This is a genomic window from Martelella sp. K41-7, assembly GCF_055808365.1.
The window spans coordinates 348,234-578,919 of sequence record NZ_CM147867.1 but is presented as its reverse complement, the minus strand read 5'-3'; the positions used below and the strand labels follow the sequence as shown (position 1 = coordinate 578,919).

At 58.4% G+C, this 230,686-nt stretch carries 194 protein-coding genes, 3 tRNA genes and 12 pseudogenes (2 of these 209 only partly in view); 84 read left to right on the top strand and 125 right to left on the bottom strand.

The genetic code is table 11. From position 1 onward, the window contains the following. From rpoB to AC0L7L_RS02680, 11 genes are all read right to left on the bottom strand, one after another. Window positions 1–2,055, bottom strand: the start of a protein-coding gene (rpoB, locus tag AC0L7L_RS02730; RefSeq protein ID WP_473511775.1) for a DNA-directed RNA polymerase subunit beta. Its footprint begins 2,088 nt before the window's first position; the window shows 2,055 of its 4,143 coding nt (coding positions 1–2,055); its start codon is at window positions 2,053–2,055; its stop codon lies beyond the left edge, outside the window. Window positions 2,056–2,249: 194 nt separating this feature from the next. Beyond that, window positions 2,250–2,624, bottom strand: coding sequence for a 50S ribosomal protein L7/L12 (rplL, locus tag AC0L7L_RS02725; RefSeq protein ID WP_272210159.1), 375 nt, complete (start codon window positions 2,622–2,624; stop codon window positions 2,250–2,252). 64 nt (window positions 2,625–2,688) lie between these two features. Next, window positions 2,689–3,207 carry a 50S ribosomal protein L10 gene (gene rplJ, locus AC0L7L_RS02720; RefSeq protein ID WP_272210157.1) on the bottom strand — a complete coding sequence of 173 codons (519 nt, stop codon included), beginning with the start codon at window positions 3,205–3,207 and terminating at the stop codon, window positions 2,689–2,691. A gap of 345 nt (window positions 3,208–3,552) precedes the next feature. Then, window positions 3,553–4,248 (bottom strand): 50S ribosomal protein L1, encoded by a 696-nt coding sequence (rplA, locus tag AC0L7L_RS02715; RefSeq protein WP_272210156.1) that lies wholly within the window; start codon window positions 4,246–4,248, stop codon window positions 3,553–3,555. A 5-nt stretch (window positions 4,249–4,253) separates the two neighbouring features. Further along, window positions 4,254–4,682, bottom strand: a complete 429-nt coding sequence (gene rplK, locus AC0L7L_RS02710; RefSeq protein WP_272210155.1) for a 50S ribosomal protein L11 — start codon at window positions 4,680–4,682, stop codon at window positions 4,254–4,256. A 96-nt stretch (window positions 4,683–4,778) separates the two neighbouring features. Further along, entirely contained in the window at window positions 4,779–5,354 is a 576-nt protein-coding gene (gene nusG / locus AC0L7L_RS02705) for a transcription termination/antitermination protein NusG (RefSeq protein WP_473511771.1), read from the bottom strand. Between the two features lie 23 nt (window positions 5,355–5,377). Next, on the bottom strand, window positions 5,378–5,578 hold the full coding sequence (gene secE / locus AC0L7L_RS02700; RefSeq protein ID WP_473511769.1) for a preprotein translocase subunit SecE: 201 nt from the start codon (window positions 5,576–5,578) through the stop codon (window positions 5,378–5,380). 170 nt (window positions 5,579–5,748) lie between these two features. Next, window positions 5,749–5,824 (bottom strand) — tRNA-Trp (locus AC0L7L_RS02695). 213 nt (window positions 5,825–6,037) lie between these two features. Beyond that, complete coding sequence (locus AC0L7L_RS02690) at window positions 6,038–8,551, bottom strand: GcvT family protein (RefSeq protein ID WP_473511767.1); 2,514 nt, start codon at window positions 8,549–8,551, stop codon at window positions 6,038–6,040. 136 nt (window positions 8,552–8,687) lie between these two features. Beyond that, on the bottom strand, window positions 8,688–11,276 hold the full coding sequence (locus AC0L7L_RS02685; protein ID WP_473511764.1) for a mechanosensitive ion channel domain-containing protein: 2,589 nt from the start codon (window positions 11,274–11,276) through the stop codon (window positions 8,688–8,690). A 56-nt stretch (window positions 11,277–11,332) separates the two neighbouring features. Beyond that, the gene (locus tag AC0L7L_RS02680; protein ID WP_473511762.1) at window positions 11,333–11,914 is read right to left on the bottom strand and encodes a DUF924 family protein; all 582 of its coding nucleotides are present in this window, start codon (window positions 11,912–11,914) and stop codon (window positions 11,333–11,335) included. 120 nt (window positions 11,915–12,034) lie between these two features. On the opposite strand from AC0L7L_RS02680, the gene AC0L7L_RS02675 reads away from it, so the two are divergent. Then, window positions 12,035–13,108, top strand: a complete 1,074-nt coding sequence (locus AC0L7L_RS02675) for an AI-2E family transporter (RefSeq protein WP_272210145.1) — start codon at window positions 12,035–12,037, stop codon at window positions 13,106–13,108. A 24-nt stretch (window positions 13,109–13,132) separates the two neighbouring features. On the opposite strand, the gene AC0L7L_RS02670 is transcribed toward AC0L7L_RS02675, so the two are convergent. Together AC0L7L_RS02670 and AC0L7L_RS02665 are read right to left on the bottom strand one after the other, a co-directional pair. Further along, window positions 13,133–13,744 carry a pyridoxamine 5'-phosphate oxidase family protein gene (locus AC0L7L_RS02670; RefSeq protein ID WP_473511759.1) on the bottom strand — a complete coding sequence of 204 codons (612 nt, stop codon included), beginning with the start codon at window positions 13,742–13,744 and terminating at the stop codon, window positions 13,133–13,135. 17 nt (window positions 13,745–13,761) lie between these two features. Beyond that, window positions 13,762–14,133: a gamma-butyrobetaine hydroxylase family protein gene (locus tag AC0L7L_RS02665; protein WP_473511757.1), complete on the bottom strand. Its 372-nt coding sequence runs from the start codon at window positions 14,131–14,133 to the stop codon at window positions 13,762–13,764. 151 nt (window positions 14,134–14,284) lie between these two features. On the opposite strand from AC0L7L_RS02665, the gene moaA reads away from it, so the two are divergent. The 4 genes from moaA to AC0L7L_RS02645 all read left to right on the top strand — a co-directional run bounded on the left by moaA (window position 14,285) and on the right by AC0L7L_RS02645 (window position 17,831). After that, window positions 14,285–15,277 (top strand): GTP 3',8-cyclase MoaA, encoded by a 993-nt coding sequence (gene moaA / locus AC0L7L_RS02660; protein WP_473513745.1) that lies wholly within the window; start codon window positions 14,285–14,287, stop codon window positions 15,275–15,277. An 80-nt stretch (window positions 15,278–15,357) separates the two neighbouring features. Then, complete coding sequence (locus AC0L7L_RS02655; protein ID WP_473511755.1) at window positions 15,358–16,317, top strand: DMT family transporter; 960 nt, start codon at window positions 15,358–15,360, stop codon at window positions 16,315–16,317. Then, window positions 16,314–16,949 carry a molybdenum cofactor guanylyltransferase MobA gene (gene mobA / locus AC0L7L_RS02650; protein ID WP_473511753.1) on the top strand — a complete coding sequence of 212 codons (636 nt, stop codon included), beginning with the start codon at window positions 16,314–16,316 and terminating at the stop codon, window positions 16,947–16,949. Before AC0L7L_RS02655 ends, mobA begins: the two co-directional genes overlap by 4 nt. 60 nt (window positions 16,950–17,009) lie before the next feature. Continuing rightward, complete coding sequence (locus AC0L7L_RS02645; RefSeq protein ID WP_272210136.1) at window positions 17,010–17,831, top strand: methyltransferase; 822 nt, start codon at window positions 17,010–17,012, stop codon at window positions 17,829–17,831. Here AC0L7L_RS02645 and yidD read toward each other — a convergent pair. Next, a complete protein-coding gene (gene yidD / locus AC0L7L_RS02640; RefSeq protein ID WP_272210135.1) occupies window positions 17,816–18,172 on the bottom strand; it encodes a membrane protein insertion efficiency factor YidD in 357 nt (118 codons plus the stop codon). The two genes, AC0L7L_RS02645 and yidD, sit on opposite strands and share 16 nt — an antisense overlap. Further along, window positions 18,165–18,626: an iron-sulfur cluster assembly scaffold protein gene (locus tag AC0L7L_RS02635; RefSeq protein WP_272210134.1), complete on the bottom strand. Its 462-nt coding sequence runs from the start codon at window positions 18,624–18,626 to the stop codon at window positions 18,165–18,167. Before AC0L7L_RS02635 ends, yidD begins: the two co-directional genes overlap by 8 nt. 152 nt (window positions 18,627–18,778) lie before the next feature. Between AC0L7L_RS02635 and hisI the strand changes: the two genes are divergently transcribed. Continuing rightward, on the top strand, window positions 18,779–19,225 hold the full coding sequence (gene hisI / locus AC0L7L_RS02630; RefSeq protein ID WP_473511749.1) for a phosphoribosyl-AMP cyclohydrolase: 447 nt from the start codon (window positions 18,779–18,781) through the stop codon (window positions 19,223–19,225). An 11-nt stretch (window positions 19,226–19,236) separates the two neighbouring features. Here hisI and AC0L7L_RS02625 read toward each other — a convergent pair whose 3' ends face one another. Further along, window positions 19,237–19,671 carry a CBS domain-containing protein gene (locus AC0L7L_RS02625; RefSeq protein ID WP_473511747.1) on the bottom strand — a complete coding sequence of 145 codons (435 nt, stop codon included), beginning with the start codon at window positions 19,669–19,671 and terminating at the stop codon, window positions 19,237–19,239. 127 nt (window positions 19,672–19,798) lie between these two features. Beyond that, window positions 19,799–20,530, bottom strand: a complete 732-nt coding sequence (locus tag AC0L7L_RS02620) for a rhomboid family intramembrane serine protease (RefSeq protein WP_473511745.1) — start codon at window positions 20,528–20,530, stop codon at window positions 19,799–19,801. Window positions 20,531–20,795: 265 nt separating this feature from the next. Here AC0L7L_RS02620 and AC0L7L_RS02615 point away from each other — a divergent pair, with 265 nt between their 5' ends. Next, window positions 20,796–22,247: a D-alanyl-D-alanine carboxypeptidase gene (locus AC0L7L_RS02615; protein WP_272210129.1), complete on the top strand. Its 1,452-nt coding sequence runs from the start codon at window positions 20,796–20,798 to the stop codon at window positions 22,245–22,247. 208 nt (window positions 22,248–22,455) lie between these two features. Beyond that, a complete protein-coding gene (locus AC0L7L_RS02610; RefSeq protein ID WP_272210128.1) occupies window positions 22,456–22,725 on the top strand; it encodes a hypothetical protein in 270 nt (89 codons plus the stop codon). 77 nt (window positions 22,726–22,802) lie between these two features. On the opposite strand, the gene AC0L7L_RS02605 is transcribed toward AC0L7L_RS02610, so the two are convergent. The 4 genes and pseudogenes from AC0L7L_RS02605 to AC0L7L_RS02590 form a co-directional block, all read right to left on the bottom strand. Further along, the gene (locus AC0L7L_RS02605; protein ID WP_473511742.1) at window positions 22,803–23,453 is read right to left on the bottom strand and encodes a YiaD family glycine zipper/OmpA-like lipoprotein; all 651 of its coding nucleotides are present in this window, start codon (window positions 23,451–23,453) and stop codon (window positions 22,803–22,805) included. 138 nt (window positions 23,454–23,591) lie between these two features. Further along, window positions 23,592–24,182 carry a YiaD family glycine zipper/OmpA-like lipoprotein gene (locus AC0L7L_RS02600; protein WP_272210127.1) on the bottom strand — a complete coding sequence of 197 codons (591 nt, stop codon included), beginning with the start codon at window positions 24,180–24,182 and terminating at the stop codon, window positions 23,592–23,594. Between the two features lie 137 nt (window positions 24,183–24,319). Continuing rightward, a pseudogene (locus tag AC0L7L_RS02595) lies at window positions 24,320–27,432 on the bottom strand (efflux RND transporter permease subunit). 89 nt (window positions 27,433–27,521) lie between these two features. Continuing rightward, entirely contained in the window at window positions 27,522–28,667 is a 1,146-nt protein-coding gene (locus AC0L7L_RS02590) for an efflux RND transporter periplasmic adaptor subunit (RefSeq protein WP_473511738.1), read from the bottom strand. Between the two features lie 252 nt (window positions 28,668–28,919). Here AC0L7L_RS02590 and AC0L7L_RS02585 point away from each other — a divergent pair, with 252 nt between their 5' ends. The 3 genes from AC0L7L_RS02585 (at window position 28,920) to pncA (ending at window position 34,542) form a co-directional block, all read left to right on the top strand. Beyond that, window positions 28,920–31,367, top strand: a complete 2,448-nt coding sequence (locus AC0L7L_RS02585; RefSeq protein ID WP_473511736.1) for an ATP-dependent helicase — start codon at window positions 28,920–28,922, stop codon at window positions 31,365–31,367. A gap of 202 nt (window positions 31,368–31,569) precedes the next feature. Further along, window positions 31,570–33,867 (top strand): sensor domain-containing protein, encoded by a 2,298-nt coding sequence (locus AC0L7L_RS02580; RefSeq protein ID WP_473511733.1) that lies wholly within the window; start codon window positions 31,570–31,572, stop codon window positions 33,865–33,867. Between the two features lie 42 nt (window positions 33,868–33,909). Further along, window positions 33,910–34,542 carry a bifunctional nicotinamidase/pyrazinamidase gene (pncA, locus tag AC0L7L_RS02575; protein WP_473511731.1) on the top strand — a complete coding sequence of 211 codons (633 nt, stop codon included), beginning with the start codon at window positions 33,910–33,912 and terminating at the stop codon, window positions 34,540–34,542. On the opposite strand, the gene AC0L7L_RS02570 is transcribed toward pncA, so the two are convergent. After that, window positions 34,539–34,775: a DUF2164 domain-containing protein gene (locus AC0L7L_RS02570; RefSeq protein ID WP_272210115.1), complete on the bottom strand. Its 237-nt coding sequence runs from the start codon at window positions 34,773–34,775 to the stop codon at window positions 34,539–34,541. The genes pncA and AC0L7L_RS02570 overlap by 4 nt on opposite strands. A 146-nt stretch (window positions 34,776–34,921) precedes the next feature. On the opposite strand from AC0L7L_RS02570, the gene AC0L7L_RS02565 reads away from it, so the two are divergent. Both AC0L7L_RS02565 and AC0L7L_RS02560 read left to right on the top strand, forming a co-directional pair. Then, entirely contained in the window at window positions 34,922–35,644 is a 723-nt protein-coding gene (locus tag AC0L7L_RS02565) for an AzlC family ABC transporter permease (protein WP_473511729.1), read from the top strand. Continuing rightward, entirely contained in the window at window positions 35,641–35,958 is a 318-nt protein-coding gene (locus tag AC0L7L_RS02560; protein WP_272210113.1) for an AzlD family protein, read from the top strand. Before AC0L7L_RS02565 ends, AC0L7L_RS02560 begins: the two co-directional genes overlap by 4 nt. Here the strand turns inward: AC0L7L_RS02560 and AC0L7L_RS02555 are convergent. Continuing rightward, entirely contained in the window at window positions 35,948–37,783 is a 1,836-nt protein-coding gene (locus AC0L7L_RS02555; RefSeq protein WP_473511727.1) for an aminopeptidase P family protein, read from the bottom strand. The two genes, AC0L7L_RS02560 and AC0L7L_RS02555, sit on opposite strands and share 11 nt — an antisense overlap. Here AC0L7L_RS02555 and AC0L7L_RS02550 point away from each other — a divergent pair. Both AC0L7L_RS02550 and AC0L7L_RS02545 read left to right on the top strand, forming a co-directional pair. Then, window positions 37,782–38,006, top strand: coding sequence for a hypothetical protein (locus tag AC0L7L_RS02550; protein ID WP_272210111.1), 225 nt, complete (start codon window positions 37,782–37,784; stop codon window positions 38,004–38,006). The genes AC0L7L_RS02555 and AC0L7L_RS02550 overlap by 2 nt on opposite strands. Before the next feature lie 145 nt (window positions 38,007–38,151). After that, window positions 38,152–38,319, top strand: coding sequence for a hypothetical protein (locus tag AC0L7L_RS02545; RefSeq protein WP_272210110.1), 168 nt, complete (start codon window positions 38,152–38,154; stop codon window positions 38,317–38,319). Window positions 38,320–38,463: 144 nt separating this feature from the next. Here AC0L7L_RS02545 and AC0L7L_RS02540 read toward each other — a convergent pair. After that, window positions 38,464–40,111, bottom strand: a pseudogene (locus AC0L7L_RS02540) (acyl-CoA dehydrogenase family protein). Between the two features lie 149 nt (window positions 40,112–40,260). Between AC0L7L_RS02540 and AC0L7L_RS02535 the strand changes: the two are divergent. From AC0L7L_RS02535 to dprA, 4 genes and pseudogenes are all read left to right on the top strand, one after another. Continuing rightward, on the top strand, window positions 40,261–41,202 hold the full coding sequence (locus tag AC0L7L_RS02535; protein ID WP_473511724.1) for an aspartate carbamoyltransferase catalytic subunit: 942 nt from the start codon (window positions 40,261–40,263) through the stop codon (window positions 41,200–41,202). Then, window positions 41,199–42,488 carry a dihydroorotase gene (locus AC0L7L_RS02530; RefSeq protein ID WP_272210108.1) on the top strand — a complete coding sequence of 430 codons (1,290 nt, stop codon included), beginning with the start codon at window positions 41,199–41,201 and terminating at the stop codon, window positions 42,486–42,488. The genes AC0L7L_RS02535 and AC0L7L_RS02530 overlap by 4 nt, the downstream gene beginning before the upstream one ends. A 12-nt stretch (window positions 42,489–42,500) precedes the next feature. Next, window positions 42,501–43,121, top strand: coding sequence for a glycerol-3-phosphate 1-O-acyltransferase PlsY (gene plsY, locus AC0L7L_RS02525; protein ID WP_473513743.1), 621 nt, complete (start codon window positions 42,501–42,503; stop codon window positions 43,119–43,121). A 67-nt stretch (window positions 43,122–43,188) separates the two neighbouring features. Beyond that, window positions 43,189–44,312, top strand: a pseudogene (dprA, locus tag AC0L7L_RS02520) (DNA-processing protein DprA). 328 nt (window positions 44,313–44,640) lie between these two features. Here the strand turns inward: dprA and AC0L7L_RS02515 are convergent. Together AC0L7L_RS02515 and AC0L7L_RS02510 are read right to left on the bottom strand one after the other, a co-directional pair. Next, window positions 44,641–45,727, bottom strand: a protein-coding gene (locus tag AC0L7L_RS02515; RefSeq protein WP_272209663.1) for an IS3 family transposase whose coding sequence is annotated in 2 segments (ribosomal slippage) — window positions 44,641–45,472 and window positions 45,471–45,727 — 1,089 coding nt in all. Because the reading frame shifts where the segments join, the coding sequence is not laid out codon by codon here. Window positions 45,728–45,757: 30 nt separating this feature from the next. Next, complete coding sequence (locus AC0L7L_RS02510; RefSeq protein WP_272210103.1) at window positions 45,758–46,594, bottom strand: IS5 family transposase; 837 nt, start codon at window positions 46,592–46,594, stop codon at window positions 45,758–45,760. An 813-nt stretch (window positions 46,595–47,407) separates the two neighbouring features. On the opposite strand from AC0L7L_RS02510, the gene AC0L7L_RS02505 reads away from it, so the two are divergent. Beyond that, window positions 47,408–48,481 carry a hypothetical protein gene (locus AC0L7L_RS02505; protein ID WP_473511721.1) on the top strand — a complete coding sequence of 358 codons (1,074 nt, stop codon included), beginning with the start codon at window positions 47,408–47,410 and terminating at the stop codon, window positions 48,479–48,481. Window positions 48,482–48,589: 108 nt separating this feature from the next. Here AC0L7L_RS02505 and AC0L7L_RS02500 read toward each other — a convergent pair whose 3' ends face one another. Continuing rightward, window positions 48,590–49,525 carry a glycosyltransferase family protein gene (locus AC0L7L_RS02500; RefSeq protein WP_272210101.1) on the bottom strand — a complete coding sequence of 312 codons (936 nt, stop codon included), beginning with the start codon at window positions 49,523–49,525 and terminating at the stop codon, window positions 48,590–48,592. A gap of 177 nt (window positions 49,526–49,702) precedes the next feature. After that, window positions 49,703–51,841: a GumC family protein gene (locus AC0L7L_RS02495; protein WP_473511718.1), complete on the bottom strand. Its 2,139-nt coding sequence runs from the start codon at window positions 51,839–51,841 to the stop codon at window positions 49,703–49,705. Window positions 51,842–52,467: 626 nt separating this feature from the next. Here AC0L7L_RS02495 and AC0L7L_RS02490 point away from each other — a divergent pair. Continuing rightward, window positions 52,468–53,304, top strand: a complete 837-nt coding sequence (locus tag AC0L7L_RS02490; protein ID WP_272210312.1) for an IS5 family transposase — start codon at window positions 52,468–52,470, stop codon at window positions 53,302–53,304. 51 nt (window positions 53,305–53,355) lie between these two features. On the opposite strand, the gene AC0L7L_RS02485 is transcribed toward AC0L7L_RS02490, so the two are convergent. Next, window positions 53,356–54,522 (bottom strand): nucleotide sugar dehydrogenase, encoded by a 1,167-nt coding sequence (locus AC0L7L_RS02485; protein ID WP_272210098.1) that lies wholly within the window; start codon window positions 54,520–54,522, stop codon window positions 53,356–53,358. An 814-nt stretch (window positions 54,523–55,336) separates the two neighbouring features. Here AC0L7L_RS02485 and AC0L7L_RS02480 point away from each other — a divergent pair. Further along, window positions 55,337–56,410, top strand: a complete 1,074-nt coding sequence (locus AC0L7L_RS02480) for a glycosyltransferase (protein WP_473511715.1) — start codon at window positions 55,337–55,339, stop codon at window positions 56,408–56,410. A 429-nt stretch (window positions 56,411–56,839) separates the two neighbouring features. On the opposite strand, the gene AC0L7L_RS02475 is transcribed toward AC0L7L_RS02480, so the two are convergent. The 5 genes from AC0L7L_RS02475 to AC0L7L_RS02455 form a co-directional block, all read right to left on the bottom strand. Continuing rightward, window positions 56,840–58,006, bottom strand: a complete 1,167-nt coding sequence (locus AC0L7L_RS02475) for a polysaccharide pyruvyl transferase family protein (RefSeq protein WP_473511713.1) — start codon at window positions 58,004–58,006, stop codon at window positions 56,840–56,842. 67 nt (window positions 58,007–58,073) lie between these two features. Beyond that, a complete protein-coding gene (locus tag AC0L7L_RS02470; RefSeq protein WP_473511711.1) occupies window positions 58,074–59,042 on the bottom strand; it encodes a glycosyltransferase family 2 protein in 969 nt (322 codons plus the stop codon). Window positions 59,043–59,154: 112 nt separating this feature from the next. Then, the gene (locus tag AC0L7L_RS02465) at window positions 59,155–60,888 is read right to left on the bottom strand and encodes a thiamine pyrophosphate-binding protein (RefSeq protein ID WP_272210095.1); all 1,734 of its coding nucleotides are present in this window, start codon (window positions 60,886–60,888) and stop codon (window positions 59,155–59,157) included. Next, window positions 60,885–61,976, bottom strand: coding sequence for an NAD-dependent epimerase/dehydratase family protein (locus tag AC0L7L_RS02460; protein ID WP_473511708.1), 1,092 nt, complete (start codon window positions 61,974–61,976; stop codon window positions 60,885–60,887). The genes AC0L7L_RS02465 and AC0L7L_RS02460 overlap by 4 nt, the downstream gene beginning before the upstream one ends. Continuing rightward, window positions 61,973–63,460 carry an MATE family efflux transporter gene (locus AC0L7L_RS02455; RefSeq protein ID WP_473511706.1) on the bottom strand — a complete coding sequence of 496 codons (1,488 nt, stop codon included), beginning with the start codon at window positions 63,458–63,460 and terminating at the stop codon, window positions 61,973–61,975. Before AC0L7L_RS02455 ends, AC0L7L_RS02460 begins: the two co-directional genes overlap by 4 nt. 1,066 nt (window positions 63,461–64,526) lie before the next feature. On the opposite strand from AC0L7L_RS02455, the gene AC0L7L_RS02450 reads away from it, so the two are divergent. Continuing rightward, on the top strand, window positions 64,527–65,573 hold the full coding sequence (locus tag AC0L7L_RS02450) for a glycosyltransferase (protein WP_473511704.1): 1,047 nt from the start codon (window positions 64,527–64,529) through the stop codon (window positions 65,571–65,573). Between the two features lie 220 nt (window positions 65,574–65,793). Here AC0L7L_RS02450 and cysQ read toward each other — a convergent pair whose 3' ends face one another. From cysQ to AC0L7L_RS02425, 5 genes are all read right to left on the bottom strand, one after another. Beyond that, window positions 65,794–66,570: a 3'(2'),5'-bisphosphate nucleotidase CysQ gene (gene cysQ, locus AC0L7L_RS02445; protein ID WP_473513741.1), complete on the bottom strand. Its 777-nt coding sequence runs from the start codon at window positions 66,568–66,570 to the stop codon at window positions 65,794–65,796. Between the two features lies 1 nt (window position 66,571). After that, entirely contained in the window at window positions 66,572–68,491 is a 1,920-nt protein-coding gene (gene nodQ, locus AC0L7L_RS02440) for a bifunctional sulfate adenylyltransferase/adenylyl-sulfate kinase NodQ (protein ID WP_473511702.1), read from the bottom strand. Next, complete coding sequence (cysD, locus tag AC0L7L_RS02435; RefSeq protein ID WP_272210086.1) at window positions 68,491–69,390, bottom strand: sulfate adenylyltransferase subunit CysD; 900 nt, start codon at window positions 69,388–69,390, stop codon at window positions 68,491–68,493. The genes nodQ and cysD overlap by 1 nt, the downstream gene beginning before the upstream one ends. 156 nt (window positions 69,391–69,546) lie before the next feature. Then, window positions 69,547–70,491 (bottom strand): endonuclease/exonuclease/phosphatase family protein, encoded by a 945-nt coding sequence (locus AC0L7L_RS02430; protein ID WP_473511699.1) that lies wholly within the window; start codon window positions 70,489–70,491, stop codon window positions 69,547–69,549. Between the two features lie 278 nt (window positions 70,492–70,769). Next, window positions 70,770–71,606 carry an IS5 family transposase gene (locus AC0L7L_RS02425; protein ID WP_272210312.1) on the bottom strand — a complete coding sequence of 279 codons (837 nt, stop codon included), beginning with the start codon at window positions 71,604–71,606 and terminating at the stop codon, window positions 70,770–70,772. A 349-nt stretch (window positions 71,607–71,955) separates the two neighbouring features. On the opposite strand from AC0L7L_RS02425, the gene AC0L7L_RS02420 reads away from it, so the two are divergent. Further along, entirely contained in the window at window positions 71,956–73,002 is a 1,047-nt protein-coding gene (locus AC0L7L_RS02420; protein ID WP_473511697.1) for an acyltransferase family protein, read from the top strand. A 788-nt stretch (window positions 73,003–73,790) separates the two neighbouring features. On the opposite strand, the gene AC0L7L_RS02415 is transcribed toward AC0L7L_RS02420, so the two are convergent. The 5 genes from AC0L7L_RS02415 to tssM form a co-directional block, all read right to left on the bottom strand. Further along, window positions 73,791–74,240, bottom strand: coding sequence for a hypothetical protein (locus tag AC0L7L_RS02415; RefSeq protein ID WP_272210081.1), 450 nt, complete (start codon window positions 74,238–74,240; stop codon window positions 73,791–73,793). A 128-nt stretch (window positions 74,241–74,368) separates the two neighbouring features. Then, window positions 74,369–74,884, bottom strand: coding sequence for an Hcp family type VI secretion system effector (locus AC0L7L_RS02410; RefSeq protein ID WP_272210080.1), 516 nt, complete (start codon window positions 74,882–74,884; stop codon window positions 74,369–74,371). 3 nt (window positions 74,885–74,887) lie between these two features. Further along, window positions 74,888–75,406: a hypothetical protein gene (locus tag AC0L7L_RS02405; protein WP_272210079.1), complete on the bottom strand. Its 519-nt coding sequence runs from the start codon at window positions 75,404–75,406 to the stop codon at window positions 74,888–74,890. Next, window positions 75,403–76,800: a type VI secretion system domain-containing protein gene (locus AC0L7L_RS02400; RefSeq protein WP_473511693.1), complete on the bottom strand. Its 1,398-nt coding sequence runs from the start codon at window positions 76,798–76,800 to the stop codon at window positions 75,403–75,405. The genes AC0L7L_RS02405 and AC0L7L_RS02400 overlap by 4 nt, the downstream gene beginning before the upstream one ends. A gap of 19 nt (window positions 76,801–76,819) precedes the next feature. Next, window positions 76,820–80,380, bottom strand: a complete 3,561-nt coding sequence (tssM, locus tag AC0L7L_RS02395) for a type VI secretion system membrane subunit TssM (protein ID WP_473511690.1) — start codon at window positions 80,378–80,380, stop codon at window positions 76,820–76,822. A gap of 305 nt (window positions 80,381–80,685) precedes the next feature. Between tssM and tssB the strand changes: the two genes are divergently transcribed. From tssB to AC0L7L_RS02325, 14 genes and pseudogenes are all read left to right on the top strand, one after another. Beyond that, the gene (tssB, locus tag AC0L7L_RS02390) at window positions 80,686–81,279 is read left to right on the top strand and encodes a type VI secretion system contractile sheath small subunit (RefSeq protein WP_334312867.1); all 594 of its coding nucleotides are present in this window, start codon (window positions 80,686–80,688) and stop codon (window positions 81,277–81,279) included. A 32-nt stretch (window positions 81,280–81,311) separates the two neighbouring features. Beyond that, a complete protein-coding gene (gene tssC / locus AC0L7L_RS02385; protein WP_473511684.1) occupies window positions 81,312–83,021 on the top strand; it encodes a type VI secretion system contractile sheath large subunit in 1,710 nt (569 codons plus the stop codon). Next, the gene (tssE, locus tag AC0L7L_RS02380) at window positions 82,958–83,323 is read left to right on the top strand and encodes a type VI secretion system baseplate subunit TssE (protein WP_473511680.1); all 366 of its coding nucleotides are present in this window, start codon (window positions 82,958–82,960) and stop codon (window positions 83,321–83,323) included. Before tssC ends, tssE begins: the two co-directional genes overlap by 64 nt. Before the next feature lie 145 nt (window positions 83,324–83,468). Then, window positions 83,469–85,259 carry a type VI secretion system baseplate subunit TssF gene (gene tssF / locus AC0L7L_RS02375; RefSeq protein WP_473511678.1) on the top strand — a complete coding sequence of 597 codons (1,791 nt, stop codon included), beginning with the start codon at window positions 83,469–83,471 and terminating at the stop codon, window positions 85,257–85,259. Then, window positions 85,223–86,325, top strand: a pseudogene (tssG, locus tag AC0L7L_RS02370) (type VI secretion system baseplate subunit TssG). The gene tssF and the pseudogene tssG overlap by 37 nt, the downstream one beginning before the upstream one ends. Window positions 86,326–86,327: 2 nt before the next feature. After that, entirely contained in the window at window positions 86,328–87,812 is a 1,485-nt protein-coding gene (gene tagH, locus AC0L7L_RS02365) for a type VI secretion system-associated FHA domain protein TagH (RefSeq protein WP_473511675.1), read from the top strand. Between the two features lie 4 nt (window positions 87,813–87,816). Continuing rightward, window positions 87,817–88,353, top strand: a complete 537-nt coding sequence (gene tssJ / locus AC0L7L_RS02360) for a type VI secretion system lipoprotein TssJ (RefSeq protein ID WP_473511673.1) — start codon at window positions 87,817–87,819, stop codon at window positions 88,351–88,353. Window positions 88,354–88,383: 30 nt separating this feature from the next. Continuing rightward, the gene (gene tssK / locus AC0L7L_RS02355; protein WP_272210065.1) at window positions 88,384–89,736 is read left to right on the top strand and encodes a type VI secretion system baseplate subunit TssK; all 1,353 of its coding nucleotides are present in this window, start codon (window positions 88,384–88,386) and stop codon (window positions 89,734–89,736) included. Then, window positions 89,733–90,560 carry a type IVB secretion system protein IcmH/DotU gene (icmH, locus tag AC0L7L_RS02350; RefSeq protein ID WP_473511667.1) on the top strand — a complete coding sequence of 276 codons (828 nt, stop codon included), beginning with the start codon at window positions 89,733–89,735 and terminating at the stop codon, window positions 90,558–90,560. The genes tssK and icmH overlap by 4 nt, the downstream gene beginning before the upstream one ends. Before the next feature lie 15 nt (window positions 90,561–90,575). Beyond that, window positions 90,576–93,272, top strand: a complete 2,697-nt coding sequence (tssH, locus tag AC0L7L_RS02345; RefSeq protein WP_473511665.1) for a type VI secretion system ATPase TssH — start codon at window positions 90,576–90,578, stop codon at window positions 93,270–93,272. An 11-nt stretch (window positions 93,273–93,283) separates the two neighbouring features. After that, entirely contained in the window at window positions 93,284–94,879 is a 1,596-nt protein-coding gene (locus tag AC0L7L_RS02340; protein ID WP_473511661.1) for a sigma-54 interaction domain-containing protein, read from the top strand. Between the two features lie 3 nt (window positions 94,880–94,882). Then, on the top strand, window positions 94,883–95,764 hold the full coding sequence (locus tag AC0L7L_RS02335; RefSeq protein WP_473511657.1) for a type VI secretion system-associated protein TagO: 882 nt from the start codon (window positions 94,883–94,885) through the stop codon (window positions 95,762–95,764). Between the two features lie 108 nt (window positions 95,765–95,872). Beyond that, a complete protein-coding gene (locus tag AC0L7L_RS02330) occupies window positions 95,873–96,187 on the top strand; it encodes a PAAR domain-containing protein (RefSeq protein ID WP_272210059.1) in 315 nt (104 codons plus the stop codon). A 5-nt stretch (window positions 96,188–96,192) separates the two neighbouring features. Next, entirely contained in the window at window positions 96,193–96,567 is a 375-nt protein-coding gene (locus AC0L7L_RS02325) for a hypothetical protein (RefSeq protein WP_473511653.1), read from the top strand. Between the two features lie 127 nt (window positions 96,568–96,694). On the opposite strand, the gene AC0L7L_RS02320 is transcribed toward AC0L7L_RS02325, so the two are convergent. Both AC0L7L_RS02320 and AC0L7L_RS02315 read right to left on the bottom strand, forming a co-directional pair. Continuing rightward, a tRNA-Gln gene (locus AC0L7L_RS02320) sits at window positions 96,695–96,768 on the bottom strand. A 47-nt stretch (window positions 96,769–96,815) separates the two neighbouring features. Continuing rightward, entirely contained in the window at window positions 96,816–97,052 is a 237-nt protein-coding gene (locus tag AC0L7L_RS02315) for a hypothetical protein (RefSeq protein WP_473511650.1), read from the bottom strand. Window positions 97,053–97,155: 103 nt separating this feature from the next. On the opposite strand from AC0L7L_RS02315, the gene AC0L7L_RS02310 reads away from it, so the two are divergent. From AC0L7L_RS02310 to AC0L7L_RS02300, 3 genes and pseudogenes are all read left to right on the top strand, one after another. Then, a complete protein-coding gene (locus AC0L7L_RS02310) occupies window positions 97,156–98,733 on the top strand; it encodes a Ppx/GppA phosphatase family protein (protein ID WP_473513739.1) in 1,578 nt (525 codons plus the stop codon). Between the two features lie 9 nt (window positions 98,734–98,742). Next, window positions 98,743–99,448: pseudogene (locus tag AC0L7L_RS02305) on the top strand (RlmE family RNA methyltransferase). Between the two features lie 138 nt (window positions 99,449–99,586). Then, window positions 99,587–100,621 carry a Gfo/Idh/MocA family protein gene (locus AC0L7L_RS02300; RefSeq protein WP_473511646.1) on the top strand — a complete coding sequence of 345 codons (1,035 nt, stop codon included), beginning with the start codon at window positions 99,587–99,589 and terminating at the stop codon, window positions 100,619–100,621. A gap of 56 nt (window positions 100,622–100,677) precedes the next feature. Here AC0L7L_RS02300 and AC0L7L_RS02295 read toward each other — a convergent pair whose 3' ends face one another. The 6 genes from AC0L7L_RS02295 to AC0L7L_RS02270 all read right to left on the bottom strand — a co-directional run bounded on the left by AC0L7L_RS02295 (window position 100,678) and on the right by AC0L7L_RS02270 (window position 104,877). Next, on the bottom strand, window positions 100,678–102,378 hold the full coding sequence (locus AC0L7L_RS02295) for a putative bifunctional diguanylate cyclase/phosphodiesterase (protein WP_473511643.1): 1,701 nt from the start codon (window positions 102,376–102,378) through the stop codon (window positions 100,678–100,680). Next, on the bottom strand, window positions 102,344–102,604 hold the full coding sequence (locus AC0L7L_RS02290) for a hypothetical protein (RefSeq protein ID WP_272210050.1): 261 nt from the start codon (window positions 102,602–102,604) through the stop codon (window positions 102,344–102,346). Before AC0L7L_RS02290 ends, AC0L7L_RS02295 begins: the two co-directional genes overlap by 35 nt. An 83-nt stretch (window positions 102,605–102,687) precedes the next feature. Further along, window positions 102,688–103,197: a lysozyme inhibitor LprI family protein gene (locus tag AC0L7L_RS02285; protein WP_272210049.1), complete on the bottom strand. Its 510-nt coding sequence runs from the start codon at window positions 103,195–103,197 to the stop codon at window positions 102,688–102,690. A gap of 80 nt (window positions 103,198–103,277) precedes the next feature. Continuing rightward, on the bottom strand, window positions 103,278–103,943 hold the full coding sequence (trhA, locus tag AC0L7L_RS02280; protein ID WP_473511636.1) for a PAQR family membrane homeostasis protein TrhA: 666 nt from the start codon (window positions 103,941–103,943) through the stop codon (window positions 103,278–103,280). Between the two features lie 163 nt (window positions 103,944–104,106). After that, complete coding sequence (locus tag AC0L7L_RS02275; protein ID WP_272210047.1) at window positions 104,107–104,430, bottom strand: TraR/DksA family transcriptional regulator; 324 nt, start codon at window positions 104,428–104,430, stop codon at window positions 104,107–104,109. Window positions 104,431–104,466: 36 nt separating this feature from the next. Next, window positions 104,467–104,877, bottom strand: a complete 411-nt coding sequence (locus tag AC0L7L_RS02270) for a universal stress protein (protein ID WP_272210046.1) — start codon at window positions 104,875–104,877, stop codon at window positions 104,467–104,469. 326 nt (window positions 104,878–105,203) lie between these two features. On the opposite strand from AC0L7L_RS02270, the gene AC0L7L_RS02265 reads away from it, so the two are divergent. Next, window positions 105,204–106,490 (top strand): NAD(P)/FAD-dependent oxidoreductase, encoded by a 1,287-nt coding sequence (locus tag AC0L7L_RS02265; protein WP_473511631.1) that lies wholly within the window; start codon window positions 105,204–105,206, stop codon window positions 106,488–106,490. Between the two features lie 47 nt (window positions 106,491–106,537). On the opposite strand, the gene AC0L7L_RS02260 is transcribed toward AC0L7L_RS02265, so the two are convergent. Continuing rightward, on the bottom strand, window positions 106,538–106,927 hold the full coding sequence (locus AC0L7L_RS02260) for a DUF930 domain-containing protein (RefSeq protein WP_272210043.1): 390 nt from the start codon (window positions 106,925–106,927) through the stop codon (window positions 106,538–106,540). Between the two features lie 143 nt (window positions 106,928–107,070). On the opposite strand from AC0L7L_RS02260, the gene AC0L7L_RS02255 reads away from it, so the two are divergent. The 6 genes and pseudogenes from AC0L7L_RS02255 (at window position 107,071) to AC0L7L_RS02230 (ending at window position 115,817) form a co-directional block, all read left to right on the top strand. Further along, on the top strand, window positions 107,071–109,185 hold the full coding sequence (locus AC0L7L_RS02255) for a S9 family peptidase (protein WP_473511627.1): 2,115 nt from the start codon (window positions 107,071–107,073) through the stop codon (window positions 109,183–109,185). 15 nt (window positions 109,186–109,200) lie between these two features. Beyond that, complete coding sequence (locus AC0L7L_RS02250; protein ID WP_272210042.1) at window positions 109,201–109,722, top strand: DUF1697 domain-containing protein; 522 nt, start codon at window positions 109,201–109,203, stop codon at window positions 109,720–109,722. Window positions 109,723–109,832: 110 nt separating this feature from the next. Further along, window positions 109,833–111,140: a DUF2254 domain-containing protein gene (locus AC0L7L_RS02245; protein ID WP_473511622.1), complete on the top strand. Its 1,308-nt coding sequence runs from the start codon at window positions 109,833–109,835 to the stop codon at window positions 111,138–111,140. Between the two features lie 152 nt (window positions 111,141–111,292). Continuing rightward, window positions 111,293–113,626 carry a glucose/quinate/shikimate family membrane-bound PQQ-dependent dehydrogenase gene (locus AC0L7L_RS02240; RefSeq protein ID WP_473513737.1) on the top strand — a complete coding sequence of 778 codons (2,334 nt, stop codon included), beginning with the start codon at window positions 111,293–111,295 and terminating at the stop codon, window positions 113,624–113,626. Window positions 113,627–113,854: 228 nt separating this feature from the next. Next, window positions 113,855–115,069 (top strand): multidrug effflux MFS transporter, encoded by a 1,215-nt coding sequence (locus AC0L7L_RS02235; protein ID WP_473511620.1) that lies wholly within the window; start codon window positions 113,855–113,857, stop codon window positions 115,067–115,069. Window positions 115,070–115,213: 144 nt separating this feature from the next. Then, window positions 115,214–115,817, top strand: a pseudogene (locus AC0L7L_RS02230) (superoxide dismutase). Window positions 115,818–115,916: 99 nt separating this feature from the next. Here AC0L7L_RS02230 and AC0L7L_RS02225 read toward each other — a convergent pair. The 4 genes from AC0L7L_RS02225 to AC0L7L_RS02210 all read right to left on the bottom strand — a co-directional run bounded on the left by AC0L7L_RS02225 (window position 115,917) and on the right by AC0L7L_RS02210 (window position 118,153). Next, a complete protein-coding gene (locus AC0L7L_RS02225; RefSeq protein ID WP_272210036.1) occupies window positions 115,917–116,135 on the bottom strand; it encodes a DUF6500 family protein in 219 nt (72 codons plus the stop codon). 73 nt (window positions 116,136–116,208) lie between these two features. Continuing rightward, the gene (locus AC0L7L_RS02220) at window positions 116,209–116,841 is read right to left on the bottom strand and encodes a riboflavin synthase subunit alpha (RefSeq protein ID WP_272210035.1); all 633 of its coding nucleotides are present in this window, start codon (window positions 116,839–116,841) and stop codon (window positions 116,209–116,211) included. Window positions 116,842–116,940: 99 nt separating this feature from the next. Then, window positions 116,941–117,285, bottom strand: a complete 345-nt coding sequence (locus AC0L7L_RS02215; protein WP_272210034.1) for a TfoX/Sxy family protein — start codon at window positions 117,283–117,285, stop codon at window positions 116,941–116,943. Between the two features lies 1 nt (window position 117,286). Continuing rightward, on the bottom strand, window positions 117,287–118,153 hold the full coding sequence (locus AC0L7L_RS02210; protein WP_272210033.1) for an SDR family NAD(P)-dependent oxidoreductase: 867 nt from the start codon (window positions 118,151–118,153) through the stop codon (window positions 117,287–117,289). A gap of 280 nt (window positions 118,154–118,433) precedes the next feature. On the opposite strand from AC0L7L_RS02210, the gene AC0L7L_RS02205 reads away from it, so the two are divergent. Continuing rightward, complete coding sequence (locus AC0L7L_RS02205) at window positions 118,434–119,654, top strand: argininosuccinate synthase (protein ID WP_272210032.1); 1,221 nt, start codon at window positions 118,434–118,436, stop codon at window positions 119,652–119,654. Window positions 119,655–119,725: 71 nt separating this feature from the next. Here AC0L7L_RS02205 and AC0L7L_RS02200 read toward each other — a convergent pair whose 3' ends face one another. Further along, window positions 119,726–121,006 carry a multidrug effflux MFS transporter gene (locus AC0L7L_RS02200; protein ID WP_272210031.1) on the bottom strand — a complete coding sequence of 427 codons (1,281 nt, stop codon included), beginning with the start codon at window positions 121,004–121,006 and terminating at the stop codon, window positions 119,726–119,728. 2 nt (window positions 121,007–121,008) lie between these two features. Further along, window positions 121,009–121,458, bottom strand: a complete 450-nt coding sequence (locus AC0L7L_RS02195; protein WP_473511610.1) for a MarR family winged helix-turn-helix transcriptional regulator — start codon at window positions 121,456–121,458, stop codon at window positions 121,009–121,011. Between the two features lie 149 nt (window positions 121,459–121,607). Here AC0L7L_RS02195 and AC0L7L_RS02190 point away from each other — a divergent pair, with 149 nt between their 5' ends. From AC0L7L_RS02190 to AC0L7L_RS02165, 6 genes are all read left to right on the top strand, one after another. Continuing rightward, window positions 121,608–123,674, top strand: a complete 2,067-nt coding sequence (locus AC0L7L_RS02190; RefSeq protein WP_272210029.1) for a M3 family metallopeptidase — start codon at window positions 121,608–121,610, stop codon at window positions 123,672–123,674. 729 nt (window positions 123,675–124,403) lie between these two features. After that, window positions 124,404–125,158, top strand: a protein-coding gene (locus AC0L7L_RS02185) for an IS5 family transposase (RefSeq protein WP_473511182.1) whose coding sequence is annotated in 2 segments (ribosomal slippage) — window positions 124,404–124,737 and window positions 124,737–125,158 — 756 coding nt in all. Because the reading frame shifts where the segments join, the coding sequence is not laid out codon by codon here. Between the two features lie 293 nt (window positions 125,159–125,451). Next, a complete protein-coding gene (locus AC0L7L_RS02180) occupies window positions 125,452–126,030 on the top strand; it encodes a UbiX family flavin prenyltransferase (protein ID WP_473511607.1) in 579 nt (192 codons plus the stop codon). A 148-nt stretch (window positions 126,031–126,178) separates the two neighbouring features. Then, window positions 126,179–127,018 carry a GNAT family N-acetyltransferase gene (locus tag AC0L7L_RS02175; protein ID WP_473511605.1) on the top strand — a complete coding sequence of 280 codons (840 nt, stop codon included), beginning with the start codon at window positions 126,179–126,181 and terminating at the stop codon, window positions 127,016–127,018. A gap of 93 nt (window positions 127,019–127,111) precedes the next feature. Then, entirely contained in the window at window positions 127,112–128,092 is a 981-nt protein-coding gene (locus AC0L7L_RS02170) for a helix-turn-helix domain-containing protein (protein ID WP_272210025.1), read from the top strand. Window positions 128,093–128,242: 150 nt separating this feature from the next. Next, entirely contained in the window at window positions 128,243–128,950 is a 708-nt protein-coding gene (locus AC0L7L_RS02165) for a carbonic anhydrase (RefSeq protein ID WP_473511602.1), read from the top strand. An 89-nt stretch (window positions 128,951–129,039) separates the two neighbouring features. Here AC0L7L_RS02165 and AC0L7L_RS02160 read toward each other — a convergent pair whose 3' ends face one another. From AC0L7L_RS02160 to AC0L7L_RS02145, 4 genes are all read right to left on the bottom strand, one after another. Continuing rightward, entirely contained in the window at window positions 129,040–129,858 is an 819-nt protein-coding gene (locus AC0L7L_RS02160; RefSeq protein ID WP_473511599.1) for an SDR family oxidoreductase, read from the bottom strand. 62 nt (window positions 129,859–129,920) lie between these two features. Then, window positions 129,921–131,450, bottom strand: coding sequence for a tripartite tricarboxylate transporter permease (locus tag AC0L7L_RS02155; protein ID WP_272210023.1), 1,530 nt, complete (start codon window positions 131,448–131,450; stop codon window positions 129,921–129,923). After that, window positions 131,450–131,920 carry a tripartite tricarboxylate transporter TctB family protein gene (locus AC0L7L_RS02150; RefSeq protein ID WP_272210022.1) on the bottom strand — a complete coding sequence of 157 codons (471 nt, stop codon included), beginning with the start codon at window positions 131,918–131,920 and terminating at the stop codon, window positions 131,450–131,452. The genes AC0L7L_RS02155 and AC0L7L_RS02150 overlap by 1 nt, the downstream gene beginning before the upstream one ends. A gap of 20 nt (window positions 131,921–131,940) precedes the next feature. Further along, complete coding sequence (locus AC0L7L_RS02145) at window positions 131,941–132,918, bottom strand: tripartite tricarboxylate transporter substrate binding protein (RefSeq protein ID WP_272210021.1); 978 nt, start codon at window positions 132,916–132,918, stop codon at window positions 131,941–131,943. 123 nt (window positions 132,919–133,041) lie between these two features. Between AC0L7L_RS02145 and AC0L7L_RS02140 the strand changes: the two genes are divergently transcribed. Together AC0L7L_RS02140 and AC0L7L_RS02135 are read left to right on the top strand one after the other, a co-directional pair. Then, window positions 133,042–133,821: a FadR/GntR family transcriptional regulator gene (locus AC0L7L_RS02140; protein WP_473511591.1), complete on the top strand. Its 780-nt coding sequence runs from the start codon at window positions 133,042–133,044 to the stop codon at window positions 133,819–133,821. Window position 133,822: 1 nt separating this feature from the next. Then, window positions 133,823–134,485 carry an RraA family protein gene (locus AC0L7L_RS02135; RefSeq protein ID WP_473511587.1) on the top strand — a complete coding sequence of 221 codons (663 nt, stop codon included), beginning with the start codon at window positions 133,823–133,825 and terminating at the stop codon, window positions 134,483–134,485. A gap of 102 nt (window positions 134,486–134,587) precedes the next feature. Here AC0L7L_RS02135 and AC0L7L_RS02130 read toward each other — a convergent pair whose 3' ends face one another. From AC0L7L_RS02130 to AC0L7L_RS02110, 5 genes and pseudogenes are all read right to left on the bottom strand, one after another. Continuing rightward, complete coding sequence (locus tag AC0L7L_RS02130) at window positions 134,588–136,117, bottom strand: PAS domain S-box protein (protein WP_473511584.1); 1,530 nt, start codon at window positions 136,115–136,117, stop codon at window positions 134,588–134,590. Between the two features lie 172 nt (window positions 136,118–136,289). After that, window positions 136,290–137,060, bottom strand: a complete 771-nt coding sequence (locus tag AC0L7L_RS02125; RefSeq protein WP_473511579.1) for a phosphatase PAP2 family protein — start codon at window positions 137,058–137,060, stop codon at window positions 136,290–136,292. Window positions 137,061–137,115: 55 nt separating this feature from the next. Next, window positions 137,116–138,231: a 3-isopropylmalate dehydrogenase gene (gene leuB, locus AC0L7L_RS02120; protein ID WP_272210016.1), complete on the bottom strand. Its 1,116-nt coding sequence runs from the start codon at window positions 138,229–138,231 to the stop codon at window positions 137,116–137,118. Window positions 138,232–138,408: 177 nt separating this feature from the next. Next, a complete protein-coding gene (locus tag AC0L7L_RS02115; protein ID WP_272210015.1) occupies window positions 138,409–139,392 on the bottom strand; it encodes a polysaccharide deacetylase family protein in 984 nt (327 codons plus the stop codon). A gap of 165 nt (window positions 139,393–139,557) precedes the next feature. Next, window positions 139,558–140,825: pseudogene (locus tag AC0L7L_RS02110) on the bottom strand (glycerate kinase type-2 family protein). A 223-nt stretch (window positions 140,826–141,048) separates the two neighbouring features. On the opposite strand from AC0L7L_RS02110, the gene AC0L7L_RS02105 reads away from it, so the two are divergent. Both AC0L7L_RS02105 and AC0L7L_RS02100 read left to right on the top strand, forming a co-directional pair. Further along, window positions 141,049–142,386 carry a glycosyltransferase gene (locus tag AC0L7L_RS02105; protein WP_272210014.1) on the top strand — a complete coding sequence of 446 codons (1,338 nt, stop codon included), beginning with the start codon at window positions 141,049–141,051 and terminating at the stop codon, window positions 142,384–142,386. Between the two features lie 3 nt (window positions 142,387–142,389). Next, window positions 142,390–143,130 (top strand): HAD-IIB family hydrolase, encoded by a 741-nt coding sequence (locus AC0L7L_RS02100; protein WP_272210013.1) that lies wholly within the window; start codon window positions 142,390–142,392, stop codon window positions 143,128–143,130. Window positions 143,131–143,225: 95 nt separating this feature from the next. On the opposite strand, the gene AC0L7L_RS02095 is transcribed toward AC0L7L_RS02100, so the two are convergent. From AC0L7L_RS02095 to AC0L7L_RS02085, 3 genes are all read right to left on the bottom strand, one after another. Further along, window positions 143,226–143,480 carry a hypothetical protein gene (locus AC0L7L_RS02095; protein ID WP_272210012.1) on the bottom strand — a complete coding sequence of 85 codons (255 nt, stop codon included), beginning with the start codon at window positions 143,478–143,480 and terminating at the stop codon, window positions 143,226–143,228. A 208-nt stretch (window positions 143,481–143,688) separates the two neighbouring features. Then, a complete protein-coding gene (gene leuD, locus AC0L7L_RS02090; protein WP_272210011.1) occupies window positions 143,689–144,294 on the bottom strand; it encodes a 3-isopropylmalate dehydratase small subunit in 606 nt (201 codons plus the stop codon). A gap of 150 nt (window positions 144,295–144,444) precedes the next feature. Further along, window positions 144,445–144,684, bottom strand: coding sequence for a hypothetical protein (locus tag AC0L7L_RS02085; RefSeq protein ID WP_272210010.1), 240 nt, complete (start codon window positions 144,682–144,684; stop codon window positions 144,445–144,447). Window positions 144,685–144,826: 142 nt separating this feature from the next. On the opposite strand from AC0L7L_RS02085, the gene AC0L7L_RS02080 reads away from it, so the two are divergent. Both AC0L7L_RS02080 and AC0L7L_RS02075 read left to right on the top strand, forming a co-directional pair. Next, on the top strand, window positions 144,827–145,723 hold the full coding sequence (locus AC0L7L_RS02080; protein WP_473513735.1) for an HpcH/HpaI aldolase/citrate lyase family protein: 897 nt from the start codon (window positions 144,827–144,829) through the stop codon (window positions 145,721–145,723). Window positions 145,724–145,731: 8 nt separating this feature from the next. After that, a complete protein-coding gene (locus AC0L7L_RS02075; protein ID WP_473511564.1) occupies window positions 145,732–145,938 on the top strand; it encodes a DUF1737 domain-containing protein in 207 nt (68 codons plus the stop codon). Between the two features lie 11 nt (window positions 145,939–145,949). Here the strand turns inward: AC0L7L_RS02075 and AC0L7L_RS02070 are convergent, their stop codons facing one another. The 5 genes and pseudogenes from AC0L7L_RS02070 to AC0L7L_RS02050 all read right to left on the bottom strand — a co-directional run bounded on the left by AC0L7L_RS02070 (window position 145,950) and on the right by AC0L7L_RS02050 (window position 151,493). Further along, complete coding sequence (locus AC0L7L_RS02070) at window positions 145,950–146,357, bottom strand: bleomycin resistance protein (protein WP_272210005.1); 408 nt, start codon at window positions 146,355–146,357, stop codon at window positions 145,950–145,952. After that, window positions 146,354–147,359, bottom strand: a pseudogene (locus tag AC0L7L_RS02065) (class I SAM-dependent methyltransferase). The gene AC0L7L_RS02070 and the pseudogene AC0L7L_RS02065 overlap by 4 nt, the downstream one beginning before the upstream one ends. Window positions 147,360–147,517: 158 nt before the next feature. Continuing rightward, complete coding sequence (gene pnp, locus AC0L7L_RS02060; protein ID WP_473511559.1) at window positions 147,518–149,629, bottom strand: polyribonucleotide nucleotidyltransferase; 2,112 nt, start codon at window positions 149,627–149,629, stop codon at window positions 147,518–147,520. A 283-nt stretch (window positions 149,630–149,912) separates the two neighbouring features. Further along, on the bottom strand, window positions 149,913–150,182 hold the full coding sequence (gene rpsO / locus AC0L7L_RS02055) for a 30S ribosomal protein S15 (protein ID WP_272210002.1): 270 nt from the start codon (window positions 150,180–150,182) through the stop codon (window positions 149,913–149,915). 198 nt (window positions 150,183–150,380) lie between these two features. Beyond that, on the bottom strand, window positions 150,381–151,493 hold the full coding sequence (locus tag AC0L7L_RS02050) for a diguanylate cyclase (RefSeq protein ID WP_473513733.1): 1,113 nt from the start codon (window positions 151,491–151,493) through the stop codon (window positions 150,381–150,383). 305 nt (window positions 151,494–151,798) lie between these two features. On the opposite strand from AC0L7L_RS02050, the gene AC0L7L_RS02045 reads away from it, so the two are divergent. Next, the gene (locus tag AC0L7L_RS02045; RefSeq protein WP_272210001.1) at window positions 151,799–152,779 is read left to right on the top strand and encodes a zinc-binding dehydrogenase; all 981 of its coding nucleotides are present in this window, start codon (window positions 151,799–151,801) and stop codon (window positions 152,777–152,779) included. Window positions 152,780–153,216: 437 nt separating this feature from the next. Here AC0L7L_RS02045 and truB read toward each other — a convergent pair whose 3' ends face one another. The 6 genes from truB to rimP form a co-directional block, all read right to left on the bottom strand. Next, window positions 153,217–154,149 (bottom strand): tRNA pseudouridine(55) synthase TruB, encoded by a 933-nt coding sequence (truB, locus tag AC0L7L_RS02040; protein ID WP_272210000.1) that lies wholly within the window; start codon window positions 154,147–154,149, stop codon window positions 153,217–153,219. An 8-nt stretch (window positions 154,150–154,157) separates the two neighbouring features. Then, a complete protein-coding gene (gene rbfA / locus AC0L7L_RS02035; RefSeq protein ID WP_473513731.1) occupies window positions 154,158–154,571 on the bottom strand; it encodes a 30S ribosome-binding factor RbfA in 414 nt (137 codons plus the stop codon). Between the two features lie 586 nt (window positions 154,572–155,157). Continuing rightward, window positions 155,158–157,902, bottom strand: a complete 2,745-nt coding sequence (infB, locus tag AC0L7L_RS02030; protein ID WP_473511553.1) for a translation initiation factor IF-2 — start codon at window positions 157,900–157,902, stop codon at window positions 155,158–155,160. 102 nt (window positions 157,903–158,004) lie between these two features. After that, window positions 158,005–158,631, bottom strand: a complete 627-nt coding sequence (locus AC0L7L_RS02025; protein ID WP_473511551.1) for an RNA-binding protein — start codon at window positions 158,629–158,631, stop codon at window positions 158,005–158,007. Window positions 158,632–158,675: 44 nt separating this feature from the next. Then, window positions 158,676–160,349 (bottom strand): transcription termination factor NusA, encoded by a 1,674-nt coding sequence (gene nusA, locus AC0L7L_RS02020; RefSeq protein WP_473511549.1) that lies wholly within the window; start codon window positions 160,347–160,349, stop codon window positions 158,676–158,678. 92 nt (window positions 160,350–160,441) lie between these two features. Beyond that, on the bottom strand, window positions 160,442–161,059 hold the full coding sequence (gene rimP / locus AC0L7L_RS02015) for a ribosome maturation factor RimP (protein WP_473511547.1): 618 nt from the start codon (window positions 161,057–161,059) through the stop codon (window positions 160,442–160,444). Window positions 161,060–161,331: 272 nt separating this feature from the next. Here rimP and AC0L7L_RS02010 point away from each other — a divergent pair, with 272 nt between their 5' ends. Together AC0L7L_RS02010 and AC0L7L_RS02005 are read left to right on the top strand one after the other, a co-directional pair. Then, complete coding sequence (locus AC0L7L_RS02010; protein ID WP_272209992.1) at window positions 161,332–162,978, top strand: MFS transporter; 1,647 nt, start codon at window positions 161,332–161,334, stop codon at window positions 162,976–162,978. A gap of 177 nt (window positions 162,979–163,155) precedes the next feature. Next, complete coding sequence (locus tag AC0L7L_RS02005) at window positions 163,156–163,656, top strand: ClbS/DfsB family four-helix bundle protein (RefSeq protein ID WP_272209991.1); 501 nt, start codon at window positions 163,156–163,158, stop codon at window positions 163,654–163,656. A gap of 31 nt (window positions 163,657–163,687) precedes the next feature. Here AC0L7L_RS02005 and AC0L7L_RS02000 read toward each other — a convergent pair whose 3' ends face one another. Further along, window positions 163,688–164,974 (bottom strand): lytic murein transglycosylase, encoded by a 1,287-nt coding sequence (locus AC0L7L_RS02000; protein WP_473511543.1) that lies wholly within the window; start codon window positions 164,972–164,974, stop codon window positions 163,688–163,690. A gap of 152 nt (window positions 164,975–165,126) precedes the next feature. Then, window positions 165,127–165,534 (bottom strand): DUF805 domain-containing protein, encoded by a 408-nt coding sequence (locus AC0L7L_RS01995; protein ID WP_272209989.1) that lies wholly within the window; start codon window positions 165,532–165,534, stop codon window positions 165,127–165,129. 269 nt (window positions 165,535–165,803) lie between these two features. Here AC0L7L_RS01995 and AC0L7L_RS01990 point away from each other — a divergent pair, with 269 nt between their 5' ends. The 5 genes and pseudogenes from AC0L7L_RS01990 (at window position 165,804) to AC0L7L_RS01970 (ending at window position 170,231) form a co-directional block, all read left to right on the top strand. Continuing rightward, window positions 165,804–166,661 carry an undecaprenyl-diphosphate phosphatase gene (locus AC0L7L_RS01990; RefSeq protein ID WP_272209988.1) on the top strand — a complete coding sequence of 286 codons (858 nt, stop codon included), beginning with the start codon at window positions 165,804–165,806 and terminating at the stop codon, window positions 166,659–166,661. 141 nt (window positions 166,662–166,802) lie between these two features. After that, window positions 166,803–167,492, top strand: a pseudogene (locus AC0L7L_RS01985) (glutathione S-transferase family protein); the annotation flags it as partial. A 32-nt stretch (window positions 167,493–167,524) separates the two neighbouring features. Continuing rightward, window positions 167,525–168,684, top strand: a pseudogene (gene queG / locus AC0L7L_RS01980) (tRNA epoxyqueuosine(34) reductase QueG). Beyond that, complete coding sequence (locus AC0L7L_RS01975; RefSeq protein ID WP_473511539.1) at window positions 168,675–169,541, top strand: SDR family oxidoreductase; 867 nt, start codon at window positions 168,675–168,677, stop codon at window positions 169,539–169,541. Before queG ends, AC0L7L_RS01975 begins: the two are co-directional and overlap by 10 nt. Window positions 169,542–169,544: 3 nt before the next feature. After that, window positions 169,545–170,231, top strand: a complete 687-nt coding sequence (locus AC0L7L_RS01970; protein ID WP_473511537.1) for a ceramidase domain-containing protein — start codon at window positions 169,545–169,547, stop codon at window positions 170,229–170,231. Here the strand turns inward: AC0L7L_RS01970 and xth are convergent. From xth to tesB, 6 genes are all read right to left on the bottom strand, one after another. Continuing rightward, the gene (gene xth / locus AC0L7L_RS01965; RefSeq protein ID WP_272209982.1) at window positions 170,216–171,019 is read right to left on the bottom strand and encodes an exodeoxyribonuclease III; all 804 of its coding nucleotides are present in this window, start codon (window positions 171,017–171,019) and stop codon (window positions 170,216–170,218) included. The genes AC0L7L_RS01970 and xth overlap by 16 nt on opposite strands. A 78-nt stretch (window positions 171,020–171,097) precedes the next feature. Next, complete coding sequence (locus tag AC0L7L_RS01960) at window positions 171,098–171,781, bottom strand: outer-membrane lipoprotein carrier protein LolA (protein WP_473511533.1); 684 nt, start codon at window positions 171,779–171,781, stop codon at window positions 171,098–171,100. Between the two features lie 149 nt (window positions 171,782–171,930). Next, window positions 171,931–174,672: an FtsK/SpoIIIE family DNA translocase gene (locus AC0L7L_RS01955; protein ID WP_473511531.1), complete on the bottom strand. Its 2,742-nt coding sequence runs from the start codon at window positions 174,670–174,672 to the stop codon at window positions 171,931–171,933. A gap of 220 nt (window positions 174,673–174,892) precedes the next feature. Next, the gene (locus AC0L7L_RS01950; protein WP_473511529.1) at window positions 174,893–176,221 is read right to left on the bottom strand and encodes an ammonium transporter family protein; all 1,329 of its coding nucleotides are present in this window, start codon (window positions 176,219–176,221) and stop codon (window positions 174,893–174,895) included. A 22-nt stretch (window positions 176,222–176,243) separates the two neighbouring features. Next, window positions 176,244–176,594, bottom strand: a complete 351-nt coding sequence (locus AC0L7L_RS01945; protein WP_018064835.1) for a P-II family nitrogen regulator — start codon at window positions 176,592–176,594, stop codon at window positions 176,244–176,246. A 349-nt stretch (window positions 176,595–176,943) separates the two neighbouring features. Continuing rightward, window positions 176,944–177,834 carry an acyl-CoA thioesterase II gene (gene tesB / locus AC0L7L_RS01940; protein WP_272209977.1) on the bottom strand — a complete coding sequence of 297 codons (891 nt, stop codon included), beginning with the start codon at window positions 177,832–177,834 and terminating at the stop codon, window positions 176,944–176,946. 122 nt (window positions 177,835–177,956) lie between these two features. On the opposite strand from tesB, the gene AC0L7L_RS01935 reads away from it, so the two are divergent. Then, complete coding sequence (locus AC0L7L_RS01935; RefSeq protein ID WP_473511527.1) at window positions 177,957–179,171, top strand: ubiquinone biosynthesis hydroxylase; 1,215 nt, start codon at window positions 177,957–177,959, stop codon at window positions 179,169–179,171. Between the two features lie 76 nt (window positions 179,172–179,247). Further along, entirely contained in the window at window positions 179,248–180,675 is a 1,428-nt protein-coding gene (locus AC0L7L_RS01930; protein WP_473511526.1) for an aldehyde dehydrogenase family protein, read from the top strand. A 32-nt stretch (window positions 180,676–180,707) separates the two neighbouring features. Here AC0L7L_RS01930 and AC0L7L_RS01925 read toward each other — a convergent pair whose 3' ends face one another. The 9 genes from AC0L7L_RS01925 to AC0L7L_RS01885 all read right to left on the bottom strand — a co-directional run bounded on the left by AC0L7L_RS01925 (window position 180,708) and on the right by AC0L7L_RS01885 (window position 190,295). Next, a complete protein-coding gene (locus tag AC0L7L_RS01925) occupies window positions 180,708–181,589 on the bottom strand; it encodes an alpha/beta hydrolase (protein ID WP_473511525.1) in 882 nt (293 codons plus the stop codon). A 22-nt stretch (window positions 181,590–181,611) separates the two neighbouring features. Then, the gene (locus tag AC0L7L_RS01920; protein WP_272209975.1) at window positions 181,612–182,670 is read right to left on the bottom strand and encodes an aldo/keto reductase; all 1,059 of its coding nucleotides are present in this window, start codon (window positions 182,668–182,670) and stop codon (window positions 181,612–181,614) included. A gap of 108 nt (window positions 182,671–182,778) precedes the next feature. Further along, on the bottom strand, window positions 182,779–184,074 hold the full coding sequence (locus tag AC0L7L_RS01915; RefSeq protein WP_272209974.1) for an amidohydrolase family protein: 1,296 nt from the start codon (window positions 184,072–184,074) through the stop codon (window positions 182,779–182,781). An 18-nt stretch (window positions 184,075–184,092) separates the two neighbouring features. After that, window positions 184,093–185,037 carry an ABC transporter permease gene (locus AC0L7L_RS01910; RefSeq protein ID WP_473511524.1) on the bottom strand — a complete coding sequence of 315 codons (945 nt, stop codon included), beginning with the start codon at window positions 185,035–185,037 and terminating at the stop codon, window positions 184,093–184,095. Next, complete coding sequence (locus AC0L7L_RS01905) at window positions 185,034–186,083, bottom strand: ABC transporter permease (RefSeq protein WP_272209971.1); 1,050 nt, start codon at window positions 186,081–186,083, stop codon at window positions 185,034–185,036. Before AC0L7L_RS01905 ends, AC0L7L_RS01910 begins: the two co-directional genes overlap by 4 nt. Further along, window positions 186,073–187,590: an ABC transporter ATP-binding protein gene (locus tag AC0L7L_RS01900; protein WP_473511520.1), complete on the bottom strand. Its 1,518-nt coding sequence runs from the start codon at window positions 187,588–187,590 to the stop codon at window positions 186,073–186,075. Before AC0L7L_RS01900 ends, AC0L7L_RS01905 begins: the two co-directional genes overlap by 11 nt. Further along, window positions 187,587–188,990: an amidase gene (locus AC0L7L_RS01895; protein WP_272209968.1), complete on the bottom strand. Its 1,404-nt coding sequence runs from the start codon at window positions 188,988–188,990 to the stop codon at window positions 187,587–187,589. The genes AC0L7L_RS01900 and AC0L7L_RS01895 overlap by 4 nt, the downstream gene beginning before the upstream one ends. A 9-nt stretch (window positions 188,991–188,999) precedes the next feature. Continuing rightward, window positions 189,000–189,986, bottom strand: coding sequence for a BMP family protein (locus AC0L7L_RS01890; protein ID WP_272209967.1), 987 nt, complete (start codon window positions 189,984–189,986; stop codon window positions 189,000–189,002). Window positions 189,987–190,079: 93 nt separating this feature from the next. Beyond that, complete coding sequence (locus tag AC0L7L_RS01885) at window positions 190,080–190,295, bottom strand: hypothetical protein (protein WP_473511517.1); 216 nt, start codon at window positions 190,293–190,295, stop codon at window positions 190,080–190,082. Between the two features lie 233 nt (window positions 190,296–190,528). On the opposite strand from AC0L7L_RS01885, the gene AC0L7L_RS01880 reads away from it, so the two are divergent. Next, window positions 190,529–191,974, top strand: a complete 1,446-nt coding sequence (locus AC0L7L_RS01880) for a homospermidine synthase (protein ID WP_473511515.1) — start codon at window positions 190,529–190,531, stop codon at window positions 191,972–191,974. Window positions 191,975–192,088: 114 nt separating this feature from the next. On the opposite strand, the gene AC0L7L_RS01875 is transcribed toward AC0L7L_RS01880, so the two are convergent. The 4 genes from AC0L7L_RS01875 to AC0L7L_RS01860 all read right to left on the bottom strand — a co-directional run bounded on the left by AC0L7L_RS01875 (window position 192,089) and on the right by AC0L7L_RS01860 (window position 196,253). Further along, window positions 192,089–192,259 (bottom strand): hypothetical protein, encoded by a 171-nt coding sequence (locus AC0L7L_RS01875; RefSeq protein ID WP_473514038.1) that lies wholly within the window; start codon window positions 192,257–192,259, stop codon window positions 192,089–192,091. Between the two features lie 281 nt (window positions 192,260–192,540). Continuing rightward, window positions 192,541–193,704, bottom strand: coding sequence for a polysaccharide biosynthesis/export family protein (locus AC0L7L_RS01870; RefSeq protein ID WP_473511513.1), 1,164 nt, complete (start codon window positions 193,702–193,704; stop codon window positions 192,541–192,543). Between the two features lie 376 nt (window positions 193,705–194,080). Further along, the gene (locus tag AC0L7L_RS01865) at window positions 194,081–195,706 is read right to left on the bottom strand and encodes a hypothetical protein (protein WP_473511511.1); all 1,626 of its coding nucleotides are present in this window, start codon (window positions 195,704–195,706) and stop codon (window positions 194,081–194,083) included. A 470-nt stretch (window positions 195,707–196,176) separates the two neighbouring features. Next, window positions 196,177–196,253 (bottom strand) — tRNA-His (locus AC0L7L_RS01860). 196 nt (window positions 196,254–196,449) lie between these two features. Between AC0L7L_RS01860 and AC0L7L_RS01855 the strand changes: the two genes are divergently transcribed. After that, a complete protein-coding gene (locus tag AC0L7L_RS01855) occupies window positions 196,450–199,500 on the top strand; it encodes a PAS domain S-box protein (RefSeq protein WP_473511508.1) in 3,051 nt (1,016 codons plus the stop codon). A 233-nt stretch (window positions 199,501–199,733) separates the two neighbouring features. Next, a complete protein-coding gene (locus tag AC0L7L_RS01850) occupies window positions 199,734–201,308 on the top strand; it encodes an ABC transporter permease (RefSeq protein WP_473513729.1) in 1,575 nt (524 codons plus the stop codon). Window positions 201,309–201,356: 48 nt separating this feature from the next. Here the strand turns inward: AC0L7L_RS01850 and fba are convergent. After that, window positions 201,357–202,422, bottom strand: a pseudogene (fba, locus tag AC0L7L_RS01845) (class II fructose-bisphosphate aldolase). Window positions 202,423–202,700: 278 nt separating this feature from the next. Between fba and AC0L7L_RS01840 the strand changes: the two are divergent. The 3 genes from AC0L7L_RS01840 to AC0L7L_RS01830 are packed head-to-tail and all read left to right on the top strand — an operon-like array spanning window position 202,701 to window position 204,243. Beyond that, window positions 202,701–203,435, top strand: a complete 735-nt coding sequence (locus AC0L7L_RS01840) for a DeoR/GlpR family DNA-binding transcription regulator (RefSeq protein WP_473511504.1) — start codon at window positions 202,701–202,703, stop codon at window positions 203,433–203,435. Between the two features lie 44 nt (window positions 203,436–203,479). Continuing rightward, window positions 203,480–203,872, top strand: coding sequence for a group II truncated hemoglobin (locus tag AC0L7L_RS01835; RefSeq protein WP_272209954.1), 393 nt, complete (start codon window positions 203,480–203,482; stop codon window positions 203,870–203,872). Window positions 203,873–203,874: 2 nt separating this feature from the next. Continuing rightward, on the top strand, window positions 203,875–204,243 hold the full coding sequence (locus AC0L7L_RS01830) for a DUF423 domain-containing protein (RefSeq protein ID WP_473511500.1): 369 nt from the start codon (window positions 203,875–203,877) through the stop codon (window positions 204,241–204,243). 12 nt (window positions 204,244–204,255) lie between these two features. Here AC0L7L_RS01830 and AC0L7L_RS01825 read toward each other — a convergent pair whose 3' ends face one another. The 3 genes from AC0L7L_RS01825 to AC0L7L_RS01815 form a co-directional block, all read right to left on the bottom strand. Next, window positions 204,256–204,624: a bleomycin resistance protein gene (locus tag AC0L7L_RS01825; RefSeq protein WP_272209952.1), complete on the bottom strand. Its 369-nt coding sequence runs from the start codon at window positions 204,622–204,624 to the stop codon at window positions 204,256–204,258. Continuing rightward, the gene (gene hmuQ, locus AC0L7L_RS01820) at window positions 204,625–204,939 is read right to left on the bottom strand and encodes a heme-degrading protein HmuQ (protein WP_272209951.1); all 315 of its coding nucleotides are present in this window, start codon (window positions 204,937–204,939) and stop codon (window positions 204,625–204,627) included. It lies immediately after the preceding gene. Window positions 204,940–205,186: 247 nt separating this feature from the next. Continuing rightward, window positions 205,187–205,588, bottom strand: coding sequence for a DUF2325 domain-containing protein (locus AC0L7L_RS01815; protein ID WP_473511495.1), 402 nt, complete (start codon window positions 205,586–205,588; stop codon window positions 205,187–205,189). Window positions 205,589–205,798: 210 nt separating this feature from the next. Here AC0L7L_RS01815 and AC0L7L_RS01810 point away from each other — a divergent pair, with 210 nt between their 5' ends. After that, window positions 205,799–206,161, top strand: coding sequence for a SpoIIAA family protein (locus tag AC0L7L_RS01810; protein WP_272209949.1), 363 nt, complete (start codon window positions 205,799–205,801; stop codon window positions 206,159–206,161). A gap of 1 nt (window position 206,162) precedes the next feature. On the opposite strand, the gene AC0L7L_RS01805 is transcribed toward AC0L7L_RS01810, so the two are convergent. From AC0L7L_RS01805 to AC0L7L_RS01785, 5 genes are all read right to left on the bottom strand, one after another. Beyond that, a complete protein-coding gene (locus AC0L7L_RS01805; RefSeq protein ID WP_473511491.1) occupies window positions 206,163–206,864 on the bottom strand; it encodes an extensin-like domain-containing protein in 702 nt (233 codons plus the stop codon). Window positions 206,865–207,078: 214 nt separating this feature from the next. Beyond that, window positions 207,079–208,476, bottom strand: a complete 1,398-nt coding sequence (locus AC0L7L_RS01800) for an NAD(P)(+) transhydrogenase (Re/Si-specific) subunit beta (RefSeq protein ID WP_272209947.1) — start codon at window positions 208,474–208,476, stop codon at window positions 207,079–207,081. A gap of 12 nt (window positions 208,477–208,488) precedes the next feature. After that, the gene (locus tag AC0L7L_RS01795) at window positions 208,489–208,902 is read right to left on the bottom strand and encodes a proton-translocating transhydrogenase family protein (RefSeq protein ID WP_272209946.1); all 414 of its coding nucleotides are present in this window, start codon (window positions 208,900–208,902) and stop codon (window positions 208,489–208,491) included. After that, window positions 208,892–210,052, bottom strand: a complete 1,161-nt coding sequence (locus AC0L7L_RS01790) for a Re/Si-specific NAD(P)(+) transhydrogenase subunit alpha (RefSeq protein WP_473511485.1) — start codon at window positions 210,050–210,052, stop codon at window positions 208,892–208,894. The genes AC0L7L_RS01795 and AC0L7L_RS01790 overlap by 11 nt, the downstream gene beginning before the upstream one ends. Window positions 210,053–210,151: 99 nt before the next feature. Continuing rightward, window positions 210,152–210,376 carry an aa3-type cytochrome c oxidase subunit IV gene (locus AC0L7L_RS01785; RefSeq protein WP_272209943.1) on the bottom strand — a complete coding sequence of 75 codons (225 nt, stop codon included), beginning with the start codon at window positions 210,374–210,376 and terminating at the stop codon, window positions 210,152–210,154. A gap of 282 nt (window positions 210,377–210,658) precedes the next feature. On the opposite strand from AC0L7L_RS01785, the gene AC0L7L_RS01780 reads away from it, so the two are divergent. Continuing rightward, window positions 210,659–211,237, top strand: coding sequence for a TRAP transporter small permease subunit (locus AC0L7L_RS01780; protein WP_272209942.1), 579 nt, complete (start codon window positions 210,659–210,661; stop codon window positions 211,235–211,237). After that, window positions 211,230–213,008, top strand: a complete 1,779-nt coding sequence (locus AC0L7L_RS01775) for a TRAP transporter large permease (protein ID WP_473511479.1) — start codon at window positions 211,230–211,232, stop codon at window positions 213,006–213,008. Before AC0L7L_RS01780 ends, AC0L7L_RS01775 begins: the two co-directional genes overlap by 8 nt. Window positions 213,009–213,093: 85 nt before the next feature. On the opposite strand, the gene AC0L7L_RS01770 is transcribed toward AC0L7L_RS01775, so the two are convergent. Next, window positions 213,094–214,212, bottom strand: coding sequence for a TRAP transporter substrate-binding protein (locus AC0L7L_RS01770; protein ID WP_272209938.1), 1,119 nt, complete (start codon window positions 214,210–214,212; stop codon window positions 213,094–213,096). A 272-nt stretch (window positions 214,213–214,484) separates the two neighbouring features. Between AC0L7L_RS01770 and AC0L7L_RS01765 the strand changes: the two genes are divergently transcribed. Continuing rightward, entirely contained in the window at window positions 214,485–215,243 is a 759-nt protein-coding gene (locus tag AC0L7L_RS01765) for a gamma-glutamyl-gamma-aminobutyrate hydrolase family protein (protein ID WP_473511475.1), read from the top strand. A gap of 29 nt (window positions 215,244–215,272) precedes the next feature. On the opposite strand, the gene AC0L7L_RS01760 is transcribed toward AC0L7L_RS01765, so the two are convergent. Next, entirely contained in the window at window positions 215,273–215,707 is a 435-nt protein-coding gene (locus tag AC0L7L_RS01760; protein ID WP_473511473.1) for a hypothetical protein, read from the bottom strand. Window positions 215,708–215,780: 73 nt separating this feature from the next. Between AC0L7L_RS01760 and AC0L7L_RS01755 the strand changes: the two genes are divergently transcribed. Further along, the gene (locus AC0L7L_RS01755) at window positions 215,781–216,215 is read left to right on the top strand and encodes a MarR family winged helix-turn-helix transcriptional regulator (protein ID WP_272209934.1); all 435 of its coding nucleotides are present in this window, start codon (window positions 215,781–215,783) and stop codon (window positions 216,213–216,215) included. 9 nt (window positions 216,216–216,224) lie between these two features. On the opposite strand, the gene AC0L7L_RS01750 is transcribed toward AC0L7L_RS01755, so the two are convergent. Both AC0L7L_RS01750 and AC0L7L_RS01745 read right to left on the bottom strand, forming a co-directional pair. Beyond that, entirely contained in the window at window positions 216,225–217,184 is a 960-nt protein-coding gene (locus AC0L7L_RS01750; protein WP_473511470.1) for a 2-hydroxyacid dehydrogenase, read from the bottom strand. A gap of 52 nt (window positions 217,185–217,236) precedes the next feature. Next, window positions 217,237–218,277: a LacI family DNA-binding transcriptional regulator gene (locus AC0L7L_RS01745; protein WP_272209933.1), complete on the bottom strand. Its 1,041-nt coding sequence runs from the start codon at window positions 218,275–218,277 to the stop codon at window positions 217,237–217,239. Window positions 218,278–218,509: 232 nt separating this feature from the next. Between AC0L7L_RS01745 and AC0L7L_RS01740 the strand changes: the two genes are divergently transcribed. Both AC0L7L_RS01740 and AC0L7L_RS01735 read left to right on the top strand, forming a co-directional pair. Further along, entirely contained in the window at window positions 218,510–219,577 is a 1,068-nt protein-coding gene (locus AC0L7L_RS01740; RefSeq protein ID WP_272209932.1) for a CobW family GTP-binding protein, read from the top strand. Then, the gene (locus tag AC0L7L_RS01735; RefSeq protein WP_473511464.1) at window positions 219,577–220,563 is read left to right on the top strand and encodes a WD40 repeat domain-containing protein; all 987 of its coding nucleotides are present in this window, start codon (window positions 219,577–219,579) and stop codon (window positions 220,561–220,563) included. Before AC0L7L_RS01740 ends, AC0L7L_RS01735 begins: the two co-directional genes overlap by 1 nt. Here the strand turns inward: AC0L7L_RS01735 and AC0L7L_RS01730 are convergent. The 9 genes and pseudogenes from AC0L7L_RS01730 to AC0L7L_RS01690 all read right to left on the bottom strand — a co-directional run. Next, window positions 220,560–222,122, bottom strand: coding sequence for a putative bifunctional diguanylate cyclase/phosphodiesterase (locus AC0L7L_RS01730; protein WP_473511462.1), 1,563 nt, complete (start codon window positions 222,120–222,122; stop codon window positions 220,560–220,562). The genes AC0L7L_RS01735 and AC0L7L_RS01730 overlap by 4 nt on opposite strands. A 182-nt stretch (window positions 222,123–222,304) precedes the next feature. Continuing rightward, window positions 222,305–222,709 carry a F0F1 ATP synthase subunit epsilon gene (locus AC0L7L_RS01725; protein WP_473511459.1) on the bottom strand — a complete coding sequence of 135 codons (405 nt, stop codon included), beginning with the start codon at window positions 222,707–222,709 and terminating at the stop codon, window positions 222,305–222,307. A gap of 72 nt (window positions 222,710–222,781) precedes the next feature. Next, window positions 222,782–224,218: a F0F1 ATP synthase subunit beta gene (atpD, locus tag AC0L7L_RS01720; RefSeq protein ID WP_473511456.1), complete on the bottom strand. Its 1,437-nt coding sequence runs from the start codon at window positions 224,216–224,218 to the stop codon at window positions 222,782–222,784. Between the two features lie 23 nt (window positions 224,219–224,241). Further along, window positions 224,242–225,120: a F0F1 ATP synthase subunit gamma gene (locus AC0L7L_RS01715; protein WP_272209929.1), complete on the bottom strand. Its 879-nt coding sequence runs from the start codon at window positions 225,118–225,120 to the stop codon at window positions 224,242–224,244. A 30-nt stretch (window positions 225,121–225,150) separates the two neighbouring features. Then, complete coding sequence (atpA, locus tag AC0L7L_RS01710) at window positions 225,151–226,683, bottom strand: F0F1 ATP synthase subunit alpha (protein WP_473511454.1); 1,533 nt, start codon at window positions 226,681–226,683, stop codon at window positions 225,151–225,153. Then, window positions 226,683–227,249 carry a F0F1 ATP synthase subunit delta gene (locus AC0L7L_RS01705; protein ID WP_473511452.1) on the bottom strand — a complete coding sequence of 189 codons (567 nt, stop codon included), beginning with the start codon at window positions 227,247–227,249 and terminating at the stop codon, window positions 226,683–226,685. The genes atpA and AC0L7L_RS01705 overlap by 1 nt, the downstream gene beginning before the upstream one ends. 242 nt (window positions 227,250–227,491) lie before the next feature. Further along, on the bottom strand, window positions 227,492–227,878 hold the full coding sequence (locus AC0L7L_RS01700; protein WP_272209927.1) for a hypothetical protein: 387 nt from the start codon (window positions 227,876–227,878) through the stop codon (window positions 227,492–227,494). Between the two features lie 56 nt (window positions 227,879–227,934). Continuing rightward, a pseudogene (locus tag AC0L7L_RS01695) lies at window positions 227,935–230,078 on the bottom strand (primosomal protein N'). 116 nt (window positions 230,079–230,194) lie between these two features. Further along, a protein-coding gene (locus AC0L7L_RS01690; protein ID WP_272209924.1) for a GNAT family N-acetyltransferase crosses the window boundary here: on the bottom strand, window positions 230,195–230,686 show its 3' portion. The gene runs 447 nt beyond the window's last position; only the last 492 of its 939 coding nucleotides appear in the window; its start codon lies off the right edge, out of view; the stop codon is at window positions 230,195–230,197.

Sequence of the window (230,686 nt, the reverse complement as noted above, 5' to 3'; positions counted from 1 at the left end):
ATCGTTTTCCAGGAACGGAATGAGGGCGGCAGCGACCGAAACCAGCTGCTTCGGCGAAACGTCCATCAGGTTGATGTTTTCACGCGGTGCCAGCATCACTTCACCGGCATGACGGCAGACGACGAACTCGTCCTCGAACTTGCCTTCATCGGTCATCACCGAGTTGGCCTGCGCGATGTAGTACTTCGCCTCTTCCATAGCCGACAGATAGATCACTTCAGAGGTCAATGTGCCGTCTTCAGCGATCTTGCGATACGGGCTCTCGATAAAACCGTACTTATTGACGCGTGCAAACGTTGCCAGCGAATTGATCAGACCGATATTCGGGCCTTCCGGCGTTTCGATCGGGCAGATACGACCGTAATGGGTCGGATGCACGTCGCGGACTTCAAAGCCCGCACGTTCGCGCGTCAGACCACCCGGTCCAAGAGCCGAAAGACGACGCTTGTGGGTGATTTCCGAAAGCGGGTTGATCTGGTCCATAAACTGCGACAGCTGCGAAGAACCGAAGAACTCGCGCACGGCGGCAGCAGCCGGCTTGGCGTTGATCAGATCCTGCGGCATCACGGTGTCGATTTCGATCGAGGACATGCGTTCCTTGATCGCACGCTCCATGCGCAGCAGGCCCAGACGGTACTGGTTTTCCATCAGCTCACCGACCGAACGGACACGGCGGTTGCCAAGATTATCAATATCGTCGATCTCGCCCTTGCCATCACGAAGATCAACCAGCGTCTTTACGACAGCCAGAATATCTTCCTTGCGCAGCACACGCATCGTGTCCGGCGCATCGAGCTCGAGACGCATATTCATCTTAACGCGACCAACGGCGGAAAGGTCGTAGCGTTCGGAATCGAAGAACAGCGAATTGAACATGGCCTCGGCCGAATCCATGGTCGGCGGCTCACCCGGGCGCATCACACGATAGATATCGAACAGCGCATCCTGGCGATTTTCGTTCTTGTCAGCAACCAGCGTATTGCGGATATAGGCGCCGACATTGACGTGGTCGATGTTGAGGATCGAAAGCTCGTCCAGGCCCTGCTCGATCACGCTGGCGATGTTCTTCTCGTCAAGTTCTTCGCCGGCTTCGAGAAAGATCTCGCCGGTCTCCATGTTGACGATATCCTCAGCAAGGAAGGTGCCGTAAAGCTCCTCATCGGTGACCTTCAGCGCCTTGAGGCCAGCCTCAGCAAGCTTCTTGAGCATGCGCGGGGTCAGCTTCTTGCCAGCCTGGATCACGACTTCGCCGGTATCGGCATCGATCAGATCCGTGATGACCTTCTGGCCACGCAGCCGCTCCGGCGAGAACGGCACTTTCCAGCCGTCGCCGTCACGCTCATAAACCGCCTTCTCGTAAAACGTCTCGAGGATCTCTTCGGTATCCATACCGAGCGCCATCAGAAGCGACGTGGCCGGTATCTTGCGGCGACGGTCGATACGCGCATGCACGATGTCCTTGGCATCGAACTCGATGTCGAGCCAGGAACCGCGATACGGGATCACGCGAGCGGCAAACAAAAGCTTGCCCGAGGAATGACTCTTGCCCTTGTCATGGTCAAAGAACACGCCCGGCGAACGGTGCATCTGCGAAACGATAACACGCTCGGTACCGTTGACGATGAAGGTCGCATTGTTGGTCATGAGCGGCATATCGCCCATGTAGACCGACTGCTCCTTGATGTCCTTGATCGACTTGGCGCCGGTATCTTCGTCGATATCGAACACGATCAGGCGCAGCTTGACCTTCAAAGGCGCTGCATAAGTCAGGTCGCGCTGACGGCACTCCTCGACGTCAAACTTCGGCTGTTCGAACTCGTAGGAAACGAATTCGAGCATCGAAGCGCCCGAGAAATCGGTCATCGGGAAGACGGACTTGAAGACCGCCTGCAGCCCATCATCGGGACGACCACCCTTGGGTTCATCCACCATCAGGAACTGGTCGTAAGACGCCTTCTGAACCTCGATGAGGTTCGGCATCTCCGCCACTTCCGGAATTTTTCCGAAGAACTTGCGTACGCGCCTGCGACCATTAAAGGAAAGGGTCTGAGCCATCGTCGCTCCTTGTCAATCTGCATCCGGGCCTGCAACAGACGGGTACCGATGGCCAGTCGGTTCCGTCGTTATTCGAGAGGTCTTCTTGAGAACCCATTACCCAAAGGCCCGAAACGGGACTTTGGGTAATGGCTTCACATCAGTTTTCGTCCTGCGGGCAGGCAATCGCCCGCCCGCAGAACAGATATAAAAGCTTACTTGAGCTCAACCTTGGCGCCGGCTGCTTCCAGCTTGGCCTTGAGTTCTTCAGCTTCGCCCTTGGAAACGGCTTCCTTGACAGCCTTAGGAGCGCTCTCAACGAGTTCCTTGGCTTCCTTGAGACCGAGACCGGTGATGGCACGGACTTCCTTGATGACACCGATCTTGTTGCCACCGGCTTCAGCCAGAACAACATCGAATTCGGTCTGCTCTTCAGCAGCTTCGGCAGCAACAGCACCGCCAGCAGCAGCAACAGCGACCGGAGCAGCGGCGGAAACGCCCCACTTCTCTTCGAGCATCTTGGACAATTCAGCGGCTTCAAGAACTGTCAGTTCAGAAAGTTCGTCTACGATTTTGGCGAGATCAGCCATGTCAGTCTTCCTTAGGTGTTTGGTTCGAACTGGGTCGAAATTTCATAAACAGCGAAAAACCGCCTCAAGCGGCTTCGTCCTTCGTGGCGTAGGCATTGAGCACACGCGCAAGCTGGCTTGCGGGTGCAGAAGCAATCGTCGCGATACGGGTTGCCGGGGTCTGGATCATACCAACCAGCTTCGCACGCAGCTCGTCCAGCGAAGGCATCGTCGCAAGCGACTTGACACCATCAGCATCGAGCACGGTTGCCCCCATGGCACCACCGAGAACAACGAGCTTGTCGTTGGTCTTGGCGAAATCCATGCAGACCTTCGGAGCCGTCACCGGGTCATCGCAAAATGCGATGAGCGTCTGACCTGTAAACAGATCGGACATTCCCTCGGACTCCGTACCCTGAAGGGCAATCTTGGCCAGGCGGTTCTTCGCGACTCTGACAGTGCCTCCCGCTTCACGCATCTTCGAACGGAATACGTTCATCTGCGCAACGGTGACACCGGCATAGTGGGCCACGACAACCGAGCCCGAAGCCTTAAAGACTTCGTTCAGTTCCGTGACGAATTCGCGTTTTTCCGCTCTTTCCACTGCCTATCTCCAGTTGACAGGTCCAAAACCGGACCTGTCGGTTGCCTTTGCCGCAAGGGACTTGTTCTATCCAAGATCCCAAGCGACGCTCGAGGATCCTGCCCCCCTTCAGCGCGCGATTTCTCAAGCGCCAAGGCACACCAGGTTCGAACCGAACTAAACCGCGGGAGGATCTTCATCGTCCATCGCGGAAAAATTGGGTCTCACCCGTCTCATGCAGGCAATGAATTAAGGTTGCCCACCTGCAATCTCGGACAGGAAACCGGGATTTTCATCCCGGGTTTTTCCGGGCCCTGGAGCCCGGAAACTTGTCACCGAAAGTCTACCTTCCGGAAATTCGCAAAATCAGGCATTGACCGACGAGAAGTCGATCTTGACGCCAGGCCCCATCGTCGACGACAGAGCCACGCGCTTGACGTAATTGCCCTTGGCGCCAGCCGGCTTTGCCTTGACGACGGCATCAGCAAAGGCGCGGATATTTTCTTCCAGCGCGCTTTCGGCAAACGAAGCTTTGCCGACGCCAGCATGGACGATACCGGCCTTCTCGACACGGAACTCAACAGCGCCGCCCTTGGAGGCATCGATCGCCGCCTTGACGTCCATGGTAACCGTACCAACCTTCGGGTTCGGCATCATGCCGCGCGGGCCGAGAACCTTACCGAGACGACCGACGAGCGGCATCATGTCCGGGGTGGCGATGCAACGGTCGAAATCGATGTTGCCGGCCTGAACCTGCTCAACAAGATCTTCCGCACCAACGACGTCAGCACCGGCTTCCTTGGCTTCATCAGCCTTGGCGCCACGGGCAAAAACGGCAACGCGAACGCTGCGACCTGTGCCGTTCGGCAGGTTGACAACACCGCGAACCATCTGGTCCGCATGGCGAGGATCAACACCGAGATTCATAGCAACTTCAATGGTCTCGTCGAACTTGGCGGTGGCCCGCTCCTTGACCAACTTAACCGCCTCAGCAAGCGGATAGAACTTGTCGGCGTCGATGCCCTCACGGGTCTTCTGAATACGCTTTGCAATCTTGGTCATGGCTATCAACCCGTCACTTCCAGGCCCATGGCGCGGGCGGAACCCTCAACCATGCGCATTGCGCCTTCGATATCGGCGGCGTTGAGGTCGCTCATCTTCGCTTCCGCAATCTTGCGGACCTGCTCTGAAGAGATCGAACCGGCGCTCGACTTGCCCGGCGTCTGCGAACCCTTCTTCAGCTTCGCTTCCCGCTTCAGGAAGTAGGAGACCGGGGGCTGCTTCATGACGAAGGTAAAGGACTTGTCCTGGTAATAGGTAATGATTACCGGGATCGGCATGCCCTTTTCCATTTCCTGCGAGGCGGCATTGAACGCCTTGCAGAATTCCATGATATTAATGCCGCGCTGACCAAGTGCGGGACCGATCGGCGGCGACGGATTTGCCGAACCTGCCGGGACCTGCAACTTGAGCTGGCCTGCAACTTTCTTAGCCATTACTCTGCCTTTCTCATCTCGGACCGGATACCCGGCCCTTCATGCCGGCATCTGCCGGCGGCTGCGGTTGCGTGGTACGAGCTTCCGGGACACCGGCTAAGCGCCCTGCTCTTCCACGCGAAATGCCCCGAAGGGCAAAAACTCAAACTTTTCGACCTGGCTGTATTCCAGCTCGACCGGGGTTGCGCGACCAAAGATCGAAACTTCGACCTTCAGGCGGGCACGCTCCTCATCGACATCCTGAACGACACCATTAAAGGAGGCGAACGGACCATCGGAGACACGGACATTCTCGCCGATTTCGAAAGACACGGTCGCCTTCGGGCGCTCGACACCTTCCTGAACCTGACCGAGAATATGATCAGCCTCTGAATCCGGGATCGGAACAGGCCTCTGATCACTCCCCAGAAAACCGGTAACCCGCGGCGTGTTCTTGATCAGATGGAAGACCTCGTCATTGAGATCAGCCCGCACCAGAACATACCCGGGGAAGAACTTGCGCTCCGAATCGACCTTGCGGCCACGACGGACTTCCACGACCTTTTCGGTCGGAACAAGGATACGATCAAAGAAATGATCGAGGCCCTTCTGCTTGGCCTTCTCCTCGATTGCTTCCGCCACCTTCTTTTCGAAGTTGGAATAAGCATGAACAATATACCAGCGCATAGCCATTTTATTTCTCCCCTTTTTCCCGATCAGGCGCCGAGGTTGAGGATGAAATTCATCGCCAAACTCATCAGCTGGTCAGCAGCGAAGAAAAAGAGCGCCGCCACAACCACCATAACCATGACCATAAGGGTCGAGATCACAGTTTCGCGCCGGGAAGGCCAAACGACTTTAGTCGTCTCAGCACGCACTTGCTGCAGAAACGTGAATGGATTGGTTTTCGATGCCATAAACTGCCCACACCTTTACGGCACGTAAAGCGGAAGTAACCAGCTCCACGCACCGCGAGTCTGTTTTGCATTACATATCATCGTTTTTCGCTCAGACAAGAGAAAAACGAAAATTTCTTCGATAGCGTCAACGCGCCCTGCCATGCCAGGCATTTGCAGAACCGCTAAACTGGCAGGGGCAGTAGGGCTCGAACCTACGACCTGCGGTTTTGGAGACCGCCGCTCTACCAACTGAGCTATACCCCTTCATCACATCCGGCTGCTTGCGTCACCGCGCCGCCTGATCCGATCTGGCGCCCCATTTACGGGGATGACGCCGTCTTGGCAAGAGTGTTTTTCAAGGAAACTCCACAGAAGGCCATGAAATACATGACTTTCGCCTGCTCACCGGACGACAGGCATTTTTAGCTGGGTTCAGGCGTAACAAAAAAAGGCATGTGACACTCCTTCCAGGCCGACTCAGGCCCTCAGCGCCTCATTGTCCGGATCGAACGGGCTTTCCTCAACGACGGTCGCATCAAAGAGTTCACCGAGAATGCGGATTTTGAGCTTTGTCCCCGGCGTCGCATAGGCGGGGCTCAGCATTGCCAGCGCAATCGACTTGCCGATGCGCCAGCCGAAGCCGCCCTGGGTCGCGCGACCAGCCAGCTTGCCGTCAGCATCATAGATCGCTTCGGAGCCGCGCGCATCGCAATCGGTCACCCCGTCAACGACGAGCGTCGAGAATACGGCGGAAAGTCCCGCCTCCTTCTTCGACAGCAGCGCCTCCTTGCCGATAAAATCCTTCTTCGGCTTGACGAAGCGGTCGAGGCCCGATTCGTAGGCGGTGTATTCGATCGACATTTCTCGCTGCATGGCGCGATAGGATTTCTCCAATGCCATGGCACCCATGGCGCGAATACCGAAGGGCTTGATGTCGAACTCGGCTCCGGCCTCCATCAATTGGTCGAATATATAAGGCTGCATCGCGATCGGATGATGCAGTTCCCAACCAAGTTCGCCGACGAAATTGACCCGAAGCGCGTGGGCGCTTGCGGAACCGATCGAAATCGGTCGGCCCGTGAGCCAGCCGAAGTCGGCATTTTCCAGCGGCGTTCGCGTCAGCTTTTTCAAAAGATCACGGGATTTCGGTCCGGCAATGACAAGAACGCCCATCTCCATGGTCAACGGCTTCAGCGTGACGGAACCGTCAGTCGGCGCGAGTCTTGCCAGAAGGTCGTGATCATGGGCTTCCAGCCCCGCGCCGGAGACCAGATAGAAGCGGCCGGGCGCCCATTCATAGAGCGTGAATTCCGCGCGTACACCGCCCTGACCGCCCAAAAGATGGCACAGCGCGATACGGCCGCGCTTTTTCGGCACGGCATTGGCGAAGATAGAATCGAGAAATTCACGCGCGCCGGGGCCTGAAACCTCCATCTTTGCAAACGGTGTCATGTCGAGAATGCCCACTTTCTCGTGGACGTGCTTCACCTCGTTGCCGACATGCTCGAAATAGTTCGACCGCCGGAACGACCATTTTTCGACAATGCGGCCATCATCAAGCGGCGGCGCGTGATTGTGCGCGGTGATAACATCGGCACCAACGCCAAGTTCACTCTCATCGAGAGCATAGCCTTCCGGCGTATACCAGTTGGCGCGCTCCCAGCCGTAAACGGAGCCGAACACCCCGCCAAGCGCCTTCAGCCGCTCATAGACCGGCGCGGTCTTCAGCGGGCGCGCGGCCGAACGCTCCTCATCCGGGTAGTGCATGGTGAAGACATTGGCATAGGCCTCCTCATTCTTGGCAATGAGATAGCCCTCGGTGGCGTAAGGCCCGAAGCGGCGCGGATCGACACCGGCAAGGTCCACCGTCGGCTCGCCGTCGACGATCCATTCGGCCAACTGCCAGCCAGCGCCGCCGGCGGCTGTGATGCCGAAGGAATGACCCTCGTTGAGCCAGAAATTCTTCAGGCCCGGCGCAGGCCCGACAATCGGGTTGCCGTCCGGTGTATAGGCAATCGCGCCGTTATAGACCTTCTTGATGCCAACCTCGGCAAAGGCAGGAACCCGCGCCATCGCCGTTTCGATATGCGGCATCAGCCGGTCAAGTTCTTCCTGGAACAGCTCGTACTCGCTGTCGTCGGATGGCCCGTCGACATAACAGACCGGCGCACCGACTTCATAAGGCCCGAGGATCAGGCCGCCAGCTTCCTCACGCATGTACCAGGCGCTGTCGGATTCACGCAAAACCCCCATTTCCGGAAGGCCCTGTTTCTTCCGCTCCAGAATGTCGGGGTGAGGCTCGGTGACGACATACTGGTGCTCCACCGGGATGACCGGAATATCAAGGCCGACCATGGCGCCGGTACGGCGGGCAAAATTGCCGGTGCAGGAAATCACATGATCAGCCGTGAAAGCTTCCTTGTCCGTTTCCACATGCCACGTGCCATCGGCGTTCTGACGGATTTCGGTGACGGTGGTGTTACGCAGGATACGCCCGCCATTGTCGCGCGCGCCCTTGGCAAAGGCCTGAGTCAGATCGGCGGGCTGGATATAGCCGTCATCGGGATGCTGGATAGCGCCGAGGATGCCATCGGTCTCGCACAGCGGCCAGACCTCCTTGACCTCCTCAGGTGTGAGGAATTTGAAATCGACGCCGATGGTTTCAGCAATGCCCGAATAGTAAAGATATTCGTCCATCCGGTCTTTGGTCATCGCAAGGCGGATATTGGACACCTTCGAGAAGCCGACGTTCAGACCAGTCTCTTCCTCCAGCGCCGAATAGAGATCCACCGAATATTTGTGAAGCTGGCCGACGGAATAGCTCATGTTGAAAAGCGGCAGCAGGCCGGCGGCATGCCAGGTCGAGCCGGAGGTCAACTCCTTGCGCTCGATCAGAACGGCATCGTCCCAGCCCTTCTTCGCCAGATGATAAAGCGTTGATACGCCGACAACACCGCCACCGATCACCAGAGCCCTAGTCTTCGTTGTCATCCGTTCCGCCTCTCAAGCTTGTCTTGACCGCCCGTCTGTCGGGCGTTGTTCCTGAAGACTATGCAACGGGTGGGAGAGCGGAAACAGCCCGTTTGCGACATGCAGTCTTGCGGGCGCGACGCGGCTGATTTTAGGCTCAGCGCTCGCCACCGTCATCATTTCCGGCATCTGGATGGTCGAACATTGGTTTGGAGACCACCTCCGGCTCGGAGTGCTCTTCGGGAGCATCGCGTTTCCTGTGCTTGCGGATCGAATCCGCCAGCTCATCACGACGCTCCTTTTGCGGAATGATATGCAGGTCACGCTGCGGATAGGGAATGGTAATCCCCTCATCCTTGAAGCGCTCGAAGATCGCCACGCGGATATCGTTGCGCACGGCAATGCCGTTGAAAACGTCGGCCAGATAGACACGCACCTCGAAGTCGAGCGTCGATTCGCCGAACCCCATGAAGATCACGAACGGTTCCGGGTTTTGCAACACCAGCGGGTGACTGGTGCCGATATCCATCAGAATGTCCATCACCTTGCGCGGATCGCTGTCATAGGAAACCCCGATGGCCACTTCCGAGCGCCCCATCTGGTTGTGGTGCATCCAGTTTCCGAGGGAAGCGTTGATGAGTTCGGAATTCGGCACAATAATCGACTGGCGCTGGAAGGTTTCGATTTCGGTTGCGCGCACCGAGATGCGCTTCACGAAGCCCTCCGTTGAACCGGACACGATCCAATCGCCGACCTTGAAGGGGCGCTCCACGAGCAGGATCAGGCCGGAAACAAAGTTGGACACGATCGTCTGAAGGCCGAAGCCGATACCGATCGAAAGAGCGGACGCCACCAGCGCAAGACTCGACAAATTGACACCGGCGGCCGAAATCGCCAGAAGCCCGGCCACAACGATTCCGAGATAGCTGATGCCGGTTTTGACCGAGTTCCGGACGCCGGCATCCGCGCGCGAGCGCAACAGCACATTATTGTCGAACCAGCCCTGGAACCAGCGGGTTGCGAGAAACCCGCCGATGAACAGCAATATCCCGATCAGAATGCCGCCGAGCGAAATCGTGATGGAGCCGACCGTGACCGAGGTCAGGTTGCTGGCTGCCCACAAACGCATTTCCTCATAGCGCACCCCCCATGACAGAAGGATGAGCGGAATACCGATCAGGAGTGTCAGCGCATAGATCAACAATCCGCCCAGAAGCGACAACTGATCGGCACGCACAGCGGAAAGCTGGAATCGCTCAACCAGGTTTTTCCCGAAGCTGGTGCGAGCGATGCTGCCTGCTTGAGAGACGGCCTGCCCTACCAATATGCCGATATACATGGTGATCAGCACGGCGCCCGTGAGCACCACCTGTTGAGAGGCAAAGCGTGCAAGCGCAATATACCCGACAAGTGCGCAAAGGACGACGAACAGGCCGACGAGACGGGCTGAAAATGCAATTACGGAGGGGAACAGAATATCAATCGCCCGCGTGTGCTTTATCTCCGCATGGACCGGTGTACGTGGACGGATGAAGGAAATAGCCACCAGGATGCCGCCGATCAGCACCGAGGATATCAGGCTGCGCAGGACATCCAGCTGGACGCCCACGTCGAGCGTATCATTCAACACGCCAATCAGAATATCGCCCCAGTTGATGAAGGCCATCGCAGCAAAGGCGATCATCAGATTACGCGAGGCTGCATTGCCGATCGGCATCAGTCGCCATTGCGGCCGGCCAGGCGTCAGCACATTGCGAGACAGCAAGAAGACGAAAAAAATGATCGCACCGGAAATATAGGTCTGCAGCACAAAGCGCTGCACGTCCGGCAGGAAAATCCCCATACCGACAAAGAGAACATAGGAGACAGCAAGAAACGCAAACAGCGCGAGACAAGGAATGACGGTCGTCCAGAAGGCCGCAAGCAGCCGGATCACATAATCGGGTTCCTCCATCTGGAGATCGAGTTTCGTGCGTTCCACAAAGTTTGTGGAAACCCGGTAGGCAAAAAATGCAGCCAGAATCGAGAGCAGATTGGCCCCGATGAACTGAATACGTTTCGACTGCCAGATAAAACGCAGCCAGCCGCCGTAAGATGATTTGGAGGCCGCAAGCTGCCCCTGCCAGAGCATCGTGAAATCGGTCGAAAACAACGCCGCCAGATCGGTATGTTTGAAAAGCGCACGCGCAAACTGCTCGCGTCTGATCCGGGAAACAGTATCGGAGATTTCCTCGGCGGAGGTCGCAAGCTTGCCTACACGCTCAGCGAGCGTATTGATTTCGGAGCGCTGCGCCAGAAGCGCGTTGCGCTCCCGCGTTGTCACTTCCGGCTCCGGGCTCTCTCCAGGTCCTGGCGCGCTCCCAAGCTCTGTCAACTGGGCACGGACCTCGCCAAGCCTGGCCTGAATGGCGGTCTCGACCTTGGAGAGCTCACCCTGAAGCTGATCGACCTGCAGCTGAAGTTTTGCGAGTGAATCATCGCTATTGCTGACGCCGGAAACCTGTTCCGATATGGCTGAAAGCGTACTGGCATAGCCGTCAAGTGTGTTTACAGTATCGGCGACGAAAGGAGTGCTCGGCTGGCTGACAGCGTCATTCGGTTTTTGTCCGGTGCCCTTGGACGCCGCCACCGCTTGTGGCGACGTCGCCGTCTGCTGAGCGAAAGCGGGCGAAACGGCAAACGTATAAAACAACGCCGCAATCAACAAGGCGAGCCTGAAAGGTTCCCTTATCGCCGTAAGCTGCATCAAATCACGTCCCTCGATTAAGCGGTTTCCAGCCCGTCCATGACCGTCAAGCGCGTCTATTTCTGTCCCCAGCCAGTATTCTCATCATCTGAAAGGTAGGCCAGTTCCGCGCGCGTCGAACGCCTCTTCAGGATCGGATTACGATGCGGGAAGCGACCGAAGCGGGCAATCACCTCGCGGTGACTTTCAGCATAGTTCGAGAATTCCTCATTCCCCAATGTCGCAAACAACGCCACGGAGCGGTCCTGGTCGGCAAGGACTTCCGAATGTTCGAAGGGCATGAAGAAGAACGCCCGGCGTTCGGCCGGAACTTTCTCGTGCGCGCCGCTGGCAATCGCAAGCTTCGCTTCCCTCAGCGCCAACATATCGGTGGCAAACGCCATCGGTGTTGCACGGTAGATGTTGCGGGGAAACTGGTCGAGCACGATCACGGCGGCGAGTTGAGCCTCAGGGCTTGCCCGCCAGACCGCACCGACATCACGCGCCAGCGCCCGGTGGGTCGAGAAAAAGCGGTAGAGGATGGTGTTGTCGAGCGCCGCGACATCGTCCGGATTGAACCAGTCCTTCGGCGTCAGTTCGTCAAACCAGAAAGAAAGCACCTGTTCAGGGCTGGTGACAGTTTCGATGAATTCACTCATTGCTTTCCTTCCGGCGCACAACAATTGCGTGTCGCAGCGTGTACGACGCTTGCGCATGACAGGCGCGAACGATACATTTTCATACACATCCGCTCAAGCAAGACATTTGAAGAGGCATGAATGCCTGAAATTGGGCCAACGGGCTCGCGGCGCGGTGTTACCGTCGTCACATCCCTGATTTTTGTCATTCTGCTTTTGATCGCGATCCGCGCGGCGGGCGGCTTCCTGAAACCCGTGGCGCTTGCCCTCTTCATCATCGCAATCACCTGGCCGATCAAGAACGCGCTTCAACGCTTCATGCCGCCGCTCGTGGCGCTTGCGATCACCGTCATCAGCACCATCGTGGTCTTCGTCATCTTCGCGACCCTGATCATCTGGGGCTTCAGCCGGATGGCCACCTCGTTCATCGACGCGGCATGGCAGCTTCAGGCCGCCTATCAGGATGCCGTCGCATGGCTCGGAGAACAGGGGTTCTCGGTTGCAAGCTCGCTCAACGATGTTTTCAATGTCGGCCTGATCGCCCGCACCGTGCGCCAGGTGACCGGACAGGCAAGCACGACGCTCAGCTTCTGGCTCGTGGTTCTCGCCTATGTCGTTTTAGGCTTGACTGAAGTGGACAAGCTCCGCCACAAGCTCAGCGCCCTGAGCAAGCCCGACTTTGCCTTCGCCGCCATCCGCATTGCCGACGCAACGGCCAAGAAATTCGGCCGCTATATGCTGGTCCGCACGCAGATGAGTGCGATAACGGGCGTATTGTTCTGGAGTTCTGCAACGCTGACCGGGCTCGATTTCCCGGTGGAGTGGGGCGTGATCGCCTTTGCGCTGAACTATATCCCGTTCATCGGATCGGTGATCGCTACCGTGTTTCCTTCGCTCTACGGCGTTATCCAGTTCGAGCACTGGGAGACGGCGCTGGCGCTGTTCGTCTGCCTCAACCTGATCCAGTTCGTCATCGGCAATTACGTCGAGCCGATGGTTTCCGGCTCGACGCTGTCGATCTCGCCCTTCGTGGTGGTGTTCTCGATCTTCTTCTGGACCTTCATGTGGGGCCTGTTCGGCACGTTTCTCGGCGTCCCGATCACGATTGCACTCTTGACCGCGTGCGAGAACGTGCCTTCGCTCAACTGGGTAACGGAAATCCTCGGCGGAAAGCGAAAACAGGTGCAGGCACAGACAACGGCGCGCGAAGACTGAGCCGCCTCCCCCTGCGCCGCCATCTCACCACATCGACTTTGTCGCCCGCTCCGGCCATTCGCGATCATAGGTTTCCGCATCGAAGTCCGCAGCGCCTGCCACCTTCGTCATTTCACCCGGTGTTGGCAGTGTCTGTGGGTCGACATGACGCTCCGGGTTCCAAAGATCGGAGCGCATCAGTGCGCGAGCGCACTGGAAGTAGATTTCGTCGATCGTCACCACAATAACGCTTCGGGGATGCTTGCCGTTCATTGCGAAGCTTTCGAGCAGGGACGGCTCGACGGCGACAACCGCCCGGCCGTTGATCCGCAGGGCATTGTTCGAACCGGGTATGAGAAACATCAGTGCGACGCGCGGATCTCGGACGATATTGATCAGCGAATCGACCCGGTTGTTGCCACGCCAATCCGGAAGTAGAACCGTTTTCTGGTCGGCGATGCGCACAACGGCCTGGGCATCGCCGCGCGGTGAACAATCGAGCCCTTCCGGACCAACGGTCGCCAATGCCAGAAACGGCGAAATCTCAATCATTCGCCGATATGCCGGAGTGAGATGCGCCGTCACCTTCTCAAGCGCTGTCTGCCCCGGTTCGCCATATACGGCCTTGAGGTCTTCAACGTTTGTAATGACTTTCATGCTTTTCCTTTTCCGCTTCAGCGCGGCCGCTCCGCCCTATCGCGGGTCATTCCCTTTTCGGCAAGCTCTCGCTCATATTCGGCAAACATCGATGCGCCGTCCTCGCCGAGTTCTCTCAGATAGGTCCAGGTATAGATGCCGCTGTCGTGCATATCGTCAAAGCCGATGCGAATCGCATAATTGCCGGCGGGCTCAAGCGTCATGATCCCGACATTGCGCTTGCCCGGCACTGTCACCGCCTGGCCCGGTCCGTGTCCCTTCACCTCGGCAGACGGTGAGAGCACGCGCAGCATTTCGGCGGGAAGCGCATAGCGCTTGTCGTCCTCGAAAGACACTGTAAGGGTTCTTCGATCACGCGAAACCCTGATTTCTGTCGGTGCTGAGACCATTGTCATGTCCTGAGAATGCCCGATTTCACATGACCGTGTTTGGCACTTCACTTGACGCTTGCCAACCCCCGCGCCATCTTCGGCTGAAGGAGAATCCGCCGTGGATCAGCATATTCTGGAAAAAGAGCCTGTTACCGGCCAACCGGCGCCGATGATCGACCCATTTGGTCGGTCAATCACCTATCTGCGCGTTTCGGTGACGGACCGCTGCGACTTCCGCTGCACCTATTGCATGGCGGAAAACATGACCTTTCTGCCCAAGCGCGACCTTCTCACACTGGAAGAGCTGGAGCGCCTGTGCAACGCCTTCATCGACAAGGGTGTGCGGAAACTGCGATTGACCGGCGGCGAGCCCCTGATGCGCAAGAACGTCATGCAGCTGATCGAAAATCTCGGACGACGCATCCCCGAGGGCAGGCTTGATGAACTGACATTGACGACCAACGGCTCGCAGCTCTCCCGGTTTGCCGAGGGGCTTTATGCCGCTGGCGTGCGGCGTATCAATGTTTCGCTGGACACGCTTGATCCGCAGAAATTCCGGGAGATCACCCGATGGGGTGATTTCGACAAGGTGATGGCAGGCCTTGAGGCCGCCCGCAAGGCGGGTCTCAGGGTGAAGCTGAATGCCGTGGCACTTGCCGGTTTCAACGAGCACGAAATCCCCGAACTGCTGCGCTTTGCCCATGGCGAGGGCATGGACCTCACGCTTATCGAGGCGATGCCGCTGGGTGAGGTCGACACCGACCGTTCCGCCCAATATCTGCCGCTTTCAAAAGTCCGCCGCGACCTTGAAGGTCAGTTTACCCTGAGCGACGTCCCGATGACGACGGGCGGACCGGCGCGGTTTGTGCAGGTCGCGGAAACAGGCGGCAAGCTAGGCTTCATCACACCGCTTTCGCATAATTTCTGCGCGGCCTGCAATCGCGTGCGCCTGACCTGCACCGGCATGCTGTATCTCTGTCTCGGCCATGACGACAATGCCGATTTCCGCAAAGTACTGCGCGACCATCCGGATGATGATTCCGTGCTGCACCGCGCCATCGACCGGGCCATTGCTAAAAAGCCGGAAGCGCACAATTTCGAGCTCGACGAGACCCGCTCGCGGGTCGCCGTTGCCCGCCACATGAGCATGACCGGCGGCTAAGGCGTCGACGGCTGACACAGATCACTTTCCTGTCTCGTCATTCCTCTATAAGAACGAAAAACACAATAACGAGACGAATAATGCGCACCTCTTCCAATGTTACCGGCGCCGCCTTCATGATCGCGGCGATGGCCGGCTTTGCGTTGAACGATGCCACGGTCAAACTGCTGACCGAGGAAATCGGGCTCGGCCAGATCATGTTTTTCAGGGGGCTTATCCTCACCTGCTTTGCCCTGCTGATCGCATGGAGGAGCCGCGTATTTTCAAGCTTGGGCGGTGTCTTCGATCTGCGCGTGCTGGCCCGCAGCGTTTGTGAGTTGGTTGCCGCCATTGCCTTTTTGCAGGCGTTGAAGGCGATGCCGCTTGCCAATGCCGCCGCCATCATCCAGTGCCTGCCACTCGCCGTCACGCTGGGTGCGGCACTTTTCATGAAGGAGCCGGTCGGCTGGCGGCGCTGGAGCGCAATCACCGTCGGCTTTATCGGCGTGCTGATCATCATCCGCCCCGGTCCCGATGGATTTGAGCAGGGGGCGGGCTTTGCCGTGATCGCCATGCTCGCCGCGTCCGGGCGCGACCTTCTGACCAAGACGATCCGTAACGACATCCCGGCCATCATCATCACGCTGGCAACAGCCGGACTGCTGACGATCGGCGGCGCGGTTCTCGGTACAGTCGAGCAGGACTGGAGCATGATGACATGGCCGATCATGTTCAAGCTGGTGCTGGCAGCCGTCTTTCTGCTTTCCGGCTATCAATTCGTCGTCTTTGCCGTGCGTCTTGCCGATATCTCCTATATCGCGCCGTTCCGCTATGTCGGCCTGCTATGGGCCACGCTGCTCGGCATGGTCATCTTCGCCGCCTACCCCGGTATCAACGTGCTGGTCGGCGGCCTGATCATCGTTGCAGCCGGTCTTTACTCCTTCCACCGCGAACGCAAGAAGGGGCTGGCACCGCTGGCCGAGACCGGCCAGCCGGTCGCGTCTGAAGGCGGCGGCCCGATCGTCAAGGCGGAAGTGCAAATGCTGAAGGATAAAAAATGACCACCCCCGCCCTGCCCGCCGTGATCCTGGCCGGGGGCGCGTCACGGCGCATAGGCGTGGACAAGGCGGAGCTGGTGCTTGATGGTGAAACCCTGATAGCGCGCGTTCATCGCCGGATCGCGCAACAGGCTTCTCCGGTGATGGTCAGCCGACATGGCCACGGTACGACCGATCCCTCCGGAACGATCCCTGTCACCGATGCCTCAACCGGCCATCAAGGCCCGCTTGCCGGCATTCTTGCCGCACTCGATCATTTGCAACAGACCGGCTCGCAAGCAACCCACATGATTTCGGTTGCGGTTGATACGCCATTTTTCCCGAATAGCCTGGTGGAGCGGCTTTCAGAGCCTCAACCCGCCAGGGACGAAATTGTCCTTGCGGGCTCGAAAGGCCGGGCGCATCCCGTCTTCGCGCTCTGGCCGGTTGTCCTTCGCGGTGATCTCGAATGCTGGTTTTCTGACCGATCAAACCGCCGGCTGATGGACTTCATCGGACGGCACACCAGTCAGGTTGTCGATTTTGCCGCTGTCACAACGCCGCAAGGCCCGGTGGACCCGTTTTTCAACATCAATACTCCCCAGGATCTCGATACCGCACGGCTGATCGCAAAGATGATGACGGACAGCCGGTAGCGGTTGCGCTTTGAACGATCACGGCATAGAGCGTGACCGACACGGAAAAGGGCGACCGCAATGACAAAGAAGATCGATGAGGAAAAACTGGCGGAGGCCTATAACAGGGCCCTGACGCTTGAAAAGGCAGGCAAGCTTGCCGAAGCAGCCGAAGCCTATCGCGAAGTCCTTGCAATCGACCCCGACGATCACGGCGGCGCGGCTGTCCGTCTTGCGGCGATCGGCTTTGGCGAAGTGCCGAAAAAGGCACCCGATGCCTATGTCGAGACGCTGTTCGACCAGCATGCCGAGGATTTCGAGGATATTCTCGTTGACCAGCTTGGCTATTGTGTGCCGATGATCATCCGCCAGCGGTTTCAGGCGCTCAGCATCGGTCCGTTCGAACGCATGCTCGATCTTGGCTGCGGCACGGGTCTTGGCGCCAGTGCGCTGCGCGACATGACAGGCGAGATCACCGGGCTCGATATCTCCGAGAACATGGTCGAAATCGCCTATGAGAAAGAGCTCTACGACACGCTGTTCGTCGCCGAGGTCGAGGAATTTCTACATGACGATGGCGAAGAGGCGTTCGACCTGATCGTCGCCGCAGATGTGCTGCCCTATCTGGGAACGCTCGACGCCTTTTTCTCCGGGGCTGCCAAGAGCATCGCCGGTGGCGGCGTTCTGGCGTTTTCGGCAGAAACCCTGCCGGATGAAACGCTGAAGGGACGCGATTACATGGTCGCCCCGCATCACCGTTTCGGTCACAGCCTTGCCTACCTTTCCGCAAGTCTCGAAAAGGCAGGGTTCTCTACGGTCGAAGTCACCGATATCAATGTGCGCTTTGAAAATGGCCAGCCAACACCCGGCTACCTCGTGATCGCCCGCTACTCCGACGCGTGAGAGCGTCGGCCGGCCAGAAAATAACGCCATGGCATATACCAGTGCCAATCGTCATCCAGCGTTTCGGGAACCGGATCGAAACCGTGTGTGCCACCCGGTCCGCAGCGCCCGACGCGAAACAGCGTGAGAAAGCCGCCGGCCCAGAGCCCGTGGCGGGCAATCGCCTCATAGCCATATTCCGAGCAAGTCGGCAAATGGCGGCAGGACTGACCGATCAGGCTTGAGAATGTCAGTTGGTAGAAACGGATGATGCCGAGCCCGAACAGGCGTCCCGGCGTCTTGCTAAACGGTCCCTGCCAATTGCGCGACGTCGTTTTCGCGTCGCCATGGGTCTCACACATCGTGCCCGGCGGCCTCTTTCTGGTTCGGGGTGCTTGCGTCGAGCGTGTCGAGCGCTTTGACAACAGCCTCAAAGGTCAGCATCACAGAGCCATGACGCGCCGGATAGTCCCTGACCGGCAACAGGCAGCGCATTTCCGCAAATCGGCCTTCCGGCCCCTCGCCACCCTCTTTCAGCATCGCACGCATCTCGATGCGCGCACGTCTGATCTCGTCCGGCGTGGCGCCGATCACACAAGCAGCCATGATTGCCGATGACGCCTGCCCCAGAGCGCAGGCCTTCACCTCATGGGAATAGTCGCTGACCTTGCCATCGGACATGTCGAGATAAACCGTCAGCCGTGATCCGCACAGCCTGGAATGGGCGGAAGCGCTCGCATCGGCACCTTCAAGCACGCCCAGCCGGGTGACATTGCCGGCATGGCTCAAGATCCGGGCGGAATAGATATCGTCCATTTTCGCTTTCCGTGACGCCTTGCCCGTAAGCGGGCCTGTGCAGATTGATTACAGGAAAACATGGGATTTCGGCAAGAGCGCGGCAAGACCCAGAGGGAATTGCCAAGCGTGGCCACCCGGTCTATCACCTCCGGGCAACGACAGGAAAAAGCATGATGAATTTCGCAAAGCCGCCGAGAGACAAGGCCCTTCTTGACGAGGCCACCGCCTTCACCCCCCGTTTCGACGACAAGGGGCTCGTCACCGCCGTGGTCACTGATGCCCGCGACAATGCGGTGCTGATGCTTGCCCATATGAACGACGAAGCGCTGTCGCTGACGCTCGAAACCGGCTTTGCCCACTATTACAGCCGGTCACGCGACACGATCTGGAAGAAGGGCGAGACCTCGGGCAATCTGCAAAAGGTGGAACAGATACTCACCGATTGCGATCAGGACGCTATCCTGCTGAAGGTCTCGGTTGCCGGCCATGACGCGGCCTGCCACACCGGCCGTCGTTCCTGCTTCTATCGCGAAGTGACAGCCAAGGATGATGCGGCCGCGCTGAAAAGCATCGACGACCACAAGGCCTTCGATCCCAAAACTGTCTACGGCAAATAAGCCTCTCGCACTCAGCCGGCGATATAAGACTTGATATGCTCGGCCTCTTGCTCGACCTCGCGGATGCGTGACTTGACCACGTCGCCGATCGAGATGATCCCGATAAGCCGACCATCGACCTCCACCGGCACATGGCGGAAATGCCTTGTTGTCATCACCTCCATCAACTCGTTGACGCTGGTGCCCTCGTCACAGCGATAGACGGTGTCGGTCATCTCTTCAGACACCGGTGCGGCCAGACAGCGCGCACCATGCTTGCCGATGGCGGCGGCAAGGTCACGTTCCGTAAAAATGCCCGCAATCTTGTTGTCATCATTCACGATCACAACAGCGCCGATGCGGTTTTGATGCAGGATGACAGCCATTTCCGAGATCGGCGTCTGAGCCGGCGCCGTCACAACCGACCTGCCCTTTTCGTCCAGTATCATTCTGACAGTGATCGCCATAAAAACCTCCTCGTTTTCAGCTCCCAAGCGCATTTCCGCCTGTCAGGAAATGTGCACGAAAAGATGGTGCATGAGGTTTTTGACGATTGCAAGCAAACGCTGGGCGGAGGAAAATCGGGCTGTCCCCTCAAAACACCAGGGTGCGCGGGGTCCTGACATCAAAAAGCGGGAAGGCGAGAAACCCGAACAGGAAGCCGCCCACATGCGCCTGCCAGGCAATATCGGCAGCGCTTATCCCGACAAAGCTGACGCCTGCGGCAACGAGCAGATTGCCGACAAGCCAGACCAGGACGAAGGCGCGGGCCGTCGGATCGGCGAACACTTCGCCGATGGTCAGGCGTGGCGCCAAATGCGCCTGCGGCAGGAACCGGCCGCCGCTGAAGACGAAACGGCAGGAAGCCCCCATATAGGCGGAAACCACGCCGGACGCTCCGATCAGAACGCTGACCGCGCCCCAATCCGTGGCGGCGAAGAAAAAGGCCGAAGCCGCCGAACTTGTCACCCATAGCAACAGGAAGCGCAGCGCGCCAATGCGCTTTGCAACCGGCGCACCGAAAATCGACAGCCAGATGGCGTTGAAGATGATATGCGTCCAGCCACCATGCAGAAACGAATAGGTCAATGGCGACCAAAGCCATGCGAAGCCCTGATCCGAGAGCGGGTGTGCATAACGCACCGGCAGAAAACCGAAATCCTGCCAGATCATCATGTTGGTGCGATAGTCGAAAACAAACTGTTGAAGCAGGAAGATCGCAAACAGCAGGCCGAGCGCCACCAGCACCGCCGGAGGCAGATTGATCGGCGGCTCGCGACGTTTCCGCGGCCTGAAGGGATCGCCGCCGGTCCGCGGTGTCTGCATGGTCTTGCTCCTGTTCGCGCATTGAATATCTGATGGAAAGGCGTTTGAAAAGCGGCGACGGGCATGACAGAACGGTAAACTGGCGCTTGGGTTCAGGTGGAGGCAGGTTCACAAAAATCGCCAGCCCGGCAAAAACTTAAACGAATATTAACTGCAAATTGATCACAGTGCTGGCAAGCCTAGCAAAGGGCGAAGGCGGCCGGTATCATGCCGCCACGGCTTCGCCAGGAAACAACAACCGCCAGATTTCGCAAGAGTTTTTCGAATGCAGAGACAGGCCACCCGCCGCTTCCGTATGAGCCGGTTTTCGAACGTCGCGATGCTTTTCGCGGCATTGATGATTCTTATCACCGGCCTCCCCGTGCACAACGCCCGCGCTGATTCCAATGACGCCGCGATCGTGATCGACGCCCACACCGGTAAAGTTCTTTACAGCGAGGCGCCCGATGCGCCGCGCTATCCGGCATCGCTGACCAAGATGATGACCCTCTACATGGTGTTTGAGGCGCTCGATGAAGGGCGCATCACGCTGAATTCTAAGATCCCGTTTTCCAAGAATGCCGCTTCCGAGCCGCCGACAAAGCTCGGCATTCCCGCCGGCGGCAGTGTCACGGTGGAAACCGCGATCTACTCTCTGGTCACCCGTTCGGCCAATGACGTCTCGACCGCGCTTGCCGAGTATCTCGGCGGGTCGGAATCCAATTTCGCCAGGATGATGACCAACAAGGCGCATTCGCTTGGCATGACGCGCACGACCTACCGCAATGCACACGGCCTGCCGAACAGCGCGCAGAAAACCACGGCCCGCGACCAGGCCCGCCTCGGCATTGCGCTGCGCCAGCATTTTCCGGAATATTATCACTATTTCGGTACGCGTAATTTCAAATACGGCAAATACAATATCGGCAATCACAACCGCTTGCTTGGCCAGGTCAAGGGCGTCGACGGTATCAAGACCGGCTACACCAACGCTTCGGGATACAATCTGGCCACCTCTGCCGTTTCCGGCAATCGCTCGATTGTCGCCGTTGTCATGGGTGGTGCAACTTCGGCCAGCCGGAATAAATGGGCAACGCGACTGGTCACGACCTATCTGCCGAAGGCTTCCAATGGCCGCGGCGGCAATTTTGTGATTGCCCGCGCCGGCAGCATGGTGTTCCCGGAAAAAGGACCGATCCCCTACCCGCGTCCAGCGGCAGAGGGTGGCGTCGCGCTTGCCTATGCAGCAAACGACAATGCCAAACCGGCAGCAGCGGCGGGTCTCACCGGCGTTCAGGCCGAGCTCGTATCCAACGTGCCGCTGCCGAGCGCCCGCCGTCCGGCCGACAATGACGATGGTCTGAGCGTTGAGGACGTTCTGCAGACAGCCGACAACGCTGTCGATGCCGTGGGCGATGCAATCATACCTTCAGCCCAGGCTTCCGAAAGCGTACCGGACACATCTATCAAGACCAGTTCGATCAGTCAGCCGCGTGGCTGGGTCGTGCAGGTTGGAACCGCAGCGACTGCGGAAGATGCACGCGCGATCCTCATCCGTACCCAGGGAAAGGCCGGTGGCGCACTTGAAGAATCCGAACCCTTCGCGCTCGCCTACAACAACGGCGGCCAGGAGATATACCGGGCCCGCTTCGGTGGCTTCCCCGACCAGGAAGAGGCGGTCAGAGCCTGCCGTGCGCTGAAGCGGAATGGCGTCAGTTGCTGGGCCAGTCTGCAGTAGCGCGCAAGAACAGTCCGGTACTGTCAGACACTGGAGCAAAAATAGTGAATAAAACGCCGGTCCACATCGCGGGCCGGCGTTTTCCGTAAAGGGTTTCGAAAGATTTAGCCGGTAGCTTGTTGGTAAGGTTTCGGAAAGCACAAACCAAAAATGCTTCCGATGCCACACAATAGCCCTCTATCTGTCCTGCGTAGCTATGGGGATTGACGTGAACAGGAAACAGCGTTCCGGCATGATGTCAGGCAATACCGAACCCTCAACCGCGCGTCGAAGCGGTTTCAACCCTCTCCATGAAGCAGCCCAGAAGTTGGCGGAATATGCCCGGTTTCAGGGGCGCTACAAGGCGCGAGAGCTTGTCGGCCTGCTGACGAGCCAGGGAGAGCGTGCAGCGCGCGCCGTACAGCCAGCCGCCCGTATTCATCTCTTTATTCAGAGCGAAAAACGTGGCCGGGCACCGGTCAGTCTCAGGCTCCGGTAACCGTATCTAAAAGCAAGAACCGGATACAAGAAAGGCGCCTTCCGGCGCCTTTTGTTGTTATCCAGCGCCTGAAAACACTACATCTTGACGGCCGAAATCTGGATTTCGACGCGACGGTTCTGAGCGCGGCCGTCCGGTGTCGCGTTCGAGGCGATCGGATTTGACGGGCCGAAACCAACAGCGGAGATCCGGTTACCGCTTACGCCGCTCTGGATGAGGTAGTTGCCAACGCTGTTGGCGCGCTCCTGCGACAGCCGTTGGTTATATTCCGCAGAACCGGTTGAATCCGTGTAACCATTGACGTTGACGGCCGTGCGGTCATATTTACGCAGCACGGTCGAAACAGCGTTCAGCGTCGAGTAGAAGTTTGGCAGGATCGTGTACTGGTCCGTTGGGAAGGTGACGTTGCCGGGCATAATCAGCGTCAGCATGTCGCCATTGCGAACCACGGAAATGCCGGTACCCGCGAGCGAGCGGCGGAACTCAGCTTCCTGATTGTCCATGTAGACGCCGATGCCGCCACCAGCGAGCGCGCCAATGGCGCCGCCGATGGCAGCGCCTTTCGCATCGCCGCCGACAGCCAGGCCTGCAAGTGCGCCAAGCGCGCCGCCTGCAAGCGCACCGGTACCGGTGTTGTTGTTGACGGTCTGGCCCGAATAGGGATCCGTGGTGGTGCAACCGGCAAGAAACGCAAAGCCTGCTGCAGCAATGGTCATTTTTTTCAGCATGATGTCCCTCAGATGTGAATCTCGCTCAATCTCAAGCCGCGCTATTGCGGCAATCATATGGCGAAAGTGCCTGCCAAATATGGTTGTGGCCCGATAACACGAACCGGGCCACAGTATTCAAGGAAATCAGAAGCGCGATCAGTTGACCGCAGTGGTGGCCGAGCCGGCAACTGCCGGCGGTGCAATCCTGATTTCAACACGACGGTTCTGTGCACGCCCGTCGGCTGTGTCATTCGAAGCGACAGGATTGGCCTTGCCGTAACCAACCGGCATGATGCGCTGCGGACTGACACCGCGCTGGATCAACGCACCAGCAACGGCGTTGGCGCGCTGCTGCGAGAGCTTGAGATTGTAAGCGTCCGAACCGGTCGAATCGGTATAGCCATTCACGTCAAGATCGGTGGCATTGTATTTCTTCAGCAAGCCGGCGACCACGGTGAGAGACGGGTTGAATTCGGGCACAATGTCCGAGCTATCCGTTGCAAAGGTAATGCTCGAGTCGAAGACCAGCGCGATATATTTCGGCGTGCGTATAATGGTCACACCCGTGCCTTCAAGCTGCTGACGCATCTCCGCTTCCTGCGTATCCATGTAGGTAGCCGGATCACTGACGGAAATGTTGGTGACCGATACTTCATTGGAAGCCGGGTTCACGCTGTTCTGCGTGTTGGCCGCGCAGCTTGCGAGCAGCGCGGTTGCACAAACGGCCAGAATTGTTTTTGGTGACATGTTTCCCCCTTCAGGAATTTCAGAATCGGCTGTGCCGATCACTACATATGATTGCCTATATCAACAGTATGGACACGGTTTAGCAAGTTTTTCCATGCTGAGTGAATGCAAGCCGGTACTTGCTGCCGCCTTCCCCGTCAGTGCTCTATCGCGGCAGCGTCGTGCATTTCCGCGTTCAACAACCTTTCTTCGTCAGCTTTCGGCTTGGATAGTCGAGCGAGAATGAAATAGGCCACCGGCGTCACATACAACGTCACCAGCGTGGCAAACCCCAGCCCGCCGACAATCACCCACCCAAGTGCGATGCGCGCTTCTGCGCCTGCACCTGATGCCAGCACCAGCGGAATGCCGCCGAGGACGGTAGAGATCATTGTCATCATCACCGGCCTTAGGCGCAACATGGTTGCATGCTCGATCGCATCGCGTACGCTCTCGCCTCGGTCCCGCAATTGGTTGGCAAACTCGACGATCAGAATACCGTTTTTCGCCATCACGCCGATCAGAAGCACAAGGCCGATCTGCGAATAGATGTTGAGACTGGTTCCGGTCAAAAGCATGGCGATCACGGCACAGCCAATTCCGAAGGGCACCGTCGAAAGGATGATGAGTGCGCTCCACATGCTTTCAAACTGGGCTGCCAGCACGAGAAAGACGATAATAATCGCAAATCCGAAGACCATAGTCATGCCCGACGCATTTTCATCGAGAGCGGCGGCCTCGGCCTGCGCCTCCACATGGGCACCGGCAGGCAATAGCGGCTCGGCCAGTTCAAGCAGGCGCTGATAGGCATCGCCTAGCGCCACATCGGGGCCGAGGCTTGAAGACAGCGAAACCGCGGCCTGCTGCTGTTCGCGCTCGAGCGTCGGCGCAATCGACTTTTCTTCCAGATCGGCAATGGTCGACAATGGCACGATGCGACCATCGCCTGTCCGCAGGAATACATTTCTCAGGTCGGTGGGATCATCGAGTTTGCGCGTATCGGCACGCAACTGAACATCATAGGAATCGCCCTCGATGAACACCTCACCGACCGACCGACCATCGAGCAAGGCGATCAGCGCCTGGGACAGTCCGGCGATATCGATCCCTAGATCGGCGGCCCGGCGGCGGTCGAGCGTCAGGGCGAGCTGTGCCTGCGAAGCCTCGTTGGAAAGCCGTGGCGCAGAGAACATCGGATCTTCTTCCATGGCTGCGACGAGCGCACTCGCGGCTTGCGAAAGCCTTTCATGGCTTGAGCCCACAAGCGCCACGCTCAGTCCGTTTCCGGCGCCGCGAATATTCAGCGAATTGGGCTGGAAGGCGAAGGCGCGCACAGCGGGGATCCCCCGGCGGCCGCGTTCACATCGCGCGAGATCTCGTCCTGTGTGCGGGTGCGTTCACTCCACGGCGCAAGCGTCATCACCACGAAACCACTGTTGGTATTGTTGCCGAAGCCGGAGATCGAAAACACGCTTTCAACCTCACCGCTGTCGATCAGCGGCTGCAGCCGTTCTTCCACCTGCTGAATGCGGTCGCGGGTGTAATCCAGGCTGACGCCCTGCGGCGCAGAAACGCGCATCAACAGCAGTGAACGGTCCTCGCGCGGCAGAAGCTCTGTCGTGAGGTTGGCGTAGGCGAGATAGGCACCGAACATCAGCAATCCGGCAAGCGACAGAAGAACCAGCGGAGCGGCCAGCGCCCATCTCAGCGTCACGGCGTAAAACCGCGCCAAGAACTCCCCCATCCGCGCCACAGGACCGGGCGTCGCATCCTCGTGGTGAACCAGAATGCGGGAAGCGAGCATCGGGCACAGCGTCAGAGCCACGAATGAGGACAGCATCACCGAAAAGGCGAGTACAAAGCCGAACTCGCGGAACAGACCACCCGCCTGCCCCGGCAGGAAGGAAAGCGGCACGAACACGGCGGCAAGGGTCGCCGTGGTGGTAATGACCGCGAAGAACACCTGCCGTGTGCCCAGAACCGCAGCGGCTCGCGGCCCCATGCCCTGCGCGCGCAGCCGCACAATGTTTTCGAGCACGACAATCGCATCATCGACGACCATGCCGGTTGCCAGCACGATTGCCAGCAAAGTCAGGATATTGACTGAAAAGCCCGCGAGATAGATCGCGGCAAGGGTCCCGACAAGCGCGACAGGAAGGGTGATTGCGGGAATGATGGTCGCGCGCCAGTCGCGCAGGAACAGATAGATGATGGCCACCACAATGAGCGCGGCCAGCAACAACGAACGCACCACCTCCTCGATAGAGCCGGAGATAAACACCGCATCATCGCTCGACACCTTGATCGTGGTGCCCTCTGGCAGGTTCGGCGCGATTTCGGCGACCACACGGCGCACACCCTCGGAAATCTGCAGCGTATTGGATTTTGCCTGCCGGACAATCCCCAGTCCGATCCCCGGCTGGCCGTTATAACGCAGCGCCGTCGCTGCCGTATCCGGACCAAAGACGACGGTGGCAACATCGCCCAGGCGAACATTTTCAGCAATGCGGAGACCGGCAAATTCTTCCGGCGTGGTGATGTCGGCCGTCGCCCGAACACCGAGCGCCTGGGTCGTGCTGGTCAGCGACCCAGCCGGAACATCCCAGGAAATATCGGAGAGCGCGGCAGCCAGATCGGCCACAGAAAGACCGCGACTGGCAAGCGCTGCCGGGTTGATATCGATACGGAATATCTTGTCGCGTTCGCCATAGACCTCGACATCGGCAACACCCGGAACGGAGGCAAACCGATCCTCGATTTCGTCGGAAACAAGCTCCGTCAGGTCGTCAATACTCAGAATCGACGAGGTGATGGCCAGTCGCATCACGGGCTGGGAGTCTGAATCCGCCTTGACGATGCGTGGCTCATCCGCATCATCCGGCAATTGCCCCTGAACCTGACCGACGGCATCACGCACATCCATCGATGCGACATTGATGTCTGTGTCGGTGCTGAATTCCAGCGTCACACGGCTCGATCCGGTTGATGAGCGTGAGGACATTGCCTGCAATCCGGGCACGCGGGCAACCGCGCCCTCGATCACATTTGTGACCTCGCGGTCGATGGTCTCAGGGGCTGCGCCGGAATAACTCGTGCGCACGGTAATCACAGGCTGGTCCACGTCGGGGAGTTCGCGCACCTCGACGCCGAAAAAGGCAGCCAGCCCCGCAACGACGATCAGCGCGTTAAACACCAAGGCAAGTATCGGACGGCGCACGAAAAGCGCGGTAAACCCGTGCTCGCTTTCGTGCTCCGCAATCACCTTTTGCACTTCGTCACGCGCATCGCTAGAAGCAGCTTCGGTGGCATTGTCGGCATTTTCGTCATGGGGCGTCGTCTGGTCTTTCTGATCATCCTCGCTCATGACGCACTCTCCGCCTTGGTCCGGCTGCGCCCGTCGGTTTGGCTTCCAGTGGTGATATCGGTGACTGACGCGCCTTCCCGCAGTCGCTGGATGCCTTCGGTGATCACACTGTCGCCTTCACCGAGATCGGCATCGACCAGCACCGCATCGGGGTCGCGCTGAATGATGCGGACGCGGACTTTTGTGGACTGGCCTTCAGCAAGCTGCCAGACATAGGCGCCCTCGGAATCCCACTGTATCGCGAGCGGGTCGACCGCCGGATAGACATCGCCGGGGAAGCGCATGGAGACATCAAAGGACATCCCGGCGCGCAGTGCATCGCCTTTATTGTCAATGCGCGCACGGACCTTGAAGGTCCGGCTCGCCGCATCGATACGGTTGTCGACAGCTTCAACCTCACCGTCAAACATCTGCCCCGGCGCCGCCACCAGACTTGCCTTCACAGGCGCACCCGGCCGGATTGCGGTTGCGAAACGCTCCGGGACCGAGAAATCGACAAGAATCGTCGTCCGGTCATCAATGGTGACAATCTCGGATGAGGTCGTGATGTAGTCTCCGACATTCACCCCGACAATGCCGGCAGAGCCGTCGATCGGGGCCGTGATCCTGCGGCGTGAAAGCGCCAGTTCTGCAGACTTCAGATCCAATTCTGCGGATCTCTGTGCGATCTCGGCATTATAGACTTCGAGGTTTGAAATCGCAGACTTGATACGCTGATTGACCTCCGCCTGGCGGGTCGCGCTTTCCAGTGCCACCTGAGCCAGATCGCGGGCCAGCACCTGTTCGCGGTCATCGAGAACGGCAATAACCTCGCCCTGTTCAACCGTATCGCCGGACGAAATCATCAGTTCCCTGATCGTGCCGGCTTCCTCAGGCAGCACGGTGACCGAGCGGATCGCCTCACCACTGCCGATTGCCGTCAGCTCATCATTCACGGTTCCGGTCTCCACCGGCGCGGTTACCACCTGTATCCCGCCACCGGCAAACCCGCGGGACGGACGGGCATCACCGCCGCCAGCCTCATTGCTCAGGACGCCATAGGATGTAAGGAGTGCGCGCCCGCCGGGCGCCAGAAAGAACCAGGCCGCTGCCCCGATTGCCAGTACGCACACACTGACAGCAACCTGTTTGTAAAAACGCATTAATGACTCCGGCATGAAGAAGATGCCGGAAACGCCGGCAGACGCAAATGGGAGAATTATGAGTGGAAGTATCCAGATCACCCACCGCTCTGCAAGCTATGGAATGAAACCTCACAAAATTGTAATCTTTCTTGGATAGCCAAGAAAGCTCTGATCCGCTTCCCGGCATGGAACAGGCTTCGTCTGTGCATATTTTGTTCTCAACGCGATGCATGCCTTCACCTTTGCGTTTCGAGCCACTAGATTGACTTCATGAATCAGGGCCAAGACGACATTCCGTTTTTCGATGACGATGAACCGCGTAAACCGGCGGATAATTCCGCTCCGACTCAACAAAGCGGGTTTGCTGCGCGCGCAATGGCGGCGCGGCGCGCGCCCGACGCACCGGACTATCTGAACGGGCTTAACCCGGAACAGCGCGATGCGGTCGAAACCATCGAAGGACCGCTTCTGGTGCTGGCGGGAGCGGGAACGGGCAAGACACGGGTTCTGACCACCCGTATCGCACATATCCTCGGATCCGGCCGGGCATGGCCGAGCCAGATCCTCGCGGTGACCTTCACCAACAAGGCCGCGCGGGAGATGAAGGAGCGCATCGGTGTTCTCGTCGGCGGTGCGGTTGAAGGCATGCCCTGGCTTGGCACCTTCCATTCCATCGGCGTCAAGCTTTTGCGCCGCCATGCCGAACTTGTCGGCCTGCGCTCCGATTTCACCATTCTGGACACCGACGATGTTATCCGTCTGATCAAGCAGCTCATTCAGGCCGATGGGCTTGACGACAAGCGCTGGCCGGCCCGTCAGTTCTCCGCGATGATCGACGGCTGGAAGAACAAGGGGCTGACGCCGGAGCTGATCCCCGAAGGCGATGCCCGTGCCTTTGCCAATGGCCGCGGCCGCCAACTCTACCAGGCTTATCAGGATCGGCTGAAGACACTGAACGCCTGCGATTTCGGCGACTTGTTGCTGCATCCGATCCGGCTTTTCCGCGAAAACCCGGATATCCTGAAAGAATACCATCGCCGCTTCCGCTATATTCTGGTGGACGAATATCAGGACACCAACACCGCGCAATATATGTGGCTGCGGCTGCTGGCCCAGCGGCCGGGCGAAGACGACGGTCCGGTCAACATCTGCTGTGTCGGCGACGACGATCAGTCGATCTATGGCTGGCGCGGCGCAGAGGTCGACAACATCCTTCGGTTCGAAAAGGATTTCCGCGGAGCAAAGGTCGTCCGGCTGGAGCGCAATTACCGCTCCACAGCCCATATTCTCGGGGCGGCCGGCAATCTCATTGCCCATAATGAGGGGCGCCTTGGCAAGACGCTGTTCACTGAACGCTCCGACCCTGATGACAGCAAGGTTCAGGTCCATGCGGCCTGGGACTCCGAAGAGGAAGCCCGCGCTATCGGCGAAGAGATCGAGCAGTTGCAGCGCAATGGCGAGCTTCTCAACGATATGGCCATTCTGGTGCGTGCGTCCTTTCAGATGCGCGAGTTTGAAGACCGCTTCGTCACCCTTGGCCTCAATTATCGGGTCATAGGCGGCCCGCGCTTTTACGAACGGCTCGAAATTCGCGACGCGATGGCGTTTTTCCGCCTGACCTGCCAGCCGGCCGACGATCTGGCGCTGGAGCGGATCATCAACACCCCGAAGCGCGGTCTCGGTGACGCCAGTGTGCGCAAGGTCCATGATTACGCCCGCGCCCGTGACATTCCGATGCTCGCGGCAGCCCGCGAGATGATCGAAACCGACGAACTGAAACCGAAGCCGCGCAAGGCGCTGTTCGACGTCGTCAGCCAGTTCACGCGGTGGCAGGAGCTGCTGGAGACCACACCGCATACCGAGCTGGCCGAGATCATTCTGGAGGAAAGCGGCTACACCGAGATGTGGCAGAACGACCGCTCCGCCGAGGCGCCGGGGCGTCTGGAAAACCTCAAGGAACTGATCCGCTCGATGGATGGCTTTGAAAGCATGCGCGGCTTTTTGGAGCATGTGTCGCTGGTGATGGACGTCGACAAGAATGAGGATATGGATGCCGTCTCAATCATGACGCTGCATTCCGCCAAGGGCCTGGAATTCAAGACTGTGTTCCTGCCGGGCTGGGAAGAGGGTCTTTTCCCCCACCAGCGCGCGCTTGACGAAAGCGGCCGCGCCGGACTGGAGGAAGAGCGCCGCCTTGCCTATGTCGGCCTGACGCGCGCCAAGCGCAACTGCCACATATGGTTCGTCTCCAACCGGCGCATTCATGGCCTCTGGCAGTCGACCATGCCCTCGCGTTTTCTCGATGAGTTACCGGAGGAGCATGTGGAAGTCGGCGAGACCGAGGTCTCTTATGGCGGCTACGGGCAATCGCGCTTCGACCGGGCCGCACCGTTCTCCAATACCTATGCGACGCCCGGCTGGAAACGTGCCCAGGAAAACCGCACCGATGCGACACGGGATAACTGGGGCACACGATCTGGCCACGCGGTCGAGCGCATCGGTTATGGTGAAAGCGGCCCTAGGGGACGGACGATAGAAGGCGAACTCGTTGCCCGCAGCAGCGAGGAAAAGCCGTCGCGGTTCTCGGTGGGCGATCGCGTGTTTCATCTGAAATTCGGCAATGGAAACGTCACGGCGATCGAGGGCAACAAGCTGACAATCGAATTCGACAAAGCAGGTCAGAAACGTGTTCTGGACGGTTTCGTTCAGCCGGCATGACGGCGCATGAACCGTTTCGGCGAAGTTGCCGGGCCACCGCGCACCTTGCTCGCCAAGGTGCAAAAAGTTCGGACATAATTTTAGTTATTTAACCTATCGTTATTTAGTTTTAGCTTACATAATGACCGTGTTTCGCTTGCGCGCTCAACGGTATTATTAGCACCATGCTATTTTATTAAAACGCATAAGGTCTCTCCACAATATGCAGACGGCAACCCGAAAGACGCGATGGCTCGGCAAGCGTGTAGCTGGTGTTTTCTGTGCGGCTATCGTTTTTGGGATTTCTGGGTCAGCGTTTGCTCAATCGCAATCCCTGCTCCCGCTCGACCTGTTCAAGAGCAGCCCGGTTGCGATGATACTGATCGAGCCGCTCAATGGTAAGATCATCGCAGCCAACCACGCCGCCCAATCGCTCTATGGCTGGACCGCGAATGAATTCCGCAAACTTTTCCTTGCCGACCTGAACCAGATGTCGAAAGAGAAAATCCGACTTCAGATTGACGAAGCGCGAAACGGCCGACGACACTATTTCCTATTCCCCCACCGCTTCAAGGACGGCTCGGTACACACGGTGCGGGTTTTCTCCTGGCCGGTCATCCAGCAGGAAAGGACAATCCTTCTTTCAGTCATCTCTGAAGCGGGCGATCTGAACACCGGTAACGAGCCGCTGGCCAATTATTCATCGAACCTCGAGGATGCTGTGCGCCAGACGACGGCAGAACTGCGGCAAACCGATGGTCTGTTGAACCTGACGCTCATTTCCGCAGTCGCGGTGCTCTCCTGCATTGTCATCATGCTCGCCATCGTCCTTACCCGCAGACGCAGGCTTGTTCGGGAGCTTGGCAGACAGCACCTTCTCTTGCGGGTCGTGATCGATGCAATCCCCGACCAGATCTACTTCAAGCGTCCAAACGGCAAGCTCGAGGCCTGCAACGAGGCGGCGGCCGAATTCGTGGGCATGCCTGTGGAGATGATCGTCGGCAAAACCGACAAGGAGATTTTCGGCCAGAGCAGTGACGCACTGCTGATTCAGCAGGTATTCAGCGACGTCAACAATCAGGGCAAGCTGGTCAATCAGGGCGAGGTCACCAATTCGGCTGGCCGGAAATACACGCTCGAGATGATCAAGGCACCCGTCATCGATGCCCGCGGAGAACGTCTCGGTTCCGTCAGCGTCTGGCGCGACGTCACCGAACGCCGGCGCACCGAGGCCCGTATCGAAGCGCTGGCCTATTACGACCCGCTGACGAAACTGGCCAACCGCGCCAAGGCACAGGAAGTCCTTTTCGGATTTCTGGCAACCCACCGGGTGGACAAGCAGTATATGGCGATTGCGATTTTCGATCTCGATAATTTCGCAGCCGTGAATTCCATCTTCGGTCATGCAATCGGCGATGCTTTACTGCGCATCACCGCAGCACGAATGAACAGCAAGCTCGACCGGGGCAGTTTCACTGCACGCGTTTCCAGCGACGAATTCGTCGTGCTGCTGACAGCGCTCGGCACAGACGAGAATGCCGCACGCGCGCTGGCCCACAAAAAAATCGAGGAATTTCACGAAACCCTCTCGCGCCGGACCTTTATCAGCGGCAACCAGATCACCCCGAGTGCAAGCGCCGGCGTGGTGCTTGTCCAGCCCGGTGCCGAAAGCGCAGACGAAGAGCTTCGGCGCGCCGATCTCGCCATGCACAACGCGAAATCGAAAGGACGTGGAAGCATCACCTGGTTCCACACCGAGATGGTGTCGGATATCGTGTCCAGGTTCAATGTGGAAAGCGAACTGGAAAAGGCGCTTCAGAACGACGGTTTCAGCCTCTTCCTGCAACCCAAGATCATTGAGGGTGCGACCGGGCGGCACTTTGAGGTTCTCCTCCGCCTCAACCATCCCGAACGTGGCATTGTCGGACCGGGCAGTTTCATCGATGTCGCCGAAACGACGGGACTTATCGTTCCGATCGGAGCGTGGGTTCTTGAGCAGGCCTGCAAGATGCTCGCCCAAAACCAAGACCTGCACCTGGCAGTCAACGTCTCTGTACGCCAGTTTCTGCGGGAAAGGTTCGTGACCGACCTTGCCGACCTTCTTGCGCGCTACCCGTTCGAGCCGGAGCGACTGACGCTCGAAATGACCGAAAGTCTGATGATCGTGAATTTCGATCTGGCACTCTCGCAGTTGAAAAAGATCCGTGACCTCAAAATCAGGCTTTCGATCGACGATTTTGGCACCGGCTACTCTGCGCTCGTCTACCTCAAACAGCTTCCCCTGGACGAGTTGAAGATCGACAAGACCTTCATTGCCGGCGTCCCGCATGACAGCAGTGACACATCATTAGTCGCGCTGATCATTACCATGGCCCATCATCTCGGCATTTCCATCGTTGCCGAGGGGGTTGAGACCCGCGAACAGGAGACCTGGCTCCGTATGCAAGGCTGCGAGGGTCTCCAGGGCTTCCTGTTCAGCCCGCCCAGGCCCTGCGAACATTACCTGCAATCTTCAAAGTGACCGCGTTCCTCTTTCATTGTCTTGTTCTATCGGAGAAGTGTCATGAAGGCCCTTTTGCTTGTTGATATCCAAAATGGATTCTGCCCGGGCGGCAACCTCGCGGTTGCCGATGGCGACGCCGTGGTGCCGATCGCCAACCGGCTTATTGAGGGCGGCGGGTACGATATCATTGTAGCCTCGCAGGACTGGCACCCAGAAGGCCACGGTTCGTTCGCCTCCGCCCACCCGGGAGCAAAGCCTTTCGAAATGGGCGAACTTTCCGGAAAGCCACAGATGATGTGGCCGGATCACTGCGTGCAGAACACCGATGACGCCGCGTTGCATCCGGAACTCAACCTCGCTGCGCTCGACTTCGTGCAGCGCAAAGGTGAGAACCCGAACATCGATTCCTATTCGGCGTTTCGGGACAATGACCACCACGCCGCTACCGGCCTTGACGTCTATTTGAGGGAAAACAACGTCACCACGCTCGACATTGCCGGCCTTGCCCTCGATTTCTGCGTCAAATTCACAGCTCTCGATGCCCGTGAAATGATGCCCGGTGTCAGGGTCCGCCTGATCCTTGAGGGTTGCCGGGGCATAAGCGAGGAAGGCGTCGAGCAGGCGCTTGCTGAAATGCGCGAGGCCGGCGTGGACATTATCGATGTTGCCACCGGCGACCGCAGAGCAGATTAAGCCGGCATTTCCAGTGCAGCGATTTCGTCGCCGAAGGTTTCCATGCGTTTCATCAACAGGGCCTCTGCGTCTTTGAGACCGCTGTTGTAAAAGACCGGCGCGAATTCACGTGCGATGACTTCGGCGAAGAGTTCGGACTGCAGACTGCCGATCTCGCAGTCGAACTCTTCTGCGCAATAGTCCTGCAGCCGTTCGGACAGAGCGGCCTTTTCCCGGGCATTGAGCTTGATCATCCTGATGTGTTTCCTCTCGATTGATCACACTATCAATTCCTCTCATTTGTGCACGGATGTGAAAGACGGTAAACGGGTAAAACACCACTTAGCTTGCCTCTTCTTGGCCGCTTCGGTATTCGGGATACCGCACGAACTGCCGCCCCATGACCAGGAGATTTTTCCACTTGTCAGAGACCACGGAGTTTACGAGCGGCCTTCGATCCGGCTTTGTACCCGCCCTTTCGGCGGCCCCTTTCGGCATGCTGTTCGGCGCGGTTTCCGTCGCCGATGGCCAGAGTGTTTTTGAAACCGCGCTGATGAGCATCACCATCTTTGCCGGTGCCAGCCAGCTCGTCGGTGTAGAGCTGTTCGGACAGCGGGTCGCACCCTGGCTGATCATCGTCTCGATTGTCGCGGTCAATTTCCGCCATGTGCTCTATTCGGCGGCGCTGACGCCGGTGATTTCGCACTTTCCGCTGCCGAAGAAGATGATCGCCTTTTTCCTGATGACCGATCCGCAATTCGCGGAGGCGCTCAAGCGCCACGAGAAGGAACAAGGTGTCACCTTCTCCTGGTATCTGGGTGCCGGCCTCGTTCTCTATATTCTCTGGAATATCATGACTCTGATCGGTGCGACCCTGGGCGGTTTCATCAAGAACCCGGAAGCGCTTGGTCTCGACGTCCTGCTGCCGATCTATTTCCTCAGCCTCGTGATGGGCTTCAGAAAGCGACCGAACTATCTACCGGTTGTTGCGGTCAGCGCGCTCGGCTCGATTCTGGCCTATGCCATTGTCGGTTCGCCCTGGCATGTCAGCATCGGCGCGGTTGCCGGCATTCTGCTGGCCGCGATCCTGCCACCGGGCGCAAAAAAGGAGACGGCACAGTGAGCGATTTTACCAATGAGCACATGATCCTCGTGATCCTGGGCGCCGCTGTTGCGACCTATATGACGCGTATCGCAGGCTACCTTTTGCTGTCCGTGGTCTCCGATATTCCGCCGCGCGCCGAGGCTGCGCTCAACGCCATTCCTGCGGCCGTGCTGACCACGCTGGTGGCACCGGCCTTTTATGCCGGCGGATGGGAAAGCAAGCTTGCGATTGCGGCAGCCCTTGTCACGGGGCTGCGCTACGAATCGCCTCTGCCGATGATTGCGGTTGGTTGGTCGACAGTGATGATCTGCCGCTATTTCATCATCGGCTGACAGGTCGCGTCGCCTGCTCCAGCCAGGCGCGTTCGGAGTCATCGGAGATAAGCGGCATCAGCTTTTTGCGCGTTTCCGTGTGGTAGGCATCGAGCCACGCGCGCTCGTCATCCGTCAGCAACTCCGGCATGACCAGCCGAAGATCGATCGGGCACCATGTCAGCGTTTCGAAGCCCAGCATCGGTATTTCGCCGCCTTCAATCGTCTCGGCTTCCTTCACCAGAAGCAGATTTTCGATGCGGATACCGAAATCGCCGGGACGGTAATAGCCGGGCTCGTTTGACAGGATCATGCCCGGTTTCAGCTCCGGCGAACCGAGCCGGGAAAGCCGCTGCGGCCCTTCATGAACTGAGAGGTAGGAGCCAACGCCGTGCCCCGTGCCATGGGCATAGTCGACACCCGCCTTCCAGAGAGCGAGGCGGGCCAACGGGTCGAGATCCATACCGCGCGTGCCGGCAGGGAAGCGGGCCGTCGAAAGCGCGATCATGCCTTTCAGCACCAGCGTGAAGAAACGTCGTTTTTCATCATCTACCGCACCGATAGCCAGCGTGCGGGTAATGTCCGTCGTTCCGTTTTGATATTGTGCGCCGGAATCGACCAGATACATCTCACCACCCTGAAGGTTGCGATCCGTGTCGGTGGTCACACGGTAGTGGATGATCGCCGCATTGGGACCGGCGCCGGAGATCGTGTCAAAGGAAATGTCGCGCAGCAGGTTCTGCATGCGCTCGCCGGCAGACGCTCGCGCCGTCTCCAGCGCCGTTGCAGCCTCGATTTCGCTGACCGTTCCGGGGGCCTGGTGATCGAGCCAGCTCAGGAAAGTCACCATGGCCGCACCGTCTTGCACATGCGCAAGGCGCGTTCCGGCCTGCTCGGCGGTGTTTTTGATCGCGCGCGCAGAAACGACCGGATCGGCGGCATCGATGGCTCGCCCACCGGCATCCTCAATGACCTTGAGGGCGGCATAAGGAACGGCAGAGCGGTCCAGCATGACTGCGTGACCCTCGCGTGCAAGAGCGGCCAGATGCGCTGAAACGGCTTCAGGCGCTTCAAGCCGGGCGATCGTGTGAATATGTGATTCCGCCTCGCCGGAAACCTTTTCCGATGCCAGAAACAGCGTTGCACTGCCATCTGCCTTCACGATTGCGCGCGACAGCGGTGCAGGGGTGTGGGCGACATCATTACCGCGAATATTGAACAACCAGGCAACCGAGGTCGAGTCGGCAATCAACACCGCCGCCGCCTGTTTCTTGCGGACCGCCTCGGCGACCAAGGCCAGCTTCTCCGTAGCCGGGGCACCCGCAAATTGCAGCGGCTGAACCGAGACCGGTGCGGATGGCGATGCGGGCCGGTCATCCCAAATGCAATCGACAGGGTTTTCGCCAAGCGGAACGAGTTCGCCGCCGATCTCGCGCAGCGCATCCCTCAGGCGCTCCACTTCGCTCGGCGTATGCAGCCACGGATCGACACCGAGACGCATGCCTTCGGGACGATTCTCAGTGAGCCATGCAGTGGGTGGGCACCCAACCAGATCGCCGCCAGAGATCAGCGCAGGATCGGTCTGCATTTTTAGCTGCGCGGTATAGCGTCCGTCGACGAACACGATCGCAGTTTCCGCCATCACCAGCGCTATCCCGGCAGAGCCGGTAAAGCCGGTGAGCCAAGCGAGCCGTTCGGCAGATGGAGGCACATATTCTCCCTGATATTCATCGGTACGTGGCACCAGAACCGCATCGATACCAAGGGGCGGGAAAAGTGCTCGCAGGGCCTTCAGCCGCGGTGCGGCCTGCTCCGGGCGGGCGGAAACGTCGTAGGACTGAAACATGAAAATCACCAATCAATTTGACCGGCGCGACGATAGTGCGAAACATGCGGCATCACAACAATCCGCATTTGCCGCTCCGGACCCGGCGCCGAATGCTCCTGCCCTCAACTCAGGCACAGCTGCACAAAAATCATGCATCGTGACGGGTATTTTACGGACCAACCAAAACCACATGCGTTTTCTGCATAGCTCCCATTCGGCTGCCCACCTGCCTGAAGCATGAGCCGCAGTCTATATTGCAAACAGTTGATTGATGAAGGCTTCGCGCCGGTGATGATCAGAAGGATCAGGGCTGATAGCCGCGAAGCAGAATGGATCTAAGGACGGAATGGCCGTCCGACATGATCCGCCAGAAAAGGAGAACTAAAATGGGTTTCTTCCGCACCGCTTACAAGAATATCGCCAACGCCCGTCAAAGCCAGGCCAACCGTTTCGTCAACGCCGAACTTCTGAAGCTCGATGACGAATCCCTGAAGAAGATCGGCAAGTCGCGCGCTGACCTGCGTCGCAACTCCAATACCTCGATGCTGTTTTAATCGAGACGATTTCGGCGCGTCTCAGCGCCGTGCAGACCCCGCGAACTGCTTGAGCGCCCTCCCCGCTCGCGGAACGCCGCAGGTCAGCAAATAAGGGCCATGCCGCAAGGCATGGCCCTTTGTTTTTGCCGAAACGTTGGAGGCTTAATCCATCTCCGGAAACAACAACTCGACAATATAGCTCGCGTCAAAACGGGTATCGAGCATGCCGTAGGTTGAGCGCCAGCCAGCCGCCAGCCGGGTCTCAAGGAAGGCATCAGCGATGCGCCCAGCACCAAGCCGGTAAAGTTCTGCGGCACCCGCAGCCAGCGCAAGCTGCTCGATGAAAATCCGCGCGGCACTTTCATGGCTCTTGCAGAGCGCCATCGCCGCCCTCAGCAATTCGACAATCTTGGCGCCCGATGCCCCGAGGTCCCGTGCGATCACCTGGAAGACGGCCTCGAACAGATCGCTGCCGTGTTCGACAACGCGCCGAAGGTCCAGCGCCATCATGTTGCCCGCACCGTCATGCAGGGCAAGGCCGGGCGCATCCCGGTAGTGACGCGCAATCGGACGTTCCTCGACAAAACCGTTGCCGCCCATGGCTTCCATGGCTTCAGCCACCACGGCCGGGGCGATCTTGGTTGTCCAGTATTTGGTCACCGGCGTCATCACCCGGGCATAGGCGGCCTCCTCTGCGCTGTCGCGGGCCCGGTCGAAGCTTTCGGCGAGCCGGAAGGACAGCGCTCCGGCAGCAGCCACATCGAGCGCCAGATCGGCGAGGACCCGCGTCATAAGCGGTTGCGCAACCAGTGCGCGCCCCTGAATTTTCCGGCCACGCGCTGCATGGGTCGCTTCGGCAAGAGCGGCGCGCATCAGCCCGGACGCCATAACGGCACTGTCCAGACGCATCAGCGTCAGCATGTCCAGGATCGTCCTCTGGCCCCCGTCGGGCGGGCCCAGCAGGAAACCGAAGGCATCGGAAAACTCGATCTCGGCTGCCGCATTCGAGCGCAGGCCGAGCTTGTCCTTCAGCCGCTGATAGCGCAGCGCATTGGTCCGCCCCTCATCCAGAAGGCGCGGCACCAGAAAGCAGCCGGGCTTACCATCAACATCGGCGAGCATGATGAAGGCGTCGCTCATCGGCGCCGACACGAACCATTTGTGGCCGGTCAGGCGATATACGCCCTCGCTGACACGCACCGCTTTGGTGGCGAGCCCGCGCATATCGCTGCCAGCCTGTTTTTCGGTGATCGCCAGCCCGATGGTGGCGGAGTTTTTCTGCGACTGGGCACGATTGGTCGAATCATATTTGCGCGACAGGATTTTCGGCGCCCATTCATCCCGCAACGGCGGAGAAGCTGCCAGCACGGCAAGAGAGGCCGATGTCGACGACAACGGCTCGAGGTGCCCGCATTCAAGTTGGGCCGTCAGGAACAGGCGAACGGCCCTGAGCTTATGCGCCTTCGATTTCGAGATCGGCATCGCGTGGCGGCTCCCAGAGCGAGGAATGCAGGCCCGATGACATCGAGCGGCGCAACAGCGCATGCCATGCGGGATGAAAGCTGACTGCATCCAGGCGCTCACCGGCAAGGCCATGGGTTTTCAGATGCGGCGGACTGTTGTTCGCCATTTGCGCCAGTTCCTGCGCCTCCGGCGATGTCACAAACGTGCCGATCGTGTCGAACTCGTCACGCAGCGGCCGCGCCAGATTGCGGGTCAGATCGCCCAAAAGCGGGTCGGAATGAAAGGCGTTGTACCCGCTCCAGGGCTTCGGCTGGTTCAACGTCCGGAAAACATCATTGTCGGTCATTGCCGTTTACGCACTTCTCTTTGAAGACAGGTCACAGAGTTGGCACGCTTCGATATGATCTGTCAAAGCTTGCAGCAAAGCCGGTGAGCCAGTATAGACCGCAGGACTTCAAGCGATAGACCGCACGGCCTCATATGGAGGAAAGCTCAATGGTCTTCTTTCCCCACCGCCACCTGATCGGCATCAAGGGCCTTTCGCCCGTTGATATCGGGACACTTCTCGACAAGGCCGAAGAGGCCATAACATTCAATCGTTCACGCGAAAAGAAAAACAGCGTGTTGCGCGGGCTCACTCAGATCAACCTGTTCTTCGAGGCCTCAACTCGGACACAGGCCTCATTCGAGCTTGCCGGTAAACGCCTCGGCGCCGATGTGATGAATATGTCGGTTGGCAATTCATCCGTGAAAAAAGGCGAGACCCTGATCGATACGGCGATGACGCTGAATGCCATGCACCCCGATGTGCTGGTGATCCGCCACGTCTCCGCCGGTGCGGCAGAACTTTTGTCACAGAAAGTTGCATGCTCGGTCATCAACGCCGGTGACGGCGCGCATGAACATCCGACTCAGGCGCTGCTCGATGCCCTCACCATCCGTCAGGCGAAGGGCAGGCTCGACAATATTGTGGTCGCGATCTGCGGCGACATCCTGCATTCGCGCGTCGCCCGCTCCAACATCATTTTGCTGAACACGATGGGCGCACGTGTGCGCGTCGTCGGACCGGCAACGCTGCTGCCCGCCGGCATCCGCGATATGAGCGTAGAGGTGTTCGACAATATGGAAGACGGGCTGAAGGGTGCCGACGTGGTGATGATGCTCAGGCTACAGCGTGAGCGCATGTCCGGCGCCTTCGTGCCATCTATCCGGGAATATTTCCGCTTCTGGGGCCTCGACAACGAAAAACTCAAGGCCGCCAAGGACGACGCACTGGTGATGCATCCGGGGCCGATGAACCGGGGCGTGGAAATCGCCTCCGATGTTGCCGATGGCCCGCAGAGCGTGATCGAAAAACAGGTGGAAATGGGGGTCGCCGTGCGCATGGCCGTTATGGAAACGCTCATGCTCTCGGACAATGGAGGTGCGCGCATATGAAACCGCTTGTCCTGAAAAACGCCCGCATCGTCGATCCCTCACGCGACCTCGACGAAACCGGCACAATCATCGTCGAAAACGGTCGTATCTCCGCTGCCGGCAGCAATGCCGCCAATCAGGGCACACCCGATGGGGCGGAGATTGTCGATTGCGGCGGACTCATTGCTGCCCCCGGCCTCGTCGATGCCCATGTGTTCGTCGGCGAGCCCGGCGCCGAACACACCGAAACCATCCGCTCGGCAAGTCTTGCAGCAGCGGCCGGCGGCATCACCTCGTTTATCATGATGCCCGACACCAATCCGCCGATCGATGATGTCGCGCTGCTGGAATTCGTGCTGAAAACCGCCCGCGACAAGGCCGTCGTCAATATTTTTCCGGCGGCAGCGCTCACCAAGGGGCTTGCCGGCCTCGAGATGACCGAGATCGGCCTGTTGAAGGGAGAAGGCGCGGTGGCCTTCGCCAATGGCCGTTACTCGCTTTCAGATAATCGCGTGTTGCGCCGGGCGATGACCTATGCCCGCGCCTTTGACGCCGTGGTGTCGCTGGAGCCGCGCGACCGCTATCTGAGCGAGACCGGCGTGATGAACGAGGGGCTTTTTGCAAGCTGGCTCGGCCTTTCCGGCATTCCGCGCGAGGCAGAGATTATTCCGCTGGAACGCGATCTGAGGCTCGCAGCACTCACCGGTGCCCGCTATCATGCAGCCCTGATCTCCGTGCCCGAATCCGTAGAAGCGATCCGTGTGGCGGGTGAACGCGGCGCATTGGTTTCGAGCGGCATTTCGATCAACAATTTGACCCTCAACGAAAACGACATCGGCGAATACCGCACCTTCTTCAAGCTGACACCACCGCTGCGTCACGAGGAAGACCGGTTGCAGATGGTCGAAGCGCTGAAAAACGGCCTGATCGATATCATCGTCTCGTCGCACGACCCGCAGGATGTCGATACCAAGCGTCTGCCGTACTCCGACGCCGAGGACGGGGCCATCGGCCTTGAAACCATGCTGTCGGCAGCACTTCGCCTGCATCATTCGGACGAAGTGCCGCTGATGCGCCTGATCGACGCGATGTCCACCCGTCCGGCGAAAGTCTTCGACCTCGACGCAGGCACGCTTCAGCCCGGCGCCCGGGCCGATATCACGCTCATCGATCTGGAAGAGCCGTGGGTCGTCACGCCCGACCGGCTGGTCTCGCTTTCGAAGAACACGACGTTTGAAAATGCCCGCTTCTCTGGTCGCGCCGTGCGCACCTATGTCGCCGGCATATGCGTTTATCAGGCGAGCTAAGAGAGGAAACGGATCGTGGGGGATATATTCGCTTTCGGGCTGACGCCGGTGCAAGCACTGATCGTTCTGGGTATCGGCTACCTTCTGGGCTCCCTGCCCTTCGGCTATCTGATCACCCGGGTATCGGGGCTTGGCGACATCCGCGAGATGGGCTCCGGCAATATCGGCGCGACCAATGTGCTGCGCACCGGAAAGCGTCATCTGGCCGCTCTCACACTCCTGCTGGACGCATTAAAGGCCACCTTCGCTGTAATCATCTGTGCCAAACTCTATGGCCCAAACGCGGGCCTGCTGGCCGGAGCGGCAGCGTTCATCGGCCATCTGTTTCCGGTCTGGCTCGGCTTCAAGGGCGGCAAGGGTGTCGCAACCTATATTGGTGTGCTGCTCGGCATCGCACCGGCAGCCGTGCTGATCTTCGCTTTCGTCTGGCTGCTGGTCGCCCGTATTTCGCGCTATTCATCACTGTCGGCACTGGTGGCCACACTTGTCATTCCGGTTGCTCTGTGGATAATGGGTCAACCGCAAGCTTCATTAGTGATGGCGATCTTAACAATCATTTCCTGGTGGCGGCACAAGACCAATATCGAGCGTCTGATTTCGGGCACGGAAAGCAGGATCGGAGACAAGGGGTGACGGATAAAGAGGCTTCCGGCGGCAATGCAAGCGCTGTGGCGCTGCGCCGAGACATGGAAGCCAGCCGTTGAGACCCGCCGGCATATCGCTTTCGACGAGCCAGCGCATTGCTTGGCTCCGACTGATCAGAAGCGACAATGTCGGCCCGGCAACATTCCGCGAACTCATCAACCATTGCGGCAGTGCCGAAAACGCACTCCAAATGCTGCCCGAGCTGGCAAAGCGCGGCGGTGCAATGAAACGTATCCGCGTGGCCGGCATCGTTGAGGCGGAACGCGAGATGGAAATTGCCGCCGACAATGGCGGACGTTTCGTTGCTATCGGCGAGCCCGATTATCCACCGGCATTGCGCGCCGTCGACGGTGCCCCGCCGCTTCTGGCGATGTGCGGCAGCGGTGAAACCGCAACCCGGCCGACGCTTGGTATCGTCGGCGCCCGCAACGCCTCGGTTGCCGGTGCAAAGTTCGCGGCCATGGTTGCCACTGCGGCAGCAGGCGCAGGCTATACCGTCGCCTCGGGCCTTGCCCGCGGCATTGACGCTGCGGCCCATCATGCAAGCCTGAAGCACGGAACGCTGGCCGCACTGGCCGGTGGGCTTGATCGCGTCTACCCGGCGGAGAATGCAGAGCTTTACCGCAGGATCTGCGCGGAAGGCGGCGTTGCCATCAGCGAGATGCCCTATGGCTGGGAGCCGCGCGCCCGGGATTTCCCCGGCGCAACAGGTTGATCGCCGGATGCGCGCTTGCAGTGGTCGTCGTCGAAGCCGCGATGCGCTCCGGCTCTCTCATTACAGCGCGGCTTGCCAATGAATGCGGGCGACTTGTGCTCGCCGTCCCGGGATCCCCGCTCGATCCGCGCGCTCAGGGCTGTAACGGACTGATCAAGCAGGGCGCCATGATCGTCTGCTCACCCGAAGACGTTCTGGAGGCGCTTGCACCACTGGCCAATATGGAACTCCCCCTGTCCGGCAATGCCGGTGAGGAAACAGAACCGGAGGGAGGGCTGCCTGTCGAACCCGGTGAAGACGACCGTCTCCGCGTTGCCCAGGCGCTGGGACCAAGCCCATGCGAAACCGACGACCTGATCCGCTTTACAGGTGTAAGTGCAGCGACGGTTCAGATGATCCTGCTGGAACTCGATCTTGCTGGCCGGCTGGTCCGCCATCCCGGCGGTCGAATATCACTGCAGTAACAGCATAACGCTCCGGGACCAGACCATAGGCAGAACGGACGACTGGAAACACTGCGAGCACGATGTAAGCTTATCTGACACAAACCGATGCAAGAGGGCCATCATCGGCAAAGCGCGTTTACCCCTGATTTCAATGACAGCTGGCATAGGTGCTTGTTGGATTTAAACGAACGGGCGAAGCCTGAGGCGGCACCGACACATCCTGATATCGCAGCTCCCGTTCCCCGAAATAGTCCTTGATGATCGTATAACCGCTGGTAACCCCGCACTCGTCTGCAAGATGGCCGAGGGTAATCCTCCCCTTTTTAACGGGGCTTTTTGGTAGAATTCACGCAGCCATTTTCAGTTTCTGTGCGGGTGTCATTCCGCCGATGCCCATATTGGGTCGCTCGTTGTTATAGCTCCATAACCATTGTGTGGCGAACGCCTGCGCCTCTTCGATACTCTCGATGATGTATTGGTCAAGCCATTCGTGTCGTACTGTCCGGTTGTAGCGTTCGACATAAGCGTTCTGCTGCGGCTTTCCAGGCTGGATGTAATTCAGCGCAATGCCCTGATTTTCAGCCCAGTCCATAAGCCTTCCACTGACATATTCCGGGCCATTGTCAACACGTATTGCCAGCGGTTTGCCGCGCCACTCAATGATCTGGTTCAGGCTACGGATGACACGCTCCGCAGGTAGAGAGAAATCGACCTCAATGCCAAGCCCCTCACGGTTAAAGTCATCCAGAACATTCAAAAGCCGAAACTGCCGGCCATCGGCCAGCCGATCCGCCATAAAGTCCATGGACCAGACCGCGTTCGGCGTTGTCGGGACATTGAGTGTATCCGGTTTTTCCCGTTTCAGCCGCCGGCGTGGCTTGATCCTGAGGTTCAGCTCAAGCGCGCGGTAGATGCGATAAACACGCTTATGATTCCAGCGCCGTCCCTGTACGTTCCGCAGATAGAGAAAACAAAGGCCAAAGCCCCAGTTCTTCTTTGCCTGCGTCAAGCCGGTCAGAAGATCGGCGATCTGTTCATTCTCATCATTGCGTTTGCCTTTGTATCGGTAGCAAGTTTCGCTGACACCGAACGTTCGGCAGGCAAGTGCTATGCTCACCCCACGTATCGCCACGGCTTGCGCGGCCACCTCCCGGCGTAGAGATGGCCGCGTCATTTTTTCCCAAAGCCTCTTTCAGCAGTTCGGTTTGCATGCTCATCTCCGCATACATCTTTTTCAGACGGCGGTTCTCGTCTTCCAGCGCTTTCATCTGGCTGATCATCGACGCATCCATGCCGCCATATTTGGCCCGCCATTTATAAAAACTCGCTGAACTCATCCCGTGCTCCCGGCAAAGTTCAGGCACAGGAACGCCACCTTCTGCCTGACGCAGAATGCCAATAATCTGTGCTTCGCTAAATCTCGTCTTTTTCATCAAAATCTCCTCAGAGCCGGATTCAAAAGTTCATGATGGGAAACGATATCGTGCGAGGCGTCTGGTCATCACCCTGATGCTTGCGATGTTGACCCATGCTGTGGCGCTTGCGATGGACTTTTCCCAATCTTTGGCCAGTCGACGGCATCGACCGAACCAGCCGAAGGTGCGCTCGACCACCCATCGGCGTGGCAGAACCTCAAAGCCTTTCGCTGTGTCGGAACGCTTGATGATCTCAAGGTTCCATTGGCCGCATCCGCGCAGCGCTTTTCGCAACTTCTGCCCGGCATAGCCGCCATCTGCGAAGACATGGCGCAACCAGGGGAAACGGTAGCGGATGGCTTTCAGGACATCGGGCGCACCGTCGCGGTCCTGGATATCGGCAGCATGGACAAGCACGAACAGCATCAGCCCGATCGTATCGGTGATGATGTGGCGCTTGCGGCCCTTGATCTTCTTGCCGGCGTCGTAGCCCGAGACCCCGCCACTTTCGGTGGTCTTGACACTCTGGCTGTCGATCACACCGGCCGTGGGCGAGGCCTCACGCCCCTCCAGTTCGCGCGTAGCACAGACAAGCAGATGGTTGATGGTCTGCCAAAAGCCGATATCGCGCCAGCCATAGAAATAGCCTCGCACCGTGGAGACCGGAGGGAAGTCCTTCGGCAGTGCCCGCCATTGACTGCCACTGCCCGCAATATAAAGGATCGCGTTCACCACTTCCCTCATATTCGTTTTCCGTGGCCGCCCACCGGGCTTGGCCAGCGGTATCAGTGGAGCAATTACAGCCCACTCACGGTCCGTCAAATCGGTTGGATAGCGAAGGCGATCCCGGTTATGCTGCAGGCGGGTGATATCATTCCAGGGCATGCGATCCTCCACGTTCTTGGCAGAGGTGGTTGAATCACATCCTTCTGATATCACTCAACAACTTTTAAATCGGGCTCTCAGTCATAAAACCCGAGAAAATTCTACTTTTGAAGCCCATTATTTTTCGGGGGGATTACCCGAGCACTCGTGTGGCCGTAGCCGCTACCTGGGCAGCATCCGCTCATCCTCAGCAAGCCAACGATCAATGGCTGGGATAAATCAATCGAGTTTTGGCCGACCCATAGGTGAACGGCGCCGATAGATAGTCGGGCGGCGTCGAATAGGCCAGCATCCTGGCAACGCTGTCGGCCGATATGTTGAAGTGTCTGGCTGCATGCCGCGGGCTCATCCCTTTTAGAGAAATGCAAGAGGCTGCGTCAGGTAGCGTTCCACGGTGCACATCCTCTGCCCCTCCTGCGCCGACTTCGGAAAGGAATACAAGTGCCCGACTTTTACGCCGCCCGCAGCGGAACTATTCCGCCGCAACCTTGCCCAGCCAACGCACCGCCGTTCTCACTTGATCGCAACTCGAAAAGAACTAAAAGCATCCTGATGGCTGAACTCGGAGTAAATTGAGCTTCCAATTAAACTGAATTAGAGACCTCAAAGACCTACCGCTTTCCGGCAAAATGTGATTCAATCCGATCACTTATTTTTCGGAAAATGGTGACATGCAGTCACCCTGGAAAGATTGCGGCTTTCGCCTGTTTTCGGGTCTCATGGGCATTCCGTTCGCTCTGATTGGAATTATTGAGACGATTTCCGAAAACGCGGCAAAAATCTGAAAAGACATAAGTTGGTTCGGCAATGCGATTGAAACAGACCACGCTGATAAGGCTTCTTGCGCTGATGGCCTATTTCGTCATTGCCAGCGGCGCGCAGAGCCTTTTCTCCGCTACGGCCGGACGCGATGCCGACCTTGTCGCGAACTTGGCCGAGGATGGCATCATTGGCTCAGGGAGCTATGGCATCACGGCCCTCGTCTATACCCTCGTCCCAGATGCCCTCCGCCCGTTTCCTGTCTATCTTCTGGGCTCTCTGTTCATTCTTTTCAGCACCCGTAACCTTCAGTCAAATGTTCATGCCCTCACCGTGGCCTTTCTGTGCCTTGCCCCGTCGATGTTGACGATCGCCACTTTCCAGAAGGACTTGCTTCTCGTTCCCTTCGTGGTTTTGGCCGCCTTCTCGATCGAGCGGCTCAAGCGCCCGCGCTTTGCCATACTCTCCGTGGTCATGATCTATCTTGTCTATGGAATGCAGTTTCGCAGTTATTACTTCCTGATCGCTTTCATTTTCATATTCATATACCTCGTCATCCGCCGTCCCCTGCCCTTCAAGATCGTATTATGCTTGGGATTGGCGACGGTGCTGCTGATAACGCCGGCTTCGGTCTTCCAGGAGCTTCAAGGGTCGCGTGACATCGTCAATCTTACCCGGCTGAACAATCCGAATGCCGTTGGTGTGCGGACCGCGTTTCTAAACCTGATGCCGATTGAAGGAACCTGGTCCTTTATCGCCAACTATTTCTATGCGGCCATAAAGCTCAATCTGGCTTTTCTGCTCAATCCGGGACCGCGCGAGCTGTTCCTTCAACTCAATATCATTGCCTATTTTTTCGCGATTATATGGGCGTTGCGCCGCGGCTCACAGCAGGCGCGTATCGCGTCCTATCTGATGATGGCCCACCTCCTCGTTCTTACGCTTTTCGAACCGGATCTCGGGTCTTATATCCGCCATCTTTCCTGCACATTGCCATACGCCACGATCCCGCTAATGGAATATTTCACGAGCCACAAATGGCGGTTCATCGTCAGGAGCCGGCGAACGAGAAAAGAGCTTACCTCCCGCCCGGCGCCGAGCTATCGCGAAACGCCAGACAGAGCTTGATTCAATTGGATCAGGATCGCTGTTTCGATGCGGCGGAAGCGTTCCGCCGAGAAGCTCTCTTCCAGAACGAAGATTACGGGATGCCTGCTATCTGATAAACAACAGTTCCTAAAGCGTAAGTCCGGTTAAACGTTCGAGGAGTTTCTTCAGCCCGGAGTTCTCAAGATGCGTGGAAAACAGCAGAGGAACAGGGTTCTTTTCGTAATTTTCGGGCCATTGCGCAAGACCGGGCAAATCCTCGAACAGACGATCATCGTCACGCCAGACGGCTTCGAGGCCGTAATCTTCGGCACGCGCGCGGTTCATCGGCTGATTGTTGCAGAGTATGCGCATGCCGAGAGCGCCATATTCCAGCAATTTCGTTGGGGTTTGATGGGTGTGCGGAAAATGGTTTGGAAAATATGAGAGTGCGACACCGCTGCGGTTCAGGAGCCGGAAGACTTCCTTCTGCTCTACCGGACCGGTGAAAGTCACATTCTTGGCAGCTGCGAATTCTTCCTGAATGCCATCTTGAACCCGACCGACCAAAAGAAGCGTCTTGTCTTTTCCAGCACTCTCGATGAACTGACGGATGATGCGCTCAATACCGCGCTCGCGGCTGATCACGCCAATATAGCAATAATCATAGTCTGGCGCGGTGCTCGGCGGCTGGCGGAAATCGATCACATAGTCGCTGACGGAAATATCGATGAGGATCGTTTCAACATCGTCATTGAACCTCATCACCTTTTCGATTTCGGGTTTGCTGACGCGCGCATCCGGCCTGGCGTTTAGAAAGCGCTTCGCCATATCCTTGACCCGGCGGAACCTTCCTATCGACATGGATCTGTAATCGTGGATCGTGAATTTACACGGCAGTTTTTCCCGATAAAGCCCCATCAGATGCCAGCATATACATTCGCCGATATCAGGCCGTCTGGCTGCAGATTCGAAGGTCTCGTCAAAGAAGTCGATCTTGTCCGAAAGGCGAGCCATGAGTGACTTGTTCATCGGATACATCGCTTCGCCGCCGTGAATGAAAATCAGTTTGGGCTTGTCCGTCATGATGAAATCAACCTTTGATCAATTTGTGGGCGGGTGGCGCTGCGCCTGAAAAAATAATAGCTGGAGTTGGCCGACCGTCATTGCCAGGCAACCCCTCAGTAAAAATTATGCGGTACGGCTTTCAAAAATCACTTAGGCGAGACGGTCCGCGGCAATCGCCGCGGCCATCAGACAAGGTCAGTTGGTGTAATATTTGTTTCCGACATCATAGCCATAGCTATACCCATACCCATAGCCATAACTTTTCTGGCCCTTCGGGTCGATCTGGTTCAGCACCGCCCCGCTCAAGCGGTTCTTGACATTGTCAAACATGCCCATCGCCTCTTCCACCTGATGCCTGGACGTTGAATCCCATTTCACCACGAAAAGTGTGGCGTCGCATTCCTGCGCGATAATGCGCGAATCCGGGACAATAAGAACCGGTGGCGTATCGATGATGATGATGTCGTAGCGCGCCCGTGTTTCTTCGATAAAGGCTTTGAACCGGTTGGAAGACAGAACGTCCGCAGCATTCGTGTTCGATTTCTCTCCGAAGAGAACATCGAGGCCGTTTTCCTCGCTTCTGACCACGACCTCGTCGAGTTCAGCCTGCCCGGTTAGAACAGACAACAGGCCGCGCTTCTGGTCGCCGCTGTTGAAATACTGACCGAGGACCCGCCGCCGCAAATCGCCCTCGATCATAAGAACCTTCTTACCCATACCGGCAAAATTGAGCGCGACCGAAGTCGAGATCATCGTCTTGCCCTCGCCCGGCAGGGAGGAGGTGACCATGATCACCTTGGGCGGCTGATCGATATTCGACAGGAGTACGGACGTGCGAAGATTGCGCACAGCCTCGGCCGCCGCGGATGTGGGCTTGTCCCTCAGATAGGCGAGTGTGTCCTGACGGAAGCGAACAGGAAGCAGAGGAACCTGGCCCATGACCGGCATGCCTGTGGTCTGCTCAATTTCTTCTGACGAGCGGAAGACACTACGCAGGTTTTCCCGCAGGAAGATCAGGCCGCCGCTGAAAAACAGCCCCATCAGAGCGGATGCCGCCATGATGATGGATTTGTTGGGCTTGTAGGGCGCCGTCTGCATCACCGCATAGGACAGGATTCGACTGTCGGGCTGCTGGATACCCTGCTGCGCAGACGTTTCCTTCATGCGGTTCAAAAAATACTCGTAGAGCAGCCGCGTTGCCTCTGCCTCCCGAGTCAGTTGCTGCAGTTCGATCAGCTCCTGGCTCCGGCTTTCAACCTGCTTTTCGATATCCGTCTGTGAATTCCGCAAGGCAGAAAGCTGGTTCTTCACGCGGGTCTCGGCCGTGCGCGCCTGTTCGATGAGCTGCGAAAAGCGCGCTTCGAACTCGGCTGCGTTGCTGGTATCCAAGGCAGCAACCCCGGCAAGATCGCTCAAACGGCTGTCGCTGGAGAGCGCGACCTTTTCTGCATAGCTGCTGGCATTCTCCATCAGGTTGACCAGTGAACCGAGATCTTGCGCGGTCTTGGTCATCTCGGCGATCCGATCCCGCACGGCCTTGAGCTGACGTTCCAACCCGGTCAACAGCTCGGCCGAAATCATCGGTTTGGCTGCCTTGAAATCCTTCACGCGAATTTCCGACTGCTCGAGCGCCACCTGTAATTCGCCAACCTGATCCGTTAGCCAGGCAATGGCCTCAACCGTGGCGTCGCGCTTTACGTCGATCTGGTTCTGGACATATTCCTGCGCAATCGTGTCGGCAATTAATGCGGCTTTCTTTCCACTCTCGGATTCGGCGGTGATGCTGTAAGCCGTGGTGTTTGCGACGACAGCAACCTCGATTTTCGACAGCAAGGACGAGACAACGCCATTGTAAATGAGCATTTCACGGTCTGCATCCGTGGTTTCGTCGCCAGAAGCGCTACCGGCCTGAGAAAGAAAGCTACGTATGGTCGCCTTAATCTTTTGGGGCAGCGTCTTCGGACGCAATGTTGCATTGAACTCCGGATCTTCTACAAGGTTTAGCTCATCGACGACCTTGCCGATAAGAACCCGCGACTTCAAGACTTCGATTTCAGTAAAGATAGCTGTCTTGTCGCTTGACAGTTCGGTAAGCACACTAGGAATGTCTACTACCCGTTCCTTTTGTGTGTTCAGCATCACAATAGCTGAAGAATTATAGAGCGGCGTAGCTATTCTATAAGCGTAGTAAGTTCCTATCGCGATCGTTATTAGCGTGATAATTAATATAGCCCATTTTCCCCGCCAGACAGTCAGTGCGATAGAAAGGATGTCGATCACCTCATCCTTATCCGAGTCCCGGTGAGTGTTATTTGTATTTTCTTTTCGATTCATCGTACTCGAAAGACCTTTTCTTTAAAATTCAATGAGCTAACAAGAAAACATAACATGAATTAGGCGTTAATAAAAAAAATATGTCTGAATTTAGTCGACCCCATATCCAGATCTTGCAACCCTGAGAACGCGCAAACTCTTTTCTCTAAAATTGCATTTTATTGTCGATGCCATATCTCCCAGGGTATTTCCAGCGGAAATTTTGAAGCGGCATCGGAAACCCTGACGGTATGCAAATTTTGAGCGAGTCGATTTAAGCTGCGTCAGCGGATTGCCGCTCTTGGACGAAACTGCATCCCCGACAGGGTCTGGACGCGGCTCGATCAACTGAACAAGAGCAGCCGCTTCTCGCTCTATTTTTTTCGAAAACTCAGCATCACTGTCGTCAACGGCCAATCTGGTAAAGCTAATCGAGCCCAAAACCGTAAGCGCCCATGTTCTGACAGCGGGCGCAAACGGGAGCAGGTCAAATTTGATCAACTCCGTCCACACCACATGGCCTCCTGGACGTCCGGACACGCAGGATGATGCGTGCCGATCACTACCTAAGAGCCCGATTTAAAAGTTGTTGAGTGATATCAGAAGGATGTGATTCAACCACCTCTGCCAAGAACGTGGAGGATCGCATGCCCTGGAATGATATCACCCGCCTGCAGCATAACCGGGATCGCCTTCGCTATCCAACCGATTTGACGGACCGTGAGTGGGCTGTAATTGCTCCACTGATACCGCTGGCCAAGCCCGGCGGGCGGCCACGGAAAACGAATATGAGGGAAGTGGTGAACGCGATCCTTTATATTGCGGGCAGCGGCAGTCAATGGCGGGCTCTGCCGAAGGACTTCCCTCCGGTCTCCACGGTGCGAGGCTATTTCTATGGCTGGCGCGACATCGGCCTTTGGCAGACCATCAATCATCTGCTCGTCTGCGCTACGCGCGAACTGGAGGGGCGCGAGGCCTCGCCCACAGCCGGTGTCATCGACAGCCAGAGTGTCAAGACCACCGAAAGCGGCGGGGTTTCGGGCTACGACGCCGGCAAGAAGATCAAGGGCCGCAAGCGCCACATCATCACCGATACGATCGGGCTGATGCTGTTCGTGCTTGTCCATGCTGCCGATATCCAGGACCGCGACGGTGCGCCCGATGTCCTGAAAGCCATCCGCTACCGTTTCCCCTGGTTGCGCCATGTCTTCGCAGATGGCGGCTATGCCGGGCAGAAGTTGCGAAAAGCGCTGCGCGGATGCGGCCAATGGAACCTTGAAATCATCAAGCGCTCCGACATAGCGAAAGGCTTTGAGGTTCTGCCCCGCCGATGGGTGGTGGAGCGCACCTTCGGCTGGTTCGGACGATGCCGTCGGTTGGCCAAAGATTGGGAAAAGTCCATCGCAAGCGCCACAGCATGGGTCAACATCGCCAGCATCAGGGTGATGACCAGACGCCTCGCACGATATTGTTTCCCATCATGAACTTTTGAATCCGGCTCTAAGACATTCCGAACTGCGGCGCTTCAAAGCACATCAGTCAGAGCCGAACAGGTCACGCGTGAAGATCTTGTCGGCCACATCACGGATTTCATCGGTGATGCGGTTGGCGACGATGATGTCGGCCTGCTGCTTGAAATCCTCGATGTCATTGACAACCGGTGAGCGGAAGAATTCCGGTTCGGTCACGACCGGCTCAAATACGATGACGCGAATACCCTTGGCCTTGATGCGTTTCATGATGCCTTGCACGGAGGAATCGCGGAAATTGTCCGAGCCAGCCTTCATCACCAAGCGATAGATGCCGACGGTTTCAGGCTTGCGGGCGATGATGCGTTCGGCGATAAAGTCCTTGCGCGTGGTGTTGGCGTCGACAATGGCGCGGATAAGGTTTTGCGGAACCTCGGAATAATTGGCCAGAAGCTGCCTGGTGTCTTTCGGGAGGCAGTAGCCGCCATAGCCGAAGGATGGATTGTTGTAGTGGCTGCCGATCCTGGGATCGAGCCCGATGCCGTGGACAATCTGCCGTGTATCCATGCCATGCGCCATCGCGTAGCTGTCGAGTTCATTGAAATAAGCAACGCGCATGGCGAGATAGGTATTCGCAAAAAGCTTGATTGCCTCTGCCTCGGACGGGTTGGTAAACAACACCGGGACATCCTTGGTGATTGCACCTTCAAGCAGAAGGTCGGCAAACACCTTGGCTCGATCGGACTGCTCCCCGACGATGATGCGCGAAGGATGAAGATTGTCGTAAAGCGCGCGCCCTTCGCGCAGGAACTCGGGCGAGAAGATGACCTGATCCGTTTCGAGTTCGCGCCGGATACGTTCGACAAAGCCGACCGGGATTGTCGATTTGACAACGATCGTCGCCTTCGGGTTGAGCGCCTTGACGGTGCTGACGACCGACTCGACCGAAGATGTGTCGAAGTAGTTCGTCTCCGTGTTGTAATTGGTCGGCGTGGCGATGATCACGAAGTCCGCATGCTTGAAGGCCGACGCGGCATCCGTCGTCGCGGTCAGCCTGAGCGGCCGATTGCTCAGGAAATCCTCGATCTCGGCGTCCATAATCGGACTCTTTTTCGCGTTGACCTGAAGGACCCGTTGCTCGTTCAGGTCAACAGCGGTGACATCATGGTTCTGAGAAAGCAGAACGGCATTGGATAGCCCGACATAGCCGAGGCCGGCGACAGCGATTTTCATGATTTTCTCTCAAAATAAATAGGTTCATATCGAGACGGATTGCCGATCGGAAATGTCAGACTTTCTTCCTGATGGCTCCTCGCCTGGCCCAAATTGGCCGCAGTTTCCGCGTTGCTATCTGATTTTTTTTACAAAAATTTTCTTCGGTAAGGCATAACACGCCTTCGACAGTGTTGTGGAATATGCTTGGCGATACGCTAAGCGATCTTGGTAGGCAAGATCAAGGTAGATCTGCGCCGAAAGACTGGCCGATGACGCTGAGAATCAGCTTGCTCGCGATTTCTGGTCGGCTGTTCTCAAAAAAGTATCAAAGTAGACTATTAAGTTACATGCCCGTCAAACGTGTATCGCGCCGAAACCAGTCTGCTGAACAGGCTCGGGCGTCAGATTTCCAGCCCCAGCCCTCCTTGGACAACTGGACATCCGAACCAATGAAACACGCGATCAAGGAGGCAACAATCAGGCGGGTTTCATGATGACAGCCACGTTCAGATGCGAAGATATATCGCCGACCTTGTCACGGCAGGAATTTTCACGCGACGGCCAAAGCCGGGATAGGCTTGATGCCCGATGAATACATATGCAGCGTCTGGACAAAGGATCGAGAAGAATTCAGATTAAGCTCAGGCTGCCAATTGCCGGGATCGAACGCCTGGTCCGAGAGTGCAAATGAGACTAAGATTTGAAGACCGAAATCAAGCATTCGGGCGAACGACGTGGTATCCCGATCTCATGAGTGCATAACTGCTATTATTTTTTAAACAAGATTAATTCAGTTCTTTTTTTTAATCAAAATTGCCCAAGGAATTACAAATTGAGAATTCTTCATTTCGCCGAAACTTTGTATGGTGGGTTGGCGAGCTATCTTAATGTCGTCATCCCCCTCCAGACGAAAAAATATGACGATGTCACCGTGTTTTGTCCTGCAGATCAGGCGCATCTGATCAAGGATGAAAAGGTCAATATCATCACATTTGATCACTATCAGCGCGGCGCCGCCGGCCTCTTGACGCTCTTCCGGCATTGGCGACGCATCACCGCGCGTGACCATTACGACATCATTCATCTGCACAGCTCTTTTGCCGGTTTGGTCGGCAGGATCATGCGCAGCGGTTCGGCCAAGATTGTTTACTGCCCGCATGGATGGGCGCATGCGATGACGGCCTCAACACTCAAGAAGTCCGTCTATCAGGTTACCGAACGCTATTTGGCCATGAATACGGACCTCATCATCAACATCTCAAAGAGCGAGGCCGCGCTAGCCAGGCAGGCATGGATCCCGGAAGATAAATGCAGACTGATTTACAACGGCATCGCTGACATGCCCTGGAGTCCCGTTCCGGAAAAGGAAAATTACAGGAAACTTTTGTTCGTCGGCCGCTTCGACCGTCAGAAAGGCATCGACACCTTATTGAAGGCAATGACGGGATTATCGCACGACGGTTTCAGCCTCGATGTTATCGGTGGCTCGGTTGTCGGCAGGACAGAGGAATTTGTATTTCCCAGCTACGTCACCAATCATGGCTGGCAAAGCGCGGAAGCTGTGAGCGCGGCCATGGCAGCATGCGACATTGTCGTAATGCCTTCGAGATGGGAGGGGTTCAGCATCGTTGCACTTGAGGCGATGCGCGCCGGAAGGCCCATTGCTGCAACCGCGGTGAGCAGCCTGCACGAAGCGATCGCTGACGGCAAGACGGGCGCCATCTGCAAGCCGGAATCGCCCGCGGCTCTGGAAGAAGCCATACGTCGGATTGCCAATGGCAATCCTCGGGAAATGGGTATTAGCGCGCGCCAGCGCTTCGAGACTCTATTTCAGGCGCAGACAATGTTTGACGCGCTCGATGCAGCTTATCACGACATAACAGCATCGAACCAAGGCGCAAAATAGACCCAGCCTGGAGCGTCTGGCGGAGAAGTGAAATCCGTTTTCCGTGAACTCGACGCGCCAGGGCAAGGGCTCCGGAACATCAGCCGATGTTGACTGATCGGTCGATACTCCGGGCTCAGGAGAAAAAGGGCGCAATCAAGCGCGGGAAAGACAAGCCGGCAAAGCTATTGCAGAAGGATCGCGACGCGCGCGGGACGGCAGGACAAAATGAAGCGCTTCAACAGAACCATCGGCATCAACAAGGCAAAGCTGAGGATACAAGTGGCAGAAACATCGAACACGCACACACCGAGATGACCGGGCGATCACCCCATTGCTCTTAAGTTCTGCAGCAAACAGTGCAAATCGAGACGCCCAGATGAGGGCAGTTTTGCTAAAAATCCCTTGTTTCACGGGCGTTCGATCATAGTCGAGTGTGCAGTACCGATTTCAATCCAGGGCTTTCTTGAGAAATTGCATAGAATGGTCTCGCAACGCACTCAGCTTCTCGTCAACAGCAGCATAGTCAACGGGTTGCGCCATTTTCTCGGCAATGGCCTCAATGCCGTCGCTATCCACGAGTCGATCCTGCAAGCCCAGTTGGGACAAGAGTGAAACAAAGCGGTCAGACCCGCGTTTTTTGTTCACGATAGCAATGAAGTCCTTTCTGAACAGAATGGAAAAGACCGTGCCATGGAAGGAATCCGTCAAAACCCAACGGGCATCCTTGAAGGCGCGTAGCCATTCGGGAACACCCACCAGCTTCTGCCTGCCTTCGAGAGCAAGTGAATGAACTGCGCAGTCCGGTCCAAGGCGCCGCGCCACCGAAGCGGCCAGGTCCGGGTGGTCGCTGTCAAAATCCAGAACATATGTCAACAATCCACCTTGGGGGCGCCCGGTTGGCGAAGGAGACATGACGGTGTCATAAAATGCTTCGTCCACGAGCATCGTAGGATCCAGCACAAGCTCTGCGTCGTCCCGGCCGAGATCATCCCGGCAAATCTCCACCCCCGTTTTTTCACGCACGGAGACGGCGGAAAAATCTGCCAAGAGCTTGGAAACCATTTCGGTTTCGTCATGATAGATCCACTCGCTGTTCCCGAAAGAGGCAGCATACGAAATCCGGCGCATATCCGGCCGATCTGCGAAACCAAGAAAGTAATCAGCAACTCCGTCGTCGGGGAGATATCTCAGACGCCAAACCTGATCACTGCCGACAATGACGGCGTCCAGGTTAAAATCAGCTACCGCCTGGCGCATGCCATCGCTGCTGTAGATGACGCCAGTGCGCATTTTGAAGCATTGCTCGATAAAGGCGGCATGCGTGCCACGAAGCTGGCGCTGTTTGATCCGCGCCATGAAGCGTTCAATTTTTCCCCGGACACCGCCATTTTCGCCCTTCACCTTCGCCGGATTTGTGCCCTTCAAAAATGCTGGCGGGATAATTTCGGCAGCCCACATCACAATCTGGTTTTTAAGCGGCCCCTTGTAATCCCGCTCCATAAGAACCGTCGTGTGCCCTGCATCTTCAAGATACTGGCGAAGGGCCGCAATTTGCAAAATCCCGCCGTAATTCGAATGCAAGGGCAGAGTGAGAAGTCCAATTTGTTTTTTCATAACGCCACCTGCGCTTTCGTATGAGTGCTTAATACAACTTGAACTGCAAAACTGTTTTCCGACCGTATTAACGCGGCCGCATTTCAATGAATTTCTTTTTTGCAAGACGCAGACTATCCCCGACCCATGCGCCGATCGGCGAAATATTGTGGGCGCTCCGAATGGTCTTCGCGTCGTGCAGGTAGCCCGATTTAACAAGCCTTGAGGCATCCTGAGCGGCAATGGATTTCGCCAGCTTGCAGAAAGCCGCAGCGTTCTCCGCTGGAACACGTTTGACGAGTTCGGACGCATGATAAGTAAGGGGTCGCGCCGTCGATCGGTTTTTGACCGCAAACCCCAGATCGGAGTCTTCGACATAATAATCTGTTCGAGCTTGCGGATCCCAAAAGATCGGTCCCGCAAACAGAATTTGCGCCCACAAATAGCTGTCCTCCCCCCAAAGGCAGCGGTTCTCTTCGTAGAACCCTCCATACTGTTCGAAAATCTCCTTTCGGACCAACACAGAGCTTGAATGCAGCGCGTTGAGATGGCTGCGCAACTGAGCCTCTGTGTTGCGTATTTCGGGAGGCGGGAGCTCTTGGGCAACCTGAGTGCGCATCAAGACCCTGTTGGGGCGATCCGCAGAATAAGCACCACTGTCATATCCAGTGACGTAAGCAATGGAATTTTCGTGAGCAATCAATGCCTTCACGCCGGTCTCGAGATAATCGGGTTTCCATGCGTCGTCAGCATCGAGAAAGGCGATGATCTGCCCCCGGGCGCGTTCGACGCCCGCGTTGCGCGCCCGTCCCGGGCCTGCATTTTTCTGCGGCACCAGTTCGATCCGGGGGTCGCAAATGCTTCGCATTACCTCGTCCGATCCATCCGAGCTGCCATCATCGATCACAATCAATTCCAGATCGGTGAAGGTCTGGGCAAGCACGGACTCTACGGCCCGCCGAATCGTCTTTTTCTTGTTATAAAGTGGGATAACGGCGGAGACAGTGGGAAGAACATTTTGCGGCATCGGGTCTCGTCCTTGGATGGCTTGCTCCACCGGAATTCTCTTCAGGACGGATCGCCCCGATTAAATCCTTCAATCATGTCGGTCTGGCGCGTGAGAATCCAGATCCGGAAGAGGCCTCCGGACCCGATCGTTCTGACGTGTTTCAGCGCACAAGCAGGCGTTTCGCGAGCTTGATGTTCTCCGCCCCGATCATGTCCTTGACGACGCGCTTCCGGCGCACGCTCGCGTCAAGCTCGATATTCCGGATGATCTGGAGCGCCTTGCTCTCGTCATCGGCATCAACGAACACCTCGACAAGCATTGGACGCTCCCGCTTCTCGGGGTTCAGCAGACCAGCCATGGCCTGCACGCTTTCGTCTTTGGTGGAGGCCGCGAAATAGTCCAGCCCGAGTGCCTCAGCGTAGCCCTTCACGAGCTTGGGCGACTTCCTGCCGAAATGCCGGTCGGCAGCGATGAATTCATCCCGACCATGCGCATAACGCGCACCGCGGTGCCCGTGCTGCGCAAATTCGATGCCCTTACCATTGTTGACCAGTAGGATACGGACATTCGGCCCCAGATGGCGGCTGCCGAGCGCATTCATGTCATAGAAGAAAGCGAGATCGCCGGTCACCAGGAAGAACAGCTGATCCGGATTTGCAAGCGATGCGCCGACAAGCGACGACATACAGCCGTCGATACCGAACCCGCCAACATTCGATGCGGAGGAGACGGAAGGGGGCAGATTGAAGAAATTCCATGCGCGAAGCGAGTTGAGGATCGCGAAATGAACCACTGACCCGGCCGGGACCTGTTGCGAGAACTGCGAGGCCAGCCAGATGTTGGAAAGCGGCAAATCGGGCAGCTTGGCCCGGATCGCGTCAATCTCGGTTCTGCAGCTGTCGTAATAGGTAGTCGCCTTGATATCTTTATCGGAATAGGCTTGAAAGAACCGCTCCTCAGTCATCTCGAAGACATGGCGCAGCTTTTGGAAGGTGTCGCGTATTTCGCCATCCGGGCTGACGCGCCAAACCTCCTTGCCGCTGATCGCATGGGTGAAGTAATCGCCGGACACTTCGCCGAGATGAATGTGGATGTCAGGCCGCAAGGGCTCTTTCTCCTTGCCTTCCTGCCCACCCAACAACGCGGCCATGACGCGATATTTCCCGTGATAGCCGCTGGTATGGTCGCAGAACACGACAGCATTGTTGGTCTCGCAGAAACGCTCCACGGCAGCCGTTTCCTCGGCCGTCCAGGTCTTGTGAGAGCCGACGAAAATGCCCACACGGCCCTTCAGCGGCGGCAGGGCGTCGCTTTCGGTCCAGCGATCGATGACACGGTACTCCGGGAGCTTGGTCAGTCGAAAATTCTCACTATAGACTGTCGGCAAGTTAATATGGACCGGCCCGCCACCGCGGCGTTTCAACTCGAGAATGGCCTTGTTGACCTTGATCTCGGCCTCCCAAACATCGTCTGCATCCTTGACGACAGGCAGATCGACGCTGAGCTTGACCACATCGTTTGGCATCTCGCTGCGGTCGATCACCTGCGCGACAAGATGCCCGATCCGCGCCTGTATCTGGGTCGAGGTCAGGGCCAGCACCGGCAGCTTCCGGTAAAACGCCTCGGTCAGCCCCGGCAGGTAGTTTCGGGATGCAGTCGCACCAGTGCAGCTGATGACGACAGGCTCACCCAACTGTGCCGCCAGGCCGCAAGCCATATAAGCGGCCGATCTTTCATCGACGGCAGAATAGACAGTAAAGAACGGATCGGTTTGCACGCTGCCGACGAAACAGATATTCGTCGCGCCTGGTGAGGCAATGACATGCCGGATGCCATGCGCCTTCAAAAGCTGGATTACGATCTGGGCCTGCTTTTCATCGGTGTAATATGTCATAGTTGCCTCATTCTCTTAATCGCGCCAGGCGATATGTGGCGATAGCCGAGATAATAGAGTTTGGTTTTCAGCCCATGTATTTCACCGAGACGGGCATGCGCTCCAGTGGCCCTGTCCCGCAGTGCTTCTCCGCGCCACTCCACTGTACCGAAACGGGCGTCCGGATCAAGTTGCGACCGCAACCGACCGGCCAAGGCTGGAAGCGGGTCCTGCAGCGTCGACATGTCGAAATTCGCGGCGATCTTCCGGGGATCGAAACGGCGGTTATAGACGCGGTCATAGATCACCTGGGGTACATTTTTGCACGTTTTGCAGAACGCTTCCAGCGATAGCAGGGAGATCTCGGGCCGCCTTCCCCGGACGGCTTCGGTCTCGTCCAGATAGAGCGACAACACCTCCCGCCAGGTCACCGCATGGCCGCCAGTGAGATTGTAGTCTTCGCCCAGAGCCTCGGCGTTGCCAATCACCCCCGCCATCATGCGGGCGACATCCCCCCCATCGGTCAGGGTCGTGACCTTGTCCATCAGGGCATCACAGAAAACAATGTTCCGGCCTTTAAGGGCACGATAAAGCCAGCCTTCCTTTTCCAGCGGTCCAAGTTGGAGACGGCCTTCACCGAAGGTGATGTAGGGGCGGATGATCGTCCAGTTTTTCTGGCCGGAATTGCGCAGGAGGTTTTCCTGCCGCGCCTTGGTCAAAGCGTATTCGTCGGTGGCGAGATAGTCCGTATCCGTGCTGACATCGAGCAGCCGCGGCGACCGCTCGGTCAGAGGGGCGGCACTGTCAGCGAACACGCGCGCCGTGCTGATGAGCACGTATTGATCGGTTGCGCCCAGAAGGCGTTCGAACCGCTGAGCGAAGGCTGCGGTGTCGTAGACCATGAAATCCACGATCGCGTCCCAGCGTTCAAGGGACAACACTTCGTCCAGAAAAGCATCGTCCCGCGCATTGCCCTGAATGAAGACAAGGCCACCAGCAGAGGTGCGCCCCCGGCGGCTGGTAACAGAGACCTCGTGGCCGCTTTTAAGCAGCACATCGACGAGCTGCCCGCCGATCGCACCGGTCGCGCCTAAAGCAAGTATCTTCATGATTTAGCCTTGTTCCTTCCAAACCGTTGCAGGACGAGGCGCCGCGCGGATGACCTCTCTTCCCTGGAAAGTCCCAGCACGCCGGCGCAGATCAAGGGCAGCAGCAGGGCTGCGCCGATCGTTACAAGCATTGTCGATTGAAACCCGGCCTCCATAGAGGTCGGGAAGAACTGCATCACGACCAGAATCGCTCCGGTCGAAGCTACCGCCACCATCGACACCGGCACGAAAACCAACCGGAAAAACCGTATGATGGGCATGCCGGTCAGGCGGGCCGTCAGCCACAGGCGCACAAAGAACATGATCGCGCTGACGGTAGCCGCGACAAGATATATAAAATAGGCCGGAAACCCTGCGCGCACCACGAGCCATGACAGGAACAGCACGCCCAGTTGCAAACTGCCAAGCAGAATCTCGTAAGTCCGCACCTGGCCAACAGCCCGCACGGCTGTCATGATCGGATAGCTGACGGTGATGATCGTCGCATCAATCAAGGCAAGTCGCATGAACAACACGGTTTCCTCGGGATACTCGCCAAGCCAGACCGTCAACACGATCGGGGCAAGCGCCATCAGCGGCAGCGTGACCGCCCAAGTCAGAAAAAAGGCAAGCTTCGACCCAAAAAAGATCAAGGAGAAGGTCTGCTCCTTGTCGCCTCCCGCATAGGACTTGATGATCGGCGGACCGAGTGCTGACGTGAAGTTGCGGGCAAAAACAAGTGTCTGGTTATAGATTGTGAAAGACAGTGCCCGCGCGGCGACGGTCGCAGGGCTGAAGGCCTGATTGATCAGAATCGTAATGGCGTAAGTCCGGCAAACGGTTGTGAATTGCCCGAAGAAAGTCCATCCGACGAAGTCAAACATCCCTCGCAATGTCTTGAAGTCGAAGTGGATCCGGCCGATGCGACATTCTTCATACCGTGTAGCGCAGTAGATCCATTGTCCAGCCAGGACCAGCACATTTCCAGCGACGAGAGCCGGTCCATATGTAATGAGCCCGTCGGTACCGAGCACCCCGATCAGAAGCGCGGCCGCGAGGCGGAGTACGGCATCCAGGATCGAAAACATGGCAAAGACGTGCATGTCCTCGTGGGCTATGATCACCCAGGAATGAAATCCGACTATAATCTTCACCACGAAGGAAAAAATGAGAAACTGATAGAGCACCTGCACCGCCCCGATCCGATCCGGAGCGACCACGAGTTCGTTCGAGACGAACCAGGCCCCCAGCGTTTCAAGAGCAAGGACAGTGATAACCACACAGGAAAAGTGAAGCACCAGCAGGGCATCGTGATATCGCTTCAGATCAAAAGCATCCCCCTTGCCGATGGCATAGGCAATATAACGCTGAGTGATCATTTCGAGCGATCCGATGATGAACATACTGAGCGAAACGACACTCAAAGTAACATTCAGCAGTGCAAAATCAGTGATACCAAGCTCGGAGATCAGAACCCTGATCGTGAAAAGACTTATCAGGGCCATAAAAATCTGACGCGCAAACATTGCTGCGGTATTTTTCGCAATTCGGCCGTTAATGACTAAATCCCCTAAAAGAAAATCGCCCCTGAAAAATGAACTGAACCGCGTCCGGCTGCCGTTTCCGCCTGAAGCCGATAATGTCTTCCGCGAACCGCGAACACGTTGCTTTCAGCCCTAATCCCGGACCAACGGATATTGGATTGTTCTGATTCTGGTCACGACAACGGGTTTGCTTCGCAACCTGAAATATACATGGCAATTAATTCTTTATAACTATTAGACGAGTGAAAACGATTCATTTTGTAATATCGGCTTGTATTCTCCGTCTTTTCGCAGACTTCCGCAAGGCATAATACCGCCTTCCTGACATGCACCCCGCGCAATGCCGCATTTCAACGCAGAGATTTCTCGATCATATGGAGCAGATTTATGCGGGAGATCCTTTTTACCGGGACGCAGATTATTGGGATGCAGCCAGGTCCCCTGATGACCGGCCTGTTTTTGGCGGGCGCTTCACTTTAGACGGTGGGCAGATCAAGAGCCACCCGGGCCCAAAAGAAAATCGTCTTCCGAACCAGCCGAGAGTGCTGCCTAGATCCATTGGCGAGCCAGGAACTCAAAGCTCATTTTCGGCCCGTCAAATCAGTTGGATAACGCAGACGATCCCGGTTATGATGATGGTCTGTGATATCATCACAAAACGTGCTTTCGTCCACCTACCAGACAGAAGCATTGGATCACAAACCTTTATTATCACTAGAGAAATTTTAAACAGGCACCTTAGAGAATTCGGCACAGGACGAATAAAAAGCATCCGGATGCATTTACCGCATGCGACTTCACATTTGAGTAAGCCGTCTGCTGAGCGGGATCGGACTGGCTAATTTAAGCTGGTGCTGTCCGCAAGCATAGAAATTTGGGCGGTCATGCACTAGCATTGAGCCCGGATAACCTGAATTAACCGGACAGGACAGGACAAGACTTGGCTGCGCGCGCCAAACTTTCCGGATATTGCCGAGCGCGCGCTTATACGTTTTTTTGATTTTTTTGAGCATCAAGGAAATTTAAAGTGAATATTTTGATGTACCCGGCGCGCGTTCACAGCCTCGATAATCCTTTTATTTCGATCCTCGCTGACGGGCTGAAGAAGAACGGCATTACGCCGCATCATTTCACCGCCAATTCCCTGGTGAAAAGGAAGATGCCGTTTCACGTCCACTGGCTGGAGGGCATTTTCTGGGGCAAGTTGTCGGCGCGCGTAACGCCAGCCGCCCAGTGGAAGGCATGGCGCATAGTGGAGCAGGCGCGCTATGCGCGGCAGAACGGACAACCGGTCGTCTGGACTGTGCACAATCTCCAGCCACATGAAAGCCCGAACCCGGCAAAGGCGAACGCAATTGCCTATCTGAGGAGGCATTTCCTGCCTCTGGTGACGGATCTGGTGATCATGGCGCCCTCGAGCGAGGATGCGATCCGCACAGCCTATCCGGAAGTGGACGGGGCGCGAGCGCATGTTGTCCCCCATCCGAATTATACCGGCTTTTTCTCGGTTTTCCGCCCCTTCACTGACGTACGCAGCGCGCTTGGTCTTGGCGATGCAACCCCGCTTCTTTGCTGCGTCGGCAAGATCAGGCCATATAAGGGGATCTCGGAGACCGTAGACCTGCTGAAACAGATGGACCGGCCCTTTCACCTGCTGATCGCCGGCGACGGAGACAATTCATATTGCGCCGAGATCTCCGAAAAAATCGCCGGAGACGACCGTTTTACCTTCCAAAAGCAAATGCTCTCCCACAAGGAAGTTGCCTCGATCTTTTCGAGCGCCGATCTGGCCATTTTCAATTTTCAGAGCATTTTGAATTCCGGTAGCGTCCTCGCCGCCCTCTCCCAGGATACGCCGGTCCTCTGCCCGAATGCGAACGCCCTGGTCGACCTGCGGGAAGCCGTTGGGTCAGACTGGGTCTACAGCTTTAATGGCCCCCTCACCATCGAGGCGGTGCGGCAGACCCTGGACGCATTGACGAGCAGGAACCAACAAGACCTTCGTTTCTCCTTCTACGACCCCGTCGAGGTCTCCAGTTCATACCGGACTATCTACGAGAGCCGCCCGACATAATCTGCTCCAGCATCTGCCACCTGTCTGATCCCATGCTTTGTCTGTGCCGTTTCCTCGCGCGCATGGAGAGAGGCGAACACCCACAGCCGTCCTGAAGACAGGGTCGAAAGAGCCGCCTTAAGCCGACCTGCACGGGAGAAGGAAGTAATCGTGATCGCATCCGGCGGCATAAAGTGCTGCCTCTTTTAGTGCGTTTCAGATTTTGACGGAAGCCGATCCATCAGATGCCGGAGCTGACAAAGAACGGATTTTCGAACCCTTCAGCCCTGAACTTTGACGTCTTGCCGTAGCGCAGTTCGGCGGGTTCGGGGCCGACGGTCATTGTCTTTCCGCCAGCAGCACGCAACACGGCGTCGCCCGCCGCCGTATCCCATTCCATCGTCCGGCCGAAGCGCGGGTAGATGTCCGCCTCACCTTCCGCAATAAGGCAGAATTTGAGCGATGAGCCGACCGCCGAAAAGTCGGCCGCGCCGATCTGTTCCAAAAAGGCGAGCGTTTCCGTGTTGTTGTGCAAACGGCTGGCCACCGCGACCGGCTTGTTTGTCTTTGCCCGGCAGGCAATCGCGGCGGCGGCGGTAACCTGATCGTCAATGATCGTCAGCTTCTCCGCTCCGCGTCCGCTCGTCCGGTAAGCCGCCCCCTTTGCTGGGGCATATACGATGCCGGAAACCGGCACGCCCTCTTCGATCAGCGCGATGTTGACGGTGAAGTCTTCGCGCCGGTTGATGAACTCCTTGGTGCCATCAAGCGGGTCCACAAGGAAAAACGGTTTCCCGGCAATATCGGGGATCCGCCCGGCGGCAACAGATTCCTCCGCGACGACAGGAATATCGGGAAAGGCCTTGCCGAGATAGTCGAGAATGATTGCCTCGGCCGCCTCATCAGCGGCGGTCACGGGCGAGGCATCCTCCTTGTAGGAAACATCGATACCGTTTTCATAAACGGTCATGATCGCCCGTCCGGCTTCAAGCGCGGCTTGAAGAAACACATCCTGCATATCACGCATCGTCTCGGTCATCCTGCGCCTCCTGCTCATGCCTGGTAAGATAGTCTTCAATACGGTTGGCCAGTTCGAAAGGCTCATGCTCAGAAGTGCGCAGGTGAATTTCCGGATTCTCCGGCTCTTCATAAGGGGATGAAATACCGGTGAAATTCGCAATTTCTCCAGTCCGCGCCCTCTTGTAGAGACCCTTGGGGTCGCGTTCGGCGCAGACCTCAAGCGGCGTATCGACAAAGATCTCGATGAAGTCGCCCACATCCAACATTTCCCGCGCCAGCCGCCTTTCGGAACGGAACGGAGAGATGAAAGACACCAGCACGATCAGGCCCGCATCGGCCATCAGCCTGGCGACCTCGGCCACCCGGCGGATGTTTTCAACGCGGTCTTCGGCCGTAAAGCCCAGATCACGGCTGAGGCCATGGCGAATATTGTCGCCGTCCAGAAGATAGGTGTGCTTGCCCTTGGCGTGGAGGATCTTCTCGAGCGCATTGGCGATCGTCGACTTGCCCGAAGCGGAAAGACCGGTAAACCAGAGAACGGCGGGTTTTTGCGCCTTCAGTTCGGCATGCGCCTTCTTGTTCACCTCGACAGCCTGCCACGTTACGTTGAGCGAGCGTCGCAGGGCAAAATCAATCATGCCTGCACCGAGCGTCTTGTTGGTCAAACGGTCGATGATCACGAAATTGCCGGTGGCGCGATTGTCCTTGTAGGCGTCGAAGACGATCGGCGACTGGGTGGAAATATTGCAGACCCCCACCTCGTTCATATTCAGCGTCTTTGCGGCTTCATGAGCAAAGGTATTGACGTTGACCTGGTATTTCAGCCCTGTAATTGTCGCCGGTGTCGTATCCGCTTCGGTGCGCAGAATATAGGATCGGCCCGGAATCATCGCATCGGCATCGAACCAGATGATCTTTGCCCGGAACTGGTCGGCGACATCGGGCCGCGCATCGGGCGCCACCAGAATATTGCCGCGTGACACCTCTATTTCGTCATCAAGAACAAGTGTCACTGCCTGACCGGCTTCCGCAGCATGGAGATCACCATCCATGGTCACGATCCGACTGACTTTTGAGGTCTGTCCGGATTTCGCCACGGCCACAGCGTCGCCCACGGCCACCCGGCCGGAGGCAAGTTCACCGGAAAAGCCGCGAAAGTTCAGGTCAGGCCGCGTTACAAGCTGCACCGGCATCCTGAACGGCTTTTCGGCCATATCCTTTTCAACCGGAACCCGCTCCAGATGCTCAAGCAGGATCGGCCCATCATACCACGGCATATTCTGCGAGCGCGTGGTGACATTGTCGCCATAACGCGCCGAGAGCGGGATCGGCACGATCGTCTCGAAGCCGAGGTCCCTTGCAAAGTCCATATAATCCGCAACGATCCCGTCATAGACCTCCTGAGCATACATCATCAGGTCGATCTTGTTGATCGCGAGTACGACATGGCGGATGCCGAGAAGGGAGGCAATGTACGAATGGCGCCGGGTCTGGCGCAAAATGCCCTGGCGGCTGTCCACCAGCACAATAGCGAGGTCCGCCGTCGAGGCGCCGGTCGCCATGTTGCGGGTATACTCCTCATGGCCGGGCGTATCGGCCACGATGAATTTGCGGGCGGCGGTTGCAAAAAAGCGATAGGCGACATCGATGGTGATGCCTTGCTCGCGCTCGGACTCAAGCCCGTCGACCAGCAACGCGAAGTCGATATCCGCCCCGGTCGTGCCATGTTTTTCACTGTCGCGTTCAAGTGCCGCGAGCTGATCTTCAAAAATCAGCTTGGTATCGTAGAGCAACCGGCCGATCAGCGTCGACTTGCCATCATCGACGGAGCCGCAGGTGAGAAAACGCAAAAGAGTCTTCTGTTCCTGTTCGGCAAGATACTCGGTCATGTCGCCGGTCAATGCGGAGCGCTCCTGCATCAGAAATACCCCTCGCGCTTTTTCTTCTCCATCGAACCGGCCTCATCCATGTCAATCGCCCTGCCCTGGCGCTCGGAGGTCTGAGCCGTCAGCATCTCGCGGACAATACCCACAAGGTCCGTTGCATCGGACTGGACCGCCCCCGTCAACGGATAGCAGCCCAGCGTGCGAAAGCGCACCATCTTCTCCTCGACCCTCTCTTCCGCCGCGACCGGCATACGCGCGTCATCGACCATAACCAGCATGCCGTCCCTTTCGACGACCGGCCGCTTTGCCGCAAAATAAAGCGGGACGATCGGGATGTTCTCCTTCAAGATATATTGCCAGATATCGAGCTCGGTCCAGTTTGACAGAGGAAAGACGCGGATCGACTCACCCTTGCCGACGCGGGTATTGTAGGTCTTCCACATTTCCGGACGCTGGTTTTTCGGATCCCATGCATGGCTTGCATTGCGGAAGGAGAAGATGCGCTCCTTGGCGCGAGACTTCTCCTCGTCGCGCCGGGCGCCACCGAAGGCCGCATCGAAACCGTATTTATCCAGCGCCTGGCGCAAGCCGACCGTTTTCCAGATATGGGTGTGGGCGCTCGACCCGTGATCGAAGGGATTGATGCCGCCCTCAATGCCTTCCGGATTGACATGAACCAAGAGATCGATGCCGAGCGCCTTGGCCATCTTCTCGCGGAATTCGTACATGGCCTGAAACTTCCAGGTCGTATCGACATGCAGAAACGGAAAAGGCGGCCTGGCCGGGTAAAACGCTTTCATCGCCAGATGCATCATCACCGACGAATCCTTGCCGATCGAATAGAGCATGACCGGTCGTGAGAAATTCGCCGCGACTTCACGGAAGATATGGATGGCTTCCGCTTCCAGCCTTTGCAAATGGGTCAGTGACATATTTATTCCTGAAATTGAATCCCTGAGACTGGCTCGGATTAAACCGCTTCAAAGCACCAGTAAAACCCAATTGAACCACTCATCGGCGAAAGAATAGAAAAAAATCCCCACCCGCGTGTCACCGTTGTCAGCAGCATCGGCTCTCGATACGCATTTTCACCTTGGCATCACGGCGGAGGGCAGGACGATTTCCGCCGCAAGGCCGTAGTGATTGGACCCCATATTGTCCTCAACGCGCCGGAGGCTCTTGATGTGAACGGGCGGGCGCACCAGGACATGGTCGATCGGCAGGCCGAGAGACCACGCACCGACTGGCCATGTACGTGGCTCACGGGCGTACGATCGAAGCCCTGTCGCCATCATGAAATTTTGAATATCCGGTGACAGCAAGGAAGAATTAAAGTCGCCTGCGAGAATGACCGGCCCCTCGATTCCGCGGATCCAGCGGGTCGCAACGATCAGCTCTTGACGCTGCAAGGCATCAAAATACGGTTTTGTCAGATGCATCGCCACAATGTTCACGGCACTGCCGTTGATCTCGATGCGCGCATGGAAAAAACGATCGCCGGAAAATGCCCCCATGCTCCTGAAACCGGCATCCTCAAGCGGGTATTTGGACATCACCATCAGGTCGCAATCGGATACGAGTTCTCCGCATCCGGCACGATAAGGGTAAACATCTGAAAGCGCAGAGATTTCTCCCACAATCGGGGGCGACTCGAGCGCGTAGACGAGGTCTGCATTCTCCCGCTCAAGCCAGCGCGCAATCTCAGCGCCGTGTCGATTGCTTCCCAGAATATTGAATTCAATCACCTTGAGCATTTCTCCGCCGCCATCTGAGACTGGTTCCGGCTGAGAGATCGTCTGGTGGATAGACCAGACCCACAGGCATAGCAGCACGGATGCCACAAAAGGCAGAACTGACAAGGCGGACCGCTGAGAGAAAACAAAAGCGATTGAAAACAACAGCGCTGCTGCCGCGATATGAGTGCGCATTCCGCCAATGAAGGCGGCGACCCAGAAGTGCGAAATCGAGGGAAGAATGCCCAGGAAAAGAGTGAAAACGGCGCATGCGCCGAGCAAGATCGAAAGCACTCTCATGAAAAGCCCTGAAAGGATCCGCACATCCGTGTGCCGACCGCTCGTTCTGCAAGAATTCCGAAGTCAGTATCGGCGCTAAAGAAACATAATGTTCAAATGGAATTTGATTATCGAGGCAAAGATATGGCGTTGGCCAGAGACGGTCAAGCGAACCTTGCTTGCGGCTGCGGCCCAGGCGTCGTCGTCAACCCGGATGTCGACAAGGCTGCCAACAACGCCGGCGAACCACGTCCGTTCCGACAGGCAGGATCAGTGCGCTTAGAGCCGGATTCAAAAGTTCATGATGGGAAACAATATCGTGCGAGGCGTCTGGTCATCACCCTGATGCTGGCGATGTTGACCCATGCTGTGGCGCTTGCGATGGACTTTTCCCAATCTTTGGCCAACCGACGGCATCGTCCGAACCAGCCGAAGGTGCGCTCCACCACCCATCGGCGGGGCAGAACCTCAAAGCCTTTCGCTATGTCGGAGCGCTTGATGATTTCAAGGTTCCATTGGCCGCATCCGCGCAGCGCTTTTCGCAACTTCTGCCCGGCATAGCCGCCATCTGCGAAGACATGGCGCAACCAGGGGAAACGGTAGCGGATGGCTTTCAGGACATCGGGCGCACCGTCGCGGTCCTGGATATCGGCAGCATGGACAAGCACGAACAGCATCAGCCCGATCGTATCGGTGATGATGTGGCGCTTGCGGCCCTTGATCTTCTTGCCGGCGTCGTAGCCCGAAACCCCGCCGCTTTCGGTGGTCTTGACACTCTGGCTGTCGATGACACCGGCTGTGGGCGAGGCCTCGCGCCCCTCCAGTTCGCGCGTAGCGCAGACGAGCAGATGATTGATGGTCTGCCAAAGGCCGATGTCGCGCCAGCCATAGAAATAGCCTCGCACCGTGGAGACCGGAGGGAAGTCCTTCGGCAGAGCCCGCCATTGACTGCCGCTGCCCGCAATATAAAGGATCGCGTTCACCACTTCCCTCATATTCGTTTTCCGTGGCCGCCCGCCGGGCTTGGCCAGCGGTATCAGTGGAGCAATTACAGCCCACTCACGGTCCGTCAAATCGGTTGGATAGCGAAGGCGATCCCGGTTATGCTGCAGGCGGGTGATATCATTCCAGGGCATGCGATCCTCCACGTTCTTGGCAGAGGTGGTTGAATCACATCCTTCTGATATCACTCAACAACTTTTAAATCGGGCTCTTATCGACCTGAGACCGGCGATATAAAAACCTTCAAAATGCCGGTCGTCCTCTTGCTTCTTCTACGCTGAACCGTAAAAGTCACCTACAGCATACTGTTTTTACAGAAATCAATAGACATTTTATCGATATCATATTTTCAGCCTTCCTCAGGAAGGTATCAGTTTCGTGTCGAAATGCCTTTAGGAACAAATACGTTGTTGCTCAGACAACGAATGTAATTTTCATTTTATCAAGCAAACATGAAGGGCCTTTTTTTGAAGGACGGCAAGCATGCAGGCTAAGGCAAAAAGCCAATCCCAGTTGATATCAATCCAAATTTTACGTGCAGTGGCAGCACTCAGTGTCGTTACAGGCCATACAATCAATGAAATTCATCAGGTAGGGGTCCCTTATCCCGAGTTGCCATTCAATTTTGGCATCGGGGTCGATATATTCTTCATCGTTAGTGGCTTCGTTATGGTCTTGACGAGCGGAAAGCTCGTGACCCGGCCTGGAGCATCACTCGAATTCATGCGCCGAAGAATTATTCGAGTAGTACCTCTTTATTGGTTCTACACCACAGGGATGCTGCTGGCGCTTTTGCTGTTTCCGACCCAACTCAATCATTCTACAACTACGTTTCAGCAGGTGGCCTGCTCCTTCCTCTTCCTGCCCTGTGTGAGTGCGTACGGCAACTATCAACCAGTGCTTTCGCTCGGTTGGACACTTAACTACGAAATGTTTTTCTATGTTCTTTTTGCTCTCGCGCTGGCTTGGCGTCCAGCCAACGCCTGGTTTTTACGCATCTGGGGATTGTTGCTGGCGGCGTTGGTGTTGGGCCCTCTGATTGGGGGACCTTTCCGCTTCTGGGGCAATCCTATTGTTCTGGAATTCCTTGCCGGAGGCCTATTGGCTTTACTATTCCAGAAGATTGGGCCTATGCGCTCGGGTTCAGGATTTTTTCTGGCCGTTCTCACTTCAGGGATTGTTTATTTTTACATTACTGCGGGTGTAGAGAACCGGTTCATCTCCCTCGGTCTTCCTGCGATTATTTTCGTAGCAGGATTCGTTTTCACACTACCAGAGAGATGGGAGCAGCGTGGTGCTGGCGTCGCTCATTTCCTTGGAGATAGCTCCTATAGCCTCTACCTCTGCCACCCTTTTGCATTGGCTATTGTCAAAATTCTTTGGCTACGACTTGATCCTTCGAACGCTTTTCCAACGGCTTATCTTGTTTTAGCTGTTGGTGCTTCGGTGGCAGCTGCCCGGATTTCATACTCTTGGCTGGAGAAGCCTTTCACTGCTTGGCTGCTGCAACGACGAGTTTTAAGCCGGTAAAACAGATACATCGACATCAATAGCGGTGCAAAAGTCGGCAACGCCGGCGGCGGAACAGTTCCGCTGCTGGCGGGGGTAGAGGCCGACCATATATCTGAAGCGATTCGGGGAAACTGAACACTTTGGATAAATGGTTGCGGCTCTGCCATTCGGCGCCATACCGTTCACAGACACCGCAATGACGAGAAGCCCCGGCCGCAATCACAGCCCCGCTTTCCAAGAGAAAGTCGCTCTGGCAACGGTCAAGGGCGAGAAGACGATGGTTAAGCGGTAAGTGATGATCAACCGGAACCACGCCTTTTCCAGAGTGCACGGGAACAAGGCTGCACCAAGTGTGGACGTCACCCCGACGAAAAACATCGGCCACCACTGGCCCGACCTCGTCTGAAACTGCATGATGCCGTCTGTGAGACACCGCAGTGCATGAGCACAGAGAAGCAGAAAAAACGATCTCAAATTTTAGGTGAATTGAAAAGTGATTTGGCTGGGGAACCTGGATTCTCAGTGAAATCCGATCAAGAGCCAAAGCATTGAAATAAATGATTAAAACGAGAATCAGCCTGCTGTGCTACAGCTTCATGCGACATAAATGCGATGCGAGTCAATTGCAATGGCAAGCACGGACCCGGTATTAGCGCTCCTCAATATGGCGACGTCTTCCCTACGCTCAAGCTCAGTGAACTGCTGCCGGTCTCTGCTCTCTCATATTGGCCGGGGGAGCGGAACGGCTGCGAAGGTGAAGGCGATGTCCTGATCCTGAAAGAGAACCGGCATGTCGATGATCTCGTTCATGACGGACTCCTGTTGCCTGTCATATCCGCCCGAGGCCGCTGATCTGCTCGCGGTGCCAGCGCATGCGGTCTTGCTACCGTCGCCCTTGCTTTCACGACCTCCGGCGAAACATCTGCGGAGGCTTGGCTACGGGCGGCGCGACGTTCGTTTTCGGCAAGCAGCGCGTGGTCGGCAAACTGATCCAGGAAGCTGATGCCGGGATCGAGCGCATCGGCGGCTGAAGGGGTATGCGCACGATGCGGCACTGCGCCGCGACCGCCAATCGTGACACCGACCACGCCCTGTTCACCGGTGACATCAAGCGCAGTGCCGGAGAAACCTTCCGCTTCCGGCAGGCTCTTGGGCGTTTGGTCACGGCCGCCACCGCGGTGCAGCCGTCCGTGCTGCCACAACCCCAGCAGAAAGTCGCGGGCTTTTCTGGTCTTACCGATCGTATAGCGCAGCATGTTTGCCTCCTTTCCTCCGGCACTCCCGCTCCCATTAGGAGCACACCAAGAAGAAAATCACCTAAGGTTGTACTTTTCCGCACACCTCCGGAACCATTCGGCTCCGGAGATACCTTCGCAAGGCCTCGTCAGGCGGCCGGCGCGCGCCAGTCGTCGGAGCCGGATGTGCCGGATGCCGTGTGCTCCCAGGTGATCTTGCGGTAGGAAAGCTCGACCTTTACCAGCTGGGTGAAGTCGGCATTCTTCGGGTCCTGACAATGCGGCAGGGTGCAGTCCATGTCGGTCACCAGCGCATCTTCCAGCGTGGTGGTAAAGAAATGCTCCTGCTTGCCGGCGGAGTTGGTGCGATACCATTTGACATCGCATTTGGTCAGCATCTCGCCAGTGCACAGCGCGTTATAGAGCAGCGGCACGGCCTTGTTCAGCGTGCAGGTGAACTTGAACGGCGTGTGCACGCGCTGGCCGGCCGGCTGGCCGGACTGCGGGTCGCGGGGAATGACGACGGTGTGGTCGATGGCCTGAACCATGACCTCGTCCTCATGGCCTTCCTGCCAGACATTGCCGACCGAATCCTCGGTAAAGGCGCCTTGCGTGATCGGGCCCTGCGTCGAGCCGTCGATCGTGATATAAGCGGGTGTGGGCATGGGTTACTCCTGCCTGTTATGAGACGCCTGCCGGAGTTTTGCCTCGCGCAGTGGCCGGACGGAAAACCGGTTTCCACTTTTCCTGCCATTGCGCCTGTCGCCAAACATGCAAGATCCGGCAGGCGTCTTCGTTTCATCGTTATCAAATGCCACGGCAACAGCCGTCGGCGGGTTCAGGCCCGTCAGCGGCAAACCGCAGCGGGCAAACATCGCATAGCATAAACCGTGCCAGAGACGATTTCTTTGAGCGGAAAAATGGCAAACAACTGATTTTAAAAGGATATTTTTATCACCGAGGGCAGCGACAAGGCCATATGAGCGTTTATTTATGTAAGTGAACCCAAGAAGCTCCGGCCAAAAATGGCCGGGACAAGTACGAACATAATGCCGAAATCCGGCATAACCCATTGATCCAGAACAGCGAATCCGTCTCGGCCAAAAATGGCCAAGCTTGGCCATTTTTGGCCAGTACCGTTGAGTGCGAAAATTTCCATTTGGATTCAGAGTGTTAGTACCCATCATTTTCTGAACTTCTCCAGCCTTCGGAAAAGCTCCGGGTCCCATTCCTTGACGCCGATGCCTTCGGCCGCCCGTTCGAGGCGCATGGCCTGATCGGCGGTGATCGCGGCAAAACCGGAAGCCGCCATCATCTCCAATGTGGCGAGTTCCAGAAAGGCGCGCATGCGCGGTGATGGGGCCTGTCGATAACTCTGATCCCATTCGCTGGCCTTCGCGGGGTCTGCTGCCATGCTCTCAAGTGTCGGCATCTCGCCACCGGGATTGTCCAGATATATCCCATCCCCGTCCGCCGCCGACGCCCGTTCGGCGTGCCCGGCAAGCTGATCGAGAGCCGCCAGGTCGTCGGTCGCGACGAGCGGCTGACCGTCGAGGAAATTGAGGCCCGTCAGCCCCGGCAGGCGCGCCAGGAAATGGCGTGTTTCCGCGGCGATGGCCGCGGCTGCGGCAGAACGCCCGCATTTTTGCGCCAGCTGTGCGGCAATAACATGCCCGCCGATCCAGAAGGGCAGCGACTGAAGCGTTCGCTCCAGCCTTTTGGCAAGTGCCGGGTCGTCCGGATTTTCGCGCAAGGCGGCTTCATAGCGCTCGACGCTTTCAATGGAGACCGGCGGAACGACCGTGTTCTGCCCCTCCTTGAGCGGCGGCGGCGCGGTAACGTCAATCCAGGTCACATGGCGGCGCAGAAGATAGGAGACGGGGGCTGCCGGTTCGAGATCAAACAGCAGGTCGGCAAGCTCTCCGGCCTGACGGCGCAGCAGCCGGAAGTCGACCGCAGTTGAAGGAGGAGGCTCAACCTGTCTGGCCTCCGCTGTTATGCCATTGGTCTGTGAGGTCGACACAGGCCGGGCTTTGGCTCCCTCGCCGCGATCCCCGCCCGCCCCATCCGCATCATGGGCCAGCCGGTCGAGAAAGCCCGAAATCATCCGTGACTGCCCGGCCTCCTGCACCGCCTCGTTCTCACCGAGCAGCCGGAGACTCGCGGTCAATTCCTCGGCCAGCACGCCGGCCGGACCGGGCGGCTCATCGCGCAGCAAGAACCCCAACAGCCGGGTCAGAGCCGATTGAAACTGCGCTTTCTTCTCGAGCCTCCGCAGGGATTTCGGCAGAGCCAGAAAGGCGTTAAGCCCGTCAAGGCAAGCAAGCAGGCCCTCGCGGTCGCGAGTTGCGAACCGCGCCATGCAGATCGCTTCGATCAACCGGATATCCTTGGCGTTGCAGGCCAGAAGTCTTGACGCCGCTTCCTCGACACGCTGCCAGTCGACCGATACCTGACTAGGCGTTCCACGCCGAATCAGCGCATCGCCGATCACATCATAGGCGTGCAGATCCTCGACGTCGCCGTCATAAGGATCTGCAAGCGTGGCATTAATCGCGTTCAGGAATCCCTCATTCGCCATCGGCCTCTCCCACGTGCAATCACAGACGGGCAGGCAGAACGAGATCGGCCAGCGGGTCCTGTCTCGCCGGGTTTTTCTGCCCCTGCTGGGTGATCGTGTAGCTCGCGGTCCCGCCGCCGACATTGAATTCGACCACCATGCCATTAGCATCGTAATTGACGATCTTGCCGGAATTCAGGAGCCTGTAGCCCGACCATGGGCCGCTGAAGGACATGGTGCGCGGCTTGCCGCCGCCGCTCGGAAACAGCGTCAGCACGCTTTCGGCCTTCTTCGAAAGCTCGTTCGGCCAGATGATACGAACCGGAAAGCGGGGTCCATGCGAGTAGGGCACGAGCTGGCCTTCGACATTCATGACCGAGCGGCCGAAGCGGCCGGAAAGGCCCTTCGGTTCCACCGTGTAGTTCACGCCAAGCGCGCCGTCATTGCCGAAATAGGCGTTCTGCAGAGCCAGCGCCTTCTTCAACTGCACAAGAAACTCGGGATTGATCACCAGACTTTGTCCGTCGATGACCTTCGACTTTCCGGTTGCGGCATCAAGGAACAGGCTCAGATTGTCGTTGTAGAAATTCTCGATCTTGCCGTTCGGACCGAAGAAGTCGGAGAATTCCGTGAGCGGCACATCCTCCTGAGCGTCCATGGTGAACGGATAGCGCGTTGCCAGCGAAAGATTGTATTCGCCGTAGACATCGTCGTTCCAGGCGCGCTGGAGTTCTTCCTTGGCCTTGTCCAGCACCACCGCCCAGCTCTGGTCGGAAATGGTCGCGAAGAACCGGCTCATCGGTTCCGGCAGGTCAACCCCCTGGCGCTCGACGACGTATATCGGGTCATCGCCTTCCAGCTTCACCCGCGCCTTCGCCTTGGCCAGCGCCATTTCGCCGGAACGATCGCCAGCCTGGCGAACCTCTTTGAGATACTCGTAAAGCTTCGAGAGCGATGCCTCGAGGTCTTCAAGATAGCTGCCCTTGTTGTCCCGGGGATCGTCCAGCGCATCGAGCCGGGCAAAGGCACGGTTGATGCGCATGCCCTGCTCCCGGTAAAGGTCATAGGGCTGTTTGGCATCGGCAGCCTGATCCGGTGTCTGGGTGACGGTTTTCTCGGCGTAGATCTGTGTCTGCGCCTTCACAAGCGCGATCAGCCGGGCGAATGGATCGTCCGGCCCGGTGATCTCCTCAAGCACGTCGACGCCCTTGTCGAGGCTGCCGAAATCGACGATGTCCAGCTGATTCAGAGCGGTGGTCCAGGTATCGATGTAATTGGTCGCATAGCGTTCGGCGACCTGCTTGCGGAAAGCGTCCAGATCCTCCTTGGAATAGCTTACCGTGTCGCGCTCGCCGGCCACCCAGGCGTCCTCGATGGCAACGACGGACAGCGCCTCGTTCTGCTTGACAAAAAAGTCGGTAAAGCCGGCCTTGGTGAAGAAGGGTGGGATTTCCACCGGTTCCGGTTTGCCGTTGGCGTCGACCGGAGGCTTGAAAATGATGTTATAGGCCGGCCCGATCTCGTTTCTGAAGTTGACGGACGACACAAGCTGGCTTTTGGCAAGCTGCTCGATATTGCGATAAAGGCGCAGGTCTCGCGGCACGGCGCGCAGATCCGCCTGCGCCGAGGCGACTTCGGTCTGGTCAAGCGGGACTTCCAGGTTAGCGTCCTCGACGGCAAATTTCAGATGACTGGAAAGGTCCTGCTGCGTCTGGTCGTATCCGGTATAGAGGGTTTGCCAGACTTCGCCGTACCACTCCTCCACCAACGCATTATTGCGTTTCGACGTGTCACCAAGCATCAGATAGATGCGCAGGTCTTCAAGCCTTTTATCGCCATCGCGAGTGTCGGCCGACTTGCCGAGTGAGACGACATCGGTCTCCACATAGCTCGCAAGATCGGGAAGGAAACCGTCTTGCAACACGTCGATATAGGTCTTGTCGATGACCGGCCCGATCCTCCGCCCCTGCGACAGCGTCAGGAAGGACGGCACGACGCCCCAGCGGTCATAATTGCCGAAAATGGTTCCGGCGGAACGCAGCGCATTCAGCGGCTTGAGGAAAGACTGCCCCGCATCTGCCACGTTTGCGATCTGATTTTCTCCGTCCGCCTTGTAGGTCCTGGCGATATTGACGACCTCGTCCATCTTGGCGCGGTTGCTTTCATAGGCCTGCCAATAAAAGCCGACAAAGCCGATGAACAGAACCGAAGCCGCGGCGCCTGAGAGGATGAACCGCATCCGCTTGGCGCGCTCCAGCCGGATATTGTCGCCAGCAAGGCCTGCTTCCTCGAAGATCACGGATTTGAGCACATTGGCCGAGAAATAGTGCTTCGAGTGATCGCCGTGGACGGCAAGCACGGGCGGGCGGATCTCGTATTTCTGCGAGGCCGCAGTCAGGACAGCGTTGAACGGCACAGCTTCCTGGCGGCAGGAGGCCATGAACACGCCGCGCACTAGCGGCGCCGTCGAGAACTTGTCCTGATGGAGGCTGGTTCCCAGAAATTCCTTGATCAGCATTTTCAGGCCGGAAAGCTGGCGCGTGAAGGTATAGAGTTTACGTCGCGCCTCCGAGGAGTGCTGATCGGCGATACGATCCAGCATCAGATTGTTGAGACGCTCGAGAAAGCCGTCATAGGCCTTCTCGAACTCCGCCACCCAGCTGTCTCCGGCCTTCTCCGAATAGACCGAGAAGGTGAAACCGAAAGGTTCTTCGCGCTGAGCTTTGGTCAGCCCGGAGACGAACTCGTGAAAACCGTCCAGAAGGTCCAGCTTGGACAGGATGACATGCACGGTATAGCGCGTGCTGAGCGCTTCCGACATTTCGACCAGGCGGGCGTGCAGAAGGGCTGCCTTGTTTTCCCTGACTTCGGGCGATGACTGTATAAGGTCGACGAGATCGATGCAGACGATCGCGCCGTTGATCGGCCTGCGGGGTCTGTATTCATTCAGCAGACCCAGAAATTTGTCCCAGAGAAGTCGCGAAACGTCGAGAATATTGTCGTCTTCGCGGTTGCGCTGATGGGTGAGCAACTGACCGGCGACATCGAAAACAACGGCGTCATCGGTAACCCAATAATCGACATCCTCGGTTTTCGTCACAGTCTTGGCGTCTTCCTGCGAGAAAAGATGCGCCAGCGGAAACTTGAGATCGGACTCGACGATGAACGAGGTCTTCCCGGCTGAGGGAAAGCCGAGCATCACATACCAGGGCAGCGAATAGACCGAGCGTTTCCCGCGCTTGCCATCAGAGCCGATCCAGTGCTTTGCGATGGCGGACATCGCATTGCGGAAACTGCGGTCGAACGCATCAACGCGATCCTTAACCGGGTCCCGCGGCGCCTTTGTCACCTCTTCTTCCCCAGCCCGCTCCTGTCTGCGTCTGCTCACCGCGCCGAAGAGCAAATTGCTTAGCCCCCAGAAGAATATAATCGCAATGATTGCGATCAATCGGAACGTCACTGGCCCAAATGGCTGGAAATCGTAGACCTTGAGTCGAGGCCCGAGGAACCAGATGAACGCGCAAAGGGCGAAGGCGATGATCAAACTGGCTGTACCATATGATTTTACTAGGCTTTTCAGCGCACCAAAGAAACCGCGCACCAGAGCTTTCGCCAGTCCAAAGATCTCGCTTCACGGTTTCACTCCCGCCTTGCCGCCATTTCGTTGATCAAATATATTTAAGTAAAAAATATATTACAACAATATAAATTACAATAAATATAGCCTTAATGCCTTTATATTCGATATTTTTCAAAACTCGTCTTGTCAACCTGAGATACTGACGTTAGTGATTATTACCACTGATGGAGGTTACCTTATTTTAGGAAATTTTCTTCCGGATACTCGCCAAGGTCGTAGCCGCACGGCTTCCGACGGGCCTGAATGAACACAGGAGACAGGACAAAATGGCTGGAAAAGACAGTTCCGTCGCTCCGAAGGAGCGGATCAATATCCGTTATGTCCCCGCGACAGGCGATCAGCAGGAGGAGGTCGAACTGCCTCTCCGTCTCGTCATGCTCGGCGACTATCTGGGTCATGACGACGGCTTGCCGCTGGAAGAGCGCGAGATGCTCTCAGTGGACAAGAACAGCTTCGCCTCGGTGATGAAGGAGGCCGGGTTGAAGCGCGAGATGGAGGTTAAGGACACGCTCTCCGACGACGAGGAAGCGCGCCTTCGCACCACACTTGAGTTCACGAGCCTTGCGGATTTCTCACCAGATGCGGTGGTGCGGCAGGTTCCGGAACTGCAGAAGCTGATCGAGCTTCGCGAGGCGCTTGTCGCACTGAAGGGTCCGCTCGGCAATATGCCGGCCTTTCGCCAGCGGCTGGAGCAAATTCTTGAGGACGAGGATGCACGGCAGAAGCTGGTCGAAGAGTTGCAGACCATCGAAGCGCGAGAGGCTGAAAAACTGGCGGCAGAGCCAAAGCCTGACCTGTCCGGCACGCCCGAGGGCGATATCGCCGTCAAGGATGACGAGCCGAAAGACAAGAAAGGCTGAATACGTCCCCGTTTTCCTGAAGGAATACCGGAATGCAGTTTGACCTGCCGAAATCATCGGCGCGTAGTTCGGAGTTGAAAAACATGGCCCAATCAGGTGCTGCTCTCAAGGAAAAGTCCGGCGAAACACAAAGCGTCTCGCTTCTGGACCAGATCATGGAAGAAACCCGGATCCGTCCGGACGATACGGAGACCTATTCCATAGCGCGTAAGGGCATGGAAGCGTTCATCGCCGACATGCTCTCAAGCCGCAAGCCCGGCGAGCGCATCAACCGTGTTCTCGTCGACCAGATGATTGCCCAGCTTGATGAGAAGGTCTCGCGTCAGGTGGACGAGATCATTCACGACAAGGGATTTCAAGAAATGGAGTCGGCCTGGCGCGGGCTGAAGCTCCTGATCGACCAGACGGACTTCCGGGAAAACATCAAGATCGACCTGCTGCCGGTTTCCAAGGAGAGGTTGCTGGAGGATTTCGAGACCGCGCCGGAAGTGGTGCAGTCCGGTCTTTACAAACACATCTATTCATCCGGCTACGGTCAGTTCGGTGGCGAGCCTGTGGGCGCGATGATCGCCAATTACGATTTCGGTCCCGGCGCGCGCGACGTCAAGCTGTTGCAGTTCGTCGCCTCGGTCGGCGCCATGGCGCATGCACCGTTCATTGCGGCAGCTTCTCCGGAGATTTTCGATGTCGACGAATTCGTCGATCTGCCAGCACAGAAGGACTTGTTCTCAATTTATGAAGGCCCCCGCTTTCGAAAATGGATGGGTTTCCGCCAGAGCGAGGATTCCCGCTATGTCGGCCTGACCTGCCCGCGCTTCCTGTTGCGCCAGCCATATGACGCGGAGGAAAATCCGGTCAAGAGCTTCGTCTATTCCGAGAGTGTCACCGATGATCATGGGCATTACCTTTGGGGCAATACCTCCTTTGTTCTCGCGACTCGGTTGACCGAAAGCTTTGCCAAATACCGCTGGTGCCCGAACATTATCGGCCCGCAATCGGGCGGTGCGGTGTACGACCTGCCCGTCCATGTCTACGAGGCCTTCGGGCAGCTCGAAGAAAAGATTCCGACCGAAATCCTGATCACCGACCGGCGCGAATATGAACTCGCCGAGGAAGGCTTCATCGCGCTGACCATGCGCAAGGGCTCGGATAACGCCGCCTTCTTCTCGGCCAACTCCGTTCAGAAGCCGAAAATCTTCCAGAACACGAAGGAAGGCAAGGCCGCCGAGACCAATTACAAGCTCGGTACGCAACTGCCCTACATGATGATCATCAACCGGCTGGCGCACTATATCAAAGTGCTGCAGCGCGAGCAGATCGGCAGTTGGAAGGAAAAGGAAGACCTCGAGCGCGAGCTCAACGTCTGGCTCAAGCAGTATGTCGCCGACCAGGAAAACCCGCCTTCGGATGTGCGTTCGCGCCGTCCGCTGCGCGCGGCAAGCGTTGAGGTCTCCGATGTCGAGGGCGATCCCGGCTGGTATCAGGTCACGCTGAAGGTCTCGTCCGCACTTCAAATATATGGGCGCCAATTTCGAACTGTCCCTGGTGGGCAAGCTCGACAAGGAAGAATAGGCGCAATCCGACCATGCGAAGGGACCGCGAAAGCGACATTCGGGACAGCATCGATCGCCGGTCGGCCGGCAGCCTGTTCGAGCGTCTTGTGCTGGACGAGGAGAATGTGGCAATCGAGCGCACAGACGATGCCGCGGAGGCAACCGTACGTTCGATCAAGCGCCACCTGATCCGCCTGCTCAACGCACGCAGCGGCGCTTCCCAATCCGCCCCCGACCTCGGTTTGGCCGATTTCAACGAGTCGTCGATCGAATCCAATGACCTGACCCGACACATCGCGGCGTCGATCCGTGATTGCATCAACACCTTTGAGCCGCGCGTCGAGGTCAAAGCTGTCGAGTGCATGCGCGATCCGGATCGGCCGCTCGATCTAAAGTTCCGGATCCAGGCTCTGGTGCCGGCAAAATCGCGGCAGGAACTGGTCGAAATCGATCTGCTCATGCGGGACGGACACGCCACACAGATTATCTAGGGTGCTCGACGGCAGGGTACGTTCTGACAGGGAATTGACGCAAAAAACGCACCCGGCGGGGCCTGTCGACCAAAGAAAAAACAGTTCGGTCATGCGGCAGATGGCTACGTCGGAACAGTTATGTAATTAGTTGCAGGAGCCAGAATTGGCAAACTCGGCGCGCTCACGCTATTTTCAGGACGAACTGACCTATCTGAAGGAAAGCGGTCGGTTCTTTGCTGAAAACAATCCCAAACTTGCTCGGTATCTTTCCGAACAGTCGACGGACCCCGATGTTGAGCGTCTGCTTGAGGGGTTTGCGTTCCTGACCTCGCGGCTCCGGGAGAAGCTGGATGACGAACTGCCGGAACTGACCCATTCCGTCGTCAATCTGCTGCTGCCGAATTTTCTGCGTCCGTTTCCATCCACTGCGCTGATGAAGCTCACGCCGCAGGAAAAGTCGATCACCGAACGGCAAGTCGTGCCGCACGGCACGATCATCCTGTCGCGACCGGTATCCGGCACGGTCTGCCCGTTTCGAACAACGTCCGAAACCCATGTCTATCCGCTCGAGATCGCCGAGCAATATCTTGAGCGATCGCGGCAGTCGACCACGTTGCACATCGATTTTGAAACGCTGTCCGGTCTGCCGCTCGGCATGATCGATCTCCGCGATCTGCGGCTGTGGTTTGCAAGCGGCGATCACACCGCGCAGATGCTTTATCTGTGGTTCGGTCGCTATCTGAAATCCATCGACATCACGGTCACGGGCGGAGAAAGTGGCGGGCGCACCGTTTCCTTTCCGCTGCGCAATGTCCACCCCGGCGGTTTCGCGGCGAACGAGGCGATACTGCCGTCCGGCAACACGGCCTACGAAGGCTATCGTCTGCTGCAGGAATATTTCGTCTTCCCCGAAAAATTCCAGTGCTTCGATCTTCTCCGCTTCGGCGAAAGCCTCGGCAATGAAGGCGGCATGACGTTTCGCCTGTCGGTTCAGTTCGAGCGACCGCTGCCGCCGGACGTCAAGGTGCGCCCGGACACCGTGCAGCTCTACTGCACGCCGGCCATCAACCTGTTCCGTCATGATGCCGAACCGATGAAGGTCGATCACCGCCGACTTCACTATCCCCTGCGACCGTCCTCCAATGGTGACGGCGCGAAGGCAATCTTTTCGATCGACCGGGTGGTGAGTTGGCGTTCCGAGGGCGAACCCGCAACCGGTCAGCATCTGCGTGAATATCCGGCGTTTGAGTCCTTTCATCACGAGGTAGAACGCCAGCAGAACCTGACGCAGATCTACTTCCGGCTCAGAATGCGGGAATCCCTGCGGCAGACTGGCGCCGATCACCTCATTTCCTTCGTCCGGCACGACAATTCGAGTGCCGTTCCAGACTACGAAGTGGTTTCGTCCGAGCTGAGCTGCTTCAACAACCGCCACGCCCGCGAACTCGGCGGCGGCGATATCTGCGTCATGACCGAGGACACGCCTGCCTTTGTCACCTTTCGCAATCTGCGCCAGCCGACAGCCCCGATCTACCCGCCGCTTGATGGGTCTCTCTACTGGACGATGATTTCCAATCTCGCCCTGAACTATGTGTCGCTGCTGAACAAAGACGCGCTTGGCGCTGTGATCGCCATCTATGATTTCCAGGCCTATGCTGACCGCCGCGCCGAGCGCACCAGCCGCCAGCGCATGGACGGCATCCGCGCGATCGACACCAAACCCTTCGACAAGTTGTTTCGCGGCCAGCCGATCCGCGGATTGCTGACGCGCATGACCATCCGCGAGTCATGCTTTCAGAGCGAGGGCGACATGTATCTGTTCGCCAGCGTGCTTGCCGAGTTCTTCACCCTTTATGCCAGCATCAACTCCTTCCACGAACTCATCGTGGAAGGAGAGGAAAACAACGAGGTTTACCAATGGCCAGCGAAGACAGGTCGGCAGCCGATCATCTGACGGACCTTCTGGTCCGCGATGCCCGCGCCTGGTCTTTCTTCCAGGCGGTTGAGCAGACGCAGCGCGCTTTCGACGACGGGACGGAGGCGGGAACCCACATGCTTCCGGCAGACGAAAAAATCGTTTTCAGCGTCGACAACCGCCTCGGTTTCCCGGTGTCCGACATTAACAGCATCGTACTTGAAGAAAAGGGGCCGGGCGACGCCCATGCCATTGATGACGTCAATCAGCGCGAGAAGGCGGTCTTACCTGACAGGCGCGAACGCTTCCGCATGGAAGTGACATTTCTCGGCCTGCATGGGGCAGGCTCCCCCTGCCCTCCTATTATCAGGAAACGGTTGCGCGCTATGATGCCGAGGGCTCCCTGCTGAAGGGCTTCTTCGATTTCTTCCACAACCGGCTTGTCGGGCTGATGCATCGCACGATGCGCAAATACCGCTATTATGTGCGCTACAAGCCCGGTGCGAAGGATGATTTCTCGCAGGCGATATTCTGCCTGTTCGGCCTTGCCGACCGGGAAGCGCGCGAACTGTCGCCGATCAACTGGGCGAGGCTTTTGACCTTCACCGGCCTGCTCGCCTCGCGCAACAGATCGCCGCAGGTGGTGTCATCCGTTGTGGCCCATGCCTTCTTCCATCCGGATGTCGAAGTCGAGGAATGGATCCGGCGCAAGGTTGATATTCCCACCGAACAACAGTTCTCTCTTGGCCGGTTGAATTCGGTGCTGGGCGAAAGCGCCGTCATCGGCGAGCGCGTTCCCGACATCGCTTCGAAGTTCAACATCTACCTGAAAAATCTCGGCTTCGAACGCTTCCAGGAATTCCTGCCGCGCGGCAGCAGCCATGAGGCGGTGAAACAGCTCATCGAGTTCATGCTGCGCGACCAGCATGCCTATGACATCAAACTCGGTCTCGCGGCCGGAGAGGCCAAACCGCTTTGCCTGCATGGGCGCGAAGAGGTTTCGCCCGAAGAGGTTGAGGGATATCGCTCGCACCTCGGCTGGTCTTCGTTTCTGGGAACCGGTGAGGCAAGCCGCCGCGATGTCCGCGTGACGGGGAGACTTTGACAATGCGTCTGATCCTCGCCGTCAATAACACCATCAATCTGGAAAGCGGCATTGTCGCAACCGCCGTATTTTCCGAGCACGGCGGAACCGTAGGCTCGGACGAAGACGCAAACTGGCGTCTTGCCGATCGCACCGGATCCGTCAGTCCGCATCATGTCCGCGTATATCTTCAGGATGGCCGTTTCTGTGCCATGCCCGAAAATGACGAGGGAATAGTCGTCAACGGCTCCTCGCGTCCCCTGCCCAGGGGTGCCGCGTTTTCGATTTCCGATGGCGACCGATGGAGGATCGGCGACTTCGACGTTTCCGTCTATCTCGCCGCCGACGAAGCCGGGAAAAAGGGCAGAGGCGAGAGCTTTCAGGGGTGGGAAGAGCGCTTTTCCGCCGTGGAAACGATCATCCCCGGCACGCTCAAGGGCGAAAGCCGCGATGAGCAGATTGATGCTGCCGCACTGCTTGCCGATACCTCGGAGGCCGACGACGGCGGAAGCGTTTTTTTCGAACGCGACGACACCGATCTCGATGAGGGGATCGACCCGGTGACGCATCTCGACCGAACCGCCAGCGGAGAGATGGACTTGTCCAACGACCCGGTCGTTCTGTTCGACAGCCAACGAGGAATGAGAGCCATGCCAGACAAGAAAGATCTGATCGACGACCTGAATCTCCAGCCGAAGTCGAGCAAGAAGAGGCCCGGCGTCGACGATCCGATGGCCGAGCATGCGAATTTCGCAAGCCCTGGCGTCACGAAGGAAGGCGAGGAACTGGAAGACTATCTCGACGAGTTGGCAAACCGCTCGGTTGAAGGCGGTCTTCAGGAAATGCGCGAGCGGGAGGAATGGCCCGCCGCCGCCAGGACAGGGCAGTTGGAAGACGACGAGCAGGTCGATCACGTGGTGCTCCGCCCGCTGATGCAGGCCATGGGACTGCCGGTCGCCGATATGCCGGTCCCGGAGGCGAACCGACTTGCGCGCGAGACGGGTTCGGCGCTGAAAACGGCTGTTTCCGGGCTTATGGCGATTCACAGTCTCCAGGGCGAGGACCGCAACAATCTCAGCGACACACATCTGCATCCAGTCGAAGACAATCCGTTGCGTCTCGACATGAGCACCGAGGAGGCGATGCGCGATCTGTTTCTGGTTCAAAGCCCGGTTCATCTGAACGCCACTGCTGCCATCGAGGAAAGTCTTGAGCAGATCAGCGCCCATGAACAGGCGAGCCGGGTTGCGATCGATGCGGCTTTGGGCGCTGTGCTGGCGGCACTGGCGCCGGACCAGCTTTCGCGCCGCTTCGCCCGCTACAAGGGCCATGCGCCGCGCATTGGCGATCAGGATGCCTGGCACTGGCAGATGTACCGTCACTATTACGAGGAGATGAAGTCCGACCGCCAGCGCGGTCTCACCCGCATGTTCTGGGAGATTTTCCGGCAGGTCTATGACCGCGAGATGCGCAGCAAGGCGCTCGCTGGCTTGGGAGAGGAGCGGTAGGCGAATGTGTTTGCGTCGGCGTATTGCGTGGGTTGCGTTGCTGTTTGTCGTGGTCGGATTGTCGTCATGCGGCATTCCACAGGCGACGGGCAAGATTCTCAAGGTCATCGCGAATCCCGATATCCCTGTCGGCAAGACTACGGACCAGCCGAGCACACTCAACATGATGATCTTCGAGGAGAAGGGCGCCAATCGCGGCGATGATGGCCAGTCCCTGCCGATCGATGTCTGGTTTTTTCAACTCTCCGACGACGGCCAGTTCATGCAATCCGACTTTGAGTCGCTGACCACCGACCCGAAAGGCACGTTACAATCGACCTATGTCGACATGAAGCAGGTCCAGGTCACGCCGGACCGGTCCAAGCCCATCAAAAACATCGAACTGAAAAAGGACACGACCTTCATCGGCATCGTCGCCGGCTACGTAAACTACCAGGATATCAACTGGCGCACCACCGTTCAGGTGAATGCCAAGGGAGAGACCTACCAGCTCTTCACCGCGATCACACCAACGCAAATCATCACGAACCTGCACCGGTAAGGCTTTAGGCAGAATGGATCGAAGCGAAAAATGTCATTGAGAAATCATGTTGTCTGGCGCGACGGGCTGTTTCTGAAACCCCATCATTTCCAGCAACAACAGAGATATATCGAATATCTTATCAGGGCGCGGATCGAGGGCGTCGACGCCTATCAAACAGGCCTGTCAAAGGTCGAGATCAGTCCGGAGAACCTGCTACACGGCAAGGTCGTTATCGACAGTGCGCGCGGCGTGTTTCCGGATGGTTCGGTGCTCGACATTCCCGGCGAAACCAAGCCGCCGGCAGCACTCGATGTCAGCGGGCGCAATATCGTCGATCAGCGCGTCTATCTCGCGCTGCCTCTCAGGCTCAATGGCGTGCCGGAAATCGAGGATTCCGATCAACCGCAGTCGCATGTGCGCATGAGCGCGGTGTTGCAGGAGGTACGCGACAATGCCTCTGCGGAAACCGAGACATTAGACATCAATGTCGCGCAATACCGTCTGCGGCTGATGCTTGAGGAAGAGGATCGCTCCTCCTATACTTGCCTTCCGATCGCCCGTATCCGCGAGAAACGATCCGACGGCAGCCTCGTTCTCGATGACCGCTTTCTGCCGACTGCATCGGCTCTCGAAGCGACCCCACAGTTGAAGAAGACGCTTGAGGATTTCGTCGGCCTGTTGCAGCAGCGCGCCCGCCAGATTGCCGAGCGGCTTGGCACGCCCGGGCAGCGTGGCGTCTCGGATGTCTCGGATTTCCTGATGCTGCAGACCATCAACAGGCTGTGGCCGGAGTTCAGGCATCTCGCCACGGTTCAGGGCATTCACTTGCGTGATCTCTATATGGTTCTGGCAAGAGCGGCGGGCGAGCTTGCGACCTTTACCCACGAAAAGCGGATGCCGGAAATGTGGCCCCCTTACCACCACGAAGAGCCGGCCATCTGCTTCGAACCGGTGATTACTTCATTGCGCCAGTCGTTGACGGCGATCTTCGAGGCGAATGCGGTCGCGCTGCCGCTCAACAAGCAGAAATACGGCGTCTACACCACGCCGCTGAATGACCGGTCACTGCTGAAGACCGCTATTTTCGTGATTGCCGTGAAGGCGAGCGTTCAGTTGGAAAAACTGTCGCTGGAGTTTCCGGCGCAGACCAAGGTCTCATCGATCGAAAAGATCCGCGAACTGATCCACGTGCAACTGCCCGGCGTGGTGCTGCAACGTCTGCCAGCGCCGCCGCGCCAGTTGCCGTATCATGCGGGGTTCACCTATTTCCAGCTTGATGAAAACTCACCGGGTTGGAAGTACATCGAAGATGCTAGCGGCTTCGCTTTCCACGTGACCGGCAACTTCCCCGATCTCGAAATGCAGTTCTGGGCCATCCGCAATGAGAGGGCAATGACATGAGCGATTTGACCGAGGGCCAAACGGGCATATTCGAGCCCGGTAGGGAGGGTGACAGCGAAAGGCTCATCGAGGCCAATGACACCCCGGAAATGAAGACGGTTTCGGCCAGAACCTATGCGCCGTCACGCCTGTCGTTTCCGCTGCGCGGCAACAGCCTCAACAAAATTGTCGATGCCAGCCAGCCGTTGCTGGCGCTTCTGGCACGCATTCCCGACGTCCGCAATTTTGAAAACATCGACCATCTTCACCACGATATCAGCGCCGAAATCGAATCCATCGAGCTGGAGCTGCATCGGGAGGGTTACGACCGCGCGACGATCCTTGCCCATCGATATTGCCTGTGCACGGCCGTTGATGAAGCGGTCATGTGCTCGCCCTGGGGCCAGGATTCCGACTGGTCGGGGCGCAGCCTGCTGGCGCAGTACCATTCCGAGACCTGGGGCGGCGAGAAATTCTTCATCGTGCTGGCGCGGCTGATGCGCGATCCGGAACGCTATATCGAGCTCATTGAATTTCTGTACCTACTGCTCTGCCTTGATTTCGAAGGCAAATACAGGGTCATGCACAACGGTCGCAGCCAGCTCGAAACCGTAATCCGCGAAGTCCACGACGCCATTCGCAAGGAACGCGGCGATCCGCCGGAAGTGCTGACCTCGTTTCGCGACAAGGTCATCAGCAAAGCCCATATCATTCGCCGCCAGACGCCTGTGTCGCTGATATGGATCCTGTTCGCGGTTTTGTGCATCGGCACCTTCGCCGCCTTCTACATTCGCCTTGGCCACTACACGGATCAGGTGATCCAGCAATTGCAGAATATACTTTGAAAGCGGGGAACTGACATGGCGCGTCTGGATATCCGGGCAATCATCGAAAGGTTCAACCGGGGTTCGCGGCTGGCAATCGAGGAAGCCGGATCGCTTTGCGTGGCGCGGTATCACCGCGAAGTCACCATCGAACATTTTCTGTTCTGCCTTCTTGGCCAGCCCGGCAATGATATGCGTGTCATCCTGCAGGAAAACAACCTTTCGCCCGATCAGACGAAAGAGACTGTCGAGGGAACATTCGCCAGACTGCGCCAGAGCGAGGCCGACCGCACGCCGACGTTTTCGCCGCTCCTCCTCGATCTTCTTCAGGACGCCTGGATCGTCGCATCGGTGCAACTGAAGGAGCCTTCGATCCGTTCCGGCGCCGTGCTGATCGCCATGCTGTCCGACGCGGGCCGCTATCTCGATTTTTCCTATTACAATCTGCTGGAAACACTCTCCGCCGAGGACATTCTCAAACGGTTTGAAACGCTGACGTCCGGTTCGGTCGAGACGCTGGGAACCGCAGGTCCCGGCGGCCAAGTCGGCGCGCAAGAACCCGACACATCAGACAGCGCGCTTTCCCGCTACGGCACGAATTTTACCGAACTGGCACGCAATGGCGGCATCGATCCGGTGTTCTGCCGCGACGCTGAAATCCGGCAAATCATCGAAATCCTGTGCCGCCGCCGCAAAAACAACCCGATTTGCGTGGGCGAGGCCGGTGTCGGCAAAACGGCGCTGGCCGAGGGGTTTGCGCTCAAGATTGCCGAGGGCAACGTGCCTGAACCGCTCAAGGGCGTGGAGGTCTGGGGCCTCGATATCGGCTCGCTGCAGGCCGGCGCCTCAATGAAGGGCGAGTTCGAAAAGCGGCTGAAATCCGTGATCGACGAGGTCAAGGCCAGCCCCACACCGATCGTGCTGTTTATCGATGAGGCCCATACACTGATTGGTGCTGGCGGCGACAAGGGCGGCTCGGATGCAGCCAACCTTCTCAAACCTGCACTCGCCCGTGGTGAACTGAAGACCATAGCGGCCACCACCTGGAGCGAATACAAACAATATTTCGAAAAAGACCCGGCCCTCACCCGGCGATTTCAGCTGATCAAGCTCGATGAGCCGACGGCGGACGAGGCCGTCATCATCCTGCGCGGGTTGAAAACTGCTTATGAAAAGGCGCATGGCGTCTATATCACCGAGGCCGCGCTGGACGCAGCGGCCCGCCTTTCCGCGCGCTACATCACCGGCCGGCAGCTGCCTGACAAGGCGCTCGATGTTATCGATACGGCCTGCGCGCGGGTTTCGGCCGCACGCTCGGCAAGTCCGCCAATACTTCAAAGGCATGGCGAGGAACGCGCGGCCCTGATGCGGGAACGCGACGGACTGCTGCGCGACCAGTCTATCGGTACCCTCACGAATGAACAAGACGAGCGCCTTGCTGCTATCGAGAACCGTCTCGATGTGCTCGAGGATGAAATCGGCAGGATGGAGAAGGAATTCTCCGAACAGAGTGAAATCGCGGGTTCGCTGCTGGAGCAAAGACGCAGCCTCCTTGAAACCGGCTCAGGCAATGAAAAGGCCCCGCAACCCGATACAGATCAGCCGGATCTTGCCGATGCCGCCGAACGCTTCAGCCGCATCGCTCTTGCCGACCGCCTGGTGCCCGTCGATGTGGGCGCTGCCGAAATTGCCGCCGTCATCGGCGACTGGACCGGCATTCCGGTCACCTCCATGGTGGCCGACGATTATCAGAAACTGCTGACGCTGGCCGAAACCATGGGGCAGACGATCCGTGGCCAGAACCATGCGCTAAAGGCAATCGAGGAGCGGCTCAGAGCATCGCGTCTCGATCTGCACCGCAAGGGCCAACCCTTGGGCGTGTTCTTCCTCGCCGGGCCCTCCGGCGTCGGCAAGACGGAAACGGCGCTTGAGATTGCGCGACAGCTTTTTGGCGGCGAGCAGTTCCTGACCACGATCAACATGTCGGAATATCAGGAGCGCCACACCATCTCGCGCCTGATCGGCTCGCCGCCCGGCTATGTCGGTTATGGCGAGGGCGGCATCTTGACGGAGGCCATCCGCAAGAAACCCTATTCCGTGGTTCTGCTCGACGAGGTCGAAAAAGCCGATGCCAATGTGCTAAACCTTTTCTACCAGGCCTTTGACAAGGGAGAACTCGCCGATGGCGAGGGGCGCGCCATCGACTGCAAGAATGTCGTTTTCTTCCTGACCAGCAATCTCGGCTCGGACCAGATCGAAAACTGGGTGGCGACGGCCGAGGACGGCAAGACGCCATCGGCCGAAACCATGGCGCGCTCGCTGCAACCGGTCTTCGTCCAGCATTTCAAGCCGGCACTGCTCGCGCGCATGCAGCCGATCGTCTACCTGCCACTTTCCGAAGCGGTCATGGCCGAAATCGTCGACATGAAACTCGGCGGGCTGAAGGAACTTCTCGCCGACAGCCAGCGCATCGCCTTGACGGTCACCGACAATGCCGCCGCGCGCATCCGCTCCATGTGCGGTTTTTCGACTAATGGCGCACGCTTCGTCGATCAGATCATCCAGCGGCAATTACTGCCGACCATTTCACTCGAAATTCTGGAGGCCGGGCAACAGGGCATCGCGCTTGGGACCATCGTCGTCGACTACGACGAGGAGCACGGCTTCTCGTTTGAAACGATTGCGCGGACGGAACCGCGCGAGCGGTCTCCCCAACTGGCGGACGGTGGCTGACGATGGAGGCTGTGGCTGACGACATCGGGGAGGCAGGCTTGCGCATGATGACGGCGCGCACCGATGGCCAGTTGCGCAGTCAATTCATCAAAGCGGCGCTTGATATCCAGCCGGCCATTGGCATGGCGGTCTATGCCGTTGACGCGACCGGGCGCGTGCTGATGCCGCTTGCCGGCGATAGCACGATGCCGACCGACCGGTTACCGCAGCTTGCCCTCGGCTTGGACAGGAGACCGCCGGCAGCCGTCCTCGCCATGCAGCGCCAGAATGCCTATTGCCATGGTAAGGCGACGTTCGGCGACGACGAGGCCTTACGCAAAAGCCTGTTCGAAACTCATGGCCGCCTGCTGGCCTTCCGGCTCGATTCCCGCTTCAATGAGGACGCGCAAAACGGCTTCCACCCAGGTGCGGGTATTGCTTTTTTCAATGTGCGCGCGCTACTCGATGCCGGCTTGTCGCAAAAGGCCACAGCTCTATCCTGGCTGTTTCAGGCCTTCCTTGCGCTGCGTCCACTGGTTGATGCCTTTGCGAACCGGACCAACGACCAGACCGGCAAGCGCGCCGAGGACGGCTGGAAGCGGCTCGACGACGCGCTTGCCGAAAGGCTAGTCGGCCAATCGCCGCAGATGGCCAATCTGCGCAGCCAGATCGCGCGCTATGCTGGCCGCGACTACGCCGTGCTGCTGGAGGGGGAAACGGGGACCGGCAAGGAACTGGCTGCCCGCGCACTGCACCGCCTGTCGCCGCGCAAGGCGAAAGCCTTCATTGCCGAAAACTGCGCCGCCATTCCGGAAAGCCTGATGGAAAGCGAGCTGTTCGGCTACGAAAAAGGCGCCTTCACCGGCGCCGATGCCGCACGCGAGGGCCTGATCAAGAGGGCCGATGGCGGCACGTTATTTCTCGATGAGATCGGCGACCTGCCGCCCGCCCTTCAGGCCAAGCTGCTGCGAGTGCTTCAGGAGCGGAAGCTGCGCCCACTCGGCGCCGACATCGAGCACGATGTCGATTTCCGACTGATCACCGCCACCCATTGCGACATCAAGGCCGCCATTGGCGAGGGAGCCTTCCGCGCCGATCTTTATCACCGCATCGCTCAGCTTGCGATCAAGCTTCCGCCATTGCGTGAACGCGAGGGCGATATCGCCTATCTCGCCCAATATTTCCTCGCCGAGATTGCAGCTCGCGAAGACGAGCCGGTGAAGACGTTCACCGCCGAGGCGATGGCCGAACTTCAGACCCATTCCTTTCCCGGCAATGTGCGCGAACTGCAGAATTTTCTACTCCGCTGCGTGCTGCTGGCCCGCGACGAGGGCGAAATCTCTCTGGCAGAGGTGCGTGAGGCGCATGCTTCGCTGCTTGCCGGCGCTGCCTCTGCTGCGATCGACGCACCCGATAACGCAGAAGCCGATCAAGGCGGGCTTAAGGAAATGGTCAGCAAGGCCGAATCCAATATCCTTGCGCGTTGCTTTCGTCGCTTCCACGGAAATCAGGCGGAAATGGCGCTGGCTCTAGGTGTTCCGCGCCGGACGCTGTCGCGAAAACTGGCGCGCTACGGCATTTGCGCCGGTGACGAGAGCATAACCGAAACGGAGAGGGAGGAGGTCTGAGCGATGACCGCCACAAACACGAGGTTCGATATGAAAACGCCGGTTCTGCTCTCACTGATAAGCGGCCTTCTGCTTGCCGCTCACCCGGCGGCGGCAGCGGAGACCGTGGCGGTGCCAAAGGCGGGGCTCGGAACCTGCCTGCAAACCGTCGACCGGCTGAACCGGCTCGATTGTTTCGACCAGTTGCTGGGCACGCCGATGTCAGTGCTTTCCGGTGGCGTTTCGCCATCCGATGCGCCTGCACCGCCTTCGCAGGAAAAAACGCCCATCGCCGCTCTGGCGCATGCGATGGAACGGGCACGGGCGGCAGGCGATGACGGCTGGCAGTTTCGCTATTCACGGGTCGGCTCCAACCGTCTGCTGACCTTGCCGGAACTGATGGCCGAAGCCGCCGCAGCCCCAGCGGCCCCGCCGCCGCCGACCGAAAACGGCGCGCTGCCGGAAAAGAGCGCAGCCATCTACGCCGCGCAAATCCCCGGCGACCTGCTTCAGCCGGGCACGACCAACATCTACCTGACCATGCCGGAAACGCCGCCCTCGGATGCAATGGGGTCGGACAACCGCGCCATCCTGATGCTGTCATGCGAGGCCAATATCACCACTGCACGCCTGATCCTGCCGCAACCTCTTTCGCTCGGTCCCCACGCAATCGAAATCAGAACGGCGAGCGGCCGGCCGGAAACCGAAACCTGGCAGGCCATCGCCGATGGCACCGTGCTGATGAACGCCCGCGGCCTCACCAGCATCGCCGACATTACCCGATGGCGCACCGCCCCGCGCATCCAGATATCGCTCGGCATCGGTAATGAAAATCGTGCCCTCCTTTTCGAAATGGGCAATCTCGCAGACATGCTGCCGCCGCTGCGGCGTGCCTGCCAGTGGTGAGTTTGGCGGGCCTTTGCATGAAAGGACTTTCTTTGTGTTGACCGTACTTCATGAGCAACCATAAAGAGCAAAAGTAGAGAAAGAACAATCCAGGCTGAGGAAAAGAACATGCCTCCAGCCCACAGAAAGGGCGATATCGGCTCCGGCCATGGCTGCCACTATCGGCCGGCGCCGGCCACCGGTGGCAGCGGCGATGACGTCATCAACGGCAAGCCCGCCATGCACGTCGGCGACAGCTACGCCGCCCATGGGTGCCCAACATGCCCGGCCCCTGCTTATGGCCGCGCCCTTGCCGCAGGATCGCCCACCGTGTTCATCAATGGCCGCGCGGCCGGTCGGGCTCGGCGATGCCATCGGCTGAGGCGGCTCGGCATCCTGCCCGCTCGCCATGGCAGACAGCGCCAGTCCGGGCATGAAGGATGAGTGCCGTGGTTGACGATCCCGCGCCAGCCCCCGATGCGGTGACGCCTGAAGCGCGCAAAAAGCTTGGCAAGGCGTTGCGGGCGATCACGGCAAAGCCGGACGCGCGTCTATGGCCGGTGTTTGACGGCGCCTGCGTCCAGGGCATCTTCCCGAAGCTCAGAAATGCCGACCTCGCTTGCCGCCCTTTTTGGCTCAGCGACGATCCGGGCCTTCAGGCAAGCGGGCCGTGGCTTGTCGATCTCTATCACCACGCGCTGACGGATGAACACATCTACTGGCCCTTCGGCGAAAACAGCGTGCGCAAACGCGAGCGGAGATCGCGACCATCAGCGAGCTCTCTCTCCGACAGGTCCGCTCTATCCTCGATTCGCACTACCTGAAGCGGGATCACAGACTGGCCGAAAGCGCGATCAGAAAGCTCGAAGCGGGAACAGAATTCCCCAAACGAACGTCCAACTGAGCCGCTTTGTTCTACTATCTAAACTGAGAATGCGTTGTGAAATCAAATGGCTGGGGAACCTGGATTCGAACCAGGACTAACGGAGTCAGAGTCCGTGGGTCTACCGTTAACCTATTCCCCAACGACCGGCGACAAGCGCGCAGTTAGTGTGTGGGCTTATAAACAGAATCACCCCGGCTTGCCAAGAGGCTTTTGAAAATTTTCCGGTCGACGGCCACCAGCCGCCGGCGAAGCCCCTTCGCGCCCTGAAGAGGCCGGCACACAGACCGCGAAATTTGCGTTCGAGGCACGCACCGGCAGGTGTTTTTGGCAGCACTGCGTTGAAATACAGACAAAAGAAAAGGCATTGGCCTTGTCTCCCACCACTGCTATGATGACGCCAACTGAAAAACGATTGAGCACCATGTTGCGAGCGACCTTCTTTGGGTGACAGCTTGCGCGGTGTAATGGAATTTGAAAAGTGGAAGACCCCCAAAACAGCGACAAGCTGTCTGATGGCGGGGCGCGCTTGGCAAAAGGCGGCGGGGGCAAGCGAGCCCATCGTCGCCGTTCCCGGAAGGGCAGCAGAAATGCCGCCGCCGGAGTGCCCGCAGTCAATGACGGTTCCGCGCCGCAGTCCGGCCGTGATCCGTCTTTGCCGCAAGCCGAAGCCGCTCCACGTAAACGCAAGCGCCGCCGCGGCAAGCGCCGAGGCGGTGGCAATGGCGTAAACGAGAACGGTGTCGCTCAACAGGCAACGCCGAGCGGCCACACGCCAGACGAAAAGCACGATAATGAAGCGTCCGCTGCACGGCAGAAGAAGCGTAGACGGCGGCGCAGGGCCCATACCAAGGGGCCGCTTGGTGTCGACGGCTGCAAACATGTGCGCGTTGCTGGCAACGCCTCGGAACAGCAGCAACCCAGCGAACAACAATCCCCCGGCAATCCGCCTTCTTCTGCAAGAAAGCGAGATGCTGGTGCCGGTGCGACAGCAAAAGCAGCACCGCACAACACCCGCCGTGAGCAGGCTGCGTCAAGCCGGAACGAGCCCGCAAACCAGCGACATTTCAGCAACACGCTTTATGCCGCGCTTGACCTTGGCACCAATAATTGCCGGCTTCTGATCGCCCAGCCCACGCGGCACCAGCAGTTTCGCGTGGTCGACGGGTTTTCGCGCATTGTCAGGCTTGGAGAAGGGCTGGCGGCGACGGGAAGTCTTTCCCCCGAGGCCATGGACCGCGCGGTCGAAGCGCTCGGCCTTTGTGCGGCAAAGCTGAAGGGGCGCTCGGTCCGTCGCATGCGGCTGATCGCGACAGAAGCCTGCCGCGCGGCCGATAATGGCGACGCCTTTCTCGAACGTGTGCGCAGCGAAACCGGGCTCGAACTCGAAATCATCAACCGCGAGACCGAAGCACGCCTGGCCGTCTCGAGCTGTGCCTCGCTGATCGGGCGGGAGACTCGCTCCGCCGTGCTTTTCGATATCGGCGGCGGCTCGTCTGAAATCGCCGTCATCCGTTTGGGCGAAAACCGTTCCGTGCGTCTCGCCAATAATATCTCGCACTGGACCTCGCTGCCGGTCGGCGTCGTCACCCTTTCGGAACGCTATGGCGGGCATAATGTGACGCCAGCAATTTTCGAGGATATGGTCGCCGAAGTGACAGCACTGCTCGGCGATTTCCACTGCCCGGATATCGAAGGGAACGCTGATAACGACGGGTTTCATCTGATCGGCACCTCGGGCACAGTGACAACGCTTGCCGGCGTTCATCTTGATCTGCCGCGCTATGATCGGCGCAAGGTCGACGGTATCTGGCTCTCCAATGACGAGGTTTCCGCGATGCAGGACAAGCTGCTGTCCTGGGACTTTGCCGGACGGGCGGCCAATCCCTGCATCGGCCCCGACCGCGCCGATCTCGTGCTCGCTGGCTGCGCCATTCTGGAGGCAATCCGCCGCCGCTGGCCGTCCCCGCGCATGCGCGTTGCCGATCGCGGCCTGCGCGAAGGCATCCTGACCGACATGATGATGCGCGACGGTGTGTGGCGCGCGAAGCGCCGACGGGGCGGTTTCAATCGCCCTCACCCACAACGCCACGACACCAGGGACTGATAAGACACCATGGCCAAAACACCCGCAAAACCAGTCCGAGTCGGCCGCAAGCTCGGCCAGAAGGTCAAGAAGACCAAGCTCAAGGCCTCGTCGCGGCGCTGGATTGAGCGGCATATCAATGACCCTTATGTCCAGCGCGCCAAAACCGAGGGCTTTCGCGCCCGCGCGGCCTACAAGCTCCTCGAGATCGACGAGAAGCACCAGATCCTGAAGGGCGCACGGCGGATCATCGATCTGGGTGCAGCACACTGGCAGTTGGTCGCAGATCGCCGCCAAGGTCACCGGCTCCACCGACACGGAAGTCCGGGTGGCTGCGATCGACTTTCTCGAGATGGCCCCGGTTCCCGGCGTGAAGTTCTTTGAGATGGACTTTCTGGACGAGGAAGCACCGCGGCTTCTGCGCGAAGCGCTGGACGGCCCGCCCGATCTCGTGATCTCGGACATGGCCGCGCCGACCACGGGACATAAGCGCACAGACCACCTGCGCACCATGTATCTGTGCGAGGTGGCCGCCCACTTTGCCGTCGAGACCCTGGCCGAAGGCGGGCACTTTCTGGCCAAGACCTTTCAGGGCGGCGCGGAGCAGGACCTTCTCACAATGCTCAAACAGAATTTCAAGCAGGTGGTTCACGTCAAGCCGGCAGCATCACGTTCAGAATCGGTGGAAATGTTTCTGCTCGCCAAATCCTTCAAGGGCAGGAAGACGGACGGCTGAGAACGCCGTGCTTTCTGCCTGAGGCTGTGCCGGTCTTTGCAGGTGTTCTAAAGGGGCATGAAAATCACACCGGTTTGACGACCGGGGGGAAAAATTGTTGATTGTCGCCAGACAGAAATCAAGGTGGAGGCTGAACAGATGGTAGCACGGGTTGCATTGATCGGTGTGGGCATGGTCGCGAGCACTCACGCGGCGGCGATCGCGGCCAGCGATAAACTCGTCCTGCACGGTGTGTTGTCGCGGCGGCCGGAACGCGCGCAGGCCTTTTGCGATACCTATGTTGAGAGCCATGGGGCGCCGGCGCCGGTCTGCTACAGCGACCTTGAGGCGCTTGCTGCAGACGAAATGATGGACTTTGTCATCATCTGCACGCCTCCCGATTCAAGGTCCGACATTGTGGAGGCGCTCTGCAATGTGAACAAACCGATCCTGATGGAAAAGCCGATCGAGCGGACACTGGAGCAGGCGGCCGCAATCGTTGAGCAATGCGAGCGGGCTGACGTGCCGCTGGGCGTGGTTTTTCAGCACCGCATGCGCGAAGCGTCTCAGCATCTCAAAACGCTGATGGTCGACGGGAAATTCGGTGCGATCGGCGTTGTGGAAATCGCGGTCCCCTGGTGGCGACCGCAGAGCTATTACGACGAAGTCGGGCGTGGCACCTATGCGCGCGATGGCGGCGGCGTGCTGATTTCCCAGGCCATCCATACCCTCGATCTGGCGCTTTCGCTCTGCGGGCCGGTCAACCGGGTGCAGGCGATGGCCCGCACATCGCGGCTGCACCGGATGGAAGCAGAGGATTTCGTCTGCGCCGGACTTGATTTTGCAAACGGGGCCTGCGGCTCGCTGGTCGCGAGTACCGCCAGCTTTCCGGGGACGGCTGAGAGCATTCTGTTTCACTTTGAGAATGCCTCTGTCCGCCTGCAATCGGGTCTGGTCGATATCAACTGGCGCAACGGCGAGAACCAGCAATTTGGTGAAGCAGCCACCACCGGCGGGGGCGCGGATCCGATGGCATTTACCCATGCCTGGCATCAGGCAATCATCGAGGATTTCGCCGAAGCCATAGAAGATGGCCGGCCTCCGGTCGTTTCCGGCCGGGCGGCCCTCGACGTCCACGCGCTGATCGCAGCCCTCACCCGCTCGTCACAAGAAGGACAGGCCGTCACGCTTTGAAGCGTCCCGCACAGGCTGCACGCTGCACAGAAGCCTGACCAAACCGGAGGCGGGCGTCAGAACGTTCCCTTCAGCCCTTGTGTGAGCTTTGCGATTTCGTTCACCTTCGAAAGCGGCTCAGGGCGCCCGAGGAGAAATCCCTGCAGTTCAGGACAGCCCATATGCCGGAGCGCAACCAACTGGCTTTCATCTTCCACACCTTCGGCTGTGACTGACAGGTTAAGCTCCCTGCCGATTGCCAGGATTGCGCGAATGATCGCAACGGAACGGGCATCGGAGGCAAGGCTGGAGACAAAACTACGATCAATCTTGATGCGATCGAACGGCATGCGCTGGATGCTGGACATCGACGATGTACCGGCACCAAAGTCGTCCAGCGCCAGCAGGACGCCAATTCTCTTCAGCGCAGAGAAGGTTTCTGTGATGATTTCTGTGGCACCGATAAGCGCGGATTCCTTGATCTCCAACTCGAGGCGTTCTGGCGCAAGCCCTGAGACGCGAAGTGCCTGCCGAACCATTTCAACGAGACGTCCATCCTCAAGCTGCGCTGATGAGATGTTGACGGATACGCGCACATTTTCCGGCCACATCACGGCATCGCGGCATGCCGTTTCCAGAATCCAGGTGCCGAGCTTGCGAATCATGCCGATCCTTTCGGCAACAGGGATGAAAACATCCGGCGAGATCTCACCTCTTTCGGGATGGTTCCAACGGGCGAGCGCCTCATAGCCGACAACAGCCGAATCCACCCCGCCGCACAAGGGCTGGTAGGCGAGTGAGAGATCTCCGCGTAAAATCGCCCCGCGAAGCTCCTTTTCGATATCCCATTGCGGCCACGCGGGTTTACCGGCGGGATGATCGAAACGAAGATAGCCGCCGCCACCCGAACGCTTGACCGCGTAGAGCGCCATGTCAGCACTGTGATACAGCTCCTCTTCACCCGCGGCATCATCAGGATAAAGCGCAATGCCGATGGATGCAGAGATAAAGATCCGCATCTTGCCGATCACAATGGGTTTTTCAAAGGCCCGCAGGAGACGCTCCGCCAGCGCGAAAGCGCCGTTCGGCTGCTGGATACCCGCTTGTATGATGCAGAACTCATCGCCGCCGGTTCGCGCAACCGTATCGCCGGAGCGGACATGGCCGGACATGCGTCGGGCGGCCACCCGCAAGAGTTCGTCGCCCGCAACATGACCATGCTGGTCGTTGACTTGCTTGAAGCCATCGAGATCCAGAAGCAAAAGGCCAACCTTGGCATCAGAGCGGCTGGAGGCGGCGATAACCTCGGCGAGCTTGACGGTGAGGCGGTTGCGGTTCGAAAGCCCCGTTAGCGGATCATGCTCGGCGAGATAGGCGGCCCTCGCCTCGGCTTCCCGGATATTGGTTACATCCGACAATATGGCCAGGATGAACGATTGCCTCCCCTCGTTGGTGTCGAGTTCAACAAGCCGTTTTCGCGTAACGATGACGTGGACATCACCTTTGGCGTCAGTGACAACCTCTTCGTTCTCGTTCGGCTCTCCCGTCTCGAATACCCGGTCATCAACCTTCCAGAAGACGGCCCTCTGGTCATCCGGCAACTGTTCGTCCAAGGACCCGAGCAGCATCTCCCGCGTCCGTCCGAAAAAAACACAGGCGGCATCGTTCGCCACCACGATCCGGTGCCTGCGATCCTTGATCAGAACAGGCAACGGCACGGCATTTAAAACCGACTCGAGATTTTCAACGGTGGCGCTGATAGACGTTTTCGAAAACATATGCGATCTCCGGGATGTCTCTCGTCGACAAATCTGTCTTCAATCTGCTTCCGTTGGGCTTGCCTGCCCCGCAGAATGGAGGCACGGCACCCGCCGCCACACCACTAAAACCACCACGGACCGAACCAAACCCGGCTTTGCCGTTTGACCGTTTTCCGACCCAATCCCAACAGAACAGCGGAAAGCGGTCAAAATACAGCACATCCTGAAATTTCACCAGAAACATGGTTCACGTTCTGGCTGTAAGCGCGGTCCGAGGCCATAGGATGCTTCAGGACCAATGGCCAGAGCAACCAGTTGCACGTCAAATCAATAAGTCGGCCACGAGTGGTCGAGATAGATCGCCTGGTCGGCTGTCATCCACAACCGGCAACCGGCATAGACCGGCCCGGCAATGGTTCCGCCCTGATACTGGTTGGCTTCGAATTCGCAGGTCGCGTCTCTGAAATTGATCCAGACACGCTGCATGTCGCGCAGGCTTTCGGCAATCTCTCCATTTGCGCGCGGATCATCTACAGCCTCGGCATCGGCCGCTTTGGCGCGCGCCTGAAGCTCGCGGTAGGTCCGGTTCAGCCAGCTATCCCAGAACTTGGTTTCAAGCGCTGAGCACTCCTGCAGGCCGATGGTGGTGGAACCGTAGTCCGATGCGTTCTGGCAAGCTTGCGCAGAGACACCGGCGCAGGCGCGCATCTCAACTTCGGTTTCTGCGAGATTTACACATTGCGACACTAGATCATCCGAGTAGATCACCTCGTCCTCGGCCAATGCGGGTGACGCTATCAGCACCGCCGCGACCGTCAAAGCTTTTGCAATCTGCATGTTTCTCTCCCTGATGCGTTGTTTTCCGTATCTTTCGCGATCCCAGCCATGCCGTTTCCAGCACCACCCTGCCTCAGACCTCAGCCTGTCAGGCTGAAACAGGTCAACACCGCCGCATAGTGCACGGCTGCGGCGGCAACCACAAACCCGTGCCAGATCGCGTTCTGGAACCGCAACCGCTCCCAGATGTGAAATAGCACACCGGCCGAATAAATCACGCCGCCAATTACGATGAGAATACAAGTCGTGAGCGGCAGCAAGGGGAAAAGCGGCCTAGCGACGAGAATGCCACTCCAGCCCATGGCCAGATAGAGCAGGATGGCCAGCCGGTCATACCGCCCCGGCCAGAACACTTTCAGCGCAATGCCGAGTGCTGCGATCACCCAAACGCCGACGAGAAGCGACATGATGACAGGATCGGCAAGGCCCCGCTGAAGAAACGGCGTGTAGGTGGCGGCGATGAGGATGAAGATCGCACTGTGATCGAGCCGCTTCCAGATGGCCTTGCTGCGACCGGCCTTCGGCGGCCACAAATTGTAGGAAAACGAGATCGAGAGCGTCAGAATCAGCCCAGCGGAATAGATAGCTGCGGCGACAATCTGAGCTGCGCTCGTCCAGACCACGGCATAAAAAATCAGCACAGTCGCTCCAATGAGCGCCATCACGACGCCGATACCATGGACAATGCCATCAGCAATCAGTTCGGGAAGATCGTATGGGCTGTCGCGACGTGCGAATTGCTTCATACGAGTGCCAGGCTCCGCGTTTTTCGAGCATAACATGCGATACCGCTGCCGGGTTCTGGATAACACCGGCTACGCATCTAGCCTAACCTCAAAATGCGATCAGCGAAAGACCGCACGGCGATGTGCAGTCTTTCGCCGACCGATATCGAGCCGTGAGACAGCTCTAGCCCAGTGCGGCCGCGCATGTTTTGCAGAACGGCGTATAAGGCACGGCTTCAAGCCTTTCCTCCGCGATATCGTTGCCACATTTAACACAGACACCGAAAGTGCCATCCGCGACGCGCTGCAACGCAGCATCGATAGCCTTCATTTCATCCGAGCCAACATGGCCGAACTCCTCCAGCACTTCGTCGTTTTCGGCCTCGGCGGCCTGCTCCTGACTGTCAGGGTTGCGGGTCCGGCCGAGATCGGTATCGATCTTCTGAAGCCGTGTCAGTATCTCGGCCTTGCGGGCTTCCAGCAGAGCCTTGTAGTGCATCGTGTCCATGGTTTCATCCCTTCTTGCACCTGCCCGGCGCTGAGGTCAGCGACGAACGAGAACGGAACAGGCGGCGTGGCGAACCACGCGATCGGCTGTCGAGCCGATCAGGTAATTCGAGAAATCAGGCCGATGCGAGGCCACCAGGATCAAATCGGCCTGATATGCCTTGGCACAGGCCAAGATTTCACGTGCCGGCGGACCAGTGCGCAGTTCGATTTCCGCATCCACCCCGGCCCGGGACCTGAGTTCCTGAAGCTTGTCGCGCGCATCCTCAACGGCGCTATCCAGCAAATCCACCGGCACATCGATTGCCAGATAGGATGGGATTTCCTCGACCACATGCAGCAACACAATCTGGCCGGCCGGGTCGAGCAACTCACTGGCTTTGCTCAGAATGTCGAGCCCCTTGTCGAGCACGGAAATATCAACCGGCACGATGATTTTCTTAAACATTGCTTCCTCCTTTCCCGGTCCCGCAATTAGGCGAAATCCCGCCTTTCGGCGCATTTGCAGCGGCCCGGGTCATTGACTTGTTGCCCCGACAGTCCCCCCGCGCGCGGTCGCCCGCATTGATCAAGGTCAATTCCATGATTGACGTTTGTTAATTTCCTGTCAGCAACGCAACCCTCAAGTAACAAGTTTAATATACGCTATTGCGTATCTTCATAATAATACATATCTATAAATGAATTGTCACTGTCTGGGAGCGGCAGTGATTGAGGATCCGGCCTTCGCCATATACGCGTTCGGGCAGATCCGGTCCTTTAAGGGAGGAAGATATGGCACACATAGTGGTACTGGGAGCAGGTCTTGGTGGCACCATTGTCGCTTATGAACTGCGCGAGAAGCTCGGCCGGGAGCACACGGTCACCGTCGTCAACAAAGGATCTGTCTATTCGTTTGTGCCGTCAAACCCCTGGGTGGCGGTGGGCTGGCGCACGGAAGAAGAGGTTCAGGTGGATCTGGCGCCGGTGTTTGCAAAACGGAACATCACATTGAGGCCAGAAGGGGCGGAAAAGCTGCATCCGTCTGAAAACCGGATTGAACTGACCGATGGCAGCGCGGTCGACTACGACTATCTGGTGATCGCAACCGGCCCGGAGCTGGCTTTTGATGAAATCGAGGGCTTCGGTCCCGGCTCCGGGTTTTCGCAGTCGGTCTGCGAAACAGGCCATGCAGCGCAAACAAAATCGGCCTTCGACGCGCTCGTCGAAAATCCGGGACCAGTGGTCATCGGCGCCGTTCAGGGGGCCTCATGCTTCGGCCCGGCCTACGAGTTCGCGTTCATTCTCGACAAGGCGCTCCGTGACGCCAAGGTGCGCGACCGCGTCCCCATGACATTCGTGACCCCAGAACCTTATATCGGCCATCTCGGCCTCGACGGCGTTGGCGACACCAAGGGACTGATGGAAAGCGAACTGCGCGAGCGTCACATCAAGTGGATCACAAACGCCCGCGTCGACCACATGACAGCGGATAGCGTCATTGCCGAAGAAATCGCCGAAGACGGCGCTGTCAAGGAACGCCACGAATTGCCGGCGCAATTCAAGATGATGCTGCCCGCCTTCCGCGGTGTCTCAGCCATTCGCGGGATCGAGGGGCTGACCAATCCGCGCGGCTTCGTTCCCATCGACAAGCATCAGCAGAACCCGACCTTCGAAAACATCTTCGCCATCGGCGTCTGTGTCGCGATTGCGCCGACCGGCAAGACAGCCGTGCCCGTTGGCGTGCCGAAAACCGGCTTCATGATCGAATCCATGGCGACGGCGACGGTCGCCAATATCGAACGCCTGATTGCCGGTGAAAAACCGAATGTTCAGGCCACATGGAACGCCGTCTGCCTGGCCGATTTCGGCGATGGAGGCGTGGCCTTCGTGGCCCAGCCGCAAATCCCGCCGCGCAATGTCAACTGGGCATCCGAAGGCCGCTGGGTGCATGCGGCCAAGGTTGGCTTCGAGAAATATTTTCTGCGCAAGGTGAGAAGCGGCGTCAGCGAGCCGTTCTACGAGAAGCTCGCGTTGCAGGCGCTGAGGATCGACAAACTGAAGGCTGTGACCTTCGACTAAACGTGTGATGTGCGGCCGCGCGGAAACGCTCCACCGGCCGCACGCTCTTACGGATAGAGATAGTATCTGTCCCACGCGGAGCGCGGGATTTCGGCCCCGATCCGGAAGCTGAAATCCTTGACCTTGAGCGCGGTGTCGTCGGTCGCGCAATGATAGGCCAGATGATACCAGTGCTGACGTGAACGGAACACGGCTCCTCCGGCATCAATCGTATGCCCCTTAACCACGGGCGGTTCGAACGTATACGCAATCACCTTGTCCGGGGTCATATCCTTGCGCGCGGCGTCAATCCGGGACAGCGCCTCGACATCGCAGCGCTGCTCAAGTTCCTCTTCCGGATCCAGCCGCTGAAGCTCGGCGGCGACGCGCTTGTTGATCGCAAAGGCCGACGAACCGGCCATGAGGACAAGGGCGGCGACCAGAACAGGTTTGAACACGATGACTCTCCCGATTAAAACGTAACAACATAACTCGGGTATGCACAAACCTGTTGGTTGTAGCAAGTCTGCAGACACATGCTTGATGTCCTCCGGCCGCCGCCTTATCTTCCGGCGACCTGAAAACAAAAAGGCTCGCCACAGTGACTGAGTTCAAGAACCTCCCCACCCCGCCGAAAGCCGCAGCGAAACCCGTGACAGACACCCGTCACGGCAAGATCCGCACCGATGAATATGCCTGGCTGCGTGCGGAAAACTGGCAGGCCATGTTCAGGGATCCGTCTATTCTGGAAGGCGACATCCGCAGCCATCTGGAGGCGGAAAACACCTATATGAAAGCCGCAATGGCCGATACGGAAGCGTTTCAGAAGACGCTCTTCGCCGAGATGCGCGGCCGCATCAAGGAAGACGACAGCTCCGTGCCGATGAAGAACGGGGCCTATGCCTACGGCATCGCCTACCGCACCGGCGGCGAGCAGCCCTATTTCTTCCGCATCCCGCGCGACGGCGATCTGCATGATCCGGATCTGCGGACCGTTCTGCTCGAGGGCGACAAGGAAGGCGACGGCAAGGCCTATTTTGATCTCGGCGGGTTCTTCCACACCACCGACCACGCCTACGCGCTGTGGAGCTACGACGACAAGGGCTCGGAATTCTATACCATCAAGGTCCGTAACCTTGATGGTGGTCATGATCTGGATGACGTGATCGAAAACACCGGCGGCGGCGGCGTCTGGGCACCGGACGGTAAGAGCTTTTTCTACACCGAAGTCGACGACAACCATCGCCCTTCCAAGGTCTACCATCATGTCCTCGGCACGACGCAGAGCGAAGACCGGCTGGTCTACGAGGAAGCCGATCCCGGCTTTTTCGTCGGCATCGGCGGCTCGCTGCTGGATGATTTCATCTTCATTGATATCCATGATCACCAGACCTCGGAAGTCCACATCATCCCGACGACCGATCTGAAGGCCAAACCAAAGCTGATCGCGAAACGCGAAACCATGGTCGATTATGACGTCACCGAGGGCGGCGATGTCTTCTACATCCTGACCAATGACGGCGGGGCGAAAGACTTCAAGATCGTCGAAGCACCGGCGTCGGCGCCGGGCAAGGAAAACTGGAAGGAGGTCGTGCCTCACCAACAGGGACGACTGATCCTCTCCCACATGGCATTTGCCGGACATCTGATCTGGCTGGAGCGTTTCGCCGGCCTGCCCCGCATCGTCATCCGCGACCGCAACACCGGCGAGGAACATGCGATAGCCTTCGATGAGGAAGCCTATGCGCTCGGCCTTCAGGGCGCGAAGGAATACGAGGCGACCACGATCCGCTTTTCCTATTCCTCGATGACGACGCCAGGCCAGCTCTACGACTACAACATGGCAACCCGGGAGCGCAGCCTTCTGAAAACCCGGGAAGTGCCCTCAGGCCACAATCCAGACGACTATGTCACCCGCCGCATCCAGGCGAGAGCGGAAGATGGTGAACTCGTACCGGTCAGCCTCCTCTACCGCAAGAATACGCCGCTTGATAGCTCGGCTCCCTGCCTGCTTTATGGCTACGGCGCCTACGGCACTTCGATAACGGCATCGTTTTCCACCAATTGCCTGTCGCTGGTCGATCGCGGCTTCATCTATGCCATCGCCCATATCCGCGGCGGCAAGGACAAGGGTTTTGCCTGGTATGAAGACGGCAAGATGTTTTCCAAGAAAAACACTTTTTCCGACTTCATCGCCGCTGCCGATGCGCTGGTGTCAGAAAACTTCACCGCATACGGCAATATCGTCGCCGAGGGCGGTTCCGCTGGCGGCATGCTGATGGGAGCAGTTGCCAACATGGCACCGGAGAAATTCTCCGGCATCATCGCCGCCGTGCCTTTTGTGGACGTGCTCAACACGATGCTGGACGACACCCTGCCACTGACCCCGCCCGAATGGCCGGAATGGGGCAATCCGATCGCCTCGGAGGCCTCTTACGACTATATCGCCAGCTACAGCCCCTACGACAACGTGGCAGAAAAGCCCTACCCCGCAATCCTTGCTCTCGCCGGCCTTACAGATCCGCGGGTCACCTATTGGGAGCCGGCGAAATGGGTGGCACGGCTGCGCGATAACACCACCGGCACCGCCCCCATTCTGCTCAGAACAAATATGGATGCAGGCCATGGCGGCGCATCCGGGCGTTTCCAGCGGCTTGAGGAAATTGCGCTCGAATATGCCTTCGCGCTGAAGGTTTCGGACAAGGCTGAAAGCTGAACCGGGAGAACGACGATGACCGTCTTCATTGGACTTTTGAGGGCGGTCAATGTCGGCGGCACCGGCAAGCTCACCATGGCCGACCTGAAGGCACTTTGCCTGAAGGTCGGATTCGAGGATGTCGCAACCTACATCCAGAGCGGCAATGTCGTGTTCTCGAGCCAACTTGGCGCAGCCCAGGCCGCAGCCTTGCTCAACACAACGCTGGAAACGCATATGGGCAAGGCACCGGGCGTATTCCTGCGCACCCATGACGAGCTTTCCGCCCTCCTCGCCGTCTGCCCCTTTTCAAAACAACCAGGCAACAAGGTCAGCGTCGTCTTCTTCGATGAGGCCTTCGATCCGGCCTTGCTGGAAACCATGACGGCACCCGCCGGCGAACAAGCCGCCGTCATCGGCCGCGAGGTCCATATTCATTATCCAGACGGCATGGGCCGTTCGAAACTGAAGCTTTCCGGGCTTTCAAGCGGAACCGCGCGCAACCTCAACACGTTGCGCAAGCTCGAGACCATGGCAGGTGCTTTGGTTGCCGGGTGAGCGCTATTGCCTTAGTGATACCAGCCTGAACCGTCAGGTGACACGACACAAACGGACCTGCTGGCGGTTGTGATCGGTCTGGCAGAGTCCGCCTTGACAGAAAGAGCGCCATGAAACTTCAGTTGTCCCGGCGGTTATGGGTAATGTCGCAGGTGATGCGGCAATTGTGGTTCGTTGCCGCGATCTATTGTGTCGCCGGCATTGCAACGGCGCTGATCGGCATTCTTTTAAACCCCTACATCCCCGAAGGCCTGGGCGAAACCATCGGCGTCGATTCTGTCGGCTCGCTGCTGTCCATCATCGCCTCCAGCATGCTGACCGTTCTGATTTTCTCGCTCAACACCGTGGTGCAGGCGTCATCTGCTGCGGCCAACAGCGCAACACCACGCGCGGTCGGAACCTTGCTTCAGGACAGGACGGCCCAATCCGCGCTTTCGACCTTTCTCGGCTCGTTCATCTTCAGCCTGGTCGGGCTGATCGCGCTCAACACCAATCTCTATGGCACCGGCGGTCGGCTTGTGCTTTTTGTCGCGACGCTTGCTGTCATCGTGCTGATCATCGGCATTCTGCTGCGCTGGATCAATTATCTCGGACGCCTCGGCAAGGTCAGCCGCACCCTTCAGCAGGTCGAGGATCAGGCGATCACCTCGATGCGCAACTACCGAGCCGAACCGTTTCTGGGCGGGACACAGTTTGACGGAAACATGCCCGGAGGCCTTCAGCTCATTGATCCTCCGCAGACAGGCTATATTTGCTTTGTCGACATGGCAGCCCTCAATACCGTTTCCCGCAAACTAAACGCCGATATCTATGTTCTGGAACGCCCCGGCGCTTTTGTGGCGCCCGGACGGCATATTGCCGGCATCAGGCTTCCGCAGGACAGCAAGGTTGCGGATCAGCAGATCGTTTCTGAGATTGCCAGGGCATTTACCATCGGCCATGAGCGCAACTACACGCAGGATCCGCTCTACGGCCTGACGGTGATGTCGCAGATCGCCCTTCGTGCGCTGTCGTCTGCCGTCAACGACCCCGGAACAGCAATTGACGTCACCACGCATCTGGTGCGGATCATGGAGGCCGGAGAGATGCCGGACCAAGGCCGTGAACCGCGCTATCCGCACGTCCATGTTCCGGCGATCTTGGCGGAAGAGTTCTTCGACGCCGCCTTCACCTCCATGTCGCGCGACGGCGCGGGCATGGCCGAGGTGATCATCCACCTGCTTCATGCGTGCCGCGCGCTCGGTCACACGGCGATCCCGGATTTTTCGGAAATGTCACACAAGTTCGCCACGCTGACCGTAGCAAGAGCCCTCGAAACCCTGCGTTTTCAATCGGATATAGAACGTATCGAACGAGCGGCCGGCAGCAGGAACACAAGCTCGCCTGTCTCCTTCCGGAAAAACACCTCGGAACAATAGCCCTCCTCTCACGTTACCGAAAAGGCAGCGCTCCATGCTCATCGGCGTATGCGCTGACCATACCGGGGCGGCGGGGACGTATTTTTTAGAGCTTAACTTTTTCAATTTCGACCACCCACCCGGAAACACGCCCAAATTTCGGGAGAAATTTCATTATGATAGTGCTTACAACACTAATCTTCGCGCTCATCGGCCTGTTTCTGGGCGGTGGCGGCATCTGGCTGATCGTGCTGGGCGGCAGCTGGTTTTATCTCATCGCCGGCGTCGCGTTTCTGGCGACTGCCTTTTTAATAATCACCCGCAATCCGCTGACCTACTGGGTCTATGGCGCAACCATCCTGGTGACGCTTGCATGGGCGTTGCTCGAGGTTGGCCTCGATTGGTGGCAACTCGGCACCCGTGGCGGACTGGTTGTGCTTCTCGGCCTATGGATGTTCCTGCCATGGGTCCGGCGCCCGATCCTGCGCGACCAGTATGGCTTTCCCGAACAAAAATCCGCCGCCCGCGCTGGCGCCTGGCCGCTTGCCGGGGCCGTAGCACTATCGATTGTCGTGGCGGCAATCTCGCTGTTTACCGATCCGCACGCGATCAGCGGGTCGCTTCCCGGCGTCCGTAACGCCGACGCCTCGGTGACCGAGCGCGTGCCTGCCGATGAATGGCATGCCTATGGCCGCTCTGAACGCGGCCAGCGTTATTCGCCGCTTGACCAGATCAACACGGAAAATGTCGGTGATCTGGAGCTTGCCTGGCAGATCCAGACCGGCGACATGAAGGGCGTGAACGACGTTGTCGAAACGACCTATGAGAACACGCCTCTGATGGTGGATGACACGCTTTATGTCTGTACGCCGCACAGCTGGGCCATGGCCTTTGACGCGAAGACCGGCGAGCAGAAATGGAAGTTCGATCCGGAGGTTCCCGTAGACGGTAACCGCCAGCACCAGACCTGCCGTGGTGTCACCTATTATGATGACCCGGATATCGCCGCGGGTGGGCGCTGCAGCACGCGTGTCTACCTGCCGACCTCGGACGCCCGCCTTATTGCGCTTAACGCCGAAGATGGCACGGTCTGCGAGGATTTTGCAGATAACGGCACGCTGAATCTCGAAACCAACATGCCCTACAAGACGCAGGGCTATTATTATTCGACCTCGGCGCCCCTTGCGATTGCCGGCAAGATTATTGTTGGCGGTTCGGTCAACGACAATTACTCGACGCAGAGCCCGTCGGGCGTCATCCGCGCCTACGATATCGACACCGGCGAACTGGTCTGGAACTTCGATACCGGCAATCCGGACCAGACCGAACCGCTTGGCCCGGATGAAACCTATACCAAGAACTCGCCGAACAGCTGGACGGTGATGTCCGGCGACAGCGATCTGGGACTGATCTATGTGCCGTTCGGCAACAGGGTGCCCGACCAGATCGGCCTCAACCGATCACCATCGGAAGAGAAATATTCCTCTTCCGTCACCGCGCTCAACGCCGAGACCGGCGAACCGGCATGGGTGTTTCAAGGCGTCCATCACGACCTTTGGGACATGGATGCACCTGCCCAGCCTCCGCTTCTTGACCTGACGATTGACGGCGAGACCGTGCCGGCACTGGTGATGCCGACGAAGCAGGGCGAGGTGTTCGTGCTGAACCGCGAGACCGGTGAGCCTATCCTGCCGGTGACCGAAGTTCCGGCCCCGCAGGACGGTGGTCTCGAAGGCGAAAACCTGTCGCCGACCCAGCCTGTTTCTGCGCTTTCCTTCAACCCGCCCAAGCTGACCGGCAAAGATATGTGGGGCGCCTCGCTGCTTGATCAGCTCGCCTGCCGGATCAAGCTGAAACAGTATAACTACGAAGGCCGTTACACGCCGCCGTCGGTCAACGGTACCATCGTCTATCCCGGCAATTTCGGTACACTGAACTGGGGCTCCGTCGCCGTCGATCCCGAGCGTCAGGTGATGTTCGCAATGCCGGTTTACATGGCCTACACCTCCACGCTGGTGCCGAAGACTGATCCGGGTGCGCCGACGCAAGGCATCAATTCCAACAACGGCTCGCCCTACGCTGTGGCCTTCACCACGCTGCTCGGCCCGCTCGGCATCCCCTGCCAGGCGCCGCCATGGGGCTATGTCGCAGGTGCTGATCTGACGACCGGCGAGATCGTGTGGAAACACAAAAACGGCACGATCCAGGACATGAACCCGCTGGGACTGAAGATCAAGATGGGCGTTCCCGGCATTGGCGGCCCGATCATCACCAAGGGCGGCGTCGCCTTCCTTGGTGCGGCGATGGACAACTACCTGCGCGGCTATGACCTGACCACCGGCAAACAGCTCTGGGAAGCCCGCCTTCCCGCAGGCGGACAAGCCACGCCAATGACCTATGAGATCTCGGACGGCACACAATATGTGTTGATCGTCGCTGGCGGCCACGGCTCCGTCGGTACCAAGACAGGCGATTATATTCTCGCCTACAAGCTGCCGGAGAGCTGACTCCGGCACGCGACAAAGACCGGTGAAAAGGCGCCTGTTCGGCGCCTTTTCTGCTTTTGAGTCCAATAATGCGTGGTGCCGGAAAATGCACTCATTAAAGTGACGATTATTGACTTTCATCACAGAAAGGTATTTACAACCCACGAACCCGCCAGCCCGCCGCGGCATTCCTGCCGCGCTTCTCATTTGCGGATGACTGGTCCCGTAGTTCATCAAAAGACCTTTTTAATGAAAACCGTGAATACGCTGACCATGGCGGTCGGGCTGGCCTGCATTACTGCGCTGGCTCCGCTTGCAACCGACATGTATCTGCCTGCCCTCCCCCTGATCGCCGCAGACCTTTCGACAACCGATGGTGCGATCTCCTACTCGGTCATGACCTTTTTTGCCGGTTTCACTGTCGGACAGCTGTTCTACGGCCCAATTTCCGACCGGACCGGTCGCAAACCGATGGTCTATATCGCGCTTGCCCTGTTCATCCTCGGTTCGCTTGGAACCATGCTGTCGCAGTCCGTCAACTCAATGCTGGTCTGGCGCCTCATACAGGGGCTCGGAGGCTCCGTCGGCATGGTGACCTCGATGGCCATGGTGCGCGACCTCTATACCGGTGAGACCGCCGCTAAACTGCTGGCAATCATCATGATGATCACCGGACTTGCGCCGATTGTCGCCCCGATTGTCGGCAGCCTGATCATTCTTTTATCGGGATGGCGGGTCATCTTCGCCTTCTTCGCCGCCTTCGGTCTGTTTTCCCTGATCTACATCCGCTTTGCCGTACCCGAAACGCGCATGGAAGAACTGCGCCGACACAGCCGGCCTGGACACGCCCTCATCCACTACGCCAGACTCCTGAAAAGTCCGCATTTCATACCCTTTGCAGGCACGCTTGCGCTCGCTCAGGGCGGTTTCTTCGCCTATATCGGCGGCTCGTCTTCGATTTTCATCAATCTCAAGGGCCTTTCGCCGCAAATGTTCTCGGTCGCCTTCGGCCTCAATGCCATCGGCATGGCCATCGGTGCCCAGGGCGGCGCCCGCCTGATCGGCGCCTTGGGCGCACGCAATGTCGCGCGCATCGGTGCTTCGGCCTATGCGCTTTCGCTGATCGTCCTGTTAGGCATCGAGCTGACAATCGGCGCTGAGCTCTGGGTGATGATGGGGCTGTTGTTTGTCGCCATGACGGCTTTGGGCGCGATCCTGACCAATTGCAACATGCTGGCCATGGATGCCCACGGGCAGATCGCCGGCGTTGCCGCCGCACTTACGGGTGCTCTCGGTTTCGGTCTGGGCGCTTTGGGAACTGGGCTTGTCAGCGCATTTGCAGATGGTACGGCCATTCCGCTTTTTGTCATCATGGCGGGGTTCGGGTCGCTGGCAGCAATTGTGGCACTTACCGGGTTCGGAAACGACACGCTGCACCCGAGACCGCACGCAAGGCACGAATAAAAACCGGAACGCACCGGAAACCGTATTTGTTCCGCGCCGACATCCCCCTATTTTTGGGATTTTCAGGTTGTCGGCGGCGGCCTTCATCCCTATGTATTTGGCAATAGCCAATTACCTATTCGGCTGCCAAAAGGAGTATTGAAGATGGCTTTTGAACTTCCAGAACTGCCTTACGCTTACGACGCGCTCGCCCCCTACATGTCGGCTGAGACGCTCGAGTTTCACCACGACAAGCACCACAACACCTATGTGACCACCGGCAACAAGCTGGCGGAAGAAGCCGGTCTCGGCAACCTTCCGGTGGAAGAAGTCATGGTCAAGGCATACGGTTCCAACCAGCCGCTCTTCAACAATGCCGCGCAGCACTTCAACCACATGCACTTCTGGAAGTGGATGAAGAAGGACGGCGGCGGCACCAAGCTTCCGGGCGCGCTCGAAAGCGCGATTCTCGTCCGATCTCGGCGGCTTTGACAAGTTCAAGTCCGATTTCATTGCCGCTGGTGTCGGCCAGTTCGGCTCCGGCTGGGCATGGCTCGCCGTCAAGGATGGCAAGCTTGAAATCATGAAGACCCCGAACGGCGAAAACCCGGTCGTTCATGGCGCCAAGCCGATCCTCGGCGTCGACGTGTGGGAGCATTCCTACTACATCGACTACCGCAATGCGCGTCCGAAATACCTCGAAGCCTTCGTCGACAATATGATCAATTGGGATTACGTCGCCGAACTCTATGAAGGCGCCACGAAGTAAGTTTTGCCATTACGGATATGAAGAAACCCGGCCTCTGCGCCGGGTTTTTTATGCTCTGCTTGTATGACCCCGCAGTCCTCTCTGCGAAGAACCCGTTGCTCAGACGCCGGAGTTGATCAGGTCTCTTATCTTTACGGCCTTTTCAAAATGATCGAGTTTATGGGTTTTAATCCACCACTCTGCAGCTTCCATGAGAAGTTCGGGATCGTCATTTTTATTCGCGAAGAAAGCATAGAACGAAAGACCGACCGTTTCGCCTTTCCGGGCTATTTTTTCGTCACAGATGGCCTTCGCCTTGTCGCGCAGACTTGCCCGCATGGATATCTCACTTCCGTCATTGGCACTTAATCGGATGCAAATTTGTGAAGCGGTCCGTGCAAACCGCTCACCTTTAACGACGGGCTTCGCTCAGCTGCGGCAGCACCCGTGAAACCGTACGCTCGATCACATCCACCATCACCATAGTCTGGTGATCCACTTCGATATTGAGCCGGTCGCCGGCCTTGTAGCGGGCAAACGTGGTCTGGCGAATGGTTTCGGGGATCAGGTTGATGGTGAACAGCATATCGTCAACTTCAGCCACCGTCAGGCTGCAGCCGTTAACGGCAAGATAGCCACGCGGAAAGATGTATTTCGCCCAATCCTCAGGCACCCGGAAGCGAATGAATGCCCTTTCTTCAGCCGTCGAGATTTCCTCCAGCACCGCTGTCGTTGCCACATGGCCGGCGATAGCGTGGCCGCCGTTTTCATCCGTCATCTTGGCCGAGCGTTCGACATTGACGTTCTGGCCCGTTTGAAGCGCGCCGAGATTGGTGCGCTCAAGCGTGGCGGTCATGGCGTCAAAGGTGACATTGCTGCCGGAAATACCGGTGACAGAAAGACAGGTGCCCTCGATATTGACGCTGGCGCCAAGCTTCAGGTCGGCAAGGAGATCATCGGTGAGGTCGAGGGTGAAGGTTTTGCCGCCGGGATAGGCGCTGACATCAGCGAGCGGACGGACGGCCTGGACAATGCCTGTATACATGAACTCTGCCACCTTCTTCTGGGTATTGGCGTCGGCGATGGCGGCAATATGGTCGGAGAGCCTTATGAAGACAAGTGCGGCCAGTCGAGACGCTGTGTGTTACATTTTGGGCGGCAGCGAAAAGGCGTTTTCCAGCGCGATCGAAACCCATTCGTCGAATACCGGATCGGGAAGGTCATCGGCGTCGAGATAGTAGAACCCGGACATCTTCCGCCCACCGTGGATCATCGGCTCCGGCTTGCCGAGGCTGACGGCCGCATCGGCATTGTTCTTGCCGATGCGGAACAGAAAGCGCCCCTCGCCGGCCTTGCTGCGGCTAGCGGCCACGATCATGTGACCATTGACGAGGAAACAGAGCCCGCCGAACATCTTCTTTTCGCTGACACCTTCGAGGCCTTCAAGCCTGTGGCGCAGCCGGGCCGCCAGTTCCTCGTCGATCGCCATCTCATGCCCCGTTCACGAAATCCTTGAACGCATCGGCATAATCGGGATGCCAGCGCGACAGCGGCGGGCGGTTTTCGACGATGTCGCCCATGGCCCAGGTCATCCGTTTCTCGTCGGTTTCCCGATCCACTTCACCATCAGGGCAGAGAATATAAAAATCACCGGCGGCAAGGCTTTGCAGCATGAAATCGACCGTCTGCTCCGGCGTCCATGCGCCCTCCGGTTTCTCGGTACGTCCGCCCGCCGTCAACGGGGTGAAGACGAAGCCGGGGATGAGGAGATGCGCCTCGACCTTGCAGTTCTCCCGGTTCCTCAGATCATGCTGAAGCGCTTCGGTAAACGCCTTCACACCGGCCTTAGAGACATTATAGGCCGGATTGCCGGGTGGCGTGGTGATACCCTGTTTCGAACCTGTATTGATGATCAGTGCCGGTTCGCCATGTGAAGCCATGCCAGGAGTAAAGATACGCGTGCCGTTGATGACGCCCAGAAGATTGACGTCGATGATCCTTTCCCAGGGCATCTGCTTGCCAAAAATTTCAGTGCTTGGCTGGATGCCGGCATTGTTCATCAGAACATTGACCTTGCCGAAAGCCTGAACCGCCGCGCATTCGAGTTCTTCCAATGCCGACAGATCTGAGACATCGGCAGCATGGATCAACGCCTTCACGCCCTTCTTTTCGGCAAGAACGGCAAGCTCGGCGCCTGCGGCCTTCAGCTTTTCGCTCTTCATATCGGCGATCATCACATTCATGCCGAGACCGATGAACGCTTTCGCGGCAGCAAATCCGATACCCGAGGCGCCGCCGGTAATCACGGCGGAATTGCCCTCTTTCAACGCGGGGTGCGACGCTTTCTTCTGGCTCATGGTCTTCCTCCCATTGTCGTTGGCGGCTTTCACGCCGGCAACGGATCGCAACCGCTCAATGGAGCGGATGGTCCTTTTCTTTCGCACACACCGGTCACAGCCGAAGCGCGCGCTTGTCCTCAACAGACTGTTTTCGAGTTGAAGTGCCCTGTCAATCTGCAAATTCACATGAGACACGCGGGAAAGTCGCAGCAGACACGGGTTTTTCTTGCGTGGCGCGGCAAAGCCGCTAAAACGGCAACAAACATGCCAAAAAACAGCAGATGGACTTGATCAAAAAATGGCAACGCACAAAGACGTCAAAAAGGTCGTGCTCGCCTATTCCGGCGGCCTCGACACCTCGATTATTCTGAAATGGCTCCAGACCGAATTCGGCGCTGAAGTCGTGACCTTCACCGCCGACCTCGGCCAGGGCGAGGAGCTGGAACCGGCGCGCCTGAAGGCAGAACAGGCTGGCGTGAAGGAAATCTTCATCGAGGATGTGCGCGAGGAATTTGTGCGCGATTTCGTCTTCCCGATGTTCCGCGCCAATGCCGTCTACGAGGGCGTCTACCTGCTCGGCACCTCGATTGCCCGGCCTCTGATTTCCAAGCGCCTGATCGAGATTGCCAAGGAAACCGGCGCTGACGCGATCGCCCATGGTGCCACCGGCAAGGGCAATGACCAGGTTCGTTTCGAGCTTTCGGCTTATGCGCTGAACCCCGATATCAAGATCATCGCGCCGTGGCGCGACTGGACGTTCAAGAGCCGGACCGATCTTCTGGAATTCGCCGAAAACCACCAGATCCCGATCGCCAAGAACAAGCGTGGCGAAGCGCCCTTCTCCGTCGATGCCAATTTGCTGCATTCCTCATCCGAAGGCCGCGTGCTGGAAGACCCGGCCATTGAGGCACCGGAATATGTGCATATGCGCACGGTTTCGCCGGAAGCCGCACCCGACAAGGCCACCATCATCAAGATCGGTTTTGAGAAGGGCGACGCGGTTTCCATCAATGGCGAACGCCTCAGCCCGGCCACACTGCTCGCCAAGCTCAACGATCTTGGTCGCGACAACGGTATTGGCCGTCTTGATCTGGTCGAAAACCGCTTCGTCGGCATGAAGTCGCGCGGCATTTACGAAACGCCCGGCGGCACCATTCTTCTCGCAGCCCACCGCGCTATCGAATCCATCACGCTCGACCGGGGTGCAGCCCACCTCAAGGATGAGCTGATGCCGAAATATGCCGAGCTGATCTATTACGGCTTCTGGTTTTCGCCAGAGCGCTACATGCTGCAGGCCGCAATCGACAAGAGCCAGGAGCATGTCGAAGGCGAAGTCACGCTGAAGCTCTACAAGGGCAATGTCATCGTCATCGGCCGTGAAAGCGACAAGTCGCTTTATTCCGAAGCCCTCGTCACCTTCGAGGATGACCACGGCGCCTATGACCAGAAGGACGCCGCCGGCTTCATCAAACTCAACGCGCTGCGCCTGAGAACGCTTGCTAAGCGCGATCAGGGCTGAGACTCAACCGCCTGACGGTCAAAACACACGCGGGCCGGCGCTGCAACGCCGGCCCGTTGCTGTTTCGGGGACTATTTGATGATCGGTGTGGCATCGACATCGGTATGCGAGGCATCACCGGCATACATGTTTTCCTCTTCTATCCGGTCCCGGCGTTCACAACGGACAAGCCAGAAATAGGAGCAGACCGCGATTGCCCCCATTGACGGCACCACAAACTGCAAGGCGAGCACGGGCGAACCGATAGCCGCAGCGATAATGCCGGTGACAAGGCCGGACCCCATCTGCATGAAGCCCATCAGCGCGGAAGCTGAGCCTGCGATTGCCGGAAACGGCAGAAGCGCTGCATTCATCGTATAGGGCATGACGAAGGCAATGCCGAAAGCGAAGCTTCCCACCGGCAGCATCACTGAGAGATAGCTGATTGGCAGTGTTTCAACCGAGATCGCGATAGCGGACGCACCGAGCGCGATGAATATCAGGCCGACGCGGACCATGGCCCGCGCGGAGAACCGTTTCAGGGCCAGGCGAAAGACGACGGATCCCGTGAAATAAAGCCCCGTCTGCATCAACATGCCGATGCCATATTGCGACGGCGTTAGCCCCGCAACCTTGATCAGCACAAATGGCAGTATCGAGGCCAGCGCATAGAGTGTACCAACCGCAGAGGCGATCAGAAGCGAGGCGGCCAGGAAATGCGGGCTGGTCACAAGGCGGCCATAGGCCTTCAAAAGCGGAACGGGTCTGGCCTTTTCCCGGTCCGGAACCGTGGTCTCCGACATCATGGTAATGAGGATGGCCGAGCTTGCCGCGCCAAACCCGGCCATTGCCAGAAAAATCGCCTTCCAGCCGAAAACGGAAAGAATGAGGCCGCCCACCGTCGGTGCAACAGCCGGTCCGACCGCCAGCACGATGCCGATCATGTTCATGATGCGGGCAGCGGGATCGCCGGTAAACTGGTCGCGCACGATAGCGCGCCCGACGGTGAGGCCAGCCGACGCGCCGATCCCCTGCACAAGGCGGCCGAGCAGCAGCGAATTGACATCCCAGGCGAACACGGCAAGCAGGCTTCCGATCATGTAGACCGAAAGGAAGCCGATCGCCGTCTTCCTCCGGCCGAAAGCATCGGAAAGCGGGCCGGCCACCAGCATGGCAAACGCAAAACCGCCGAAAAACACCGAGAGCGATAGCTTGATCGCGGCGTCGGTCGTATCAAAGGCAATCGCAAGCGTAGGCATTGCAGGCGTATAGATGGCGAGCGAAAACGGGCCAAGCATGGTCATCATCGCGCCGATAAGACTGGTGCGGCGCTCACTCATCGGTGTCGCCGGCAAAGCGGTATTCTCGGTCATGGTCATTCCGGAATGAGCAGCAAAAAATTACTGCGCATGGTTTTCAGCGCGTTCCGCAGGACTTCTTTTTCATCGTCAGCAAGCTCCTTTTGAACGCGCTGTATCAGCCCATCGGCATGCTGCCTGATGGCGGCGACAACAGCACCGGCCTGCGCGGTGGTGTGAATGCGCCGTGCCCGCCCATCACGTGGGTCGACCCGTCTTTCGATCAGCCCGCATTGCTGCAGCCGGTCGAGATAGCGCGAAAGTGTCATCGGCTCGATGCCGAGTTCCTCGGCAATTTCGCTCTGACGCGCGCCATTCCGAGTGGCTATGCGTGCCAGAGTGCGTGCTTCCCCCGGTGTAATGCCGAGTCCAGCCGTCCCAATCTCGCGCTCGAAGGCCATGCGAAATAGCCGCGCGACATCGGACAACAGAAATCCCAGCCTGTCTGTACCGATCTCGTTTTCCATCAAAGTTCCATGGCTTGAAATTTAATAAGCATTGCTTAGTATTTTATCCCGCAGTCATCAACCCCCTTGTCACGGGGCCCATGATGCCGCAGAGATCGAATGCGCGCCGGAGCGGCGCAAACGGCATGACAACAACAGGACTGACGGCAATGGCAGATGCAACAGATCTCAATCCGGCACTGATGACATGGGACGGTGCCTTGGGCCTGCCGCAATTCGACAGAATTTCGGACGACGACTTCGCTCCGGCCTTTGACTGGGCTTTGACCGATCATCTCCGCGAAATCGACGCAATCGCCGAAAATGCCGCGACACCAGACTTTGCCAACACAATCGAAGCGCTGGAAGTTGCCGGCGATGCGCTTTCGCGGGTGGCTTCGATATTCTTCACCCGTGCCGGAGCCGATACCAACCCGCAAATCCAGGCGCTGGAACGCGAGATCGCGCCGAAACTGTCAGCGCACTATTCGAAGATCGGCACCAACAAGGCGCTGTTCCAGCGGATCGACGCGCTCTGGAACAACCGCCAGTCGCTCGCACTGACCGAAGAACAGTCGATTGTGCTCGAGCGCCACTGGAAGGGACTGGTCCGCAGCGGTGCTCAGTTGGCGGACGCTGAACAGAAGCGCCTTGCCGCCATCAATGGCCGGCTTGCCGAACTCGGCACACGTTTTGGACAGAATGTCCTGGCTGACGAAAGCGAATGGGCAATGTTTCTGTCCGCAGACGACGAACTTGAAGGCCTTCCCGACTTCCTGATCGACGCCATGTCGGCTGCAGCCAGCGAGCGCGGCCGGCCCGAAGCCTATGCGGTAACGCTCTCACGCTCGATTGTGGAGCCGTTCCTCACCCTTTCCGCCCGGCGCGACCTGCGTGAAAAAGCCTTTCATGCATGGGCCTCCCGCGGCCTGTCCGGCGACGAACATGACAACCGGTCCGTGATGAAGGACACGCTTGCGCTGCGCGCCGAAAAGGCAAACCTCCTGGGCTATGACAATTTCGCGGCTCTGAAGCTCGACAACACCATGGCGAAAACCGCAGATGCGGTCGACACGCTGTTGATGGATGTCTGGGAAAAAGCCGTGAAAGCTTCCGGAGATGACGAGAAGGAGCTTCAGACACTGGTTTCCGAAGACGGCGCCAACCACGACATCGAAGCCTGGGATTGGCGCTATTATGCGGAAAAGCTCAGGACCCGCAAATTCGCCTTCTCCGAGAGCGAAGTGAAACCCTACCTGCAGCTTGAAAAGATCCTGGAAGCCTGTTTCGCGGTCGCTGGAAGACTGTTCGGGATCCGCGCCGTCGCACGGACGGACCTTGCCGCATATCATCCCGATGTGCGCGTCTACGAAATCCGCGATGAAAACGACGAAGCCTTCGCAATATTCCTCGGTGACTATTTCAACCGCGCGACCAAGCGTTCGGGCGCCTGGATGAACGCGCTGCGGAGCCAGCACAAACTGCCCTTGCCGAATGGGAAACGCGGCGAATTGCCGATCGTGATCAATGTCTGCAATTTCGCCAAACCTGCAGAAGGCAAACCGGCATTGCTGTCGCTCGACGATGCCCGCACGCTGTTCCACGAGTTCGGGCACGCATTGCATGGCATGCTTTCAGACGTCACCTATCCGTCGGTTTCCGGCACCGGCGTTGCCCGCGATTTCGTCGAACTACCCTCGCAGCTTTACGAGCACTGGCTCACCATTCCCGATATCCTGCGCAGCTACGCCCTGCATTACCGCACCGGCGAGGCGATGCCCGAAGCGTTGATGGAAAAGGTTCTGGAGGCGGCAAATTTCAACCAGGCTTTCGCCACGGTGGAATACACGGCCTGCGCCATTGTCGACATGCACCTGCACACGACCGCCACGCCGCCTGCCGATCCTGTGGCGTTTCAGGATGGTGTGCTCAACGCAATCGGCATGCCCAAGGCCATCGCCATGCGTCACGCAATACCCCACTTCCTGCACATCTTCTCCGGCGATGGCTATGCGGCCGGCTATTATTCCTACATGTGGTCGGAGGTGCTGGACGCTGACGCTTTTGAGGCTTTCGAGGAAGGCGGAAACGTCTTCGATCCGGAAAAGGCGCGGCGTCTGCGGGATGCCATTCTCTCAAAGGGCGGATCAGTCCGCCCCGAAGAGGCCTATCGCGCATTCAGAGGCAAGATGCCGGAACCGGACGCCATGCTGCGCGGACGCGGATTGCTGGCCTGAGGCGGTCTTCAGATCAGGCAAGCCGGCATAGGCAAACACCCTGGCCAGAAAAAACACACAGTAGTGCGTGACGCAGGCCCGACCAGCCATCAAGTCGGGTTTTCAGACCTGACCGATAAAAGCAACTCTTGATCGTAGTCAACGCCAGCGAGCTTCAAGATGACAAGAAGGACAATCAGAACAACCACAACCCAGAATGGCTTTCGGTTGTAGAGGGGAGTTGGCCTGAAACAATAGGAACAGATCTTTGTTCCGAAGCGCAATTGGTAGTGACATGAGCATTTAAACAGCCTGAGATTTTTCAATGCGATACAAATCCGAACAATTTAAGGTTGCGACTGGATAGCACCCTGTTGCTTTGACTGGCCTAACCCGTTGAGTTAACATTTGAAGCCGCAAGCTTGGCTCAGTTCTGATAGGCCGTTTTTTTTAAACACATCATCTAACGCTCAGATATCATGCTTGGTTCCCGGGAAAAACAAAAAAAATACTCAGAACATGTACTTAAGTCGCGACCGACCTTTTGTTGGATGGCACTGAGAAACAGGCGAACGTCTTTCAAAGGCACCGCATTCGCTATACTGACAATCGTATTGAGCTGCGTTCCTGATCGGTATCCTCCGTTCAATTTCGCGAAACATCACAACCTTACCTCTAGGCTCAGGACCTATTAAATCACTTGCGACGTTCTCTTCGTTTTGATTCATTGGACTCGAATGGAGAACCGCAATGAGTGATTTTCCGCTGCTGTCGCAGGCGCAGATGCGCCGGATTGAACCTTATTTCCCGCTGTCCCACGGTGTGCCTCGTGTTGATGATCGGCTGATCGTGAGCGGCATTGTCTTTGTCTTGCGCAATGGTTTGCGATGGCGCGATGCGCCGAAGGAATATGGACCGCACAAGACGATCTATAATCGCTTCATCCGCTGGAGCAGGCTTGGTGTGTTCAACAGGATTTTCGCTGAATTGGCGGCCGAATGCGGTGAGCCGGAACAGTTGATGATCGACGCCACGCATTTGAAAGCACATCGCACCGCAGCCAGTCTGCTAAAAAAGGGGATGTTCCCAGACGTATCGGGCGCACCAAAGGCGGCCTGAACTCCAAGCTGCATGCGGTTTGCGATGGCCATGGCCGACCACTGATCATGCTGTTGAGCGAAGGGCAGACGAGCGACTACAAAGGTGCTGCCCGAATGATAGAATCCTTTCCCAAAGCAAAGACGTTACTGGCCGACAAAGGCTACGATGCCGACTGGTTTCGAGAGGCCTTGGCGGAGCGCAAAATCAAGGCCTGCATTCCATCGAGGGCGAACAGAAAGGTCCCAATAGCGCATGACCGCAAGCTCTACCAAAAGCGTCATAAAATCGAGAACATGTTTGGCAGGCTCAAGGACTGGCGCCGAATTCACACCCGATACGACCGTTGTGCACACACTTTCTTCTCAAGCATATGCATCGCTGCTGCTGTTATCTTCTGGCTATGATTTTAACGAGTCCTGAGCCTAGTGCTTTTTGAAAGATTGTTGCGTCATCCCACTTGCCGTGTTCTCCGCGCGCCCGCTACACCAGTTAACAGTTCACCGAATTCCGCCACTTCAAAATTCCGTGATGGCATACAACATGCATTGAGGCTTTTTTGCGCTAAACCGAAGATTGAAGTAATTCAATCACAAGCGGTTGTACCGTTGTCATTCAACATTTCGGATCGAAATGATATCCGCTATAGGCTTCCCCGACGAGGCCCCGACATCTATGGTATTCTCTCTTCGAGGAAAACATGACAGACCTCAATCGAAAGCGCCTTGTCGTCGGCATCAGCGGTGCCTCCGGCGTGATTTACGGGCTCCGTGCCCTTGACCTGTTGCGGCAGCTCGAGATCGAGACGCATCTGGTGATGACGCGATCTGCCACGCTCACTCTCGGCCACGAGACCGAACTGAGCCTTGCTGAGGTCCATGCCAGTGCCGATGTGGTCTATCAGCCCGACGATGTCGGGGCGGCGATTGCCAGTGGCTCCTTTCGGACAATGGGCATGCTCGTCGCCCCCTGCTCGATCCGCAGCCTCTCGGAAATCGCGACCGGGGTGACAGCGGGACTGTTGACCCGTGCTGCCGACGTCATGCTGAAAGATCGTCGCCGTCTGGTGCTTATGGTGCGCGAGACGCCGCTACATCTCGGTCATCTGCGCGCCATGACTGCAGTGACCGAAGCCGGGGCGATCGTGATGCCGCCGGTGCCTGCCTTTTATGCCAAACCGAAAAGCCTCGATGACATGGTCTCCCAGACCGTGGCCCGAGCGCTCGACCTCTTCGACCTCGACAATGATATCGTCCGGCGATGGGGTGGAGGCGCCTGAACAAACCGAGGCGTCTGAGCGGTGCAGAACCGCTCCCTCTCAGCAATCGGCCTTTCCTTGTCCGGTCGACCGTCATATGCTTTCGTGGACAATCAGCACACAGGCGCGCCAACCCGACACGCCTGCCGCCAGAACAGGATCAATCGCCATGCAGCCCGAAATCCGTGTTCTGGATCTCTCCCAAATCGAAACGCTGCTTGACTGGGCCGCGACGGAAGGCTGGAATCCGGGCCTGTCCGATGCGACACCGTTCCAGGCTGCAGACCGCGAAGGCTTCTTCGGCTGTTTTGTTGACGGCGTCATGGTCTCCGGCATTTCTGCCGTGGCCTACAGCACCGGTTTCGGCTTCATCGGACTTTACATCACCCGGCCGGACATGCGTGGCAAAGGGTACGGCCGGCTGGTCTGGGAAAAAGCGGTGACCTATCTTGGCAACCGACTGATCGGTCTCGACGGTGTCCCCGAACAGCAGCAGAATTATGGCCGCATGGGTTTTGCCGCCGACTACGCCACCGCACGCTGGAGCGGAACGATCGATGCAACACTCTGTTCGGGACATGCCGATAGCCGGACGATAGCCGAAGCCGACCTAGAGGCGATCGCTGCCTTCGAAACCGCCTTCTTTCCTGCCCCCCGCACGAATTTCCTCAGCGCGTGGTTCAAAACCGCCGAAAGTGCCCGGCTGATCGAGAAGGATGGCGAAATCTTCGGCTATGGCGCCGCCCGCAAATGCCGCGACGGCTTCAAGTTCGGCCCGCTATTCGCCAAGACCCCACAAGCCGCCAAGGCACTGCTGGCCGGCCTGATCGCCGATATCGGCAGCCAGCGCGTCGATATCGACGTACCGGTGATGCAGCTCGGCTTCATCACATGGCTGGAAGCCGCAGGCCTCACCCGCGGGTTTGAAACCGCGCGGATGTATTGCGGGACAAAACCCGACCTGCACATCGCCGGCGTCTTCGCCGTCACCAGTCTCGAACTGGGCTGACAAAACAGCGCTTGCGGATCAGTACATAAGTCAGGCAAGGTTCCTGAGCGGAGGTCAGAGAAAAATGACTTTGGTGCGCGAGAGGACACACTGATGCAGGCAAAAAGCGCTGCCGAACAGGAACCCAGGCAATCATGGGAAGTCTACGATGCTGCGCAGCAGGCCGCACTGCAGCCCTGGATCGACATGGAGTGCTTCCAGCTGACAGGCGGAAAACCGGTCAGCACTATGGACACGCTGGCACTCGGCTGCCAGACGGTGGTGCGTGAGCGCCAGCATGCCGCTGTCCAGAAACTTGGCGCGACACCGACAAACCTCTGCACCCTTTCCTATTGCACACCTGCCCCCGGCTTCCGCTTTTCTGAATACGGCCACGGACATGCCGACACCGTGTTTTTCATGCCTGAAAGAACGGAATTTGATCTGTTCGTGCCGAAAGGTGCCCAGACCGTCTATATCCGGTTTGATCAGGACAGCTTTGCGGAGGCCGCCCGCATCCTTGAGCCACAGCACTGGGAACAGGCCCCCAGTCAGGTGCGCGCCTGGCAAACGAAACTAAAGCCAGCCTTCGCAGCCCTGATCGAAATGTGTCTGGCAAAAACAGACAAGACGACCGGACAAACCGGTGAGATCAAACGCATGCACCAGCTCCTGCTACAGGCAGCGCTGGAGATCGCGGCCACATCCGAGCGGCCACATCAGGATAGCGCGCCCCGCCCCGCGCTCTCGCGGGCCGTCAGCCTGTGTCGTCGTACCCGCAACTTTGCGAAAGACTGTCTCGATGCCGACACCTTGCCAACCATGGTGGACCTCTGCGCCCACACCGGCGTCTCCGCACGCACGCTGCAATATGCGTTCAACGACTATATCGGCATGTCTCCCAATGCCTATCTGCGCTCGCTCAGGCTGAACCGGGCCCGCAATGCGCTCACGGTAGCCTGTGGTGATGAGACGACGGTTACACGGGTTGCGATGCAGTTCGGCTTCCTGCATCTCGGACGCTTTTCGCAAGACTACGGAAACGCCTTCGGCGAACCACCATCAGCAACACTTGCCGGCAGGTCCTTGAACTGACCTTGCTTTTGTCAATCCTTGCGTAAATCGGATAGCCGACCGTCCGTCTTCCAACCAGCATCATTTCCGATGCCTGCCCGCAAGCCTTTGATGATGCGGCGGCGGCATCGGTGCGCAAAGACCCAGAGAGGTCAAAGAGGAGATCATGCCATGTGTCATAAATGCTCAACAGGGATGCTCAGCCGCCGCGGATTGCTTGCTGGCGGCCTTGCCGTTTCGCTGGCAGCGCCGCTTGCATCGCGTGCATTTGCACAGAGCGATGAGCCACGCCCGCAAACGGCGGAGGAGGCGCTCGGCAAGCTTGTCGAGGGGAACCGCCGTTATGTGGCGAATAAGCCGGTCAATACGGATCACTCCGCCGCCCGCGTTGCACGCTCTCTCGGCCAGCAACCTTTCGCTGCGATCGTCACCTGTTCGGATTCCCGTGTCGTACCCGAACTGATTTTCGACCAGGCACCGGGCGATCTTTTTGTGGTCCGGGTCGCTGGCAATTTCCTGAATGAAGACGGGATTGCCAGCCTCGAATATGCCGCAGCCGTACTCGGCATCAGGGCTGTCCTCGTCCTTGGCCACACCAGTTGCGGCGCGGTCGAGGCAACCATCGCCTCCATCGAAGACAATGAACTGCCGCCGGGGCATCTGCCGAGCCTCGTCAACGCCATCCGTCCTGCCGTCTATGAAGCAATGGCGGACGAGCCGGAAGATTTGATGATGGCAGCAACGGCGAAAAACGCAGTTCGCAATGCCGAAATAGCGGCAACCACCGGCCCGATTCTTTCGGCCGCCAACGCAGATGGTACGCTTGGTTCGGCGGCAGGCATCTACGATATCGCAACAGGTCGGGTCAGCTTCTTCTAGAAACGGCCACCTCGAACACAGAAAAGGCGGCGACCGCAAGCACGGCCGCCGCCCAGATTTTCGGGAGAGAAAAATCTTCAGCTTCGCGCCTACCAGGCGGTGAAGCCGCCATCGACGACGACATTGGAGCCGGTCATGTAGGAGGAGGCGTCGGAGGCGAGGAAGCGGACCACACCATTATATTCATCGACCTCGGCCTGACGGCCAAGCGGAACGCGTTCCAGAAACGCATCGATGAATTCCTTGTCATATGATCCCGTCTTCACACCACCAAACGAGATGATGTTGCAGCGGACCTTCTTGGGCGCCCAATAGGTTGCGAGATAGCGCGTCAGGTTCAAGAGACCAGACTTCGAAGCGGCATAGGACACGGCCTTGATGAAGGGCACACCGTCACGTTCCAGCCTGTAGGCATAAAGCGCCTGATTGGGCGAGACCATGCCATACATCGAACCGACATTGATGATCGAGCCGCGCTCGGCTTCGGCCATCTTGGTGCCCACAACCTGGCTTGTGAGCATTACGCCCGTCAGGTTGGCATCGATGATCTCGTCCCAATATTTCTGCGGATAGTCCTCGAAGGGGGCATTCTGATCGGCGCCGCCATCCGGCTTGGAATCAATGCCAGCATTGTTGACAAGCACATGTGGCACACCCCAATCAGCGATTAACTGATCGGTTGCCACCTGCAGCGCGGCCTTATCAGTAACCGAGGCCTCATAGACCTTGATGCGATCTTCAAGACCCGGGAATTTTTCCGCGATCTGGGCCTCGGAAAAAGGCCGGCGGGAAAAGATCGCGACCTTGGCACCGGCTTCTGCCAGCGATTTCGAGAACTGGGTACCAAGTTGGCCCAAACCGCCTGTAACGACAGCGATACGACCTTCAACGGAGAACATATTGTCCATGGTTTTCATCCTTTCAGAAGGGGTTTGTTTGAAGTGAACCAGCATCTTGTGCCGGAAACAGGTTATTGCGCTTCGTGAACCGCATCGCCCCCGCCCGGTTCTGTGCGCCGGAAATAGAGGATCGAGCGCACGACGGTCGCGACCAAAATCAGACAGACGACAACGCCGAGGAAAGCCGCAATGGGACGTTCGAAAAAGCCCAGAAGATTGCCGCCGGAAATCTGCATCGACATAATGAAATTGCGCTCCAGAACCGGCCCCAGCACGAGACCGAGAATGACCGGTGCGATCGGAAAACCGTTGCGCTCCATCACATAACCAACGGCACCGGCAATCAGCATGATCCAGACGCCAAACAGGGTGTTATTGACGGCGTATGATCCAAGGAAGCAGCACACCAGGATGATCGGCACGATCACCGAGCGCGGGATCGACAAGACATGGCGGGCAAGCTTGATCGCCACAAAGCCGAGCGGGAACAGCAGCAGGTTGGCGAGGAAAAAGCACATGATGATCGCCGTCGGCATTGACGGGTTTTCAACAAAGAGCCGTGGGCCGGGATTGACGCCCTTCATGAACAACACGCCAACGGCAATGGCGGTGACCGCGTCACCGGGAATGCCGAACACAAGTGCCGGGATCCAGGCGCTGGAAAGCCCCGCATTATTGGACGACGTCGATTCGATCAGCCCCTCCGGGTGTCCGGTTCCGTATTTTTCCGGCGTCTTGGAAAAGCGTTTGCTCATGCCATAGGCAATCCAGGCAGCAAGATCGCCACCGACACCCGGCAATGCACCGACGGCGGTGCCAAGCGAGGCGCCGCGTACAAAGGAAAACGGATATTTCCTGAACAGCCCGAAAATGCCCTGAAACGGCACGATCTTTCCGAGCTTCGGCATTTCTTCGCCACCGCTCTGGTTGGTGGTGAAGCCGCGCAGGATTTCCGAAAAGGCGAACATGCCGATCATCACGGGAATAAAGGACACACCGCCCATCAGTTCCATCTGGCCGAACACGAAACGCGGCGAGCCTGTGGTGATGTCGAGACCGACCGTTGCGATCAAGATCCCGAACAATAACGAGGTGAAGCCGCGCGCAGCATCGGCACCGGAAACCAGAGCGCAGGTCAAAAGGCCGAGCACCGCCAGCCAGAAGAACTCGAAACTGGAGAAATTGAGCGAGACCTTGGCAAGGAGCGGCCCGGTGACCAACAGCACCATGGCGCCGACAAGACCGCCCATAGCCGAGAAGAAAAAGCCGATCGACAACGCCGTGGAGGCCTCGCCTTTGAGCGTCATCTGATAGGATTCATCGGTGTAGGCGGCAGAGGCCGGTGTTCCGGGAATGCGCAGCAGCGTGCCCGGCATGTCACCGGCGGAAATCGCCATCGCCGTCGAGGAGACGATCAGCGCGATGGCCGGCACCGGCGCCATGTAGAAGGTGATCGGTACCAGCAGTGCCGTCGACATGGTTGCCGTCAGCCCCGGCAAGGCGCCGATGAAAAGTCCGTAGACAGCGCCCAGCAGGATCGCGAGAAGCACATCTGTCTGCAGCACTATTGTCAGTGCCTGAAGCAGCGTATCGGCGCTCATTAGAGTATCCCTCCCAGAAGACCTGCGGGCAGTGGCACAAGCAGCCCCTTCGAAAAGCCGAAATAGAGCAGCAGCACCACAGTCGGGCTGATGATCACGGTCACCGGCCATGATGCTCCCATGAGAAGCATCAGCACGGCCATGTAGACGAAGGCGTAGAGCGGAAAGCCAACCGCATGAAAGACGAAGATGCCGAGCACGAGACCGCCAAGCGTCCAGAACGCTGCAGCCTTCTTGCGCCAGGGCACACGCCATTCGGAAAGGTCAATGAGCTTTTGATCGCCGCCGGCGATGAAACCACCCACACTGATGGCGATCCCCAGCCCGATAAAACCGATGCCCACCAGCATGGGCATGAGGTCCGCACCGAAGCGCACGCCCGGGACCGTGGGGAGCTGCATAGCCCCCACGATCACGGCCACTCCGAAGAGCGACAAAGCGGGCCCGGTGATCCGGTCGCTAATTTTCATATCAGTTCACTCCGGCAATGCTATTTCGCCAGACCCAGAACCTTCATGGTCTCCGCAAGCCCTTCATAGTCGCTGTAGACCGTTTGCTTGAAGGTAGCGGAATCCTGATAGGCGACGGAGAAGCCCCGCGACGACATGAACGACTTGAACTCCGGATCGTTGCAGATTTCCTGCAGCGCCGCCTCAAGCGCCTCGACCGTTTCAGCCGGCAGACCGGCCGGGCCGGCAAGACCGCGGAATGGCATCGGCGACCATTCCACGTCGAGCGCTTCGGTGGTCGTCGGGATATCGGGAAACAGCGGGCTGCGCTCATCGGCGATCAGGGCCAGCGTTGCGACCTCACCGGCCTCAACCAGCGAACGGGCTTCGGCCGGGGACGTGGACACCACATCGATCGCGCCGGCAGCAAGCTGCTGCAGCGCAGGCGCCGAACCATCGGATGCCACCCAGATGCTGGCATCCGGGGCAATTCCGAGCTTGTTGAGAAGACCGGCCCAGGCCAGATGCGAAAGGCCGCCACGATTGGCGCCCGATGCGGTGATCGTGCCGGGATTGGCCTTGACGTCCTCGATCAGCGCCTCGACGCCGGCATAACCGGCATCGGCCTGAACATTGATGCCGATGGCATCAGCATTGTAACGTCCGACATAATCGTAGCTGTCAGGGTTGACGCCCGGAAGTCCCTGCGTCTCGTACATCGTGCTTTCAATGGTGATGACGCCGATGGTGTAGCCATCCGGCTTGGCATTGGCGATTGCCGAGTGACCGACGAGGCCGCCGCCGCCAGTGCGGTTGACGACGTTGAAGGGTTGGCCGAACTTTTCCTCCAGATCGGCAGCGACAGCACGCGCGGTAGCGTCGGTGCCACCGCCGGCAGACCACGGCACGATCACCGTGACGGCGCGCTCCGGCCATTCGGCGTGGGCAGCGCCTGCAAGCCCAAGAAGAGCCGCAGCGGCAACCGTGGTGTGGACAAGTGTCTTCAGTGTGGTTTTCATATCTACCTCCCGTTGTGAGTCTTGCTTCGAACCCGCTTTCGCAGCGACCCCGCAATGACATAACACTTGACTTATGACTCATGACATAAGTATTGTCAACACAATGAAGAGGAACGGAACCACATGACGAGAACCGATGTCGAAACCGAAAAGAGCAATAGCGGACTGCTCCGGCGGCGTGAACGCCTGCACTCGGAAGTATCGTCCATTCTGGAAAACCGTATCCTGAACGGCGAACTGAATATCGGCGACCGCCTTGGCTCCGAAAGCGCCATTGCCAGTGAATTCGGCGTGTCCACCCGCTCCGTGCGCGAGGCGATCCAGGTGCTAGAAACCAAGGGGCTGGTGCGCCGGCGTCATGGCGAACGCACCGAAGTTGTGCGCGACGATGTCGATGGCTACCTCGACACGCTTGCCGTCACGGTGCGCCAGCGCTTTTCAACCGACCCCGACTACCTGCTGCAGCTCATGGCCGTGCGCCGGATGATCGAGGCAGAGGTTCTGGAAATCCTGACGGATCTGGAAAACCCGGTCACCCCGGCGGTCGAGGCTGCGCTGGAAGCAATGCAGAAGGCCCGCGACCAGAAAGACTTTTCCGGCTTCGTCAACGCCGATGCCAGCTTCCACCTGGCGCTGGTGCATGCAACCGACAACCAGGTGCTGCAACACATCTATGACAATCTTTCCGGCCTCATCAACGACGTGATCCACGTATCCAGCCGGGTGCCGACAAAATCGCTCGACGAGGCCTATGCCGAACACGCCAGTATTTTCGACCTGATCAGCAAGCGCGACAAGGCCGGCTCCAAGGCGCTGCTGCGCGCCCAGATCGACAATTCCGCAGACTACCTGCGACAGGCGATCGAGAAATCCAACCAGAAAAAAGCCAGAAAAGAGGAATAAAATGGCCGACTTCGACTATTCGGACACCGATTGGGAGGCAATCGAACGCCTGAAGAAATGGTACTCCGGCGACATCCATGACAGCATGGAAGCGCTCGGCCTGTGGGGTTGCCTCGAGGGCATCTCGCTTCTCGGCGCACTCGAACCTGGTGACGTGGTCTGCGGACCGGCTGTCACGGTGCTGTTCGAACCGTCCGACAGGAAGGGCGAACCTCAGGACGTTTACCACAACGCCATCGACAACGCCCCCAAGGGCGGCATCATGGTCTGCGACGCCTCCTGTGCACCGGGCTCCTGCTCCGGTGAACTGATGAGCACCGGCGCCAAGACCCACGGCTGCGCCGCAACCGTCGTCAACGGCACAGTGCGCGATCTCGCACAGGTGCGCTCGCTCGGCTATCCGCTGTTCGGCACCATGCCGAGCCCGATCGGCGTGACCGGCAAGAAGGAACCGAAGAAAAGCCAGGTCCCGCTGCAGATCGGCAAGGCGACCGTCAAACCCGGCGATGTGATCTTCGGCGATATCGACGGTGTGGTCGTGATCGCAAAGGAACACGTCAAGGCCGTCGCCGATCAGGCCGACGCGCTCGGCAAGGAAGAAGCCACCAATCGCGACCGCATTCTGGCGGGCGAAAAGCTGCAGGCCATCTGGCCGGCAGAATAACAAAAAAGCCCCCTCCCCGACTGGCCCTGAAGCCTGCTTTGATTGCAGCTTCGGGGTCTTTCTTTTGCCGGAAGGCACTGCTGCTCAGGCAGGCTCCCCGGCCTACCTCTCGCGCGGGCCGATCCTGTCGGGATCATCTGGAAGATCCGCCACGATCCTGTAAAGCACACCGGTCGGCCGGTATTCGATCCTGGCCTTGCCCTCCATCGAATTGGCAACGATCTCTTCGATCATGCGCGACCCGAATCCACGTTTTTTCGGCGGCTCGACCGGTGGCCCACCCATCTCACTCCAGTGAAAATGCAGCGTGCGGCGATCGTTTTTGACGATCTCCCAGTGGATCGTCACCGAGCCTCCGGGCACCGAAAGCGCGCCATATTTCGTGGCATTGGTCGCCAGTTCGTAAAGCGCCAGCGACAACGCGGAGACCGCCTGCGCATTGAGGATGACACGCGGCCCACCGATCCTGATATCGGCCCCCTTGAACGGCTCCATCACATCCCCGACGAGTGCGCGCAGTTCGGCCGAATTCCAGCCCTCCTTGGTCAGAAGGTCCTGCGCCGTCGACATGGCGTGGATACGCCCGAAAGCGATTTTCTGGGCTTCATCGATTGAGCCAGCAGACTTCAGCGACTGCGAGAAGATCGACTGCGCGATTGCGAGTGAATTCTTGACCCGGTGGTTGAGTTCGCGGGCGAGCAGCTTTCTATGCTCCTCCGCCTCCTTGCGCTCTGTGATGTCCTGGGTAATCCCGCTGACGAACTGGTGACCGTCGGGAGCGCCGGACAGCTGGCCGCGTGCCTCCAGCCAGCGCAGTTCACCATTCGGTGTGCGGATGCGATAGACCATGTGGAGGTCCTGCTCGCCGCTTATCGTGCGCTCCAGCCCAGCGGACCAGTCCTCGAGATCTGCAGGGTCGACAGCCTTGCGGACATCTTCGAGGGTCAACCGGTCGGCGGGTGCCAGCCCCAAATTGGCCTTGGCCTGCGCGGAAACGATCAGTCTTTTTGTGGCAAGCTCGAGGGTCCACGATCCCATTTTCGCGGCTTCAAGGATAAAGCGCAGACGGTTTTCAGAAGCTCTCAGATCCTGGATGCGCTGCTCGATCTGCGTCTCAAGCTCCTCCTGCGAGACATGCATTTCCGCGATCCGCCGACGCTCAGGCGTCACATCGAACTGCGAGGCAAAGAAATAGGTCAGCTTACCTTGATCGTCGAAAACCGGCGAGATCAGAACCCGGTTCCAGAAACTCGAACCGTCCTTGCGGTAGTTGAGCAGGTCGATCTCGATCGGCTCCTGACGCGCGATCGCATTGCGCACCTTGGTGATATCGTCAGAATTCGTGCCGGGGCCCTGCAGGAACCGGCAGTTCCGGCCCAAAAGCTCATCCCGCTCGTAACCTGTCAGCAGCAGGAATGCGTCATTGGCAAAAACCACAGGGTTGTCGGGCCGCGCCGGATCGGTGATCAGCATCGGCATCCGGGTGGTGCGGACAGCTGCGGCAAAGGGATCGTTGGAGGCTGCAACTCGGTGCAGCTCGTGTTCAATCCGGGTTTCGTCTGCCCCGTTCTCGTCTGCACGGGTGTCGTCTGCCTGGCTCTCGCCTGCCCGGCTCTCATCTGATTGGCTCATCGATTACTTCTGACAAAAAAGGTGGGTGAATACCGCACAATAGCCGGGGTCAACCGGTTCTGCTATCATTTTAAAACAGCAAGGAGCATTGGCCCAGGCGTTCTGCGGCATGCCGGCGCAATGACAGAGCATGCCGGCCCTGACAGCCCGACTCCCGGCAAAAGGCCGCAGTTCAGCCACGCCCTCCGGCAGGACCTCTGCGCCGCGGCAGCCCTTTTTCAGGAGTTGCAAACAGCAGACGATAATGCGCGAATATCACAGACATCAGCACCGCAACCCATGCGCCGTAAAAAAGGCCGGCCGAAATGTCGCTTGGATAATGCGCTCCGACAGCAACGCGAGCAAATGCGAAGAAAATCGCAACGCAGGCAAAACCCGGCCCCATCCGGGGAAAAAGCAACGCAAGTGCGGCGAAGACCGCACCTGAGGTGGTGGCATGACCGGAGGGAAAGCTCGCATAGTCATAGGCCCAGCCGCCGACATTGAAATGCAGATCGCCAACGCTTTCGAACAGCGTCGGCCGCGCTCTTCCAATCAGCCGCTTCACCACATTGACCGTCGCACTGGCAAGCGCCACGGTGGCAAACACATATGAGGCCTGATGAACGATGAGGACCGCGCGATATCGGCCAGACACGGTTGAGGACCTTGCCAGAAAAGCCAGCGCAGCAAGTGCGACAACGCCGCTCACGACCAGAATCCAGGGCGCGGTGGTCAGGTCGGTCATGCGCCCGGCGACATCCTGAAATGCTGGCGACATGGCATCGCGGGCGACCGCGACCGGACCATCGAGCGTGGCCAGGAACAACAGAGCCATGGTCGCGGCGGGAAACAGGAACCAGGGCCAGCGGGTCGCAGCAATGGAAAAGGACTTTGCCGCCGTTTTGCGTTTCCAGAAAAGGCGCAGGCCGGATACGGGCTGAGATTGGTGCGTTTCTTTCATCCGCACCAATTTAGGGATCGGCGCCGGTTTGGAAGGACCGGCGCCAAAGGATTTCTCAGACAGCCAGTTTGCTTGCAAAAGCTTCGACCACCGCGTCACCCATGGCCGTGGTCCCGACCTTGCGGCAACCTTCCGCCATGATGTCACCGGTGCGAAGCCCGTCTTCCAGCACCTGGGCAATCGCCGCATCCAGTGCTTCGGCTTCCGCAATCATGTTGAAAGAGTAACGCATGCACATTGCAAACGAGGCAATCATGGCCAGCGGATTGGCAACGCCCTGACCGGCGATATCCGGCGCGGAGCCGTGCACGGGCTCATACATTGCCTTGCGCTTGCCTGTCGCCGGGTCTTCAGCGCCAAGCGAGGCCGACGGCAGCATACCGAGCGAACCGGTCAGCATGGCGGCAACATCGGACAGCAGATCGCCGAAGAGATTATCGGTGACGATCACATCGAACTGTTTCGGGGCGCGCACCAGTTGCATGCCACCGGCGTCGGCGAGCATGTGCGAGAGCTGAACATCGGGATATTTCTCGGCATGAACACGGCTGACGACCTGGTTCCAGAACAGGCCGGACTTCATCACATTGCGCTTATCCATCGAGCAGACCCGGTTGTCACGGGTGCTGGCGAGATCGAAGGCAACGGCTGCGATGCGTTCGATTTCATAGGTGTCATAGACCTGCGTATCGATGGCGCGCTGCTGGCCGTTGTCGAGATCGATGATCTCCTTCGGCTCACCGAAATAGACGCCACCGGTGAGCTCACGCACGATCAGGATATCGAGGCCTTCGACCAGTTCAGGCTTCAGCGAGGAGGACGCGGCCAGTGCGGAATAGCAGATCGCCGGACGCAGATTGGCGAACAGCTGCATATCCTTGCGCAGGCGAAGCAGGCCGGCTTCGGGCCGCACATCATACGGCACATTGTCCCATTTCGGACCGCCGACAGCCGCCAGAATCACAGCATCGGCCGCCATCGCCCGCGCCATGTCATCATCGGAGATCGCGACGCCATGAGCATCATAGGCCGATCCGCCGACAAGACCCTTTTCGACCTCAAAGCCGGCACCGGTCTTCTCGTTCATGAACGCGATGATCTTTTCGAGTTCTGCGGTAATTTCCGGGCCGATACCGTCACCGGGCAGAAGAAACAGTTTACGATGGCTCATGGACGCCTCCCGTTTTGCTGAAACCCGTGCGCTGCCTGCTGAAACGTCATGCTCCGCGGCAGCACATCGGTGGCGGGCCGATCACGATCGCATCCGCCGGAATGCCGCGGTTCTAGACCGCAATCTCAGCCTTTTCAAGCCGGTTCGGCGGCTTGCGGTACGCCCTGAAACCGCAGGCTACTGCGCAAAGAGGGTATTGCGGGACAGCCGTGCCATCAGCGTTTCCGGTTTTTCCTCCGGTGGCCGTCCGGATCTGACCGTTACCACCTTGTAGCCTTCGACCTCAAGCCGGTTGAGCAACGGACCGATGGCACGCGCCGTGCGGCCCTGCAGGTCGTGCATCAGCACAATCCCGCCACCGCGCTTTTGGAGACCGGTCATGATCCTGTTGACCAGAACAGACGTCGAGGCCTCCTCGTAGTCACGTGAATCGATATCGATGCCGACCGGGATCATACCGCGATCCAGCAGCGCCTGGTCGAGGCTTTTATTCTCGGCAAGATAAGGGAAGCGGAAGAAGCGTGGGGCCACGCCGGTTGCCTTCTCTACCGCGTGTGCGCCGCGGTCGATATTGGCAACAGCCGCCGCAAGCGAAAGCGCCGGCAGGTGCGGATGCGAATAGGTGTGCGAACCGATGGTCTGGCCGCTTTCGACAACTTCTGCTGCAATTTCAGGATAGTAGTGCGCCATTTCGCCGACCATGAAAAACAGTCCCCTGACGCCATGGTTTTCGAGCGCATGCAGCACCGCAGGTGTGCGGCCCGGAACCGGGCCGTCATCGAATGTGAGGACGACTTCCTTGGGGGCAAGCAGGATGTCACGGGTTTCCTCGAGATAGATCGTGCGACCGGCGAGCGGATATGTACGCGGCACCCCATCCCCGGCGAGGTGAACAGGCTGCAACGGCGCGCCTTGATCCGCGCCCGGAACGATCCGTGCGTGGATCGAGCCGATCTGAACCGGCGCGGGTTCTGGTTCGTTGTCGATTGACCCCGTCACCATCTTCTCGAGAGCCTCCGGGCTGCCGCCGCTGATATCCAGGGGCGCTTCGGTCGCAACCAGCGCTGTCTGCAATGCGACCGTATCACGATGTCCGGAGGACGCGCACGAGGCGAGCGCCAGGACGCCAAGGCCGAAAAGGCCGTTCAGCAAACGATGCATTGGTAATCCAGTTCAGCCAGAGACTTGTGAATCGCGACCGGCGAAATGCACCGGTCGGGGTCTTCATCAAAAAATGTGGCAATATGGTTACCAATCGGTAAATCAGCCCGTACATTGGAGCCTTATGTCAGCAGTCCATAGCACCGCAAGCCCAACACCTGCCGGTTAAAGTATAAGGATGGCCCTGAAATCGTTGACATTGGTCAGTGTCGGTCCGGTGATCACCTGATCGCCGAGCGCCTCGAAAAAACTGTGAGCATCATTGTTTTCAAGCATCGCCCGCGCATCGATGCCGGCGGCCCTCGCCCGTTCGAGCGTGTCGGGACCGATTACGGCGCCAGCGACCTCTTCGCGCCCGTCGACCCCGTCGGTATCGCCAGAAAGCGCATGGACATCCGGAAGCCCGTTTAGGTGCACGGCCAGAGAAAGCAGAAACTCGACATTGCGGCCGCCGCGGCCGTCGCCCTTCACGGTCACGCTGGTTTCGCCGCCGGAAAGAACCAGTGCCGGACGGGGTAGCGGAACATTGTGATGATAGATGGCCTCGACAATGCCCGCATGCACAATGCCGACCTCGCTCGCCTCCCCTTCGATCGTGTCGCCAAGCACCAGTACGTTCAGCCCTGCCGCACGCGCTTTTTCTGCCGCGGCCTGAAGCGAGATCAGCGGGGTTGCAATGATGTGATTGTCGGCCCGCGCCAGCCGTGGATCATCCGGCGCCACGCATTCAGCAAGCCGCGAATCCAGATGCTGGGCCACATGATCCGGCAGCTCGATGCGGTAGCGTTTGATGATCGCCTTGGCATCTTCCGCCGTTGTGGCCTCGCCGACAGTCGGTCCCGAGGCGATGATCGCCGGGTCATCGCCCGGCACATCGGATATCAGCAATGTGTGGCAGCGAGCCGGATGGATCGCAGCGGCAAGCCAACCGCCCTTGATCGCGGACAGGTGCTTGCGCACGCAGTTGACCTCATCGATCGAGGCTCCGCAGCGCAACAGCGCCTTGTTGATCGCGATCTTGTCATCCAGCGTCAGCCCCTCCTGCGGAAGGGACAGAAGCGCCGACCCCCTCCGGAAATCAGCACAATCACCAGGTCATCTTCCGTGAGATCGGACACCGTCTCCAGGATTTGCTTGGCGGCGCGCTCACCGGCTTCGTCCGGCACAGGGTGGGAGGCGGAGAGGATCTGGATCTTGTCGCATGGTGCTTCGTGGCCATAGCGGGTCACGACCACACCTTCGAGCGGACCTTCCCAGCAAGCTTCCAGCGCCTCGGCCATGCGGGCCGAACCCTTGCCCGCGCCAACGACGATGGTGCGGCCCTTCGGCAATTCGGGCAGATATCTGGAGACCTGTTCCATCGGATCTGCGGCCGCCACCGCAACGTCGAAGAGTGAACGCAGAAAACCGGCCGGATCGTCATTAAATTGCATGTTTTTTCCTGTAGGGCTTGGAGTATGATCCAAATCTTCCACAGAAACCTGCCCTTCTCAAGTTTCTTCGGAACCAATGCGTGCTTTATGCGTTACTATGGCGCGGGACGTGTGCCCGGCCGTTTCTTTCGTCTGAAGATTTCACCACAGACGACCATCATGCTTGATAGCGAAACCGACCGCTGCGCGATGTCACCCGACGTATTGCAAGGAAGGATCCATTATGGCTCACATAAACGAGTCCGATAAATTTCCCAGTATCGCTCTTGTTTCCACCCACGGCTATGTCGCGGCCGATCCTCCACTCGGTGCTGCCGATACCGGCGGCCAGGTTGTTTATATTCTCGAGCTTTCAAAGAAACTCGCCCAACTCGGTTTTTCCGTCGACATCTACACCCGCCGGTTCGAGGACCAGCCGGAAATCGACGAGGTTGACGAGCGCGTGCGCGTCGTCCGCATTCCCTGCGGCGGCAAGGAATTCATTCCCAAGGAATACCTTTATAAAAACCTTCTGGAGTGGAGCGAAAACGCACTGCGCTACATGCGCGAGCACGATCTGAGCTATAATTTCATCAATTCCCATTATTGGGATGCCGGTTATGCCGGCCTGAGACTGGCCGAAGCGCTGTCCATTCCGCATCTCCATACCCCGCATTCGCTGGGCCTGTGGAAGAAGCGGACGATGGAAACGGACTATCCGGACAAGAAGGAGCAGTTCGAAAAGGACTTCAACTTCACCGAACGGATCAAGCATGAAAACAAGATATACCGCGCCTGCGACAGTGTGATCGCGACAACGCCGATCCAGGTCGACATGCTGGTTGAGGATTACGGTATCCGCGAAGACCGCGTTTACATGATCCCGCCGGGCTACGACGACAACCGGTTCTATCCGATCTCGGCAGCCTCGCGAAACATGCTGCGCGAACAGTTCGGCTTCAAGGGCAAGTCCGTGCTGGCACTCGGCAGGCTGGCCACCAACAAGGGGTACGACCTGCTGATCGAGGCGTTTTCCGTGATGGTCGAGCGTGTGCCCGATGCCGAGCTTCATCTGGCTGTCGGCGGCGCGGATATGGATGAGCTTGAAACCCGCATTCTCAATGAGTTGAAGGATCAGGTCAAAACGCTGGAGCTGGAAGACAAGGTTCATTTCTCCGGCTATGTCTCCGACGAGGCCCTGCCCGATATCTATCGTGCGGCCGACATGTTCGTGCTCTCCAGCCGCTACGAACCGTTCGGCATGACCGCAATCGAGGCCATGGCCTCCGGCACACCAACCGTGGTGACCACCAATGGCGGTCTTTACCGTGCGATCAGCTTCGGCCGCCATGCGCTGTTTGCCGATACGTTCGACAAATACGATCTCGGTATCATGATGATGAAGCCGTTCAAACACCAGAGGCTTTACAACCGGCTGGCCCGTATGGGTGCCCACAAGGCGCGCAGCCTGTTCACCTGGACCGGCATCGCCCAGCAGTTGATCTCGCTGGTGGAAGGGCGACCGATGCGACAGTCGCTGACCGACAGTGACTGGGCAGAACCCTGGAACGACGGCGACTGAACCATGACGATCAGACTTTTCTCCTCCGATCTCGACGGCACGCTGGTCGGCGACAATGGCTCGACGGCGCGTTTCCGGAACGCCTTCGAGGCGATCCCCGAGAGTGACCGTCCGATCCTGGTCTATAACAGCGGGCGTCTTGTTGACGATATCCGCGCGCTGATCGGCACAGCCGGGCTTCCGGAGCCCGACTTCCTGATCGGCGGTGTCGGCACCATGGTCCACGACCATAAGGCAAAGCGCCCCGTCGATGGCTTCCACGACTATATCGGCGCCGGTTTCGACGTCGCCAAGGTTGGAAAGATCATGGGCGATATCCCGGATGTCAGCTATCAGCCGGCACGCTATCAGCACGCCTTCAAGTCAAGCTGGTATCTGAACAATGCCGGGAAGGACCGGCTTTCCGCCATCGCGGATGCGCTCTCAGCCGAAGGACTTGTGGTCAAGCTGGTCTATTCATCGGACCGCGACCTCGATGTTCTGCCGCGCACGGCAGACAAGGGCGCCTGCCTGTCCTGGCTTTGCGACACACTCGGCATCGCCCATGACGAGGTTGTCGTTGCAGGCGATACCGGCAACGACGCTGCCATGTTCGAGGTGTCGGATGTTCGGGGCATCATCCCCGCCAACGGCTTCGACGAACTCAGGCAGCTTGCCCACGGCAATGGCCGGATTTATCAGGCCAAAGGCGAAATCGCCGACGGCGTGATCGAGGGCCTGCGCCATTTCGGCGTGCCGATCTGAAAAGCGGTGCGGCGTGCATAATGCGCGCCGCACGACAGCCACCCTCACTACGAGATTAACTTTTGAGAACAGGTGCTGCAGCTCGCCGAACCCGATCAGCGATCAATCATCAGCGGACATGATTCCGAGCGCCGCACTTCGATCTCAATGCGTTTGCCAAGACATTCATAGTAACATCTTCGGGTCGAACCGCTCTCTTCCTGATCGCGACGCTGGCAGGTGACAGCCAACAGCGGCAAGTCCGCATCCGAAAACACCGGCGCTCCACTCGAAAGCTCATGTCCGACCGAAGCGAACGGAAATCCCACCGCAACAGGCGTCAGTGCAGCGGCAATTGTGATAAAGCGCATGCTCCCCTCCTAAATGCAACCCTTGCATGCAATGTAGCTGAGCATTTCCACCGCGGCAAATCTTAATGTTCGCCCGTTCTGCAGAATCAGTATTCCGCATGCCTCCCCCGCCGAGCCAGATTGAGTGCTGCCATACGCGGTTACCGCAACAAAAAAGGCCGGTCACAAGACCGGCCCCGCCAATTCGGATATCAGATTGCCGGCCCGATCAGGCCCAGGGACGTTCGGTGGCAAGCTTGGTCTCATAGCCTGCGATACTGTCGCTCTTTTCCAGCGTCAGCGAAATGTCGTCGAGACCGTTCAGCAGGCAATGACGCCTGAAGGCATCGACTTCGAACTTGACCGAACCACCATCCGGGCCGGAAATTTCCTGATTTTCCAGGTCGACGGTGACCACAGCGTTGGATCCGCGCTCGGCGTCATCCATCAACTGGTCGAGTTCCTTCTGCGACACAGTAATCGGCAGAATACCGTTCTTGAAGCAGTTATTGTAGAAGATATCGGCAAAGCTGGTGGAGATGACGCAACGGATGCCGAAATCGGCGAGCGCCCACGGCGCATGCTCACGCGAGGAGCCGCAGCCGAAATTATCGCCAGCAACAAGGATTTTCGCATCCCGGTAGGCCGGCTTGTTCAGGACAAAATCCGGGTTTTCCGTGCCGTCCTGATTATAGCGCGCCTCGGCAAAGAGACCTGTGCCAAGCCCGGTGCGCTTGATCGTCTTGAGGTAATCCTTGGGAATGATCATGTCGGTGTCGACATTGACCACGGGCAACGGCGCGGCAACACCGGTCAGCTTGACGAATTTTTCCATGCTAGATCCCTCAGCGCGATTGAAGCTTTTATAGAGGCCTTCGATCTAAAGCGCTTTGCCGCCGATTTCAACGAAAAACTGTACCTTTGAGTACGCCCGCAAAACAGGCGGCCGGAAAGCCGCCCGGGCTGGACAGGAATTGCGCTGACCTTAAAGGTCGATGATCTTGCCGCGGCCGTCATCCCAGACGCGCATGCCATCACGCTTACGGCAATCGCGGTTTTTCACCGTTACGGCTGCGTGGTTAAGCTTGAAGGCGATCATCCGCGCAACCGTCAGAACGGCGAGCACGGCAACCAGCGCAAGGCCAATGGAAGCAGCAAAGACAGTCACACACGCCAAGGCGGCCAAACCGACAATTGCCATGAAAACAGTACGGATATTTTCCATTGTCAAATTCCTTTCACAATTTCTAATCTGGCGCTTCGACAAGGCTTTCGCAAGAGGTCCAAGCCATTTTGTCTCATTGATTGACGATACATTTTTTGAAAAGCTTCAATTCGATGTGACTGTAAATACAATGAGTCCGGATATTGTTAGGAATATGGCCGTGAAAGAGATCAAACTTTGGCGCTCCGCCCTGTCTGTGCCCGCCGTCAACCGCCGTGCGCTTGAAAAGTCCAAAACCCTGGCTGCTGACGCCGTAATCTACGATCTCGAAGATTCCGTCGCGCATGGCCGCAAGGCCGAGGCACGCGAAAACCTGGAACAGCTTTTTACGCATAATCGTCCCACCGGCGTGACCACCGCCATCAGGATAAACCCGCTCACCACCGAGACCGGCCAGGAAGATATGAAGACGGCACTGGCCTGCCAGCCGGATGCGATCCTGCTGCCAAAGGTGGAGACCGTCGCCAACCTTGCAGCGGCCAGCGCGATGTTGAACCGCAATGGTGCGCCGCTGCGCATTCGCCTGTGGGCCATGCTCGAAACACCCGCCGGCATCGTCAACGCCGCCGCCATTGCTGGGGCCTATTCGCAGATCAGCGCCGGCGGCAGGCTCGAAGCCCTGATCGTCGGCGTCAACGATTTGCGCTCGGCAACCGGCGTGGCACCTGCGCCCGGCCGCGCTTATCTGGTACCCTGGCTGATGCAGGTGGTTCTTGCCGCCCGCGCCTATGATGTTGCTGTCATCGATGGCGTCTATAACGACTTTGCCGACAATGCCGGGTTCGAGACTGAATGCACAGAGGCGCGCGCCATGGGCTTTGATGGCAAGATGCTGATCCATCCCGGCCAGATCGACCCGGCCAATGCGCATTTCAGCCCATCGGAGGCCGCCCTCGCGGAGGCCCGCGCCATCGTCGAAGCATTTGCGAAACCGGGAGCGGACGGGCATAACGTCATCGACCTTGACGGCCGGATGATCGAGCGCCTGCATCTTGAACAGGCCGAGGCCCTGCTCGCCAAGGCAAGAAACTCCGAATAGGACCCCATATGAAACTCTACCGATTTTTGACCGGCCCGGACGAATCCAGCTTCTGCCATCGGGTGACCGACGCGCTGAACAAGGGCTGGGAGCTGCACGGCTCTCCTTCGCTGACCTACGACCCGCTTCTCGGCAAGACCTATTGCGGTCAGGCCGTGGTGAAAGAGGTCGAGGGCAAAGAGTATGATCCGTCGATCAAGCTTGGCGAACAGTAGAAAAGCCTTGTTCAGGCTGCTTGATCAAGCGGCTTGAATGGCCTTAGCAGGTAGCCATCGGGATCGCGCACCCAGAGTTGATGCTGAGCTTTTTCGCCCTCGGGCGTGCGGTAGCAGCGCACTTCCGGCCCTTTCAGCAAGAGCCAGCCGGCGGCAGCCAGCCGGTCTGCAATACCGTCGAAATCATCAACCTCGAGCTGAACATTGATGCCGCCGCCGACCACCGACGTTTCATCACCAATGGTGCGCCCCATGCCGATCGTATCGAGCATCAGTTGTGCTTCACCGAGTTGAATGAAGGCAAAGCCCTCCTCCGGCCGGTCATACACCACCGAAAAGCCAAGAAGACCGACATAGAAATCGAGGCTGGTGGCAAGGTTCTTGATCCCGAATTCCGGGATCAGGGCATTGAATTTCACTTCACGCCCCAAAGAAGCTTGAAGCGGGCATTGCGATAGTCTTCACCACTCTTCTTGCAATGGGCGGCCAGAACGTCTTCGTAAGGCAGACCGCGATTGGCAACCAGCATCAACCTGCCGCCGGGCTTCAGCGCGTCAGAAGCCGCCTTCACCATCGCCTTGCCAAGAGACGGCTCGGCGGCCTTTCCAGCGTGGAAAGGCGGGTTCATGAAGATCAGATCATAGCGGGTCTTGACCGGCTCGCCTGCCAGGTCCTGCCAGAAGAAACGTGTGGATGGACCAATGGCTGCAAGATTGACCTTTGCCCGCTCGAGCGCCCGCCAATCCGCCTCATAAAGATCGATGCCGACGGTTGAGGGCGCAATTTCGGCCATCATGGCCGAAAGGTAACCCCAGCCCGCGCCGAAATCAGCAGCAAGCCCGGAGAAATTCGCCGGCAGCCGTTCGGCCAGAATACGCGAGCCCTCATCCACCCGGTCGTGCGAGAACAGCCCCGGCACAGTGGTAAACCGGCCATCGATCTCGACCGTCGGATGGGTCATGCTCTCGATCGCCGCCGTCACGTCATCCGGACGGGTGAACCAGAGCGCGACACCGTGATATTTCGGCATCGCTTCGAGGTCGGGAAAAAGCTTGCCGAGCCGTTTGCGCATCGACTGAACGCCGTCGTCCTTCGCGCCCGCAATGACGATAAAGCCGCCGGGCGCCGTCTTTTCGAGCGCCTCGGCCACCCGGTTTTCGTTCTCACCGCGATGCTTGGTCAGAAGGATCAGCGTGAGCGCAAATGGACCCTCGCCGGCTTCCGGGGCAACGGTAGCCCCGGACTTCTCAAGCGCATTATAAGGCGGACGAGAACGGCTGCACGGCGGCGATGTCATCGGAAAAACCTTCCGGCAGACGGTAGCCGGCCTCAGCACCCAGAAACAGAACGCGGCCAGACGCCGGCTCTATGGTGCCGCTATCGAAGGGATGGAAAAGCGTTTTCAGTGTTTCACGGGACATGGGAATTGCACCTGTTAAAAAGGCGCGAGCTTTCCGCTCACGCCTGATAATTCCAACTCGAAGACGACGCCTCCGCACCGCCGACGTTGAGCGACGAAGCAAAAACGTGGTCCGACGCTGCATTTTTCGGCAGCGTCGTCCTTAAACTGGAAACTGGCTTACGCCACTTCCTTACCGGTTTCCTGGTCGACGACCTTCATCGACAGCTTGACCTTGCCACGCTCATCAAAGCCGATGAGCTTGACCCAGACCTTGTCACCTTCCTTGACCACATCGGTGGTCTTGGCAACGCGCTCGGAAGCCAGCTGCGAGATGTGGACGAGACCGTCGCGCGGGCCGAAGAAGTTGACGAACGCGCCAAAGTCGGCGGTCTTGACGACTGTGCCTTCGTAAATCGCATTCAGCTCCGGCTCGTCAACAATGGAGTGGATCCACTTCTTGGCGGCTTCGATTTCCTTGCCCGAAGAAGACGCGATCTTGATCGTGCCGTCATCATCAATGTTGATCTTGGCGCCGGTCTTTTCGACGATTTCGCGGATAACCTTGCCGCCCGAACCGATAACGTCACGGATCTTGTCGACTGCAATGGTCATCATTTCGATGCGCGGTGCATATTCGCCGAGCTGCTCGCGGCCCTCGGTGATGGCATTGGCCATTTCGCCGAGAATGTGCTTGCGGCCACCCTGCGCCTGATTGAGCGCGATCTTCATGATCTCTTCAGTGATACCGGCGATCTTGATGTCCATCTGCAGCGAGGTGATGCCTTCAGCGGTACCGGCAACCTTGAAGTCCATGTCGCCGAGATGATCCTCATCACCGAGAATGTCAGAGAGAACGGCAAAACGCTCACCTTCGAGGATCAGGCCCATGGCGATACCGGCAACCGGCTTTGCCAGCGGAACACCGGCATCCATCAGCGCCAGCGAGGTGCCGCAAACGGTGGCCATCGACGAGGAACCGTTGGATTCGGTGATCTCGGAAACGACGCGCAGCGTGTAGGGGAACTGCTCCGTGGTCGGCAGCATCGGGCGAATTGCGCGCCATGCCAGCTTGCCGTGGCCGATTTCGCGGCGGCCCGGGGAGCCCATGCGGCCTGTTTCACCGACCGAATAGGGCGGGAAGTTGTAATGCAGCAGGAACTTTTCCTTGTACATGCCGGTCAGGTGATCGACATACTGCTCATCTTCGCCGGTGCCCAGCGTGGCAACGACCAAAGCCTGGGTTTCGCCACGGGTGAACAGGGCCGAACCGTGGGTGCGCGGCAGAAGACCGACTTCCGAAACGATAGGACGAACGGTTTCCAGATCGCGACCGTCGATACGGCTCTTGGTGTCGAGAATGTTCCAGCGAACGATCTTGGCCTGAAGATGCTTGAACACGGCGCCGATTTCTTCAGCGGTGTACTTGGCTTCTTCGCCTTCAGCCGGCGCGTAGCGCTCCTTGACCTTCGCCTTGCAGGCGTCAACGGCCGTGTAGCGGGCAGCCTTGTCGGTGATCTTGTAAGCGTCGCGCAGTTCGCCTTCGATGAAGGACAGCATATCGGCTTCGAGTGCGGAGAAATCTTCCGGTTCGAACTCACGCGGTTCCTTGGCGGCAACTTCGGCGAGCTTGATAATCGCGTCGATGACCGGCTGGAAACCCTTGTGGCCGAACATCACAGCGCCGAGCATGATCTCTTCGTTGAGTTCCTTGGCTTCCGATTCCACCATCAAGACGGCATCACCGGTACCGGCGACAATCAGGTCAAGCGCGGTTTCGGGCATTTCGTCAACATGCGGGTTCAGCACGTATTCGCCGTTGATGTAGCCAACGCGCGCACCGGCAATCGGGCCCATGAAGGGAACACCGGAAATCGTCAGCGCGGCAGACGTGGCCACCATCGCCAGAACGTCCGGGTTGTTTTCAAGGTCATGCTGCAGAACGGTGACAACGACCTGCGTATCGTTCTTATAGCCTTCCGGGAACAGCGGACGGATCGGACGGTCGATCAGGCGCGACGTCAGCGTTTCATTTTCGCTCGGACGACCTTCACGCTTGAAATAGCCACCGGGAATCTTGCCGGCTGCATAGGTCTTTTCCTGATAGTTGACCGTTAGCGGGAAGAAATCCTGCCCTGGTTTCGCCTGCTTGGCGGAGACGACAGTCGCGAGAACGGCGGTTTCACCGTAAGTGGCGAGAACGGCACCATCAGCCTGACGGGCAATTTTGCCGGTCTCAAGCTTGAGTGTGCGTCCTGCCCACTCGATTTCCACTGTGTGGGTGTTGAACATGTCTTGTCCTTCAATATGGCGCGCAGCTCTTTTCCTGGGGAAAAGAGCGCAACGCGATCAGCGTTTCTTTCGACACGTCACGGGCAAGACAACTTGTCGCTTCCAAACATCTGAAGCGGCCAGCAATCCTGCCCCATGACAGGTCCGTTTCGGCTTGCGGTACGGGAATGCCTTCACCCCGGGCCCACGTTTCAGATCCCTTCGCCTGCCACAGCTTGGAACCGGCGCACATGATGCGCAAAAACAAAAACGGCGGACGCAGCGCGCCCGCCGGTTATACGACTTAGCGGCGAATGCCCAGGCGACCGATGAGGGTCGTGTAACGGGATTCGTCAATGCGCTTCACATAGTCAAGCAGCGAACGGCGGGTCGAAACCAGCGTCAGCAGGCCACGGCGGGAATGGTTATCCTTCTTGTGGTCCTTGAAGTGCTCGGTCAGGTTGGTAATCCGCTCGGTGAGGATGGCAACCTGTACTTCCGGCGAACCAGTGTCGCCTTCCTTGGTTGCGAATTCCTTGATAAGCTCTGCCTTGCGTTCAGCAGTAATCGACATCGGTTCATCCTTTCGAAATGAGGGTGTTTTGGGGTCGCCCGGGCCGGGATGTCGTCCAGCAAGGGCCGTTCAAGCGCATTTTTTTCAATGCTCGCCGCCATATAGGGCAAAAGGGCATGAATGTCGAGTGTAAAGCCCGCCATCGGCACAACGCTCCGGGGCCTCGTCTTGCACTCTCTGCCCGGCCCCTACCCCGCGTCAGGCGGGAGTCGGCCAGCCAGATTTCGGTTTGCGGACAACCGACCGATTTTCTGAGGACGAACGCAAGCCGGGATCGGCTTCATCTCCGCCGAGGACCACCTGATCCCGGCCATTCAGCTTTGCCTGATAAAGCGCCCGGTCGGCAATATCGAAGGCAATCCCCATATCAACCGGTGCCTGAACCCAGCATATACCGATACTGGTTGAAAGACCGGGAACAGCTTCACTCTCACCAACCTCGATCACGGAACAGCGCAGGCGTTGTGCGATCATGATAGCGCCCTGCCGGTTTGTATCGGGCAGACAGACGGCAAACTCCTCACCGCCGAAGCGCGCGGTCAGATCGGTACCGCGCAGGCAGGTAGCCAGCCTTGCGGCGACCCCCGCCAGTACCCGGTCCCCTGCGGCGTGGCCATAGGTGTCATTGACGCGCTTGAAGTGATCGAGGTCGATCAGGATGAAGGCCACACCGGACGTCGCCGTCTGCGGAAGCACCTCGGCATTGTAGGCCGCCTCAAAGGCCCGACGGTTTTTCAGTCCCGTCAGCGGATCAACCGAAGCCTGATCCTTCAGGTTCTCCTCCCGCAACCGGCGCCTTCGCTCCCGTTCCAGAAAGCCGCCCAGCACGACAGTGCCGATCGCATTGGTCATCGTCAGGAACGGAATCGCTGACGAGAAGACCATCCGCCAATCATCACGCGGCAACAGGAAAGTGCAGACATAAGACAGGCTGATGGCAAGACCAAGCGCAACGAGGCGACCTGGCCCCACATTGCCATGCTTCCAGACAAGCGCTCTCCAGGCAAGACCCGCGCAGGTGGCAAGAAAAAGTGACAAGATGCAGATATAGGCGGAAGGGTCGCCTTCATAGTAGCGCGTAGCTGCTGCGATCAGGAAACTGACCATGCCCGCAACCGGCCCGGCGAATGCCCCTGCACAGCCAACGAACAGGTTTCGCGGGTCGACCTGCAATCCGTTGACATGCATGATCGGCTGAAGCGAGACGAAAGCCGCACCAAGTCCCAACACAAGCCCCAACAGAATCTGCCTTGTGAAAAGCCCGGCCACCGACCGTGACACCAAAGCAAATGCAATAGCGATCAAGGCCATCAAACCGGCGAAGTTGACCGTCATAATTATATATTGGGACATAGACGTAGTGGCCCTCCCCAGAAACCGCACGGGCATAGTTTAACTTATGCCCCAATTAATTGAAACTGATAACAGATCAACTCTTGCGGAATGACTGGCTTGCCGTCCTGTTGAGCCATGCGAAATATCCGTCACCTTCAATGACAAAACCGCAACCGCTCCCTATATGGGCTCCACGATTGAACCATCCCGGATGAGAGGGCTGCGCTGTTCAACCAACAACCGTTTTTCCATCCGAAGAAACCACACGAGGACTAAAGATCATGCTGGCTGTCATCCACGACACATTTGGCGACCCCGCAGACGCACTATTCACCAAGGACGTTAACAAACCTGAACCTGCAACCGGCGAAGTTCTGGTGCGCATGGTGATGAGCCCGATCCACAATCACGATCTGTGGACCGTGCGCGGCACCTATGGCTACAAGCCTGAGCTTCCGGGCGAAATCGCCGGTAGCGAAGCACTTGGAGCTGTTGAAGCTGTCGGGGACGGCGTTGATACGGCACTGATCGGCAAGCGGGTTGTGATCGCTGGTATTCATGGCAGTTGGGCCGAGTTTTTCATCGCACCCGCCGCAGGCCTTTTATCCCTTCCTGATGCGATCCCGGATGAAGCCGGCGCCCAGCTGATCGCCATGCCGTTCAGCGCATTGTCACTTCTTGAAAATCTGAAGGCCAGGAAAGGCGACTGGATTATTCAGACGGCAGCCAACGGCGCGGTTGGCAAGCTGATGCCCAGCTTTGCGAAGAACCGCGGCATCAACCTCGTCAATCTCGTCAGACGCCCTGAAGCCGTCGCTGAACTCGAAACCCATGGCATTGAGAACGTCTTCTCGACATCAGAAGACGGCTGGAAAGACAAGGTTCGCAGCCTGATTGGCGACGCCGGCGCAACATCCTCCATCGATTCCGTCGGCGGAGATATCTCTGCAGACCTGGTTGATCTTCTCGGACTGGATGGCGAGCTGGTTGTCTTCGGAACCGCAACCGGCGCACCGATGCCGCTTTCTTCCGGTGCGCTGATCATGAAACATATCACTGTTCGCGGTTTCTGGGGCGCGCGCGTCAGCAAGGATATGAACGCAGATGACAAAAAACGACTGATCACCGAACTGGTGACCCTCGCGGCCAAGGGAGAACTGAACCTCGACACCGATGGGCTATACCCGCTTTCCAGGATCACCGATGCGGTCAAAGCCTCACTGACCCCCGGCCGCAAAGGCAAAGTCATGCTGCACCCGTGACCGGTCCAGGTATCTGGCTGCGCTTTTGAAAGAGGCAGCCAGAGCGCTATCTGCCCGTTTGACAGGGGACGTTATAGACACATCCATCAGCGTTTCAGCATCCGTGATCGACCGAAACATGATTTCGTCGAAGGCTGATCGAAAAGAGAAAACTGCCGCTCGACGCGGCTGTCAGACCTCTGACAAACCTATCCATTCTACGAGCATCATCCTCGGCCCTGTGCCGAGGATCTAAACACGTTGTCGCATATGCGGAGCTTCTGCTTTACAACAGACTGAATTATCTCGCCCTTCAATTTGGGACGTGTGTCGTGCGAGAGATGCTTGGATGCTCGGGACAGGCCCGAGCATGACGAATGAGGGTAAGGCGGGCTTTGTCAACACGTTGATAGCCGCTCATAGCGGCAGTTTTCATGTGCGAACTCAAAAGCTACAGTTCAGCCGAACACACGGCGCGGCTTGAACTGCCCTTCGGCGATCTCACCGATTGCCACCAACCGGCCACCCGCCGAAGCATAGGCCTCAGGTTCTTCAATCGGCGCATGCTGACCTCTGAGGATGATCGGGTTGCCAAGCCGAAGCCGACGCGCCTGCTCGTCGGTCACAGGAACATGCGGAAGGCTGGTCAGCCCTTCAGAAGTATCGAGCAGGAACGCTTCAAGGGCCGCAAAGCGCTCGGCATCATCCTCAATCTCTTCCAGCGCCGTCAACTCTGAAAGCGGCACCAGCATATCTTCGGAAAACGGCGCCACAAGCGGACGGCGCAATGCGGAGATATGGCCGTAGCAGCCAAGTTCGCGACCGAAGTCGCGGGCAAGCGCGCGCACATAGGTGCCCTTACCGCATTCAACCTCAAACTCGGCGGAATGCTCGTCCGGGCAGCCCAGTAGCGTCAGGCGGTGAATTTCGACCTCACGGGTCGGAATATCGACCGTTTCACCTTCGCGAGCCAGATCATAGGCGCGGTTGCCGTCGATCTTGATCGCCGAAAACTGCGGCGGAACCTGCTCGATAACACCGGTGTATCTCGGCAATAGTGCCTCGATATCCTCAACCGCCGGGCGCCTGTCAGATGTCTCCGCAACATCGCCCTCAAGGTCATCCGTGGTGCGCTCTTCGCCCCAGCTTACCGTGAACTCGTAGATCTTGCGGCCGTCCATGACGTAAGGCACCGTCTTGGTCGCATCACCGAGCGCGATCGGCAGCATGCCGGAGGCGAGCGGATCCAGCGTTCCAGCGTGACCGACCTTCTGCGCCTTGAACAGCCACTTGATTTTTGAAACGGCTTCTGTCGAGCCAAAATCGATCGGCTTGTCGAGGATCAGCCAGCCAGAAACGGGACGGCCCTTGGGTTTTCTCTGTCGTGCCATATGCGCAATTATTCTTTGTCTTCGTTGTCGTCGTCGTGATCGAGATCGCGCGCCACTTCCGGCGAATGCAGCAATTCATCAATCTTGCGGAAATTCTCGAAGCTGGTGTCGTCGCGGAAACGCAGCTCCGGGATAAATTTCATCTGTCGCATTTCACGACTGATGCGGCCACGGATGAATTTCGCGTGATGGTTCAGTGCCTTCACGGTCGCGTCATGATCCTTGTCGCCAAGCGGCGTGACATAGGCAGTCGCGATCTTCAGGTCCGGAGACATCCGCACCTCGGAAATGGAGACGACGGTTTTCTCCAGCAGCGGATCGAGGACATCGCCGCGCTGGAGAACCTTGGTAATGGCGGCGCGGACCTGTTCACCAACGCGTAGCATGCGCTGGGAGGGCGCCGAGGTGGTAGCTCTCGTCATATCAACCTTGATTAAATCGTTCGTGTTTGTCTGATGTCCGGCCATTTGACGGGGTTCGAACCCGCGCGAACATGTTCCGATGACTGGCCGGTCGTGTAGCGCTTTGGCGGATGAAGGTCAATCATAGAACCGGACTTCGCAACCGATACGCCAGGACTGACCGCCGCAATCAGGCAGCGAGCATCAAAAAGTTCAACAATTCGCTGATCGGCTTCAGTCATTTGATTCAGCGCAAATCGCACCGAGAGATTCGGGGTTAAACCCAATTTCAGACCGGTGAGGCACGTACCGCCTCTTAAACGGAAAAGGAATTCAAAGCTCAGGGCGTTTCACGATCTCCTCCTCCTTCAATAGCTGAAACGCTTTGTAAGGCCGTCCCGCAGGCCAATCTCCCTCCTCTCTCTTGCGGGAAAAGAACGGATCGCCCTAAGCGATCCGTTTCAGTTCCGGTCCAACCGGAAAAACCCGGCGCGCCTCTCCTCCAGAATGGCCCGCCGGGTTTTCTGTTTGTGCAGACAATAATTTCATCCGCATACGAAAAAACCGGCCGAAGCCGGTTTTCCCAATTCTATCCTGAACGCTCAGATCAGAGCGTGCGGGTAATGTGCTCGACGCGGAAGGCTTCGATGACATCGCCTGCGCGGATGTCTTCGTAGTTCTCGAAGGCCATGCCGCATTCCTGGCCACCCGGCACTTCAGACACTTCGTCCTTGAAGCGCTTCAGCGTCTTCAGCTTGCCTTCGTGGATGACCACGTTGTCGCGGATAAGGCGAACACCGGCACCACGTTCCATCTTGCCTTCGGTAACGCGGCAACCCGCGACCTTGCCGACCTTGGTAATGTTGAAGACTTCGAGGATCTCCGCATTGCCGAGGAACGTCTCGCGGCGCTCAGGCGACAGAAGACCCGACATCGCCGCTTTCACATCGTCCACCAGATCGTAGATGATGTTGTAGTAGCGGATTTCGATCCCGGCCTGTTCAGCCGCACGACGCGCCTGCACGTTTGCACGGACATTGAAGCCGATGATCGCGGCGTCGGACGCTTCGGCCAGCGAAATGTCCGATTCGGTGATACCACCGGCCGCCGCATGAACCACACGGGCACGCACTTCGTCCGTTCCCAGCTTTTCAAGCGCGGCGTTAATGGCTTCAACCGAGCCCTGAACGTCACCCTTGATCAGAAGCGGGAATTCCTTGAGGCCGGTATCCTGCAGCTGACTCATCATCTGCTCGAGCGAACCGCGCGAACCGGACTGACGGGCTGCCGCCTTGTCACGGGCAAGCCGCTGGCGATACTCGGAAACTTCACGAGCCTTCGACTCATTTTCAACGACGGCAAAGCGGTCACCAGCTGCCGGCGTGCCGCCGAGACCGAGAATTTCCACCGGCATAGAGGGGCCGGCTTCCTTCACATGTTCGCCGTGATCGTCGATCAGCGCGCGTACTCGGCCCCACTGGTCGCCTGCAACCAGGATCTGACCCGGCTTCAGCGTACCCTTCTGGACCAGAACGGTTGCGACAGAGCCGCGGCCACGGTCGAGTTGGGCTTCGATGACAACACCTTCGGCCGTACGATCGGCATTGGCCTTGAGATCGAGGAACTCAGCCTGCAGCAGAATGGCTTCCAGAAGCTTGTCCAGATTGAGCCCGGTCTTGGCCGAAACCTCGACTTCCAGCGTCTCGCCGCCCATGGTTTCGACAAACACTTCATGCTGAAGCAGTTGGGTACGAACCTTCTGGGCGTCGGCTTCCGGCTTGTCGATCTTGTTGATCGCCACGATGATTGGAACACCGGCTGCCTTGGCATGGCTGATAGACTCGATCGTCTGCGGCATGACGCTGTCGTCAGCGGCCACCACCAGAATGGCGATATCCGTGACATCGGCACCACGGGCACGCATCGCGGTAAAGGCAGCATGGCCGGGGGTATCGATGAAGGTGATCTTCTGACCTTCCCTCTCGACCTGATAGGCACCGATATGCTGGGTGATGCCGCCGGCCTCGCCGGAAACAACATTGGCATGACGGATCGCATCAAGCAGCGAGGTCTTGCCGTGATCGACGTGGCCCATGATGGTCACGACCGGCGCACGCGGTGCAAGATCCGCGTCGTCATCGCTGACGTCGAAAATGCCTTCCTCGACATCCGATTCAGCAACGCGCTTGACGGTATGGCCGAATTCGGAGGCGATCAACTCGGCGAGATCAGCATCGATGATGTCGCCGGGCTTCATCATCTGCCCTTCCTTCATCAGGTACTTGATAACGTCGACGGCGCGTTCGGACATACGCTGCGACAGTTCCTGAATGGTGATGGTCTCCGGCAGGACGACCTCGCGCAGAACCTTTTCACGCGGCTCCTGTGCCTGGGCACGGCGCATCTTTTCCTGACGGCGGCGCATGGCCGAAAGCGAACGACCGCGCTGGTTGCCACCATCATCATCGCCGGTCACGGCCGTCACGGTCAGCTTGCCGCGGCGACGCTCGCCGGCGCCCTTCGGGCGGGAGGCGGGCTTTGCCGGTGTTTCCGGGCGAACAGCCTTGCCGCGCGCTGGCGCGCTGGCTTCTTCCGTTTCGCGGCGCGGCTTGCGCCCACGACCAGCGTCTGTGCCTTCCTCACCATCGGTGCGGGCCTGCGGGCGGTGACGCGGTGCAACGCGGCTTGGCTTGGCGTCCTCGCCCGGCGGCAACTCAGCAACGACGGGCACTTCGTCAGCCGCCGGTGTTTCCGCCACTTCGGGTTCTTTTTCCTTGACCGGCTGCCCGGCGGCTTCTTCAGCCTCACGCTTGGCCTGTTCTTCGGCTTCGCGCTTGGCGATTTCCTCGGCCTTGCGACGCTCTTCCTCTTGAACCTTGCGGAGTTCGGCTTCTTCAACCTCACGCTGCTGCGCCATTACGAGAGCGCGGCGGCGGGCATCCATTTCGCCTTGAGAAAGATCGTGAAGCACATTGCCGCGCTGGCGAGCCTGGCCACCATTGCCGCGGTCGGGCTGCTGCCCGCTGCGCTGGCGGTTCTGCGCGCCGGCACGCGAAGGCTGCCCCTTGGGGTGTCGCTGCTGGCGGCTTGCGTCGTCTGCACGGCGTGTCTGCCCTTCAGGCGCGCGCGGTTGCGCGGGCGCTGGCGTGCGCTGTGCTGCTGGTGCCGGTGTTGAAGTTGTTTCTTCGCTCGGCTTGTGCAGCCGGCGCTTGCGTGTTTCCACCACGACCGCCTTGCTGCGACCGCGGCCCATATCCTGGCGCACGGTGCCTTGGCTGACACCCGACGGCTTAAGCTTCAGTGTCTTCTTGCCCGCATCGTTGGATGTCTTGTCGTCTTTACTGTCCGTCATTCGGTTCCCGTTCCTTGGCGCGGGAACCGCTGTCACCTCAAAGAGACGCAATTCCCGCCTTGAAATTCATGCTCTGGCGCACGGCCAAATTCCGTGACGTCGTCATTTGTTCGTCATCGCGGCTTTTCCTTCAGTTCCGGGAGCGGCCCGGTACCTTTGAAGCATCATCGCGCGCTTCACTACACCCTCTCCGGCCTTTCCCGCAAGCGCTGCGGCATGTTTAAACGCATTCTCATGCAAAAGAGTGTCAATTTCCACGGCAGTAAAAGGGCTCATCGCCGGAATCGGCCCTTCGGCCTCGGTCTGAAGCCAGAATGCCTTTCGGGCCTGATCAAGCTTGCGCTTGCCGTCCGCAGCCGCATCGGCGGCGTGAAATACAGCCAGCGCAGCGCCACTTCGGATCGCAAGATCAACTTTCGCCGACCCCGTGACGAACTCACCCGCCTTGCGGGCCATGTTCATCATACCCGCAAGCTGGCGCGCCATCAACATATCGACCATCGCGCCGATATCTGTGGACACTTCCACCTTCTGTTTCAGCGCACGGGCATAGAGCCCCTTGGACACCGCCTTATCGACAGCCCAACGTTCGGCCGTGACCCAGCAGCCCCGTCCCGGCAGTTCCCGTTTGAGATCGGGAACCACCTGCCCGTCAGGAGCGGCAACGAAGCGGATCAGATCATCCGGTCCGCCGGTATTGCGGGTCACGATGCAGGTACGCTCGTTCATCGCCGCCTCTTCAGCCACTTTGCGCGGAGTAGTCACAGGGGGCCTTACGCGCTCTTGTCGGTGTCGTCTTCGGAAGCCGGTACAGCGTCTTCGCCGGCCTCTTCTTCAGCGACACCGTCTTCAAGCACACCTTCTTCGTCTTCATTCACGTCTTCGGCAACAATGAGGTCTTCCTCTTTGATCCACCCAACAGCAAGACGAGCCTGAACAACCATGTTTTCAGCCTCGACCCGCGACAGGTCGAACCCGGACAGGCTGCCTTCGAATCGCTTGGTCTGCCCGTTCTGACGCTCCGTCCAGCCGACAAGATCGTCAGCGGCGCAGCCAGCAAAGTCTTCCATCGTCTTGATGTCGTCCTGACCAAGCTTGACCATCATCGCAAGGGTCATGCCATCGATCTGGCGCAGATCATCGGAAACACCGAGTTCTCGGCGCTTCTCATCGAGTTCAGCCTCCTGACGCTCCAGGAATTCCTTGGCGCGCATCTGGATTTCTTCGGCCGTCTCCTCGTCGAAGCCTTCGATAGAGGCGATTTCCTCCAGCTCGACATAGGCCAGTTCTTCGATGGCGGCAAAGCCTTCGGAAGCCAGAACCTGACCGACCATTTCATCAACGTCCAGCGAATCCATGAACAGCTGCGAGCGTTCGTTGAACTCCTTCTGACGGCGCTCCGACTCTTCGTTTTCCGTCATGATGTCGATGTCCCAGCCGGTCAACTGCGAAGCGAGGCGGACATTCTGACCGCGACGGCCGATCGCGAGCGACAGCTGGTCATCAGGCACGACAACATCAATACGCTCGGCATCCTCGTCCAGCACCACCTTGGCGACTTCGGCCGGCTGCAGCGCGTTGACGATGAAGGATGCCGGATCTTCCGACCACGGGATGATATCGATCTTTTCGCCCTGAAGCTCACCGACAACGGCCTGAACGCGCGAACCGCGCATACCAACGCAGGCACCGACCGGATCAATCGATGAATCAGATGAAATCACGGCGATCTTGGCGCGCGAACCCGGATCACGGGCAACCGACTTGATGGTGATGATGCCGTCGTAGATTTCCGGCACTTCCATGGCAAACAGCTTGACCATGAACTGCGGATGGGTGCGCGACAGGAAAATCTGCGGGCCGCGCTGTTCGCGGCGGACATCGTAGACATAGGCGCGGATGCGGTCGCCATAGCGCGGCACTTCGCGTGGGATCATCTCGTCACGGCGAATAATGGCTTCGCCACGGCCGAGATCGACAATGACATTGCCGTATTCGACGCGCTTGACCGTGCCGTTAACAATCTCGCCGATACGATCCTTGTATTCGTCGAACTGACGGTCACGCTCGGCCTCGCGCACCTTCTGCACGATCACCTGCTTGGCGGACTGGGCGGCAATGCGGCCAAAATCCATCGGCGGAAGCGGATCGGCAATAAAATCGCCGAGCTTGGCTTCCGGATTGCGATCAAGCGCCAGCGCCAGCGGGATCTGGGTGCCGTAATCTTCGGCTTCCTCGACCACTTCCAGCAGGCGCTGGAGATGGATCTCACCGGTCTTCGGATTGATGTCGGCGCGGATGTTGGTTTCCGACCCGTAACGCGACTTGGCCGCCTTCTGGATGGCGTCGGCCATGGCGGTAAGAACGATCTCGCGATCGATGGATTTTTCACGCGCAACCGCATCGGCGATCTGCAACAATTCAAGCCGGTTCGCACTTACTGCCATTGTTCTGGTCTCCGTCCTTGCCACCGGAACCGCATCGGTTCCGTGAATATCTTAAATCGAAAGGCCCCCGTCAGCAGGGCCTGGCTTTTATCTCAGTTATCTCCGCCGTCGGCGTCGCCGTCGTCGCCAACATCTTCGTCGTCATCGTTAGCCGCCTTTTCCTTCGCCAGCTTGTCGGCTCTCAAAGCCTCCCGGATCAGTTCATCCGTGAGAACAAGCTTTGCCTCCGACAGCGCCGAAAAGGGGATGGTCACCTCGGCCGGCTCGCCATAGGCAACACCGTCGCGCAGAAGCGTGACACCGTCGACATCGGCCTCGATGATCCGCCCGCGAAAGCGCTTGCGCTCATTGACCAGCACCGAGGTCTCGCATTTCAGGAGATGGCCCTTCCAGCGATAAAAATCGGACTTGCGCACCATCGGCCTGTCGATCCCCGGCGAGGAGACTTCCAGATGATAAGCCCGGTCGATCGGGTCTTCGACATCCAGCACCGGAGAGACGGCCTGCGAAACCTCTTCGCAACCCTCTACCGTCATGGTGCCATCGAGACGCTCGGCCATGATCTGCAGTGTCAGACCGTTCTGGCCCGAAAGCCGCACGCGCACCAGTTTGAAGCCGATATCTTCCAGAACAGGCTCGATAATGTCGGCAATCTTCTTGTCGACGCCCGTTTCCACGATCAGCCGTTCTTCTCTTTCTTTTTCCGCCATCTGTATCAAATCTGCCAAAAAGGTTGCTCCCGACGACCTCGCCGCCGCCTGCGCCAAATAAAAAGAGCGGGTCCGCGAGGTCCCACCCTTCATCTGACGATCAAGAATTTGAGGTTTGAATACGCCCTCACCACTCAAATTGCAAGTTTTATCGCTAAAGGTTTGAGACCCGCCGTGCTGCTGCGCATATAGGCAAGTGAAAGCACAACGCCCTATAATGAACTGCCAGATCACCCCGGCGACATGCCACCAGACCAAAACAGAGTAGCCCCATGCAGCCCGCTCCCGACCCGAAATCACTGTTCGCGCCCTTTGCGCATCCGACATTCCGCTATATCTGGCTCGCCTCCGTTGCCTCCAACCTCGGCAGCATGATCCAGAATGTCGGCGCGGCGTGGATGATGACTTCGATTTCCGATTCGGAAAGCATGGTGGCGCTGGTTCAGGCCTCCACGACGCTGCCGGTGATGCTGTTCGCGCTTTTGGCCGGCGCCATTGCCGACGGTTTTGATCGCAGGCGGGTGATTCTCTCCGCGCAGGTGTTCATGTTCACTGTTTCGGTGCTGCTGGCGCTGGCAGCCTTTGCCGGGCTGCTGACGCCCTGGCTGCTGCTCGCCTTCACCTTCCTCATTGGCTGCGGCAACGCGCTCAACAATCCGTCCTGGCAGGCTTCCGTCGGCGACATGGTGCCGCGTTCCGACCTTCCCGGCGCCGTCACGCTTAATTCCGTCGGCTTCAATATCACCCGCAGCCTCGGCCCCGCCATTGGCGGCACCATCGTTGCCATCGGCGGCGGGGCTGCTGCCTTCACCGTCAACGCCTTCAGCTATCTCGGCCTTCTCACCGTGGTCTACCGCTGGAAGTTCCGCCCGCCGGAGAACCCGCTGCCGCGTGAAAAGATGACGACGGCGATTGGCGCCGGGCTCCGTTACGTGGTGATGTCGCCGAACATTCTGAAGGTTCTGCTGCGGGCCTTCATTTTCGGCCTTGCCTCCGTTTCGGTGCTCGCGCTTCTGCCGGTTGTTGCCCGCGATGTGATCGTCGGCGGACCGCAAACCTTCGGCATCATGCTGGGCGCTTTTGGTATCGGGGCCATTGGTGGTGCCTTCGCCAATGCGCAGGCGCGCGCACGGCTCTCCAACGAGGCGATTGTCAGCCTCTCCTTCCTCATTTTTGCTGCGAGCGCGGCCGTTATCGGCTTTTCGACATCGCTCGTGCTCGATTGTTTCGCGCTGCTTTTCGCCGGCGCCTGCTGGGTGCTGGCGTTGTCGCTGTTCAACACCGTGGTGCAGCTGACAACCCCACGCTGGGTCGTTGGCCGCGCACTCTCGCTCTACCAGACGGCCTCTTTCGGCGGCATGGCACTCGGCAGTTGGCTCTGGGGACAGGTGGCCGAACACCATTCGATCACGCTCGCATTCCTCGCCGCCGCCGCCGTGATGGCGCTGGGTGCCGTGATCGGCCTGTTTTTCAAGATGCCGGCGCTCGAAAGTCTCAATCTCGATCCGCTCAACCGGTTCCAGATGCCCGAGCCGAAACTCGACATGTTGGCGCGAAGCGGCCCGATCGTGGTCGAAACCCGCTTTATCATCGGCCCTGAAGATACGGAAGAATTCCTGCGGCTGATGATCGAGCGCCGACGGATCCGCAAACGCGACGGCGCACGCAAATGGGCACTGATGCGCGATATCGCCGATCCGGAAGTATGGATCGAGACCTATCACGCGCCGACATGGGTGGATTATGTGCGCCACAACCAGCGCCGCACGGTGGCTGACGCCGAGAACCTGGACCGCATCCGCGCGCTGCATCGTGGCGCAGAAAGGCCGGAGGTTCGGCGGATGATCGAGCGCCAGGCGATCCCACCACGCGACGAAGTGTTCAACCGGCCCTACCACATGCACCACCAGCATCATTGATGGCGGGGCTTTCATACGACGTTGTCGAAAACATCCCTCCCATGCCGGATCGTCGCCCGCATGCTTCAACTTGGCGCATGTTCGAATGACCGCCGTTTCGCGCGATCAACGAGCGATAAGTCAGAATCGTTTGACCGCAATCAAAGCACGGACCGAGCTTTTTCACATTAATGCGGTATGCCAGCAGCCAAGAACAAATCTGAATTACTGACGGCCTTCGACAAGGATCTGGCGAAACTGCGAAAGACACTCGCCGTTGTAGGCGAGGAGACCTCGGCGTTGTCGTCGCCTGACGACGCGACCACAATCAAAGGCATCATCGCACACAGAACCCATTGGATGGGCATGCTCCACCGATGGTACGAGGACGGCGTTGCCGGCCGGCGGGTATTTGTGCCCGCCGAAGGCTACAAGTGGAACCAGCTCAAGGCTTATAACGCGCCAATTTATTTAGAGGGCAACAACACGCCGTGGGCAGAGTTGCTTTTGAATTTTGAAAACGCCAGTGAGACGTTGCGAACCTTTATCGTCTCTCAGGACAATCACGAGCTCTACACCCACGGTGCTCACGCGTGGACCGGAAAATGGACGCTTGGCCGGTATATCGAGGCCTCGGGCCCATCCCATTTCCGATCTGCAAACAGCTACATCCGCAAGATACTGAGGACAGCGCGATAGTCTTCAACTTTTCTGCCGCGCCGAGCCCGGCCTATCGCAGCAATTCGTTCTTCAACTGCGGCGTCGGCCAGCAGGTCTGGCTCACCCGGTTGCGCATCTGCCAGTCGCCGATGGAGCGGCGGGTCTTGAAGCCGACCAGCCCGTCCGCGCCGCCAGTGTCGTATCCCATTCCCATCAGCTTGCGCTGCATGGCGGCGACATCGGAACGCAATAGCGTGCCCGTGCGCTGCCAGGGCTGGACAAACGCGCCCATGCCAAACTGGATGCGGTCTGCGAGATTGCCAACGAAAAGCGCGTAGAGGTCGGAATTGTTATATTCCTTCAGCACGTAGAAATTCGGCGTGACGATGAATTCCGGTCCGTAACGGCCCTGCGGCACCAGCATCATGCCGGGCTTGCGCAGTTCGTCTGCCGGAAAGCTTTTGCCCTGAACGCGGCCTATGCCCTGCTTGCCCCAGGCTGAAATCGCCCGAGCATTGTCCGGGCCTTCCTGTGCACAGGACACATTGTCGGGGACGACAGCCTCATAGCCCCAGTCACGGCCGCGCTCCCAGCCATCGCTTGCCAGATGCTTGGCAATCGTCGCCAGCGAATCCGGCACCGAGTTCCAGACATCGATCACGCCATCGCCATCGAAATCGACCGCGTATGCCTGAAAATTCGAAGGCATCAGTTGCGGCTGCCCGAAGGCACCGGCCCATGAGGCCTTGCGCTTGTCGAGGGGAGCCGCGCCACTTTGAATAATCTGGAGAGCGGCGATGAATTCACGTTGGAACATCTGCTGGCGTGAGCCGGTCATGAACGCCTTGGTGCCGAGCACCTGAAGGATATCGTATTTTTCCTCTGCCGCGCCATAGCCCATTTCCCGACCCCAGATCGCCAGCACAATGCGCCCCGGCACACCATAGCGCGCCTCGATCTGGTCGAGAACCGGCTTGTACTGGTTGTAGAGCTTGCGGCCCTTGATCGCGAGATAGTTCAGATTGTTCTCGCTGAAATAAGGTCCGGGTTCGGAGAATTCCGGCTGGGTCTGCTTGCGTGTCTGCGGCGGCTTGGTGCCCGGCGGAACCAGATCGGGCAGCGACCAGTTGATGGAAAGCCCTTGCGTGGCGCGGTCATAGACACCGGCTGAAACTCCAGACCGTAACGCGGCATTGCGCATGTCGGACTGGATCCAGTTCTGGAACTGGCGGTCGACCTGCCCACGGTCATAGGCGTTGGCAACACTGGAAACCCCCGCCCCGGCCGCAAAAGCGAGCACGAAAGCGGCAAGCGCGCAGACGACACGGACGGCATACAGTGGACGGAACCTGAACATCGGAAATTCTCCTTCGCGCGCAACTGTGAAAGAAGATGGTTACCGAATAGTGAACGAAAACGCGTCGTGGTGGCAAAACAATGCCACCGGCGATCACACTCCGGTGAGCCGTCGCCCCTGCTTTGAACTGTCAGTCGCGAAAAGGCCGACCCTCAGCCCTTTCCGGCTTCGACGTCCGGGCCGAAATCATTGGTCTGGGCCTGCCCCGGCTGGCAGTACCAGTAAATCAGCACAATGATGCCGATGACGGAGATGACCAGAAGCTGCCACCAGCCGCTGCGGTTGATGTCATGCAGGCGCCGCGCGCCAACGGCATAACTCGGCACCAGGATCGCAAGGCTCCATATTCCGCTGAGGATACCGGGCTGCGAACTGCCGAAAAGAGCATAGTCGACCCCCGACACGATCACACTGACGATCCAGGTCGCAAGCACCCAGAACCACAAAGCACCGCGTGAAGAACGCCCGTGAAACAGCGCGTAATTGCTGAACCCGAGCCTGAAAGCCTCGGCAAAGCCCACATTTCGGTGTTCCCTGCCGACTATTGTCGTATCTGTCATGTTGTTTCCCTGTCAAAATATCCGTCTCACCCCTGCGAAAGAGGATAGACACTCCCTGGCTATTGGCAAGCGAAAGGAAAACTGCCGTTTGAAGGACGATATCATCAGCCCTGCACGGACATCCCCACTCTTCCCAATCTTTCCGTGTTCCGGTAGTAAGGAAGTGCTGCCGCATGGCCCTTCAAGGGTCATTGTTCCGGCGCGGACTGTTCGTTTTCAAGATCGCTTTTTTCAGTTTTCGTTTTCAAAGACCAGGGACATTCGAGCGTATGGATATCGGTTGGATCGAAGCCGCATTTCTGGGCCTGCTGCAGGGCCTGACAGAATTTCTGCCGATTTCCTCGAGTGCGCATCTGCGCATCGCGGGCGAATTCCTGCCATCGGGCGCTGATCCGGGCGCGGCCTTCACTGCCATTACCCAAATCGGGACGGAAACCGCCGTTCTCGTTTATTTCTGGTCAGACATCATGCGGATCGCCAGTGCCTGGCTCGCCAAGAATCTGAAACTCGGCGATTATCCAGGCCGGCATGCGGCAGCCGACGTGCGCATGGGCTGGTTGATCATCATCGGCTCTGTTCCGATCGTGGTTCTCGGCCTGCTCTTCAAGGACCAGATCGAGCACTCTCTGCGCAATCTCTATATCACCGCCACCATGCTGATCGTCTTCGGCCTTGTCATGGGCTATGCCGACAAGGTCGGGATCAAGAAGATCACGCTCGACAAGCTCTCGTGGCGTGATGGCATTCTCTTCGGTTTTGCCCAAGCGATGGCTCTGATCCCCGGCGTATCACGCTCGGGCGGCACCATCAGCGCCGGGCTTCTGCTCGGCTACACCCGTGAGGCCGCCGCGCGCTATTCCTTCCTGCTGGCCGTACCTGCCGTCTTCGGATCCGGCTTCTACCAGTTATTCAAGAGTATCGGCGAGGACAACCCGGTCGGCTGGGGCCCGACAGCGCTTGCGACCCTGATCGCCTTCGTCGTCGGCTATGCGGTGATCATCTTCTTCCTGCGGCTGGTGTCCACGCGCAGCTACATGCCATTCGTATATTACCGTCTGGTTCTCGGCGTCGCGCTGCTTGTGCTGCTGTCCGTTGGCGTGATCAGCCCCGGAGGCGGTGCGGTCTAGCCGGTCACCCATCGTTAATCCTTCGGCGGTACAGTGGCGACATGAACCCGAACGACTTGACCGGCCAGTCGCGGCCCCTGTCCCGTATCTGAAACGGGATTTCGGCGTGACTGTGCTCATGTTCCAAGCGACGAAAGCCAGATGTCTACGCTCTATCATCACCCCATGTCCGCCGCCTCACGGTTCATTCGCCTCGTCATCGGCGAATATGCCTTTGAAGTCGACCTGATCGAGGAACGACCATGGGAAAAGCGCAAGGCCTTCCTGACCGCGAACCCGGCAGGCACACTGCCGGTCTATGTCGATGACAATATGCGTGCGCTCTGCGGCCCGTTCGTGATCGCCGAGTTCATGGACGAAACCCATGGCGTGTTGCAGCGTGAACGCCGACTGCTCGCCGAAGAACCGTTCCAGCGTGCCGAAATCCGCCGGCTGACCGAGTGGTTCCTGCTTAAACTTGAGCAGGACGTCACCTATCCGCTTTGCCGCGAACGCGTCTACAAGCTGCAGATGAGCAGCGAGCATGGCGGCGGCGCACCGGATTCGCGCGTTCTGCGTGCAGCCCGCGCCAATATCCGTCAGCATATGAAATATCTGGCATGGCTTGCGGCAAACCGCGGCTGGCTTGCCGGCAAACGGATGAGCTATGCCGACCTTTCCGCCGGTGGCGCCGTTTCCGCGCTCGATTATCTGGGCGAGATCAACTGGGACGAGATACCGGCCGCCAAGGAATGGTACCAGCGCCTGAAATCGCGCCCCGCCTTCCGCGCGCTGCTGGCAGACCGGGTGCGCGGTGTTGTGCCGGTTTCCCACTACGCCGATCTGGATTTTGAGCCGCAAGGCGCCACCTTTGAAGGAGGCGGATGCAAACAAGCGGTGAAGCGATGGCTGAACGCCGGGAAAAACTGAAACGCTTTGTGAAGGATGAGGCAGAAGCAATAGGCTTCGATGCCTGCCGGATTGCGCGTGCCGAAGACATGCCGGAAGCCGCAGCCGCCCTCAGCGCATTCGTTGAAAACGGCTATCATGGCGAAATGGCGTGGATGGCGGACACGCTGGAACGACGCTCCTCCCCCTCAACCTCTGGCCCAAGGCGCGGTCCGTGATCATGCTGGCCATGAATTACGGCCCGGAAGAAGACCCGCGCCCGCTGCTGGAACAGAAAGACCGCGCCAACGTCTCCGTCTATGCCCGCAACCGCGACTATCATGATGTCATCAAAGGTAAGCTGAAGCAGATGGCGGGCCGGTTTGCCGCGCACTCAGGCGCTGACGTTAAGGTCTTTGTCGATACCGCCCCGGTGATGGAGAAACCTCTTGCCGAGAAGGCCGGCATCGGTTGGCAGGGCAAGCACACCAATCTGGTCAGCCGGCAATTCGGCTCATGGCTGTTCCTTGGCTCGATCTTCACCACCGAAGATCTGGAGCCGGACAGGCCCGAAAAGGACCATTGTGGCTCCTGCCGGGCCTGTCTCGACGTCTGCCCGACAGATGCCTTCCCCGCACCCTACAAACTCGATGCCCGCCGCTGCATTTCCTATCTCACCATCGAACATCATGGTATTATCCCGGTAGAATTCCGAAGCGCGATGGGCAACCGCATCTATGGCTGCGACGACTGTCTGGCCGCCTGTCCCTGGAACAAGTTCGCGCAAAGCGCATCGGAGATGAAGCTTGCGGCCCGCAACGACCTGAAAGCCCCGGAGCTTTCCATGTTTCTGACCCTGGACGACGCTGAATTTCGTAAATTTTTCTCCGGTTCGCCGGTCAAGCGCATCGGGCGCAACCGGTTTGTCCGCAACTGTCTCATTGCCGCCGGAAACAGCGGTCACCGTTTTCTCTCTGATCCCTGCCGCGTGCTGCTTGATGATGACAGTCCCGTGGTTCGCGCAATGGCGGTCTGGGCGCTAGCACGTCTGCTTTCGAAAACGGAATTTGCCGCATTGGCAAAGTCGCACCACCGTGACAGTGATGAAGATGTTCAACGCGAGTGGCAACGCGAGGAGGAAATGCTATGCATCTGATTGTTTTCGGCGCGGGATACTCCGGACGGGTGATCGGTTCGGCACTGGCTCCGGCCTGTGGCCATGTCGCCGGCACCACGCGGTCGGCAGAAAATGCAGCGCTTCTGGGCACATGCGGCATCCAGACCTTCATCTTCGATGGCCAGGCTATCGACGCGTCCCTTGCGCACAAGCTGCGCTCGGCCACACATATCGTCCAGTCCATCCCGCCGGGCGAGGACGGCGACCCGGTTTTGAACATCGCCAGCCGCGCGGTGCATAATGAGCTCCCCTCGTTGCAATGGGTCTGCTACCTCTCAACCGTGGGCGTCTATGGCGATCATGACGGCGCCTGGGTGGATGAAACGTCGGAATGCCGACCGACCTCCGAGCGCTCGAAACGGCGTCTTGAGATTGAACAGCAATGGCTGGAGACCGGCGAGAAACACGGTCTGCCGGTGGCAATATTGAGGCTTTCCGGCATCTACGGCCCGGGCCGCAACGCTTTTCGCAAACTGCTGGACGGCAGCCAGAAACGGGTGATCAAGGAAAACCAGGTCTTCAACCGCATCCGGGTCGAGGATATCGGCTATGCAACAGCCTTTCTGGCCGAGCACGGCTTCGGCGGTATTTTCAACATAACCGACGACGAGCCGGCGCCGCCACAAGACGTGGTCGGGGAGGCTGCACGGCTGATGGGCATCGACCCGCCGCCGGCGATCGCGTTCGAGAACGCTGACCTTTCGCCGATGGCCCGCTCTTTCTGGGGCGAGAACAAGCGGGTCAGCAATGCCAAGCTGAAAAAGCGGGGTTACGAGTTCGAATTCCCGAACTACCGGCAATCGCTCAAACAGCTTTGGGACATGAAGGTCTACTGAGCGATGGAAAATTTTATCGATCTTTATTGCGAGCGCACCGCCGCCGGGTTCTGGAACGAACCGGTCAATGCGCTGACCAACCTTGCCTTCATCCTCGCGGCCCTGATTGCCTGGCCGACGGCATGGCACCGCCCGCAACGCTCGCTGATCGAAATGACTGTGATTGCGCTGGTTGCAGCCATCGGTGTCGGCTCGTTCCTGTTCCACACGCTGGCAACCCCTTTGTCCGGCGCGCTGGATGTCATACCGATCTGGCTGTTCTTTTTTGCCTATGTCCTGCTGATCTTCATCCGGATCACCGGCGGCAAAACCTTCGACATCATTGGCTATATTGTCGCGACGCTGTTCGGTTTTGTCGCCGTTATATACCTCGTCGGGTTGACGTCCCGCAACGGCGAACCGCTCAATGGTTCACTGCAGTATGCGCCAGCACTGATCGCGATGGCGCTTGCCTCGGCAATTTCCACCATCCGCAGCCATCCGGTGTGGCGCTATTTCGCAGGAGCCACGGCAATTTTCATCTTGTCACTGATGTTTCGAAGCCTCGACCAGACCTCATGCACCATGACGGGCGGGATCGGCACCCATTTCCTCTGGCACGTGCTGAACGCCATGGTACTCGGCATCCTGCTGATGGGGGCGGTCAAAGCGATGCCGCCCGGCCCAGCAAGCGATCAGAAAGAGAAATAGCCGCTTACCGGCACATGATCGGAAGGCTTTTCCCAGCCGCGCGCATCCGTCAGAATTTCGAAGCGTTCAAACGCCGGGACGAGATCGGCTGAGGCCCAGATATGGTCGAGCCTGCGCCCACGGTTTGCCGCCCGCCAGTCTTTGGCGCGGTAGCTCCACCAAGTATAGAGCTTCTCTTCCGGGGGCGTGATATGGCGCATTAGGTCAGTCCAGCCGCCGGCGGCGATCAGCTCCTGCATCCCTTCGGTTTCTACAGGTGTGTGGCTGACGACTTTGAGAAGCTGCTTGTGCGACCAGACATCGTGCTCCATCGGCGCAATATTGAGGTCACCAACAAGAATTGATCCAACACCGTCGCCGGCATCGGCCTGAAGCGCCTTCATTTCCTCGAGAAAATCGAGTTTATGGCGGAATTTCGGATTGATCTCCGGGTTCGGCTCATCGCCACCGGCAGGCACATAGAAATTGTGCAGCCGGATCTTGCGGCCACCGGCCTCGATCACGGCTGAGATATGGCGGGTATCACCCATAGCGCAATAATCGGTCGAAAACCCTTCACCGAGCGGCAGGCGCGAGACGATGGCAACGCCGTGATAGCCCTTCTGACCATGAACCGCGATGTGCTCATAACCAAGGGCACGCAGCGGTTTATAGGGGAACTGGTCGTTCAGGCATTTGATTTCCTGAAGGCACAGGACGTCCGGTGCGTGCTCTTCGAGAAACTGCGAGACGATCGGCAGGCGCAACCGCACCGAGTTGATGTTCCAGGTGGTAAGCTTCAGTTTCAAGTTCACGCCTTTCCTGCGTCTGCCGAAGGGGCATCAGCAATAGGCGATTCTTGTCATAACCGAAAGCCTGTATGGGCCTCAGTCGCTGCTGCTGGGACTTGACATGATCTGGTCGTAAGGGATGCGAAAGACCGAGCGGCCGAATTTCACGCCGGTGCGGACATTGGACAGGATCACGGTGGTATCCTTGCCCTGGGCATCGGTAATGGTCCACTGGCGCAACTCGAACGTCTTGGAGTCAAACATCAGCGTGATCACCTGATCGCCAAACACCGAATTATCGCCAAGCACGATAACCGTCAGTCCGCTCTGCTGACGCACATCGCGCACCATGCGGTTTTGCAGGTCAATTTTGTCTGCAAGCAGCAGGCTGAGTGGCGTGCGCGAGAGCGGATAGAAATTCCAGGTATCGAGTTCGCCATTGCCGACCGCCACATTGCGGCCGTCCGCAATAACTTTCAGCGTCGAAGGAGCATCATAGTCGAAGCGCAGCTTGCCCGGACGCTCGAGATAGAACTTGCCGCCGGCTTGATCTCCGCGCGGACCGAACTGCATGAATTCACCGGTCATGGATTTGACCGACGAGAAGTGGTTGGCGATATTCTGGGCGACATCGGAAGATGCCATGGCCACCTGGGCCACCTGTTGCGTGCCGTCCCGTTTGGTCGGCAGCGGCACATCGTTGGATGATGGCAGGGACTGCGCCATTGCGGCACCCGTCATCAACGCCGCCACGCCGCCGGCAATCCCGCTCAAAAACATCCGGCGTGACCGGTCGGTGCGGGGGGCGTGGTCACGTTGCGGTCACTCATGTGTCAATATCCTGGAACTCTGATATAAGCTCCCTGCCCGGCCAAGACGGCATTTTCTGGGCAGGTCGCCGCGTTATGCGTGCAGACAAAGATGGGGCTTCAATTTGAGCCTTCAATGATATCGCGCTCCGTAGGAACCAGAATCTCGCGCTTTCCGGCATGGTTGGCCGGCCCGATGACGCCTTCATCCTCCATCCGTTCGATCAGGCTGGCCGCACGGTTATAGCCGATGCCGAGCCTGCGCTGTACGTAGGAGGTGGATGCCTTGCCGTCACGCAGGACAATGGCAACAGCCTGGTCATAAGGATCATCGGACTTGGAGAGGTTCGAGGTGCTGCCGCCATCGGAATCTCCCATCTCATCATCATCGTCCGCCGTGATTGCATCGAGATAATCGGGCGTGCCCTGCGTCTTCAGATAGGCGACGATCTCTTCGACCTCCGGATCTGAAACGAACGGACCATGGACGCGCTGAATGCGGCCACCGCCGGCCATGTGCAGCATATCGCCCTGACCGAGAAGCTGTTCTGCGCCCTGCTCGCCCAGAATGGTGCGGCTGTCGATCTTCGAGGTAACCTGGAAAGAGATTCGCGTCGGGAAGTTGGCCTTGATTGTGCCGGTGATGACATCGACCGAAGGGCGCTGGGTTGCCATCACCACATGGATCCCGGCGGCACGCGCCATCTGTGCCAGCCGTTGAACGGCGCCTTCGATATCCTTGCCGGCAACCATCATCAGGTCGGCCATTTCGTCGATGATCACAACGATGTACGGCATTGGCTCCAGATCGAACTCTTCCGTCTCGTAAATCGCCTCGCCGGTCTCGCGGTCAAAGCCGGTCTGCACGGTACGCGACAGCGTCTCGCCCTTTTCGGCAGCCTGGCGCACACGGCTGTTGAAGCCGTCAATGTTGCGTACGCCGAGCTTGGCCATATTCTTGTAGCGCTCTTCCATCTCGCGTACGGTCCATTTGAGCGCCACCACGGCCTTCTTCGGGTCAGTCACAACCGGCGACAACAGGTGCGGAATGCCGTCATAAACGGAAAGCTCCAGCATCTTCGGATCGATCATGATCAACCGGCACTGTTCGGGTGTAAGCCGGTAGAGCAGCGACAGGATCATGGTGTTGACGGCAACCGATTTACCAGAACCAGTGGTGCCCGCGATCAGGAGATGCGGCATTTTTGCAAGGTCGACGGTGACGCTTTCGCCACCGATTGTCTTGCCGAGCGCCATGGCAAGCTTTGCCTTCGAATTCTGGAAATCCTGGCTGGCGACGATCTCGCGCAGGAATACCGTTTCGCGGTGTGGATTTGGCAGTTCAATGCCAATGGCGTTGCGGCCGGGAATGACAGCAACACGCGCCGAGATCGCGGCCATGGAGCGGGCGATGTCGTCAGCGAGACCGATGACACGCGAAGACTTGATGCCTGGGGCCGGTTCCAGTTCGTAAAGCGTGACCACGGGACCGGGGCGGACATGAATGATCTCACCCTTGACGCCGAAATCCTCCAGCACCTTTTCGAGTGTGCGTGCATTGTCTTCCAGGACATCCTTGGACAGCGCCTTGTCGCGCGACAACCCCTTTGGCTCGGCAAGCAGCGCGTGCGAGGGAAGCTCGAAGCCTCTGCGGCGGTGGAGCGGTTCGCGGGCGGGACGGCGGATCGTATCGACATTGGCTGGCCGCGGCGGCGGAACCGGCTCGGCAACCACCGGAGCACGCGATGCCTCACCGGCGATGGTCGTTCTGCTGCCTGACTGGCTGGTATCGCCTTCCCGTTCGCTGCGCCTGCCGGTGGGCATGTCGAAGTCGGCGCTCAGAACACCATCGGGCAGATAGCCACCATCATCATATTCATCGTCTTCGGGATCAAAGCCGTTGTCATCACCGTCATAATCGAACGGTGGCGGATCAACCGGCGCATAGCCGCTTTCGCGCCGGGCTTCCGGGTCGACAAGGCTCGGCTCGCCGCGCCGCTGATAGGCCGGGGCAGCATCGCTGTCACCATCTTCATCGAGACGATCGAAACTATCCTCATTGAAATCATAAGGTGCTTCGAACATGTCGTCGTCATCATCGACTGCCTTGGAAGCGAAGAGGCGGTTCAGGCGGGCACGGGTGGTATACCATGAATGTGTCAGGTGCCCGAGAAGCGGCGCGATCGAAAAGAAGCTATCGCGCTCTTCGGCAAGATCGGCCACGGACGGTGCGCCGGGGTCAAGATGAACCTCCCGGGCGGCTGGTTTTGCTTCAATCAAGGGTGGTTGCCGGACGATCAGCCCGGCAGCATAAAGCTGCAGGAAAAGCGCAGGCATCACGAAGATAGCACCAATGATCATCGCTGACAGGCCGGAAGGGTATTGGCCGATGAACAGTGCCGGAAACCGCAGGATCAGGTCGCCAGAAACCCCACCGAGCCCGTTGGGCAGCGGCCATGTCGGCGGAGGCGGAAAGCAGCCAAGCACGGCGGCCGTCACCAGAGCTGCCCCAATCCAGGCGAAAAAACGAGACGGTCTGCGATAGACCCGGCGGCCGCCCATCAGCGCCAGCGACCAGGCCAGCACAGGCAGGAGCGCAAACACGCTTGCCAGACCGAAAGACTGCATCATGATGTCGGCGAAATTGGCACCGGGATAGCCAAGCAGATTGGTCGGCAGTCTTCCGGTCGCGTGCGAACCGCTCGGATCGTCGACATTCCATGTCGCCATGGCAGCGATTGCAAGGCAAAGAGCGACAAACAGCGCCAGACCGAAAAGGGCCACAACATAGCGCCGCACAAATCCGGTAAAGGAAAACTCCCCACCGCTCTTTTCACCGTATCGCTCTGTTCGTGCCGCCATGTCTGTCCGTTCCTGAAACAATGTTCTGATTCGGTTCTGCCCTTCTCTCCGCATAACAACAGCCGGGACAAGAGGCATCTCCGGCAAGGTTAGCAGTCATCGGTTAAAGCCTCTTTAACCATCGAAAATCCGGACGGCCGAAGACGGCACAAAAAAACCCGGGCCGTATGGCCCGGGTTCGTGCGGCCCGCATAAAGCGGACCGAATGCGATGATCGGAGCTACATGAATTCCGGATAGGCTTCGACACCGACTTCCGACTTGTCGAGACCGTCAGCCTCCTCTTCCGGCGAGACACGGATACCCATGACAGCCTTGAGGATGAACCAGACGATCAGCGATGCGATAAAGGTGAAGACACCGATGGCAACGATACCGATGATCTGCGTACCAAACGAAGTGCCGTCATTGGTGAGCGGTACAATGAACGTACCCCAGATACCGGCAACCAGATGGACCGGAATAGCACCAACGACGTCGTCGATCTTGAGCTTGTCGAGAAGCGGAACAAAGATGATGACGATAACGCCACCGATACCGCCGATGAACAGCGCAGCGGGAACGGACGGCGTCAGCGGTTCAGCCGTGATTGAGACCAGACCGGCAAGCGCACCGTTCAGGACCATGGTGACGTCGACCTTCTTGTAGACGATCTGCAGCAGGATCATCGTGACAACGGCACCTGCCGCAGCGGCGAGGTTGGTGTTGACGAAGATCTTGGAAACGTCGCCGGCATCGGCGATCGAGCCGATAGCAAGCTGAGAAGCACCGTTAAAGCCGAACCAGCCGAGCCACAGGATGAAGGTACCGAGAACGGCGAGGGGAATGTTCGAGCCCGGCATCGGATGAACGCTGCCGTCCGCTGCATATTTACCCGCACGCGAACCGACAACCAGAGCACCGGCAAGAGCGGCCCAGCCGCCGACCGAGTGAACAAGCGAAGAGCCAGCGAAGTCAGAGAAGCCCATTTCAGCGAGCCAGCCGCCGCCCCACTGCCAGGAACCGGTGATCGGATACAGAATACCGGTCAGGATGACGGTGAAGATGATGAACGGCCAGAACTTCATACGCTCGGCAACCGTACCCGAAACGATCGAGGCGGTCGTGGCGCAGAACACCATCTGGAAGAACCAGTCAGAGGCGACCGAATAGCCGGCAGAGCCATCATCCATGCCGGGACCCGGGAAAACGTAGGGGCCGAAGGAGCCCATGAAGCCACCGTCAACGCCGGTGTACATCAGGTTGTAGCCGGTGAACCAGAACATGATGCCGCCGACCGAGTAGAGGGCGATGTTCTTCAGGCCCTGCATCGAGGCGTTTTTCTTGCGCACCAGGCCCATTTCGAGCATGGCAAAGCCGGCCGCCATCCACATAACCAGGAAGCCGCCAATGAGGAACAGCATCGTGTTGAGGATTTCGGCGGTCGCCGGCGAAACGCCGGTGGCCATTGTCAGGTCGATCACGGTTTCGTCCTGAGCCAGCGCGGGAAGGGCAAAGGAAGCTGCCGCAATCGCAGTGACGCCCGCAAAAAGTTTGAGTTTGGAAGACATAGACTGATTACCCCCTGCTGTCTTACAGCGCTTCGGAATCGGTTTCGCCGGTACGGATGCGCACGGCCTGTTCGATGGAATAGACAAAGATCTTGCCGTCACCGATCTGGCCGGTCTTCGCGGAGGAGGCGATCGCCTCGACAGCTTTCTCAACCACATCGGCAGCGACCGCGACTTCGATCTTCAGCTTGGGAAGAAAGCTGACGGCATATTCCGTGCCGCGATAAATCTCGGTGTGCCCCTTCTGCCGACCGTACCCTTTGACCTCGGTGACGGTCAGGCCCTGAATGCCGACAGCGGTGAGGGCTTCGCGCACCTCATCCAGCTTGAACGGCTTTATGATGGCCATCACAATTTTCATCTGGTTTCCCATCCTTTGTTTACCCTCGGCTTCCTGAGAAGCCGGTTCTCCTTACCGCCTGGACAGGCGAATCCGTCAGCGGCCTACCTGATACATACAAAGTCCGTGCCAGATTCGAAGCCTTCTTATATCTATTTGATATTTATGTAATATTTCTACAGAAAATCGCATCATGGCAAAATTGCGTCAGAGTTAGGGCGAGCCACTGCGCATATCGCGGCAAATGCCTAAAATTTGTGCGAATCCCAGGATCAGCCGCAAAACTTCGTGATCGTCAACGCGGTAAAGCGCCGGCTGAAGATCTCCAGAGCCGATCTGTCCGGCCAGTGCTAAAACGCCGGAAACGTCCATCGCCGTCGCGCTATTCGTAAAACGGTCGGGCATTCTGATTGAGGCGGATCAGGCCTTCCTGGGCCACCGAGGCGACCAGCGTTCCATCCCGGGAGAATATCTTGCCGAACGCCAGGCCCCGAGCATTGCTGGCCGAAGGGCTTTCATGCACGTAGAGCAGCCAGTCCGATATATCGAAGGAACGGTGGAACCAGACCGCATGATCGAGGCTCGCGGCCTGAACACCGTCGGAGAAAACCGAACTTTCATGCGGATAAAGCGTCGTATCCAGAAGCGTCATATCCGACATGTAGGACAGAAAAGCCGTTTGGAACGCCCGCCCCTTTGGCGGAACGCCATTGCCCCTGATCCAGATGCTCTGCCGCGCGGACCTTTTCTTGCGCCACAGGAATTCATCCAGATCGACGGGTCGGAGTTCGATCGGGCGCTCGCGCTTCCAGTAGTTGCGGATCGGAGCCGGTGCATGCTCGCTGTCATTCATGATGTCGCTGGCAACCAGCGCTTCGGGTGGCGGCACGTCCGGCATTTCGTCCTGGTGTGCAAACCCGTCTTCTTCTATCTGGAAGGACGCCGCCATGATGAAGATCGGCTTGCCGTGCTGGATCGCGCGGACATTGCGCGTCGAAAAACTGCGGCCGTCGCGCAGCCGCTCGACCTGAAACACGATCGGTACCGTGGTGTCGCCGGGACGCATAAAATAACCGTGCAGCGAATGAACAAACTTCCCTTCGGACACGGTCCGTTGCGCTGCAACCAGCGACTGGGCCACCACCTGCCCGCCGAAAACGCGCTGCCATGTCGTGACCGGACTTTGCCCCCGATAAAGATTTTCTTCCAGCCGCTCCAGATCAAGCAGATCTGCGAGCACGCTGCCGCTTTTGGCATTATTGGCCTGTGACATCCGCAACACTTCCCTATATATCGCTTTAAGTATTTGAATGCCGTATAGCAGCTTCGCATGTGCTGATCGAGAGACCGCGAATGCATGCCGCCAGTAGCGGCGAAACAGGAAGGGAGCGCAAAATGAAAGACATCATCATCGTTGGCGGTGGCTATGTCGGCCTCTCCGTCGCCGTTGCCATCAAAAAGGCTGCGCCGCACCTTGAGATCGAATTGATGGAAGCTGCCCCCGAACATGTCTGGCAAAAGGACCAAAGGGCCTCAGCCATCATCGCGGCTGCCATCAACATGCTCAAGACGCTCGAGCTCTGGGACGACATCAAGGATGACGCCCAGCCGATCAACGACATGATCGTCACCGATTCGAAGACCGGCGAGCCTGTGAAGCCGGTTTTCCTGACCTTTGCCGACCGCGCCTCTGCGGATGAACCCTTCGCCTACATGATCCCCAATGTTGCAATGGTGCATGCCCTTCGCGAAAAGGCGGGCGAACTTGGCATCACCATCCGCCATGGTGCCGCCGTCACCGCTTTTGCAAACACTGGCGGTTCCGCGAAGATCACGCTTGACGGCGGCGAGGAAATCGCCACCCGGCTGGTGGTCGCCTGCGATGGCGTGCGCTCGCGCCTGCGAGACATGGCGGGCATCAAGACGGTGAAGTTCGACTATGGCCAGTCAGGCATTGTCACCACGATTGCCCATGAGCGTCCGCATAATGGCCGCGCCGAAGAGCATTTTCTGCCAGCCGGCCCTTTCGCAATTCTGCCCCTGAAAGGCAACCGGTCCTCGCTGGTCTGGACCGAGCGCACCGACGACGCCAAACGCCTGGTCGAAAGCGATGACATGGTGTTCGAGGTCGAGCTTGAGCGCCGCTTCGGCCACCACCTTGGCAAGCTGAGCCTCGAAGGCGGCAGACGCGCCTTTCCGCTTGGCCTTACGCTGTCGCGGTCCTTCATTGCGCCGCGTCTGGCGCTTGCGGGCGATGCCGCCCACGGCATCCATCCGATTTCCGGTCAGGGTCTCAATCTCGGCTTCAAGGATGTTGCAGCCCTTGCCGAAACCATTGTCGAGGCCGACCGTATGGGGCTTGATATTGGTGCTGTCGATACGCTTGAGCGCTACCAGAGCTGGCGGCGCTTCGATACGGTTCGCATGGGCATGACCACCGATATCCTCAACCGGCTGTTTTCCAACGATGTCGGCCCGCTGCGCATGGCTCGCGACTTTGGCCTCGGCGTCGTTGACCGCATGCCCGGCCTCAAACGCTACTTCATCGAGGAAGCGGCCGGACGGACCATGCAGGACAAGCCCAAACTTCTGGCCGGCGAACCGCTGTGAGGCGCAACAAGCGCAGGTAATGGCGGCATCCGCAGCAGACACCCGTGCCGCACGGTGATTTTTCCAGGGAGACCCCATGTCCAACAATCTCAAATTTTTCATTGATGGCGCATGGGTCGCTCCCCTCGCACCGTCTGCGCTTGATGTCATCAACCCGGCAACCGAGGAGGTCTTTGCGACGATCTCCGCCGGTGCGGCCGGCGACGTCAACCGTGCGGTTTCGGCTGCGAAGACGGCATTCGCAACCTTTTCTCTGATTGCAAAGGACGAACGGCTTGCGCTGCTGAAGCGCATACTAGACGCCTATAACGCACGCTATGAGGACATTGCCGAGGCGGTCAGCAGCGAAATGGGCGCGCCGATTTCGTTTGCGCGCGGCTCACAGGCTGCTGCGGGGCGCGGCCATCTCGAGGCGGCAATCAGGGCGCTTGAGGATTATGAATTCGAGAGACCGCGCGGCAAGGCCATGATCGTACGCGAGCCGATCGGTGTGTGTGCGCTGATCACGCCCTGGAACTGGCCGTTGAACCAGATCGTCTGCAAAGTGGCGCCCGCCATTGCGGCCGGCTGCACTGTAGTGTTGAAACCCTCCGAAATCGCGCCGGTCTCCGGTGTCATTTTTTCCGAGGTAATGGATGCGGCGGGGACACCGAAGGGCGTCTACAACATGGTACAGGGCACCGGCCCGGATGTCGGCCAAATCATGGCCGGCCACCCGGACGTCGATATGGTATCCTTCACCGGTTCTACCCGTGCCGGAATCATTGTTGCAAAAACGGCGGCCGATACAGTCAAGCGCGTGGCCCAGGAGCTCGGCGGCAAATCCCCGAACATCATCCTGCCCGATGCCGACCTCGAAGAATCCGTTCGATCCGGCGTCACCTCCTGTTTTGAAAATTCCGGCCAATCCTGCGATGCGCCGACCCGCATGCTGGTGCCAGCCGACCGTCATGATGAAGCGCTTGGCTATGCAAGAGCGGCGGCGGAAAGCCTTGTTACCGGCGATCCGAGGTCGGAGAAAACCATGCTCGGCCCGGTCGTCTCCAGCCAGCAATACGAGAAAATCCAGCGCCTGATCGAAGCGGGCATTGCCGAGGGTGCAACCCTGGTGACAGGCGGCCCCGGCAAGCCGGAAGGGCTAGATCGCGGCTATTATGTCCGACCCACGGTGTTCGGCCATGTGACAAACGACATGACGATTGCCCGCGAAGAGATTTTCGGCCCCGTACTCTCGATCCTGCCCTATGCCGACGAGGATGACGCAGTGGCGATCGCCAATGACACGGTTTACGGGCTTGGTGCCTATATCCAGTCAGGCAGCCTCCAACACGCCAGGGCCGTTGCACGGCGTCTTCGCGCCGGATCGGTTTATCTCAACAATCCCGACTGGGACACAATGGCCCCTTTCGGCGGCTACAAACAATCCGGCAATGGCCGCGAATATGCCGACTGGGGAATCGATGATTTCCTCGAGATCAAGGGCATCGTCGGCTGGCAGGCTTAGCCAACTGTAAGGCGCGTGAGCCTTTCAGGGCGCTAGCTGCGGCAGAGCGCTGTCAGAGCCTCGGTAACCAGCGCGAACTGTGCACTGGCACGGGCGCTTTTGTGGCGCGCCCGGAGCCAGCCATGCACCAGCCCGGCACCGGTCTCAAGCGTCACATCGGCACCTTTTTCCAGAGCGGTATCGCGATAGCGCACAGAATCATCATGCAGCGGATCGCATTCGGCCGGGAAAAGCCGCGTCGGCGGCAATTGCGCCAGATTGCCAGCCTTCGGCGTTGCCGACGGGTCGTCTTTCGTGCCACCGCGCACATCGCTGTAGCCCTGTAACTCCGCGCGCGTCAGAAGCGGTGCATGGGCGTGTCTTTCGAAGCTTCCACCTTCCGGCGCAAAGCCGAGAGACGGGTAGATCAAGACCTGCCCCTTGAGCTCCGGCGCCGTCCATGTTCCTGCGATAGCCGCGCACAGCGTTGCCCCGGCACTGTCACCACAAAGGACCACTGCATGGCTTTCGCAAAGCGTCCGGGCAACCGCCAGAACATCGTCATAGGCTGCGGGATGTTTGTGCTCGGGCGCGAGGCGATAATCGACGGCAACGACCTGAAAACCGGTCGTCGCTGCGATTTCGGTGCAGACATCGTCATGGCTTTCCAACCCGCCGAGCACAAATCCGCCGCCATGGGCGAAAATAATGACGGTTTCGGTTTCAGTGCCGTAAAGGCGCACAGGAACACCATCCACCCGATCATCACGCGTGGTGATGCCCACCGGTGACAACGCGCGAAAATGCGCTGCCATACGATCATACACCGCACGCTGGGCCTGCCAGTCATCCCCCCTAAGGTCACTCGGGTAAAAAGACTGGGTTTCCGCAATGAAGGCCCGGATTTCCGGGTCGAGATATGCGCCATAATCCACGGGTCAGGGGCTCCGGTTGCGATCAGTCTTGCAGAAACGGCGCGATCAGCGCGAGATCGGCCTTCGACAGGCGGTCGGAGGCCGTCCATGTCTGATGCCAATAGGGATAAAGCAAAGGTGGCCGGCTGACGGCCTCCAGCCGGGAGAACTCTTCCTCCGTAAGCGTCAACTCTGCAGCGCCAAGATTATCGGCAAGCTGATGATCGGTGCGGGCACCGACAACCAGAGATGCGATGCCCGGTCGCGCCAGAAGCCAGGCGAGCGCCACCTGCGCCGGGGTTGCCCCCTTGGCGGACGCAATATCGATCAGCACTTCAACAATGTCATAAAGCGCCTCGATATCGCTGACCGGCGGTTCTTTCCAATCAGCAGCGCGGCGCGTGCCTTCCGGCTCCGGCTGGTTGCGGCGGTATTTGCCTGACAGCAGCCCACCGGCCAGAGGCGACCACACGACAACGCCAACCTCCTGATCGAGCGCGATCGGCAACAGCTCATATTCCGCCTCGCGGGCCTGAAGCGTATAATGGATCTGCTGGGCAACGGGTCGCACCAGCCCTTCGCGTTCGGCAATGCCGAGCGTCTTCATCAGGTGCCAGCCGGAAAAATTGGAAACACCGACATAACGGATCTTTCCGGTACTGACGAGATCGTCCAGCGCACCAAGCGTTTCTTCCAGCGGCGTCTGACCGTCCCATTCATGCAGCCAGTACATGTCGATATAGTCAGTCTTCAGCCGCTTCAGGCTAGCCTCGCAGGCACGCACAAGATGATGCCGCGACAGGCCACGGTCGTTCGGCCCCTGTTCGAACGCCGGAAAACGCGCCTTGGTGGCGAGCAGCAGACGGTCGCGCTTGTCGGCGATCGCCTCGCCAACAATCTCCTCGGACACGCCGGCGGAATAGACATCGGCCGTATCGATCATATTGACACCGGCATCGACGCACATGTCGATCTGGCGCCTTGCGCCCTCAAGATCGGTATTGCCGGTTTTGGAAAAGCCGTCCTTACCGCCGAAGGTCATGGTGCCGAGCGTGAGTGCCGAGACTTTCAGGCCAGAGCGGCCGAGTGTGCGATACTGCATGCGCTTATCCTTTGCGGTTATGCGAAACTGAATGTCGCGATCAACTATAGACACGGGACGCGAAAGATCGATGGTTGAACGGTTTTCGAGCGTATTTTGTTCAGATCATCAAAAGGCAGGTCGCCCGGTCGGGTTGATGCCGCTGTCAATCCACTCCGGACGCCCCGGCAATGACAGCGCGGCAAGCTTCGGCTCTGTCTTCGCGATCACGCGCCCTTCGCGCAGAACCGCAAGCCGTGTCGGCTTCAGTCGCAGCGCTTCCACCACATCTTCGGCCTGCAGGATCACGAGATTGGCGGAATTGCCGGTCTCAACGCCATAGCCTTCAAGGCCAAGCGCTTTGGCCGAATTGACCGTGATGCAGTCAAAAATCGCTCTTTTGTCTTCCACGCCAGACATCTGCGCCACGTGAACGGCCATATGACCGACTTCCAGCATGTCGCCGGAACCCATCGAATACCAGGGGTCCATCACGCAGTCATGGCCAAAGGCGACATTGATCCCGGCGGCGAGCAGCTCGCGCACCCGCGTCAACCCGCGACGCTTAGGAAAGCTGTCGTGACGGCCCTGTAGCATGATGTTGATCAGCGGATTGGGAATGGCGTTGATTTGAGCTTCCGCCATCAACGGGATCAGCTTGGAGACATAGTAATTGTCCATCGAATGCATCGAGGTCAGATGCGAACCGGCAACGCGCCCCTGAAGGCCGAAGCGCACGGTTTCCGCCGCCAGCGTCTCGATATGGCGCGACAGCGGATCGTCGGTCTCGTCGCAATGCATGTCCACCGGCAGGCCGCGTTCAGCCGCGATCCGGCAAAGCGCCTCCACCGATTTCGCACCATCGGCCATGGTACGCTCGAAATGCGGAATGCCGCCAACGACATCAACGCCCATATCCAGGGCCCGTTCCAGCGCTTTGACGCCGTCTGTGGCGCGGTAATAACCATCCTGCGGAAAGGCGACGAGCTGCAGGTCGATATAGGGCGCAATCTTCTCCTTCACCTCCAGCATTGCCTCGACGGTGACCAGTTTCGGATCGGATGTATCGACATGGGTTCGGATATGCAGAAGGCCCTGACTGACAGCGAGGTCGCAATAGGCAAGCGCCCGTTCGATCAACGCGTCCTTGGTCAGCGTCGGACGCAACTCGCCCCACAGCGCAATGCCTTCCAGCAGCGTGCCGGAAGTGTTCATACGCGGCAGGCCGAGCGACAGCGTCGCATCCATGTGGAAGTGCGGATCGACGAAGGGCGGCGAAACCAGCCGGTTTGTGGCATCGATGATCGCGCCGGCTTCTGCGGCGAGATTGTTTTCGATGGCGATGATTTTTCCACCCGCAATGCCGATATCGATGCCTTTGCGGCCATCGGGAAGGTTAGCGTTTTTGATGATGAGATCGAACATGGATATTTCTCTGGATTGTCAGCGCTCGCCGCGCCGGTAGGGTTGCATCAGCGCCTGCGGCACGCGGGCGCGGCGCGCCATCACGGCGAGAGCGGCGATGGACAGGATATAGGGGATCATCAGGAATATCTGATAAGGCACGGCGCCATCAAGCGCGGTCTGAAGACGCAACTGGAAGCCATCGAAAAAGGCAAACAGCAGCGCCCCGAACAACGCCCGCTCCGGCCGCCACGAGGCAAACACCACGAGCGCGATACAGATCCAGCCGCGCCCCTGGACCATGGTGGGAAAGAACGAGTTGAAGGCGGATAGTGTCAGAAATGCACCGCCGACGCCCATCAGTGCGCTTCCGACGATCACCGCGCCATAACGCATCACCATCGGGTTGACGCCCTGCGCTTCTGCCGCGTGCGGGTTTTCACCGGCCATGCGCACAGCCAGCCCAAGCGGCGTTTTCGCCAGAATATAAGCGAGCAGGATCGCCAGCGCGATTGCCATATAGGTCGGAGCGGTCTGTGTGAAGAAAGCCGGGCCGATGAACGGCAGATCGGAGAGGCCCGGAATGCTGATCGGCTGGAATGGCTCAATCGTCGGCGGGCTACCGGAGACCGGCACCAGCAACCGGAACACATAATAGGCAAAGCTAGAGGCAAACAGGGTGACGCCAAGACCGGAAACATGTTGCGACAGCCCAAGCGTCACCGTCAGCAGCGCGTGAAGCGCGCCGAACACCGCACCGCCGAGGGCTGCCACCAGAAGCCCGGTCCATAAATCCGCTCCGTTGAAAACGGCCAGCCAGCCAACCATTGCGCCAAAGGTCATGATCCCTTCGATACCAAGATTGAGCACGCCGGACCGCTCGCACAAAACCGCGCCGAGTGTGCCGAGGATCAGCGGCGTGGCGATCCGCAGAACGGCACCCCAAAGGCCGGCTGACGCCAGAATATCGACAATCGTGTTCATCGGCGCACCCTGTACTGCGTGAAGAAGACGGCAACCAGCATCGAAATCAGCGACAATGCCACGGTGACATCGGCGATATAGGTCGGGATGCCGAGCGACCGGCTCATGCCATCTGCGCCGACGAACATGACGGCGGTGAACAGCGCAGCCAGTACCACGCCGAGCGGATGAAGATTGGCAAGCATGGCAACGACAATGCCGGAATACCCATAACCCGGCGACAGGTCCGTGGTGACATAACCCTTGACGCCCAGCACCTCGATACTGCCTGCAAGGCCGGCCAGTCCGCCGGACAGCATGGCGACCAGCACCAGCGTGCGCGCGAGCGGTACGCCCGCAAACACAGCGCCTCTGGGGTTAAGCCCGGCTGCCCGCGCGCGCATGCCGAATGTGGTGCGCGACTGGACAAAGTGGACGGCAAAGGCAATGGCGACGGCAATCAGCAGGCCGATATGAAGCCGGGAGCGGTCAATCAGCTTGGGCAGGCGCGCGGCCCGTTCAACGGCTTCCGACTGTGGCCAGCCAAAGGCCATCGGGTCTTTGAGCACCGTATCGACAAGCATGGAAACAAACAGTATGGCGACAAAGTTCAAAAGCAGCGTCGTCACCACTTCATCGACGGAAAATTTCAGCCTGAGCCAGAGTGGCAGCAGCAACAGAACCATGCCGGCAACGGCCCCGGCGGCAAGCAGAATCGGAATCTGGATGATCGGCGCCATGCCCTCGGTGATCCGCGCTCCGACAGCGGCGGTGGCTATTGCACCTAGATAAAACTGACCCTCCGCACCGATATTCCAGAGCTTTGCCCTAAAGGCAACGGCGGCGGCCAGTCCGGTCAGGATCAGCGGCGTCGCTCGCGTCAGGGTTTCCGTGATCGAAAGCTTCGAGCCGAAAGCGCCGACCAGAATTTTCCAGTAGGCCTCGAAAACCGGCGCGCCAGCCAGCGCAATCAGAATGCCGGAAACCGCGAGGGCCGCGACAACCGCAATCAGCGGCGTGGCAATGACAAGGGCGGCGGGCCGGTGTTCGCGCCGTTCAAACCGCATCAGCATTCTCCGTCCATTCACCGGCCATCATCAGCCCCAGCTTCTGCGCATTGGCATCTTCGGCGGCAACCGGCGGCGAAAGACTACCGCCGACAATCGCCTGAATGCGATCGGCAAGCGCCATCACCTCGTCAAGGTCTTCCGAAATCAGCAACACCGCCGTTCCGGCGCGTCTTGCGGCCAGAATGCGCTCATGCACAGCAGCGACCGCGCCTTCATCGAGGCCCCGTGCCGGCTGGGCGGCGAGCAGGATTTTCGGATTTTCAATCAGATTACGGCCGAGAATCAGCTTCTGCATATTGCCGCCGGACAAAAGCCGCGTGCGGCTTGAGGGTGTACCGCCGCGCACATCGAAAGCCTCAATAATGCTGTCAGCGAAAGAGACCGCACGGTTCCGGTCGACAAAACCATTGTTCGAATAATCGGCAATGCGCTCCAGAACCGCATTTTCCCAGATCGCCATTTCACCTATGGCGCCTTCGCCGTTGCGGTCCTCGGGCACTCGCCCAATGCCGAGCGCGATGGCATCGGCCACCGAAAGATCGCCAACGCCTTTGCCAAAGACAACGAGGTCTCCGGCGGAACGCTTTGCCGTGCCGCTCAAAAGCCCCGCCAGCACCGACTGGCCATTGCCGGAAACGCCGATAATGCCGAGCACCTCGCCTGCATGCAGGGTGAAATCCACCGCTTTCAGCCGGTCGACGCCATCGACACGCACGGTCACGCCGACGGCCTCCAGCACCACAGGACCGGGCGTCGCAGCCTCGCGCACCGGCCGCTCCACCTTGCGGCCAACCATGAGTTCGGCAAGTTCGGCCTTGCTGGTTTCAGAGGCCTTGCGCTCTGCCACCTGCCGCCCGCCGCGCAGCACCACAACACGGTCAGCTGTCGCCATCACCTCATCCAGCTTGTGGGAGATGAAAATCAGCGACAGGCCCTGCGCCGCCATTTCCTTCAGTGTCGAAAACAGCTTCTCGGCTTCCGGTCCGGTCAGCACCGCCGTCGGTTCATCGAGCACCAGAATGTGTGCGTCATTGTAAAGTGCTTTTAGGATTTCGACGCGCTGCTGTTCACCAACGGAGAGGTCGCCGACGCGTGCTTCCGGATCGACAGCGAGGCCGAAGCGTTTCGAGATTGCTTCAAGCTTCTGCCGCCCTGCTCTGCTGTCCGACGCCAGTTTCCAGAGGCTCTCGGTTCCGGTCATGACGTTTTCGAGCACAGTGAGGTTTGGGGCCAGCGAAAAATGCTGATGCACCATGCCGACACCGGCGCGTATGGCCGCGCGCGGTTTTCCCGGCGGCAGTGCCGCGCCCATGACGCTGACAGAACCGGTATCCGGCACGTAATGGCCGAACAGAATGCTCATCAGCGTAGTTTTACCCGCACCGTTTTCGCCCAGAAGAGCGACGATCTCGCCCTTTTCCAGAGTCAGCGAGATATCGTCATTGGCCAGTGTATCGCCGAAGCGTTTGCTGACTCCGGCAATGTCGAGCACGGTTTCTCTCATGCGCCTAATCCTGCGATTTCGAAGGGATGCGACCAGCGTTGCTCCCGCTCAAGCGTCACCGCAAGCGCCAGAAGCCTGGCTTCCGCCCCCATCGGCGCAAAAATCTGCACCGGCAGCGGCAGCCCGCGCGAATCCGCACCGAACGGCAGTGTTATTGCCGGAAAGCCGGAGAGGTTGGCAAGGGCCGCAAGCGGGGCAAAGGCGCGCATTTTCTCAAAATGGGCTTCCGTATCATTGTGATTAGTCAAGAACGCGCCAACGGGCTTTGGTGCGGTGGTCAACATCGGTGCAATCAAGACGTCGACACCATCAAAAACGCGCCAGAAATCACGCGCGATAAAGGCAATGCTGTTGACCAGCGACCAGACAGCCTCACCGCTCATCTCCCGTCCGCGCGCGATCACAGCTTGCGTCAATTTTTCGGTTTTTGACACATCAAGCCTAAACCGATCCGCGGTCTCGGCCAGATTGATGGCGGCAATACCGGCAAAGGCATCGGCCGCTGCGCGCGCAGGTTTTTCGACATCGCCCCAGCCAAGCCGGCTGACGGTATGACCCTGCGCTTCCAGAGCCTTCGCGGCGTCTTCAACAGCGGCACATCGTTCGGGGTCGATCGGCGCATCATCTCCGGTCTCGGTCAGAAGGCCGATCTTCAGCTTGGCGGCGTCCGGCGCGGTGAATGCAGGCGGTGGAAACGGACCGCAAGTGCGGCCCGAAACCGCGGCGAAAATGGCAGCCGTATCACGCACGGACCGGCAGACCGCCAGCTCTGTGGCAATGCCGCCGAGATAATTGCTGTAGCCGGGCCCGGCCGCCATCGCCCCACGTGAGGGCTTCAATCCGACGAGACCACAACAGGCCGCCGGCACGCGGATGGATCCACCCGCATCCGTAGCATGAGCGATAGCGACAATGCCGGAAGCAACGGCAGCCGCCGCGCCACCGGAAGAACCGCCGGGAGAAAGGGATTGGTCGAGCGGATTGCGGCAGGACGGGCCTTTGTCAGGCTCGCTGGACAATGACAGGCCGAATTCCGGGCTGGTCGTCAGGCCGAACAGGCAGAGGCCGGCGTTGCGAAACCTTGCGGCAAGATCGCTGTCAGCGTCATCGCTGGCATCGTCTAGCGCATTCGAGCCTGCCTGAACGGCAAAGCCCCTGAACGGGCCGCCAAGATCCTTGGCAAGCGTCGGGACACCACCAAAAGGCATCTCCGCCTTTTCAGCGTCAGAAAGCGCATCGAAACCGTCGGCGGCGGCAAGACCCTTGGCCGCGTCGGTATGGGTGGCAGCACCCAGCCTGTCCCACGACGACAACGCGGCAAGCGATGTTTCCATCGCCTGCCGCGCCGTCAATTCACCTTTGCCGATCGCAACGGCAAGCGCTGTCGCATCGGCCTGCATGGGCGTTCCTTACTTCGGCTCGTCCATGTTGCGCGGAACCTCAAAGGTGCCGTCAATGATTTCCTGGCGCGTGGCCAGCATCGCCTCGACAGCCTCAGGCGAAGCAACGCCTTCAACAAAAGCGATGTCGCTGCCACCTTCCTTCAGCATGCCATAGGCGGTGTAGTTCTTGCCGACCGGGTTTCCGGCCGCTGCATCGGCCACGGCAGCATCGAGGATCGGACGGAAGCCCCAGAGCGCATTGGCGAAAACGGTATCGGGATAGCGTGGGGTGTAGTCGATCAGCGAGCCAACGGCGAGAATGCCGCGCTCCTTGGCGGCGTCAGCCGTGCCGATACGTTCCCCGAAAAGAATGTCTGCGCCCTGATCGATCTGGGCGAGACCGGCTTCACGTGCCTTGGGCGGATCGAAGAAGGTACCGATGAAGGTGACCGAGTGCTCGGCTTCAGGATTGGTGGCCTTCACGCCTTCTGCGAAGGCATTGATCAACATATTGACTTCCGGTATCGGCATCGCGCCGACTGAACCGACCTTGTTGGTTTCCGTCAGCGTGCCGGCGAGCATGCCGGCCAAATAGGCACCATCATGGTTCCAGGTGCCGAAAACGCCGAAATTATCGCCCGACGGGCCGCCGGAAGACCCCATCACGAAAGGGGTGTCGGGATAGTCAGCCGCGACTTCGCGCGCTTCGGATTCAACGGCATAGGATTCGCCGATGATCAGGTCGACACCCTGTTCGGCATATTCACGCATGGCACGCGGATAGTCCGTGCCGGAAACGCTTTCAGAGAAGACATATTCAATCTCGCCTTGCTCAGCGGCTTCGAGAAGGGCCTGATGCATGACGGAATTCCACGCATTTTCGACCGGAGAAGCGTGGATGCCAGCAACCTTCAGCGGCTCAGCGGCACTGATTGCAGGCGCAAGCGAGACAGCCCCGAGGACCAGTGTGGACGCGATCAGACAGCGCCGGCTCAGTGAAAAATCAAACTTCATCTCTTAAAAGATCCCTCTTTGACCATTTGGTTCAAAATTCTAGAAGGCGCTCAAACTTGTGTCAAGATAGACAATTGCCCAAGAAATATGCAGTCATGCTATTTTCTTGTTTTTTTTCAAATAGGTGAAGCTGATAAGCGAATCGTCTGCAGAGCGTTCTGAATAAACAGTGAAACTGGGTTGATGACAATCCTCGGCGCGCACCATGTCACCAGCAGGCGTTGCGCCCCAGACAAATAGCGCCAGGATGAGATCGGCGCGCCAACACTTGCCGCAAGGGATCGCCCACATCATGCGCGGACCACGCATGATCGTCCCTCCCCCTGGCAGACACCAAAATCGATGCCGTTGCCGGCCATCTCCGCGAAGTTTTGAACTGACTTCTGGAATGGTGGCGACAAATCCGCTTTACTGTCGCCCGATGCTGTGGTCACCCTTCCAGCGCGAAGATACGCCACGGAACAAAATAGCCGTGTCACAATTTCTTCCGACGTTCGCGGCATTGGCTTCGCACGCAGGTTCTAACCGAGAAGGAAACGGAAATGCTTCAGGAATACCCGATCCACGCCGAAATCACCGGACCCATTGTCATGATCGGTTTCGGGTCCATCGGGAGAGGCGCTCTGCCGCTGATCGAAAGGCATTTCAACTTCGACAAGTCGCGCATGGTGATCATCGACCCGAATGACGCCCAGGCCCATATCGCGGCCAATCATGGTGTACGCTTCATCCATGCCGCCGTGACCAAGGACAATTACGAGGAACTGCTGGAGCCGCTTCTGACCGAAGGCGAGGGCCGGGGTTTCTGCGTCAACCTTTCCGTCGACACCTCCTCGCTCGACCTCATGAAGCTCTGCCGCTCGCTCGGCGTGCTCTATATCGATACCGTAACCGAACCCTGGCTCGGCTTTTATTTTGACGACAATGCCGACAATGCCGCACGCACCAATTACGCGCTGCGCGAAACCGTGCGCAAGGAGAAGCGCAAGAACCCCGGCGGCAGCACCGCCGTTTCGTGTTGCGGAGCAAACCCCGGCATGGTCTCCTGGTTCGTCAAGCAGGCGTTGGTCAACCTTGCCCGTGACACCTCCATGAATTTTGTCGAGCCCCAGGCCGGTGACCGCGAGGGCTGGGCACAGTTGATGAAGGATGCCGGCGTCAAGGGCGTTCACATTGCCGAACGCGACACCCAACGCTCCAAGTTTCTACGTCCTCAGAACACCTTCTGGAACACATGGTCGGTCGAGGGTTTTGTGGCTGAAGGCATGCAGCCTGCCGAGCTTGGCTGGGGCACACATGAAAAATGGATGCCCAAGAACGCCAAGGAGCACAAGAAGGGCTGCAAGGCCTCGATCTATCTCGAACAGCCCGGCGCCAACACACGAGTAAGAAGCTGGTGCCCGACGCCCGGCGCCCAATACGGCTTTCTCGTCACCCATAATGAATCCGTCTCGATTGCCGATTATTTCACGGTGATCAACGATAAGGACAAGGTGACCTACCGTCCGACCTGCCATTACGCCTATCATCCGGCCGATGTCGCCGTGCTTTCGCTTGATGAGATGTTCGGCAATGGCGGCACGGCGCAGGAAGAACAACTGGTGCTCGAAGAGGCCGACATCCTGACCGGGATCGACGAGCTCGGCGTGCTGCTCTACGGCCATGAAAAGAACGCCTACTGGTTCGGCTCAAGGCTTTCGATCGAAGAAACCCGCGATCTGGTACCTTATCAGAATGCCACCGCTCTTCAGGTCACCTCCGCCGTGCTGGCCGGCATGGTCTGGGCGCTGGAAAACCCGGAAGCCGGTATCGTCGAGGCTGACGAAATGGATTACCGCCGCTGCCTGGAAATCCAGACTCCCTATCTTGGCCCGGTCGAAGGCCACTACACCGACTGGACCCCACTCACCGGCCGTCAGACCTTCTTCGATGAGCGCAAGGACGAGAAGGATCCGTGGCAGTTCAAAAATATTCTGGTTCAGTTCTGAGAACCGATTGCGCCAAAAACGAAAAGGCCGGTATTTCCCCACCGGCCCAGACTGCTGACAAACCCGCCGGTTTATCCGGTGGGTTTTGAGTTTTGTGCCCAGCGACATTTCAGCTCAGCTTTCGGCGTTATCGTGTGTGCGATAAAACGGGCTGTGTTTCCTCATCCCGATGCCGGTTTGGCCGCCTTTGCCAGGGCCATTGTGACCTTCTTGATGTTCCGGGCTGCGATCAGGAACAGGCGTGACATGAATATCGGTGATGATGGCGAGCTCAACATCCACCATGCGGCGATCCTGCGAAGCAGCCAGTCTTTTGGAACCAGCCGATCAAGGGTCACTATCTCGAGATGCCGTCTGCTCGGGGACGGGTTTCGTCAACATATCCCATTGAATCAAACACCTCCGACCAAGCCAGAGGTTTGTCAGCCGGCCTTTATTTTGAAGACCTGCTCAAGCCTCAAGAAAAGGGGCCCAGCAGTTGAGCTGGGCCCCTTGGGGTAAGCTGAAATTGTCGACGTCGAATTCAGGGCGGCATGCGAGAAGCTCACCCAATCAAGAGCCCGATATCAATTCAAAAGCCCGTTGGCCATCCCGATAACGGAGATCGAAGGAAGCACCTGCGAAATCAGGCGGTTCCAGTTGGTGACCGGCTGGCTCGCAACGAATACGATATCGTTCGGACGAAGCTGCAGTTCGGTTGCCAGCAGAAGGTTTGCAGTGTTCTGCGCGTCAAGCGACCAGGCCGTTATCCCCATTCCCCCGCTTGCCGTATCCCGGTTCTTGCGCAGAAGGTAGATGCGGCGCGGGTTGCCGGTAACCGGCTGAATGCCGCCTTGCTCGAACATCGCGTCTGCAAGTGTGGCATACTGATCGAAAGGCAAGGGCCAGCGCCCCTGGTTTTTGACCTCGCCGAAGACATAAACGTAGTCCCTGCTGACAGCATCCATCGAAACCCGTGTCTTGAAGATATCACGCTGCTCCTCCAACACGTCACGCTGGAACTTCGCCAGTTCAAGCTCCTGCCGCATGTAGCCCTCGGCCAACTCGACGGAATACTCGGTGTCAACGAAAACCCGGTCTCCATTATGCAGCAGCACCTTCGGAATGTCGTTCTTGGCGAAAAGCTTGGTTGCCGGTATCTGATAGGACTGATCGTCCCGGTAGATACGGACCGTGGCGTTAGTCGGATCCGAAATTGCTACGCCGCCCGCTTCCGTGATTGCCTCATCAAGATAAAGCGGCGTTAGCGTAATCGGCACCAGTTGGGGGGCAGCCACAGCACCACCAACAGCAACCCGCTGGGAATTGAATTCGGTGATTTCCAGGTTGAAATTCGGATCGATCTGGCTCTGCACCAGATTCTGGAACAATGCTGACTGCGCTTCTTCCAGCGTCATGCCGCCGATCGCCACACGGCCGACAGTCGGTATGGCGATCGCACCATCATCCTGAACCGTAAAACCCTGTCGGGCATTCTGGGCTGAGAGAAGACCATTGATCTCGTTCAACGACGAATCTGCATTCGGCGTCGCCAGTAGCACAACATCACCGACACCGATCCTGTAGGGCCTGGGCCGCTGCACGGGCGGAAGTTTGGTTGGCACCACACCGGGCCGTGCCTGCGGCTTGTAGGGCGACATGCTCGGAACAGCTGAGCTGTGCAAGGTCGCAGTCTGGTCGAACACGGGCGGCAGCGAGCGCGGCGTGTAGGGTGTCATGGCATTTGCCATTTGAACATTCTGGCCAGACACGGGCACAACTTTGACTACCGAGCTTTCACCCACAACCGGACGGACTTCCGAAACGTTGTAAATCACACCGCAACCGGACAGAACAACCGTCAGAAGGATAGCGATAATGGCACGCAATTGAAACTCTCCAAACTTCTGCCACTTGCCCCGAAAACTAAAGCTCAAAACGTATCAACCCGCGGGAGACAAGCAGAGCGACCGGCAAGAATAAATGGAATACCTAAAACATTTGAACCAGAACGAAGCTCATCCATTGAGATAGAAAGTATTGGCCGCTTAAAGCGGTCTCTATTGCGCCTCACGCTCATCCGCGAGCACTGCGACGATTTCAATGTACGAGCCATTTTAAACTTCCTTAATACTCAAATCGCAGTGTGAGTCCATAGCGGGGTTCGTCCTGAGCCAGCATTGTCCCAATCCCGTGCAAACCTGTTGCATTTGTGGCATAGAGGTCTGCGCTGAATGGCGTTCCATGAAGATCATATCGCGCGCCTGCGGCCCAGATCGTATCGCCGCCATCAGAAACCGTGGTCACCTCCCCCATCAACTCCAGATCGCGGAAGGGCCGCACGGAAACACCGCCACCAACAGCCCACAGGCGTTCAGAGTGATAGGCCGCAAACTTCGATTCAAGCGTTAAGGTCGCCTTGTCCGAGATGGCGAGACTTGCGGGAAGCGCGCCATAAAGCACACCGATCGTCGGCTTGTTGAAATCTCGGCCAGCGAGCACCTGCCCTGACAGCGAAAACAGATCGCCGTATTTCTGGTCCATCATGCGCAACTTGCCGCCAACCATATAAGACCATTCGTCATTCCAGGGGCTTAGCGCATTCCCGATCGCCCCGCCGCCGGGATACTGCGAAAATATCGCATCAAGCTGCAGATCCTGATCCGGGCTGAAGGCCAAGTGAATATCACGGAAATCCCGGTTTCCCATGCCAGCCTCAATCACGAAGCTGCGCGGGGTCAGCGTATCCGCGCTTGCCAGTGTTATCCCGCCGATCTGCCGTTGAAGCTCAAGCTCGGTAATAGGGCTCAGCATATCCACGCGGTAACTGTCAAAATAGACATCGCGCGTCGCCTTGCCGACGAACGGCGTGTAGCTTAGGCGGATACCATAAGCGATATCGTCTGCCTCCGGCGGCAAAGCGATGATACTCGTGGCCGGGGTCATACCCCACCCGTTGGTGGCGAATATGTCGACAGCTGCCTTTGGCGTCACGGCCATCTTGACACCGGCCATCCAGACAGGCGTCGTCTCGAATCCACCCGAACTTGAAAGCGTATTGCCGTCGGTTCCGTAAGGAAGCATGACCGTAGCGTAGGACTGGAGCCCCGTAACCGGCTGCCAGGTCAGACCTGCTCCAAAGAAGGGAATAGTACCGAAATAGGGCTGGCCGTTGATACTCTCGGGAAGAAACGAGACGCCCGGCGTAAGGTGAAAGCGAAGAGAGTCTGTAACGGTGAGGCTGACAGGCAATTGCAGGCTTCCGGCGAGGTCGACATCGCGGTTGCCATCGTTCTGATAAAGGTTGCCCGACAAAAGCACACCCTCAAGCGAACCGAAAGCAGCCATTGAAAGTCCGTAGCTTTCGATAAGGCCATATTTCAAGCCCGCACCGCCAGCGATAAAGGTCAGATTATCGTCGCATGCCGGCGTACCACATTGCGGCGGATCATCGAACACATGCCCGAAAGCACTGAGCTGAAAACGATCCGTAATCGCCCAGTCGGCGCGACCCTCGTAAACCTGTGTGCCGGTCGCTAACCCGCCGGCGGTCTGGTCGGAGCCAACCTGCAGGTAAACGGCGCCCTTGGGCAGGAGATAACCCGTTTCGAAACTGGTATAATTCGACGCCATCATCTCGATTGGTGTCTGATCGAGGAAAAGCGCACCTGGTCCTTCAAGAACCTGAGCGGCAGCGAATCTCTCGCCCGGCAGCCCGATGAAGCCACTCAAAAACACACAAACGGTTACCAAGCCTGTCCGGCTCGTTAATCGGGACATAGACTGCGATTACCCAACGAAAATTAATTTTAAAAATCGATCGGACGATAGCCCATTAACAATTCCTAAACAAGCGAGCCGAGCGTTTTTCCCAGCAGCATGAGAGCACATCTAAACCACCGGTAGAGCGCAAGGTCGCGCCAGCCGATGCACGCTCGTCAGCCAGTGGTTTCTGCAGGTTCGGTCACCTTGATTTAGGCAAAGAGCGACAGAAAACCGGATTCTCCTGCTGTCGCGACCGACATCTCCACAGCGGATGGCGGGCAAACCAGCCCCGCCATTTGCCGCCGGTTAACCATAAAGAGGAAATGAGCGTCAAAACAACCACAGCGCGCGTTGGCATATTTCAGAACGGCAACATCACTTGAGCTTGAAGGAAACAACCGCCCTGGGGCAAAGCCAATCACTATCGGCCGCTTCAGGAAAACAGTTTGAAAGAAAAATGGTACGGTTGGGGGGAATTGAACCTCCGACCTCAGGTGCCACAAACCTGCGCTCTAACCAACTGAGCTACAACCGCACAACGATGATGCGTTTTGCATCGCGGCTGACATAGAAGGCCTGACAGAATTTTGCAAGCCCCTACTTCAACGATCACAAAAAATCATGACAAGGCCGATCGCGGCGACCGTCCGCATTTTTGCCATTAACCGTGCGGACGAAAATGATCCTGCCCGATCTGGACCACAATCGCCATTATTATTAAGAAAGCGTAAATGAGACGATGCGCGGCGGGTCCCTTCGAACCGCAGCACATAGCGATCTGCCTGCAAACCGAACCGGACAGCAAAGCCATGCACACGGCAAGCCCACATTATATTGCATTCGCGACCCATCCTGCGCTGCGTGGCCGATTTCTCACAGGTCAAGCTATGGTGGCTGTCGATGCTGTGAAACACCGTGTTGTCTGGGCAAACGCTGCCGGCGCACGGCTGCTGGGTGGAAAGACCGTCTCTTCGGTGACCGGTCTGGATGCGACCGAGAACATCCTTCTTCGCCAGTTCATGGCCATGGCCGGAAGGCTGAACGAACCGGGTGACAGCCGGAGCTTTACGGTGAACCTTGCACAACGGTTCCGCAGGGTTCCCACCCAGGCTGAAGCGCAATTGTTCGTGCTCGGCGGACGCCGCTATGTTTTGTTCGGATGCGACACCAAACGGCCGGGCGATGTCAGTGAAGACCTGATCGCAGGCTTTGACGAAGACGAGGCGCATCTGGCCCTGGTGGACGCCAGCGGCGCCCTGTCCCGCGCCACGCCGGACTTTGCCCGTACAGGGCTCAACGAGCCTGATATCGCCCGCATCGCTGAAAGCCTGACGGCGGGTGCCGAAAGCTACACCGAGCGTCTGGCGACGACCCATACGGGGATATGGCCCGTTGCTCTCGGTCGTCTTTCCGGCAACCCCAGGCTTTTCCTGATCTTCGTCTCCGAAGAGCTTTCCGGTGAACTGCCTGGCAGCAACCGGTCCACCGAACCGTCCGGCGCGCAAACAGGGACCGGGGTGACAGTGGAGCGCTCGGCCCGCGATGCCATCGCCGCGATCGACGAGAGCCTCGGGGCGCTCGTGCGGCAGACCGTCTCAGGTGTCGATGCCGATGCCGACGTGAAGAACCGGAATGTGGTTGTGCGCAAACGACAGCCCCTGCCCGCAGAAAACCCGGAGCAGCACGACGAAACAACGCTGGACGGCAATGATCCATGCCGCCCGCTTCGCTTTGTCTGGCGGACCGATGCAGAAGGAAGAATTATCAGCGTCTCGGCGGAATTGGCCGCAGCCGTGGGTGCCGATACAGCAACAATCGAAGGTCTGCGGTTCGAAGAACTCGAAACACAACTCGGCGTCGCGGGTGGCAAAGCCATTGCGCAACTTCTCAAGAGCGCGGACACATGGTCCGGCCGCACGGTTGAATGGCCGGTATCCGGCACCGATATGCTGGTTCCCGTAGACCTGGCCGCTCTTCCCACATATTCCCGCGAACGCAGTTTCAGCGGTTTCCGCGGCTTTGGACTTGTCCGTCTCGGAGAGGAGACGGAGGCCCCGCAGCCCAGCCCAAAAGAAGCACGCCCTTCCGCCGCCAAGGAACTGACCGCAGATGAACGCCACGCTCTGGCAGAAATTGCCACGCAGTTGCGTTCCGCCGACGAACCGGAACCACCACAACACCCCGTCACGGCCGTTCCGCCCGAAAACAAGGTATCGCCCCAATCACCTGTCATACGCCGCCGAACGGCGGAGAGTCCGGACCGCAGCATTCCGAGCCACAAAACGACCTCTGCCAGCATTGATGCCAGTGCGGACGCTATCGTAATCCAGTCTGGCGAACGCGTTCTGCATACCAATCCGGCGTTTCTTTCCCTTTCCGGCTACGGATCGCTTGACGCAGTCACGGCTGCCGGTGGCCCCAATGCCTTTGTGGAGCGCGGCGCAGACGATCGGTTGTTCCTGCGCACTGCAGATGGTGGCCGCCTGCCGGTATCCTTCCACCTTCAGGCAATTGCCTGGAACGGCAACCGGGCCCTTGCATTGACATTGAGGCCCGAGCATAACGCCGACGGACAGATCGACATGCCGGTCATCGCCCACAATCATGGTGTCACTGCCGCTCCATCTGATCCGTCGGTCGCGAACCTGTGGCCGGGCGGCGATGCCAAAGAGCTGCACGCAATCCTGGACACTTCCGCTGACGGCATACTGGTTCTCGACGACAAGGGGCTTATCCGCTCGCTGTCCCGATCCGCTCTGGCTCTTTTCGGCGTCGAGGCCGAGGATATGATTGGTGGAGATGCAGGCGTTCTTTTTGCCGAAGAAAGCCAAAATGATCTCAAAACCCATCTGGACAGGCTGCTGACAGGCGAGGATGGCGTCCGCATTCAAGAAAGCCTGGAGGTGATCGGACGTGAATCCGGCGGCGGGCTCATCCCGCTGTTCATCAATTTCGGGTACTTGCCGCAGTCGGGCGGCGTCTGCATCATCCTGCGTGACGTAACGGGCCTGAAGCGACGCGAGGACGATCTGCGCGCAGCCAGACGTGATGCCCATGAGGCCGAGGAAGAGCGTGACAGTGTCCGCTCGGCCTTGCGCCACGAGTTGCGACAACCGCTCGACGCCATTATCTCGCTTTCCGAAACGATCAATGAGCAGGCCTTTGGAAGGCTGGGCGACAACCGCTATCACGCCCTTGCCCGCGAAATTGCCACCAAGAGCCGGCAGGCGCGCGGGGTCGTCGGCAGGCTGCTTGGCGAACCGCCGCTGGAAATGCCAGCAGCCGAGCCCGCCGCAATCCCGCCTGCCCCCGAAAGCAAGATGAACGACGAGGACGCATCACAGATCAATGATGCGCTGGCCGAAGCCGTGAGCCTCGTTCAGCCGCGTGCCAATGCCAGACGCATCATCATTCGCGCGGCGCTTTCTCCGGTGCTCGCCCGAACACCGAGCGACCCCGAAACACTGAAGGAAATCGCATTACAACTCCTCCAGGGAGCGGTCCATTTCACCCCTGCCGGTGGCCAGATCGTGGTCTCAACCGCGGTCGCGGCAAGCGGAGAAACGGTTCTGCGCTTCCGTGACAACGGCATAGCCCCGGGCAGACGGCAAAGCGCGGGCGCAAAGTCCGAGGGTAAGGCTGCGGAAAGCGCCCATTTGCACAAGGCCCGTGGACTTGCCGAAAGGCTCGGCGCGCGCCTCCTTGTTCATGCAATTCCAAGCGAAGGCATGCTGGTGGAGGTGTTCCTGCCGGAAACCGAAGCAAGACCTCTCCATTATTAGACAGTTCATACCCGCTATCTGCGGCAAGCGGACATATTGCGCATTTTGGCGACAGGCAATAAAACCGGTCGAAACTTGTCAACTTTGGCGCTGCAGGCCGATGGCAGGTGCCGCCCAGACACGACCGGATACAAATGTCCCTCGATAACGCCGAAAGCGCGAGCCTTTCCCGCCCCAGACGGCGACGCGCGCTGCGTCCTTTGCCTCTGGCGGTCGGTGTCATCTGCGCTCTAATGCTGCTGCCGCTGGCGGCGATCTGCTGGCTGGCGTTTTCGTCGGATCTTTCTGCCGTTGTGCATCTCGCAGAAACCGTTCTGCCGCGCGTGGCCGGACGCACCTTGTGGCTTCTGGTTTTAAACGGTGCCGTCACCGGCACCATCGGGGTCGTCACTGCATGGCTGGTGGTGTCCTTCGACTTTCCCTTGAGACGGCTGCTGTCGGTAGCACTTGTGCTGCCGCTGGCCATGCCGGTTTACCTTGCTGCCTATGCCTTCGGTGAGTTCTTCGATTTCACCGGGCCGGTGCAGACCCTTTACCGTTCATTGTTCGGCTTTCAATCGGCGCGAGACTATTATTTTCCGGACATAAGGTCGCTTGGCGGTGTGGTGCTGGTGATGTCGGGCGTGCTCTACCCGTATGTCTACCTCACAGCGCGTTCGGTGTTTTCGATGCAGGGGCGCAATGCAGCCGAAGTGGCGCGCACCCTTGGCGCCGGGCGGTTTCGGGTGTTCCGCACCGTACAGCTGCCAATGGCGCGGCCGGCCATTGTCGTCGGCCTGACGCTGGTGATGATGGAAAGCCTCAACGATATCGGCGCCGTGCAATATCTCGGGGTCAACACGCTGACCTTCTCGATCTATGAAACCTGGCTCAACCGCGGCAACCTCGCGGGCGCCGCACAGCTTTCGGCCATCATGCTAGTCTTCGTTCTGGCATTGATCCTGCTGGAACGGATCGCCCGGCGCAACCAGCGCTACAGCGCAGGCCGTTCTGTCAGCGGACAGGCCGAACGCCAGCGGCTTTCCGGAGCCCGGGCAATCGCGGCAAGCCTTGCCTGCCTGCTGCCCGTGATCATCGGCTTCGCAATTCCCGCGCTTGTGCTCGCCGAGTTTGCGCTCAGAAGGCTCGATGCGTTCATCTCCGCACGCCTTTTCGAAGCCTTGATTACCAGTATTTCGATCTCAAGCCTCGCCGCCGCTTTCGCCGTTCTGTTCGGGCTGACGCTCTCCTATGCGGTCAGAACCCATCCCGGCCCGAAAATCCGCTCCGTGACCCGCCTTGCGTCACTCGGCTACGGCATTCCCGGCACCGTGCTGGCCATCGGTGTACTGATCCCGCTGGCAGGTCTCGATAACGCCGTTGACGGCGCGCTCAGGGCGAATTTCGGCATCTCCAGCGGTCTGCTTCTGTCCGGCAGCGGCTTTGCCATCGTCTATGCCTGCACCGTGCGTTTCCTCGCCATGGCGGAGGGCAGCGTCGATGCCGGTTTCCACAAGCTGTCACCCAGCCTCGACATGGCAGCGCGCACGCTTGGCCGATCGCCGGCAAAAGCGCTCGTCTCCGTGCTGTTGCCGAACATGCGCCCCGCATTGTGGACAGCGGCCCTGCTGGTGTTCATCGAAACACTGAAGGAGCTCTCGGCAACCATCCTGCTGCGCCCCTTCAACTTCAACACGCTTTCCACACTCGTCTACGAGGATGCCTCCCGCGCGCAGGTCGAAAGCGCCTCGGTCCCGGCAATGATCATCATTCTTGCCGGCCTTGTGCCGGTATTGCTGGTCTCGCGCTCGATGGACCGCCGGGCGTGAAAAAGCCGCCACGGGATGCGGCGGCGTTCAAATTCCGGTGATCTGCTGTCAGCCGATCTTCGGTGCCAGCGATCCGTCGGCATAGCGCTTGGCCATATCGGACAACGGTATCGACTTGATCCTGTCGGCATGGCCTGCCGTGCCGAACGCCTCGAAGCGCTCAACGCAAAGCTTGGTCATCGCTTCCATGGCGGGTTTGAGATATTTGCGCGGGTCGAATTCCGCCGGGTTTTCGGCAAAAACCTTCCGGATCGCCCCGGTCATCGCCATACGGTTGTCGGTGTCGATATTGACCTTGCGCACCCCGTGCTTGATGCCGCGCTGGATTTCCTCGACCGGCACACCCCAGGTCGGCTTCATTTCACCGCCATACTTGTTGATGATCTCCTGCAGATCTTCCGGCACGGAGGACGAGGCCGTGCATCACCAGATGGGTATCCGGCAGCCGGCGGTGGATCTCTTCGATCACCGCCATCGCCAGCACTTCACCATCGGGCTTGCGGGTGAATTTATAGGCGCCGTGGCTGGTGCCCATGGCCACCGCCAGCGCATCCACCTGCGTATCCCGGACGAACTGAACGGCCTGGTCTGGGTCTGTCAGGAGCTGGTCATGTTCAAGCTTGCCCTCGAAGCCATGGCCGTCCTCCTTCTCGCCCTCACCGGTCTCCAGAGAGCCCAGAACGCCGATCTCGCCTTCCACGGAAACGCCGGCCCAGTGAGAAAAGTCGCAGACGCGCCTGGTCACACCGGCATTGTATGCGTAATCGGACGGCGTCTTGCCATCGGCCTTCAGCGAACCGTCCATCATCACCGAGGTGAAGCCGTACTGGATCGCCGTCATGCAGGTCGGTTCGCTGTTGCCGTGATCGAGATGCATCACCAGCGGAATGTCGGGATAGAGTTCGGCCAGCCCGTCGATCAGTTTTGCAAGGATCAAGTCGTTGGCATAGGCGCGCGCGCCGCGGCTTGCCTGGATGATCACTGGCGATGCGGTCTTCTGAGCGGCCTCCATGATCGCCAGGCCCTGCTCCATATTGTTGATGTTGTAGGCCGGCACGCCATAGCCGTATTCGGCTGCGTGATCGAGCAATTGCCTCAAGGTAACCCGTGCCATAACAAATTCTCCTGTTGCCTGACCAACGCCATAGCCGACGTGGGCCTGAATGTGTTTGCCAAGCGTCAAGCCGTTTCCGGCGCGAATGACTTAATTCTTCAACAATGATACAGCGGGAACAGAAAATCACAAAATTATTTTATAATTATCATATTAATTGTTATTTTAATCGTTTTTATATGTGATATATACCGTAAACTATGGTGTTATATCAAAATTCCGGAAACATCGGATTTAGGACAGAGCTTTGAGAGCGGACGAGAAGACGGGCGGCGATGATGGCGCTGCTGATGGAACGCGGCAATGCCAGCGTGGAGGAACTGAGCCAGCGCTTCAGTATTTCCAAGATGACGGTGCATCGCGACCTCGATGAGCTGGAAGCTTCCGGACAGTTGCGAAAGGTGCGGGGCGGCGCTTCCGTTCAGTCCTCTGCGATGTTTCAGGCCGATTTCCGCTACCGCCAGAAGATGGCAGCCAGCGAGAAGGCGCGGATCGCTGCAGCAGCAGCCGAATTCATCGAGCCCGGCATGACGCTGATGATCGACGATTCCTCGACCGCCGCAAACCTCGCCGCCCACCTTCCCCAGCGGCTGCCGCTGACTGTTATATCTAACAATCTGAGTGTTATTTCCGAACTCGCCGGAATGGCCGGGATCGAACTGATGGCACTTGGCGGTCAGTACAGCCGCAAATTCAACGGTTTTTTCGGGCTACTGACCGAAGATGCACTTCGCGGACTGAGGGCTGACATCAGCTTCATCTCCGCGTCTGCGATCTATGAGGGCGAGGCATTTCATCAGGACCCCGAAGTGGTTCAGACCAAGCGGCTGATCGTAAAAGGCGCGGAACGCCGCGTGCTTCTGGTCGACCACACCAAATTCGGCCGCCCGGGCCTGCACTTCCTCACCGGGCTTGAGACCTTCAGTGCGGTCCTGACCGGTGACGAACTCGACACCGCGCAGCGTGCGGTCCTGACGGAAAAAGGTGTATCGCTGCATTGCATCGCCACCTGAAATGGTTACATCGGAATGAAGTGGAACGATCCGGGCATGGTGCGATGAACGCAAAGGAAACGATCAGCCTTTACGAGGCCATTGGCGGCAGCGATGCGGTCGCACGGCTTGCCCATCGTTTCTACGCACTGATGGACAGCATGCCGGAAGCCGCGCATTGCCGGGCAATTCATCCCACTGATATGACCGGATCCGAGGCAAAATTTCGCGACTATCTGACAGGCTATCTCGGCGGGCCGCCCATCTATGTTGAAAAGCATGGGCACCCGCGGCTCAAGATGCGCCACATGCCGGCAGCGATCGGGCCGGAGGAGCGCGACGAGTGGCTGCTGTGCTTCCGCCGTGCGCTGGAAGAGACGGTGCCTGACATCAAGCTCAGAGCGATCATCATGCCGCCGATCGAAAAGCTTGCCTACCACATGCAGAACAAGGCCTGACCATGGACAACCTGACGTTTTCCGCCCGCATATTGCTGTTTTTCGGCGGCCTCGCAGGTGCCGCCGGGATCATGCTGGCAGCTGCCTCCTATCACGGCGACAGCGCCGTGCTGCTTTCCGCCGCTCTCATATGCCTTGCCAATGGCCCGGCCCTGATCGGCCTTGCAATCCTGTCGTCACGAACAATGGGGGCGTTGGCGGCGGGCATCATGATGATCTTTGGAACGGCCCTCTTTGCCGGCGATCTGGCCGCCCGAAACTATGCCGGTTTCGGTTTTTTCCCGATGGCCGCCCCTATCGGCGGCACATCGGTGATCGCAAGCTGGCTGCTTGTTGCCATCACCGCCTTCATGCCGGCGCGCAAGGGGTGATCGACCTGCGGCCTATTCCGGCGCGCCGGGAATGCGCCCGAACCGCAGCAGATTGCCATGCGGGTCATCGACATAAAATTCCTTCATGCCCCATTCGCGCTCCTCAAAGCCCCGTTCATGCACGATCTTGCGCATCGAGAACTCTGAATAGAGCGCCTCGACCCCGCCGCCGCGAATATAGACTGAGGTGTTCTCGCAAAGAGAGCGGTCGTCCGTCAGCCAGAAGTGAAGCTCGATCCCCGGCCGTCTCAGAATGAGATAGTTATCGGCCTCGTGGACCACGTCCGACAGGCCGAGCTTTTCGCTGTAGAACGCCTTGGTCTCGTTGAGATCGAGAGACGGCAGAACCGGTAATACGGCAATATTGGCCGGATCAGACATTCAGGCCCCCTCGACGCTGGTAAACCCTTCGAACTCAGGATGGCCGAGATAGTTCACCTTGCGCTCACCGGCGTTCTTGTGGGCGTCGCGAAACTGTTCCGATTTGGTCCAGGCGGCGAAGGCTTCCTCGTTTTCCCAGAGCGTGTGCGAGGCATAGAGGGTGTAGCCGTCGTCATCAAAAGTCCTGCCCTTCAGAAGATGAAAGGAGATGAAGCCAGCGAGCTCGGAAAGCCGCGAATCGCGCCCTTTCCAGACGGCTTCGAATTCTTTCTCGGATCCGATGGCAATTTTAAACCGGTTCATCGCAACATACATGTGAGCACCTCAGGCCGTTTCTTTCTCGGGAATAATGTGGTTTCGCCAGCGGGCAAGGTCAATCACCGTGGCTGGACGCCGGCCCTCACCTGCCAGTGTTTTGAATTCAGGAACGGGGAAATCGAGGATGTCGGCCGATTGCTCTTTTGCAAGAGACCGGTTGACCCCGCACAGTGTCAGACCTGCGCATCCGCATGCCCGGTGCAGCCCGATCAGCCCCCCATCGTGCCTTTATAAAGGCCGTTGATCAATTCTTGCGCTCGCTCATGGTCTGCAACGCGCGCTCGAGCGAGGATTTCGAACCATTGCGCAGCGGAATAAAGGCCTTCTTGAACTTCTTGCAGCCGCTTTTAACCCGCACACAGGCGTCATGGCTGATACAGTCAATTGGACAGAAAACACAGTCGACCGATGGCAACACCCTGTCGATGCGTGATACGGCTTCGCGCAACCCGCCGTCATGATGGAAAAGCTCGGCGCCGAAATCATCGGCCACCGCCTTAAGGTGGGCGACCTGGCAATCGCGCCCGCCGACATAGAGAAAACTGCGGCCGCTGAGACCTTCCGGCGCCTCGGCAACGAGGGTCACATCCTGCTGTTGCTGGCCTGAATTGCTCCTGGCCGACTTGCGCTTGTTTTTCTTCGCCATTTTCACCCTCCCGGCCTTCGCCGTTTCATTGATGACAGGAGGACATTATAAAACATGACAAAAAAGGTAAAGTATAAATATGACTGGCCTATTCATGTTTTATCAGCAGGTGGATACGAAGCGGCTACATCGCCATGGAAAGCGATCAAACTTCTTTCACTGGCCTTGTCGAACGACCCGCGCTAAAACAACGCAAAATGGAGGCCTTACATGCTCGAAAAGATCGAAGACCTGCCGGACAACATCATCGGCTTCACAATCCACAACGCGCTGAGCGCAAGCGATTATCAGAACGAGTTGCTGCCGGCGCTCGAAAAGCGCAGCACCGTCGATGATGGCCTGCGGCTGATGCTGGTCACAGCCACGGACTTCGCCGGCTCTGATATCGGTTCCGCCATGGGCGGCCAGCCGTTCCGGCGCTCCGAACCGTTGAACTTCAAGAACATCGCCATTGTTAGCGACAATCGCGGCTTCGCCCAGGCTGTCCAGATGTTCGGCATGCTGTTCCACGCCGAAGTGAAGGTCTTCGAGCCCGAACAGGAAGATGCAGCCATCACCTGGCTCCAGACCTGAATCAGCGGCAATAGCGATACCCGCGGCTGCGCTCGATGACATCGAGGTGCATGTGGTCCTGATGGGTCGCGTCGCTGCCGGGTGAGAGAACCGTCGAGAAGAACAGACAGGCGGATGCGCTTGCCGTGCGCTGGAAGGCGCCGGTGAAGCTGCCATCCTCCTTGCGCGGCACCATGTCGACCGTCTCACCGTTCGAAAATGTCAGCGAGCGGATATCAACGGCATTGCCCTTGGCATGTTCGGAAATCTTGCCATCGGAACGGCTGTTGCGGTTGCGGCAGATATAGGTCGAGGCCTGTCGGACTTCTGTCAACTTGGTGCCCGACCCGAAGGCGATTTCCGCTGAAGGCCCGACATAGCCGGAAAGCCATCGGGCAAGCGACAGCGCCGTCTTGCACCGCATCGTTCCGGCCGGTTCCAGCGGCACGCCCTCAAGCGCCATGATGACATTGAGCGGCCGTCCCACCCCGCACCTGCCGGGATCATCGATGGTCTCCAACACCTCGTATTCCACGCCGAGCGCCGTCAGGGCCGCGGTGCAGCGGCTGAATGCACCGTCGTCTTCCATCGGGGGCGCGGGGTCAGCAGGTGCCTTTGGCTCTGCCACTTCTTCTGCAGGTTCCGCTGCTTTGGCCTCATCATCGGCGGCAGTTGGCGCGAGGTCATCGGGGCGCTGTTCCGGTACGGGCGGATTTTCGGGCATGTCGAGACTCATCGTTGAAACGCATAAAGCGACGAGCAACGGGAGCGCAGACATCGTGCGAACAAGCTTCACCTCAATTTCCTCATGATCAATCGTCGAAGTTGAACGCCTGCCCCCTGGCAGAGGTTCCCTCAACCACCCTTTCAGACATGAAAACGCCCCGGCCTTCTTCAAAAGGCCAGGGCGTCAGAAACACTCATTCGGCAAGAACCGGTCAACCCATCGCCTTGACGATGTCCTCGGTCATCTTCTTGGCATCGCCAAGCAGCATCATCGTGTCGTCCTTGTAGAACAGCTCGTTGTCAATGCCGGCATAGCCTGAGCCAAGCGAACGCTTGACGAACAGGCAGGTCTTGGCCTTGTCGACGTCGAGGATCGGCATGCCGTAGATCGATGAGGTCTTGTCATCACGGGCAGCCGGGTTGGTGACGTCATTGGCGCCGATCACATAGGCCACATCGGCCTGCGCGAATTCGGAGTTGATATCCTCCAGTTCGAACACCTCGTCATAGGGCACATTGGCTTCTGCCAGCAGCACATTCATGTGGCCAGGCATACGGCCAGCAACCGGATGAATGGCATATTTGACATCGACACCCTTCTCTTTCAGCAGGTCGGCCAGTTCACGCAGCGCGTGCTGGGCCTGGGCAACCGCCATGCCGTATCCGGGCACGATGATCACCTTGGAGGCGTTTTCCATCAGGAAGGCTGCGTCGTCGGCCGAACCGGCCTTCACGTTGCGTTCGACCTGATCACCGCCGCCAGCAGCAGCAGCCTCACCGCCGAAACCGCCGAGTATGACCGAGATGAACGAGCGGTTCATGCCCTTGCACATGATGTAGGACAGGATCGCACCGGATGAGCCGACCAGCGCACCGGTGACGATCAACGCCATATTGCCGAGCGTGAAGCCGATACCGGCAGCAGCCCAACCCGAATAGGAGTTCAGCATCGAAACCACGACCGGCATATCAGCACCGCCGATGGGCACGATCAGCAGAACACCCAGCACCAGCGCGACGATGACGATCAGCCAGAAATGGATCGGGCTGGCTGTGGCCGAAAGCGACACCATGAACACGACAAGGGAGACCAGAAGCGCGATATTGATCACGTGGCGGGCTGGCAACAGGATCGGCTTGCCGGACATGCGGCCATCGAGTTTCAGGAAGGCAATGATCGACCCGGTAAACGTGATTGCGCCGATCGCGGCACCGATCGCAAGCTCGATCAGCGCCCTGAGATGAATGTCATCCGGCACGCCGATATTGAAGCTTTCCGGCGAATAGAGTGCCGCGGCGGCCACCAGAACGGCAGCAAGGCCGACGAGCGAGTGAAACCCGGCAACCAGCTGCGGCATTGCCGTCATCGGAATGGTGCGCGCGATATAGGCACCGATGCCGCCGCCAATCGCCAGCGCCAGAACGATGAAGACCAGCGCCGAAAAGCCGGGCTTGGCCAGAAGCAGGGTCGTGCCGATGGCGATTGCCATACCGACCATGCCGTACATATTGCCCTTGCGACTGGTCGAGGGGTGTGACAGGCCCCGAAGCGCAAGAATGAAGAGAACCGCTGATACCAGGAACAGCAAGGCTGCGAAATTGACTGACATGTTCTGACCGCCTTACTTTTCCTTTTTCTTGTACATCGCCAGCATGCGCTGGGTTACAAGAAACCCGCCGAAAATATTGATGGCGACCAGAATGAGCGCCACAAAGCCGAAACCGGTGGCAATGCCACTGGCTGAAAGGCCGACCGCCAGAAGCGCGCCGACGACGATGACAGAGGAAATGGCGTTGGTGACGGCCATCAGCGGTGTATGAAGCGCAGGCGTAACCGACCAGACGACGTAATAGCCGACAAACACGGCAAGCGCGAAAATCGCAAGCTGGAACACGAAGGGATCCACGGCTCCGCCTGTGGCCCCGTGGGCAAGAGCGGCCAGCGAACCGTCCTCGAAATTGCCGAGCGTGGTCTTGGCCTGCTCCAGCGAGGTGATCGCCTCATTGATGGAGGTGGTGACATCTTCAAAAGCCATCAGGCCTCTCCCCGGCGGCAGCACCGCCGAATTTCGGATGAACGACCGCGCCTTCATGCGTTAAAAGCGTGGCGGCGATAAGCTCATCGTCCCGGTTGATGTTGATCTCGCCGCTCTCCTTGTCGACCAGCGTCTGGAAGAAGGTGAGCAGGTTCTTGGCATAAAGAAGCGAGGCGGAGGCCGCGATCCGGCCCGGCAGATTGAGATAGCCGACAACCGAAACGCCCTCGACATTGGCAATCTTGTCCGCTTCTACGCCCTCAATATTGCCGCCACGCTCGACTGCCAGGTCAACGGCGACCGAACCGAGTTTCATCGCAGACAGCATTTGACGGGTGACCAGCCGCGGCGCCGGACGGCCCGGAATCAGCGCGGTGGTAATGATAATATCCTGCTTGGCGATGTGTGCAGCAACGAGTTCGGCCTGCTTGGCCTTATATTCGTCCGACATTTCCTTGGCATAGCCGCCTGACGTCTCTGCCGCTTTGAACTCGTCATCCTCGACCGCGATGAATTTTGCGCCGAGCGAAGCAACCTGCTCCTTGGCAGCCGGGCGAACATCCGTTGCCGAAACCACGGCGCCAAGCCTGCGCGCCGTCGCAATCGCCTGGAGACCGGCAACACCGGCGCCCATGACGAAAACGCGGCCGGCAGGCACAGTGCCCGCCGCCGTCATCATCATCGGCATGGCACGGTCAAACACGACCGCCGCCTCAATCACCGCCTGATAGCCGGCAAGATTAGCCTGCGAGGAGAGCACATCCATCGATTGCGCGCGGGTAATGCGCGGCATTAATTCCATGGCAATCGTCGAAATCCCCTTTTCGGCCATGGCGCCAAGGGCTTCTTCATTGCCATAGGGATCCATCATCGCCACGACGATCGCACCGTTTTTATAGGCAGCAAACTCATGGGGCTCCGGCCGGCGCACCTTGAAGATCACATCGGCAGAGGATGCCGCATCCGGACCGGCGATTTCGGCACCGGTATTGCGGAACGCATCGTCATCGATCCCAGAGGCAAAGCCCGCTCCCGTCTCGATCACGATGTCGAGGCCGAGCGCTTTCAGTTTTTTGACTGTGTCGGGAGAAGCCGCCACACGCGTTTCCGCGCCGGACGTCTCCTTCGGCACAAATAATTTCTTGCTCAAGCTTGTCTCCCAAAGACAGATCGAAACGCGCAACAAAGGGCAACGGCCTAGCGTTCGTTATGCCGCGCTTCGAAGAAAAAGAAACGCCCGAACAGGCGCTCAACGAAGAATATAGATGCCGATGGCGCTGATGAGAATGAAAATAATCAAGCTGCTGATAAATCCGAACGGCCCGACGAGCCCGGCAGCCATGGCCACAAGAAGCGCGACGACGAGAGCTGCACCGTATTTGGCGCCGTTCAGGAACTGCTTGTAAGTGTTCGCGTGCTCGGCAAAGTCAACCTCGTCCGCGGGCTGGGCGCTGCCCGTATCAACATTCTGCATAGATCCCTCCTGTGCGATCCGGCATGGCCGGCCTCCCGCGCCATCCGGACAAATGTCCCGTTCATCCCCGAGTTACCACATCATGCCTGCACCGGGCAATAATCCGACGCATACCCGCACACAGGATGAAACAGCGAAAAAGAAATTAGTTTCCGCACTCCGATGCAAAACATGCGCAAAAATACAATCAGACGGCCTTTTTCATCTCATATTGTACCAAAGGCATGTTGCGTGGCCTTGACAACTTCCATTAAGGAAGTCGGACGGTATGGAGGCCCCAAAATGAAACCACTTATAATAATAAGCCGTACCATCGACAGGCTGAACGAATTCATCGGACATTCGGTGTCCTGGCTGCTTCTGATTGCAGTTCTGGTCAGTGCCGGCAATGCTGTAAGCCGAAAGCTGTTCTCGCTTTCGTCCAACGCCATGCTGGAGCTACAATGGTATCTCTTTGGCGCGGTCTTCATGCTGGCTGCCGCCTATGCGCTTTTGCGCAACGAGCACATCAGGATCGACATTCTGTCGTCGTCGTGGAGCAAGCGCACCCGCGACTGGATTGATCTCGTGCTGCATATCATCTTCCTCGTGCCCTTCGCCTCGATGATGATCTATCTCGCCTGGCCGTGGTTCTGGCGCTCGTTTGCGAGCGGCGAACACTCCACCAATGCCGGCGGGCTCATCCTGTGGCCTGCGAAATCCTTCATCCTGATCGGTTTCATTCTGCTCCTGCTGCAGGCCTTTTCGGAAATCATCAAACGCGCCGCCTCCCTCTCCGGACACATCAAGGAAGACGCGGGGCTTTATTCAGACGCCGGCAACGCCGCACACATGATGACTGAGGATATGCCGAATGACTGATCTCATCGCGCATAATCTCGCCCCCATCATGTTCATCACCGTGATGGCGATGCTTTTGCTGGGCTATCCCGTCGCCTTCACGCTGGCTGCCGGCGGGCTCGCCTTCTTCGTTCTCGGCGTTGAGTTCTCTTCGATCTCGCCCGAGATCACCCTGTTCTGGCCGTTGCTGCAATCTCATCCAGACCGTTTCTTCGGCGGCATCATGTCGAACGAGACGCTGTTGGCGGTGCCGTTCTTCACCTTCATGGGCATCATCCTGGAACGCTCACGCATGGCCGAAGATCTGCTGGACACAATCGGCCAGCTTTTCGGTCCCGTTCGCGGCGGCGTCGCCTATGCCGTGGTGCTTGTCGGTGCGCTGCTCGGGGCAACCACCGGTGTGGTCGCCGCTTCGGTGATGGCCATGGGCCTGATCTCGCTGCCGGTGATGCTGCGATACAATTATGACCGCTCCTTTGCCACCGGCACCATCGCGGCGTCGGGCACGCTGGCGCAGATCGTGCCACCGTCGCTGGTTCTGATCGTCATGGCCGACCAGCTCGGCCGCTCCGTTGGCGACATGTATGTCGGCGCACTCTATCCAGCGCTGATGGTGATTGCCGCCTACTGCCTTTACGTCTTCATCATGACGATGATCCGTCCGTCGGCTGCGCCTGCCATGCCCGTGGCGGCCCGCACGCTTGGCAATGGGGTCATCTCCCTGTTCGTGATGATCGCGGTCGCCGTCGCGCTCTATTTCGTCGGCTACCATGTGCTGTTCACCGGGCTCGACGAGGCCTGGCGGTTTGTGTCGGCGATGGTCTTCGGCGTTCTCGCCGTCTATCTCGTGGCGATTGCCAATGACCGGCTTAAGCTGAATATCCTGTCGCGGCTCAGCCAGCAGGTCATCATCGTGCTGGTGCCGCCGCTGGCGCTGATCTTCCTGGTGCTCGGCACAATCTTCCTCGGGATCGCGACCCCCACGGAAGGCGGTGCCATGGGGGCAACAGGCGCCCTTCTTCTCGCGCTCGCCAAGGGCCGGCTTGATTTCAAATCGCTGAAGAACGCACTCGACAGCACCACCAAGCTTTCCGCATTCGTGATGATGATCCTGATGGGCGCGCGCGTCTTCAGCCTGACCTTCTACGGGATCAACGGCAATGTCTGGATCGAGGAACTGCTGACCGGTCTTCCGGGCGGTGAATACGGCTTCCTGATCGTGGTCACGATCATTATCTTCATTCTCGGCTGCTTCCTCGATTTCTTCGAGATCGCTTTCATCATGGTGCCGCTTCTGGTGGCGCCGGCGGAAGCGCTGGGGATCGACCTGATCTGGTTCGGCATCATTCTCGGCCTCAACCTGCAGACTTCCTTCCTGACGCCGCCTTTCGGCTTCTCGCTGTTCTACCTGCGCTCAGTGACACCGGTCGGAGAATGGACGGACAAGGGGACAGGCAGGATCATGCAGGGCGTGCGCACGCTGCAGATCTACAAGGGCATCATCCCCTATATCGTGATCCAGTTCCTCGCCATCCTCGCAGTGATCTTCTTCCCGAAGCTCGTCACCCACTACAAGGATGACGTGGTAACCGTGGATCCTGATTCGGTGACGATCGAGATGCCCTCCTTCGGTGGCAGCGTGGATGATCCGTTCAATCTCGATTTCGGCGGCGGCGACGGCGGGGCTGATGATCCCTTCGCACTGCCGAACTTCGGAGACAGCCCCTCCGATAGCGGTTCGAACGGAGACAGCCTCAACCTGGACGAGCCGCCGAGCTTGAATTTCAACTGACAGCTCGGTTGTCAGGCAGGCAAAGAAAAACCCCGGGAGCTTCTGCTTTCCGGGGTTTCGTTTTTGATTGAATGGTCTTTGTGGCTTACGACAGTGGCTTGATCTGGCCAGCGTTCTGCAGCGCCATCATGAACTGGTCAAAACGGAACTCGCAGGTCTTCAGCCAGCCATAGGCGGCGTTCTTGTATTCGGTCTGATCATTGTAGATTTTCTTGAACGTCGCGTTTTCGGCACCAAGCTCGGCATAGACTTCCATAGCCGCCTCGTAGCAGGCCTGCATGATCTCGGTGCTGTAGCCCTTCATCACCGCGCCGTCGCCGATCAGTTCGCGGATCGCGACCGGGTTCTTGACGTCGTATTTCGCCATCATGTTGGTGTTGGCAAAGGCACAGGCATCATCGAGTGCGGCCTGATAGTGCTTCGGAAGCCCCTGATATTTGGCCTTGTTGAAGAAGCCGTGGATGACCGGGCCACCTTCCCACCAACCGGGATAGTAGTAATATTTGGCAACCTTGTAGAAGCCAAGCTTCTGGTCATCATAGGGACCGACGAATTCGGCCGCATCGATCGTGCCCTTTTCGAGCGCCGGATAGATATCGCCACCGGCAATCTGCTGCGGCACGACGCCAACCTTTTCCATCACGCGGCCCGCAAGACCGGCAATGCGCATCTTCAGGCCCTTCAGGTCCTCAACGGAATTCACTTCCTTGCGGAACCAGCCGCCCATCTGTGCACCGGTATTGCCCGCCGGCAGACCGTAGACGCCATAGGTGTCGTAAAACTCGTTCATCAGTTTGTTGCCGTTGCCTTCATAGAACCAGGCGTTGGACAACCGCTGGTTCAGGCCGAAGGGAATGGCGGTACCGATGGCGAATGTCGGATCCTTGCCCCAAAAATAATAGGAACAAGTATGGGCTGCCTCGACCGTGCCGCTCTGCACCGCATCAAAAGCCTGAAGACCGGGTACGATTTCGCCTGCGGCATAGCACTGAATTTCGAAATTGCCGCCTGTTGCGGCCGAAACGTGATTGGCGATGTCTTCCGCGCCGCCATAGATTGTGTCGAGCGACTTCGGAAAGGACGAGGTCAGACGCCAAGTCACTTTCGGGTTTTCCTGCGCAATCGCAGGGGCTGCAAGCGCGGTTGCCGCAGCGGCGCCAACGCCACCCGCGCCGACCTTTTTGATAAACGAACGACGGTCCATAGATTCCTCCCAAAATATGATGCACCCGCGCACGTTCTCCTCCGGCGGGCGTCCCTGAAAGCAAAGCACTTTGCTTGACGTCTTTCAACTCCCGCCCGCATGTCAACGGGACTTTTGTACGCTGAAACACGGCCCATACGACCATTGTCTAATGGTCTCTGATTGTCTGCCGTTATCGACCGATCAGAATTTGCCATGAGCGGCCCCACGGTTTCATTTGACAGAATACCGGCAAGGCGACATCACTTCGAAAAACAAACGCCGGAGTTCCCATGCCGAAACCGATCGTCGCCGTTCCTGCTGACACCTGTTTTTTCCGCGACACCACCTGGCATGCCGCACAGCAGCAATATGTCGGCGCGGCGCTCGATGTGGCAGGCGCGATGAGCTTCATCGTTCCCGCCCTTGGTGACAAGCAGGACATTGACGCCATGCTCGACCGGGTCGACGGGGTGATGATTACCGGCTCGCGCACCAATGTAGCCCCCGCACTTTACGGCAAGGCAGAAGAAGAGCGCGACGGTCCGTTCGACCCCGGACGCGATGCCACCACACTGCCGATGATCCGCCGGGCAATCGAGCGCGGTATGCCGCTTTTGTGCATCTGCCGCGGCATTCAGGAGCTCAATGTCGCGCTCGGCGGCACGCTGGTCAGTGAAGTGCATGAGCTTGAGGGCCGCCATGACCACCGCCAGCCGCAGGAAGGCGACCGCGACGCGCTGTTCGTCATCCGCCAGCCGGTTCATGTGAAGGAAGGCTCCTGCCTGGGCGATATCCTCGGCCCCGGGGAGGTGCAGGTCAATTCACTGCATCGACAGGCCATTGGCGACGTTGCGCCCGCTCTTACCGTCGAGGCCGTCGCCCCGGATGGCACGGTCGAGGCGGTTTCGGTCATCGACGCGAAGAACTTCGCCGTCGGCGTCCAGTGGCACCCGGAATACTGGGCGACAACCGACAACACCTCGCGGAGGCTCTTCGAAGCGTTTGGCGATGCTGTGCGCGCCTATGCGGCTGGCACCAGCCGGGGCTGACGCGCTGTGCCGGTGATATGCAACGCAGGTCAGCGGCGCTTTGCCGTCATCCGCAAGCCGTCATGCATGTTCATGCCCATAAGCGCGATATTGACCGCACCAGAGACGAGTTCGACTGCTTGAACGGCATAAAACAAAGTATCAAACTCACCAGCCTCGGCCTTTGCGGAAAGAAACAGCGCGCACGGTATCAAAACGACAATGCCATTGATGGCAATGATCGGCATGCGTTTGCGCTTTGCCGCCACCAACGGTCCGCGCATTGGCCGCGCAAGGCGAAAACCGGAAAAGCCCGCCAGCGCCAGACAAGGCACCAGCAGTAAAAACCCCCAGGGGATCGTGGTCTTGACCATCACGATAAGCGCGGGGCCGGCGAAGGTCTCCGCCAGAATAGTCGACAGCCAGAAAGCGGTGATGGTTGCAAGCGCGAGAGCGCCGGTGATGGGATGAACAGTCTTTAGCATGGTCATACTCCGTTATTTATATAGCATGCTATATATCATTGCATAGCTTGCTATGCAAATGCTAACAAAGCGCATGACCTTTTCAAAAGACAGTTCCGCCGGCTATCTCGCTAATCATCTGGCACGGCTTTTCGAACGCGGACTTGCTGGTCGCATCAGGCCACTTGGGCTGACGACGGGCACCTTTCCGGCGCTTCTGGAATTGTGGGAACATGACGGACTGACGCAGAAGCAGTTGGTGGAACGGCTCGATATCGAGCAGGCGACAATGGCCAACACGCTCTCGCGCATGGAACGCGACGGGCTAGTCAAGCGGGAAAAAGACCCGGAGGATGGCCGCGTGCAGCGCATAAAGCTGACGGAGCATGCCCGCGCCCTGCGCGACCCCGCCATCGCGGCAGCCACCGCCGAGAACGAAGACGCTCTCTTCAACCTTTCGGACGAAGAGAGCGCACAGTTTGTAGGCCTCATGCAAAAGATCATTGCCGCCAGAAAACAGCAATCCTGAAGGACGGCTTCAGACGTTCGGCGGCACCGGCGTTTCCGGCACGGGCGTAACCGGGCGGCCTTCGGCAAACCAGCCCTTCAGATTGTCGGCTACGAGCTGACCCATCGCTCTCCTGGTCTGTACAGAGGCGGAAGCGACGTGGGGCAGCAGGCTGACATTGTCGAAGCCGCGCAGTTTCTCCGGCACATGCGGCTCGTCATAGAAGACATCGAGACCCGCCCCGCCGATCGTGCCGGCTTCGAGGGCGGCGACCAGCGCATCCTCATCGACACTCCAGCCGCGCCCGACATTGACCAGAATACCATTGGGGCCGAGCGCCGAAAGGATATCGGCATTGATCACCTTGTGGGTCTCGGGGGTCTTCGGCACAACGCAGATCAGCGTATCGACGGCCTCGGCCAGTGAGGCAAGAGTCGGGTGATAGGCATAGGCGACACCCTTTTTCGGGCTCCGGGTGTGATAGGCAATTTCGACCTTGAACGGCTCCAGCCGACCTGCGATTTCAAGCCCGATCCGGCCGAGACCATAGAGACCGACCTTGCGCCCCTTCACCGAAAAAGGCGAGAGCGGGAAGTTGCCCTCGGTCTGCCAACGACCATCGCGCAACCACGTCTCAGCAGCGTAAAGACGACGAACTGCGTTCAAAAACAGCGCAATGGTGGTATCGGCAACTTCGTCATTCAAAACATTCGGCGTGTGCGTGATGACGATGCCGCGATTTGCCGCATGCTCCGTGTCAATACCGTCATATCCAACGCCCGGACACGCAACGATCTCAAGATTCGGTAAGGCGTCCATCTGTACGCCGGAAAAACCGCCAAAGGCCACGACGGCCCGGATATCGGTTACCTTTTCACCAAGGGCGTCGGGCCCGCCTTCGGGCATTGTTACAAGTTCATAATCGTCTTTCAGCACGTTCTGGATAAAGGGGTTCATATTTTGCGAAAGCATGACTACTGGTTTGGGCATAATGCCTCCCGAATATGTTTTGGCGATTGAAATTCGTGAATAGCGCCCGACTTTACAGCGCAAGATAGCTCTCGGCGGTCTCGCGATGGGGGCCAGTTGACTGGCGGATCCGCATTTCCGGCTTGATGAGATGCATGCCATTGGGGGCATTCGAGCCGGCAAGCCTGTCGAGCAGCGCGCGCGCCGCCAGCCGGCCAACCTCGGCCTGACCGTTCCAAACCGTCGTCAGCGACGGCGTGGAGATCGAGGCTTCCTCCAGGTCGTCATATCCAGTCACAGAAATGTCGGCCCCCGGTGTCAGGCCTGCCCGCGAAATGCCATTCATAAGGCCGATGGCGACCAGATCATTCCAGCAGACGGCAGCCGTGGGTTTTTGCGGCAGGGACAGGAAATGTACGGCCGCCTCGAAGCCGCCCTGTTTGGTGCGTGGCCCGGGAATACGCAGGCCCGGATCAACCGTGATTCCGGCCTTTTTCAACGCGTTGACATATCCGGCATAGCGATCGCGCCCGGTTGACGTTTGATCCGTGCCGCCGATCATCGCGATACAGCGATGGCCTAGTCCGATCAGGTGATTGGTGGCAAGTGCGATGCCGTAGCTGTCATCGCCGCGATAAGTCGGCAGGTCCAGCTCCTCCATGGTACGGGCGACAAAAATCGCTGGCATGTTATTATCCTCGGCGAGCTGGACATCGGCTGGCGGCGTACCGATCGCCGGTGACATGATCACCCCGTCGCCGCCAAGCTGCAGCAGGGTCTCGATGAAATTGCGCTGCTTTTCGACCGAATCGTAGTGATTGGAGAGGATGAAAGTGTGCTGGTTGCGATCAAGCTCGCTTTCGATCGCCTTGAGGATCTCGCCATAGAAGGGGTTCATGATGTCGTGCACGACAACACCGATAATGCCCGAGCGCGAGGTTCTGAGGCTGGCGGCGCGGCGATTGTAGATATACCCCAGAGCGCGGGCCTGTTCCTTGATGCGTTCGCGGGTGGTGGCCGCAACCAGAGGACTGTCCCGGAGCGCCAGCGAGACCGTCGCCGTGGAAATTCCAAGAGATTCGGCGATTGTGGAAAGCTTGACTTTCTGGGCCATGGCATTTCTCCCGATGAATGCACGCGCGCGCGCTGCGCTTCGGATCCTGATTTAAAATTTTAATTCAAAAATCGTCGAAATTTCAACATAAAAGATAAAATCGGTTTAAATTTCCCATGAAATGATACCGGATGAGATCTGTTGCGGCATAACGACAAGCAGTTTCCGGCCCTGCCTTGCTGCCTGAGGGCATCACCCTTATATAGTCGCAAAATCCTTCAAAGGAACAATCATGACCGACACGCAAGCTGCAAAGCCAATTCCCGTGACTGTACTGACAGGCTATCTGGGATCGGGAAAAACCACCCTGCTCAACCGGATCCTTTCTGAAAACCACGGCAAGCAATATGCGGTTATCGTCAACGAGTTCGGCGAGATCGGCATCGACAATGACCTGATCGTGGAATCCGACGAGGAAATCTACGAAATGAACAATGGCTGTGTGTGCTGCACCGTGCGCGGCGACCTGATCCGGGTTGTCGAAGGACTGATGCGGCGCCCGCGCTTCGACGGTATCATCGTGGAAACCACCGGTCTTGCCGACCCTGTTCCCGTCGCTCAGACCTTCTTCATGGATGACGACGTGCGGGCCAAAACCGCACTCGACGCCGTGATTGCGCTGGTCGACGCCAAACACCTGCCGCTGCGCCTGAAGGACAGCCGCGAGGCTGAAGACCAGATCGCCTTTGCCGATATCGTGCTGCTCAACAAGACCGACCTCGTCAGTGCCGAGGAACTAGCGGATGTCGAAGGTCTGGTGCACGCCATCAATCCGGCCGCCAGGATTTACAGGACAGAGCGCTCCGGCATCGAACTGGAGCGTATCCTCAACCAGAACGCCTTCGACCTGAAGCATGTGCTGGAGGATGATCCGCATTTTCTCGATCACGATCATGATGATCATGTCTGCGGTCCTGATTGCGACCATGATCATCATCACGATCACCATGACCATGACCATGATCACCACCATCATCATGGTCTTTCCGATCATCACGATGTGACGGTGCAGTCGGTTTCGCTCCGCGGCGGCGAACTGGATCCAAACAGGTTCTTCCCATGGATCCAGTCGGTAACACAGAACCAGGGCCCGAGCATCCTGCGTCTGAAAGGCATTATCGCATTCAAGGGCGACGACGAACGCTACGTGGTGCAAGGGGTGCACATGATCATCGAAGGCGAGCACCAGCGTGCATGGAAAGACGGCGAAAAACACGAAAGCCGGTTGGTTTTCATCGGCCGAGATCTTGACCGTGAAAAGCTCGAGAAAAGCTTCCGGGCCTGCGCGGTCCAGAACTGATGCCGAGCGTAGCCCCCCTCGACATTGACGACCACGTCATCGCCACCGCCTTTCTGGGCGGCGTTCCGTTCTTCGCCACAGCCGGCGGCGCGGTCCACCGGCTCGATGAGGGCGAAAAGGTTGTGCAGGCCCATGATGGCTTGCTGACCTGTGTGCGCGACCCGTTCAGTCAGACATTGCTGACGGGCGGCGAAGACGGCAGGGTGCTGCGGCTTTCCAAGGATGGCTCGACGGAAGAGCTGGCGAGCGTCCCGCGCAAATGGATCTCGGCGGTTTCCGGCGGGCCGCACGGTGCTGTTGCCTATGCGGTCGGCAAGGAAACCCGCGTGATCGCCAGCGGCACCTCGCACCTCTTCACCGAGGAGCGTAGCGTCGAGGCTGTGACTTTCGCGCCCAAGGGTCTCAGGATCGCGGCCGCGCGTTATAATGGTGCTTCGCTGCACTGGGTCACGGGCACGGCCCCGCCGGTCGAATTGGAATGGAAGGGCGCCCATATCGGAATCGCGTTCTCGCCAGATGGACGCTTCCTCGTGACCTCGATGCAGGAAAACGCCCTTCATGGCTGGAAGCTCGACAGCAAACTGTCCGCCGAGGCGCGGCACATGCGCATGAGCGGCTATCCCGCCAAGGTCAAATCATGGTCGTGGTCGCCGCGCGGCAAGTGGCTAGCAACCTCTGGCGCTCCAGCGGCAATCGTCTGGCCGTTCTCCGGCAAGGACGGGCCTATGGGCAAGGCGCCTCTGGAACTCGGGACCCGTGCCAACATCATGGTCACACAGGTTGCGTTTCATCCGTCCGAAGAAATGCTGGCCATCGGATTTATCGACGGCATGATGCTGGCGGTGCGCATCTCCGACGGCAAAGAAGCGCTGCTGCGCCGCCAGGGCAAGGGCGCCATCACCGCTCTTTCGTGGGATGAAGCCGGCCAACGCCTGGCATTTGCTTCCGAAACGGGCGATTGCGGGATCGTGACGATCTCAGATTAGCCACGCGGCCGCCCGTCGGGATATGCCTTCAAGGCCGCAGCCAGTTCTTCGGCGGGCACCGGCATAGCATTAAAATAGCCCTGCAGGGCATCGGCGCCGTGCGCACAGATCCAGTCCATCTGCTGCTTGTCCTCGATCCCTTCTGCAACGATTTTCATTCCCAGCGCATGGCAAAGTTTGATCGTCGACGCGACAATCTCGTCGCTTTGCGGATCGTTGCCGACACCGGATATAAAGCTGCGATCGATCTTGACCCGGTCAAAAGGAAGCTCTCTCAGTTGCCGCAGGCTGGAATAACCGGTACCGAAATCATCCAGCGCAACACGGATGCCCTCGGCCTTGAGCCGCTTGATGTTCATGCGTGTGGTTTCAAGATCGACAACCATCGCCTCTTCCGTCACTTCGATCTCGAGCCTTACCGGCGGGAAACCATTGCCGCGCAATATTTCCAGAACAATAGAAGCGAAATTGCGGTCACACAGCTGAAGCGGTGCAACATTGACGGCGATTGCCGTGGCAGACGGCCATTTCAAAGCATCCTTGCAGGCCTGATTCAGGATCGCGGAAAACAGTACCGGGATCAGCCCGGCCGCCTCGGCATGAGGAATGAAATCGCCGGCACTCAACACGCCAAGTCTGGGATGCCGCCAGCGCGCCAATACCTCGATCATCAGAACATCGCCCGCACTGCAACTGCTGATCAACTGGTAATATGGAACGATCTGGCCCGACGAAAGCGCCTCGGCCAGATCAAGCTCAAGCATGTTTTCGACGGTGGAGCCGCCGTCGATAGCATCTGTGAAGGAAACAATTCGGCGGCGGCCCTCATCTTTGGCGCGGTACATCGCGGTATCGGCCTTTTTGACAAGCGTTTCGCGATTGGTGCCGTCTTTCGGATAGAGCGCGATACCGATGCTGATCGACGGAGTGATCTCACGTCCGACGAAAGAGACCGGTCTCGACACTTCGGCCAGCAATCTGGCGGCCACCTGTTCGGTCGTATCCGTCCCGCCGCCATCCTGCATCAAAATCGCGAATTCGTCGCCACCGAGCCGACCGAGAAAATCATCCGGACGCACGCCCTTTTTCAGGCGGTCCGAAACAACCTGAAGCAGCCTGTCACCGGCTTCATGCCCGAGACTGTCGTTGATCTGCTTGAAACGGTCGAAATCGATGAACATCAGCGCAAAACGGTCCGACTGCCGGCGCGCACGGGCCAGTCTGCGCTCGCACTCCTCTTCGAAATACCGTCGGTTGGCGACGCCCGTCAGCGGGTCCTGACGCGCGAGTGCGTGGGCCAGACGCTCGGCCTCGCGACGGCTGGCAACCTCTCTCTTCAAGTCACGTGTACGCCGGAAAAGCAGGATCAGAAGCCCGACGCTCGCCACCATCAAGGCGGTAAAGAGCTCATCGAGTTCCCAGCTTTCATGCGCGCGCGAAAACTCATGAAGACGCTCGAAAGATTCAATGTAAACCAGAACGGCAACAACAAGTACGCCGACAACGAGCGCTATCACGATATCGCCACGCATCTTCTCGTTCAGTTTCGATATCCTCAACCCGACACCCTGACATCGAGATCTATCGATGTTCGTTGTTGTTATTTTTCGTCCGCAGATTGCGATGGAAACCAGAACCACGCGCTTTACTCAACGCTGGATATGATAGAATACCCAAAAAAGAGAAAAGCCGCAGCAAAAATGCCGCGGCCGAAACGAAGTAACAGAATAATCAGGGCCGATCAGCCCGGGAATACAGTTTCGTTCAAATGCGTGAGCTCGTTCATCATCTGCTCGATAGCGCTCTTGTGCTCACGGTGGCCAGCATCATCCAGCTCCTTGCGCAGAGATTTGATACGATGCTCGATCGCATCCGAAGCCTCACCGATCGGCACGGCGGTTTCGGCCAACAACGTGCAGGAATCGCCCTGGATATCGGCAAAGCCGTGAAACACCAGAAACTGAAATTCCTTGCCATCGCGGTTTTTGAACTTCACCATGCCCGGGCGAACCGTCGTCATGGTCGGCGCGTGATCCGGCATGACAGTCATTTCGCCTTCCGCCGCGGGAATGACGACAGCATCCGTTTCCGCGGAGGCCAGCAGCTTTTCGGGGGTCACCAGCTCGAAATTCAGCATGTCAGCCATGACGTTCCTATCTTTTGTCTCAACAAATCACCGCAACCAAAAACGGGCGGCAGCAAGTCCGCCCGAGAAAAATCAAGCCGCTTCGGCGAGTTTCTTGGCCTTGGCGACAGCGTCGTCGATCGTGCCGACCATGTAGAAGGCGGCCTCCGGCAGATGGTCATACTCGCCTTCGACCAGCCCCTTGAACGAGCGGATCGTGTCTTCGAGCGAAACCAGGATCCCCGGCGAACCGGTGAAGACTTCGGCAACGTGGAACGGCTGCGACAGGAAGCGCTCGATCTTACGGGCGCGGGCAACCGACAGCTTGTCTTCTTCGGAAAGCTCGTCCATGCCGAGGATGGCGATGATGTCCTGAAGCGATTTGTAGCGCTGCAGCGTTGATTGAACGGCACGGGCAACAGCATAATGCTCCTCACCCACGATCAGCGGGTCCAGCATGCGCGATGTCGAGTCGAGCGGGTCAACAGCAGGATAGATACCCTTTTCCGCAATCGAACGCGACAAGGTCGTGGTCGCATCCAAGTGAGCAAACGACGTTGCAGGCGCCGGGTCGGTCAGATCATCGGCGGGCACGTAAATGGCCTGAACCGAGGTAATAGAACCCTTGGTCGTCGTTGTAATGCGCTCCTGCAGGGCACCCATGTCGGTCGCCAGCGTCGGCTGATAACCCACAGCAGACGGGATACGACCGAGCAGAGCGGAGATTTCCGAACCGGCCTGGGTGAAGCGGAAGATGTTGTCCACGAAGAATAGAACGTCCTGGCCTTCATCGCGGAAGTTTTCCGCAATCGTCAGACCTGACAGTGCAACACGGGCACGCGCACCGGGCGGCTCGTTCATCTGGCCGTAAACCAGCGCACATTTCGAACCTTCGGCCGAACCGTTGTTTTCAGCCGGATCGACGTTCACGTTGGATTCAATCATTTCGTGGTAAAGGTCGTTACCTTCACGGGTACGCTCACCAACACCGGCGAATACGGAATAACCGCCGTGCGCCTTGGCGATGTTGTTGATCAGTTCCTGAATCAGAACCGTCTTACCAACGCCGGCGCCGCCGAACAGGCCGATCTTGCCGCCCTTGGCGTAAGGCGCCAGAAGGTCGACAACCTTGATGCCGGTGACGAGGATTTCCGATTCCGTCGACTGATCGACATAGGGCGGGGCTTCCTGGTGAATGCCGCGCTTTTCCTTGGTGACGATCGGGCCGACTTCATCCACCGGCTCGCCGATGACGTTCATGATGCGGCCAAGCGTCTCAACACCAACCGGCACCATGATCGGAGATCCGGTGTTTCTTACTTCCTGACCACGAACCAGACCTTCGGTCGCGTCCATAGCAATCGTACGAACTTCGTTTTCGCCGAGGTGCTGTGCAACCTCAAGAACGAGACGGTTGCCGTGGTTATCGGTTTCAAGCGCATTCATGATGGGGGGCAGTTCGCCGTCAAAGGCGACGTCCACAACGGCGCCAATAATCTGCGTCACTCTACCTTTAGAGGCCTCAGCCATGATAAAACCCTCTTTTCAAGCTCTTACAGCGCTTCCGCGCCGGAAATAATTTCAATCAGTTCCGTGGTGATCTTTTCCTGACGCTGACGGTTATAGGAAAGCGTCAGCTTGTCGATCATCTCACCGGCGTTGCGCGTCGCATTATCCATCGCCGACATCTTCGCACCCATCTCGCCAGCGGCATTTTCCAGTAGAGCATGGAAAACCTGCACGCGAATATTGAGTGGTACGATTTCGGAAAGGATGGATTCCGCATTCGGTTCATAGTCGTAAAGAGCCGATTCTGAACGCTCTTCCTGGCCTTCGGGCGCAGCAGACGGAATAAGCTGAAGACCTGTCGGAACCTGCGAGATCACCGACTTGAATTCGGAATAGAACAAGGTGCAGACGTCAAACGCACCCTCTTCGAACATTTCCATCATGCGATTGGCGATATCCTCGGCGTTCTCAAAACCGATCCTGCGCACTTCACGCAGGTCGGCACGCTCAACGATAAGTTCACCGTACTCACGACGCAGCGCATCATAGCCCTTGCGGCCGACGCAGAATATCTTGACGGTCTTGCCTTCGGAAATCAGCTTCCGTATGTGCAGCCGCGCGTGACGCGCGATCTGCGAGTTGAAGCCGCCGCAAAGGCCGCGTTCTGCCGTGCAGACCACCAGAAGATGGACGTCGTCCTTGCCGGTGCCGCTCATCAGCTTCGGCACTTCTTCACCCTCGCCGACTGCAGCCGTCAGATCAGCCATGACCGTCGCCATACGTTCGGAGTAGGGCCGCGCATTTTCCGCGGCCTCCTGTGCGCGACGCAGCTTCGCCGCGGCGACCATCTGCATCGCCTTGGTGATCTTCTGCGTCGCCTTCACCGAGGCAATGCGAAGCTTCAGATCTTTCAATGAAGCCATGGGTATTCAATCCCCGCTAAGATTACCTGGTTACTTGGAGAAGTTCTTGGAGAAGGCTTCGATTGCCGCCTTCAACTTACCCTTCAGATCGTCGCTCAGCGCCTTTTCGGTGCGGATGCCGTCCAGCACGTCACCGGCTTCGCCACGCATGTAGGACAGCAATCCCTGCTCGAACTTGCTGACATCACTAACCGGGAGCTTGTCGAGATAGCCGTTAACACCGGCAAAGATAACGACGACCTGCTCTTCGGTCTTCAGCGGAGAGAACTGCTGCTGCTTCAGAAGCTCGGTCAGGCGCGCACCACGGTTCAGAAGACGCTGGGTTGCAGCATCAAGGTCGGAACCGAACTGGGCGAAGGCCGCCATTTCACGATACTGGGCAAGCTCACCCTTGATCGAACCCGCAACCTGCTTCATCGCCTTGATTTGCGCCGACGAACCAACGCGGGACACCGAAAGACCGACGTTCACCGCCGGACGAATACCCTGGTAGAACAGGTCGGTTTCAAGGAAGATCTGGCCATCGGTGATCGAGATCACGTTGGTCGGGATGAACGCCGAAACGTCGTTGCCCTGGGTTTCGATGACCGGCAGAGCCGTCAGCGAACCGCCGCCGCGCTCGTCCGAGAGCTTGGCAGCACGCTCCAGAAGGCGCGAGTGCAGGTAAAAAACGTCACCTGGATAAGCTTCACGGCCCGGCGGGCGACGCAGAAGTAGCGACATCTGACGATAGGCAACCGCCTGCTTGGAAAGGTCATCATAGGCGATCAGGGCATGCATCCCGTTGTCGCGGAAATACTCGCCAATGGCGCAGCCGGCGAACGGCGCGATGTACTGCATCGGCGCCGGATCGGAAGCCGTTGCTGCGATCACAACAGAGTATTGCAGCGCGCCGCGCTCTTCCAGCGTCTTCACGAACTGGGCAACGGTCGAACGCTTCTGACCGACAGCCACGTAGACGCAGTAAAGCTTCTCGCTGTCAGGGCCGCTGTCGTGAATTGGCTTCTGGTTCAGGAAGGTGTCAAGAATGATCGCGGTCTTGCCAGTCTGGCGGTCGCCAATGACAAGCTCGCGCTGGCCGCGACCGATCGGGATCAGGGCATCAATGGCCTTGAGGCCTGTCGACATCGGCTCATGAACAGACTTCCGCGGGATAATCCCGGGCGCCTTGACGTCCACAACTGCGCGGGTATCGGACGCGATCGGCCCCTTGCCGTCAATCGGATTACCAAGACCGTCAACAACACGGCCGAGAAGGCCAGGGCCGACCGGAACATCAACGATTGCACCAGTCCGCTTGACAACGTCACCTTCGCCGATCTCACGGTCAGAACCGAAGATAACGACACCGACATTGTCGCTTTCAAGGTTGAGCGCCATACCGCGCACACCACCTTCGAACTCGACCATCTCGCCGGCCTGGACATTGTCGAGACCATAGACACGGGCGATGCCGTCGCCGACCGAAAGCACCTGACCGACTTCAGAGACTTCGGCCTCATCGCCGAAATTTTTGATCTGTTCTTTCAGAATTGCGGAAATTTCCGCGGCCCGGATATCCATCAGCCAACCTCTTTCAGTGAAAGCTTAAGTTTGGAGAGTTTCGTGCGCAGTGACGTATCGATCTGACGCGAACCGACCTTGACGATCATTCCGCCGAGAAGCGACGCATCTTCGGTGATCTGAAGGGTCACATCCTTACCCGTCACATCAGCCAGCGCAGTCTTCAATTCCTGTTGTTGTTCGTCTGACAGGGCATGCGCCACTGCCACTTCAGCCGTCGCCTGTCCGCGATGGGCAGCAACCTCGCCGCGATAGGCGGAGATCATGCCGGGTAGCACAAAGAGACGGCGATTTTCCGCAACCAGCTTAACGAAATTGGCGACATAGCCGCCGATCTTGACCTTGGCGAAAATCGCGACCACCGCCTTCAGCTGTTCATCAGAACTGAAAACGGGACTCATCACCAGACGCCTAAAATCGTCGCTTTCGTTCAACAGCGCTTCGACTCGGTCGAGATCGGCACCCACGGCGTCGATGCTGTCTTCATCCTTGGCAAGTTCGAACAGAGAGACAGCATAACGCTGTGCAACGCTCGAAACAGATTGGGATAGGTCTGCCACAGGCACAAATTCCCCTTAAAAATCGGCTCGGGCCGTGTCGTGACCGGCGTTGCCCGAAGCCTCTAAAAACTCACAATATCCCCGGGAAACAGCAAAAAACTATGCTGGCCCTCCCAATAGTCGGGGTTCGTCTAGCACAGGTAAAAGCGACTCGCAACACGCTCAAAGCCCGTTTAAAGCATTGGCGTTCGTTTCTTGTCACAAAGTCGAAAATCCTTGAAACACAGTGCTTTTGAAAGCTTTCAGCCTCAAGCCCAACCAAGGCCGTAAAGCAGCATGAATACACCCGCTACCGCCTGGCTGACAAGAAATATGCCGCCCTTGATTGACCGGCTCCCGGTCGACCCCATCCACAACAACCTTGTCAGGAATCCGAAAATCAGCGCCAGACCAAAGGTCCGGTAGATCATAGGCTGATCGAACAGCAGCGCCATCAGCGACATCGCCGCATAGGTTCCTCCGATCATCGAACGGATGTGAATGCTCGCTCCGCTCTCTTCTTTCAGCCCTGAAAAACCTGCCACACCCAAGAGCTTCAGCGGCGCAAGCGCCACCACAAGCCCCCAGATCAGGATGACGACAGCCATGAACAAGGCGACCTGTCCGACGAAACTCTCCGGCCAATAAAAACTCATCTGGAAGATCCTTCCCATTTTCGGCGCGGCTCCCCGCGCTCTCAACGTCAATCTATCTAGAGAAAGCTCTGTGGGTCAATGTCAAGCTGCACCCGGACTGAGCCACGTTGTCGCGGTCCGTTTTCGAGCATCTCCCTCAAATAGGCCTGGATATCGTCCGCCCGGCTGCCGTGAACGAGCAGGCGGAAACGGTAGCGTCCGCGCACCAGCGACAGCGGTGCTTCCGCCGGGCCGAGCACGGAGATCGAGCGCCCGGCGGGTGCGGCCCCGCGCAATCCGCGTGCATGGGCCTCTGCATCGCCACGATTATCGGCGGAAATGATAACGGCCGCGAGCCTGCCAAAGGGCGGCAGCCGGCTCTTTTCGCGTTCGGTGATCTCGCGTTCATAAAACGCATCCGCCTCGCCTGAGACAATCGCCTGCATCACCGGGTGCGCCGGTTGATAGGTCTGGATCAACCCCTTGCTCGCAAGACCCGTCCGCCCTGCCCGCCCGGTGACCTGCGCCAGAAGCTGGAAGGTGCGCTCGGCAGCACGCGGATCGCCATTTGCAAGGCCGATATCGGCGTCAACAACGCCGACGAGTGTCATCATCGGAAAGTTATGCCCCTTAGCCACCAGTTGCGTACCGATGATGATATCAGCTTCGCCGTTGGCAACAGCCTCAAGCTCGAGCCGGAGCCGCTTGACGCCACCGGCCATATCCGATGACAGAATGATGGTGCGCTTTTCAGGAAAGTGCTGCTCGACCTCCTCGGCGATCCGCTCCACCCCCGGCCCGCAGGCGACGAGGTGATCAAGCGTGCCGCACTCAGGACAGGCTTCCGGCACAGGCTCGGCGTGGCCGCAGTGATGACACATCAGCCGCCCGCGAAACCGGTGCTCAACCAGCCAGCTGGAACAATTGGGGCACTGAAAGCGATGACCGCAAACCCGGCAAAGCGTCAGTGGCGCATAGCCGCGGCGGTTCAGGAACAACAGCGCCTGCTCGCCGCGACCGACAGTCTTTTCCATCTCCGACAGAAGAACCGGGGACAGAAACCCGCCGCGCGCGGGCGGCCTACGCCTCAGATCAATCGTTTTCAGGCTCGGAAGCGCAGCCTCGGCGAACCGGCCCGGCAGGTGAATACGCTGATAACGCCCGGCAAGCGCATTGACCTGACTTTCGACCGATGGCGTGGCAGAGGCGAGCACGGCAGGAAAGCCGCCGATTCGGGCCCGCACCACCGCCATGTCGCGCGCATTGTAGAACACGCGGTCTTCCTGCTTGTAGGCGGTATCATGCTCCTCATCGACCACGATCAGGCCGAGATCCTCGAACGGCAGGAACAGCGCCGAACGCGCGCCGGCGACGACACGGATCGCCCCTTCCGCAGTCTGCCTCCAAACCTTTTCACGCATGCGCGGCGGAAGATCGGAATGCCATTCGCCTGGGCGCGCTCCGAAACGCGCCTCGAACCGGTCCAGAAAACTGGCAGTCAGCGCGATTTCCGGCAGAAGGATCAGCACCTGTTTGCCCTTACGCAGGGTTTCGGCCAAGGCTTCGAAATAGACCTCGGTCTTGCCCGAGCCAGTCACGCCGTCGATCAGCGACACATGGAATCGATCCGCCGCGACAGCCTGGCGCAACTCCCCGGCGGCCTCCCCTGATCGGGCGAAAGACCAGGCGGCGCATAATCGGGATCGGGCATGCCGAAAGCCGGCGGCGGGGGCAGAAACACGGTATCGAACACCCCCTGCTTCATCATCGTCTCGACAACGCTGGCGCTGACGCCCGCCGCGCGCGCCAGCCCGAGACGGGTCCAGCCGGCGCCGTCCTCCGCCAGTTCCAGCACCCGCTTGCGTGCCGGCGTCATACGTTCCGGCACGGTTCCCGTCAGCGTCAGCCCCTCGACCATCGGCTCCGGTTCAAGGGCCGCTGGCGCGCGCACGGCCATACGTGCAACGAGGCCCGGCGGGGTCAGCGTGTAGGCGGCAACCCAGGAAATGAAGCGGCGCATATGCTCGGCGACCGGCGGACAGTCGAACACGTGCTCAATCGGCCTCAGCTTCTTAGGGTCGACATTGTCGCCCGCTTCATCCCAGACAATACCGATCATCTTGCGGGGGCCAACAGGCACCTGAACCACAGAGCCGGGCTGTACCGCCATACCTTCCGGAACGGCATAGGAATAGGGGCCCGCCACGGGTAGCGGCACCATAACGGGTACGCTGCGCACCACCGCAGGATCGATGCGTTTTCCAAAAAGGTCGAGCAGAATCTCGGGTCATGGCTGGCAAGCTTGCCTGCCGCATCCTCTAAAGTGAAGCGGAGAATTCAAGATGCGTCCGACACGGCCGGAGCGGGTTTATTCTTTTCCAGCACAAAGGCAGCATCAGGATCGCCAGCCAAAGCATGCACGGTGTGATGCTCAAGGGCTGCGGTCACATCAGCCGGCTCGCCCTGCAGTTCTTCGGGCATGATCATGTTGCCAATGGTGAAGTCGAAACGGTCGCCCTTCTTGTTCAAAAGCTCGTGGAAAACCGTCATGTCGCGCAGTTCGGTCGACCACTTGGCGAACCAGTAGAACAGGCCGGAATTGCGCGCCTTCAGATGTACCGGCAGGATTGGCAGGTCGTATTTGCGCGCAAAACCGATGGCTGACGTCTTCCAGGGGCGTTCGTTGAGCTTGCCATCCGCCCAATAGGCAATGCGGCCGGAAGGAAACAGCACCATCGCCTTTTCTTGTCTGATGGCGTTGTTGGTGATCTGCAGGGTCTCGCGGGCCTTGAGCTTGCTCTTGAACTCTTCGCGCCATTCAACCGGGAT

What these genes read in the sequence shown, in the direction of transcription:
- AC0L7L_RS01825 (WP_272209952.1), bottom strand. Translation starts at nt 204,624, where the DNA reads ATGTCTGATCCGGCCAATATTGCCGTATTACCGGTTCTGCCGTCTCTC.
- infB (WP_473511553.1), bottom strand. Translation starts at nt 157,902, where the DNA reads ATGACGGACAGTAAAGACGACAAGACATCCAACGATGCGGGCAAGAAG.
- AC0L7L_RS02285 (WP_272210049.1), bottom strand. Translation starts at nt 103,197, where the DNA reads ATGCAGATTGCAAAAGCTTTGACGGTCGCGGCGGTGCTGATAGCGTCA.
- AC0L7L_RS02000 (WP_473511543.1), bottom strand. Translation starts at nt 164,974, where the DNA reads ATGTTCAGGTTCCGTCCACTGTATGCCGTCCGTGTCGTCTGCGCGCTT.
- rplL (WP_272210159.1), bottom strand. Translation starts at nt 2,624, where the DNA reads ATGGCTGATCTCGCCAAAATCGTAGACGAACTTTCTGAACTGACAGTT.
- AC0L7L_RS02405 (WP_272210079.1), bottom strand. Translation starts at nt 75,406, where the DNA reads ATGATGGGTACTAACACTCTGAATCCAAATGGAAATTTTCGCACTCAA.
- AC0L7L_RS02275 (WP_272210047.1), bottom strand. Translation starts at nt 104,430, where the DNA reads ATGGACACGATGCACTACAAGGCTCTGCTGGAAGCCCGCAAGGCCGAG.
- AC0L7L_RS01915 (WP_272209974.1), bottom strand. Translation starts at nt 184,074, where the DNA reads ATGTTCGATCTCATCATCAAAAACGCTAACCTTCCCGATGGCCGCAAA.
- AC0L7L_RS02605 (WP_473511742.1), bottom strand. Translation starts at nt 23,453, where the DNA reads ATGCTGAAAAAAATGACCATTGCTGCAGCAGGCTTTGCGTTTCTTGCC.
- AC0L7L_RS02140 (WP_473511591.1), top strand. Translation starts at nt 133,042, where the DNA reads ATGACGAGAACCGATGTCGAAACCGAAAAGAGCAATAGCGGACTGCTC.
- AC0L7L_RS02300 (WP_473511646.1), top strand. Translation starts at nt 99,587, where the DNA reads ATGGTAGCACGGGTTGCATTGATCGGTGTGGGCATGGTCGCGAGCACT.
- AC0L7L_RS02290 (WP_272210050.1), bottom strand. Translation starts at nt 102,604, where the DNA reads ATGTTTCTGGTGAAATTTCAGGATGTGCTGTATTTTGACCGCTTTCCG.
- AC0L7L_RS02130 (WP_473511584.1), bottom strand. Translation starts at nt 136,117, where the DNA reads ATGAGCCAATCAGATGAGAGCCGGGCAGGCGAGAGCCAGGCAGACGAC.
- AC0L7L_RS01900 (WP_473511520.1), bottom strand. Translation starts at nt 187,590, where the DNA reads ATGAGAGAAACCGTGCTCGACATTGCCGGAGTCAGCAAACGCTTCGGC.
- AC0L7L_RS02170 (WP_272210025.1), top strand. Translation starts at nt 127,112, where the DNA reads ATGCAGGCAAAAAGCGCTGCCGAACAGGAACCCAGGCAATCATGGGAA.
- secE (WP_473511769.1), bottom strand. Translation starts at nt 5,578, where the DNA reads ATGGCATCGAAAACCAATCCATTCACGTTTCTGCAGCAAGTGCGTGCT.
- AC0L7L_RS01950 (WP_473511529.1), bottom strand. Translation starts at nt 176,221, where the DNA reads ATGTCTTCCAAACTCAAACTTTTTGCGGGCGTCACTGCGATTGCGGCA.
- AC0L7L_RS02215 (WP_272210034.1), bottom strand. Translation starts at nt 117,285, where the DNA reads ATGGCGATCGACGAGGAACTGGCGGCCCGGCTGCGCCACAGGCTTGAA.
- hmuQ (WP_272209951.1), bottom strand. Translation starts at nt 204,939, where the DNA reads ATGTATGTTGCGATGAACCGGTTTAAAATTGCCATCGGATCCGAGAAA.
- AC0L7L_RS02425 (WP_272210312.1), bottom strand. Translation starts at nt 71,606, where the DNA reads ATGCCCTGGAATGATATCACCCGCCTGCAGCATAACCGGGATCGCCTT.
- AC0L7L_RS02485 (WP_272210098.1), bottom strand. Translation starts at nt 54,522, where the DNA reads ATGAAAATCGCTGTCGCCGGCCTCGGCTATGTCGGGCTATCCAATGCC.
- AC0L7L_RS02010 (WP_272209992.1), top strand. Translation starts at nt 161,332, where the DNA reads ATGCAGCCCGCTCCCGACCCGAAATCACTGTTCGCGCCCTTTGCGCAT.
- AC0L7L_RS02680 (WP_473511762.1), bottom strand. Translation starts at nt 11,914, where the DNA reads ATGAGTGAATTCATCGAAACTGTCACCAGCCCTGAACAGGTGCTTTCT.
- pncA (WP_473511731.1), top strand. Translation starts at nt 33,910, where the DNA reads ATGAAGGCCCTTTTGCTTGTTGATATCCAAAATGGATTCTGCCCGGGC.
- nodQ (WP_473511702.1), bottom strand. Translation starts at nt 68,491, where the DNA reads ATGCAGGAGCGCTCCGCATTGACCGGCGACATGACCGAGTATCTTGCC.
- leuB (WP_272210016.1), bottom strand. Translation starts at nt 138,231, where the DNA reads ATGAGCCATCGTAAACTGTTTCTTCTGCCCGGTGACGGTATCGGCCCG.
- tesB (WP_272209977.1), bottom strand. Translation starts at nt 177,834, where the DNA reads ATGTCACAGGCCAATAATGCCAAAAGCGGCAGCGTGCTCGCAGATCTG.
- AC0L7L_RS02335 (WP_473511657.1), top strand. Translation starts at nt 94,883, where the DNA reads ATGACCGCCACAAACACGAGGTTCGATATGAAAACGCCGGTTCTGCTC.
- AC0L7L_RS01960 (WP_473511533.1), bottom strand. Translation starts at nt 171,781, where the DNA reads ATGTTTTTGAGCGGGATTGCCGGCGGCGTGGCGGCGTTGATGACGGGT.
- nusA (WP_473511549.1), bottom strand. Translation starts at nt 160,349, where the DNA reads ATGGCAGTAAGTGCGAACCGGCTTGAATTGTTGCAGATCGCCGATGCG.
- AC0L7L_RS01725 (WP_473511459.1), bottom strand. Translation starts at nt 222,709, where the DNA reads ATGGCTGACATGCTGAATTTCGAGCTGGTGACCCCCGAAAAGCTGCTG.
- AC0L7L_RS02655 (WP_473511755.1), top strand. Translation starts at nt 15,358, where the DNA reads ATGCGCACCTCTTCCAATGTTACCGGCGCCGCCTTCATGATCGCGGCG.
- AC0L7L_RS01990 (WP_272209988.1), top strand. Translation starts at nt 165,804, where the DNA reads ATGGATATCGGTTGGATCGAAGCCGCATTTCTGGGCCTGCTGCAGGGC.
- AC0L7L_RS02535 (WP_473511724.1), top strand. Translation starts at nt 40,261, where the DNA reads ATGGTCTTCTTTCCCCACCGCCACCTGATCGGCATCAAGGGCCTTTCG.
- tssB (WP_334312867.1), top strand. Translation starts at nt 80,686, where the DNA reads ATGGCTGGAAAAGACAGTTCCGTCGCTCCGAAGGAGCGGATCAATATC.
- AC0L7L_RS01760 (WP_473511473.1), bottom strand. Translation starts at nt 215,707, where the DNA reads ATGCTAAAGACTGTTCATCCCATCACCGGCGCTCTCGCGCTTGCAACC.
- AC0L7L_RS02220 (WP_272210035.1), bottom strand. Translation starts at nt 116,841, where the DNA reads ATGTATACAGGCATTGTCCAGGCCGTCCGTCCGCTCGCTGATGTCAGC.
- AC0L7L_RS01850 (WP_473513729.1), top strand. Translation starts at nt 199,734, where the DNA reads ATGCTGCTGCCGCTGGCGGCGATCTGCTGGCTGGCGTTTTCGTCGGAT.
- AC0L7L_RS02690 (WP_473511767.1), bottom strand. Translation starts at nt 8,551, where the DNA reads ATGACAACGAAGACTAGGGCTCTGGTGATCGGTGGCGGTGTTGTCGGC.
- tssH (WP_473511665.1), top strand. Translation starts at nt 90,576, where the DNA reads ATGGCGCGTCTGGATATCCGGGCAATCATCGAAAGGTTCAACCGGGGT.
- AC0L7L_RS02510 (WP_272210103.1), bottom strand. Translation starts at nt 46,594, where the DNA reads ATGCCCTGGAATGATATCACCCGCCTGCAGCATAACCGGGATCGCCTT.
- AC0L7L_RS02420 (WP_473511697.1), top strand. Translation starts at nt 71,956, where the DNA reads ATGCAGGCTAAGGCAAAAAGCCAATCCCAGTTGATATCAATCCAAATT.
- AC0L7L_RS02180 (WP_473511607.1), top strand. Translation starts at nt 125,452, where the DNA reads ATGACAGACCTCAATCGAAAGCGCCTTGTCGTCGGCATCAGCGGTGCC.
- AC0L7L_RS02495 (WP_473511718.1), bottom strand. Translation starts at nt 51,841, where the DNA reads ATGAATCGAAAAGAAAATACAAATAACACTCACCGGGACTCGGATAAG.
- AC0L7L_RS01855 (WP_473511508.1), top strand. Translation starts at nt 196,450, where the DNA reads ATGAGACGATGCGCGGCGGGTCCCTTCGAACCGCAGCACATAGCGATC.
- AC0L7L_RS02025 (WP_473511551.1), bottom strand. Translation starts at nt 158,631, where the DNA reads ATGAACGAGCGTACCTGCATCGTGACCCGCAATACCGGCGGACCGGAT.
- hisI (WP_473511749.1), top strand. Translation starts at nt 18,779, where the DNA reads ATGATGAATTTCGCAAAGCCGCCGAGAGACAAGGCCCTTCTTGACGAG.
- trhA (WP_473511636.1), bottom strand. Translation starts at nt 103,943, where the DNA reads ATGAAGCAATTCGCACGTCGCGACAGCCCATACGATCTTCCCGAACTG.
- AC0L7L_RS02210 (WP_272210033.1), bottom strand. Translation starts at nt 118,153, where the DNA reads ATGAGCCAGAAGAAAGCGTCGCACCCCGCGTTGAAAGAGGGCAATTCC.
- AC0L7L_RS02205 (WP_272210032.1), top strand. Translation starts at nt 118,434, where the DNA reads ATGGCAACGCACAAAGACGTCAAAAAGGTCGTGCTCGCCTATTCCGGC.
- AC0L7L_RS02225 (WP_272210036.1), bottom strand. Translation starts at nt 116,135, where the DNA reads ATGCGGGCAAGTCTGCGCGACAAGGCGAAGGCCATCTGTGACGAAAAA.
- AC0L7L_RS02045 (WP_272210001.1), top strand. Translation starts at nt 151,799, where the DNA reads ATGCTGGCTGTCATCCACGACACATTTGGCGACCCCGCAGACGCACTA.
- AC0L7L_RS02460 (WP_473511708.1), bottom strand. Translation starts at nt 61,976, where the DNA reads ATGAAGATACTTGCTTTAGGCGCGACCGGTGCGATCGGCGGGCAGCTC.
- rpsO (WP_272210002.1), bottom strand. Translation starts at nt 150,182, where the DNA reads ATGTCGATTACTGCTGAACGCAAGGCAGAGCTTATCAAGGAATTCGCA.
- AC0L7L_RS01895 (WP_272209968.1), bottom strand. Translation starts at nt 188,990, where the DNA reads ATGCAGGCCGATGCGACAGCGCTTGCCGTTGCGATCGGCAAAGGTGAA.
- tssK (WP_272210065.1), top strand. Translation starts at nt 88,384, where the DNA reads ATGTCATTGAGAAATCATGTTGTCTGGCGCGACGGGCTGTTTCTGAAA.
- icmH (WP_473511667.1), top strand. Translation starts at nt 89,733, where the DNA reads ATGAGCGATTTGACCGAGGGCCAAACGGGCATATTCGAGCCCGGTAGG.
- AC0L7L_RS02105 (WP_272210014.1), top strand. Translation starts at nt 141,049, where the DNA reads ATGGCTCACATAAACGAGTCCGATAAATTTCCCAGTATCGCTCTTGTT.
- AC0L7L_RS01930 (WP_473511526.1), top strand. Translation starts at nt 179,248, where the DNA reads ATGTCCAACAATCTCAAATTTTTCATTGATGGCGCATGGGTCGCTCCC.
- AC0L7L_RS01740 (WP_272209932.1), top strand. Translation starts at nt 218,510, where the DNA reads ATGACCGACACGCAAGCTGCAAAGCCAATTCCCGTGACTGTACTGACA.
- yidD (WP_272210135.1), bottom strand. Translation starts at nt 18,172, where the DNA reads ATGTGTGAGACCCATGGCGACGCGAAAACGACGTCGCGCAATTGGCAG.
- AC0L7L_RS02415 (WP_272210081.1), bottom strand. Translation starts at nt 74,240, where the DNA reads ATGCTGCGCTATACGATCGGTAAGACCAGAAAAGCCCGCGACTTTCTG.
- AC0L7L_RS02150 (WP_272210022.1), bottom strand. Translation starts at nt 131,920, where the DNA reads ATGAAAATTAGCGACCGGATCACCGGGCCCGCTTTGTCGCTCTTCGGA.
- AC0L7L_RS02175 (WP_473511605.1), top strand. Translation starts at nt 126,179, where the DNA reads ATGCAGCCCGAAATCCGTGTTCTGGATCTCTCCCAAATCGAAACGCTG.
- tssJ (WP_473511673.1), top strand. Translation starts at nt 87,817, where the DNA reads ATGTGTTTGCGTCGGCGTATTGCGTGGGTTGCGTTGCTGTTTGTCGTG.
- AC0L7L_RS02330 (WP_272210059.1), top strand. Translation starts at nt 95,873, where the DNA reads ATGCCTCCAGCCCACAGAAAGGGCGATATCGGCTCCGGCCATGGCTGC.
- AC0L7L_RS01795 (WP_272209946.1), bottom strand. Translation starts at nt 208,902, where the DNA reads ATGGCTTTTGAAGATGTCACCACCTCCATCAATGAGGCGATCACCTCG.
- AC0L7L_RS02295 (WP_473511643.1), bottom strand. Translation starts at nt 102,378, where the DNA reads ATGTTTTCGAAAACGTCTATCAGCGCCACCGTTGAAAATCTCGAGTCG.
- AC0L7L_RS01755 (WP_272209934.1), top strand. Translation starts at nt 215,781, where the DNA reads ATGACCTTTTCAAAAGACAGTTCCGCCGGCTATCTCGCTAATCATCTG.
- mobA (WP_473511753.1), top strand. Translation starts at nt 16,314, where the DNA reads ATGACCACCCCCGCCCTGCCCGCCGTGATCCTGGCCGGGGGCGCGTCA.
- AC0L7L_RS02270 (WP_272210046.1), bottom strand. Translation starts at nt 104,877, where the DNA reads ATGTTTAAGAAAATCATCGTGCCGGTTGATATTTCCGTGCTCGACAAG.
- AC0L7L_RS01840 (WP_473511504.1), top strand. Translation starts at nt 202,701, where the DNA reads ATGGCGCTGCTGATGGAACGCGGCAATGCCAGCGTGGAGGAACTGAGC.
- AC0L7L_RS02590 (WP_473511738.1), bottom strand. Translation starts at nt 28,667, where the DNA reads ATGCGTTTTTACAAACAGGTTGCTGTCAGTGTGTGCGTACTGGCAATC.
- AC0L7L_RS01905 (WP_272209971.1), bottom strand. Translation starts at nt 186,083, where the DNA reads ATGCGGTTTGAACGGCGCGAACACCGGCCCGCCGCCCTTGTCATTGCC.
- cysQ (WP_473513741.1), bottom strand. Translation starts at nt 66,570, where the DNA reads ATGCAGGATGTGTTTCTTCAAGCCGCGCTTGAAGCCGGACGGGCGATC.
- atpD (WP_473511456.1), bottom strand. Translation starts at nt 224,218, where the DNA reads ATGGCTGAGGCCTCTAAAGGTAGAGTGACGCAGATTATTGGCGCCGTT.
- rbfA (WP_473513731.1), bottom strand. Translation starts at nt 154,571, where the DNA reads ATGACGAGAGCTACCACCTCGGCGCCCTCCCAGCGCATGCTACGCGTT.
- AC0L7L_RS01700 (WP_272209927.1), bottom strand. Translation starts at nt 227,878, where the DNA reads ATGAGTTTTTATTGGCCGGAGAGTTTCGTCGGACAGGTCGCCTTGTTC.
- AC0L7L_RS01810 (WP_272209949.1), top strand. Translation starts at nt 205,799, where the DNA reads ATGCTCGAAAAGATCGAAGACCTGCCGGACAACATCATCGGCTTCACA.
- AC0L7L_RS01815 (WP_473511495.1), bottom strand. Translation starts at nt 205,588, where the DNA reads ATGGCGAAGAAAAACAAGCGCAAGTCGGCCAGGAGCAATTCAGGCCAG.
- rplK (WP_272210155.1), bottom strand. Translation starts at nt 4,682, where the DNA reads ATGGCTAAGAAAGTTGCAGGCCAGCTCAAGTTGCAGGTCCCGGCAGGT.
- AC0L7L_RS02095 (WP_272210012.1), bottom strand. Translation starts at nt 143,480, where the DNA reads ATGCGCTTTATCACAATTGCCGCTGCACTGACGCCTGTTGCGGTGGGA.
- AC0L7L_RS02555 (WP_473511727.1), bottom strand. Translation starts at nt 37,783, where the DNA reads ATGTTTCAGTCCTACGACGTTTCCGCCCGCCCGGAGCAGGCCGCACCG.
- AC0L7L_RS01945 (WP_018064835.1), bottom strand. Translation starts at nt 176,594, where the DNA reads ATGGGAAACCAGATGAAAATTGTGATGGCCATCATAAAGCCGTTCAAG.
- AC0L7L_RS02550 (WP_272210111.1), top strand. Translation starts at nt 37,782, where the DNA reads ATGAAAATCACCAATCAATTTGACCGGCGCGACGATAGTGCGAAACAT.
- AC0L7L_RS02155 (WP_272210023.1), bottom strand. Translation starts at nt 131,450, where the DNA reads ATGAGCGCCGATACGCTGCTTCAGGCACTGACAATAGTGCTGCAGACA.
- AC0L7L_RS01875 (WP_473514038.1), bottom strand. Translation starts at nt 192,259, where the DNA reads ATGGTGGATGTTGAGCTCGCCATCATCACCGATATTCATGTCACGCCT.
- AC0L7L_RS02565 (WP_473511729.1), top strand. Translation starts at nt 34,922, where the DNA reads ATGACCAGGAGATTTTTCCACTTGTCAGAGACCACGGAGTTTACGAGC.
- rplA (WP_272210156.1), bottom strand. Translation starts at nt 4,248, where the DNA reads ATGACCAAGATTGCAAAGCGTATTCAGAAGACCCGTGAGGGCATCGAC.
- AC0L7L_RS02635 (WP_272210134.1), bottom strand. Translation starts at nt 18,626, where the DNA reads ATGGACGATATCTATTCCGCCCGGATCTTGAGCCATGCCGGCAATGTC.
- AC0L7L_RS02645 (WP_272210136.1), top strand. Translation starts at nt 17,010, where the DNA reads ATGACAAAGAAGATCGATGAGGAAAAACTGGCGGAGGCCTATAACAGG.
- AC0L7L_RS02410 (WP_272210080.1), bottom strand. Translation starts at nt 74,884, where the DNA reads ATGCCCACACCCGCTTATATCACGATCGACGGCTCGACGCAGGGCCCG.
- AC0L7L_RS02570 (WP_272210115.1), bottom strand. Translation starts at nt 34,775, where the DNA reads ATGATCAAGCTCAATGCCCGGGAAAAGGCCGCTCTGTCCGAACGGCTG.
- AC0L7L_RS02265 (WP_473511631.1), top strand. Translation starts at nt 105,204, where the DNA reads ATGGCACACATAGTGGTACTGGGAGCAGGTCTTGGTGGCACCATTGTC.
- AC0L7L_RS02085 (WP_272210010.1), bottom strand. Translation starts at nt 144,684, where the DNA reads ATGGAAAATATCCGTACTGTTTTCATGGCAATTGTCGGTTTGGCCGCC.
- pnp (WP_473511559.1), bottom strand. Translation starts at nt 149,629, where the DNA reads ATGTTCAACACCCACACAGTGGAAATCGAGTGGGCAGGACGCACACTC.
- AC0L7L_RS01920 (WP_272209975.1), bottom strand. Translation starts at nt 182,670, where the DNA reads ATGCAGTATCGCACACTCGGCCGCTCTGGCCTGAAAGTCTCGGCACTC.
- AC0L7L_RS02050 (WP_473513733.1), bottom strand. Translation starts at nt 151,493, where the DNA reads ATGGCCTTGATCGCTATTGCATTTGCTTTGGTGTCACGGTCGGTGGCC.
- AC0L7L_RS02530 (WP_272210108.1), top strand. Translation starts at nt 41,199, where the DNA reads ATGAAACCGCTTGTCCTGAAAAACGCCCGCATCGTCGATCCCTCACGC.
- AC0L7L_RS01715 (WP_272209929.1), bottom strand. Translation starts at nt 225,120, where the DNA reads ATGGCTTCATTGAAAGATCTGAAGCTTCGCATTGCCTCGGTGAAGGCG.
- AC0L7L_RS01805 (WP_473511491.1), bottom strand. Translation starts at nt 206,864, where the DNA reads ATGCCCGAAAATCCGCCCGTACCGGAACAGCGCCCCGATGACCTCGCG.
- truB (WP_272210000.1), bottom strand. Translation starts at nt 154,149, where the DNA reads ATGGCACGACAGAGAAAACCCAAGGGCCGTCCCGTTTCTGGCTGGCTG.
- cysD (WP_272210086.1), bottom strand. Translation starts at nt 69,390, where the DNA reads ATGTCACTGACCCATTTGCAAAGGCTGGAAGCGGAAGCCATCCATATC.
- AC0L7L_RS01765 (WP_473511475.1), top strand. Translation starts at nt 214,485, where the DNA reads ATGCCGAAACCGATCGTCGCCGTTCCTGCTGACACCTGTTTTTTCCGC.
- AC0L7L_RS02465 (WP_272210095.1), bottom strand. Translation starts at nt 60,888, where the DNA reads ATGACATATTACACCGATGAAAAGCAGGCCCAGATCGTAATCCAGCTT.
- AC0L7L_RS02615 (WP_272210129.1), top strand. Translation starts at nt 20,796, where the DNA reads ATGCAGAGACAGGCCACCCGCCGCTTCCGTATGAGCCGGTTTTCGAAC.
- AC0L7L_RS01890 (WP_272209967.1), bottom strand. Translation starts at nt 189,986, where the DNA reads ATGAAGTTTGATTTTTCACTGAGCCGGCGCTGTCTGATCGCGTCCACA.
- AC0L7L_RS01975 (WP_473511539.1), top strand. Translation starts at nt 168,675, where the DNA reads ATGCATCTGATTGTTTTCGGCGCGGGATACTCCGGACGGGTGATCGGT.
- AC0L7L_RS02135 (WP_473511587.1), top strand. Translation starts at nt 133,823, where the DNA reads ATGGCCGACTTCGACTATTCGGACACCGATTGGGAGGCAATCGAACGC.
- AC0L7L_RS02455 (WP_473511706.1), bottom strand. Translation starts at nt 63,460, where the DNA reads ATGGCCCTGATAAGTCTTTTCACGATCAGGGTTCTGATCTCCGAGCTT.
- rimP (WP_473511547.1), bottom strand. Translation starts at nt 161,059, where the DNA reads ATGGCGGAAAAAGAAAGAGAAGAACGGCTGATCGTGGAAACGGGCGTC.
- AC0L7L_RS01955 (WP_473511531.1), bottom strand. Translation starts at nt 174,672, where the DNA reads ATGGCGGCACGAACAGAGCGATACGGTGAAAAGAGCGGTGGGGAGTTT.
- AC0L7L_RS02190 (WP_272210029.1), top strand. Translation starts at nt 121,608, where the DNA reads ATGGCAGATGCAACAGATCTCAATCCGGCACTGATGACATGGGACGGT.
- AC0L7L_RS02620 (WP_473511745.1), bottom strand. Translation starts at nt 20,530, where the DNA reads ATGCAGACACCGCGGACCGGCGGCGATCCCTTCAGGCCGCGGAAACGT.
- leuD (WP_272210011.1), bottom strand. Translation starts at nt 144,294, where the DNA reads ATGGAAAAATTCGTCAAGCTGACCGGTGTTGCCGCGCCGTTGCCCGTG.
- AC0L7L_RS01995 (WP_272209989.1), bottom strand. Translation starts at nt 165,534, where the DNA reads ATGACAGATACGACAATAGTCGGCAGGGAACACCGAAATGTGGGCTTT.
- AC0L7L_RS01835 (WP_272209954.1), top strand. Translation starts at nt 203,480, where the DNA reads ATGAACGCAAAGGAAACGATCAGCCTTTACGAGGCCATTGGCGGCAGC.
- AC0L7L_RS02685 (WP_473511764.1), bottom strand. Translation starts at nt 11,276, where the DNA reads ATGCAGCTTACGGCGATAAGGGAACCTTTCAGGCTCGCCTTGTTGATT.
- atpA (WP_473511454.1), bottom strand. Translation starts at nt 226,683, where the DNA reads ATGGATATCCGGGCCGCGGAAATTTCCGCAATTCTGAAAGAACAGATC.
- AC0L7L_RS02165 (WP_473511602.1), top strand. Translation starts at nt 128,243, where the DNA reads ATGTGTCATAAATGCTCAACAGGGATGCTCAGCCGCCGCGGATTGCTT.
- AC0L7L_RS01785 (WP_272209943.1), bottom strand. Translation starts at nt 210,376, where the DNA reads ATGCAGAATGTTGATACGGGCAGCGCCCAGCCCGCGGACGAGGTTGAC.
- AC0L7L_RS02315 (WP_473511650.1), bottom strand. Translation starts at nt 97,052, where the DNA reads ATGGTGCTCAATCGTTTTTCAGTTGGCGTCATCATAGCAGTGGTGGGA.
- AC0L7L_RS01970 (WP_473511537.1), top strand. Translation starts at nt 169,545, where the DNA reads ATGGAAAATTTTATCGATCTTTATTGCGAGCGCACCGCCGCCGGGTTC.
- tagH (WP_473511675.1), top strand. Translation starts at nt 86,328, where the DNA reads ATGCGTCTGATCCTCGCCGTCAATAACACCATCAATCTGGAAAGCGGC.
- nusG (WP_473511771.1), bottom strand. Translation starts at nt 5,354, where the DNA reads ATGGCTATGCGCTGGTATATTGTTCATGCTTATTCCAACTTCGAAAAG.
- AC0L7L_RS01780 (WP_272209942.1), top strand. Translation starts at nt 210,659, where the DNA reads ATGAAACCACTTATAATAATAAGCCGTACCATCGACAGGCTGAACGAA.
- AC0L7L_RS01750 (WP_473511470.1), bottom strand. Translation starts at nt 217,184, where the DNA reads ATGCCCAAACCAGTAGTCATGCTTTCGCAAAATATGAACCCCTTTATC.
- AC0L7L_RS02670 (WP_473511759.1), bottom strand. Translation starts at nt 13,744, where the DNA reads ATGAAAGTCATTACAAACGTTGAAGACCTCAAGGCCGTATATGGCGAA.
- AC0L7L_RS02580 (WP_473511733.1), top strand. Translation starts at nt 31,570, where the DNA reads ATGCAGACGGCAACCCGAAAGACGCGATGGCTCGGCAAGCGTGTAGCT.
- AC0L7L_RS02430 (WP_473511699.1), bottom strand. Translation starts at nt 70,491, where the DNA reads ATGAGAGTGCTTTCGATCTTGCTCGGCGCATGCGCCGTTTTCACTCTT.
- AC0L7L_RS02400 (WP_473511693.1), bottom strand. Translation starts at nt 76,800, where the DNA reads ATGGCGAATGAGGGATTCCTGAACGCGATTAATGCCACGCTTGCAGAT.
- AC0L7L_RS02545 (WP_272210110.1), top strand. Translation starts at nt 38,152, where the DNA reads ATGGGTTTCTTCCGCACCGCTTACAAGAATATCGCCAACGCCCGTCAA.
- AC0L7L_RS02195 (WP_473511610.1), bottom strand. Translation starts at nt 121,458, where the DNA reads ATGGAAAACGAGATCGGTACAGACAGGCTGGGATTTCTGTTGTCCGAT.
- AC0L7L_RS02005 (WP_272209991.1), top strand. Translation starts at nt 163,156, where the DNA reads ATGCCAGCAGCCAAGAACAAATCTGAATTACTGACGGCCTTCGACAAG.
- AC0L7L_RS02665 (WP_473511757.1), bottom strand. Translation starts at nt 14,133, where the DNA reads ATGGTCTCAGCACCGACAGAAATCAGGGTTTCGCGTGATCGAAGAACC.
- AC0L7L_RS01830 (WP_473511500.1), top strand. Translation starts at nt 203,875, where the DNA reads ATGGACAACCTGACGTTTTCCGCCCGCATATTGCTGTTTTTCGGCGGC.
- AC0L7L_RS02250 (WP_272210042.1), top strand. Translation starts at nt 109,201, where the DNA reads ATGACCGTCTTCATTGGACTTTTGAGGGCGGTCAATGTCGGCGGCACC.
- AC0L7L_RS02585 (WP_473511736.1), top strand. Translation starts at nt 28,920, where the DNA reads ATGAATCAGGGCCAAGACGACATTCCGTTTTTCGATGACGATGAACCG.
- AC0L7L_RS02475 (WP_473511713.1), bottom strand. Translation starts at nt 58,006, where the DNA reads ATGAAAAAACAAATTGGACTTCTCACTCTGCCCTTGCATTCGAATTAC.
- AC0L7L_RS01935 (WP_473511527.1), top strand. Translation starts at nt 177,957, where the DNA reads ATGAAAGACATCATCATCGTTGGCGGTGGCTATGTCGGCCTCTCCGTC.
- AC0L7L_RS02490 (WP_272210312.1), top strand. Translation starts at nt 52,468, where the DNA reads ATGCCCTGGAATGATATCACCCGCCTGCAGCATAACCGGGATCGCCTT.
- AC0L7L_RS02075 (WP_473511564.1), top strand. Translation starts at nt 145,732, where the DNA reads ATGAAACTCTACCGATTTTTGACCGGCCCGGACGAATCCAGCTTCTGC.
- AC0L7L_RS01880 (WP_473511515.1), top strand. Translation starts at nt 190,529, where the DNA reads ATGCTTCAGGAATACCCGATCCACGCCGAAATCACCGGACCCATTGTC.
- moaA (WP_473513745.1), top strand. Translation starts at nt 14,285, where the DNA reads ATGATCGACCCATTTGGTCGGTCAATCACCTATCTGCGCGTTTCGGTG.
- AC0L7L_RS02115 (WP_272210015.1), bottom strand. Translation starts at nt 139,392, where the DNA reads ATGCATCGTTTGCTGAACGGCCTTTTCGGCCTTGGCGTCCTGGCGCTC.
- AC0L7L_RS02160 (WP_473511599.1), bottom strand. Translation starts at nt 129,858, where the DNA reads ATGGACAATATGTTCTCCGTTGAAGGTCGTATCGCTGTCGTTACAGGC.
- AC0L7L_RS01770 (WP_272209938.1), bottom strand. Translation starts at nt 214,212, where the DNA reads ATGGACCGTCGTTCGTTTATCAAAAAGGTCGGCGCGGGTGGCGTTGGC.
- AC0L7L_RS01885 (WP_473511517.1), bottom strand. Translation starts at nt 190,295, where the DNA reads ATGCGTGGTCCGCGCATGATGTGGGCGATCCCTTGCGGCAAGTGTTGG.
- AC0L7L_RS01800 (WP_272209947.1), bottom strand. Translation starts at nt 208,476, where the DNA reads ATGTCAGTCAATTTCGCAGCCTTGCTGTTCCTGGTATCAGCGGTTCTC.
- AC0L7L_RS02200 (WP_272210031.1), bottom strand. Translation starts at nt 121,006, where the DNA reads ATGACCGAGAATACCGCTTTGCCGGCGACACCGATGAGTGAGCGCCGC.
- AC0L7L_RS01870 (WP_473511513.1), bottom strand. Translation starts at nt 193,704, where the DNA reads ATGGCAAATGCCATGACACCCTACACGCCGCGCTCGCTGCCGCCCGTG.
- AC0L7L_RS01910 (WP_473511524.1), bottom strand. Translation starts at nt 185,037, where the DNA reads ATGAACACGATTGTCGATATTCTGGCGTCAGCCGGCCTTTGGGGTGCC.
- AC0L7L_RS02500 (WP_272210101.1), bottom strand. Translation starts at nt 49,525, where the DNA reads ATGACGGACAAGCCCAAACTGATTTTCATTCACGGCGGCGAAGCGATG.
- AC0L7L_RS02675 (WP_272210145.1), top strand. Translation starts at nt 12,035, where the DNA reads ATGCCTGAAATTGGGCCAACGGGCTCGCGGCGCGGTGTTACCGTCGTC.
- AC0L7L_RS02600 (WP_272210127.1), bottom strand. Translation starts at nt 24,182, where the DNA reads ATGTCACCAAAAACAATTCTGGCCGTTTGTGCAACCGCGCTGCTCGCA.
- AC0L7L_RS02100 (WP_272210013.1), top strand. Translation starts at nt 142,390, where the DNA reads ATGACGATCAGACTTTTCTCCTCCGATCTCGACGGCACGCTGGTCGGC.
- AC0L7L_RS02235 (WP_473511620.1), top strand. Translation starts at nt 113,855, where the DNA reads ATGAAAACCGTGAATACGCTGACCATGGCGGTCGGGCTGGCCTGCATT.
- tssC (WP_473511684.1), top strand. Translation starts at nt 81,312, where the DNA reads ATGCAGTTTGACCTGCCGAAATCATCGGCGCGTAGTTCGGAGTTGAAA.
- AC0L7L_RS01745 (WP_272209933.1), bottom strand. Translation starts at nt 218,277, where the DNA reads ATGGCCCAGAAAGTCAAGCTTTCCACAATCGCCGAATCTCTTGGAATT.
- AC0L7L_RS02145 (WP_272210021.1), bottom strand. Translation starts at nt 132,918, where the DNA reads ATGAAAACCACACTGAAGACACTTGTCCACACCACGGTTGCCGCTGCG.
- AC0L7L_RS02245 (WP_473511622.1), top strand. Translation starts at nt 109,833, where the DNA reads ATGAAACTTCAGTTGTCCCGGCGGTTATGGGTAATGTCGCAGGTGATG.
- AC0L7L_RS02125 (WP_473511579.1), bottom strand. Translation starts at nt 137,060, where the DNA reads ATGAAAGAAACGCACCAATCTCAGCCCGTATCCGGCCTGCGCCTTTTC.
- AC0L7L_RS01775 (WP_473511479.1), top strand. Translation starts at nt 211,230, where the DNA reads ATGACTGATCTCATCGCGCATAATCTCGCCCCCATCATGTTCATCACC.
- AC0L7L_RS02625 (WP_473511747.1), bottom strand. Translation starts at nt 19,671, where the DNA reads ATGGCGATCACTGTCAGAATGATACTGGACGAAAAGGGCAGGTCGGTT.
- AC0L7L_RS01735 (WP_473511464.1), top strand. Translation starts at nt 219,577, where the DNA reads ATGCCGAGCGTAGCCCCCCTCGACATTGACGACCACGTCATCGCCACC.